This window comes from Streptomyces sp. JNUCC 63 (genome assembly GCF_054366325.1).
Map to the genome: position 1 here is coordinate 7571937 of NZ_CM135963.1, position 230686 is coordinate 7802622.

The 230686-nt window shown below is 69.7% G+C and carries 209 protein-coding genes and 24 pseudogenes (2 of these 233 only partly in view); 119 read left to right on the forward strand and 114 right to left on the reverse strand.

All coding sequences use genetic code 11. From position 1 onward, the window contains the following. Together ctaD and ACX25U_RS34985 are read left to right on the forward strand one after the other, a co-directional pair. Positions 1–97: the end of an aa3-type cytochrome oxidase subunit I gene (gene ctaD, locus ACX25U_RS34980; protein ID WP_454385975.1), read on the forward strand. It extends 1583 nt beyond the left edge of the window; only the last 97 of its 1680 coding nucleotides appear in the window; its start codon lies off the left edge, out of view; the stop codon is at positions 95–97. Beyond that, complete coding sequence (locus ACX25U_RS34985) at positions 94–462, forward strand: cytochrome C oxidase subunit I (RefSeq protein WP_454385976.1); 369 nt, start codon at positions 94–96, stop codon at positions 460–462. Before ctaD ends, ACX25U_RS34985 begins: the two co-directional genes overlap by 4 nt. 79 nt (positions 463–541) lie before the next feature. On the opposite strand, the gene ACX25U_RS34990 is transcribed toward ACX25U_RS34985, so the two are convergent. The 3 genes from ACX25U_RS34990 to ACX25U_RS35000 form a co-directional block, all read right to left on the reverse strand. Beyond that, entirely contained in the window at positions 542–736 is a 195-nt protein-coding gene (locus ACX25U_RS34990; protein ID WP_454385977.1) for an antitoxin, read from the reverse strand. A 158-nt stretch (positions 737–894) separates the two neighbouring features. Beyond that, positions 895–1326, reverse strand: a complete 432-nt coding sequence (locus ACX25U_RS34995; RefSeq protein ID WP_454385978.1) for a hypothetical protein — start codon at positions 1324–1326, stop codon at positions 895–897. A gap of 100 nt (positions 1327–1426) precedes the next feature. Next, entirely contained in the window at positions 1427–2956 is a 1530-nt protein-coding gene (locus tag ACX25U_RS35000; RefSeq protein ID WP_454385979.1) for an MFS transporter, read from the reverse strand. A gap of 250 nt (positions 2957–3206) precedes the next feature. Here ACX25U_RS35000 and pgm point away from each other — a divergent pair, with 250 nt between their 5' ends. Then, positions 3207–4847: a phosphoglucomutase (alpha-D-glucose-1,6-bisphosphate-dependent) gene (gene pgm / locus ACX25U_RS35005; RefSeq protein WP_454385980.1), complete on the forward strand. Its 1641-nt coding sequence runs from the start codon at positions 3207–3209 to the stop codon at positions 4845–4847. Positions 4848–4867: 20 nt separating this feature from the next. Here the strand turns inward: pgm and ACX25U_RS35010 are convergent, their stop codons facing one another. After that, complete coding sequence (locus ACX25U_RS35010) at positions 4868–5680, reverse strand: polysaccharide deacetylase family protein (RefSeq protein ID WP_454385981.1); 813 nt, start codon at positions 5678–5680, stop codon at positions 4868–4870. Positions 5681–5895: 215 nt separating this feature from the next. Here ACX25U_RS35010 and ACX25U_RS35015 point away from each other — a divergent pair, with 215 nt between their 5' ends. Continuing rightward, positions 5896–9207 (forward strand): pyruvate carboxylase, encoded by a 3312-nt coding sequence (locus ACX25U_RS35015; RefSeq protein WP_454385982.1) that lies wholly within the window; start codon positions 5896–5898, stop codon positions 9205–9207. An 89-nt stretch (positions 9208–9296) separates the two neighbouring features. On the opposite strand, the gene ACX25U_RS35020 is transcribed toward ACX25U_RS35015, so the two are convergent. Further along, a complete protein-coding gene (locus ACX25U_RS35020; protein WP_454385983.1) occupies positions 9297–10286 on the reverse strand; it encodes a LysR family transcriptional regulator in 990 nt (329 codons plus the stop codon). Positions 10287–10480: 194 nt separating this feature from the next. Between ACX25U_RS35020 and snpA the strand changes: the two genes are divergently transcribed. Together snpA and ACX25U_RS35030 are read left to right on the forward strand one after the other, a co-directional pair. Then, a complete protein-coding gene (snpA, locus tag ACX25U_RS35025) occupies positions 10481–11158 on the forward strand; it encodes a snapalysin (protein WP_454385984.1) in 678 nt (225 codons plus the stop codon). 144 nt (positions 11159–11302) lie between these two features. Further along, positions 11303–11544, forward strand: a pseudogene (locus tag ACX25U_RS35030) (ABC transporter permease); the annotation flags it as partial. A 24-nt stretch (positions 11545–11568) separates the two neighbouring features. Here the strand turns inward: ACX25U_RS35030 and ACX25U_RS35035 are convergent. Then, positions 11569–12975: an amino acid permease gene (locus ACX25U_RS35035; RefSeq protein WP_454385985.1), complete on the reverse strand. Its 1407-nt coding sequence runs from the start codon at positions 12973–12975 to the stop codon at positions 11569–11571. A gap of 168 nt (positions 12976–13143) precedes the next feature. Then, a complete protein-coding gene (locus tag ACX25U_RS35040) occupies positions 13144–13533 on the reverse strand; it encodes a hypothetical protein (RefSeq protein WP_454385986.1) in 390 nt (129 codons plus the stop codon). A 118-nt stretch (positions 13534–13651) separates the two neighbouring features. On the opposite strand from ACX25U_RS35040, the pseudogene ACX25U_RS35045 reads away from it, so the two are divergent. Together ACX25U_RS35045 and ACX25U_RS35050 are read left to right on the forward strand one after the other, a co-directional pair. After that, positions 13652–13885: pseudogene (locus ACX25U_RS35045) on the forward strand (adenosylcobinamide amidohydrolase); the annotation flags it as partial. Positions 13886–13958: 73 nt separating this feature from the next. Further along, the gene (locus tag ACX25U_RS35050) at positions 13959–14180 is read left to right on the forward strand and encodes a hypothetical protein (protein WP_454385987.1); all 222 of its coding nucleotides are present in this window, start codon (positions 13959–13961) and stop codon (positions 14178–14180) included. A 34-nt stretch (positions 14181–14214) separates the two neighbouring features. Here the strand turns inward: ACX25U_RS35050 and ACX25U_RS35055 are convergent, their stop codons facing one another. From ACX25U_RS35055 to ACX25U_RS35090, 8 genes are all read right to left on the reverse strand, one after another. After that, on the reverse strand, positions 14215–15024 hold the full coding sequence (locus tag ACX25U_RS35055; protein WP_454385988.1) for an enoyl-CoA hydratase/isomerase family protein: 810 nt from the start codon (positions 15022–15024) through the stop codon (positions 14215–14217). Positions 15025–15029: 5 nt separating this feature from the next. Continuing rightward, positions 15030–16307, reverse strand: a complete 1278-nt coding sequence (locus tag ACX25U_RS35060) for a cytochrome P450 (protein ID WP_454385989.1) — start codon at positions 16305–16307, stop codon at positions 15030–15032. 60 nt (positions 16308–16367) lie between these two features. Beyond that, positions 16368–17738 carry a cytochrome P450 gene (locus ACX25U_RS35065; RefSeq protein WP_454385990.1) on the reverse strand — a complete coding sequence of 457 codons (1371 nt, stop codon included), beginning with the start codon at positions 17736–17738 and terminating at the stop codon, positions 16368–16370. A 12-nt stretch (positions 17739–17750) separates the two neighbouring features. Then, on the reverse strand, positions 17751–18311 hold the full coding sequence (locus tag ACX25U_RS35070; RefSeq protein WP_454385991.1) for a GTP-binding protein: 561 nt from the start codon (positions 18309–18311) through the stop codon (positions 17751–17753). A gap of 3 nt (positions 18312–18314) precedes the next feature. Continuing rightward, entirely contained in the window at positions 18315–18698 is a 384-nt protein-coding gene (locus ACX25U_RS35075) for a DUF742 domain-containing protein (RefSeq protein ID WP_454385992.1), read from the reverse strand. Beyond that, positions 18695–19540: a roadblock/LC7 domain-containing protein gene (locus ACX25U_RS35080; RefSeq protein ID WP_454385993.1), complete on the reverse strand. Its 846-nt coding sequence runs from the start codon at positions 19538–19540 to the stop codon at positions 18695–18697. The genes ACX25U_RS35075 and ACX25U_RS35080 overlap by 4 nt, the downstream gene beginning before the upstream one ends. After that, on the reverse strand, positions 19537–20721 hold the full coding sequence (locus ACX25U_RS35085) for an ATP-binding protein (protein WP_454385994.1): 1185 nt from the start codon (positions 20719–20721) through the stop codon (positions 19537–19539). Before ACX25U_RS35085 ends, ACX25U_RS35080 begins: the two co-directional genes overlap by 4 nt. A gap of 420 nt (positions 20722–21141) precedes the next feature. Then, positions 21142–21564 (reverse strand): NAD-binding protein, encoded by a 423-nt coding sequence (locus ACX25U_RS35090; RefSeq protein ID WP_454385995.1) that lies wholly within the window; start codon positions 21562–21564, stop codon positions 21142–21144. Between the two features lie 9 nt (positions 21565–21573). On the opposite strand from ACX25U_RS35090, the pseudogene ACX25U_RS35095 reads away from it, so the two are divergent. Further along, a pseudogene (locus ACX25U_RS35095) lies at positions 21574–21798 on the forward strand (ATP-binding protein); the annotation flags it as partial. Here ACX25U_RS35095 and ACX25U_RS35100 read toward each other — a convergent pair. Continuing rightward, on the reverse strand, positions 21777–22091 hold the full coding sequence (locus ACX25U_RS35100) for a hypothetical protein (RefSeq protein ID WP_454385996.1): 315 nt from the start codon (positions 22089–22091) through the stop codon (positions 21777–21779). The pseudogene ACX25U_RS35095 and the gene ACX25U_RS35100 sit on opposite strands and share 22 nt — an antisense overlap. A gap of 244 nt (positions 22092–22335) precedes the next feature. Then, complete coding sequence (locus tag ACX25U_RS35105; RefSeq protein ID WP_454385997.1) at positions 22336–23814, reverse strand: glutamate-cysteine ligase family protein; 1479 nt, start codon at positions 23812–23814, stop codon at positions 22336–22338. 162 nt (positions 23815–23976) lie between these two features. Between ACX25U_RS35105 and ACX25U_RS35110 the strand changes: the two genes are divergently transcribed. Continuing rightward, positions 23977–24510 (forward strand): DUF488 domain-containing protein, encoded by a 534-nt coding sequence (locus tag ACX25U_RS35110; RefSeq protein WP_454385998.1) that lies wholly within the window; start codon positions 23977–23979, stop codon positions 24508–24510. On the opposite strand, the gene ACX25U_RS35115 is transcribed toward ACX25U_RS35110, so the two are convergent. The 3 genes from ACX25U_RS35115 to ACX25U_RS35125 form a co-directional block, all read right to left on the reverse strand. Next, positions 24486–24659 carry a hypothetical protein gene (locus ACX25U_RS35115; RefSeq protein ID WP_454385999.1) on the reverse strand — a complete coding sequence of 58 codons (174 nt, stop codon included), beginning with the start codon at positions 24657–24659 and terminating at the stop codon, positions 24486–24488. The two genes, ACX25U_RS35110 and ACX25U_RS35115, sit on opposite strands and share 25 nt — an antisense overlap. 139 nt (positions 24660–24798) lie before the next feature. Next, the gene (locus tag ACX25U_RS35120; RefSeq protein ID WP_454386000.1) at positions 24799–25425 is read right to left on the reverse strand and encodes a hypothetical protein; all 627 of its coding nucleotides are present in this window, start codon (positions 25423–25425) and stop codon (positions 24799–24801) included. Next, positions 25422–27128 carry a PHP domain-containing protein gene (locus tag ACX25U_RS35125; RefSeq protein WP_454386001.1) on the reverse strand — a complete coding sequence of 569 codons (1707 nt, stop codon included), beginning with the start codon at positions 27126–27128 and terminating at the stop codon, positions 25422–25424. Before ACX25U_RS35125 ends, ACX25U_RS35120 begins: the two co-directional genes overlap by 4 nt. 240 nt (positions 27129–27368) lie before the next feature. Here ACX25U_RS35125 and ACX25U_RS35130 point away from each other — a divergent pair. Beyond that, a pseudogene (locus ACX25U_RS35130) lies at positions 27369–27884 on the forward strand (SDR family NAD(P)-dependent oxidoreductase); the annotation flags it as partial. Between the two features lie 347 nt (positions 27885–28231). Here ACX25U_RS35130 and ACX25U_RS35135 read toward each other — a convergent pair. Further along, positions 28232–30658 carry a lamin tail domain-containing protein gene (locus ACX25U_RS35135; protein ID WP_454386002.1) on the reverse strand — a complete coding sequence of 809 codons (2427 nt, stop codon included), beginning with the start codon at positions 30656–30658 and terminating at the stop codon, positions 28232–28234. A gap of 300 nt (positions 30659–30958) precedes the next feature. Here ACX25U_RS35135 and ACX25U_RS35140 point away from each other — a divergent pair, with 300 nt between their 5' ends. Then, positions 30959–32602, forward strand: coding sequence for an APC family permease (locus tag ACX25U_RS35140; RefSeq protein ID WP_454386003.1), 1644 nt, complete (start codon positions 30959–30961; stop codon positions 32600–32602). Positions 32603–32633: 31 nt separating this feature from the next. Here ACX25U_RS35140 and paaE read toward each other — a convergent pair whose 3' ends face one another. The 6 genes from paaE to ACX25U_RS35170 form a co-directional block, all read right to left on the reverse strand. Next, the gene (paaE, locus tag ACX25U_RS35145) at positions 32634–33758 is read right to left on the reverse strand and encodes a 1,2-phenylacetyl-CoA epoxidase subunit PaaE (RefSeq protein WP_454386004.1); all 1125 of its coding nucleotides are present in this window, start codon (positions 33756–33758) and stop codon (positions 32634–32636) included. Then, a complete protein-coding gene (paaD, locus tag ACX25U_RS35150) occupies positions 33758–34270 on the reverse strand; it encodes a 1,2-phenylacetyl-CoA epoxidase subunit PaaD (RefSeq protein WP_454386005.1) in 513 nt (170 codons plus the stop codon). Before paaD ends, paaE begins: the two co-directional genes overlap by 1 nt. Beyond that, positions 34264–35130 (reverse strand): 1,2-phenylacetyl-CoA epoxidase subunit PaaC, encoded by an 867-nt coding sequence (paaC, locus tag ACX25U_RS35155; RefSeq protein WP_454386006.1) that lies wholly within the window; start codon positions 35128–35130, stop codon positions 34264–34266. The genes paaD and paaC overlap by 7 nt, the downstream gene beginning before the upstream one ends. A gap of 12 nt (positions 35131–35142) precedes the next feature. Then, entirely contained in the window at positions 35143–35445 is a 303-nt protein-coding gene (gene paaB / locus ACX25U_RS35160) for a 1,2-phenylacetyl-CoA epoxidase subunit PaaB (RefSeq protein ID WP_073947825.1), read from the reverse strand. After that, on the reverse strand, positions 35442–36455 hold the full coding sequence (paaA, locus tag ACX25U_RS35165; protein ID WP_454386007.1) for a 1,2-phenylacetyl-CoA epoxidase subunit PaaA: 1014 nt from the start codon (positions 36453–36455) through the stop codon (positions 35442–35444). The genes paaB and paaA overlap by 4 nt, the downstream gene beginning before the upstream one ends. Positions 36456–36953: 498 nt before the next feature. Continuing rightward, positions 36954–37112 carry an Arc family DNA-binding protein gene (locus tag ACX25U_RS35170; protein ID WP_454386008.1) on the reverse strand — a complete coding sequence of 53 codons (159 nt, stop codon included), beginning with the start codon at positions 37110–37112 and terminating at the stop codon, positions 36954–36956. 50 nt (positions 37113–37162) lie between these two features. On the opposite strand from ACX25U_RS35170, the gene ACX25U_RS35175 reads away from it, so the two are divergent. Both ACX25U_RS35175 and ACX25U_RS35180 read left to right on the forward strand, forming a co-directional pair. After that, positions 37163–38368, forward strand: a complete 1206-nt coding sequence (locus tag ACX25U_RS35175; RefSeq protein ID WP_454386009.1) for an RNA-guided endonuclease InsQ/TnpB family protein — start codon at positions 37163–37165, stop codon at positions 38366–38368. Positions 38369–38446: 78 nt separating this feature from the next. Further along, positions 38447–39627, forward strand: a pseudogene (locus ACX25U_RS35180) (RNA-guided endonuclease InsQ/TnpB family protein). Positions 39628–39657: 30 nt separating this feature from the next. Here ACX25U_RS35180 and ACX25U_RS35185 read toward each other — a convergent pair. Together ACX25U_RS35185 and ACX25U_RS35190 are read right to left on the reverse strand one after the other, a co-directional pair. Beyond that, a complete protein-coding gene (locus tag ACX25U_RS35185) occupies positions 39658–40881 on the reverse strand; it encodes a thiolase family protein (protein ID WP_454386010.1) in 1224 nt (407 codons plus the stop codon). Further along, positions 40874–41035, reverse strand: a complete 162-nt coding sequence (locus tag ACX25U_RS35190) for a hypothetical protein (RefSeq protein WP_454386011.1) — start codon at positions 41033–41035, stop codon at positions 40874–40876. The genes ACX25U_RS35185 and ACX25U_RS35190 overlap by 8 nt, the downstream gene beginning before the upstream one ends. A gap of 137 nt (positions 41036–41172) precedes the next feature. Between ACX25U_RS35190 and paaI the strand changes: the two genes are divergently transcribed. From paaI to ACX25U_RS35265, 15 genes are all read left to right on the forward strand, one after another. Further along, positions 41173–41562, forward strand: a complete 390-nt coding sequence (paaI, locus tag ACX25U_RS35195) for a hydroxyphenylacetyl-CoA thioesterase PaaI (protein WP_454394652.1) — start codon at positions 41173–41175, stop codon at positions 41560–41562. Then, positions 41559–42905, forward strand: a complete 1347-nt coding sequence (paaK, locus tag ACX25U_RS35200; protein ID WP_454386012.1) for a phenylacetate--CoA ligase PaaK — start codon at positions 41559–41561, stop codon at positions 42903–42905. Before paaI ends, paaK begins: the two co-directional genes overlap by 4 nt. Before the next feature lie 171 nt (positions 42906–43076). Next, on the forward strand, positions 43077–43472 hold the full coding sequence (locus ACX25U_RS35205; protein ID WP_454386013.1) for a MarR family winged helix-turn-helix transcriptional regulator: 396 nt from the start codon (positions 43077–43079) through the stop codon (positions 43470–43472). A 122-nt stretch (positions 43473–43594) separates the two neighbouring features. After that, positions 43595–45334, forward strand: coding sequence for an MFS transporter (locus ACX25U_RS35210; protein WP_454394654.1), 1740 nt, complete (start codon positions 43595–43597; stop codon positions 45332–45334). Between the two features lie 202 nt (positions 45335–45536). Then, positions 45537–46442, forward strand: coding sequence for a LysR family transcriptional regulator (locus tag ACX25U_RS35215; protein ID WP_454386015.1), 906 nt, complete (start codon positions 45537–45539; stop codon positions 46440–46442). A 418-nt stretch (positions 46443–46860) separates the two neighbouring features. After that, on the forward strand, positions 46861–48426 hold the full coding sequence (locus ACX25U_RS35220; protein ID WP_454386017.1) for a 4-hydroxyphenylacetate 3-hydroxylase N-terminal domain-containing protein: 1566 nt from the start codon (positions 46861–46863) through the stop codon (positions 48424–48426). Between the two features lie 96 nt (positions 48427–48522). Continuing rightward, entirely contained in the window at positions 48523–49458 is a 936-nt protein-coding gene (locus tag ACX25U_RS35225; RefSeq protein WP_454386019.1) for a VOC family protein, read from the forward strand. Beyond that, positions 49455–50204: an RraA family protein gene (locus ACX25U_RS35230; protein ID WP_454386020.1), complete on the forward strand. Its 750-nt coding sequence runs from the start codon at positions 49455–49457 to the stop codon at positions 50202–50204. Before ACX25U_RS35225 ends, ACX25U_RS35230 begins: the two co-directional genes overlap by 4 nt. A 3-nt stretch (positions 50205–50207) precedes the next feature. Continuing rightward, entirely contained in the window at positions 50208–50630 is a 423-nt protein-coding gene (locus ACX25U_RS35235; RefSeq protein WP_454386022.1) for a cupin domain-containing protein, read from the forward strand. A gap of 57 nt (positions 50631–50687) precedes the next feature. After that, positions 50688–52238, forward strand: a complete 1551-nt coding sequence (locus tag ACX25U_RS35240) for an aldehyde dehydrogenase family protein (RefSeq protein WP_454386023.1) — start codon at positions 50688–50690, stop codon at positions 52236–52238. Between the two features lie 11 nt (positions 52239–52249). Further along, the gene (locus ACX25U_RS35245; protein ID WP_454386024.1) at positions 52250–52651 is read left to right on the forward strand and encodes a RidA family protein; all 402 of its coding nucleotides are present in this window, start codon (positions 52250–52252) and stop codon (positions 52649–52651) included. A gap of 165 nt (positions 52652–52816) precedes the next feature. Further along, positions 52817–54190 (forward strand): purine-cytosine permease family protein, encoded by a 1374-nt coding sequence (locus tag ACX25U_RS35250; protein WP_454386026.1) that lies wholly within the window; start codon positions 52817–52819, stop codon positions 54188–54190. A 113-nt stretch (positions 54191–54303) separates the two neighbouring features. Then, a complete protein-coding gene (locus ACX25U_RS35255) occupies positions 54304–54900 on the forward strand; it encodes a flavin reductase family protein (RefSeq protein ID WP_454386027.1) in 597 nt (198 codons plus the stop codon). Then, positions 54897–56087, forward strand: coding sequence for an acyl-CoA dehydrogenase family protein (locus ACX25U_RS35260; RefSeq protein WP_454386029.1), 1191 nt, complete (start codon positions 54897–54899; stop codon positions 56085–56087). The genes ACX25U_RS35255 and ACX25U_RS35260 overlap by 4 nt, the downstream gene beginning before the upstream one ends. A 45-nt stretch (positions 56088–56132) precedes the next feature. Continuing rightward, a complete protein-coding gene (locus ACX25U_RS35265) occupies positions 56133–56951 on the forward strand; it encodes a fumarylacetoacetate hydrolase family protein (protein ID WP_454386031.1) in 819 nt (272 codons plus the stop codon). 4 nt (positions 56952–56955) lie between these two features. On the opposite strand, the gene nrfD is transcribed toward ACX25U_RS35265, so the two are convergent. Genes nrfD through fdh form a run of 3 tightly spaced genes read right to left on the reverse strand, consistent with a single transcriptional unit; the run spans position 56956 to position 62311 of the window. Beyond that, positions 56956–58008, reverse strand: coding sequence for an NrfD/PsrC family molybdoenzyme membrane anchor subunit (gene nrfD / locus ACX25U_RS35270; protein ID WP_454386033.1), 1053 nt, complete (start codon positions 58006–58008; stop codon positions 56956–56958). Next, positions 58005–59024, reverse strand: coding sequence for a 4Fe-4S dicluster domain-containing protein (locus ACX25U_RS35275; RefSeq protein WP_454386035.1), 1020 nt, complete (start codon positions 59022–59024; stop codon positions 58005–58007). The genes nrfD and ACX25U_RS35275 overlap by 4 nt, the downstream gene beginning before the upstream one ends. Further along, positions 59021–62311 (reverse strand): formate dehydrogenase, encoded by a 3291-nt coding sequence (gene fdh / locus ACX25U_RS35280; protein WP_454386037.1) that lies wholly within the window; start codon positions 62309–62311, stop codon positions 59021–59023. The genes ACX25U_RS35275 and fdh overlap by 4 nt, the downstream gene beginning before the upstream one ends. 68 nt (positions 62312–62379) lie before the next feature. On the opposite strand from fdh, the gene ACX25U_RS35285 reads away from it, so the two are divergent. From ACX25U_RS35285 to ACX25U_RS35310, 6 genes are all read left to right on the forward strand, one after another. Beyond that, complete coding sequence (locus ACX25U_RS35285) at positions 62380–62586, forward strand: hypothetical protein (RefSeq protein WP_454386039.1); 207 nt, start codon at positions 62380–62382, stop codon at positions 62584–62586. A 413-nt stretch (positions 62587–62999) separates the two neighbouring features. Further along, positions 63000–63218 (forward strand): hypothetical protein, encoded by a 219-nt coding sequence (locus tag ACX25U_RS35290; protein ID WP_454386041.1) that lies wholly within the window; start codon positions 63000–63002, stop codon positions 63216–63218. A gap of 232 nt (positions 63219–63450) precedes the next feature. Further along, the gene (locus ACX25U_RS35295; protein WP_454386043.1) at positions 63451–63642 is read left to right on the forward strand and encodes a transposase; all 192 of its coding nucleotides are present in this window, start codon (positions 63451–63453) and stop codon (positions 63640–63642) included. Beyond that, complete coding sequence (locus ACX25U_RS35300; protein ID WP_454386045.1) at positions 63643–64326, forward strand: hypothetical protein; 684 nt, start codon at positions 63643–63645, stop codon at positions 64324–64326. An 87-nt stretch (positions 64327–64413) separates the two neighbouring features. Then, positions 64414–65226, forward strand: coding sequence for an SAM-dependent methyltransferase (locus ACX25U_RS35305; protein WP_454386047.1), 813 nt, complete (start codon positions 64414–64416; stop codon positions 65224–65226). Between the two features lie 167 nt (positions 65227–65393). Beyond that, complete coding sequence (locus tag ACX25U_RS35310; protein ID WP_454386049.1) at positions 65394–65519, forward strand: hypothetical protein; 126 nt, start codon at positions 65394–65396, stop codon at positions 65517–65519. 28 nt (positions 65520–65547) lie between these two features. Here ACX25U_RS35310 and ACX25U_RS35315 read toward each other — a convergent pair whose 3' ends face one another. Both ACX25U_RS35315 and ACX25U_RS35320 read right to left on the reverse strand, forming a co-directional pair. Next, a complete protein-coding gene (locus tag ACX25U_RS35315) occupies positions 65548–66861 on the reverse strand; it encodes an IS701 family transposase (RefSeq protein ID WP_454386051.1) in 1314 nt (437 codons plus the stop codon). A 150-nt stretch (positions 66862–67011) separates the two neighbouring features. Then, positions 67012–67320 (reverse strand): annotated as a pseudogene (locus ACX25U_RS35320) (transposase); the annotation flags it as partial. 227 nt (positions 67321–67547) lie between these two features. Here ACX25U_RS35320 and ACX25U_RS35325 point away from each other — a divergent pair. Further along, positions 67548–67805: pseudogene (locus ACX25U_RS35325) on the forward strand (ISAzo13 family transposase); the annotation flags it as partial. Positions 67806–67850: 45 nt separating this feature from the next. Here the strand turns inward: ACX25U_RS35325 and ACX25U_RS35330 are convergent. Continuing rightward, positions 67851–68189, reverse strand: a pseudogene (locus tag ACX25U_RS35330) (IS6 family transposase); the annotation flags it as partial. Positions 68190–68591: 402 nt separating this feature from the next. Then, a pseudogene (locus ACX25U_RS35335) lies at positions 68592–68765 on the reverse strand (ISKra4 family transposase); the annotation flags it as partial. Here ACX25U_RS35335 and ACX25U_RS35340 point away from each other — a divergent pair. Next, positions 68750–68950 (forward strand): annotated as a pseudogene (locus ACX25U_RS35340) (ISKra4 family transposase); the annotation flags it as partial. The pseudogenes ACX25U_RS35335 and ACX25U_RS35340 overlap by 16 nt on opposite strands. A gap of 228 nt (positions 68951–69178) precedes the next feature. On the opposite strand, the gene ACX25U_RS35345 reads toward ACX25U_RS35340, so the two are convergent. Beyond that, on the reverse strand, positions 69179–70495 hold the full coding sequence (locus ACX25U_RS35345) for an AbrB family transcriptional regulator (RefSeq protein ID WP_454386053.1): 1317 nt from the start codon (positions 70493–70495) through the stop codon (positions 69179–69181). A 257-nt stretch (positions 70496–70752) separates the two neighbouring features. Here ACX25U_RS35345 and ACX25U_RS35350 point away from each other — a divergent pair, with 257 nt between their 5' ends. The 3 genes from ACX25U_RS35350 (at position 70753) to ACX25U_RS35360 (ending at position 74092) form a co-directional block, all read left to right on the forward strand. Then, positions 70753–71430: a response regulator transcription factor gene (locus ACX25U_RS35350; protein ID WP_384212148.1), complete on the forward strand. Its 678-nt coding sequence runs from the start codon at positions 70753–70755 to the stop codon at positions 71428–71430. Between the two features lie 114 nt (positions 71431–71544). Beyond that, a complete protein-coding gene (locus ACX25U_RS35355; RefSeq protein WP_458633789.1) occupies positions 71545–72864 on the forward strand; it encodes an ATP-binding protein in 1320 nt (439 codons plus the stop codon). 88 nt (positions 72865–72952) lie between these two features. After that, a complete protein-coding gene (locus tag ACX25U_RS35360) occupies positions 72953–74092 on the forward strand; it encodes an IS701 family transposase (RefSeq protein ID WP_454386058.1) in 1140 nt (379 codons plus the stop codon). 353 nt (positions 74093–74445) lie between these two features. Here ACX25U_RS35360 and ACX25U_RS35365 read toward each other — a convergent pair. The 4 genes and pseudogenes from ACX25U_RS35365 to ACX25U_RS35380 form a co-directional block, all read right to left on the reverse strand. Further along, positions 74446–75216 (reverse strand): annotated as a pseudogene (locus ACX25U_RS35365) (IS701 family transposase); the annotation flags it as partial. 522 nt (positions 75217–75738) lie between these two features. After that, a complete protein-coding gene (locus ACX25U_RS35370) occupies positions 75739–76326 on the reverse strand; it encodes a phosphatase PAP2 family protein (protein ID WP_454386060.1) in 588 nt (195 codons plus the stop codon). Positions 76327–76344: 18 nt separating this feature from the next. Beyond that, positions 76345–76980, reverse strand: a complete 636-nt coding sequence (locus ACX25U_RS35375) for a DedA family protein (RefSeq protein ID WP_454386062.1) — start codon at positions 76978–76980, stop codon at positions 76345–76347. A gap of 61 nt (positions 76981–77041) precedes the next feature. Beyond that, a complete protein-coding gene (locus tag ACX25U_RS35380) occupies positions 77042–77878 on the reverse strand; it encodes an undecaprenyl-diphosphate phosphatase (RefSeq protein WP_454386064.1) in 837 nt (278 codons plus the stop codon). A gap of 243 nt (positions 77879–78121) precedes the next feature. Between ACX25U_RS35380 and ACX25U_RS35385 the strand changes: the two genes are divergently transcribed. The 8 genes and pseudogenes from ACX25U_RS35385 to ACX25U_RS35420 all read left to right on the forward strand — a co-directional run bounded on the left by ACX25U_RS35385 (position 78122) and on the right by ACX25U_RS35420 (position 84664). Beyond that, positions 78122–78748, forward strand: a complete 627-nt coding sequence (locus ACX25U_RS35385; protein ID WP_454386065.1) for a Chromate resistance protein ChrB — start codon at positions 78122–78124, stop codon at positions 78746–78748. Further along, a complete protein-coding gene (locus ACX25U_RS35390; protein WP_454386067.1) occupies positions 78745–79170 on the forward strand; it encodes a YkvA family protein in 426 nt (141 codons plus the stop codon). The genes ACX25U_RS35385 and ACX25U_RS35390 overlap by 4 nt, the downstream gene beginning before the upstream one ends. Before the next feature lie 32 nt (positions 79171–79202). Further along, positions 79203–79406, forward strand: a pseudogene (locus tag ACX25U_RS35395) (ATP-binding protein); the annotation flags it as partial. Between the two features lie 716 nt (positions 79407–80122). Continuing rightward, complete coding sequence (gene ltrA, locus ACX25U_RS35400; RefSeq protein ID WP_454386069.1) at positions 80123–81565, forward strand: group II intron reverse transcriptase/maturase; 1443 nt, start codon at positions 80123–80125, stop codon at positions 81563–81565. A 407-nt stretch (positions 81566–81972) separates the two neighbouring features. Further along, positions 81973–82638: pseudogene (locus tag ACX25U_RS35405) on the forward strand (IS5 family transposase); the annotation flags it as partial. Positions 82639–82873: 235 nt separating this feature from the next. Further along, positions 82874–84064, forward strand: coding sequence for an IS110 family RNA-guided transposase (locus ACX25U_RS35410; protein WP_454386071.1), 1191 nt, complete (start codon positions 82874–82876; stop codon positions 84062–84064). Positions 84065–84110: 46 nt separating this feature from the next. Further along, positions 84111–84245 carry a hypothetical protein gene (locus ACX25U_RS35415; protein ID WP_454386072.1) on the forward strand — a complete coding sequence of 45 codons (135 nt, stop codon included), beginning with the start codon at positions 84111–84113 and terminating at the stop codon, positions 84243–84245. Beyond that, entirely contained in the window at positions 84242–84664 is a 423-nt protein-coding gene (locus ACX25U_RS35420; RefSeq protein WP_454386074.1) for a hypothetical protein, read from the forward strand. Before ACX25U_RS35415 ends, ACX25U_RS35420 begins: the two co-directional genes overlap by 4 nt. A 347-nt stretch (positions 84665–85011) precedes the next feature. Here ACX25U_RS35420 and ACX25U_RS35425 read toward each other — a convergent pair whose 3' ends face one another. Both ACX25U_RS35425 and ACX25U_RS35430 read right to left on the reverse strand, forming a co-directional pair. Beyond that, entirely contained in the window at positions 85012–85218 is a 207-nt protein-coding gene (locus ACX25U_RS35425) for a cold-shock protein (RefSeq protein WP_454386076.1), read from the reverse strand. Positions 85219–85416: 198 nt separating this feature from the next. Then, the gene (locus ACX25U_RS35430; protein WP_454394656.1) at positions 85417–85791 is read right to left on the reverse strand and encodes a SpoIIE family protein phosphatase; all 375 of its coding nucleotides are present in this window, start codon (positions 85789–85791) and stop codon (positions 85417–85419) included. A gap of 149 nt (positions 85792–85940) precedes the next feature. Here ACX25U_RS35430 and ACX25U_RS35435 point away from each other — a divergent pair, with 149 nt between their 5' ends. The 4 genes from ACX25U_RS35435 to ACX25U_RS35450 all read left to right on the forward strand — a co-directional run bounded on the left by ACX25U_RS35435 (position 85941) and on the right by ACX25U_RS35450 (position 88631). Next, on the forward strand, positions 85941–86531 hold the full coding sequence (locus ACX25U_RS35435) for a YceI family protein (RefSeq protein WP_454386078.1): 591 nt from the start codon (positions 85941–85943) through the stop codon (positions 86529–86531). Between the two features lie 918 nt (positions 86532–87449). Further along, entirely contained in the window at positions 87450–87713 is a 264-nt protein-coding gene (locus ACX25U_RS35440; RefSeq protein WP_454386080.1) for a hypothetical protein, read from the forward strand. A gap of 361 nt (positions 87714–88074) precedes the next feature. Next, positions 88075–88431, forward strand: coding sequence for a PRC-barrel domain-containing protein (locus ACX25U_RS35445; RefSeq protein ID WP_454386082.1), 357 nt, complete (start codon positions 88075–88077; stop codon positions 88429–88431). Between the two features lie 29 nt (positions 88432–88460). Then, on the forward strand, positions 88461–88631 hold the full coding sequence (locus ACX25U_RS35450) for a hypothetical protein (protein ID WP_454386084.1): 171 nt from the start codon (positions 88461–88463) through the stop codon (positions 88629–88631). A gap of 430 nt (positions 88632–89061) precedes the next feature. Here ACX25U_RS35450 and ACX25U_RS35455 read toward each other — a convergent pair whose 3' ends face one another. Continuing rightward, entirely contained in the window at positions 89062–89358 is a 297-nt protein-coding gene (locus tag ACX25U_RS35455) for a hypothetical protein (protein ID WP_454386086.1), read from the reverse strand. 796 nt (positions 89359–90154) lie between these two features. Here ACX25U_RS35455 and ACX25U_RS35460 point away from each other — a divergent pair. Further along, a complete protein-coding gene (locus tag ACX25U_RS35460; RefSeq protein ID WP_454386088.1) occupies positions 90155–91570 on the forward strand; it encodes an ISL3 family transposase in 1416 nt (471 codons plus the stop codon). Between the two features lie 316 nt (positions 91571–91886). On the opposite strand, the gene ACX25U_RS35465 is transcribed toward ACX25U_RS35460, so the two are convergent. Continuing rightward, complete coding sequence (locus ACX25U_RS35465) at positions 91887–92303, reverse strand: hypothetical protein (RefSeq protein WP_454386090.1); 417 nt, start codon at positions 92301–92303, stop codon at positions 91887–91889. A gap of 749 nt (positions 92304–93052) precedes the next feature. Between ACX25U_RS35465 and ACX25U_RS35470 the strand changes: the two genes are divergently transcribed. The 3 genes from ACX25U_RS35470 to ACX25U_RS35480 all read left to right on the forward strand — a co-directional run bounded on the left by ACX25U_RS35470 (position 93053) and on the right by ACX25U_RS35480 (position 94619). Further along, the gene (locus ACX25U_RS35470; protein ID WP_454386092.1) at positions 93053–93253 is read left to right on the forward strand and encodes a hypothetical protein; all 201 of its coding nucleotides are present in this window, start codon (positions 93053–93055) and stop codon (positions 93251–93253) included. 87 nt (positions 93254–93340) lie between these two features. Then, positions 93341–93529, forward strand: coding sequence for a DUF6417 family protein (locus ACX25U_RS35475; protein WP_454386094.1), 189 nt, complete (start codon positions 93341–93343; stop codon positions 93527–93529). Positions 93530–94043: 514 nt separating this feature from the next. After that, positions 94044–94619: a YceI family protein gene (locus ACX25U_RS35480; RefSeq protein WP_454386096.1), complete on the forward strand. Its 576-nt coding sequence runs from the start codon at positions 94044–94046 to the stop codon at positions 94617–94619. A 423-nt stretch (positions 94620–95042) separates the two neighbouring features. Here ACX25U_RS35480 and ACX25U_RS35485 read toward each other — a convergent pair whose 3' ends face one another. After that, complete coding sequence (locus tag ACX25U_RS35485; RefSeq protein ID WP_454386098.1) at positions 95043–95603, reverse strand: ANTAR domain-containing protein; 561 nt, start codon at positions 95601–95603, stop codon at positions 95043–95045. Between ACX25U_RS35485 and ACX25U_RS35490 the strand changes: the two are divergent. From ACX25U_RS35490 to ACX25U_RS35500, 3 genes and pseudogenes are all read left to right on the forward strand, one after another. Next, a pseudogene (locus ACX25U_RS35490) lies at positions 95556–96753 on the forward strand (IS110 family RNA-guided transposase). The gene ACX25U_RS35485 and the pseudogene ACX25U_RS35490 sit on opposite strands and share 48 nt — an antisense overlap. Before the next feature lie 114 nt (positions 96754–96867). After that, a complete protein-coding gene (locus tag ACX25U_RS35495) occupies positions 96868–97722 on the forward strand; it encodes an IS5 family transposase (protein WP_454386100.1) in 855 nt (284 codons plus the stop codon). Continuing rightward, a complete protein-coding gene (locus ACX25U_RS35500) occupies positions 97719–98123 on the forward strand; it encodes a type IV toxin-antitoxin system AbiEi family antitoxin domain-containing protein (protein ID WP_454386102.1) in 405 nt (134 codons plus the stop codon). Before ACX25U_RS35495 ends, ACX25U_RS35500 begins: the two co-directional genes overlap by 4 nt. A gap of 750 nt (positions 98124–98873) precedes the next feature. On the opposite strand, the gene ACX25U_RS35505 is transcribed toward ACX25U_RS35500, so the two are convergent. The 3 genes from ACX25U_RS35505 to ACX25U_RS35515 form a co-directional block, all read right to left on the reverse strand. After that, a complete protein-coding gene (locus ACX25U_RS35505) occupies positions 98874–99011 on the reverse strand; it encodes a hypothetical protein (RefSeq protein WP_454394841.1) in 138 nt (45 codons plus the stop codon). A 569-nt stretch (positions 99012–99580) separates the two neighbouring features. Beyond that, positions 99581–99787, reverse strand: a complete 207-nt coding sequence (locus ACX25U_RS35510) for a cold-shock protein (RefSeq protein WP_454386104.1) — start codon at positions 99785–99787, stop codon at positions 99581–99583. An 843-nt stretch (positions 99788–100630) separates the two neighbouring features. Beyond that, positions 100631–101191 carry a hemerythrin domain-containing protein gene (locus tag ACX25U_RS35515; protein ID WP_454386106.1) on the reverse strand — a complete coding sequence of 187 codons (561 nt, stop codon included), beginning with the start codon at positions 101189–101191 and terminating at the stop codon, positions 100631–100633. Positions 101192–102625: 1434 nt separating this feature from the next. Here ACX25U_RS35515 and ACX25U_RS35520 point away from each other — a divergent pair. Next, a complete protein-coding gene (locus tag ACX25U_RS35520; protein WP_454386110.1) occupies positions 102626–102793 on the forward strand; it encodes a hypothetical protein in 168 nt (55 codons plus the stop codon). Between the two features lie 261 nt (positions 102794–103054). On the opposite strand, the gene ACX25U_RS35525 is transcribed toward ACX25U_RS35520, so the two are convergent. Then, entirely contained in the window at positions 103055–103870 is an 816-nt protein-coding gene (locus ACX25U_RS35525; protein WP_454386112.1) for a BlaI/MecI/CopY family transcriptional regulator, read from the reverse strand. A 516-nt stretch (positions 103871–104386) separates the two neighbouring features. Here ACX25U_RS35525 and ACX25U_RS35530 point away from each other — a divergent pair. Next, complete coding sequence (locus ACX25U_RS35530) at positions 104387–105739, forward strand: endonuclease domain-containing protein (RefSeq protein WP_454386114.1); 1353 nt, start codon at positions 104387–104389, stop codon at positions 105737–105739. On the opposite strand, the pseudogene ACX25U_RS35535 reads toward ACX25U_RS35530, so the two are convergent. Both ACX25U_RS35535 and ACX25U_RS35540 read right to left on the reverse strand, forming a co-directional pair. After that, positions 105699–106037 (reverse strand): annotated as a pseudogene (locus ACX25U_RS35535) (transposase); the annotation flags it as partial. The gene ACX25U_RS35530 and the pseudogene ACX25U_RS35535 sit on opposite strands and share 41 nt — an antisense overlap. 180 nt (positions 106038–106217) lie before the next feature. Next, positions 106218–106367, reverse strand: a pseudogene (locus ACX25U_RS35540) (ATP-binding protein); the annotation flags it as partial. Positions 106368–106512: 145 nt separating this feature from the next. Here ACX25U_RS35540 and ACX25U_RS35545 point away from each other — a divergent pair. The 3 genes from ACX25U_RS35545 to ACX25U_RS35555 are packed head-to-tail and all read left to right on the forward strand — an operon-like array spanning position 106513 to position 109538. Next, complete coding sequence (locus ACX25U_RS35545) at positions 106513–107577, forward strand: tyrosine-type recombinase/integrase (protein ID WP_454386116.1); 1065 nt, start codon at positions 106513–106515, stop codon at positions 107575–107577. Then, entirely contained in the window at positions 107574–107888 is a 315-nt protein-coding gene (locus ACX25U_RS35550) for a helix-turn-helix domain-containing protein (protein WP_454386118.1), read from the forward strand. The genes ACX25U_RS35545 and ACX25U_RS35550 overlap by 4 nt, the downstream gene beginning before the upstream one ends. A 12-nt stretch (positions 107889–107900) precedes the next feature. After that, positions 107901–109538: an integrase gene (locus ACX25U_RS35555; protein WP_454386119.1), complete on the forward strand. Its 1638-nt coding sequence runs from the start codon at positions 107901–107903 to the stop codon at positions 109536–109538. Positions 109539–110002: 464 nt separating this feature from the next. On the opposite strand, the pseudogene istB reads toward ACX25U_RS35555, so the two are convergent. Both istB and istA read right to left on the reverse strand, forming a co-directional pair. Then, positions 110003–110626 (reverse strand): annotated as a pseudogene (gene istB / locus ACX25U_RS35560) (IS21-like element helper ATPase IstB); the annotation flags it as partial. Beyond that, entirely contained in the window at positions 110623–111975 is a 1353-nt protein-coding gene (gene istA / locus ACX25U_RS35565) for an IS21 family transposase (RefSeq protein ID WP_454386121.1), read from the reverse strand. The pseudogene istB and the gene istA, both read right to left, overlap by 4 nt. Before the next feature lie 203 nt (positions 111976–112178). Between istA and ACX25U_RS35570 the strand changes: the two genes are divergently transcribed. Further along, positions 112179–112445, forward strand: a complete 267-nt coding sequence (locus ACX25U_RS35570) for a hypothetical protein (RefSeq protein ID WP_454386123.1) — start codon at positions 112179–112181, stop codon at positions 112443–112445. Positions 112446–112539: 94 nt separating this feature from the next. On the opposite strand, the gene ACX25U_RS35575 is transcribed toward ACX25U_RS35570, so the two are convergent. The 4 genes from ACX25U_RS35575 to ACX25U_RS35590 all read right to left on the reverse strand — a co-directional run bounded on the left by ACX25U_RS35575 (position 112540) and on the right by ACX25U_RS35590 (position 117447). After that, positions 112540–114045 carry an ABC transporter ATP-binding protein gene (locus ACX25U_RS35575; RefSeq protein ID WP_454386125.1) on the reverse strand — a complete coding sequence of 502 codons (1506 nt, stop codon included), beginning with the start codon at positions 114043–114045 and terminating at the stop codon, positions 112540–112542. Continuing rightward, positions 114042–114890, reverse strand: coding sequence for an ABC transporter permease (locus ACX25U_RS35580; protein ID WP_454386126.1), 849 nt, complete (start codon positions 114888–114890; stop codon positions 114042–114044). Before ACX25U_RS35580 ends, ACX25U_RS35575 begins: the two co-directional genes overlap by 4 nt. Further along, positions 114887–115807 carry an ABC transporter permease gene (locus ACX25U_RS35585; RefSeq protein WP_454394658.1) on the reverse strand — a complete coding sequence of 307 codons (921 nt, stop codon included), beginning with the start codon at positions 115805–115807 and terminating at the stop codon, positions 114887–114889. The genes ACX25U_RS35580 and ACX25U_RS35585 overlap by 4 nt, the downstream gene beginning before the upstream one ends. Positions 115808–115893: 86 nt before the next feature. Then, on the reverse strand, positions 115894–117447 hold the full coding sequence (locus ACX25U_RS35590) for an ABC transporter substrate-binding protein (protein ID WP_454386128.1): 1554 nt from the start codon (positions 117445–117447) through the stop codon (positions 115894–115896). Between the two features lie 268 nt (positions 117448–117715). Here ACX25U_RS35590 and ACX25U_RS35595 point away from each other — a divergent pair, with 268 nt between their 5' ends. The 7 genes and pseudogenes from ACX25U_RS35595 to ACX25U_RS35625 form a co-directional block, all read left to right on the forward strand. Continuing rightward, positions 117716–118741: a TauD/TfdA family dioxygenase gene (locus ACX25U_RS35595; protein WP_454386130.1), complete on the forward strand. Its 1026-nt coding sequence runs from the start codon at positions 117716–117718 to the stop codon at positions 118739–118741. A gap of 29 nt (positions 118742–118770) precedes the next feature. Then, a complete protein-coding gene (locus ACX25U_RS35600; protein WP_454386132.1) occupies positions 118771–119796 on the forward strand; it encodes an ornithine cyclodeaminase family protein in 1026 nt (341 codons plus the stop codon). Continuing rightward, entirely contained in the window at positions 119787–121157 is a 1371-nt protein-coding gene (locus ACX25U_RS35605; protein ID WP_454386134.1) for a Y4yA family PLP-dependent enzyme, read from the forward strand. Before ACX25U_RS35600 ends, ACX25U_RS35605 begins: the two co-directional genes overlap by 10 nt. A gap of 37 nt (positions 121158–121194) precedes the next feature. Then, on the forward strand, positions 121195–122223 hold the full coding sequence (locus tag ACX25U_RS35610) for a cysteine synthase family protein (RefSeq protein ID WP_454386136.1): 1029 nt from the start codon (positions 121195–121197) through the stop codon (positions 122221–122223). 5 nt (positions 122224–122228) lie between these two features. Further along, entirely contained in the window at positions 122229–123638 is a 1410-nt protein-coding gene (locus ACX25U_RS35615) for an MATE family efflux transporter (RefSeq protein ID WP_454386138.1), read from the forward strand. 322 nt (positions 123639–123960) lie between these two features. Continuing rightward, a pseudogene (locus ACX25U_RS35620) lies at positions 123961–124158 on the forward strand (NF041680 family putative transposase); the annotation flags it as partial. A gap of 9 nt (positions 124159–124167) precedes the next feature. After that, a pseudogene (locus ACX25U_RS35625) lies at positions 124168–124272 on the forward strand (IS3 family transposase); the annotation flags it as partial. Between the two features lie 354 nt (positions 124273–124626). Here ACX25U_RS35625 and ACX25U_RS35630 read toward each other — a convergent pair. Both ACX25U_RS35630 and ACX25U_RS35635 read right to left on the reverse strand, forming a co-directional pair. After that, positions 124627–125367, reverse strand: a complete 741-nt coding sequence (locus ACX25U_RS35630; RefSeq protein WP_175430315.1) for a class I SAM-dependent methyltransferase — start codon at positions 125365–125367, stop codon at positions 124627–124629. A gap of 596 nt (positions 125368–125963) precedes the next feature. Continuing rightward, positions 125964–126212, reverse strand: coding sequence for a DUF2798 domain-containing protein (locus ACX25U_RS35635; RefSeq protein WP_454386140.1), 249 nt, complete (start codon positions 126210–126212; stop codon positions 125964–125966). A gap of 440 nt (positions 126213–126652) precedes the next feature. On the opposite strand from ACX25U_RS35635, the pseudogene tpg (ACX25U_RS35640) reads away from it, so the two are divergent. Both tpg (ACX25U_RS35640) and ACX25U_RS35645 read left to right on the forward strand, forming a co-directional pair. Beyond that, positions 126653–126903, forward strand: a pseudogene (gene tpg / locus ACX25U_RS35640) (telomere-protecting terminal protein Tpg); the annotation flags it as partial. A gap of 152 nt (positions 126904–127055) precedes the next feature. Then, positions 127056–128236 (forward strand): IS3 family transposase gene (locus tag ACX25U_RS35645; protein ID WP_454386142.1). Its coding sequence is split into 2 segments (ribosomal slippage): positions 127056–127320 and positions 127320–128236, totalling 1182 coding nucleotides; the frame shifts between segments, so codons are not numbered across the junction. Between the two features lie 96 nt (positions 128237–128332). Here the strand turns inward: ACX25U_RS35645 and ACX25U_RS35650 are convergent. From ACX25U_RS35650 to ACX25U_RS35670, 5 genes are all read right to left on the reverse strand, one after another. After that, positions 128333–129100, reverse strand: coding sequence for an SDR family NAD(P)-dependent oxidoreductase (locus ACX25U_RS35650; RefSeq protein WP_454386144.1), 768 nt, complete (start codon positions 129098–129100; stop codon positions 128333–128335). Positions 129101–129144: 44 nt separating this feature from the next. Further along, on the reverse strand, positions 129145–130410 hold the full coding sequence (locus tag ACX25U_RS35655) for an MFS transporter (RefSeq protein ID WP_454386146.1): 1266 nt from the start codon (positions 130408–130410) through the stop codon (positions 129145–129147). A 34-nt stretch (positions 130411–130444) separates the two neighbouring features. Next, positions 130445–130792 (reverse strand): cyclophilin-like fold protein, encoded by a 348-nt coding sequence (locus tag ACX25U_RS35660; RefSeq protein WP_454386148.1) that lies wholly within the window; start codon positions 130790–130792, stop codon positions 130445–130447. Positions 130793–131047: 255 nt separating this feature from the next. Beyond that, on the reverse strand, positions 131048–131458 hold the full coding sequence (locus tag ACX25U_RS35665) for a (R)-mandelonitrile lyase (protein ID WP_454386150.1): 411 nt from the start codon (positions 131456–131458) through the stop codon (positions 131048–131050). 39 nt (positions 131459–131497) lie between these two features. Next, the gene (locus ACX25U_RS35670; protein WP_454386152.1) at positions 131498–132514 is read right to left on the reverse strand and encodes a zinc-dependent alcohol dehydrogenase family protein; all 1017 of its coding nucleotides are present in this window, start codon (positions 132512–132514) and stop codon (positions 131498–131500) included. 212 nt (positions 132515–132726) lie between these two features. On the opposite strand from ACX25U_RS35670, the gene ACX25U_RS35675 reads away from it, so the two are divergent. Next, a complete protein-coding gene (locus tag ACX25U_RS35675) occupies positions 132727–133608 on the forward strand; it encodes a helix-turn-helix transcriptional regulator (protein ID WP_454386154.1) in 882 nt (293 codons plus the stop codon). Here ACX25U_RS35675 and ACX25U_RS35680 read toward each other — a convergent pair. The 4 genes from ACX25U_RS35680 to ACX25U_RS35695 are packed head-to-tail and all read right to left on the reverse strand — an operon-like array spanning position 133561 to position 136389. Further along, on the reverse strand, positions 133561–134472 hold the full coding sequence (locus ACX25U_RS35680; RefSeq protein WP_454386156.1) for a hypothetical protein: 912 nt from the start codon (positions 134470–134472) through the stop codon (positions 133561–133563). The genes ACX25U_RS35675 and ACX25U_RS35680 overlap by 48 nt on opposite strands. Continuing rightward, positions 134469–134651 (reverse strand): hypothetical protein, encoded by a 183-nt coding sequence (locus ACX25U_RS35685; RefSeq protein ID WP_454386158.1) that lies wholly within the window; start codon positions 134649–134651, stop codon positions 134469–134471. Before ACX25U_RS35685 ends, ACX25U_RS35680 begins: the two co-directional genes overlap by 4 nt. A gap of 11 nt (positions 134652–134662) precedes the next feature. Next, complete coding sequence (locus ACX25U_RS35690) at positions 134663–135784, reverse strand: IS630 family transposase (protein WP_454386160.1); 1122 nt, start codon at positions 135782–135784, stop codon at positions 134663–134665. After that, positions 135781–136389 carry a hypothetical protein gene (locus ACX25U_RS35695; protein ID WP_454386162.1) on the reverse strand — a complete coding sequence of 203 codons (609 nt, stop codon included), beginning with the start codon at positions 136387–136389 and terminating at the stop codon, positions 135781–135783. Before ACX25U_RS35695 ends, ACX25U_RS35690 begins: the two co-directional genes overlap by 4 nt. A gap of 905 nt (positions 136390–137294) precedes the next feature. Here ACX25U_RS35695 and ACX25U_RS35700 point away from each other — a divergent pair. Together ACX25U_RS35700 and ACX25U_RS35705 are read left to right on the forward strand one after the other, a co-directional pair. After that, entirely contained in the window at positions 137295–137936 is a 642-nt protein-coding gene (locus ACX25U_RS35700) for a hypothetical protein (protein WP_454386164.1), read from the forward strand. Between the two features lie 68 nt (positions 137937–138004). Then, the gene (locus ACX25U_RS35705) at positions 138005–138613 is read left to right on the forward strand and encodes a superoxide dismutase (protein WP_454386166.1); all 609 of its coding nucleotides are present in this window, start codon (positions 138005–138007) and stop codon (positions 138611–138613) included. 74 nt (positions 138614–138687) lie between these two features. Here ACX25U_RS35705 and ACX25U_RS35710 read toward each other — a convergent pair whose 3' ends face one another. The 3 genes from ACX25U_RS35710 to ACX25U_RS35720 form a co-directional block, all read right to left on the reverse strand. Continuing rightward, positions 138688–139470, reverse strand: a complete 783-nt coding sequence (locus ACX25U_RS35710) for a TSUP family transporter (protein WP_454386167.1) — start codon at positions 139468–139470, stop codon at positions 138688–138690. 406 nt (positions 139471–139876) lie between these two features. Next, positions 139877–140281, reverse strand: a complete 405-nt coding sequence (locus ACX25U_RS35715; protein ID WP_454386168.1) for a (2Fe-2S) ferredoxin domain-containing protein — start codon at positions 140279–140281, stop codon at positions 139877–139879. Then, positions 140278–142254 carry a heavy metal translocating P-type ATPase gene (locus ACX25U_RS35720; protein ID WP_454386170.1) on the reverse strand — a complete coding sequence of 659 codons (1977 nt, stop codon included), beginning with the start codon at positions 142252–142254 and terminating at the stop codon, positions 140278–140280. Before ACX25U_RS35720 ends, ACX25U_RS35715 begins: the two co-directional genes overlap by 4 nt. A 95-nt stretch (positions 142255–142349) precedes the next feature. Here ACX25U_RS35720 and ACX25U_RS35725 point away from each other — a divergent pair, with 95 nt between their 5' ends. The 3 genes from ACX25U_RS35725 to ACX25U_RS35735 all read left to right on the forward strand — a co-directional run bounded on the left by ACX25U_RS35725 (position 142350) and on the right by ACX25U_RS35735 (position 145274). Next, positions 142350–142739 carry an ArsR/SmtB family transcription factor gene (locus ACX25U_RS35725; RefSeq protein ID WP_454386171.1) on the forward strand — a complete coding sequence of 130 codons (390 nt, stop codon included), beginning with the start codon at positions 142350–142352 and terminating at the stop codon, positions 142737–142739. 421 nt (positions 142740–143160) lie between these two features. Next, positions 143161–144168 (forward strand): DNA-directed RNA polymerase subunit alpha, encoded by a 1008-nt coding sequence (locus ACX25U_RS35730; RefSeq protein ID WP_454386173.1) that lies wholly within the window; start codon positions 143161–143163, stop codon positions 144166–144168. 806 nt (positions 144169–144974) lie between these two features. After that, positions 144975–145274: a hypothetical protein gene (locus ACX25U_RS35735; protein WP_454386175.1), complete on the forward strand. Its 300-nt coding sequence runs from the start codon at positions 144975–144977 to the stop codon at positions 145272–145274. A gap of 227 nt (positions 145275–145501) precedes the next feature. On the opposite strand, the gene ACX25U_RS35740 is transcribed toward ACX25U_RS35735, so the two are convergent. Further along, a complete protein-coding gene (locus tag ACX25U_RS35740; protein WP_454386177.1) occupies positions 145502–146707 on the reverse strand; it encodes an IS110 family RNA-guided transposase in 1206 nt (401 codons plus the stop codon). A gap of 171 nt (positions 146708–146878) precedes the next feature. Then, a pseudogene (locus ACX25U_RS35745) lies at positions 146879–147085 on the reverse strand (IS3 family transposase); the annotation flags it as partial. Between the two features lie 62 nt (positions 147086–147147). On the opposite strand from ACX25U_RS35745, the gene ACX25U_RS35750 reads away from it, so the two are divergent. The 4 genes from ACX25U_RS35750 (at position 147148) to ACX25U_RS35765 (ending at position 150503) form a co-directional block, all read left to right on the forward strand. After that, entirely contained in the window at positions 147148–147405 is a 258-nt protein-coding gene (locus ACX25U_RS35750; protein WP_454386179.1) for a DUF5372 family protein, read from the forward strand. 174 nt (positions 147406–147579) lie between these two features. After that, positions 147580–148074 (forward strand): helix-turn-helix domain-containing protein, encoded by a 495-nt coding sequence (locus ACX25U_RS35755; protein WP_454386181.1) that lies wholly within the window; start codon positions 147580–147582, stop codon positions 148072–148074. Positions 148075–148129: 55 nt separating this feature from the next. Then, positions 148130–148345 carry a hypothetical protein gene (locus tag ACX25U_RS35760; RefSeq protein ID WP_454386183.1) on the forward strand — a complete coding sequence of 72 codons (216 nt, stop codon included), beginning with the start codon at positions 148130–148132 and terminating at the stop codon, positions 148343–148345. 64 nt (positions 148346–148409) lie between these two features. Continuing rightward, positions 148410–150503, forward strand: a complete 2094-nt coding sequence (locus tag ACX25U_RS35765) for a recombinase family protein (protein ID WP_454386185.1) — start codon at positions 148410–148412, stop codon at positions 150501–150503. A gap of 21 nt (positions 150504–150524) precedes the next feature. Here ACX25U_RS35765 and ACX25U_RS35770 read toward each other — a convergent pair. Then, a pseudogene (locus ACX25U_RS35770) lies at positions 150525–151235 on the reverse strand (IS3 family transposase); the annotation flags it as partial. Continuing rightward, positions 151211–151540, reverse strand: a complete 330-nt coding sequence (locus ACX25U_RS35775; RefSeq protein WP_454386187.1) for a transposase — start codon at positions 151538–151540, stop codon at positions 151211–151213. The pseudogene ACX25U_RS35770 and the gene ACX25U_RS35775, both read right to left, overlap by 25 nt. A gap of 529 nt (positions 151541–152069) precedes the next feature. Between ACX25U_RS35775 and ACX25U_RS35780 the strand changes: the two genes are divergently transcribed. The 3 genes from ACX25U_RS35780 to ACX25U_RS35790 all read left to right on the forward strand — a co-directional run bounded on the left by ACX25U_RS35780 (position 152070) and on the right by ACX25U_RS35790 (position 154008). Next, positions 152070–152339, forward strand: coding sequence for a hypothetical protein (locus tag ACX25U_RS35780; protein WP_454386189.1), 270 nt, complete (start codon positions 152070–152072; stop codon positions 152337–152339). A 186-nt stretch (positions 152340–152525) separates the two neighbouring features. Continuing rightward, positions 152526–153005, forward strand: coding sequence for a hypothetical protein (locus ACX25U_RS35785; protein ID WP_454386190.1), 480 nt, complete (start codon positions 152526–152528; stop codon positions 153003–153005). Positions 153006–153186: 181 nt separating this feature from the next. Continuing rightward, on the forward strand, positions 153187–154008 hold the full coding sequence (locus ACX25U_RS35790) for an SAM-dependent methyltransferase (protein WP_454394660.1): 822 nt from the start codon (positions 153187–153189) through the stop codon (positions 154006–154008). 8 nt (positions 154009–154016) lie between these two features. Here the strand turns inward: ACX25U_RS35790 and ACX25U_RS35795 are convergent, their stop codons facing one another. From ACX25U_RS35795 to ACX25U_RS35805, 3 genes and pseudogenes are all read right to left on the reverse strand, one after another. Further along, on the reverse strand, positions 154017–154967 hold the full coding sequence (locus ACX25U_RS35795) for a helix-turn-helix domain-containing protein (RefSeq protein WP_454386191.1): 951 nt from the start codon (positions 154965–154967) through the stop codon (positions 154017–154019). Between the two features lie 86 nt (positions 154968–155053). Continuing rightward, entirely contained in the window at positions 155054–155290 is a 237-nt protein-coding gene (locus tag ACX25U_RS35800; RefSeq protein WP_454386193.1) for a DUF397 domain-containing protein, read from the reverse strand. Positions 155291–155611: 321 nt separating this feature from the next. Then, positions 155612–156339, reverse strand: a pseudogene (locus ACX25U_RS35805) (IS6 family transposase). A 211-nt stretch (positions 156340–156550) separates the two neighbouring features. Here ACX25U_RS35805 and ACX25U_RS35810 point away from each other — a divergent pair. From ACX25U_RS35810 to ACX25U_RS35830, 5 genes are read left to right on the forward strand one after another with little or no spacing between them, the layout of a single operon-like run. Beyond that, complete coding sequence (locus ACX25U_RS35810) at positions 156551–157843, forward strand: helix-turn-helix domain-containing protein (RefSeq protein ID WP_454386195.1); 1293 nt, start codon at positions 156551–156553, stop codon at positions 157841–157843. A 17-nt stretch (positions 157844–157860) separates the two neighbouring features. Next, positions 157861–158616, forward strand: a complete 756-nt coding sequence (locus tag ACX25U_RS35815) for a toll/interleukin-1 receptor domain-containing protein (protein ID WP_454386197.1) — start codon at positions 157861–157863, stop codon at positions 158614–158616. Continuing rightward, the gene (locus ACX25U_RS35820) at positions 158613–160601 is read left to right on the forward strand and encodes a hypothetical protein (RefSeq protein ID WP_454386199.1); all 1989 of its coding nucleotides are present in this window, start codon (positions 158613–158615) and stop codon (positions 160599–160601) included. The genes ACX25U_RS35815 and ACX25U_RS35820 overlap by 4 nt, the downstream gene beginning before the upstream one ends. Continuing rightward, positions 160598–161677 (forward strand): hypothetical protein, encoded by a 1080-nt coding sequence (locus ACX25U_RS35825; RefSeq protein WP_454386201.1) that lies wholly within the window; start codon positions 160598–160600, stop codon positions 161675–161677. Before ACX25U_RS35820 ends, ACX25U_RS35825 begins: the two co-directional genes overlap by 4 nt. Before the next feature lie 20 nt (positions 161678–161697). Further along, positions 161698–162165, forward strand: a complete 468-nt coding sequence (locus ACX25U_RS35830) for a hypothetical protein (protein ID WP_454386203.1) — start codon at positions 161698–161700, stop codon at positions 162163–162165. A 219-nt stretch (positions 162166–162384) separates the two neighbouring features. Here the strand turns inward: ACX25U_RS35830 and ACX25U_RS35835 are convergent, their stop codons facing one another. Continuing rightward, on the reverse strand, positions 162385–163083 hold the full coding sequence (locus ACX25U_RS35835; RefSeq protein ID WP_454386205.1) for an HNH endonuclease family protein: 699 nt from the start codon (positions 163081–163083) through the stop codon (positions 162385–162387). Between the two features lie 682 nt (positions 163084–163765). Between ACX25U_RS35835 and ACX25U_RS35840 the strand changes: the two genes are divergently transcribed. Beyond that, complete coding sequence (locus tag ACX25U_RS35840) at positions 163766–164479, forward strand: GmrSD restriction endonuclease domain-containing protein (protein ID WP_454386207.1); 714 nt, start codon at positions 163766–163768, stop codon at positions 164477–164479. After that, on the forward strand, positions 164476–164760 hold the full coding sequence (locus tag ACX25U_RS35845) for a hypothetical protein (protein WP_454386209.1): 285 nt from the start codon (positions 164476–164478) through the stop codon (positions 164758–164760). Before ACX25U_RS35840 ends, ACX25U_RS35845 begins: the two co-directional genes overlap by 4 nt. 409 nt (positions 164761–165169) lie before the next feature. Here the strand turns inward: ACX25U_RS35845 and ku are convergent, their stop codons facing one another. The 3 genes from ku to ACX25U_RS35860 all read right to left on the reverse strand — a co-directional run bounded on the left by ku (position 165170) and on the right by ACX25U_RS35860 (position 166592). Then, positions 165170–166021 (reverse strand): non-homologous end joining protein Ku, encoded by an 852-nt coding sequence (ku, locus tag ACX25U_RS35850; protein WP_458633790.1) that lies wholly within the window; start codon positions 166019–166021, stop codon positions 165170–165172. Between the two features lie 68 nt (positions 166022–166089). Further along, on the reverse strand, positions 166090–166335 hold the full coding sequence (locus ACX25U_RS35855; RefSeq protein ID WP_454386213.1) for a type II toxin-antitoxin system RelE family toxin: 246 nt from the start codon (positions 166333–166335) through the stop codon (positions 166090–166092). After that, positions 166332–166592: a type II toxin-antitoxin system Phd/YefM family antitoxin gene (locus tag ACX25U_RS35860; protein WP_454386215.1), complete on the reverse strand. Its 261-nt coding sequence runs from the start codon at positions 166590–166592 to the stop codon at positions 166332–166334. The genes ACX25U_RS35855 and ACX25U_RS35860 overlap by 4 nt, the downstream gene beginning before the upstream one ends. 122 nt (positions 166593–166714) lie before the next feature. Here ACX25U_RS35860 and tap point away from each other — a divergent pair, with 122 nt between their 5' ends. The 5 genes from tap (at position 166715) to ACX25U_RS35885 (ending at position 172182) form a co-directional block, all read left to right on the forward strand. Next, the gene (gene tap / locus ACX25U_RS35865; RefSeq protein ID WP_454386217.1) at positions 166715–168952 is read left to right on the forward strand and encodes a telomere-associated protein Tap; all 2238 of its coding nucleotides are present in this window, start codon (positions 166715–166717) and stop codon (positions 168950–168952) included. Positions 168953–168961: 9 nt separating this feature from the next. Next, complete coding sequence (tpg, locus tag ACX25U_RS35870) at positions 168962–169519, forward strand: telomere-protecting terminal protein Tpg (RefSeq protein ID WP_454386219.1); 558 nt, start codon at positions 168962–168964, stop codon at positions 169517–169519. A 325-nt stretch (positions 169520–169844) separates the two neighbouring features. Continuing rightward, positions 169845–170453: a TMEM175 family protein gene (locus tag ACX25U_RS35875; RefSeq protein WP_454386221.1), complete on the forward strand. Its 609-nt coding sequence runs from the start codon at positions 169845–169847 to the stop codon at positions 170451–170453. A gap of 502 nt (positions 170454–170955) precedes the next feature. Next, on the forward strand, positions 170956–171660 hold the full coding sequence (locus tag ACX25U_RS35880; RefSeq protein ID WP_454386223.1) for a hypothetical protein: 705 nt from the start codon (positions 170956–170958) through the stop codon (positions 171658–171660). 231 nt (positions 171661–171891) lie between these two features. Further along, positions 171892–172182 carry a hypothetical protein gene (locus tag ACX25U_RS35885; protein ID WP_454386225.1) on the forward strand — a complete coding sequence of 97 codons (291 nt, stop codon included), beginning with the start codon at positions 171892–171894 and terminating at the stop codon, positions 172180–172182. A 794-nt stretch (positions 172183–172976) separates the two neighbouring features. On the opposite strand, the gene ACX25U_RS35890 is transcribed toward ACX25U_RS35885, so the two are convergent. Together ACX25U_RS35890 and ACX25U_RS35895 are read right to left on the reverse strand one after the other, a co-directional pair. After that, positions 172977–173114 carry a hypothetical protein gene (locus ACX25U_RS35890; protein WP_454386227.1) on the reverse strand — a complete coding sequence of 46 codons (138 nt, stop codon included), beginning with the start codon at positions 173112–173114 and terminating at the stop codon, positions 172977–172979. Positions 173115–173659: 545 nt separating this feature from the next. Continuing rightward, complete coding sequence (locus ACX25U_RS35895) at positions 173660–175264, reverse strand: ISL3 family transposase (protein ID WP_454386229.1); 1605 nt, start codon at positions 175262–175264, stop codon at positions 173660–173662. Between the two features lie 382 nt (positions 175265–175646). On the opposite strand from ACX25U_RS35895, the gene ACX25U_RS35900 reads away from it, so the two are divergent. Together ACX25U_RS35900 and ACX25U_RS35905 are read left to right on the forward strand one after the other, a co-directional pair. After that, positions 175647–176207 (forward strand): hypothetical protein, encoded by a 561-nt coding sequence (locus tag ACX25U_RS35900; RefSeq protein ID WP_454386231.1) that lies wholly within the window; start codon positions 175647–175649, stop codon positions 176205–176207. Positions 176208–176498: 291 nt separating this feature from the next. After that, a complete protein-coding gene (locus ACX25U_RS35905; RefSeq protein ID WP_454386233.1) occupies positions 176499–177821 on the forward strand; it encodes an AlbA family DNA-binding domain-containing protein in 1323 nt (440 codons plus the stop codon). Positions 177822–177953: 132 nt separating this feature from the next. On the opposite strand, the gene ACX25U_RS35910 is transcribed toward ACX25U_RS35905, so the two are convergent. Then, the gene (locus ACX25U_RS35910; RefSeq protein WP_454386234.1) at positions 177954–179279 is read right to left on the reverse strand and encodes an AlbA family DNA-binding domain-containing protein; all 1326 of its coding nucleotides are present in this window, start codon (positions 179277–179279) and stop codon (positions 177954–177956) included. Positions 179280–179782: 503 nt separating this feature from the next. On the opposite strand from ACX25U_RS35910, the gene ACX25U_RS35915 reads away from it, so the two are divergent. From ACX25U_RS35915 to ACX25U_RS35925, 3 genes are read left to right on the forward strand one after another with little or no spacing between them, the layout of a single operon-like run. Continuing rightward, positions 179783–180919, forward strand: coding sequence for an ABC-three component system protein (locus ACX25U_RS35915; RefSeq protein WP_454386236.1), 1137 nt, complete (start codon positions 179783–179785; stop codon positions 180917–180919). Further along, positions 180916–181398 (forward strand): ABC-three component system middle component 2, encoded by a 483-nt coding sequence (locus ACX25U_RS35920; protein WP_454386238.1) that lies wholly within the window; start codon positions 180916–180918, stop codon positions 181396–181398. The genes ACX25U_RS35915 and ACX25U_RS35920 overlap by 4 nt, the downstream gene beginning before the upstream one ends. Further along, positions 181395–183242, forward strand: coding sequence for a hypothetical protein (locus ACX25U_RS35925; RefSeq protein WP_454386240.1), 1848 nt, complete (start codon positions 181395–181397; stop codon positions 183240–183242). The genes ACX25U_RS35920 and ACX25U_RS35925 overlap by 4 nt, the downstream gene beginning before the upstream one ends. Positions 183243–183359: 117 nt before the next feature. Here the strand turns inward: ACX25U_RS35925 and ACX25U_RS35930 are convergent, their stop codons facing one another. Beyond that, positions 183360–183998: a TetR/AcrR family transcriptional regulator gene (locus ACX25U_RS35930; protein WP_454386242.1), complete on the reverse strand. Its 639-nt coding sequence runs from the start codon at positions 183996–183998 to the stop codon at positions 183360–183362. A 93-nt stretch (positions 183999–184091) separates the two neighbouring features. On the opposite strand from ACX25U_RS35930, the gene ACX25U_RS35935 reads away from it, so the two are divergent. Beyond that, complete coding sequence (locus ACX25U_RS35935; RefSeq protein ID WP_454394662.1) at positions 184092–185690, forward strand: FUSC family protein; 1599 nt, start codon at positions 184092–184094, stop codon at positions 185688–185690. Positions 185691–186098: 408 nt separating this feature from the next. Here the strand turns inward: ACX25U_RS35935 and ACX25U_RS35940 are convergent, their stop codons facing one another. The 19 genes from ACX25U_RS35940 to ACX25U_RS36030 all read right to left on the reverse strand — a co-directional run bounded on the left by ACX25U_RS35940 (position 186099) and on the right by ACX25U_RS36030 (position 210148). Further along, on the reverse strand, positions 186099–186560 hold the full coding sequence (locus ACX25U_RS35940) for a nucleoside monophosphate kinase (RefSeq protein ID WP_454386244.1): 462 nt from the start codon (positions 186558–186560) through the stop codon (positions 186099–186101). Positions 186561–186774: 214 nt separating this feature from the next. Next, positions 186775–187728, reverse strand: coding sequence for an MBL fold metallo-hydrolase (locus ACX25U_RS35945; protein WP_454386246.1), 954 nt, complete (start codon positions 187726–187728; stop codon positions 186775–186777). Positions 187729–187973: 245 nt separating this feature from the next. Next, entirely contained in the window at positions 187974–190268 is a 2295-nt protein-coding gene (locus tag ACX25U_RS35950) for a (Fe-S)-binding protein (protein WP_454386248.1), read from the reverse strand. A gap of 309 nt (positions 190269–190577) precedes the next feature. Next, positions 190578–191801: an acetyl-CoA C-acetyltransferase gene (locus tag ACX25U_RS35955; protein WP_454386250.1), complete on the reverse strand. Its 1224-nt coding sequence runs from the start codon at positions 191799–191801 to the stop codon at positions 190578–190580. 165 nt (positions 191802–191966) lie between these two features. Then, positions 191967–192929: an electron transfer flavoprotein subunit alpha/FixB family protein gene (locus tag ACX25U_RS35960; RefSeq protein ID WP_454386252.1), complete on the reverse strand. Its 963-nt coding sequence runs from the start codon at positions 192927–192929 to the stop codon at positions 191967–191969. Positions 192930–192983: 54 nt separating this feature from the next. After that, complete coding sequence (locus ACX25U_RS35965; protein ID WP_454386254.1) at positions 192984–193745, reverse strand: electron transfer flavoprotein subunit beta/FixA family protein; 762 nt, start codon at positions 193743–193745, stop codon at positions 192984–192986. A gap of 196 nt (positions 193746–193941) precedes the next feature. Beyond that, positions 193942–195501, reverse strand: a complete 1560-nt coding sequence (locus tag ACX25U_RS35970; protein ID WP_454386255.1) for a class I adenylate-forming enzyme family protein — start codon at positions 195499–195501, stop codon at positions 193942–193944. A gap of 40 nt (positions 195502–195541) precedes the next feature. Next, positions 195542–196354 (reverse strand): MBL fold metallo-hydrolase, encoded by an 813-nt coding sequence (locus ACX25U_RS35975; protein ID WP_454386257.1) that lies wholly within the window; start codon positions 196352–196354, stop codon positions 195542–195544. A 58-nt stretch (positions 196355–196412) separates the two neighbouring features. Continuing rightward, entirely contained in the window at positions 196413–197984 is a 1572-nt protein-coding gene (locus tag ACX25U_RS35980; protein WP_454386259.1) for a class I adenylate-forming enzyme family protein, read from the reverse strand. 52 nt (positions 197985–198036) lie between these two features. Next, positions 198037–200142 (reverse strand): acetate--CoA ligase family protein, encoded by a 2106-nt coding sequence (locus tag ACX25U_RS35985; protein ID WP_454386261.1) that lies wholly within the window; start codon positions 200140–200142, stop codon positions 198037–198039. Continuing rightward, complete coding sequence (locus tag ACX25U_RS35990; protein WP_454386263.1) at positions 200142–201293, reverse strand: acyl-CoA dehydrogenase family protein; 1152 nt, start codon at positions 201291–201293, stop codon at positions 200142–200144. Before ACX25U_RS35990 ends, ACX25U_RS35985 begins: the two co-directional genes overlap by 1 nt. Before the next feature lie 20 nt (positions 201294–201313). Continuing rightward, positions 201314–202129, reverse strand: a complete 816-nt coding sequence (locus ACX25U_RS35995; protein WP_454386265.1) for an N-acyl homoserine lactonase family protein — start codon at positions 202127–202129, stop codon at positions 201314–201316. Continuing rightward, entirely contained in the window at positions 202126–203010 is an 885-nt protein-coding gene (locus ACX25U_RS36000; protein WP_454386267.1) for an NAD(P)-dependent oxidoreductase, read from the reverse strand. Before ACX25U_RS36000 ends, ACX25U_RS35995 begins: the two co-directional genes overlap by 4 nt. Positions 203011–203049: 39 nt before the next feature. Then, the gene (locus tag ACX25U_RS36005) at positions 203050–204495 is read right to left on the reverse strand and encodes an aldehyde dehydrogenase family protein (protein WP_454386269.1); all 1446 of its coding nucleotides are present in this window, start codon (positions 204493–204495) and stop codon (positions 203050–203052) included. Between the two features lie 10 nt (positions 204496–204505). Continuing rightward, positions 204506–205321 (reverse strand): enoyl-CoA hydratase/isomerase family protein, encoded by an 816-nt coding sequence (locus ACX25U_RS36010; RefSeq protein WP_454386271.1) that lies wholly within the window; start codon positions 205319–205321, stop codon positions 204506–204508. A 24-nt stretch (positions 205322–205345) separates the two neighbouring features. Continuing rightward, a complete protein-coding gene (locus tag ACX25U_RS36015; RefSeq protein ID WP_454386273.1) occupies positions 205346–206542 on the reverse strand; it encodes a CaiB/BaiF CoA transferase family protein in 1197 nt (398 codons plus the stop codon). Beyond that, on the reverse strand, positions 206542–207708 hold the full coding sequence (locus ACX25U_RS36020; RefSeq protein WP_454386275.1) for an acyl-CoA dehydrogenase family protein: 1167 nt from the start codon (positions 207706–207708) through the stop codon (positions 206542–206544). Before ACX25U_RS36020 ends, ACX25U_RS36015 begins: the two co-directional genes overlap by 1 nt. Positions 207709–207718: 10 nt before the next feature. Then, complete coding sequence (locus ACX25U_RS36025; RefSeq protein ID WP_454386277.1) at positions 207719–209665, reverse strand: AMP-binding protein; 1947 nt, start codon at positions 209663–209665, stop codon at positions 207719–207721. 30 nt (positions 209666–209695) lie between these two features. Then, positions 209696–210148 carry a MaoC family dehydratase gene (locus ACX25U_RS36030; protein WP_454386279.1) on the reverse strand — a complete coding sequence of 151 codons (453 nt, stop codon included), beginning with the start codon at positions 210146–210148 and terminating at the stop codon, positions 209696–209698. 210 nt (positions 210149–210358) lie between these two features. Between ACX25U_RS36030 and ACX25U_RS36035 the strand changes: the two genes are divergently transcribed. The 6 genes from ACX25U_RS36035 to ACX25U_RS36060 all read left to right on the forward strand — a co-directional run bounded on the left by ACX25U_RS36035 (position 210359) and on the right by ACX25U_RS36060 (position 218063). Then, positions 210359–211030 carry a TetR/AcrR family transcriptional regulator gene (locus ACX25U_RS36035; protein WP_454386281.1) on the forward strand — a complete coding sequence of 224 codons (672 nt, stop codon included), beginning with the start codon at positions 210359–210361 and terminating at the stop codon, positions 211028–211030. Between the two features lie 613 nt (positions 211031–211643). Further along, positions 211644–212543 carry an HpcH/HpaI aldolase/citrate lyase family protein gene (locus tag ACX25U_RS36040; protein ID WP_454386283.1) on the forward strand — a complete coding sequence of 300 codons (900 nt, stop codon included), beginning with the start codon at positions 211644–211646 and terminating at the stop codon, positions 212541–212543. Between the two features lie 75 nt (positions 212544–212618). Further along, positions 212619–213959, forward strand: a complete 1341-nt coding sequence (locus ACX25U_RS36045) for an MFS transporter (RefSeq protein WP_454386284.1) — start codon at positions 212619–212621, stop codon at positions 213957–213959. Positions 213960–214058: 99 nt separating this feature from the next. Further along, a complete protein-coding gene (locus tag ACX25U_RS36050; protein WP_454386286.1) occupies positions 214059–216074 on the forward strand; it encodes a 3-hydroxyacyl-CoA dehydrogenase NAD-binding domain-containing protein in 2016 nt (671 codons plus the stop codon). A gap of 50 nt (positions 216075–216124) precedes the next feature. Then, complete coding sequence (locus tag ACX25U_RS36055; RefSeq protein ID WP_454386287.1) at positions 216125–216736, forward strand: TetR/AcrR family transcriptional regulator; 612 nt, start codon at positions 216125–216127, stop codon at positions 216734–216736. Between the two features lie 229 nt (positions 216737–216965). Continuing rightward, positions 216966–218063, forward strand: coding sequence for an integrase core domain-containing protein (locus ACX25U_RS36060; RefSeq protein WP_454386289.1), 1098 nt, complete (start codon positions 216966–216968; stop codon positions 218061–218063). Here the strand turns inward: ACX25U_RS36060 and ACX25U_RS36065 are convergent. Then, on the reverse strand, positions 218048–218281 hold the full coding sequence (locus ACX25U_RS36065) for a hypothetical protein (protein ID WP_454386291.1): 234 nt from the start codon (positions 218279–218281) through the stop codon (positions 218048–218050). The two genes, ACX25U_RS36060 and ACX25U_RS36065, sit on opposite strands and share 16 nt — an antisense overlap. A gap of 153 nt (positions 218282–218434) precedes the next feature. Here ACX25U_RS36065 and ACX25U_RS36070 point away from each other — a divergent pair, with 153 nt between their 5' ends. Together ACX25U_RS36070 and ACX25U_RS36075 are read left to right on the forward strand one after the other, a co-directional pair. After that, the gene (locus tag ACX25U_RS36070) at positions 218435–218884 is read left to right on the forward strand and encodes a hypothetical protein (RefSeq protein ID WP_454386292.1); all 450 of its coding nucleotides are present in this window, start codon (positions 218435–218437) and stop codon (positions 218882–218884) included. Beyond that, entirely contained in the window at positions 218881–219306 is a 426-nt protein-coding gene (locus tag ACX25U_RS36075) for a PaaI family thioesterase (RefSeq protein WP_454386294.1), read from the forward strand. The genes ACX25U_RS36070 and ACX25U_RS36075 overlap by 4 nt, the downstream gene beginning before the upstream one ends. A 39-nt stretch (positions 219307–219345) precedes the next feature. Here the strand turns inward: ACX25U_RS36075 and ACX25U_RS36080 are convergent. From ACX25U_RS36080 to ACX25U_RS36095, 4 genes and pseudogenes are all read right to left on the reverse strand, one after another. Beyond that, positions 219346–219609: pseudogene (locus tag ACX25U_RS36080) on the reverse strand (AMP-binding enzyme). A gap of 102 nt (positions 219610–219711) precedes the next feature. Then, positions 219712–220815, reverse strand: coding sequence for an IS110 family RNA-guided transposase (locus ACX25U_RS36085; RefSeq protein WP_454386296.1), 1104 nt, complete (start codon positions 220813–220815; stop codon positions 219712–219714). 212 nt (positions 220816–221027) lie between these two features. Then, positions 221028–221393: a hypothetical protein gene (locus tag ACX25U_RS36090; RefSeq protein WP_053760190.1), complete on the reverse strand. Its 366-nt coding sequence runs from the start codon at positions 221391–221393 to the stop codon at positions 221028–221030. Further along, complete coding sequence (locus ACX25U_RS36095; protein WP_454386298.1) at positions 221390–221653, reverse strand: hypothetical protein; 264 nt, start codon at positions 221651–221653, stop codon at positions 221390–221392. Before ACX25U_RS36095 ends, ACX25U_RS36090 begins: the two co-directional genes overlap by 4 nt. A 15-nt stretch (positions 221654–221668) precedes the next feature. Here ACX25U_RS36095 and ACX25U_RS36100 point away from each other — a divergent pair, with 15 nt between their 5' ends. The 4 genes from ACX25U_RS36100 (at position 221669) to ACX25U_RS36115 (ending at position 224597) form a co-directional block, all read left to right on the forward strand. Next, entirely contained in the window at positions 221669–222256 is a 588-nt protein-coding gene (locus tag ACX25U_RS36100) for a hypothetical protein (protein ID WP_454386300.1), read from the forward strand. A 262-nt stretch (positions 222257–222518) separates the two neighbouring features. Then, the gene (locus ACX25U_RS36105) at positions 222519–223172 is read left to right on the forward strand and encodes a hypothetical protein (protein WP_454386302.1); all 654 of its coding nucleotides are present in this window, start codon (positions 222519–222521) and stop codon (positions 223170–223172) included. A gap of 222 nt (positions 223173–223394) precedes the next feature. After that, on the forward strand, positions 223395–223709 hold the full coding sequence (locus tag ACX25U_RS36110) for a hypothetical protein (protein WP_454386303.1): 315 nt from the start codon (positions 223395–223397) through the stop codon (positions 223707–223709). A 228-nt stretch (positions 223710–223937) separates the two neighbouring features. Continuing rightward, entirely contained in the window at positions 223938–224597 is a 660-nt protein-coding gene (locus ACX25U_RS36115) for a hypothetical protein (protein ID WP_454386305.1), read from the forward strand. Between the two features lie 103 nt (positions 224598–224700). On the opposite strand, the gene ACX25U_RS36120 is transcribed toward ACX25U_RS36115, so the two are convergent. From ACX25U_RS36120 to uriH, 3 genes are all read right to left on the reverse strand, one after another. Then, a complete protein-coding gene (locus tag ACX25U_RS36120; RefSeq protein ID WP_454386051.1) occupies positions 224701–226014 on the reverse strand; it encodes an IS701 family transposase in 1314 nt (437 codons plus the stop codon). A 692-nt stretch (positions 226015–226706) separates the two neighbouring features. Further along, positions 226707–228149, reverse strand: a complete 1443-nt coding sequence (gene uriT, locus ACX25U_RS36125; protein ID WP_454386307.1) for a uridine transporter UriT — start codon at positions 228147–228149, stop codon at positions 226707–226709. Continuing rightward, positions 228146–229093, reverse strand: coding sequence for a uridine-preferring nucleoside hydrolase UriH (uriH, locus tag ACX25U_RS36130; RefSeq protein ID WP_454386309.1), 948 nt, complete (start codon positions 229091–229093; stop codon positions 228146–228148). Before uriH ends, uriT begins: the two co-directional genes overlap by 4 nt. Positions 229094–229379: 286 nt before the next feature. Between uriH and ACX25U_RS36135 the strand changes: the two genes are divergently transcribed. Both ACX25U_RS36135 and rbsK read left to right on the forward strand, forming a co-directional pair. Continuing rightward, complete coding sequence (locus ACX25U_RS36135) at positions 229380–230435, forward strand: LacI family DNA-binding transcriptional regulator (protein WP_454386311.1); 1056 nt, start codon at positions 229380–229382, stop codon at positions 230433–230435. Next, on the forward strand, positions 230432–230686 hold the 5' portion of the coding sequence (rbsK, locus tag ACX25U_RS36140) for a ribokinase (RefSeq protein ID WP_454386313.1). 639 nt of this gene lie beyond the right edge of the window; 255 of the gene's 894 nt are visible here — the first part of the coding sequence; it begins with the start codon at positions 230432–230434; the stop codon falls past the right edge of the window. Before ACX25U_RS36135 ends, rbsK begins: the two co-directional genes overlap by 4 nt.

Genomic DNA, 230686 nt, shown 5'->3' on the forward strand with positions numbered 1-230686 from the left:
CCTGCCCCTGATCCGCAGCGAGTCCCCGGCCTTCGACCTGCACCATCCCGAGGTCTCGGTCGTGGACAGGCGGGAGAACGTGGGTCTGCCGGAATGACGGGCGCGGCCGACCGCCCGGACGGCAAGCCGGTCAAGTCCGCCGAGGTGGTCAACCAGGTGGAGGGCTATCTGCTGTGGCAGGCCCGCGTCGCCGAGGCCGAGCGGCGGGCCCGTGCCTTCACCGAGCCGATGCAGTGGCTGACCACCGCGCAGCGCGAGGAGATCGAGGAGCACTACGTCCGTGACTGCCTGTCGCGGGCGCGGTCGGACCTGCAGCGGATCGCCGACCGGTGCCGGGCGCTGCGCGGCGAGTACGAGGAGCGCTACCGCCAGTTGCGGGCACGGTGTCTGGCGCTCGTACTGACCGCCCTGGCGGTCCTGGCCGCGGCGGGGGCCCTCGCCCTCGCCGTCGTCCGGCCCTGAGCGTGCGCGAACCGGCTCGGGCCGCCCACCTGGGTGGGCGGCCCGAGCCGGTATGTCGGCGGTCACCTTCCTGCGGGGGTCAGCGCGGCGGCTGGTCCTGGCCGGGGTCCTGGTCGCCGATCTGTTCCCTGAGCTTGTCCTGAGCGGTGTCGACCTGGCTCCTGTACTTGCCCTGGGTTCGCTCGTCGACGTAGTCACCGGCCTTGTCGACGCCTTTGCCGGCCTGCTCCTCGTGGCCCTTCAGCAGGCCCCTGAGCTTGTCCAGCATGCTCATCGCATACTCCTTCGCGCCGTCGTTCCCTTCCAGAATGGCCGACCCCTGTGCGGGCTGCATCCGCAGAAGCCGGGAGAAAAGGAGGAGGAAGGAGGAGGAAGGAGGAGGAAGGAGGAGGAAGGAGGAGGAAGGAGGAGGAAAAAGGGCGGGAAGGAAAGTCAGCGTGCGCACAGGTCCTCGGCCGGCGGGACGCCGTCGAGCAGCCGACGGCCGTCCCGCTCGGTGACGTGCCAGGCCGTGCACAGGGAGTCGTCCTCCCGCGCGGAGCGCAGCAGTACGAAGTCGTGGCCGCCCCGGTGCCCCACCTGCGCACGCAGCGGGGGCGGATGCTCTCCCAGCCGGCCGAGGTAGTCGGCGGCGTAGTCGTCGGAGACGGTGTCCTCGTCGAACAGCGTCTGGAGGGTGTCCGCGTCCCTGCCGGCCGCGGCCTTCCCGACCCTGTCGGCCAGGGTGGTCAGGCTCGGCGCGCCGGACGGGGCCTCGGTCGCGATGGAGTAGCACACCACGCCCAGCCAGGTACCCAGACCGACGATCAGCGCGACCAGCGCGAGACGCGACTTGTTGGAACGCTTCGAGCGCCCTTCCGGCACTGGTCGTCCTCCCCGACATGCCCCTGTACGTGCTCCCACTCTCCCATGTGCGACGACGAGGACGGACACGGAGGTCACCCTCGCTGCCGGCGGTGACGGGTCACGACCGGCTGCGGGCGTGGTCGTACAGCGCCTGGGACGTGGTGACCAGTTCCCTGCGCTCCTCCACGGAACCCACCATCGGCTGGGAGCCGTTGAGCGGCACCTGGGCGCTCTCGGGCAGGAACTTCACGGTCACCAGTCCGATGGCACCGGCCGCCATCAGATAGAACGCGGGCATCATGTCGTTGCCGGTGGCATGCACCAGCGCCGCGGTGGCGAGCGGAGTGGTGCCGCCGAACGCGGCGACGGCGACGTTGAAGCCGATGCCCATGGCCGCGTAACGGACCGCGGTCGGGAAGAGTGCGGGCAGGGTGGCTGCGCTCGGCGCGGCGAAGCAGGCCAGCAGGGTGGACAGGATCAGCACCCCGAAGACCGGTGGCCAGGTTCCGTGCATCTTGATCAGGAGGAAGGACGGAATGGCCAGGACGATCATCGCGGCCGCCGCGACGCCGTAGACCGGACGCCGGCCGACGTGGTCGCTGAGCCGGCCGATGAAGGTGATCAGCAGCACGATCCACACCATGCCCACCAGCACCAGAACGTCGGCGGAGCCGCTGGGGCGGTGCAGGGTCTCCGTCTGGTAGGTGGGCAGGTAGCCGGTGACCATGTAGTTGGTGACGTTGTAGAGCAGCACCAGGCCCATGCAGACGAGCAGCCCACCCCAGTGGTTCTTGATGATGGTCCTGAACTCGCTGCCCGCCGACTTCTGGGCGAGGCTCTTCTCGTGCTCGTCCAGTTGCTGCTGGAAGGCGGGCGTCTCCTCCAGCTTGAGCCGCATGTACAGGCCGATCACACCGAGCGGGCCGGCGATCAGGAACGGGAGCCGCCAGCCCCAGGCGATCATCTCGGCGTCGGTGAGGAGGAAGTGCAGCAGGGTGACCAGGGCGGAGCCCAGGGCGTAGCCGACGAAGGTGCCGAAGTCGAGCCAGCTGGAGAGGAAGCCGCGACGGCGGTCGGGGGAGTACTCGGCGACGAACGTGGTGGCGCCCCCGTACTCGCCGCCGGTGGAGAAGCCCTGGACCATACGGGCGACCAGCAGCAGTACCGGGGCGGCGATGCCGATCGTGGCGTAGCTGGGGATCAGGCCGATGGCGAACGTGCCGATCGCCATCATGAGCACGGTGGTGGCGAGCACCTTCTGCCGGCCCAGCCGGTCGCCGAGCGCGCCGAACACCAGGCCGCCGAGCGGGCGCACGACGAAGGCCGCGGCGAAGGTCGCGAAGGAGGAGAGCACCTGGGCGCCGGGCGAGGCGCCGGGGAAGAAGACCTTTCCGATGGTGGCGGCCAGGTAGCTGTAGACGCCGAAGTCGAACCACTCCATGCAGTTGCCGAGGGCGGAGGCGCCGACCGCCCGCCTGAGCAACGGAGGCTCGACGACATGGACGTCCTCCTTGCGCAGGGCGCGCTTGTTCCGCCGCAGCCGACGGACCATTTCCTCGCGGACCTGCCGCGGCATGTTCGTCACGCGTTCCCGCAGCTCTTCCGCGCCGGCGGGACCGGCTGGGCCGTCGGGTGTCACATCCACCACCACGCCACCTTGCTTATTTGTTCGTATTCATAACGTATGAGCACTCCGGTAGAAGATCGGATTCCGGTGTGCGACAAACCGGCTGCCCCGAACGGCGCTCTTCACTCCCGCAACGCCACAGCCCGCACCCCCGGGTGCCTCGGCGGCGTCCCGGGGAAGGGGCAAGGGCGACTCGCCTCCCCGACAGGGGGGAAGATGAGATCGCGAGTGGACAGCGGACTCAGGAGCGACCCGGAGGAGCGTGGGTGCCATGCAGCACGAGCGAGCGGGCGAGCCGGCCCGGCCCGAGGATCTGATCGACGTCGCCCGGCTGGTGACGGCGTACTACGCGCTGCACCCCGACCCGGCCGAGGCGGGGCAGCGGGTGGCGTTCGGGACGTCCGGACACCGCGGGTCGTCACTGGCGACCGCGTTCAACGACGACCACATCGCCGCGACCAGCCAGGCCATCTGCGAGTACCGCGCACGGCAGGTCACCGACGGCCCCCTCTTCCTCGGCGCGGACACGCACGCCCTGTCCGAGCCGGCGCGGATCACCGCGCTGGAGGTGTTCGCGGCCAACGACGTCACCGTGCTCATCGACACCGCGGACGGCTACACCCCGACCCCGGCGGTCTCCCACGCGATCCTGAGGCACAACCGCGGCCGCACCTCGGGCCTCGCCGACGGTGTGGTGGTCACCCCCTCGCACAACCCGCCCGGCGACGGCGGCTTCAAGTACAACCCGCCCAGCGGCGGCCCGGCCGGCTCGGACGCCACCTCCTGGATCCAGGACCGGGCCAACGAGATCATCGCGGGCGGCCTGAAGGACGTACGCCGCATCCCGTACAGGCAGGCGCTGGCCGCGCCCGGCACCGGCCGTCACGACTTCCTGGACGCCTACGTCTCCGATCTGCCGAGCGTGCTCGACCTCGACGCGATCCGGGCCGCGGGCGTCCGCATCGGCGCCGACCCGCTGGGCGGGGCCTCCGTCGCCTACTGGGGCCGTATCGCCGAGCAGCACCGGCTCGACCTGACCGTGGTCAACCCGCTCACCGACCCCACCTGGCGCTTCATGACGCTGGACTGGGACGGCAAGATCCGTATGGACTGCTCCTCGCCGTACGCGATGGCCTCGCTCATCGAACAGCGCGACCGCTTCCGGATCGCCACCGGCAACGACGCCGACGCCGACCGGCACGGCATCGTCACCCCCGACGCCGGGCTGATGAACCCCAACCACTACCTCGCCACGGCCATCTCCTACCTCTACACCCACCGCACCCGGTGGCCCGCCGAGGCGGGCGTGGGCAAGACCCTGGTCTCCTCCGGCATGATCGACCGGGTCGCCGCCGACCTCGGCCGCCGGCTGGTCGAAGTGCCCGTCGGCTTCAAGTGGTTCGTGGACGGGCTGATCGACTCCTCGCTCGGCTTCGGCGGCGAGGAGTCCGCCGGGGCGTCGTTCCTGCGCCGGGACGGCTCGGTGTGGACCACCGACAAGGACGGCATCGTGCTGGCCCTGCTCGCCTCCGAGATCACGGCCGTCACCGACCGGACGCCGTCCGAGCACTACGCCGAACTCACCGCCCGCTTCGGCGAACCCGCCTACGCCCGCATCGACGCACCGGCCTCCCGCGAGGAGAAGGCCCGCCTGGCCGAGCTGTCCCCGGCCCAGGTCACCGCCGACACCCTCGCCGGCGAGCCGGTCACCGCCGTGCTCACCGAAGCCCCGGGCAACGGCGCACCCATCGGCGGCATCAAGGTGACCACCGAGAACGCCTGGTTCGCGGCCCGCCCCTCGGGCACCGAGGACGTCTACAAGGTCTACGCCGAGTCGTTCAGGGGACCCGACCACCTCTCCCAGGTGCAGGACGAGGCCAAGCAGGTGGTGCTGACGGCACTCGGCGGCTGATCCGCCCGGCCGCCGCGGCGTCAGCGTACGGGGAAGCCGAAGGAGTACCCCCGCTGCTTCAGCCAGGGCAGGACCTCGCGCAGGGCGGCGACGGTCTGGGACCGGTCTCCGCCGGCGTCGTGGAACAGGATGGTCGGGCCGTTGCCGACCTGGTTCTCGACGGTGGCGACGATGGCGGCGGAGCCGGGACGTTCGAAGTCCTTGGTGTCGACGTTCCAGCCCAGCGGCCGCATCCCCCGGGACGCGGCGAGCTGCCGGCTGTACGGGGTGAAGGCGCCGCCCGGAGCGCGGTAGTACTGCGGGCGGACGCCCCCGGACGCCTTGGTGATCATGCGCTCGGCGTCCAGGATCTGCTGCGACTGGTAGCTCTCGGACTTGGTGTCCATGGCGGTGTCGTGGGAGACCGTGTGGTCGCACAGCCGGTGCCCGGCCGCCACCACTGCCTTCACCAGGTCCGGGTGCGCCTCGGCCTGCGTGCCCACCATGCAGAACGTCGCCTTCACCCCGTTGTCCCGCAGTACCCGCAGCACCTGCGGCGTCCAGACGGGGTCGGGCCCGTCGTCGATGGTGATGTTGACACCCCGGGCGCCGCGGTCGGAGGCGTGGGCGATGTCCACCGACACCGGTGCCGCCGCGGGGGCCTGGGGGCGTGCGCCGGGCGCGGCGGGACGCGCCGATACGCCCGGACGCGCTGATACGCCCGGACGTGCGTCCTTGCCCCCGACCGGGTCGGCCTGCGCGGTCCACACCGACGTCACGGCGGCCACCGCCGTCACCCCGACCGCCGCCGCCAGCATCCGGCCGTGCCACCCTCGTCCGCCATGCCGCACCATGTCCCGCCCCGTTCCACGCCGTCCTTGCGATCCCGTGCATGGGTCAGGACGGGGAAGGACCGCCGCCGGATCCCGCCGTTACCGACCACGGACGATTCCGCGGGAAAACGGCGACACGCGCGGGACAATCGGGGATGAGTGGCCCGCCTCACATGGCGTGACGAGGGCATGCCCGACACCATGGTCCTTTCACCGGCAGGCCGAAGGGGTAGAGAATGTTCCGCAAGGTGCTCGTCGCCAACCGCGGCGAAATCGCGATTCGCGCTTTCCGCGCCGGCTATGAACTGGGCGCGCGAACCGTCGCGGTCTTCCCGCACGAGGACCGTAATTCCCTGCATCGGCTCAAGGCCGACGAGGCCTACCAGATCGGCGAGCCGGGGCACCCCGTGCGCGCCTATCTCTCCGTGGAGGAGATCATCCGCGCCGCACGCCGGGCGGGCGCGGACGCCGTCTACCCGGGCTACGGGTTCCTGTCCGAGAACCCGGAACTCGCCCGCGCCTGCGAGGAGTCGGGCATCACCTTCGTCGGGCCGGACGCCGGCACGCTGGAGCTGACGGGGAACAAGGCCCGCGCGGTGGCGGCCGCCCGCGCGGCCGGTGTGCCGGTGCTCGGCTCCTCGGCGCCCTCCACGGACGTCGACGAACTGGTCCGCGCCGCCGGGGACATCGGCTTCCCCGTGTTCGTCAAGGCGGTCGCCGGCGGCGGCGGGCGCGGCATGCGGCGGGTCGAGGACCCGGCCGCGCTGCGCGAGTCCATCGAGGCGGCCTCCCGCGAGGCGGCGTCCGCGTTCGGCGACCCCACCGTCTTCCTGGAGAAGGCCGTCGTCGACCCGCGCCACATCGAGGTGCAGATCCTCGCCGACGGGCAGGGCAACGTCATCCACCTGTTCGAACGCGACTGCTCGCTGCAGCGCCGCCACCAGAAGGTCATCGAGCTCGCCCCCGCGCCGAACCTCGACCCCGCGCTGCGGGAGCGGATCTGCGCCGACGCGGTCCGCTTCGCCCGCGAGATCGGCTACCGCAACGCGGGCACCGTGGAGTTCCTGCTCGACCGGGACGGCAACCACGTCTTCATCGAGATGAACCCGCGCATCCAGGTCGAGCACACGGTGACCGAGGAGGTCACCGACGTCGACCTGGTCCAGGCCCAGCTGCGCATCGCCGCCGGCGAGACCCTGGCCGACCTCGGCCTCTCCCAGGACGGCATCACCCTGCGCGGCGCCGCCCTGCAGTGCCGTATCACCACCGAGGACCCCGCCAACGGCTTCCGCCCGGACACCGGCCGGATCAGCGCCTACCGCTCGCCGGGCGGCTCGGGCATCCGCCTGGACGGCGGAACCACCCACGCCGGTACGGAGATCAGCGCGCACTTCGACTCGATGCTGGTCAAGCTCACCTGCCGCGGCCGGGACTTCAAGGCCGCGATCGGCCGGGCGCGGCGCGCCGTGGCCGAGTTCCAGGCCGGCCGGGTCACCACGTCCTTCATCGAGCAGCGCCCGCACCTGCTGACCGCCCGCTCCTCCGCCGACCGCGGCACCAAGCTGCTCACCTACCTCGCCGACGTCACGGTGAACAAGCCCCACGGCGAGCGGCCCGACTCCGTCGACCCGGTCACCAAGCTGCCGCCGCTGCCCGACGGCGAGGTGCCCGCGGGCTCCCGGCAGCGGCTCGTCGAGCTCGGCCCGGACGGCTTCGCCCGCCACCTGCGCCAGTCGCCGACCATCGGCGTCACCGACACCACCTTCCGCGACGCCCACCAGTCCCTGCTCGCGACGAGGGTGCGCACCAAGGACCTGCTGGCCGCCGCCCCGGTGGTGGCACGGACCCTGCCCCAGCTGCTGTCCCTGGAGTGCTGGGGCGGCGCCACCTACGACGTCGCCCTGCGCTTCCTCGCCGAGGACCCCTGGGAGCGGCTGGCCGCCCTGCGCGAGGCGGCGCCCAACATCTGCCTGCAGATGCTGCTGCGCGGCCGCAACACCGTGGGCTACACGCCGTACCCGACCGAGGTGACCGACGCCTTCGTCCAGGAGGCCGCCGCCACCGGCATCGACATCTTCCGCATCTTCGACGCGCTCAACGACGTGGACCAGATGCGGCCGGCCATCGACGCCGTACGCGGGACCGGGACGGCCGTCGCCGAGGTCGCCCTGTGCTACACGGGCGACCTCTCCAACCCCTCGGAGCGCCTGTACACCCTGGACTACTACCTCCGCCTGGCCGAGCAGATCGTGGCCGCCGGAGCGCACGTCCTGGCCATCAAGGACATGGCGGGACTGCTGCGCGCCCCCGCCGCCGCCACGCTGGTGTCCGCCCTGCGCCGCGAGTTCGACCTGCCGGTGCACCTGCACACCCACGACACCGCGGGCGGCCAGCTGGCCACCTACCTCGCCGCCATCCAGGCCGGCGCCGACGCCGTGGACGGCGCCGTCGCGTCGATGGCCGGCACCACCTCCCAGCCGTCGCTGTCGGCGATCGTCGCCGCCACCGACCACTCCGACCGCCCCACCGGCCTGGACCTGCAGGCCGTCGGCGACCTGGAGCCGTACTGGGAGAGCGTCCGCAAGGTGTACGCCCCGTTCGAGGCGGGCCTGGCCTCACCCACCGGACGCGTCTACCACCACGAGATCCCCGGCGGCCAGCTGTCCAACCTGCGCACCCAGGCGGTCGCGCTGGGCCTGGGCGACCGCTTCGAGGAGATCGAGGCGATGTACGCCGCCGCCGACCGCATCCTGGGCCGCCTGGTCAAGGTCACCCCCTCGTCCAAGGTGGTCGGCGACCTCGCCCTGCACCTGGTGGGAGCCGGCGTGGCACCGGAGGACTTCGAGGCGACCCCGGACCGCTTCGACATCCCCGACTCCGTCATCGGCTTCCTGCGCGGCGAGCTGGGCACCCCGCCCGGCGGCTGGCCGGAGCCGTTCCGCACCAAGGCGCTCAAGGGCCGCGCGCAGGCCAAGCCCGTGACGGAGCTGACCGCCGAGGACCGCGAGGGCCTGGAGAAGTCCCGCCGCGCGACCCTCAACCGGCTGCTGTTCCCCGGCCCGACCCGGGACTTCGAGGCTCACCGCCAGTCCTACGGCGACACCAGCGTGCTGGACAGCAAGGACTTCTTCTACGGGCTCCGTCCCGCCAAGGAGTACGCCGTGGACCTCGAGCCCGGCGTGCGGCTCCTCATCGAGCTGCAGGCGATCGGCGAGGCCGACGAACGCGGCATGCGCACCGTGATGTCCACGCTGAACGGTCAACTCCGGCCCATCCAGGTACGCGACGCCGCCGCGGCCTCCGACATCCCCGTCACCGAGAAGGCCGACCGGACCAACCCGGGCCATGTGGCGGCCCCGTTCGCCGGTGTGGTGACCCTCGCGGTCGCCGAGGGCGACGAGGTGGAGGTCGGCGCGACCGTGGCGACCATCGAGGCGATGAAGATGGAGGCCGCCATCACCGCTCCGAAGGCGGGCCGGGTGACCAGGCTGGCCATCAACCGCATCCAGCAGGTGGAGGGCGGCGACCTGCTCGTCGAGGTGAACTGACCCACCGGCGCGAGGCGCACCCCGGCACGGCCGGCGGTGCGCCTCGCGGTCGTCACGGCCGGGAACACGGCGGGCGGGGCGAAGGACTGCTACGGACCGACCCCCACCGGTCGTTTCCGCAGGGACCGCGGGGCGCAGGACGCGCGGATCGTGCCCGAACGCTCCAGCCACTCCCGGTACGCCGGTGCCTGATGGGCCGCCTCCCAGTAGGCATCCTCCAACTCGGCGTAAGCGCTGTCGAGTTCGGCTTCGCTGCGGGCGGCGAGCAGGAGCCGTACACCGATCGGGTCGCCCCGCAGGGGCCGGATGGCGAGGTCGGAGCGGGGGCGTGCGGTGGGCTGGCTGACGGTGACCACCTCGCCGGTGGCGGCCAGGGAGTAGGCGGTGAGGTAGTCGCCGTGCAGCATGTCGGGTTCGAGCCCCGCCTCGCGCAGTACACGGCACACGGCGTCCCATTCGCCGTCGACCGTGGCGTCGACCATCCAGCGCTCGCCGACGAGGTCGGCGAGCCGTACCTCGGGCCGTGCGGCCGCCGGGTGATCGGCGGCGAGTGAGACGAACTGCGGTTCGCGCTCGACCAGTACGCGCAGACACAGCCCGGGCGGGATACGCAGCGGGCTGCCCTCGACCTCGTGCACGAAGGCCATGTCGAGCCGGCCCGTGGCGACCATGCGCAGCAGGGAGTTGGCGGACACGTCCATCTGGAGGGTGGGTCCGGTCCGGGGCACGCGGGTGCGCAGCCGGCGCAGCCAGCCCGGCAGGGCCCGGCTGGCGGTGGCGCCGATGCGCAGTCGGGGCCCGCCGGTGGCGCGCGCTGCCGCCGCCCTCGTCTCGGTGACGATCGCGGCGAGTTCGGCGACGAGGGGCCTGGCGCGGCTCAGTACCGCGTGTCCCAGCGGTGTGGGGCGGCAGCCCGTACGGGTGCGCAGGAAGAGCTGGCCGCCGAGGGCGTGCTCGATGCGGCGCAGCTGGGTGCTCAACGAGGGCTGTGCCAGGCCGAGTTGCCGAGCCGCCTGGTGCAGGCTGCCGTGGTCGGCGATGGCGCACAGCACGCGCAGGTGCCTCACCTCGAGCTCCATGGGAGGGAGCGTAGGGCGGCGTCGGACGCCGCACCAGATGTTCAAATCCCAACGGAACCAGCGGAACCGTACGAGTCGGCCCCCGATAGCTCCGCGCTATCCCCAATTGCCATCATCCGCCGAGCCGTTGGTATGCCCGACACTCCTGCATGACCGATCGTTCACCACCCCACACGAACGAGGAGTTCCCCCACATGCAGTCGTCCCGCACGAGACTCATGGCTCTCGCGCTCGGCCTCGGTCTGGCATCGGCCGCGCTGGGCACCGCGTCACCGGCCGGCGCCCGGGCGACCGGGTCCGCGCAGTCCGAGTCCGCCACCGCCGCGTACGCCCAGTACACCGGCTCGGCGGAGAACGCCGCCGACAACAAGGCGTTCTTCGAGGCCGTGTTGCAGTCGGTCGCAAAGAAACAGGCCGCCCACCCGAACCTGCAGTCGGTGACCGTCTACTACAACGCCTCCCAGGCGCCCAGCTTCCGCTCGCAGATATCGAGCGCCGCCTCCGTCTGGAACAGCTCCGTGTCCAACGTCAAACTCCAGGCGACGTCGGGCAGCGCCGACTTCTCCTACTACGAGGGCAACGACTCGCGAGGCTCCTACGCCTCCACCAACGGCCACGGCAAGGGCTACATCTTCCTCGACTACGCGCAGAACCGGCAGTACGACTCCACCCGCGTCACCGCGCACGAGACCGGTCACGTACTGGGCCTGCCGGACCACTACAGCGGCCCCTGCAGCGAGCTGATGTCGGGCGGCGGCCCCGGCCCGTCCTGCACCAACCGCTACCCGGACGCGAACGAGCGCGCCCGCGTGAACCAGCTGTGGGCCAACGGACTTGCGAAGGCCCTGCAGAAGGTGAACAAGGCCGGCTGACGTCCGTCCCGGACCGACGATCTCCGGTCCTCCCCCTCCGCGCCCCCCACCGCTGCGGACCGCCCCGTCCCACGAGGCGGTCCGCACCGCACGCGGGCGGGGAGGACCGGCACCACTGCCGACTGGTGCGATGATCACCCCCATGCCTCGGGCGGCGCGGTCTCCTGGCCGCTGCTGCCCTCCCCGCTCGGCGTCATCGGCCGTCGGCTGCCTCCGGCGCCTCGGTGAACGCCCAGCACACCGCCGTGTACTTCGCGGGGCACCAGCACGCCTTCCCGTTCCTGGTCCTGGCGGGCTGGGCCGTCGTCTCCTGCGCGGTCTTCCGGGTCCGGCGCCACCGCCACCCCGGCGGCCGTCCGACCGGCCCGGTCCATGCGGCTTCGTGAGCCGAGCCCGGTCGGCCGACCGGATCAGGCCGCCGCCCTGCTCCGGCGCGCCGCCATCACCGCGTAGACGATCACTCCCGCGAACAGGAACAGCACACCCTGGTACACCGCGGCGTGCCCGGCGCCCGCCACGAGCCACATCGAGAAGGCGGCCGCGACCGCCGCGACCACGGAGTCCCGCACCAACCGCGCCCGGTCGACCCGCTCGCGCCGCCCCGAGACGAGGTGGAAGATCTGCGCGGCGGTGGCCAGCAGATACGGCACCGTCGCGGTGAACGTGGTGACCAGGACCAGGGTCTCGAACACCTTGGCCGAGCCCGAGGTGTAGTTGTAGACGGTGAGCAGCGAGGTGAGGACGACGGCGACCGCGACGCCGACGGTCGGAACGCCCCGCCGCCGGCGCGCGAAGGCGGCGGGGAACAGCCCGTCCCGCGCCGCGGCGTACGGCGTCTGCGCACTCAGCAGCGTCCAGCCGTTGAGGCACCCGGTCATCGACACCAGCGCGGCGAGCGCGACGGCCCACCCGCCCCAGGAACCGCCGAACATGGCGTTCACGGCGTCCGAGAAGGGCGCGGAGGACTGCACCAGGCGGTCGTGCGCCACCGTCCCGAAGACGGACAGCGTGCCCAGCAGATAGACGAGCGCCGCGCCCGCGGTGCCGATGACGGTGGCGCGACCCACATTGCGCCGGGCGTTGTTCACCTCGCCCGCGCTGACGGCGGCGGACTCCACGCCGAGGTAGGAGAAGAGCAGGATCGCGGCCGAGGCGGACACCGCGCCGATCGCGCTGCCGCCGCCCGCGTGGAACGGGCCGAGGTTGCGTGGGTCGAAGAAGAACAGCCCGCCGACCGCCACGAGCAGCAGCGGCACGAACTTCAGCACGGTGGAGACCAGCTGTACGGCGCCCACGTACCGGCTGCCCGCGAAGTTGGCGAGCGCGGGCAGCCACTGCAGGGCGAGCGCGGCCAGGCACGCCGTCCAGCGGTGGCCGTTCACCGGGAACAGCACGTCGAGGTAGCCCACGGCGGCGACGGCGAGCGCGGCGTTCGACACCCAGGTGGTGATCCAGTACGCCCAGGCGGCGAGGAAGCCGGCGAAGTCACCGAAGGCCTCGCGGGCGTAGACGTAGGGCCCGCCGGTGCGCGGATTCCGCTCGGCGAGGCGGCCGAAGACCAGCGCGAGGGCGATGGCGCCGACGGTCAGCACACCGAAGGCGACCAGGCTGATGGTGCCGTACGGGGCGACGGAGGCCGGGAGCAGAAAGATCCCGCCGCCGATGACGTTGCCCATGACCAGTGCGGTGGCGACGGGCAGCCCGAAGCGGCGGGCGTGCCTGCCGGTACTGCCGACGGGGTCTTCGGCGGGGATGGGTGCCGCGGGGACCTGCTGCGGAGCCGGAGCCGAGGGGTGGGCGGTTCCGGTGACGTGCATGGGGTGGTGCGCCTCTCTTGAAAACCGGTGCCCGGGATCGCCGGGCCGCGGCCCATGGTCGGGCATAGCTCGACACGACGCCAAATCACACGTTTTTGTCCCGTATGGCCGCACCCGGCACCGCAAAAGATGCACCGTCGCGCACGTCGAGCCGCGAATCGTCCTCCCTCACTCGACGTCCACTCCATACGCGCGGGCGGGTCCGTCGAGGCCGTCCGCCCAGCCCTGGCCCAGGACACGCAGCTTCCGCACCGGGCGGCCGTCGACGGCGTGCCGGTACAGCTCGGCCACCACCATGGCCCGGATGCCGGGGTCGGCGGGAGGCCGGAAGGTCCAGGTGGCCCCGGTGACGCAGTTCGTCTCCAGAACGGCGTAGGCGAGAGAGGCGCACGTCAGACGTGCCGTCTCCGCGGCCAGGTACAAGGGAGCGTCCTGCTCCGCGCGCCGCCTGGCCGCGGCCCGTTCGGCCCGGGCATGCCGGCCCACTCCTCGCAGGTGGAACGCCTGCGCCTCGGCGAGCGCCCAGGGCAGGCCCAGGTGCAAAGGGTCCGGTGTCACGGGCGGATGTGCCGCGGGGAACGACTGCAGATGGCGCTGGTCGTCTGCCGTCTCAGCTCCCGCAGCCGGGCGATGGCGGCGTCGCGCTCCGCCTCCTGCCGGGCCCGCTCCGCCTGGCGCCGCCCTCGTCAACGCCGTCATGACGGCCACCGAGGCCAAGGTGCAAGCGCTGCTGGAGGCGGGCTACGACTGCTCGGGCACTCCCACCGACGCGGTGTGCGCAGCCGCCCGCGTACCGGGCGCGGGGGAGGAGCTCCACACCTTCGCCGGGCCCCGCTCGCTGTGGGGCGCCCGCCTGGCCCGCGCCGTGCACCAGGCGGTGCGCGGGGCGACGCCGGTCGCCGGCGGATGAGGTCCGGCCGGGCGTGACGACCGGACACGGAACGCCGACGGGACCTGCTGCCGGTCGCCGACAGGCGGCCACCGTGCTGGTCCGACCGACGACAAGCCGGCCCCTGTGGGACGCTTCCGGGCTCCCCACAGGGGCCGACCGCCGCGACGCCGTGGCCGAACGCCCGCCACGTCAAGTGCCGCTCGGTGTCCAGACCTTGGTGTGCTACCTGGACCGCAACGACGAGCCCGACAGCGTCTCGGTCACCGCCGCGGACCGCCGGTCGGCCCTCGTCGACACCGCACACTTGTACTGACCGCATGCGGAAACGGTTCTTCGTACGTACGCCGTCATGGGCTGCTCACCGAGGCAGCGGAGTGCCGCACCACACGCTGTGGCCGGGGCCGGCTGAGCTGCGCGGTGAGGAGGTGGGCGTCGAGCAGTGCCACGTCGGCGGTGCGGTCCGCTCGCGCATAGCCGACGAGCATGCGCTTGGTGAGCGTGAGCGCCTCGGGGGAGCGCCGGACCAGTGGTCTGACCCAGGCGTCGACGGCCGCGTCCAGCTCCTCGAGAGGCGCCACCTTGTGCAGGAGACCGAGCCGGTGAGCGGTGGCCGCGTCGAAGGGCTCGCAGGTCAGCATGAGTTCACGGATCCTGGCGGCTCCGCTCTCGGCGACCAGGCGGCCCATGGCACCTCCCCACGCGGGTGGTATGCCCAGTCCCACCTCCGGCATACGGAACCGGCAGGTGTCCGCCCCCGCGCGAAGGTCGCAGAAGGAGGCGAGTGCGAGGCCGGCGCCGACGACCCTGCCGTGCAGCCGGGCGACGGTGACCGCATGGGTGTTCTCCAGGGCGTCGCACACGCGGTACGCCTTGTCGACGATGCGGCGCGTGGCGGCTCCGGTCGGATCCTCGGCCAGCGCCGCCTGGTACTCGTCGCGATCGGCGCCGAGGCAGAAGTCGTCACCCAGGGCCGACAGGACCAGCACCTGGACGTCGGGCCGTTCATGGAGGCTGTTGAGCAGGGCGATGAGGTCGTCGAGGGCCGCGATGTTCAGCGTGCTGTCCTGACCCGAGGGGTTGAGCCGGACCCGCAGGACCGGCCCCTCCTGGTCGACGCGCAGCGCCTTGTACGGGAAGTCGGCGAAGTCGTTGGTCATTTCGTTCATATGAGGGCGACATCCAGGTTCAGCAGGCGTCTGAAGGCCACGCGCGGCGCCCACGTCGGGCGGCGTACGAGAGTGAGGCGGGGGAAGCGCCCGACCAGCTGACGAAGGAGGGTCTGGGCCTCCAGCCGGGCGAGCGGCGCGCCGAGGCAGTAGTGGATGCCTCCGCTGAAGGCGAGATGCGCCGGTTTGCGGTGCAGGTTGAACAACTCGGGATCCTCGTGCTTGGCGGGGTCGCGATTGGCCGCCCCCACCATGAGATGGACCATGTGGTCCTTGTGTATCTCGACGCCGTCCAGGACACAGTCCCGGGAGGAGACACGGCTGATCACGTGGGTCGGCGGGTCGTAGCGCAGCGTCTCCTCGACGGCGGCGGGCACCAGGTCGGGGTGGACGGTGAGCCAGTCCCACTGCCGGGGGTGTTCCAGGAGCAGCAGCGTCATGGTCGACAGCAGCGTGGACGTGGTCTCCAGCGCCGCCAGCAGTACGAACAGGGCGAGGAAGTAGACGGCTTCGTCCGCCTTGTCCTGATCGCTCTCCATGGCGTCCCAGGTGGCGATCCAGCGCGACACCGGGTCCTCGCCGGGGTGGGCGCGCCGGTGACGTACCAGCTCCATGAAGTAGGCACGCAGCTCCGCCGTGGCCGCGTCGGACGTGGCCAGCTGACTGGCGGAGGGCAGCAACTCCTGGGTGAAGACCTGGTCGTGGGTCAGCTCCCGCAGCCGGGGGAAGTCCGCGGTCGGCAGGCCGAGCCAGTGCCCGATGGTGGCGATCGGCAGCTCCTCGCTCACCAGGGCGTTGAAGTCGGCCTCGCCGTCGCGCAGTCGCTCGCCGAGGGTGTCGAGGAGCCTGGTCGTGGTACGGCCGACCGTCCCGCTGATCTCCTGCAGGGAGGTGCGGTCGAACATGCCCGCCGACCGGCGCACCCAGGTGTGCTCGGGCGGGTTGAGCGCGGGCAACGTCCGGCTCATCTCACGCGAGGACGGTGCCGTCCAGCGCGTGCCGTCTCCCTGCTGCTCCCGCCACTGTGCGTCGGGTTCCAGCCAGTCACGGCTGCGCAGAACCCGGTCGCACAGGTCGAACTCTGTGACCAGGTGCCCTCCCCAGGGCGCTGCGACGACTCCGCCCCTCGCCCTCATCTCCGCGTAGATCGGAAAGGGGTTGGCCTGGCCTTTCGCTGTCCGTAGACGCGAGAACAGCGAAACGGCGAAACGTCTGTCGGGCGGCGGCGTTACCGCAGTCTCCACGACGGCTCCTTCCTGAGCATCAGCCGCCATGCCTACCCCGACGATGGCTGGAACATACAAGATGACTATTCCGCTTGAGGGTTGCCTACGTCACTCTCCTCTGGTCCATGCCAGAAATCGGCTGAACAGTCCTGCCCTGGGCTTGGGCGCGGGCGTCGTCGCAGGCCTCGGCGCGGGTGCCGGGGCGTGGGGGGTGGAGGATGCGGGAGCCTCCGGCATCCGGGGCTGTGACTGCGAGGGCACCGGCGCCACCGTACGGGACGTGAACCGGACCGGAAGGGCCACCAGGGAGCGGCTCCACGGAGCCGGAATCCAGCTCAGGTCCTTGAACGGCACGCGCACTTCGATGTCCGGCAGCCGGTTGAGCAGGGACTCGACGGCGGTGACGGCAATCATGAACGCGGCGTCCTTGGCGGGACAGGCGTGCGGGCCGGCCCCGAAGGCCAGATGCGCCTTGGCGCTGAGCTGCTCGCGGTGTTCGGCCAGCCGGGGATCGGTGTTGGCCGCCGCGAAGGAGATCAGCACCGGGTCGTTCGCCTTGAGTGTCCTTCCCCCCAGCTCCACGTCGTGGGTGGGGTAGTGAGCCGCGTAGTTGGCGATCGGCGCGTAGTTCCAAAGGACTTGGGTGACCGCGTCCTCCACCGGCAGCCCGGGCTGCCAGCCCTCGTCCAGGATCAGGGCGCTGCTGGTGCCGATGGCCGCCGCCAGAGGCGCGGTGCCCCCGGAGAGCAGCGTCACGAGCTGGTGCAGCACCTCCTCGTCGGTCAGTTGCGCGGAGTGCTCCATCAGACGGGTCGTCAGGTCCTGTCCGGGACGGCGCCGTTTGAGGGCGATCAGCTCGGCGAGCGCACCGCCCAGCACCTGGTCGGCGTCGGGGGTGCCGTCGAAGATGCCGCTGATCCCCACGATGACGCGGTCGCCGATCTCGGGCGGGCACCCGAACAGGTCGCTGAAGACCAGCAGCGGCAGAGGCTGGGCGTAGTCGGCCATCAACTCCGCCTGGCCGAGGCGGTCCGTGCTGAACCGGCTGATCAGGTAGTCCGCGGACTGCTGGGTCTGCCGCACCAGCTGAAGCTCGTTGACGCCGGCCAGACTGTCGGTGACCGCCTGGCGCAGCCGGGCGTGCGCCGCGCCGTCGCTGAACAGCGCGTTGGGCCGGTAGCCCATCATCGGCAGGGCCGGACTGTCCTCGGGAACGCGTCCTTCGTTCAACGCGTTCCAGCGCCGCGAGTCCCTGACGAACGAAGCGGGGTTCTGCAGGATGTACAGGGCGGCGTCATAGTTGGTGACCAGCTCGACCTGTACCTCGGGGGCGATGTCGACCGGCGCGCTCGGGCCCAGGGAGCGCAGGTGCTCGTAGTGGCCGTCGGGATCGGAGCCGAACCGAGGGCCGTAGAGCTGGACGTTTCCGTGCGCGGGGCAGCCGGGCGGTGGCCCCTGTATGCCGGAACTCTGCTGCATGTGGGGTGGCTCCTAGTCGATGAGGGACAGAAGGTGGTTCACGAGGGTGATGAGAGCCTGCGCCGCGGAGCGCTGGTCTCGTACGTCGCAGGTGACGACGGGCGTCTCCGCCGACAGGTTCAGCGCCTCACGCACCTCCGAGAGCGGGTAGGTGGTGGTGCCGTCGAAGTGGTTGACGCCGATGGCGTACGTCAGGCCGAACCGCTCGACCAGGTCCAGGACGGGGAAGGAGTCGTACAGCCGCTCGGGGTCGACGAGGACCAGAGCGCCCAGCGCGCCCCGGGACAGCTCCTCCCACATCTCCTTGAAGCGTTCCTGCCCGGGCGTGCCGAAGAGATAGAGCACCACTTCGTCGCTGATGGTCAGCCGGCCGAAGTCCATCGCCACCGTCGTGGTGGTCTTGTCCGGAGTCCCTGAAAGATCATCAAATCCTATGCTGGCTTCGGTGATTTCCTCTTCGGTCCGCAGCGGCTCGATCTCGGAGATGCTTCCGATGCACGTGGTCTTCCCGACCCCGAAGTGCCCCACCACAAGGATCTTCACCGCGGTGGAGACGCCTGAATCCAGGTACACGAATCACGCTCCGAATCGGGCTTTGAGGCCGTCGAGCACGGCGTTGAGGAGTTCTCGATCGGCACGTTCGGCACGGGGAACGGGCTTCCTCGCGATGACGAGGCCGCTATCCTCCAGCTCCGCCAGAAGAATCCGGACAATCCCCAGAGGCAGGTGCGTATGACCGGCTACTTCGGCCACGGACAGAAAACCGTCCATGACCAGATCCAGAACCTGGCGGGCCTCGGGGGAAAGCGTGCGAGCCGTGGCGGAGACACCTTCGTGCGCGGACACGAGGGTGGTGCGCTCATACGCGTGGTCCGGGGGCAGGGCACGCCCGTTCGTGATCACGAAGAGGGGTACTAAGGGAGAGGTCAGCTCCAGGTCCTGGTCCGGCTCGTCCTTCACTTGCCGCTCACCGCCCCCTGAGGTGCCAGATGTGCGTTCAGCCGGGGTACCGCCTGATGCAGACGGGTCGTGAACTCCTCGATGTCGGCGTCGTGTTCGGCCGCCGCGGCGAGGAAGGCGCCGCGGCCCGCCGAGATCAGGAAGATCCAGCCGTGCCGGAACTCGATCACGGTCTGCCTCCACTGCGCGCTCTCGTGCACGCCGGCGAACTGCGACGTGGCACGGCTGTAGGCATGGATCCCCGTCATCGCCGCCGAGATCGTGTCCGCCAGGTCCTGGCTCATCCCCGTGGTCGCGCCGCGGGGCAGCCCGTCGGCGCCCAGCAGCACGGCGTGGCGGGCGCCCCGGACCTCACCGATCGCCTTGTCGAGGTCGGCGATGGCGACTCCCGTTCCACCGGTGGCCTCCTGCCGGTCCTCGCCGCGGCCGGGCCGCTCGGCCGCGGCCTGAGCGTCCGTCCTGGGAGGCGAGGTGAGGTTGTTGCCGAGCCTGGCGACGAGCCGGTGCATGCGGAAGGAGATCTGCTGCATGTCGACGTCGGGCTCCGCCGCCGCGGCCAGGTACGCCCCCTGCCCCGCGCCGATCAGGAAGATCCAGCCGTGCGAGAACTCGATGATCGTCTGGTTCCACTGCCTGTCTTCTCCCGGCCCCGCGAAGTGGGAGGTCGCCCGGCTGAGCGACTGCATCCCCGCCATGGCGGCGGAGATGGTGCGCACATCCTTCTGGGCCATGCCGTCGGTCGCTCCGCGGGGAAGGCCGTCCGCGGACAGCAGGACGGCATGCCGAGCCTTCGGCACGTTGTTCACGATGTCATCGAGCATCCACGACAGGTCTGTGGTCATGTGTCATCGGACCCTTCGAACGGTGCCGGGGCGAGGTTCCGGCCCGAGAGCGTGCCGCGCTGGAAGGCTCCCAGACTGCGGCCGGCGGCGCGGCCGGCCTCCTCCGGCGCCGCGGCGGGCGGCGCCGCCGTGTCGTCGTGGTCGGGAACGCTCGCGATGGGCACCTGGCGCGCTCCTCGCCTGGGCAGACCATGCGTGGTACGCGCGACGGACTCCGGCCGGGCCGGGGCGCTGCGGACGGTGCTGAGCTGGGGCGTCTCGGCCGGTGCGGCCTCCTCCTCGGTCCACAGCTCTTCGGGCAGCAGCACGACCGCGCGGACACCGCCGTAGCGGGAGATGCCGGTGACGTCCACACGGAAGCCGTACTGCTGTGCCAGTAGGCCGATCACGGGGAAACCGAACTTCGGCTGGTTGCCCAGCTGCGACAGACGGGAGCGGTGGTCACCGGAGAGCAGCGCGGACGCCTTCTGCCGGTCCTCGTCGTTCATACCGACGCCGGCGTCGTCGATCACGATGCACAGATTCTTCTGCACCCGCTGGAAAGTCACCTCGATCGGCGACCCCTGCTGAGAAAAGCTGGCAGCGTTGTCAAGAAGCTCGGCCACGGCGAGCGCAACGGGAGAAACAGCGGACGCCTTCAATGCAAAACCGGTCTGCTGCATGATTTCGACACGCCGGAAATTGCGAATCTGTCCCTGTGCGCTGCGCACTACGTCATAAACGCTTGCGGCTTTATTGCGGCGACCCAGCGGCGCACCACACATCACCGCAATACCCTGTGCCTTGCGTGCCATTTGCGCATTGGCGTGATTGACTTCCAGCAGATCGCCCAGGACCGCATGGCCACCGTATTTGCGCTGGATTTCCTCGAGGAGTGCCAGCTGCTCCGCGGCGAGGCTCTGCAAAAAGCGCGCGGAACCCTTGAGGACGGCCTTGGTGCTCTCCTCCGCCGCTTCTTCGGCTTCCCGGATGGTCTCGGCGTGCTGAGCCTTGTGCTGCTGCAACTCGCCCCATATACTGGCAAGTTGCCCCTCGGTCTCACTGAGCTTCTGTGTCAGGGTGGCCTCGACCTGGGTCTTTTTCGCCGCTATGGCCTTGTTGCGGCGATTGAGCACCAGGGCCGCGGCAACGGCGATCGTCACCGCTGCAACCAGGCACCAAACTAGTGCGTCTTGATTCATGGAAACCTTTCCTGGCGTGTTGCCTGCAGCCGTCGGCGGATGTACCTCACGGGATTCCGTGGCACAACCGCTCAGAACGACTCGACCGCCGTTGCGCTGAGCGCAGGCCGACCTCAATGCAGCGCCTGGCCGAGTAGGCCAAGGTCACAGACGTGGGGGATGCTATCACTCGGATAGGGCACCCTTCGCAGCCGTGAGAGACCGTGCTCAGCCCCCTCCGTAAGCCGGCCGTTGACTGCGCGGCATACGCCACTTATACGGTCGATTTGTCTGCGGCGACGACTGTGGCCATTGCGTGGAGGATGCACGAACTTCACAACCGCCGACTGCTTTTTCACAGCCGAGCGGACGGGGGCCGGCCAGGCGGCCGGCCCCCGTCCGAGAGGGGCTGGTGCGATGGGGAAAGGTTTCCGGCCCGGACTACCGTCCGGACGCCGTGCACCCGCCCGGGACCGTGACGTCCTGCCCGTCGGCGCCCGCGCGGTTCCTGGCGACTTCGGCCAGGACCGCCCAGTCGTGGTCGGCCCAGCCGGCGGCGATGGCCTGCGACAGGGCGTCCCGCGCCGGATCCGCCGTCGGCAGCTCCAGTCGTCGGTCGCGGGCCGCGCTGTCCGCCGGACGGACATCCCTGGGGCCGAGCCGGGTGGTGAAGCCCGCGGGTCCGTAGCCGCGTTCGGCCGCCGGCCGGCCGTAGGTGGCATACACCGGCCCCGGGACCACGGTGCCGGCGAGCAGGTCGACGAACCGGCCGGGATCCACGCGGTAGGACTCCACCAGTGACGTGGCCTCGGCCGTGGCCTCGATGGCAGCGGCGACCAGGAAGTTCACCGCGATCTTGACCACGTTCGCCCGGGCCGGTTCCTCCTGGACCGCCGCGGCGCCGAAATGCTCTTCCAGGCCCTCACCGAGCGTGAGGAGAAGAACAGCATCGCGGTCGCTTCCAACGAGGCGTTCCCAGATGGCTGGAGCCGCACCTTCACCGGCCCGCGGCTCTGCGCGGCGATCGTGGACCGGCTCACGTTCAATGCCGTCATCGTCGAGACCGGCACCGAGTCCTACCGACCGGCCCCGTCGCGCGGGTGTCCGGCCGCGTACCGGGCCGTGATCCACCGGCGCACGAGTGCCTGCGGCAGGCGCCCGTCGGCGGCGATGACGTCGGCGGGTATGCCGGTGCGCCAGGCGACCAGCGTCGCTCTGTGCAGTTCGGCGGCGCGGGTGGCAAGGCCGGCCTGGTACGCGGCGGCGGAGGCACGGGCGAGCTTGGGGGCGTCCTCGGTCAGCTGCCGGGCCGCCAGACGGACGGCGCGGCGGGCACGCAGCCGGTCGAGGTCGCTCGTGTTCACGCCGCTGCGGCTGATCGGGTTCACCATGGGAACCTCCTTGCCCCGCAGGGCGGGGCAGGCCGGGGGCACGGCAGCCGTCGGCACTGCGGGAGGCCGGGGGAGAGGGTTACCGGATGCCCGAGGAGCAGGGGGACATGGGAGTGCGGGGCCCGACAGGGCCCGGACTACTACTGGAGTCCATGTCACTCACCTCCTCGTGCCGGCAGCGAACCTCCCACCATAGTTGCACCTCGACGCAACCGAAAGTCCGCCGTGGCCGCCGGCCCCGCCGTCACTCGACGGGCCAGGTGTGGACCGGGGCGTTGAGGTGCATGTAGTCGCTGTACACCCGCGTCATGCGCCGCAGGGCCTCATGACGGCCCACGTGGGTGGTGTCGTCGAGGTGGTGGAACATCTCCTTCTGCCAGACCGCTCCGTTGCGGCCGGTGACGCACCGCTGCTCGATGACGCCGAGCAGCGGCTCCCGCCAGGCCTCGTCCATCCCGGAGAGTTCCAGCCCCCGGTGCGCCAGCGGCAGCAGACGCCTGAGGACGAGTTCGGGCACCGGCACCTCGCCCATCCCGGGCCAGTACAGCCGTGCCTCGATGCCGTGGCGGGCCGCCGTGTGCAGGTTGTCCTCGGCGGCCGAGAAGGACATCCGCGACCACACCGGCCGGTCCTCCTCCACCAGGGCGCGGGTGAGCCCGTAGTAGAAGGCTCCGCTGGCGAGGGTGTCGGCGACGGTCGGGCCGGCGGGCAGCACACGGTTCTCCACCCGCAGGTGCGGTTTGTCGTGGGAGATGGCGTAGACCGGGCGGTTCCAGCGGTAGATGGTGCCGTTGTGCAGGGTCAGCTCGCCCAGCTCGGGGACGTCGCCGCGGTCCAGCGTCTCCGCGGGGCTCTGCTCGTCGCACAGGGGCAGCAGCGCCGGGAAGTAGCGCAGGTTCTCCTCGAAGAGGTCGAAGACGCTGTTGATCCACCGCTCTCCGAACCACACCCGGGGACGTACCCCCTGCACCTTGATCTCCTGCGGGCGGGTGTCGGTGGCCTGCTCGAACAGCGGGATACGGGTCTCGTGCCACAGCTCCTTGCCGAACAGGAACGGTGAGTTCGCCGCCAGCGCGACCTGGACGCCGGCGATCGCCTGGGCCGCGTTCCAGTAGCCGGCGAACTCCTCCGGGGACACCTGGAGGTGGAACTGGGTGCTGGTGCACGCGGCCTCCGGGGTGATCGTGTCCGCGTAGGTCCGCAGCCGGTCGTCGCCGTCCACCTCGATGCGCACGTCCTCGCCCCGGGCCGCGAAGACCTGGTCGTTGAGCAGCCGGTAGCGCGGGTTCTCCGACAGCGCCGCCTCGCCGACGTCCTCCTGCCGCAGCGTGGGCAGGATACCGATCATGATCAGGTGCGCGCCGACCGACTGCGCGCGTTGCTCCGCGTGGTTCAGCGCGGCGCGGATCTCGGACTCCCAGGCGTCGGGGCCGCCCGCCGTCAGCCGGCGGGGCGGAATGTTGATCTCGAGGTTGAACCGGCCCAGCTCCGTGGACCAGGCGGGGTCCGCGATCGCCTCGAGCACATCGCTGTTGCGCATCGCCGGCTCCGCCTCGCCGTCGACCAGGTTCAGCTCGATCTCCAGCCCCACCTGGGGCCGCTCGGACTCGAACCGTGACTCGCGCAGCATCTGCGCGAACGCCTCGAGGCACTCCTGCATCTTGATCCGGTATTGGCGGCGGTCCTCACGGGTGAAGACCATCGCCGGGACGTCACGCCCCATCGGCCCTCCCGGATTTCCCTCCAGGGACACCTCACCTCCCCAGCGTCGCACCACTGGGCGAACCTGACCAGGCGGGGGAGGGTGTGCACCGCGGGGGCGGTGACCCCTGCGCCCGGTGCATGATGGTGTGACCGTGGGACCACATGCGCCAGAGGTGGGAGCATGGCGAACCGCATCTGCACGGTGGGGCACTCGACCCGCGACTTCGACGAGATGCTGACGATGCTGCGGAACAACGACGTCACGTACCTGGTCGATGTCCGTTCCTACCCGTCGTCCAGGAAGTTCCCGCAGTGGAACCAGTCGGCGATCACCGACGCGCTGCCCGCCGACATCGGATACCTGTGGATCCGGAAACTGGGCGGCCGCCGGCACACCCCCGAGGGCGTGCCGAGTGTGAACGGGGCGTGGCGCGTCAAGGCGTTCCGCGATTACGCCGACTACATGGCGACGGACGCGTTCGCGGAAGGCCTGAACGAACTGCTCGAGCTGGCAGAACGTGAACGGCCGGCGATCATGTGCAGCGAGGCGGTGCCATGGCGCTGCCACCGCGGACTGATCACTGACGCGTTGATCGTCGCAGGCGTGGAGGTCATGGACATCATGTCGCCCACGACGACGAGGCCCGCCGCTCTGCACAAGCACGCACGCGTCCGGGACGGGCGGCTGACCTACCCGGCCCCGGCTGCCGGGTAGCCCTGGACCGACTTCGTGACGCGTACCGGCGGCCGGCCCGGCACGCGGACGATCCGGGCCGGGTCGGCGATGTCGGGCCACGGCACGGTCCGGCGGCGCAGGTCGCGCTTCGAGCGGAGGCGGCAGGCCACTTCCCGGACATCGGGCACACCCGAACCCTGCCGTCATCCGGTCCCCGGTGCGCGTGCGTGGTGCGGCAGCTTCCCGGTGGCCGGCCTTGCCGGTTTCCGGCGAGGCGGACCGTGGATGAGACCCGTCCGCCTGCCCCAGGACGCGCGGTCCTGGGCGTCAGACGTGGTCGGCGCAGCACGGGGTGGGGTTGGGCACCTCGAAGGGTGCGAGAGCGCCGCCGGCGGCCGGAACCAGGGCGAGGGTCAGCCGGCCGTCCCGCCACTCGGGCCGTACGTGGTCGCGGGTGATCACGGAAGTGGCCGGGTCCGGCCCTTGATGTTCCGGCGACGGCGAGCCGACCACGACGACGTCCTCGATGGCGGTCAGGGCCGGCAGGTCGGCCACGGTGACCGTGCCGGAAAGGCGCTCCACTCCCGGATAGACCACGGCGCGCCCGCCACTGCGACGGACATGTTCCGCGGCGGCCAGGGCAGCCACGCGCACGGCCTGCTCCGGACCGTACGCGCGCTCGCCCAGGACGACGCCCGAGACCGGCCCCGCCGGCCCGGTCAGCCGCCGCCACGCCTCCTCGGCCGCCCCCTCCCCCCGCACGGCGAAGGAGACGGCGACCCCGCTGCGGGCGTCGGTGCGGACCAGGTGCGTACAGGCGATCGTGCCCGGAGGGAGGCCGAGACCTTCCATCAGCCGGTGGACGAGGTGATCGGCCTCGCGAAGGCTCGCCGTGCCGGCGTCCACTCCGATGACGGAGCGGACGCCGGGCACGTCGTGGTGCGCTGTCGTCATGCGGGCAGGACCCACATCGGGTTGCTGTAGAACCACAGGTCCTTCCACGGGTCTGCGTCGCCGACGACGTCCATGGCGGGCCCTGCCGGGTCGACGGCGGCACCCCGCAGGCCGACGGCGCCGCGGTTGCCGTCGGTGCCGCGCAGCCGCACGTAGACCGGCTTGTCGACACGCCCCAGGGAGTACGTCAGGCGTACCGAACCGGTGGACTTGTTCACCTCGAAGGACTTGACGACCCTGGTGCTGGGCGTGATGAACGTGTCCTTGTCCGCGACCCGGCCGGTCACGTCACCCTGGATGACGTCGACGCGGGCCAGCACGGGCACGAACTGCGCCCAGTTGGGGCCGTTGGCCAGAGAGATCTCGACGACCAGGTCGACCTGGCTGCCGCGGCGGACCTGCAGCATCCCGCCCAGCGTGACGGCCTTGCCGCCGCAGCGCAGCTGGGCGTCCAGGCCGCTGATGAGCCCACCGTGGTCGACCCAGACGCGGCCGGCCCGGATGCCGTCCATGACCGCCTTGTAGGAGAAGTTGACGGCGCCCACGTGGGTGCGGGAGTACTGGCCGGGCCAGTAGTCCCCGTCCGCGAGGTTCAGGCCGCCGCCGTACACCGGGTCGTTGTAGCGGCCGTCGGCCTTGAAGTCGCTGTTCGGGCCGCGCACGGCGCTGTCGGCGTAGACGCTGTGCGAGTCGGAGTTGGCGGTGATCCACCACGGCTTGCCCTCGGCGAGCAGGCTGTCCCACAGACCGCCGACGGTGGCGGTCATCCAGTCGAAGCCGCCCCAGGTGCGGTAGCTCTCCAGCGGGTATCCGGGGAAGGAGTCGGCGCCGGGGCTGTTGTCGTAGTAACCGCGCCCGGAACCGGGGCCCTGCGGGGCGGGGAGGCCGGCGGCCTGGTGGCCGGGGGCACCCTCCATGCCGACGGCGATCGTCGGCTGCGCGTCGCGCCAGGCACGGATCTCGTGCGGGGAGTCGATGCCCTTGCGGGCCGGGTGGTTGGCGAGGAACAGGACGTCCTCGACCTTGCGGCGCCGGACCTGCTCGGCAAGGAAGTTGACGCCGGCGATGGCGAGCGCCTCGTTCGCCGCGGTGTTGCCGGTGGCCTTCTTCACCGCGCCGTCGAAGGAGTTCTCGAACTCCTTCAGGACCGCCACCTCGTTCTTGCCGGGGTGCACGAAGACGGTGCCGTGCTCGGCGGCCGGGATGTTCCACTCCAGACCCTGGAAGACCAGCGTGTCGTCGATCTGCCGGCGGGCCGCGACGATGTCCGGGTTGACCTTCTCCACGCCGATCTTGGCGTGCTCCTCGCTGCCGTGGTCGGTGATGACCATCCAGTCCAGGCCGTGTGCGTTCGCCTGACGGACGTGGTCGATCACGCGGTACTTGCCGTCGGAGCTGTACTGCGTGTGGATGTGGTGGTCACCTGACAGCCACAGGTAGCCGCCGGAACGACCGCTGTTGGACCCGTGGGACGCCGGTGCCGCGGCAGCCGCCTGGCCCGCACCACCGAGAACGCTGCCGGCCGCCAGGCCGGCCCCCAGCAGGCCGGTGCGTCGCAGCATCGACCGGCGCGAGAGCTGGCTCGGGGTCAACTCCTCGTCGGGGACGGACATGTCGAGAGCGGGCGGCAAGGACGAGGAATCGCCGCTCCCGGGGTGGTGATGGTGGTGGTGACCGTGGCCGTGTCTGTGACCGTGGCTCATCCGTAACTCCTGCTGCCGACAAAGATGTACCGCTTGGGACGCTCGGAGCCTGCAAAACGCCGGTGAACAGCGGGAGTCAAGGTGATGGTGCGGCTGGGAAGTCCTGATGTGCATCGAGGGAGGGCGGGTCTCCGGCGCGTCAGCGGCGCGCACGGGCCACCGGCGGGCCTGCCCGGTACCGGCAGCCCCAGGTCGAGAGGACGACTGGCCGGCCGCAGCGCCCGCCCGGAACCTGGAGGTGTGACGACAACACCGATCACCGGAGCCGACAAGGGGCTCGGATTCGAGACCGCCCGCCGCCTCGTCGCCGCCGGCCACACCGTCCACGTCGGCAGCCGGGACCTCCGGCGCGGGCGTCGCGCCGTCGAACGGCTCGGTGCGCGCATGGTGCGCACCGACGTCACCGACGACGTGTCCGTCGCCGCCGCGGCGAAGGCCATCGAGGCCGACGGCGGACCGGACGTGCTGGTCAACAACGCCGGTGTGGAAGCGCGGTCACCGGACGGAGGCGTGACCGGAGCCGAGGAGGTGACGGCCGAGGCGATGCGGACGGTGTCCGAGACCAACGTCTTCGGCGTGGTGCGCGTCACCCACGGGTTCCTGCCGCGTGGTGCGCGTCACCCACGGGTTCCTGCCGTTGCTGCAACGCTCCGCCAACCCGGTCGTGGTCAACGTCAGCAGCGGCCTGGCCTCACCGACCCGGACACACCGGCGCACGCCTACCCGGGGGTCGCCCACCCCGCGTCGAAGGCCGCACCTACGGCCTGAGCTGTTCCGAGCTGAAGGACCCGGCCCGCGCCTCGCTGGAGTACGCGATCCTGCCGGGCGAGAGCCTGTGGCAGGGCAATCCCACGGCCCGGGGCTGCCACCTCGTCGCGGCCTGCCGCGGTGAGCGCCCCGGTCTGCCCGCCCGGGCGCCGGACTGCCGCCGCCTGCCGGCAGGCAGCCGGGAAGGCGGAGCTGGAGTGACGGCAGGAGACCGCCTTCGGCGTCTTCGAGCGGGCGCACGCGCGCGTGGCGCGCTGAGACACCACCGTATGCGCGGCCACCGGCCCCGGCACCCCCGTGAGAGGGGGCCGGGGCCGGTCGCCGGGAAGGAGCGATTACTTGAACCGGACCACCTGCGGGTCGTGGTCGCTGGTCTGGTCGGAGAACTCGGCGTTGATGTGGACGACCTCGTAGTCGGGCTTCTTGATGGCGGGTGAGACGAGGATGTGGTCCAGCGTCTGGGAGTTGCCGTCGTAGACGTAGCTGTACCGCTCGTTCACGGGCAGCGTGCCGATCAGGTCCGTCAGGACTCCACCGGAGGTCAACGTGGCCAGCGGCTTGGAGAACTGGTAGTCGTTCAGGTCGCCCAGGACGACGACCTTGGCCTTCTTGTCCAGGGCCAGCAGGGAGGAGACGAAGCCGTTGACCTCCTTGGCCTGGGCCGTGCGCTGGGTCTCCGAGCCGAGCGTCGGCGGCTGGAAGGCGCCGTGCGCCGGCTGGTCGCCGCCCTTGGAGTTGAAGTGGTTGCCCACCACGAAGACCTGCTCACCGCGGAAGGTGAACTCACCGACCAGCGGCTTGCGGCTGCTCTTCCAGGCGTCCGAGGCGGGGTTGATCCTGCCCGGCGAGACCGAGAGCCGCACGCCCTTCTTGCCGTCGCGGACGGCCTCGACGGCCGTGGTGGAGTCGCCGCCCTGCCGGTCCACGAAGTTCACGCGCTGGGGGTTGAAGAGGAAGACGATGCGGATGTTGCCGCCGGGCTGGCCGCCGTCCAGGTCGTTGACCGGGTCGATGGAGCGCCAGTCGTACGCCGGGCCGCCCGCCGCCTTGATGGCGTCGACGAACTTGGTGACCGTCTTGTCGGCCGCGACCGTGCCGTCGTCCGTGGGCCCGCTGTTGTCCTGGATCTCCTCCAGGCTCACGATGTCCGGGGCGGCCAGGTTCTTGACGACACCCTGGGCCAGCCGGTCGAACTTGTTCTTCGAGTCCGCCGGGGAGAGGTTCTCGACGTTGTACGTGGCGACGGACAACTCGTTGGACTTGCCCCGCTTCGCCACGTCCGGAGTCAGCCCGCCCGGTACGGTCGTGCCGAGCCGGGTCGCCTGGATGCCGTAGCCGCCGTAGCTGCCGTAGTCCAGCGGGCCCGCGGTCGTACCGGTGAGGGTGTCCCCGACGTCGGCCTTCAGCTTGTCGCCGGTCAGGGAGGTGACCAGCAGGCGCCCGGAGTTGGGGTTGTCGTAGCCGGTCAGGACGGTGCCGCCGCGCGGAGTCGGGTTCTGCTTCGGCTTGGTGGTGATCCACGTCTCGTCGTACGCGTTGGAGGCGCCTACGACGCGGGAGTCGCCGATCTGCACCAGCATGCCCTCACGGGACTCCAGCCAGTCCAACGCGTAGGTGTCGGACTTGAGTTCCAGGGACTCGATGCTTCCTCCCCGGGCCTGCGGGGCGTAGGCGTCGGGCAGCGTGGCCGAGTCGATGACCTCCGCGGCTGGCAGCGGGTTGCCGGCGGACAGGACGACGGCCGTGGGACCGGTCAGTTCGGTGACGGACTGTGTGCCGCTGCTCTGGCCGCCGGGGTAGTACTCGCTGACCTTGCCCGAGACGAGCACCGAGTCGCCGACCTTGACCACGGGCGTGGCGGAGCCGGTGTAGACGAAGACGGCCTCGCTGGTGGCCGGGTTCCCGTCGGGTTCGGGGTCCTGGATCCAGTAGCCCTTGGTGCCGGTGCTGCGCACGCCGGTCACCACGCCGGGCACATTGGTGACGGTCCTGCCGTTGTACGGGGAGGTCCGGGTGGTGCCCTGGATGTCGTGGACGCGCAGGCTGCCGGGTGTGGTGTCGGTGGGCGAGGGGGTGGGGGAGGGCGACGGGTCGCCGGAGCCGCCCCCGGTGCTGTTGCGCGGGCTGGGCGCGGAGCCGGTGAAGTCGGCCGCGTTGTCGTCGGTGTCGGTGAAGGCGGCGTCGCGCGAGACGGAGGTGGTGTTGCCGGCTCCGGTGGCAGGACTGGCCTCGCGCACCACGGCGGTGCCGAAGCCCACCAGGTCCCTGATGGTGCCGTCCGCCGCACAGTCGGCGGCGGTCAGGCAGGTGAGCGCGGTGGTCGAGTGGACCAGCGCGACGGTGCCGCTGGTCGCCGACATGGCGATGGTGCCGGTGGCGTCGGGCGTCGGCAGGGCGGTGTCGCCCGCGGAGCCCTTGGCCTCCTGGACCAGGTAGTTGCCGCCCGCGGGAATGGCTCCCGTCAGCGGCGTGACCTGCCACTTGGTATTGGCGGTGGGCGAGCCGCTGAGGTACTGCACGGACCAGCCGCTCAGGTCGAACGGCGCCGTGCCGGCGTTGCCGAGCTCGATGAAGTCGTGGGTGAGGGAGGCTCCGGAGTTGCCGCCGCCGCCGTAGACCTCGGAGATGACGGCGTCCGGCGACGGTGCCGCCTGGGCGGTGAGGGGGAGGGCGATCAGTGATCCGGCGATGCCGAGGGGAAGCGCGATGAGGCCGGCCTTGACACCTCTGCCGCGCAGGGTGAGCGGTATGCGTGGGGACACGTAGGGCTCTTTCGTACGGGAGTTGATGGGAGAACGACGCGACAAAAGCCGTGGGAGGTGGCGGCGACTCGTGGAAAGATACGCGCGTAGATTGCCTGCAACAAGGTGTTGGACAGACCAAGACGCAAGTGTTTCCCCACTGTTCGCCGGAACGATCGTCCGGCACGGGACGCTTTGCGGTCCGCATGCCTTGTCCCGCGCGTCCACGTGGGCCGTTTTCCCGCCCGCCCGGAAACGGCCGGGTCCGCGTCACCGTGACACGATGAAGGTGAGCGTCACCCTTCTGAGGGGGTGCGGCCCATGGCCGTATCGGAAAAACCCCCCACCCCGGGAACCCGTCGGCCCGGGCTCAAGCGCGAGGTCGGCTTCGTCGGACTCATCTGGGCCTCGGAGGGTTCGATCATCGGTTCCGGGTGGCTGTTCGGCGCCCAGGGGGCCCTGGCGGCGGCCGGGCCGGCGGCGATCATCTCCTGGGTCGTCGGAGGTCTCGCGATCCTGATCCTGGCCCTGGTGCACGCCGAACTCGGCGGAATGTACCCGGTCTCCGGCGGCACCGCACGCTTCCCGCACTACGCGTACGGAGGGGCGGCCGGCGCCTCGTTCGGCTGGTTCTCCTGGCTGCAGGCGGCCACGGTGGCGCCCATCGAGGTGCTGGCGATGATCACCTACGCCCAGCACTACTCCTGGGCGAGCGGCTGGGAGAAGACCAAGGGCGGCGAGCACATCCTGACCGGACCCGGCATCGCCGTCGCGGTCGCGCTGATGGCGGTCGTCACCGCCGTCAACTTCCTCAGCATCCGTCTGCTGGCCCGCACCAACAGCGCGGCGACCTGGTGGAAGGTCGGCGTCCCCCTACTGACGATCTTCGTGCTCGCCGTCGCCCGGTTCCACGGCGGCAACTTCACCGCCGCCGACGGATTCAACCCCTACGGCGCCAAGGGCATCCTGTCCGCCGTCTCCACCAGCGGCATCATCTTCGCCCTGCTCGGCTTCGAGCAGGCCGACCAGCTCGCCGGCGAGAGTTCCCACCCCAAGCGCGACATCCCGCGGGCGGTGATCGGGTCGATCCTCATCGGCATCGCCATCTACGTCCTCCTGCAGGTCACCTTCCTCGCCGCGCTGCCCGCCCCGCAGATCGGCAGCCGCTGGGCCACCTCGGCGTTCACCGCCCTGACCGGACCCTTCGCCCAGGTCGCCACGCTCATCGGTCTGGGCTGGCTGGCCGCGATCCTCTACCTGGACGCCGTGGTCTCCCCGGCAGGCACCGGACTGATCTACATCACCGGCTCCTCCCGCGTCTCCTACGGCCTCAGCCGCAACGGCTATGTGCCCTCGGCGTTCGAGGCGACCAACCGCCGTGGCGTCCCCTGGGCCGGGCTCCTGGCCGCCTTTGTGGTCGGCTGTCTCTGCTTCCTGCCCTTCCCCAGCTGGCGCTCCCTGGTCGGACTGATCACCAGCGCCAGCGTGCTCATGTACGCGGGCGCTCCGCTCTCGTTCGGCGTGTTCCGCAACCGGCTGCCCGACGCCCACCGCCCGTACCGGCTGCCCGGGGGCAGCTGGATGTCGCCGCTGGCCTTCGTCGTCGCCAACCTGCTGATCCTGTGGTCCGGATGGCCCACCGACTGGAAGCTCGGCGTCGCCATCCTCATCGGCTACGTCGTCCTGATCGCCAACCGGGTGTTCAAGCTGAACCCGATCACCCCCCAGCTCGACCTGCGCGCCGCCCAGTGGCTGCCGGCCTACCTCGTGGGCATGGGCCTGATCGTCTACCTCAGCGACTTCGGGCCCCTGAGGCACCCGTGGTTCCCGCTGTGGTGGGACATCGGCGTCACCGCCGTCTTCAGCCTCGCCATCTACTACTGGGCCATGGCGGTCGCCCTGCCGGCGGAACAGATCCAGCGCATGATCGACCAGGTCGTCGTACCGGAGGAGGACATCCTCTGACCGCGCCGGCGGACGATGTGTGCCTCGGCGCTCAGCTGTCGAAGTCGACGGTCAGCGTCTCGGAGACGGGGAACGTCTGGCAGGTCAGTACGTATCCGGCGTCGACCTCGGAGGGTTCGAGCGCGTAGTTGCGGCGCATGTCGGTCTCGCCGTCGGTGACCAGGGCACGGCAGGTGCCGCACACGCCGCCCTTGCAGGCGAACGGCATGTCGGGGCGCACCCGCGCCGCCCCGTCCAGGATCGTCGTCCCGCGGGGCAGCGGCGAGGTGGTGGAGCGGCCGTCGAGGGTGATGGTCACCTGGCTGACCGGGCCGTCCGCGGTGGCGTCCTCGTGGCGGACGGTGCGGACCGGCTCGTCGTCGGCGAAGAACAGCTCCTGGTGGACGCGGTCCGCCGGGACGCCGAGGTCTCCGAGGAGCTTCTGCGCGTCACGGACCATGCCGTGCGGACCGCACAGCCACCAGTGGTCCGCGCCGCGCACGTCCACGAGACCGTCGATGAGCGCGGCGAGGCGCTCGGCGTCCAGGCGCCCCGACAGCAGTTCGGCCTCGCGCGGCTCGCGGGACAGCACGTGCCCGAGCTGGAAGCGGGTGCGGTAGAGGTCCTTCAGGTCCGCGAGTTCGTCGGCGAACATCACCGTGTCGGTGCGGCGGTTGCCGTAGAAGAGCGTGACCCGGGAGCGGGCGTCCGCGGCCAGCACGGACTCGGCTATGGACAGCATCGGGGTGATGCCGGAGCCGGCCGCTATCAGGACGTGGTGGCCCGGTTCGGCGAGGTCGGGGGTGAAGGCGCCGGTGGGGGCCATCACCTCGATCGTGTCCCCGGGACGTACTTCGTTGACCAGCCAGGAGGAGAACAGGCCGCCGGGCACGACCCGCACGCCTATGCGGGGGCGGCGGGCGCCGAAGGGGGAGCAGATGGAGTACGAGCGGCGCTCGTCGCGGCCGTCGATCTCGCGGCGCAGCGTGAGCGACTGGCCGGGCCGGTAGGCGAACTCCTCCGCCAGCTCGTCGGGTATGTCGAAGCTGATGGCGGCCGCGTCGGCGCACAGCGGCTGCACCGCGGCGACCCGCAGCGGGTGGAAGGCCGGACGGCGCCGCGTACGCGCGGGGGCGGCGGACGCGGGGGTGTCCGTCGTCGTGGGGGTCGGGCCCATCAGATCTCCTTGACGTACTCGAACGGCTCCAGGCAGCTGCGGCAGCGCCACAGGGCCTTGCAGGAGGTGGCGGAGAAGCGGGACGTCTCCTCGGTGTCCGACGACCCGCAGCGGGGGCACGCCACCGCGCGGCGCGTGGCCGACAGCTGAAGCGGCACGGGCCCGCCGGTGCGCCGGGGCGCGGTGCCGGGCGGCGCGATGCCGGCCTCGGTGAGCTTGCGGCGGCCCTCGGGCGTGATCCAGTCCGTCGTCCACGGCGGGTCGAGCACCGTACGGATCTCCACCCGCGCGAAGCCGGCCGCCCGCAGCCGCGCGGCGACGTCGGCGCGCATCTCCGCCATCGCGGGACAGCCCGAGTAGGTGGGCGTCAGGCCCGCGACGACCGTGCCGTCCTCCGTCACCTCGACGTCGCGCAGGACGCCGAGGTCGGCCAGGGTGAGCATCGGCAGCTCCGGGTCCGGGACCTGCTCGGCCACACGCCGGGCGCGCCGCTCGTCCAGGGCGGTCACCATGTCGCCTCCGGGTGGGCGCGGGCCACGCTCTGCAGCTCGGCCAGCAGGGGGGCCAGGTGCTCGGTGTGGTCGCCCTCCCTGCCCTGTCCGGGCAGGGCCCCGGTCTCGGGCAGCTCCAGCCCGGCGGCGTCGAGGACCTGCTGGAGCACGGCCGTCGTCTCCTCCCGCACCTCCGCCGGGTCGACGCCGAACCCCGGCCGGGGCGCGAAGAGTTCGGCCGTGTACGGGGCGATGCCGGCCAGGGCCGCCCGCATCCGCCGGTGCGACTCCTCGGTGCCGTCGCCCAGGCGCACCGCCCAGTCGGCCGCGAACTGGCGGTGGTAGGCGAGCTCGTTGACCCCCTTGGCCGCGATGGCCTTCAGGACCGGGTCCGGTGCGGTGGCCGCGAGCCGCTGGAAGACGGCCAGGCGCCAGCAGGACAGGACCAGCAGCCGGGTGATGGAGAACGCGAAGTCGCCGTTGGGGAGTTCGGCGAGCCGGACGTTGCGGAAGTCCTCCGCGTCACGGAAGTAGGCGTAGGCGTCCTCGCCCCGGCCGCTGCCGTCCACCTGCCCGGCGCGCGCGTACAGCAGCCGTGCCTGGCCGAGCAGGTCGAGGCCCATGTTGGCCAGGGCCACCTCCTCCTCCAGCTCCGGGGCCCGGGTGCACCACTGGGCCAGGCGCTGCGCGCCGACCAGGGCGTCGTCACCGAGGGCCAGGCAGTACGCGGCCAGTTCGGCGGGGTCGACCGTGGCCGGCACGGTGGTGTCGACGCCGTGCAGCGGGTCCTCGAACCCGGTGCCGAAGGCCCAGCGGGCGTCCGAGTCCCCGTGGTCCTCGGCCAGGGACAGGTAGACGTGGTCGTCGGTGACGTCGCTCATGTCGTCCTGCTCCTAGATGTGGGGGACATCGTCGGGGATGTCGTAGAAGGTGGGGTGGCGGTAGACCTTGTCGGCGCTGGGGGCGAAGAAGGGGTCCTTCTCGTCGCGTGTGGAGGCGGCTATGTGCTCCGAGCGCACCACCCAGATGCTCACGCCCTCGTTGCGCCGGGTGTACAGGTCGCGGGCGTGGCTGAGCGCCATCGCGTCGTCGGCGGCGTGCAGTGAGCCGACGTGCACGTGGTTCAGGCCGCGCTTGCCGCGGACGAACACCTCGTACAGCGGCCAGCCGTTCTTCGTTCCCTCGGTGTTGCTCATGCCGCCGTTCCTTCCTGGAGGTTCCGGGCTTCCCGGGCCTGCGCGGACCGGGCGGCCTGCTTGGCCGCGTGGGCGGTCGCCGCCTCGCGCACCCAGGCGCCCTCCTCATGGGCGGCCCGCCGCCGTGCGACGCGCTGCTCGTTGCAGGGTCCGTCGCCGCTGATCACGCGCTTGAGCTCGGACCAGTCGGGGGTGCCGAAGTCGTGGTGGCCGCGCTCCTCGTTCCAGCGCAGCTCGGGGTCGGGCAGGGTGACGCCCAGCTTGGCGGCCTGCGGGACGGTCATGTCGACGAAGCGCCGGCGCAGTTCGTCGTTGCTGTGCCGCTTGATCTTCCAGGCCATCGAGGCCGCGGAGTTGGGGGAGTCGCCGTCGGGCGGGCCGAACATCATCAGGGACGGCCACCACCAGCGGTTCACCGCGTCCTGCACCATCTCGCGCTGGGCGTCGGTGCCGCGCATCATCGTCATCAGCAGCTCATAGCCCTGGCGCTGGTGGAACGACTCCTCCTTGCAGATCCGCACCATCGAGCGGGCGTAGGGACCGTACGAGCTGCGGCACAGCGGCACCTGGTTGCAGATCGCCGCGCCGTCGACGAACCAGCCGATCACGCCGACGTCGGCGAAGGTCGGTGTCGGGTAGTTGAAGATCGACGAGTACTTCTGCCGGCCCTCGATGAGGCGCTCGGTGAGGTCCGCCCGGTCGGCACCCAGGGTCTCGGCCGCCGAGTACAGGTACAGGCCGTGTCCGGCCTCGTCCTGGACCTTCGCGAAGAGGATGGCCTTGCGGCGCAGTGAGGGCGCCTTGGTGATCCACTCGCCCTCCGGCTGCATGCCGATGATCTCCGAGTGGGCGTGCTGCGCGATCTGCCGGATCAGCGTCCTGCGGTAGCCCTCGGGCATCCAGTCCCGGGGCTCGATCCGCTGATCCCTCGCGATCGTCGCGTCGAACTGCTCCTGGAGCCGCTGCTCCGCACCGTCGCCGCCCGACTGAGCGCCCTGTGACGTGGTCATCGATAACCAGCTCCCCAACCGACCGTTCGTTCGGTACATAGTCTGTCGAATTTCGGCGGCTCCGGCAACCCCTGGGCCGCGATCGCCCGACCGCTCACGGACGCCGCCACGAGGTTCAGCGGCCCGCGGACGAAGGCTCCTTCTCGACGAGGAAGGACCGCACGCGACCACGGCGGTCGCCGACGGCACTCGGACGCCCCTGAGCCACCGCCTCACGCTCCGGTGCGACGCCCAGCCCCGCCCGGTCGCCGCATGGCTCGGCGTCGGGATTCCTTCGTGGACGCCCCCGCCTTCGGGCGGGGGAGAAGACGAGGCTCCTGCGGAGCAGGGGGGAGAGGGGATGCGCCGCCGGGGCGGATCGCCGTCTGCCCTCGTGCTCGCAGCAGGTCACCGGGTTCCTCCGAGGATGCCCCGGCCTTCAGGCCGGGGTGGGGGTACCGTCCGCTTGCGGGGAGAATCGGACTCCTGCGGAGCAGGGCGGAGAAAGCCGAATCGCCGTCAGGGCGATTCGGCGTCCGCCATGGCGGCGTCGCGCTCGGCCTCCAGGCGGTAGACGATCTCGGAGTTGAGGGACCTGCGGGCGGAGCGGGCCTGGGTGGCCAGCCATTCGTGCAGGTCGGCGGGCAGACGGAGCGTGATGCGCTTTTCTTCATCCATGACTCCATGATAGTGGACTTTTGACAGTCGGCCAGTGGTAGAGTGACACTATGAAGACACGACAGGCGGTGAGTGAGGATGCCGGGCATGCCCGGTACACCTACCGGCTTCGCGTGTCGTCGACGGCCCGCGCCGGTCTGATGGCCGAGTGGGCGCGCTGCCGGTGGATCTGGAATGAGAGCGTGGCCCGCTCGCGCAAGGCGCACGCCGAGGACGAGAAGTGCGGCCCGGCCCGCCTCGACAAGATGCTGACCGCGGCCCGCACCACCATGAAGTGGCTGCGCGAGGGCTCCTCGGTGCCGCAGCAGCAGATCATCCGCGACTTCGGCAAGTCCCGCGCCAAGGCACTGAAGGACATCAAGGACCGGCTCCCGATGCGGCGCCGGGCCGGTATGCCCAAGGTCAAACGCAAGCGTGACGCGCTGTTGTCGCTGAACTACACCCGGCGCGGCTTCCGCCTGAAAGACGGACGCCTCCACCTCGCGGGCGGCATCGTGCTGACCGTGGTGTGGTCCCGCGACCTTCCCGCCGACCCCACCTCGGTCCGCGTCTACCAGGACGCGGTGGGGCGCTGGTACTGCTCGTTCGTCGTCGCCACAGAGGTCCAGCCGCTGCCGGAGACCGGCCGCGTGATCGGGATCGACTGGGGCGTGAAGGAGACCGCCACCACCACGAGCGACGCCCACGACCTGCCGCACGCCCGGCACGGGAAGAAGGCCCAGGCCAAGCTGACCCGGTACGACCGGATGATGGCCCGCCGCAAACCGAAGAAGGGACAGCCCGCATCGAAGGGCTACCGCGAGGCCAGGAAGTGGCGCGCGAAGACCTACGCGAAGATCGCCCGGCAGCGGCAGGATGCCGCCCGCAAGTGGGCCAAGACCGTGGTCCGTGACCATGACGCCCTGGCCGTGGAGGACTTCAAGCCGAAGTTCCTCGCGAAGACCACCATGGCGCGCAAGGCGGCGGACGCCGCGATCGGCGCCACGAAGACGGCCCTGATCGAGATGGGCCGCAAGCACGGGCGGGACGTCCGCCTCGTGCATCCCGCGCACACCACCATGGACTGCGGATCGTGCGGAGCGAGAACCAAGCACGCACTGCCGCTGTCGGAACGCACCTACACCTGCACCGCGTGCAAAGTCGTCTCCCCCAGAGACAAGAACTCCGCCCGCGTGATGCTCGTCCGGGCTGGTCTCAACCCGGCTGGTGTCGAGGGCGTAAGACCTCCGGGAGCGCCGCTCCCGGAGGCAGCCTGAGCCAGGAATCCCCGTCCTTCAGGGCGAGGAGGATGTCAATGGTTGATGTCCTGGTCGTGAGATGCGACGGGCACTCGCGTGAAGCGGGCGTTCGAATATCGCTTCCATCCGACCGACGCGCAGGCGGCCGGGCTGTCGCGCACGTTCGGCTGTGTGCGGAAGGTCTGCGACATGGCGCTCGCCGCCCGTACCGAGGCGTGGGCGCGGCAGGAGCGGGTCAACTGCAACCAGACGTCGGCGATGCTGACGGGGTGGAAGAAGACCGAGGAACTCGCCTACCTGGACGAGGTGGCCTCCGTCCCGCTCCAGCAGGCGCTGCGCCACCTGCAGGCGGCATGCGCGGGTTTCTTCGGCAAGCGGGCCAAGTGCCCGCGCTTCAAGTCGCGCAAGAAGTCGCGGAAGTCCGCGGAGTGCAGAACCTCGGCGTTCCGCTACCGGGACGGGAAGCTGACGCCGGCGAAGACGGACCAGCCGCTGGACATCGTCTGGCCCCTGCCGCTGCCCGAGGGCGCGTCCCCGTCGACGGTGACCGTCTCGCAGGACAGCGCGGGGCGCTGGTTCGTGTCGATGCTGTGCGAGGACCCCGGCGTGCGGCCGCTGCCGGCCACCAACACGGCGGTCGGCAGCGACATGGGCCCGGACCACCTGCCGGCCCTCTCGACGGGGGAGAAGATCGCCAACCCCCGGCACGAACGCAAGGACCGCGCCCGCCTCGCCCGGGCCCAGCGGGAGCTGTCCCGCAAAGCCGGGGGCGAGGGCGCCAACCGGGCCAAGGCGCGGCGCAAGGAGGCCCGGATCCGCGCCCGGATCACCGACCGCGGGCGTGATCACCTGCACAAGCTCACCACTCGGCTCGTGCGTGAAAACCAAACGCTCGTGATCGAGGACCTGGCCGTGCGCACCATGGTCAGAAACCGGAGCCTGGCCCGCGCCATCAGCGATGCGGCGTGGTCTCAGTTCCGGAGCCTGCTGGAGTACAAGGCCGTCTGGTACGGACGGGAAGTGATCGCCGTCGACCGGTGGTTCCCTTCCTCCAGGCTCTGCTCCCACTGCGGCGCACCCGCCGAGAGCATGCCGCTGAACGTCCGCGCCTGGACGTGCGCCTGCGGGACAACCCATGACCGGGACGTGAACGCGGCGAAGAACCTCCTGGCCGCCGGGCCGGCGGTGTCGGTTGTGGAGCCGGTGCAAGACCTCAACGGAGAACTCCGGGCGGGCAGTCGGCGGCGAAGCAGAAAACCTCACAGCGCGAGCCGTGAGAATCCCCTCCTTACAGGAAAGGGGAGAAGTCAAACCCGCTCCACCAGCATCGCCATGCCCTGCCCCACGCCCACGCACAGCGTGGCCAGGCCACGGCGGGCGTCCTCACGCTCCAGGCGGCCCAGCAGCGTGAGCAGGATGCGGGCACCCGAGCAGCCCAGCGGATGGCCGAGCGCGATGGCGCCGCCGTCGGCGTTGACCTTGTCCTCGTCGAGCTTGAGCCGGCGGATGACCGCCAGGGCCTGCGCGGCGAAGGCCTCGTTGAGCTCGACGGCGTCCAGATCGGCGGTCTGCCGGCCGGCGCGGGCGAGCGCCTTCTCCGTGGCGGGAACCGGCCCCAGGCCCATGATGTTGGGCTGCACCCCGGCCGAGGCGGAGGTGACGACCCGGGCGCGCGGTGTGAGCCCGTACCGCTCGACGGCCGCCGCGCTCGCCACCACCAGGGCCGCGGCCCCGTCGGACAGCGGCGAGGAGGAGCCCGCGGTGACGATGCCGTCCTCGCGGAAGACGGTGCGCAGCCTGCCCAGCTTCTCCAGGGTCGTCGACGGGCGCGGCCCCTCGTCGCGCTCCACGAGGCCGTCCTTCACCGGGACCGGCACGATCTCGCGGTCGAAGTGCCCGGCCTCCTGCGCGGCGACGGCGCGCCGGTGGCTGCGCAGCGCGAAGGCGTCGGAGTCGGCGCGGGTGATGCCGTCGAGCGCGGCGACCTCCTCGGCCGTCTCGCCCATCGACAGGGTCACCTTCACCGTCTCAGGGCCCGCCCCGGCGGGCACCGCGCGGTCGGCGGCGGCGAAGCGCGGGTTGGTGAAGCGCCAGCCCAGGGACGTGTCGTGCACCTCGCCCGGCTTGGACCAGGGGGTGCCCGGCTTCTCCATGACCCACGGGGCGCGGGTCATCGACTCCACGCCGCCCGCGACGACCAGATCGGCCTCCCCGGACCGGATCGCCTGGGCCGCCGAGGCGACCGCGGTCAGGCCCGAGGCGCACAGCCGGTTGACCGTGTAGCCGGGCACCGTGTGCGGAAGCCCGGCAAGCAGCACGGCCATGCGCGCCACGTCGCGGTTGTCCTCGCCGGCCTGGTTGGCCGCGCCCAGGATGACCTCGTCCACGGCCTCGGCCGGGACCGCGGCGCGGCGTACGGCCTCGCCGACGACCAGGGCGGCCAGGTCGTCGGGGCGTACGGAGGCCAGGACGCCGCCGTAGCGGCCCTGCGGGGTGCGGGCCCCGTCGATGAGAAAGACCTCGTCAGGCATGGGTGCCCTCCTGGATGGCGACGGGGCGGCGCGACTGCAGCGTCGCGAAGCGGCCCGTGACGAACGCGGGACCGGACAGCGTGGCGCCGACCATTTCCGGCAGCTCACGGCGGCGGACGAAGGAGTCGGCGGTCCCGGGGGTGTCGCCGGGCATGCGGTCCACCTCTTGACAGGCAGTGGTGAAGCTTGGTTTCTTGACAACACCGACGCTAACCGAATGTTCGGTCGGTGCACAAGGTGGTGAAAAACGTGAAGCAGGCCGCTGGCGTGGACCCCGGTCCGGTGGAGACGATGTTCGCCGCGGACCAGGCCTCCCGGTCACTGGGCATCGAGCTGGTGCGGCACGGCGAGGGGACCGCTGTGATGCGGATGACCGTGACACCGGCGATGGTCAACGGGCATGGAATCGCCCACGGCGGTTATCTCTTCCTGCTCGCCGACACCGCCTTCGCCTGTGCCTGCAACAGTCACGGACCGGTGACCGTCGCGGCCGCGGCCGACATCGACTTCATCGCCCCGGCGCACGAGGGCGACATCCTCGAGGCGACGGCCTGCGAGCGCGCCCGGTACGGCCGCAGCGGGATCTACGACGTGAGCGTCAGGCGCGGTCGAAAGGTGATCGCGGAGTTCCGCGGGCGCAGCCGCAGCATGCGAAGCACGGAGACGAAGGAGTCGCGATGAGCAGCGAACTGACGGTCCCGGCGGACCGGGGTCCCCGGCTGGGACAGCCGCTCCCGGACGAGCTGCTGGACAGCGGCGAGCGCATGACCCGCGAACAGCTCCGCGAGCTGCAGCTCGACCGCCTCCGCGCGACTCTGCGGCACGCCTACGACAACGTCGAGCAGTACCGCAGGAAGTTCGACGAGGCCGGAGTGAAGCCCGACGACTGCCGCAGTCTCGAGGACCTGGCCCGGTTCCCCTTCACCACCAAGGCCGATCTGCGCGACACCTACCCCTTCGGCATGTTCGCCGTCCCCATGTCCGAGGTCCGGCGCGTCCACGCCTCCAGCGGCACCACCGGCCGCCCCACCGTCGTCGGCTACACCGAGAACGACCTGTCGGTGTGGGCCGACGCCGTCGCCCGCTCCATCCGCGCCGCCGGCGGCCGGCCGGGCCACAAGGTCCACATCTCCTACGGCTACGGCCTGTTCACCGGCGGCCTCGGCGCGCACTACGGTGCCGAACGGGCCGGATGCACCGTGATCCCCGCCTCGGGCGGCATGACCGCGCGCCAGGTGCAGATCATCCAGGACTTCCAGCCCGAGATCATCATGGTCACGCCCTCCTACATGCTGACCCTGCTCGACGAGTTCGAGCGGCAGGGCGTCGACCCGCGCACCAGCTCCCTGAAGGTCGGCATCTTCGGCGCCGAACCCTGGACGGAGGCCATGCGCCGTGAGATCGAGGAGCGCATGGACATCCACGCCGTCGACATCTACGGCCTGTCCGAGGTCATGGGCCCGGGCGTGGCGCAGGAGTGTGTGGAGACCAAGGACGGCCTGCACGTCTGGGAGGACTACTTCTACCCCGAGGTCGTCGACCCGTTCACCGGCGAGGTCCTGCCCGAGGGCGACAGCGGCGAGCTGGTCCTCACCTCGCTGGCCAAGGAAGCCCTGCCGATCATCCGCTACCGCACGCGCGACCTCACGCGCCTGCTGCCCGGCACCGCACGGCCCGCCTTCCGCCGCATCGAGAAGATCACCGGCCGCAGCGACGACATGATCATCCTGCGCGGCGTGAACGTCTTCCCCAGCCAGATCGAGGAAGTGGTCCTGCGCGTGCCGGACGTCGCCCCGCACTTCCAGATCCAGCTGACCCAGCGCGGCCGCATGGACCACATGACGGTCCACATCGAAGCCCGCCCCGGCGCCGCCCCGCAGCAGCGCGACGCGGCCGCCAAGGCGATCGCCAAGGGCGTGAAGGACTCGGTGGGCATCAGCATCGAGGTCCGCGTGGTCGACCCGGAGACCCTGGAACGCTCAGTGGGCAAGATCCGCCGGGTCAAGGACCTGCGCCGGGGGTGACGGCCGCTTCAGGGGTTTTTCTTGCCGAGGTTTTTATAGGTCCGCCTATATAGGCGCGTGATACTGGGAGTCGTGGAGGAAACGCACCGGGGGAACGGCCCGCAGGCAACCGCGCATGCCCTGGCGGAGGTGGCTTCCGCTGTGGTCAGGGCCGTGACGGACCGGCGGGGAATGAGCTTCACCGCCGCCTCGACCCTGGCCCGGCTGGAGCGTGAGGGTCCGGCCCGGCTCACCGCACTCGCGGCGGCGGAAGGCGTCACACAGCCGTCGATGACCCAGCTGGTGCAGCGTCTGGAACGCCAGGGCCTGGTGACGCGCGTCGGCGACCCCGGGGACGGGCGGGTCACCCTCGTCGCCGTCACGGACGCCGGCCGCGACGTACTCGCCGAGCGCAGGCAGGCGCGCGACGACCGCCTGGCCCAGCTGCTGGCCGACCTGCCCGAGGAGCAGCAACAGGCGCTGGGAGCGGCCGTGCGAACCGCCCTGCCGCTCGTGCGACGGATGCTCGAGGACGACACGCAGCCGCGTCCACCGGCCGAACGGCACAGCACCGGGAGCACGCGATGACCACCGAGGAGCGCGGCCGCACACCGGGCAGGGCCGACGCCGGCCAACGCGGTCGCAGGACGCGGATCGGGGTGGACCACCCGCGCTACAAGTGGGTCGCGCTGACCAACACCACGCTGGGCATGCTGCTCGCCACCATCAACAGCTCGATCGTGCTGATCTCGCTCCCAGGCATCTTCACCGGGATCGGGCTCGACCCGCTCCAGCCCGCCAACGTCAGCTACCTGCTGTGGATCCTGATGGGCTACATGCTGGTCACCGCGGTGCTGGTGGTCGCCCTCGGCCGGCTCGGCGACATGCTGGGCCGGGTCCGCATCTACAACGCCGGCTTCCTGATCTTCACGCTCACCTCCGTCGTCCTCTCCCTCGACCCCTTCCACGGCGCGGGCGGCGCCCTGTGGCTGATCGGCTGGCGCATCGCCCAGGCCGTCGGCGGCTCGATGCTGATGGCCAACTCCGCGGCCATCCTCACCGACGCCTTCCCCGCACGGCAGCGCGGCATGGCCCTCGGCGTGAACATGGTGGCCGGCATAGCCGGGTCGTTCGTCGGCCTGGTGCTGGGCGGGTTCCTCGCGACGTGGAACTGGCGCTCCGTCTTCTGGGTCAACGTGCCCATCGGCCTGGCCGGCACCGTATGGGCGTACAGATCACTGCGCGAGACCGGTGTCCGTACGCCGGGACGCATGGACTGGTGGGGCAACATCACCTTCGCGGCCGGCCTGACGGCACTGCTCGCCGGGATCACCTACGGCATCCAGCCCTACGGCGGCCACACCATGGGCTGGACCAACCCCTGGGTCCTGGCCGGACTGATCGGCGGCGCGGTGATGCTCGCGGTCTTCTGCCTCGTCGAGCTGAAGGTCCCCGAGCCGATGTTCCCGCTGCGCTTGTTCCGCAACGCGGCCTTCGCGGGTGGCAACGCGGCCACCCTGCTGGGCGCCGTCGCCCGGGGCGGACTGCAGTTCATGCTCATCATCTGGCTGCAGGGCATCTGGCTGCCCCTGCACGGCTACGACTACGCCGACACGCCGCTGTGGGCCGGCATCTACATGCTGCCGCTGACCATCGGCTTCCTGCTGGCCGGCCCCGTCGCCGGCGCACTGTCCGACAAGTTCGGTGCGCACCTGTTCGCCGCGGCCGGCTTCGTGGTGATGGCCGTGTCGTTCGCCGGACTGCTCGTCCTGCCCGGCGACTTCTCCTACTGGGTCTTCGCGGCGCTGGTCTTCCTCAACGGCCTCGGCGGCGGCCTGTTCGCCGCCCCGAACACCGCGATCATCATGTCGAGCGTGCCCGCCGACGCCCGCGGCGCTGCCTCCGGCATGCGCGCCACCTTCCAGAACGCCGGCATGGTGCTGTCCATGGGCGTCTTCTTCTCGCTCATGGTGGCCGGGCTCTCCGGCACCCTGCCGCACACCCTGGCCTCCGGCCTGACCGCCCAGGGCGTCCCGGCGCAGGCCGCGCACACCGTCGCCGTACTGCCACCGGTGGGCGTCCTGTTCGCCGCCTTCCTGGGCTACAACCCGGTCCAGCATCTGCTGGGCCCGACGATCCTCGCTCACCTCTCCCCGTCCGCACAGGCCCACCTGACCGGGCGCGAGTTCTTCCCCCACCTCGTCGCGCAGCCCTTCCACGACGGCCTCGTCGTGGTCTTCTCCCTGGCCATCGCCATGTCCCTGGCCGCCGCGGCGGCCTCGCTGGTCCGCGGACGCGACGGTACGACGCCCGCAGGGCCCGCCGCCGCGCCGTCCGCGCAGCCGGCCGTCGCCTGCCGCGCACCGGCCCCGCACCCGGGCGGTGCGTGCGGCCGGACCGACGTATGCCGCGGGGACGCCGGCCGCCGGCGGCAGCACAACGGCACATAGCCGCCGACGAGCCGCCGTTGTCCTTTCCGTGACCCTTTCCTGCACGGGCCGGAGGGTAACCGCTGGCCCGCGCTCTCGCGCCCACGCCCTGAGCGGGAAAACGCGCAGTGGGCGCACTGCGTTTATTTCGGCCAGGCCAGGTCGGGCAAGCCCGACCTGGCTGATCGTTGACATCCCTCATGAGTCATGAAAGGTGAGGAACATGGACTTTCGTCAACTCGAGTACTTCAAGGCCGTCGTCGAGGCGGGTTCCGTTTCGCAGGCCGCCAAGAATCTCAACATGACACAGCCGCCGGTGAGCCACGCCATCGCGAAGCTGGAGCGGGAGTTGGGGGTGCGTCTCCTGGAGCGGACAGCGAAAGGCGTCAATCCCACCAAGGCCGGGCTGTACCTTCTGTCCAAGGGTGAGCGCCTGGTGGCCGACCGGAACCGAGCCGTCGAGACGCTGAAGCTGATGGGTGAGGGCGCGGTCGGAGATCTGCACGTCGGCGTGGAGCCCATGGTCATCAACGAAATCATCGCCGACGTCCTGGCGGAGTTCCTCGAACAGGCTCCCAGCGCGCATGTGAGCCTGGCCGACGTCACTCCCGATGTCATCGTTCAGGGAATTCAGAGCGGTGAATTGGACATGGGTTGTGTCCCGTTCGCCCCCGCACAATTCGCTGGGTTCGTCGCGGACATCTGCGACTGGTCTCCCATTATCGAGATCGATATCAAGCTTGCCGTGCCAAAATATCGTGTGAAGGAACAGCGCCCTGACGGCAAAGGGTGGGGCCGCTGGATTCTCCCATCCCCGATTCCCGCCTTCTCGGGCATGCCCGACGCTGCGGAGAAAGCCTTGGAGGCCGACGAATCCTTCGAAGTCATCGAGGTCTCCACGCCGCAGACCGCACTCGCTTTCGTCGCCGCCGGGCTGGGCGTCGCCCCCGTGACCGAGCGCATGGCCGGCAAGAGCGATGCGGTGGCCCTCCTCGATCCTCCGCGATGGCTCAAGCCCATGCAGGCAACGCTCCTGTGGAAGCGCGGGGCCGAGATCACCCCATTGATGGAGCGGTGGCTGCAGGCGACTCGAGTTGTCGCCGAACATCGCCGCGCGCTCGGACGGTGAGTAGGGCCATACACGAAACTTTATACCCCTCCATGGAGGCCTGTATGGAAAGGGGGGAAGAAGTCAAGCGAACAGCTCCATGAACTGTGGTGAATTCTGTGTGGCATGCGTCACATTCAGGTGGGCTTCTGCTTGCTCCCGGCATCCTCACCAACGCTCAAAACGCCTGCTCAGAAACGGTTTCGGGGTCGCGCTCCGGTCGGCCGACAGGCTGTCGGCCGACGTCACCGGGCACTGTCAAATCCTTCCCACTTCTCTTGCTCCGCGTCATACCGCCGTGCCAGTCTTCCCGGCAATTCGACGGCGTAGGCAGCTTCGGATCGAAGAGGGAAAACCTCGTGCGATCGCTGCTCTCGTATTGGCTGCACGAACCGAGGGTTGACCCGGTTCCGCGCACGAAAAGAAGGGGCCTCGGTCAATGACGACGGGAAACGCGAATCAGTCGGCACACAGCCCTGCCGGCCGTGATCATCTCCCCTTTACCGGAGATGAATATCTCGAGAGCCTCAACGACGGCCGCGAGGTCTGGATCTACGGGGAGCGGGTGGAGAACATCGCCGAACACCCCGCCTTCCGCAACTCCGCCCGCATGATCGCGCGCATGTACGACGCCCTGCACGATCCGGCGCGCAAGGACATCCTCACCGCGCCCACGGAGTGGGGAGGCTTCACCCACCGCTTCTACCAGGCACCGAAGAGCGTCGAGGAGCAGGTGGCCTCCCGCGACGCCATCGCCGAGTGGCAGAAGATCGCCTGGGGCTGGATGGGCCGCTCCCCCGACTACAAGGGCTGTTTCCTCGGCACCCTCGGCGCCAACGCCGAGTTCTACCGCGGGTTCGAGGACAACGCGCGCGCCTGGTACCGCAAGGCCCAGGAGAAGACGTGGTACATCAACCACGCCATCATGAACCCCCCGGTCGACCGCGGTCTCGGTGCGGACGCGGGCAAGGACGTGTTCATCCGGGTCACCAAGGAGACCGACGCCGGCTTCTACGTCACGGGCGCCAAGGTGGTGGCCACCGGATCGGCCCTGACGCACTACACCTTCGTCGGCCACGTGGGTCAGGTCGCCGTGCAGGACCCGGCCTTCTCGCCGGTGTTCATCACGCCCACCAACGCTCCTGGCGTGAAGCTGATCTGCCGTACCTCCAACGAGTACCGCGCGGCGGTGCTGGGCAGCCCGTTCGACTACCCGCTGTCGAGCCGCCTGGACGAGAACGACGCGATCCTGGTCCTGGACAACGTGTTCATCCCCTGGGAGAACGCGTTCATCTACAACGACCTGGAGCAGGCCAACAAGTACAACATCCACTCGGGCTATCTGGAGCGCGCCTCGCTGCACGGCTGCACCCGGTTCGCCGTCAAGATGGACTTCCTGGTCGGCATGCTGTCCCGCGCCCTCGACGTCACCGGAGCAGGCCAGTTCCACGGCGTCATGTCCCAGCTCGGCGAGGTCATCGCCTGGCGCAACACGTTCTGGGCGCTGTCGGACGCGATGGCCAAGAGCGCGGTGCCGTGGAAGGGCGGCATGATCCAGCCCGACCCGCAGTTCGCCGGCGCCTACCGCGTGATGAACCAGCTGGCCATGCCGAAGATCAAGAACATCATCGAGCAGGTCGTGGCCAGCGGCCTGATCTACCTCAACTCCCACGCCAACGACTTCAAGACCCCCGAGATCCGCGGCTACCTGGACACCTACCTGCGCGGTACGGGGGGCATCGACGCCGAGGAGCGCGTCAAGGTCATGAAGATGCTCTGGGACTCCATCGGCACGGAGTTCGGAGCCCGCCACGAGCTGTACGAGATCAACTACATCGGCAGCAACGACGTGACGCGCCAGACCAACCTGTTCGGCGCCCGGGGCAGCGGTCTCCTCGACTACTGCAAGGACTTCGCGCAGAGCGCCATGGACGAGTACGACCTGGACGGCTGGACCGTGCCGGACCTGAAGGGTCCGGACGACGTCAGCATTCTCAAGGGCTGACCGTCTTTGCGGCTCCCGGTCGAGGGAGCCCAGGCCGATGCGGCGGCGATGGACCGCGCTCGCCGCCGCGCTCTCACCCCCACCACAGGAGGACACGTGGCTACGGCAATAGATGCTGCCCAAGTCACCTACGAGGCGCCGGATCTCGAGGTGATGGAGAAGTTCCTGACCGCCTTCGGCATGACGAAGGTCGAGGGCAGCGACGACCAGACCCTGTACATGCGGGGAACAGGCATCCAGCACCACATCCACGTCACCCGCAAGGCGGACAAGCAGCGCTTCGTCGGTGCCTCGATCGAGGTCGCCACTCGCGAGGACCTCGACGAGCTCGCCCGGAGGCCGGGATCCTCACCGGTCCGGGAGTCGGCGGAACCCGGCGGTGGCTACGAGGTCTCGATGACCATGCCCGACGGCATCGAGATCCGCGCGATCTGGGGCCGGCGGAAGGCCGAGCCGATCGCGGACCGGGAACCCTTCGCGATGAACAACATCCGTGACAAGAACCGCGTGAATGCCTCCGTCCGCCAGTCCGTCGCGCCGTGCACCATCGCACGCCTGGGCCACTTCGTGCTCCACGTGAGGAACCACGACGAGTCCATGGCCTGGCTGAACGAGCGATTCAACTTCCTGCCCTCCGACTACTTCCTCCCGCCGGGCGAGGAGGGACCCATCGTCGGCACCTTCGTCCGGCTGGACCTGGGCGAGCAGCTGGTGGACCACCACTTCATGCTCGTCCTGCAGTCGGACTGGGTGGGCATCCACCACAGCGCGTTCGAGGTCACCGACATGGACGCGGTCATGTCGTCGCACGACTACCTCATCCAGCAGGGATACAGCCTCGACGTCGGAGTCGGCCGCCACCTGCTCGGCAGCCAGATCTTCGACTACTGGAAGGACCCGTTCGGCTTCCGCATCGAGCACTACACCGACGGCGACACCGTGGACGCGAGCTACCAGCCGACCAAGTTCAACGGGACCGCCAGCGACACCACGCAGTGGGGGAACCGGCCGCCCCTGGAGTTCTTCCAGTGACCGGCGAAGCGGGCGCGGCTGCCGAGCCGCTGCCGGAGACGGTGCGCGAGCAACTGCTGCGGGTGGGATCGGCCACGGCGGCCAACATGTTGCTCCGGCGCGGTCTGAGGAACGTCATGATGAGCGGCGTCCGGCCGCTGGCGGCAGACCAGCCGCCGATGGTCGGCCCGGCGTACACCCTTCGCTTCATCCCGGCCCGTGAGGATCTCGACACCCTCGCCAACTACGCGCGCAGCGACAACCTGCACCGCCGGGCGATCGAGGAGTGCCCGCCCGGCGCGGTGCTCGTGATCGACGCGTTCGGCTCCACGGCCGCTTCGTCCATGGGCGACATGATGGCGGCGCGCCTGAGGCACCGCGGTGTGTCGGGCGTCGTCACCGACGGCGGTTACCGGGACTCCGCGGCCGTCAGACAGACCGGGCTGCCGTGCTACCAGCGGGACAACGCGCCGAAGGCGACGCCCATCGCCCTGCACCCCGTCGCGCTGGACGAACCCGTCGGCTGTGCCGGAGTGGCGGTCTACCCGGGCGATGTGCTGCTCGGCGACAGCGACGGCGTCGTGGTCATCCCCCGTGCCCTGGCCGCGGAAGTCGCGGAGGAGGCCGCCGACGCCGAAGCGTACGAGGAGTTCGCGGCTCTCCACATCCAGCGCGGGCGGTCCATCTTCGGGCTCTTCCCCGCCACGGAGGAGAGCCGGCAGGAATACGACAAGTGGGTGGCCGCGGGCCGCCCGGAACTGGAGTGAACAGTGGACATCACCCCCGCAACCCTGAAGTCACTCGAGGTGCTGATCCACGCCGGCGACCTCAAGGACGAGGACTGGATCGACTACCCCGACTACGGGTTCCGCCAGTACTTCCTCCACAAGAACCCCGACACCGGCGCCAGCATCGCCCTGCTCGAGTACGAGAAGGGCGGCACCATCCCGACCAAGCACACGCACGCCTCGAACCAGTTCATGTACTGCCTCGAGGGTGACTACGAGTACACCGACTCCGGCCTCCGGCTGCGTCCCGGCTCCTTCTACATGAACCCGAAGGACCACCCGCACGGCCCGACCCTGGCGCACGAGCGCAGCGTGCTGATCGAGATCTACGACGGCCCGCACTACTACGAGAAGCCCGAGTACCACACGGACGAGACGATCGGGGACTTCCTCGCCAAGGAGTGAGGTGCCGGCCCGTCCGACGTATTCCTGCCGAACCCGCGACGTTGATGGAAAGTGATGATGAGCGAAACCACCAAGACTCTGTTCGACACCGATGAGGTGCTCGCCGAATTCGGCCTGGACCAGGTGCACTCCGGCACCTACGCGGACTCGCTCGGCTGGGGAACCGTCGAGGGCCGGCCGGTCATCGAGGCGCAGTGCCCCGCCGACGGTGAGGTCGTGGGCCGGATCGCGGCTTCGGACGGACAGGACTACGAGAGGATCGTGGCCGCCGCCGTCGAGACCCAGAAGAAGTGGCGGATGGTACCGCCGCCGCGGCGTGGTGAGTTCGTGCGCCGGATCGGCCAGTTGCTCGAGGAGAACCTGGAGAGCCTGGCCGGGATCGTCTCGCTGGACACCGGCAAGTCGACGATGGAGGCCAAGAGCGAACTCCGTGAAGCGATCGACATGTCGACGCTGGCCGCCGGCCAGGCGCGGATGATGTACGGCTTCACCCAGCAGTCCCAGCGTGTCGAGCACCGCATGTACGACCAGTGGCTGCCGCTGGGCGTCGTCGGACTGATCAGCGCGTACAACTTCCCGGCCGCCGTGTGGGCGCAGAACGGGTTCCTTTCCGCGATCGCCGGCAACACGGTGATCTGGAAGCCGAGCCCGAAGGTGCCGCTGACCGCGATCGCCGTGCAGAAGCTGGTCAACAAGGCGGCGGCGGAGATGGGGTGTGAAGGCGTCTTCTCCCTCTTCATCCCCGACGACAACGCCGTCGCCGAGAAGATGGTCTCCGACACCCGTGTCGCCATGATCTCGTTCACCGGTTCCACGACCGTGGGCAAGAAGGTCGCCGAGATCGTCGGCTCCACACTCGGCCGCCGCTACCAGCTGGAGTGCTCGGGCAACAACGGCTGCATCGTCGACGAGACCGCCGACCTGGAACTCGCCGCCAAGGCGCTGACGTTCGGTGTGGTCGGCACGACCGGCCAGCGCTGCACGAGCACCCGCCGCATCATCGCCCACGCGAGCATCGCGGACGAGCTGGTCGAGCTGCTGAAGAAGGCCTTCGACCAGATCACCGTCGGCGACCCGCGCGACCCGGACACCGTGGTCGGCCCGCTGATCGACCAGCGCGCGGTGGAGGACTACAAGAAGGTCCTCGCCCGTGCCGAACGCGAGGGCGCCACCGTGGTGTACGGCGGCAACGTGATCGACCGCCCGGGTCTGTACGTCGAGCCGGCCATCGTCACGGGCGTCGAGCCGCACTTCGAGATCGCCCAGACGGAGACCTTCGTGCCGATCGTCTCCGTGCTGACCTACGAGGATCTCGAGGAGGCCATCGAGATCCACAACGGCGTCGCCCAGGGTCTCGCCTCGGGCATGCACAGCACGAACCTGACCCACATCGAAACGTTCCTGTCGGCCCGGGGCAGTGACTGCGGAATCGTGCGCATCAACATGGGCACGACGGGTGCCGACGTCGGTTCCGCCTTCGGCGGCGAGAAGGAGACCGGCGGTGGCCGTACAGCCGGTTCGGACGCCTGGAAGGGATTCATGCGCCGCCAGAGCGTGTGCGTGAACTGGGGCGGAACGTCCGCGTGGGACAACCGCATCGACCTCTGAGGACAACAGTGATGAAGAAGCAGCGTATCTACTCCGACGCCGTGCGGGAGCCGGCGGACAAGATGTGGTCGAACTGCCTGAGGATCGGCGACCTGATCATGGTCTCCGGAATGACGGCGCGCGGACAGGACCGGGAGACCGTCCTTGGTGACACCGCGTACGAGCAGGCCGAGGTGATCTTCCAGAAGATCAAGGACCTGGTCGAAGCGGCCGGCGGGGTCATGGACGACGTCGTCAAGATGACGATCTTCGTCACGGACATGAGTGACAACTCCGAGGTGTGGAAGGCCCGTCAGGAGTTCTTCTCCGGTGACTTCCCCGCCTGCACGCTGGTCGAGGTCTCCGCCCTGGCCAAGCCCGAGATCCTCCTCGAGATCGAGGCCATTGCCGTAGCGGGTTGCAGCGCGGACTGACCCTCGCGGCGACATCGGGCGGGGTCCGGCCATGGAAATTCCGCCGCAGGCGTCACATTTTTCACAAGGACAGGAACCACCGTGTCTTCACACACCAGGAATCCCAGACCGGCTGATTCGTCACTGGCGGCTGCGGCGGAAGACCATGCCCTGGTCAGCGTACCGATGACAGAGCGCAAGAGCGGCTACCAACTCGCCCTCAGCCCGGTCAGCGTCGCCACCGCCCTCGTCATCTTCGCCATCGCCGGCTTCACCGTCGTGCTCGCCGGCTTCATCGTGGGCCTGACCGTCGGTGTCCTCATCGCGGCCTTCGCGGTGGGTCTCGGCAAGGCCCTGGGGCGGATGGCCTTCGAAACCGGCATGTCGAGCACCATCACCTCCCGGTTCTTCGGATTCGGCTTCAAGGGCTCGGCGATCGGCTCGGTCGTCTTCGCGTTCATGATCCTCGGCTTCCTCGCCGTCGAGTCCGCCCTCCTCTACCAGGGCACGCTGTTGATGTTCGGCCTGCCCGACTCGTGGGGATGGCGCATCCTGATCTACGGCTGCATGACGCTGCTGTGGATCGGGCTCGCCATCTTCGGCCTCAAACTCGCCCTGCGCGCCACCGGCGCCCTGATCGTCGTCACACTGCTCGTCACGATCTACATGATCGTCGACATCTATGTGATCCAGGGCGCCAGCCCGATGGACGTGTTCACCTATGCGGGAGTCGTCCCCGGGGGCCTGTGGCCGCGGTTCGAGGCCGCGGTCTCGGTCATGGGCGCCACGGCGGGAACCATCGCCCTGGTCACGACGGACTTCGCGCGCTACTGCCGCACGCGGCGCGACGTGACGGTCCTGGCCGTGGCCGGCCCGGTCACCCAGAACATCGTCATGACCGTCCTGGGCTCCCTCGTCGTGATCGGCGGCATGCCCCAGGTCATCAACTACCTGATGGCCCACAACAAGGGCATGGGCCCGGAGGCGGCCGCCGTCGCGGGCAACGCGTTCGTCATGCAGAACACGGGTGCCTTCTTCGTCGTCTTCGCGGGCTGGGCGGGCTTCGTCACCATCTACGCGGCCCAGGCCAAGGCCCAGGCGATCAACGCCTACTCCGGATCGCTCTCGCTGGTCAACCTGATCGACTCCCTCACCGGCAGGAAGCCGGGCCGGGCGGCGATGGTGGTCGTCGGCAACATCATCGCCCTGCTGATGATCGCCGCCGGAATCCTGGAGAAGTTCACCCAGTACCTGGCGTACCTGGGCGCCACGACGCTCGGCATGTGCGGCGTGATGATCGCGGACTACTACCTGGTACGCCGGGCGCGGTCCGGCGGCGCCACCCACCGGGTCGAGAAGTGGAACTGGGCCGGAGTCGCCACGCTGGTCCTGTCCGCCGCGGTCGGCGTGATCCTGATGGCCACCGACGTCTTCGCTCTCGGTTTCCTGGTGTCCTTCGTGCTGGCGGTCGCCGTCTACCCGGTGCTGCGGAGCTGGCTGCCCGAAGGCACCGGTACCTCCTTCGTCGCGAGCGAGGAAGCAGTCGAAGAAGCCCACTGACCTGCCCCAGGCCGGCAGGTACGCCCGACGCGACGCACCTGCCGGCGCCCTGCCCCCTGGCCATCGGACAGGGGGCAGGGATCCAACCCACGACTCATCCAGGAAGGTTCGGGATGACCGACATCATGTGGGACTCCGAGATCTATGAGAAAGCCGCCGACGCCAGGACCCTCGCGTCGAGCGCGGCGATCCCATCGCTCGCCGATCCCCGTCAGCTTCGCAACACTCTGGGCAACTTCGCTACCGGCGTCGTCGTGCTCACCTATCAGTCCGGCGACAGCTACTACGGCGTCACCGTGAACTCCTTCACCTCGGTGTCCCTGGATCCGCCCCTGATCCTGGTCTCCATGCAGCGGACCTCGCGAGCGCTGACCTACCTGCTCGAGCGGCCCTTCGCGGTCAACGTACTCGGGGACAACCAGCTCGCCACCGCGCTGCACTTCGCGGGCAAGCCGCAGGACGCCCACCTCGTCGAGTGGGTCGGTGACGACATCGCGCCGCGGATCAACGGTTCGCTGGCGTACTTCCAGTGCACGCCGTGGGCGGGGTACGACGGCGGCGACCACGTCCTGGTCCTCGGGCGCGTGATGTCCTACGGACAGCAGGACGACACCCAGCCCCTGCTCTTCTACCGGGGCCAGTGGAGCGCCCTGGCCCAGGAGGCCGGTGGCACGGACGGCGGCGCGCAGTCGGAGAGGAGCCGGTCGTGACGGACCGTACACAGGTGACCGAGGACATCTCCGGGTTGCTGAAGGAACTGGACGAGATCCACCCGCTGTTGCAGCGCGAGGCCGCGGACAGCGAGCGCCTGCGGCGTCCGACGCCGGTGGTGCAGGACGTACTCCGCGCCAGCGGCATCTTCAGGCTGATGGTGCCGGCCGAGCTCGGCGGCATGGCGGCCTCTCCCTTGCAGATCCTGCAGGTGATGGAGAAGCTGTCGCACGCCGACTCCTCACTGGGGTGGCTGGTGCGCGCCGTGGCGAGCGAGACGGCGACCGCGGCGACGTATCTGAGCGACGAGGCGGTGGCCGAGCTCTTCACCGAGGACGCGTTTCCGCTGGTGGCGGGGCAGTCCACCGCGTTCACCGGTCAGGCCGTACGGGACGGTGGCGGCTACCGGGTGAGCGGGGTCTGGCAGTTCGCCCCCGGGGTGTCCATGGCCACGCACATCAATCTCGCGGTGACCGTCCAGGAGACGGGTGAGCGGCTGGTCTGCCTGGTTCCCCGCCCGGCGCTGCGGATCAGCGACAACTGGGACATGCTCGGGCTGCGCGCGACCGCGAGCCTCGACTACCGGGCCGAGGACCTGCTGGTGGACGACGCCTTCGTCTTCCGTATCGGCCCGGAGCACGCCCGGCGGGGCCGATCCGTGTACAGCCCCGCCCTGATGGCCGGTCTGCATCAGGCGGCCTGGTCGCAGGGCGTCGGACGCCGCATGCTGGACGAGCTGCGGGAGCTGACGCAGCGCAAGGACCCCGCGGGGGGATCCCCGGTCACCAGCGACGAGTTCTTCGCGGAGTACGCACGGCACTTCTCGCACGTGCGGGGCACCATGGCGCTGCTGCGCGAGACCTGGCGGGACAACGAGTCGACGCTCGCGGCCCGGGCCCAACTGGACGACGAGCAGGAGACGATGTCGCGGCTCGCGTGCAGCCTCGCCTCCCGGACCGCACTGGAGATCAGCCAGCTCGTGCACCGTTTCGCGGGTGCGCAGGTCATGCGGGACGGCACGTTGCAGCGCTTCTTCCGCGACAGCCACGCCGGCAGCCAGCACCGGGGTTCCTCGCACATCGTGACGCAGAAGTGCGGCCGGATGCTGTCGGGCACGCTGCCCGCCGGGTCGCACTGGGGATTCTTCGACCTGGTCGTGCCCGAGCAGGCCGCCGTCGGCGCCTGACGGCATGCGGGTTCGGCGCGAACGGGACTACAGGAGAGAAGAGACATGAGACTGGCAACTGTACGCACCGGCGGCGGGACGGCCGCCGCCCGCCTGGACGGGGAGGTGCTCACCGAAATACCCGGATACGGCGACGTCGGTTCCCTGCTGGCGCAGGAGAACTGGCGGGAGATCGCCGGCAACGCCACCGGGCGGGAGCGCCGCGTGGCCGAGGCCGGGCTGCACACGCTCGTGCCGAACCCGTCGAAGGTGCTGTGCACCGGCCTCAACTACACCAGCCACATCCAGGAGATGGGCAGGGACCTTCCCGCGTACCCCACCCTCTTCGCGAAGTTCTCCGACTCCTTGACCGGCCCCACCGATCCGGTGGAGGCCGTGGCGGAGGATCCCGAGATGGACTGGGAAGGCGAACTCGCCGTCGTCGTCGGACGCACCGCGTACCGAGTGGGCGAGGACGAGGCGGAGGAGTGCATCGCCGGTTTCACGGTGGCCAACGACATCTCGATGCGCGGCTGGCAGTACCGCTCGACGGAGTGGCTGCAGGGCAAGATCTGGGCGCGTTCCACCCCCGTGGGTCCGGTCATGACCACATCCGACGAGTTCGATCCCGCGACCGCGGTGCTGCGCACCACGGTCAACGGCGTCCCCGTCCAGGAGCACCGGATCGCCGACCTGCTGTTCACGCCCGCTCACCTGGTCGCCTACGTGTCCACCATGCTGCCCCTGCGTCCCGGGGACCTGATCCTCACCGGCACGCCCGGGGGAGTGGGCAGGGCCCGCACGCCGCAGCAGTACCTGAAGGCCGGGGACCGGGTCGAGGTGACCATCGACGGGATCGGCACCGTGTCCACGCCGATCGTCTGAGGCGTCACGGGACCTCCCGGCCGGCGTCGGCCGCGTCCAGGCGTTCGCGTTGCGGGACGACTACATAGGCGGGGTCCCTGGTGGAGGCGACGCCCGCCTCGAAGGTGCCGAAGCGCTGCAGGGCGCTCCCGGCGAGCAGGGCCAGTCCCGCCGCGGCCGCGGCCGGGCGGCTGCGCCGGGCGACGGACACCGCCGCGAGCGCTCCCGCCAGCGTCAGCCCTTCCGAGGCCCGGCGCAGCCGGCCTGCCCGGCCGGTGGTGTACGCCGTGGGCACCAGGCCGGGCCGGTGTTCGATGAGCCAGGACGCGACGACTTCCGCCGCCGCGCCGATCGCGCCGAGCCGTCGGGCGGGGCCCGCCTCGGCCGGCGGTGCCACCAGCATGCCGAGCCCGGCGGCGGCGGCCGCCGCCGACCCGGTGAACAGGAAGGGCAGGTGCCGGCGTGCGTCGTGCCAGGCCGGTACGGCCGTCTGGGAGAGCAGTACGGCCGTGTACGTGGCCAGTCCCGGGGCGAGAGCGGCCGCGGACAGACCGGCCGGCCGGGCGGCCCGGCGCAGCAGCCGGCCGGGCAGGCCCGCGTGTACCGAGGCGGGCAGCAGCTCGGCCGCGGCGGCCAGGCCGCTGCCGGGTCCGTAGGCCACGAGGATCCAGGTACCGACCGACATCGGCGAGCTGGGTTTGGCGACCCGCAGCATGTGGTGGAACCGCTCGGGCCGGCCGAGGTCCGCGATCAGCAGATACGTGCTGGCCACCAGTGCGCCGAAGCCGCCCAGACGTCCCGCCCGGCGCAGGGCGGGACGCCCCGTGAGGTCGGCGCCGGCGGCGAGCAGGGCGGAGCCGGCCGACAGCCCGCCGGTGAACAGGTAGGCCGGCACCTCCCACGTCCACACCGGTGGTTTCAGCACCGGCCGGCCGTAGTAGGAGCGGAACTCGGGGCGCGGCGCGGCGGACCGCTCGCCGCGTGCCTTCCGGGCGCCCGAGCCGAACGTGCGCGCGTGGACGTCGCCGGCCTCGGCGTCGCTGCGCGGTTCGCGCATGATTCCCTCGCCCTCACTCATCGCCGGCCTCCCTTCCAGAAGACGGCGGCGGACGCGGCCAGCAGGGCGGAGGCGGCCACGGCGGCGTGCTTCCACATGGACGGCAGATCACGCGTGGGCACGATCGGGTCCGGTGGCAGCCCGTACACTTCCGGGTCGTCCAGCAGCAGGAAGAAGGCGCCGTCGCCGCCCACGCCGTCGTCGGGGTCGCGGCCGTACAGCCGTGCCTCGCCCACGCCTGCCCCGTGCAGTTCCTCCAGCCGCCGGTCGGCCCGCTCCCGCAGTTCGTCCAGCGGGCCGAACTGGATGGAGTCGGTGGGGCAGGCCTTGGCGCAGGCGGGCTCCAGACCGCCGCGCAGCCGGTCGTAGCACAGGGTGCACTTCCAGGCCCGCCCGTCGTCGGGCCGCCGGTCGATGACCCCGTAGGGGCAGCCGGAGACGCAGTAGCCGCAGCCGTTGCAGATGTCGGGCTGCACCACGACCGAGCCGAACTCGGTGCGGAAGAGCGCCCCGGTGGGGCAGACGTCGAGGCATCCCGCGTGGGTGCAGTGCTTGCACACGTCGGAGGACATCAGCCAGCGGAACTCGGTACGGGTCTCGGCGCCGCCGGTGGCGCCGGGCAGGTCGAAGGAGGGGAAGCCGAGATCGACCGGACCGGTGCCCAGCTCGCCGCCGCCCCGTTCGGAGCCGCGCAGGGCGTCGGCCACGACCCCGGCCGTGGCCTCGGTGCCGGAGGGACCGGTGGGCAGGTGGGACAGTCCCGCGTCCTGCCGTCCCAGCGGGCGGTCCTGTTCGACGAAGGCGACGTGCCGCCAGGAACTCGCGCCGAGCATGCCGGTGTTGTCGAACGACATGCCCAGCAGGTCGAGGCCGTCCTCGGGAACGTCGTTCCACTCCTTGCACGCCACCTCGCACGCCTTGCAGCCGATGCACACGGAGGTGTCGGTGAAGAAGCCCACCCGGGGCGGCGGGTCGGGGTGGCCGGCGTCCGCGGCGGGGTCGGCGAGGGGTCCGTACAGGCTGTTCTCGTCCGTCATGGGGATTCCTCCGGGCCGTCCGTTTCGGTGTGGGCCGGCTTGTCCTCGTCGCCCGCCGTCACGATGCGGGTGCCGGTCTCCGCGGTGATCCCGGCCCGGCGGCGGTAGCCCTGCACGTACTCCAGCAGGGCGGGGCCCCTCGGCCGGCGACCGGGGCGGACGTCACAGGTCGCCACCTTGCTCTCCTGGATGAACACATTGGGATCGGCCACCACGCCGAACAGGTCGTTGACCACGTCGCCGCTGGTGAGTCCCACCGGCCCCCAGTGGTACGGCATCCAGACCTGGTGCACGATGCGGTCCTCGACCCGCAGGGGCGCCAGCCGGTCGGTGACCACGACCCGGGCGTCCACCGCGGTCCGGCTGGTGATCACATGGGCCCAGTCCAGATGGCGCAGACCGCGCTCCCTCGCCAGCTCGGGCGACACCTCCACGAACAGCTCCGGCTGAAGCTCCGACAGGTACGGCAGCTGACGGCTCATGCCGCCCGCGGTGTGGTGCTCGGTGAGCCGCGCCGTGGTGAACACGAAGGGGAACACCTCGCTGTGCGCCTCGGGCGGGGCGGGGTTGGACGGGTTGTCGGGGCGCCCGTACACCTTGCGCGTCGGGTTGCCCTGCTGGCCGTAGAGCAGGTTGCGCATCGGCGACTCGTGCGGCTCGTAGTGGGCGGGCAGCGGGCCGTCCGCCAGTCCGGCCGGGGCGAACAGCCACGCCTTGCCGTCCGCCATCATGATGAACGCGTCGTCGCCGGCGAGGGCCTGGGGCCCTGAAGCCCCCTCGGGAGGCCGGTGGTCGGGCGGCTTGGTCCTCTCGAAGTCCGGGATGTCGTGCCCGGTCCACTCACCGCGCTCCTCGTCCCACCACACCAGGGCCTTGCGCTCGCTCCAGGGCCGCCCCTGCGGGTCGGCCGAGGCGCGGTTGTAGAGCACGCGCCGGTTCAGCGGCCAGGTCCAGCCCCATTCCGCCTCGTACGGTCCCTGCTCGAACCGGGGCTTGCGGCGCCGGGCCTGGTTGACCTCGTCGGCGTAGACCCCGCTGTAGATCCAGCAGCCGCAGGCGGTGGTGCCGTCGGCCTTCAGGTCGACGTAGCTGTCGACGGTGCGTCCGCTGCGCAGGTCGATGCCGTTGATGTGACGCAGCACATCGGCCGCGGACGGCTCGTCGCCCTCGGTCCGGTAGTCCCAGGCGAGGTCGAGGACGGGGCGGTCGCGCTCGTCGGCCGAGCCGGCCAGCCTCTCCTTGACGAGCCTGCCGAGGTGGTAGAAGAACCACAGCTCCGAGCGCTGGTCGCCGCTCGGCTCGACGGCCTGGTCCCGCCACTGCAGCATCCGCTGGGTCTGGGTGAAGGTGCCGGACTTCTCCACGTGCGAGGCGGCGGGGAAGAAGAAGACCTCGGTGCGGCAGCGCTCGGGCACGATCTCCCCGGTCTCGATCTCGGGGGCGTCCTTCCAGAACGTGGCACTCTCGATCATGACGAGGTCCCGGACGACCAGCCAGTCCAGATTGGCCATGGCCAGACGCTGCAGGCGGCCGTGGGCCGAGCCCACCGCCGGGTTCTGGCCGAGCAGGAAGTAGCCGAAGACCTTCCCGTCGATCATGTCCATGGTGGTGCGGTAGGTGCCGTGGTCGCCGTTGATCCGCGGCAGGTAGTCGAAGCAGTAGTCGTTCTCCGCTGTTGCCGCCTCGCCCCAGTACTCCTTGAGCAGCGAGACCGTGTAGGCGTCCGCGTTGCCCCAGAACCCCTTCTGGCCGGGGCGGCGGATGGCGTCCAGGTAGGCGGCCAGGTTCTCGTGCGTGGTGTCCGGCATCGGCAGATAGCCGGGCAGCAGGTTGAACAGGGTCGGGATGTCCGTGGACCCCTGGATGCTGGCGTGCCCGCGCAGCGCGAAGATCCCGCCGCCCGGCCGGCCGATGTTGCCCAGCAGCAGCTGGATGACCGACCCCGCCCGGATGTACTGGGTCCCGACCGAGTGCTGGGTCCAGCCCACGCTGTACACCAGCGCCGCGGTGCGCTCCCGGCCGGAGTTCTCGGTCCAGGCCCGGCACACCTCCAGGAACCGCTCCCGGGGCACGCCGCAGATCCGCTCCACCATCTCGGGCGTGTAGCGGGAGAAGTGTCGCTTGAGAACCTGGAACACACAGCGGGGATGCTCCAGCGTCGGATCGCTCGCGATGTCGCCCGCGCCGCCCTCGACGGACGGACCTCCGGCGCCGTGCTGGTACGGCGCGGACTGCTCTTTGTTCCGGGCGCCCGCGCGTCCGGCCGCCTCGATGCTCTCGTACGCCCAGCTGGAGGCGTCGTAGGAGGCGGTGGCCGGGTCGTACCCGCTGAACAGGCCGTCCAGGTCCTCGGTGTCCTGGTAGCGCTCGCTCAGCAGGAACGGGGCGTTGGTGTACGCCCGCACGTACTCCCGGAACTCCAGCCCGTGGGACAGGATGTAGTTGATCACGCCGCCGAGGAAGGCGATGTCGGTGCCCGTGCGCAGGGTGACGTGCTGGTCGGCCAGCGCGCTGGTGCGGGTGAACCGCGGGTCGATGTGGATGACCCTGGCGCCGCGCGCCTTGGCCTCCATCACCCACTGGAACCCGACCGGATGGGCCTCGGCCATGTTCGAGCCCATGATGACGATGCAGTCGGCGTTGGCCAGGTCCTGCTGGTAGTCGGTCGCGCCGCCGCGTCCGAACGAGGCTCCCAGACCGGGAACGGTGGCGGAGTGTCAAATGCGCGCCTGGTTCTCGATCTGCAACGCGCCGAGGGCGGTGAACAGCTTCTTGATCAGGTAGTTCTCCTCGTTGTCGAGGGTGGCGCCGCCCAGGCTGGCGACGCCCATGGTGCGGCGCAGCGTGTTTCCGGCCGAGTCGGTGTCCTGCCAGCCCCTGCGGCGCGCGTCCAGCACCCGGTCGGCCACCATGTCCATGGCCGTGTCGAGATCCAGTTCCTGCCAGGCCGTGCCGTACGGCGGCCGGTACAGCACCTTCTGCTCACGCTGGGGGCCGGTGACGAGCTGCTTGCTGGCCGAGCCCTTCGGGCACAGGCGGCCCCGCGAGATCGGGCTGTCCGGGTTGCCCTCGATCTGGATGACCCGCTCGTCCTTCACATAGACGCGCTGCGAGCAGCCCACCGCGCAGTACGGGCAGACGGAGGCCACCACACGGTCCGCGGTGTCCGTGCGGGGCACGAGCCCCGCCGAACGCCGGGACTCGGCCGCCTTGCCCCGCCCCAGCCGGTCCGCTCCTGTGATCTGCCGGTACACCGGCCACGCGCCGATCCACCGTTCCAGGCTCATGTGCCTGCTCCTTCTTCGGGGCGTTCACCGGTTTCGACGCTAACGCGGGAGCTGGGTTCCGCAAGTCGGTGACGTGGTTCCAGGTGTTCGGGGAACCGCCGCTGTACATGGCCGCGCTCGCGTTCTCGGCATACGGCATCCACTGGTGCGCCATCGGCTGGAGCCGCTACCGCGGCAATGATCCCCGGCCGAACGCCGGCGTGACGATCGCCTGCCTGGTCCTCTCGGCGCCGGGCGCGGCCATGTTCTTCACCGTGGGTGACTGGCCGGTGTGACACTTGAGTCTCCTGTGCACGATGGAGCGGTCACCGACGCCCAGGAGACGAAGGAACGATGGATTTCCGCGACGATGTGGATCTTGATGCTTCCTAGGTCGAAGACCGCGGCAGCGGCTTTCCGGGAGGAGGGCTCGCCATCGGCGGCGGCATCGTCGCCGTGGTCGTCGCTCTGCTCCTGGGCGTCAACCCCGCTGGCCTGCTCAGCGGCACCGACTCGAGCTCCGCCGCACCGCGGCAGGGGTCGGACCTGAGCCCCGATCCACCGGTCGATAGTACGTCCAGTGTCCGCACATGAAAGCAGAGATGTCCTCTGACCAGGGAGAATAGGAGTTCTCTAGGCTTCCGATCGACCAGTTCGGAGGTGCGTCTCCGGGATGCATTCTTCCATTCCGCCGCGTGCGCTGCCCGCAGTGTTCGAAGACTCGACCCTGGTGGCGTACGGCGGGCTGGAGCCGCTGGTGCGGCTGATGGAGCGGTGCCGCCTGCCGGAGCTGGTCGGCGAGCGGCTGCACCTGTCGGCGCCGAAGGACGGGGTGGGCGCGTTCCCGGTGGCGAAGGTGGCGGCTCTGGTCGCGGGCATGGCGGCGGGCGTGGACAGCATCGACGACATGGACCACACAGCGTGTTGAAACAGGAAGCCCCCTGAAAGGGGCAGACGACCCAGGCCGGAATCCCTGGCCTTCAGGACCCCGTTGCCGATCTCTCAAATCGCCCGTCGTGTCAGGCGCGGGTGCGGGAGGGTGGGAGAGGAGCCTCGGGTACGTAGGCGGTGATGCCGCGGTGTCGTTGGAGTCGTGGTCGGGTGGAGAGGTTCCGGAATTGACGTGGTGGGTGGCTTGTGCAGCCTTCCCGAAGGGGTCGTTGACGATCAGGTTGCGCGACAGTCTGGGACAGGTCTTCGACGAGGCCTTGTTCGCGGAGGCATTCCCGTCCGACGGGCGGCCTCCTGCCTCGCCGGGCGCGCTGGCGATGGCGTCGGTGATGCAGTCTGCTGAGAGGCTGTCCGACCGGCGGACCGCCGAGGCCGTGCGGGCCCGGATCGACTGGAAATAATTGCTGGACCTGGAACTGGAGGACAGCGGCTTCGATTACTCGCTGCCGGCCCCGTTCCGGGTCCGTCTGATCGCGCATGGTCTGGAAGAGCGCGTCTTGGACGCGGTTGTGCAGGTCGCGGTGGACCAGGGGCTGCTGCGCCGAGGAGGGCGGCAGCGTACCGACTCCACCCGTGTGGTCGCCGACGTGCGTCTGCTGAACCGGATGGAGTTCGTCGCCGAGACCCTGCGCGCTGCGCTGGAGGCACTGGCCGCAGCCGCCCCGGACCGGCTCGGGCAAGTCCTGGTGGAGCGGGAGACGGGCCGGCTCGGCCGGTATGGGGAACGCATGGACTCCTGGCACGGCTTGCCTGCGGACACCGACCGCGACATCTGGCTGCGCCAGGTCGGCGAGGACGGTTTCCACCTGCTGACGGCCGTCTGGCGACCCGATGCTCCGGATTGGCTGTGCCGCATCCCCGCCCTGGAGATCCTGCGGCAGGTCTGGGTGCAGCAGTACCGCCGCGGCGAGGACGGAGTGAGAGTGCGCGAGAGTGACGACCTGCCTCCGGGGAACCAGCGGCTGGCCAGCCCGTACGGCGCCGACGCCCGTTATGGCACCAAGCGGGCCGCCGGGTGCGACCACCAGCGCCTTGATGCCGCAATCGGGGAAATCCCGCCCCACGAACAGGAGATCAACTACTAGGCTCGGCTTCAGCCCCGACCGGCGGCTGGAGTCCACGCGCGGAGCCGCCACCGATCGGCTCACCTCGACTGAAGACGGACGGTACCCATGACCCACCCGATAACTCCGGAACCAGCGGCGCATCAGAAGATCGACACGTCGGTGCCGCACTCGGCCCGGATCTGGAACTACTGGCTGGGCGGGAAGGACAACTACCCCGTCGACGAGGAGGCCGGCGATGCGTACACCGCCGTCTTTCCCGGCATCGTCACCATCGCCCGCAGCAGCCGGGCCTTTCTGCGACGCAACATCACGTATCTGGTCGCCGAAGCGGGCATCCGCCAGTTCCTGGACATCGGAACCGGCCTGCCGACGGCTGACAACACCCATGAGGTAGCCCAGCGCATCGCCCCTGAGTGCCGGATCGTCTACGCCGACAACGACCCGATGGTCCTGGCACACGCCCGCGCCCTGCTCTACTCCACACCGGAGGGGGCGACCGACTACGTCGACGCCGACGTACTGGACCCGGACCGCATTCTGGAGGCCGCTGCCAAGACGCTGGACTTCACCCGTCCCACCGCCCTCATCCTCAGCAACATCCTGGGCCACATCGCCGACTACGACCAGGCGCGTTCCATCGTCACCCGCCTGATGGACACGTTGCCGTCCGGCAGCTATCTCTCCATCAACGATGGTTCACGGGGCGTCGACCCGGTCTTCGAACAGGCCCAGGACGCCTACAACGAAAGCGGCGCCGCCCCCTACAACCTGCGTACCGTCGAGCAGATCACGACGTTCTTCGACGGTCTGGACCTCATGGACCCCGGGGTCGTCTCCGTCCCGCACTGGCGCCCGGACCCCGGCTCCCCTGCCGCGGAACCCGTCGCCGAGCACGGCGGCCTCGCCCGCAAGCCCTGACCACACCCGACGGGCCCACGCCCAGCCGAGCCGCACCCCGACCGGTTGCTCCAAGTGACGGGAGTCGGGGTGTTTCGCATGCGGACTCAGAAATACGACTGCCGCACACGGGATGCCGAGGGCGCAGACTTCGACGAGTTCTCGGCGCGGTGGGGGGGCTGCCGGTCATGCCGACGCAGATCCTCAGGACTCTTGACGCCGACCTCGCCCACGACGTCCACGGCCCGCTGCCGGCCGTCGCCGCGGACGGGGAGTACTGCTTCCAGCTGCACAGGGCTGCCATGGGTGCCTAACGGTGGTCCGTTGTGATCGGGTCGGCGGTTACGGCGGTAGGTAGAGGTTGATGCCGCAGCCGCCGGCCAGGCCGGCGGTGAGCTGGTCGATCTCGTGTGGGACGCGGGCGAGGGCTCCGGATCGGATGATCCGGAGCAGGTCGTGGAACGGGACGAGCCAGGACCGGATCCGGCGCAGCCGCTGTGGCCAGGTGTCAGGTCGTGGTCCGTCCGGATCGGCGCCGGACGGCTGGACAGGCCCTCGGGACTTGTCGTTGTCGTTGCACCAGCAGAACGTGAACGCCAGCTTCACCAGGGTCCAGTGGCGCTGGATGGCCTCTGCGGAACGCACTTGGAAGTCGGCCCAGCCCAGTTCGCGTTTCACCTGCTTGTATTCCTGTTCGACCCAGTTGCGCAGGCTGTAGAGCCGCAGGACCTCCGCCGGGGTGGCCGGCGGATACGATCCGCGCCGAGGGCGGCGGGGCAGGTTCGTGGCCAGATAGCGGGTGCTTGTCCTGGGCAGGGTCTTCGGATCGACGGTGGCCACGATCATGCGCCGGGCACGGTCGGGGCCATAGGGGCCGCAGACGACGTCGGCGGCCCACCACTCCTCGGTGCGTCCGTCGCGCAGGTGCCGGGTGATCCGGTGCCAGCGGCCGGGCCTGGAGGGCGAACTGAACGGCACTTCGGCCGCTGCCCGGGCCGGGGTGAGCGGTGGACCGTCGTCGCGGTGGATCTGCGTGGTGGGACTGAAGGCCACGACGAAGGGCACTGCGGTGTGGTCCAGGTTGTCGACCACGACCGGGCCGCGGCTGGGTCCGTAGTCCGCGTCGGCGACCACCGCGCGAAAGCGGATCCCGGCGTCCCGTGCCCGGTGGACCAGCTCCGTGGCGATCCGGCTCTTGGTCCGAAACCCCGGGTCCTTCTTCCCGCCCGGCAGCCGCGCGGCCGGCTGGTAGGGCACGGTGTGCACCGGCCAGTACACCTTCTCATCGGCCCAGCAGGTGGTGACCGCCACGATCCCCTCCTCGACCTTGCCGCGCGAGCCGATGTACTGCCGGGCCACGTACTCGGTGGCATGCCCGGACTTCCGGTCCCCCGAATCGTCGATCACCAGCACCCCGTCACCATGTGCAGCCGTTCTCGGGTCCGCCATCAGCAGCTCGATCCGGCGGTCGTTGATCGCCTCGTGATCCCAGTGCGACTCCGACAGGAACCACTGCAGCCGCTGCTCCTCGCGGTGCTTGGAGCCGACCCCGGGCTCGGTCTCCGCCAGCGCCGTCAAGGTCTTGTTCCGCTCGCTCGGACGCAGCAGACCGGCCGTGTAGTCCCTGATGGCAGCCCGTTGAGCACGCGAAACCAACAACGGATCGAACAAGGCCAGGTACCCCTCCAACGGACCCGGCGCCGCAGCCACCGAAAGCCGATCGGTAACCATGATTCCCTCACCTGCCGCAGCGAACTCCTCTTCCCATCACACTGCGGCAAGCGCCCGATCACAACGGACCACCGCTAATCGCTTCTTCTTCTCCCGCAGCTGCCACCGCAGCAGGTCGTGCACGGTCTGGTCGGTGCCGTCGTCGCGCCAGAGGTAGAAGTAGTACTTCACCGCGCCGGGCGGAGGCATGTCGTGGGGCAGGAACTCCCACTGGCAGCCGGTGCGGTTCTGGTACAGGATCGCGTTCACGATCTCCCGCATCGCGTATTTGCCCTGGTGACCGCTGACCGAGGGGTGCCGGGCCTTCCACGCCGTGATCACCGGCTCGGCTAACGCCCACTGCTCATCGGTGAGATCGCTCGGGTACGGCTTGCGCATGTCCATGCCGCAACCCAAGCGAACCTCGAACGTCCGACCGGCAGCGATGCCCCAACGTCACACCATCGAGCGATGACAAGCCGGACGGAAGGTCACATCCCGCACTCTCAGATGGCGATGGGGCCTGAAGTGGGGTGAGATGCCGCTGAATGCGGCCAGGAACCGCTGGGCTCCGCCGGGGGCTTGTAAAGAATCAACACGTTGCTTTGCGGGCTCTGGCGCGTTGGTCTGGTATGCGCATACCGAGTGAGGTTCGTGATCAACTCACCCTGAGGTTCGGGGTGTTGTTTCCGCATCTGGATGAGCGGCAGCGGCGGCCGGCGCTGGCCACCGAGGTCCGGCTGCTGGGCCATGGCGGGGTCCGGGCCGTCGCGCGCACTGCGGGCGTGAGCGAGACGACGGTGCGGAAGGGGGGCTTCGAGCTGGAGGGCGGCGAGGATCCGCTGCCCGGCGGGCGGGTTCGCCGCTGTGGTGGGGGGAGCCGGTTCGCACCACCCGAAAACGCCCCGCAGAAGGCCGAATCGCCATGTTGATTCTTTACAAGCCCCGACGGAGCGGAAGCCTTTCATGGCGCGTTCGCGCTGCCTCGTCGGCTGATGACTGTTCTTGGCCCGATTGTTCAGGTCCTTGTGGGAACGGTGTTCCACGGAGGGCATGACCTCTCGGTGGGCCGCACCGTAGGAGCGGAGCTTGCCGGTGATGACCACGCGCGGCACGGCGCAGGTCTTCTTCAGGAGCTTGCGGAAGAAGCGCCGGGCCGCAGCCTTGTCCCTCCGGCCCTGGACCAGGATGTCGAGCACGGTGCCGTCGGCATCGACGGCCCGCCACCGGTACGTCCGCTCCCCATTGATCCTGACGAACACCTCGTCCAGATGCTTCCCCATGCTGAAGTCAAGCCTGTGCCGCTCGAAAAGTCATCGTCGCCGGTCAAGCGATGCAACGGTACTCGCCGAGCACGCCGCCGAGGATCTGGGTCCGCAATACCCGGCGGGCGTTGAGGTCGTGCACCGTGGCGTCGGGCCGTTCCTCGGCATCAGGCGGTAGTCGCCGTCCGGCCTGGTGAGGCTGGTGGGCGTCGTAGTACCGCCGGCCGACGGCCAGGACCCGGCGGAGGCGGGCCCGTTCACGAGCAGGACGTGGTCGAGGGCCGCGCGCCGGATGCAGCCGATGCTTCTCTCGTAGCGAGCGCCCACCCGAGGAGCCCGCGGGCGCGCTCCTGACGACGTCCAGTACTGCAACGGTGTTGGGTGCGGTTCCTTTCGGGGGAAGGTCGTTGCTCAGGCGACGAGTCGGTAGTCGTGTTGGTCGGGGTAGGTGCGCTGGTGTTCGCGGGTGTGGTGGTAGGTGAGGTAGTCGTCGAGGTCGTCGTTGGCGTGGACGGCGCGGAGTTTGAGGACGGCTTCGGCGCTGTCGAGGCCCCAGCGGGCGCCGGTGATGTCGAGGCGATCACTTGGTCAAGGACCGGATGGACATCACCGGTGCCCGCTGGGGCCTGGCCGGGGCCGAGGCCGTCCTCAGGCTCCGCGCGGTGATCAGCAACGGCGACTTCGAGGAGTACTGGGAGTATCACGTGCAGCGCGAGCATCTGCGGGTTCACGCCATCCGCTACCCCGACGGCCTCGCACTCGCGGCGTGATCACCGTCCCTCAAACAGAGCCGCACCCAAGGCCGATCGGCCGACGGGGGCCCCAGTGCCACTCATGGCCCTGGAAAGACCCAGCGCGCAAGGACCGAGGTGGTTCCTGTGCTCACTAATGTCAATCGGCGGGTCAGGCCCGCCCGCAGCGTCACCACGAACATCACCGCTGCCAGTCGACCGAACCAGCGCTGCTGGCGGCATCCAGGGCGAACACCGTGGCGTCGTTCATGCCGATGCCGTCGTTGCTGCCGACGTAGACGGTGCCGCGGACAACCGCGGGCGAGGAGTCGACGGCGCCGCCGGTGGTGTAGGTCCACCGCTCGGTGCCGGTGGGGCGACGTCAGGACGTCGGGCTACGCCCCGGCTCACCGCCAGTCGGCGGATGATCAGGGGGGTGACCAGGACCACGAGCAGCAGTCGCAGACTCTGCACCGTGGAGACCAGCGCGACGTCCGCGTGACCGGAGACGGCCGTGGCCAGGACCGCGTTGATACCTCCGGGCGTGGTGGCGAGGTAGGCGTCCACGACAGGAGTGCCGGTTGCCTTCGCGAAGATCCACGCCAGCCCGGCGCAGCCCATGCAGACCGCCGCCATACCGACCAGGATCGACGGCAGCAGTCGCCTGACCCGCACGAGCGTGTCGCGCGTGAAGCGTACGCCGACGTCCAGGCCGACGAGGACGAAGACGGCGTTCTGCAGGATTCCGGCCGGCGCGAAACCGGGCAGCACACCGCTCAGGGTCACGACCAGCGCGAGCAGCATGGGCCCGATCAGCGCAGGGGTGGGCAGCCTCAGCCGGCGCCCTGCCAGGACCCCGACCGCGCAGACGCCGACGAGGACCAGCAGGCCGGTGAGCTGGTCCGACCCGGCGACGAGGTGCAGGAACCCGGAGTGCGCCGGCCCGCCGTGTGACGCCTGGCCCCCGGACCGCCCGGGCGACGTCATCATCCAGTGGGCGACCAGGGGCGCGGTGGTCGCCACCAGACCGACCCGCAGGTACTGCATGAAGGCGACCAGCCGCACGTCGGCCTTCAGTTCGTCGGCGCAGCTGACGATGGCCGCCGAGCCGCCGGGAACCATGCCGAGGACGGCGCTGGGTTTGCTGATGTTCCCCCGCTGAGCGAGAAACCAGGCCACCGCGACACTCAGCGCCACGGTGGCCGCGGTCACGGCCGTCAGTGGCAGCGCGACCGGGGCCGCCGCGGCCAGAGCGGACGCCGTGAGGTAGCTGCCCATGAGGGCGCCGACCAGTGCCTGTGAGGAACGGTTCAGCGGACCGGGCAGCCGGCCCCGGACCCTGCCCGTCAGGGCAAGGACCGCGCCGAGCACGAGGGAAGACAGCAGAAACGGGGCGGGTACGCCGACGGCGGAGGCCCCGAGACCGGCGGCGTACCCGCTTACCGCGATCAGGGCCCAGCGCCACGCGGGGGCCGGACGGGGGAAGCGGAATTCGTGGACCTGGGGTGCGGGCTTCTGTGCGGTACGGAGGGAGGGTCGAGTCGTGGACACGTGCTCTCGCTGCCGCACGGAAGTCGAAGCCACAGGGACACCTTTCGTCGAGGGTGGCTCCTCCCGCAGGCGCCGTGCCCACGCGGCGAGCCGCTTCCCCCCACTGTGCGGGGACCCTCCTGAGAGGACGCTGAGAACTCCTGAACGCTTGCTGAGTCTTACCTGGGAGAACGCTGAGAGCAGCACGCTGACCAGCGCTTTGCATCTAGACTCGACAGCGGAGACCACCGTTCGGCCGCCTCTGTCCAGGGCCCGGAGCGGCCGTTCGGCCCCCCTGGAAGGAGAGGCACGTGCGGGTGCTGGTGGTCGAGGACGAACGGCATATCGCGGCCGCGGTGGAGCGAGGACTGCGCGCCGAGGGCTTCGGCGTCGACATCGCGTACGACGGCGAGAGGGCGCTGCACCTGGCCCGGTACGGTGACTACGCGGCTATCATCCTGGATCTCATGCTGCCGGGACGCAACGGTTACGACGTGTGCCGCACGCTGCGCACTGAGGACGTCACCACTCCCGTGCTGGTCCTGACCGCCAAGGACGGCGAGTACGACGAGGCCGACGCGCTCGACCTGGGCGCTGACGACTACCTCACCAAGCCGTTCTCCTTCGTCGTGCTGCTGGCCCACGTTCGCGCGCTGATGCGGCGCCGCGCTCCCCAGCGCCCCGCCGTGCTGCGCGCCGGCGACCTGTGGCTGGACCCGGGCGCCCACCGCTGCGGTCGCGGTGACACCGTCCTGGAACTCACTCCCCGCGAATTCGGGCTGCTGGAGTACCTGCTGCGCCGCCCGGATGCCGTAGTGAGCAAGACGGAGCTGCTCGCCCAGGTCTGGGACGCCTGGTACGAAGGCGACCCGAACATCGTCGAGGTGTACGTCGGTTACCTGCGCCGCAAGATCGACACCCCGTACGGCCGCTCCTCCATCGAGACGGTGCGCGGTGTGGGGTACCGGCTGGACGGACGGGGCGGCTGAGTGCCCGCCCGCTCCCGCCTGATCCGGGCGCTCGTATGGTGGCCGCGACGGTATCGCCGGCTCACCCTCCGCTCACGCGTCACGCTGTGGGCCACCTCTATCGTGGCGGTGGCGGTGATCGCCGTCGGTCTCGGCCTCCTCGCCGGACTGCAGCGCTCCATATGGAGTCGCCTGGACACCATGGCCCAGCAGCGGGTCTCCGACGTCTCCACCCTGGTTCGGGACCACCGGCTGCGCGACTTCATCCCCTCCAACGGCAGCGACGCCGATGTCGTCGTGGTCGTCGACTCCTCGGGGCACGTCGTCTCCAGCTCCGACTACGACATCCACCCGGGCCAGGCCAGCGGCCTCCCGCGCCCGCTGCCCGCCCGGATCAGGGCCGGCCACACGGCGACTCTCACGGACCTCCCCATCGGCGACGGCGGCGACTTCCGCGTGGCCGCGAGGCCGGCCCGGCTGAAGGGCGTACCAGTCACGATCATCGCCGCCGTCTCCCTGGAGCAGTCCGAACACACCCTGGACAGTCTGGTCGCCGGCCTGGCCATCGGGGTGCCCGCGCTGACCGCGCTGGTCGCCTGGACCATCTGGCTCACCGCCGGGCAGACTCTGCGCCCGGTGGAGACGCTGCGCCGCCAGGCCACCGAGATCAGCGCCACCGGCCTGCACCGCCGCCTGGACCTACCCCCGTCCCAGGACGAGGTGCACGCGCTGGCCGCCACCCTCAACGACATGCTGGGCCGCCTGGATCAGGCGTCCGCCGCCCAGCGGCGCTTCGTCGCCGACGCGGCCCACGAACTGCGCAGTCCGCTCGCCGCCATCATGGCCCAGCTGGAGGTCATGGCCGCCTACCCCGATCCCGAGCGCGATCCGAAGACCGCCGCCGATCTCCTGGAGGACACCCTGCGCCTGCACGACCTGGTCGAGGGGCTGCTGGCCCTGGCCCGCAGCGAGGATCCCGCGGCCCGGCGTCCCTCGGACCGGGTGGTCGACCTGGACGAGGTGGTGCTGGCCGAGGTGCGGCACCAACGCGGCCTCTCCACCGCTGCCATCGACGCGCGCGGCGTGTCCGCCGGCCGGGTACGGGGCGACGCGGAGGCACTGCGCCGCGTGGTGCGTAACCTGCTCGACAACGCCCGCCGACACGCGGCACACCATGTGCGGGTGAGGCTCGACCAGCACGGGGACACCGTGGAACTCACCGTCAGCGACGACGGCACCGGCATCCCCGAGCCGGATCGTCTCCGCGTTTTCGAGCGCTTCACGCGCCTGGACGAGGCCCGCTCCCGTGACGCCGGCGGCTCGGGCCTCGGCCTCGCCATCGTCGGCAAGGTCGTCACCGCCCACGGCGGTGTCGCCTACGCCGACCAGGACCCCCCACCGACCGACGGCGGCCTCGGCGGCGCCCGGCTGGTGGTCCGCCTGCCATCGGCGTAGACCCGTCGAAGTCCTCAACCGTCTAGTACTGCAATCACAGTTACGGGGCCTGGTGTGATTGAGTGTCGCCGTGTCTGTGGACCTTGATGTGCGTCAAGTCGAGTCCTGGCGTGAGGTGTTGGCTGGGTTGCACGCGCGGTTCGCTGCGCGGTTCTCCCGATCCGAGCCACGCGGCCGGGCGCTGGAGTACATGGCCGGACTGATCGCGCCCCTGGAACGCAAGAACGGCTGGTCCCTGGCGGAACGGGCGGGCGAGACGCATCCGATCGGGATGCAGCGACTGCTGGGCGAGGCGGACTGGGACGCCGATGGGGTCCGCGATGACGTGCGGGACTTCGTCGTGGAGAGCATCGGCGACAAGCACGCGGTGCTGATCGGTGACGACACCGGGTTCCTGAAGAAGGGCACCAGGTCGGCCGGAGTGCAACGGCAGTACTCCGGCACCGCCGGCCGCACCGAGAACTGCCAGATCGGCACCTTCCTCGCCTACGCCTCCGAGCGAGGACGGGCGCTGATCGACCGGGAACTGTATCTGCCGAAGTCCTGGACGGATGACCGGGAGCGGTGCCGGGCGGCTGGCATCCCGGACGACGTGCCGTTCGCCACGAAGATCGAGCACTTCCAGGCCATGCTCCAGCGCGCCCTGGACGCGAAGGTGCCGTTCGCATGGGTGACCGCGGACGAGGCATACGGGCAGGTCAAGAAGCTGCGGTACTGGCTGGAGCAACGCGCGGTCGCGCACGTGCTGGCGACCAAGGTCAACGACACCGTCATCACCACCCGAGGCGCCGAGGTCCGGGTCGACACCCTGGTGGCCGGCCTGCCGCGGCAGGCGTGGAAGCGGCTGTCCGCCGGTCCCGGCGCCCACGGACAGCGGCTCTACGACTGGGCCCGGGCGCCGATCCGGATCTGGTGGGAGAACGGCTTCGGGCACTGGGTGCTGGCCCGCCGCAGTCTCATCGATCCCACCGAGATCGCCTACTACGTCTGCTACGGCCCGGTCGGCACCCGGCTGAGGGACCTGGCCCGGGTGGCCGGGGCCCGGTGGCAAGTCGAGGAATGCTTCCAGGCTGCGAAGAACGAGTGCGGCCTGGACCACTACCAGGTTCGCCGCTACGACGCCTGGTACCGGCACATCACCCTGTCCATGGCCGCGCTCGCCGCACTGACCGCCATCCGTGCCCGGGAACGGTTAAAGGGGGCAGCGATCTTGGACAAACCGGCCTGATCCCGCTGTCCGTCGCGGAGATCCGCCGCCTGATCGGACTGCTCCTTCGCCCGCAACACCTCACGCCGAAGCATCATCTGCATTGGTCTTGGTGGAGACGGCTCAGTCAGACCCGCGCTCGCCGCAGCCATTACAAACGCCGAGGCCAGGCCCCGTAACTGTGATTGCAGTACTAGTACTCCAGCCGGACTTCTGTATTTACCCTGGTCAACGGCCTGGCAGCGGGGAGTGTAGCGGGTGCGCTGTGGTCACGGGACGGTCTTGCCGGGGCCGTCCCACCAACGTGTGCCCGCGCCGCATGTAATGACAGCGTCGGGCTCGTGCTTGGTGGCGGCGTCTCCAGGCCGACCAATTCACCGTGTGGTCGCGGCCTGCAGGATGGCGGCGGGGTTCAGTTGCCGGCAGACGGCGGATTTCAGCTGGTGTGAGGTCCACGAGGTCGGGCGTGTCGGCCGTGTCACCCCTTTTTCGCGTTCCTGGGCGGCCATCGCTGCAAGGAACGCGTGGGCGAGCATGGCGAGCGTGATGTGCCGGTACCAGCCCACGTAGCGGCGGACCTCGTACTGGTCCAGGCCGCACTCGTTCTTCGCGATCTGGAAGCATTCCTCGATCTTCCATCGGCAACCGGCGACGCGGACCAGGTCGGCGACGGTGGCCTCCAGCGGGGCGCAGGCGAGATAGTAGGCGATCTCGTCGGGCTTGCCGATGCTGCGGCGGGTCGGCATCCACCGCTGCCGGGTCGGCTCGTCGCCGTCGGACTCGGCCACGGCGAGCAGACGGGCGGCGGCCCAGTCGTAGGAGCGTTCGCCCTTCGCCCCCTGACCCGCCGACAGACGCTGCCACGCCTCGAGCGGCGCCTGAGCGATGAGATGGTCGATGCGCGGGCCGTTCACCTGCTGGGATTTGGACACGGCCACGACGTAGAAGAGGCCGCGGTCTTCCAGGAAACGGCGGAAGTGGGAGTCCTGTCCGTAGGCGGAATCGGCGGTGACCCAGGTGAAAGGGAGCGGGGAGGCCAGAGCACGCTCGATCATGTCGCGGGCGAGGTCGCCCTTGGTGGCGAAGGTGCGGTCGTCGGGGACGCGGGCCGCTTGGCAGCGCTCGCGGTCGACCAGGGCGTGACCATACTGACACCCCTGATCTCTCATCTCATGACAGTGGCCACCCCTGCGGCAAGGCCGATTCCCAGGTCGCTGACCAGCGCGTCCGGACAACACCACGGGAACCCACTACTGACACGCCATCCACTGACACCAAACCGAGAGATCGCATCTCGGCCTCGTGTCAGTGAACCACCAGGGGATATACCGCGTGGTGACAGTGAGCCCCGCTGCCCGTGCCACCCTCATGTCAGCAGCGGACAGTCACTCCCCCACCGTGACCAGTGAAAAGGCGGCGGAAAGTAGCCGCCGGCGACTGCCGACCACTCCACTGACACGAACCCAACACATCGCAGCCGCACCGGCAGGGTCCTCGGACGATCCGCGGGTGCGGTGGATCACCCAGTGCCTGCCGGGAGAGGTCGCCCGGGAGCTGCTTGCCGCCCGGGACGCCGGCGCGAGCAGCAGCAGGTGATCCTGGCCCGCGCGCTGGGGCACGCCTATTTCCGCGACGGGGCCGCCACGCCCACGGCCTGCACATCGCCTTCAGTGACCTCGAGTTCGCCGACTTCTCGATCGGATGGAGATCGCACGGAAGGCCGCGGCCGTGGTGGCCAGCACCGTCAGGCCCAGCAGCCATCCGGCCACCACGTCGCTGACCCAGTGCACTCCCAAGGCGATGCGGGTGAAGCCCACCCCGATCACCGTCACCGCCGCCACACTCCACGCCACCGCTCGCCAGGCCCCGCGCAGCGCGGGCCGCAGCAGGACGAGCAGCACCCCGCATCCGACCATCCCGGTCAGCGCGTGCCCCGAGGGGAAGGCGTAGCCGGCGGCGTGGTCCACCGGGTCCGGCAGCTGCGGGCGCGGCCGGGCCACCGCCAGTTTCAGCAGCGTCGAGGTCAGCGCCGCCGTGGTCATCGCGACCGCAGCCCACGCGGCCTGCCGGACAGCACGGCGCCGCAGCAGCACGACGACCACGGCGGCGACCACCAGCCGCAGCGTCATCGGATCCCAGGCCACATCGGTCAGAAACCGCAGCACCCGCACGTACAGGGGATGGTCCAGTGCGAACGCGTGCAGCGCCGTCGCCGCGCTGACGTCGGCGTGCTGGACCCACTCGATGAACCCCATGCAGGCCCCGACCGCCGGTCAGGACGCGCGGCGGGCACTGCGCCGCGCCTTCAGCAGTTCGATCGCGACCGGGAGGACGGAGACCACGACGATGCCGACGAGGATCGCCTCGATGTTGTTCTTGACGAAGGCGATCTGCCCGAGGAAGTAGCCGAGGACGGTGACGCCCGAGCCCCAGGCGATGCCGCCGATGATGTTGTAGACCACGAATGTGCGGTAGTTCATGCGGCTCACGCCGGCCACGATCGGCGTGAAGGTGCGCACGATGGGCACGAAGCGGGCGAGCACGATCGAGCGCGGCCCGTACTTCTCGAAGAAGTCGTGGGCCTTGGCCACGTTCTCCTGCTTGAAGAACTTCGAGTCGGGGCGGCGGAACAGCGCGGGGCCGGCCTTGCGGCCGAACAGGTACCCCACCTGGTCGCCGGCGATGGCCGCCGCCACGACCAGCGTGCAGACCAGCCACAGCGGCTGTGTGAGGTACTGCCGGTCCGCCACGAGCAGTCCGGTGGTGAACAGCAGCGAGTCGCCGGGCAGGAAGAAGCCGATCAGCAGGCCCGACTCGGCGAAGACGATCGCCAGGATGCCCAGCAGGCCGAAGGTCGAGATCAGGTAGTCGGGGTCGAGCCAGGCGGGGCCGAGTGCGAGAGTGGTCATGGGGCGAAGACTCCTGGGGCGGATGGGTGCTGCGCGGGTCGGCGGGAGCGGGGGTGGGCGGCTACTCGATGGCGGCGGGGGCCAGCACGCCGGCGGTGACCAGGGCCGCGATCACCACACCAAGGGCGACGCGGTAGACCACGAAGGGGGCGAAGCTGTTGTTCGAGATGTACTTCAGGAACCATGCGATGGCGGCGTAGCCGACCACGAAGGCGATGCCGGTGGCCAGCAGGGTCGGGCCCCAGGCCGGAGCCGGGCCTTCGCCGATCTTGAACAGTTCCAGGGTGCCGGAGGCCACAACCGCGGGGATGGCCAGCAGGAACGAGTACCGGGCCGCGGCCTCCCGGGAGTAGCCCAGCAGCAGCCCCGCACTGATGGTTCCCCCGGAACGGGACACCCCGGGGATGAGGGCCAGCGCCTGGGCGAAGCCGTAGGTAAGGGCGTGGGGAAGGGTCAGCTCGGTGATCGGCTTGGCGTGGCGCACCGCCCGAGAGCGGTCGGCGATCGCCAGGATCAGCCCGAACACGATCAGCATGGCGGCAGTGATCCGCAGGTCGCGCAGGGAGGTCTCGATGGTGTCCTGAAAGGCGAGGCCGAAGAGGCCGATGGGCAGCGTGCCGACGATGACGAACCAGCCCATCCGGGCGTTCGGGTCCTTGCGTCGCTCCGGCCGCACCAGCGAGGCGGACCAGGCGCCGATGATCGCGGCGATGTCGCGGCGGAAGTAGATCAGCACCGCGAGCTCGGTGCCCAGCTGAGTGACGGCGGTGAACGCCGCGCCGGGATCCTCCCAGCCGAACAAGGCGGAGAACACCCGCAGGTGGGCGCTGGAGGAGATGGGCAGGAACTCGGTGAGTCCCTGCAGCAGGCCCAGTACGGTGGCCTCGAACCAAGACATCGCGGATGCGCTCCACACGGGTCGACGAAGACGACGGCGCCCGGCCGGAGACGGCCGGGGGTCCGTGAGCCCGCACGGGAGCGGCGGCCCCACGAACCGGCAGGCATGTTACAGCCGTAACATGTCTGCTGGGTGTCACGGTTTCCCCTGGTCGGGCGAGAGGGCCGAGAGGGCGCCGGATCGAACGTGGACCGGGAGGCAGGTGCCGTCGGCGACGACGTTACGGACGTATCATGCGCAAGCATGAGCGGCGGCGAGGTGATGGAGCCGGCCGGGAGTGAGGACGCCTGGCTGCTGGTGGCGGTGAGCACGGCCGGGGGCACCGACTCCCTGCGGGTGCACGTGTGGCGCAGGCTACGCGGGCTCGGGGCGGTGTACGTGCAGCAGTCGGTGTGCCTGCTGCCCGACCGCCCGCCAGTGGCCGGCGTGGTACGCAAGCTGGTCGACAAGGTCCGTGCCGAGGGCGGCACCGCCCGCTGCCTCCACGTGCGCCTGTCCGACCCGGTCGAGCGCGGCGAGCTGATCGGCGAGTTCCGCCAGGCCGTGACCGTGGAGTACGGCGAGGTCCTGGAACGCCTGCCCGCCTTCTTCACCGAGATCGACACCGAGACCACCAGGGGCCGCACCACCTTCGCCGAGGTCGAGGAGTCCGAGGCCGACCTGGCCCGCTACGAAGCATGGGTGGCAAAAATCGCCGCCCGGGACTACTTCGCCGCCCCGATCGGCGCCGAGGTCCGCGCCGAACTCGCCCGGGCCCGCCAGGCGATGAAGGCGTTCGAGGCCGCCGCCCTGGCCGCCGAGACCACCCCCGACGCGGGCACGGGCCGTGCGGCGGTGCGGCTGCGCACCGGAGAAGGGCACCGGCCATGAGCACCTGGCTGTCCATAACGCTGGCCGTGCTCGGCGGGATGCTGCTGTTCTGGCTGCTCACCTTCGCGGCCCTGGCCCTGGCCCTGGCCCGCCCGCGCGGCAACCTGCTCACCGAGGCGGCCCGGCTGCTGCCCGACCTGCTGCGGCTCATCCCCCGCCTCGCCCGCGACCAGGCCCTGCCGCGCGGGGTACGGGTACGGCTGTGGCTGCTGCTGGCCTACCTGGCGATGCCCATCGACCTGATACCCGACTTCATCCCCGTCCTCGGCTACGCCGACGACGCCATCGTGGTCGTCGCCGTCCTGTGCTCCGTCGTCCGCCACGCCGGAGCCGATGCTCTGGCCCGGCACTGGCCCGGCACCGACGACGGGCTCATTGCCGTCCGCCGCCTGACCAACCTGCCCGCCACCCCGAACCCATGAGCACAGCCGTAAAGAACGATCCTGACCCTCCTGACGGTGGTCACGGCGTTGCCCCGGCCGACCGTGACCGCGCCTTCGGACGCCTCGACGAGACCCGCAGCCGTACCGAGGGCGACGCCGGCCTCGGCCTGGCCATCGCGCGCGACGTCGTCCAGTACCACGGCGGGACGCTCACCCTCACCGACGCGCCCGGCGGCGGCGCGCTCTTCCAGGTCAGGCTGCCGCGTGCTCGCTGACAGCCGGCATGCCCAACGAGCCGTGCCGTTGGCTCTGTCCATGAGAGCGGGTTCTGGCTCGCTTTCCGTTTGCGCCGTGAGGCGCTGTTGGTTCGAGTGGAGGTGGAAGGCCGTGCGCCACGAGGCGCTGTGATCCGCGTGCGGGTGTGAGACCCGCACCGCCGTCCCGTCGCAGCGGGACGGCAGAAGCAGGGGGCAGCTGGGCCCGGCGAGTCGGCCGGATCTGGTGGAGAGCAGCCCCGACAACGACGGGACGCACCGGAACTACCGGACGGTGCGGGTCCGGCAAGCGAGACGGGAAGGTGGACGCGAGGAACCAGCGGTGTAAAGCCCCTCAAGACCTCCGCCAGCTCAAACCCGGTGGATCTGGGCTGGATCGCGGTGCGCACTGCCCGTACGGGCAGGAACTCCTGGATCGGATTGATCTTGCCGGTCGGGAGGCCACGGTGAAGGACTGCGGCGTAACCGTGGCGATGCCGCAGGGGCAAAGCTGGCCGCCTCACCCGACGAGCGGATCACAGTGAACGTGGGAACCATCCCGAAGCTCTCGTTTCGGCGCGCCTTCCAGGCGCGTCGGGCGGGAAGGCGCGACGTCCGCCGATGGCCCGGGGTGGGGCGGAGGGCTGGTAGTAGTCCGCGGGCGGGAAAGCCGTCCACATGGCGAAGCAGCCCAGCGGATTCGCGTAGTTGAGGAACTGCAAGGGACGGAGACGCTGGTGAATACCGGTGAGCTGTGGCCCGACCCCGATGGGGCCTGGCTGCGGGTACGACGGATGCAGACCAAGCTGCACCGATGGGCGGTCGATGATCCCGACCGCAGGTTCGATGATCTCTACAACCTCGTCCATCACCCCGACTTCCTCACCGTTGCGTGGGAGCGGGTGAGGGGCAACAAGGGGGCGCGCACCGCCGGCGTGGACCGGGTCATCCCGGCCTTCATCGCCGACGACGCCGACATCGTGGCCTTCCTGAGGAACACGCGGGAGCAGTTGAAGGCCCGCACGTTCACTCCGCTGCCGGTGCGGGAGCGCATGATCCCCAAGCCGGGCAGCGGAGGAAAGCTCAGGAGACTGGGGATTCCCACCGCGATGGACAGGCTCGTGCAAGCCTCGCTCGTGCTGGTCCTGGAACCGATCTTCGAGGCGTCCTTCAAGCCGGTCAGCTACGGCTTTCGCCCCGAACGACGGGCCCATGACGCCATCGCCGAGGTGCACCATTTCGGCTCCAAGGGATACCACTGGGTGCTGGATGCGGACATCGAGGCGTGCTTCGACAACATCGCGCACTCCGCTCTGTTGGAGCGGATGCGCCGACGAGTCGGAGACAAGCGGGTTCTTGCCCTGGTCAAGGCATTCCTGAAGGCGGGCATCATGTCTGCCGACGGTGAGACCAGGGACACGAACACCGGTACGCCCCAAGGCGGCATTGCCTCACCGCTGTTGGCGAACATCGCCCTCTCGGCGCTGGACGAACACTTCTGTGCCAAGTGGGACGCTCACGGCAGCGGTGGCAGGCGAACGGCACACCGCCGACGCGGAGGCGCCACATACCGGATCGTCCGCTACGCGGACGATTTTCTGATCATGGTGTGTGGCACCCGAGCTCACGCGGACGCGCTGTGGGAGGAGGTCTCGGCTGTGCTCGCCCCATTGGGGCTCCGCCTGTCCCAGGCCAAGACCCGTGTCTGTCACCTCGACGAGGGGCTGGACTTTCTCGGCTTCCGCATCCAGCGGAGACGCAAGAAGGGCACCAGCGAGTACTACGTCTACACCTATCCGTCGAAGAAGGCGCTGGCCTCCATCACGGGCAAGGTGCGGGCGGTGACGAACAAGAGAGGTCAGCGCACCCTCGCCGACTTGCTCCGCCAACTCAACTCGGCGGTGCGGGGGTGGTGTTACTACTTCCGGTTCGGGTCGTCCACAGCCACGTTCCACTATCTCGACGACTTTTGCTGGCGTCGGGTGACCTTGTGGTTGAGGAAGCAGCACCCGGGGATCGACTGGAGGACTCTGCGGCGCCGCTATCTGACCGGGGAACCCGGCTGGCGGCCCGAGGAGGACGGGATCACGTTGTTCGTCCCGCAGCGGGTGAAGGTGACCCGTTATCGCTGGCGCGGATACAGCATCCCAACACCATGGGCGAAAGCCACGACGGCGTGAGCCGCGCGGTCCAGCGGGAGTCCGTGGAGCGCCGGATGCGGTGAGAGCCGCATGTCCGGTGCGGAGGGCGGGCCGGGGAAACGGGCTGGTCACAAGACCATTACCGCGCCCCGGTCCGACCCCTACTGCACCAACTCGCTGTCGCAGCAGTCGGGTTGAAGCTGAGGGCAGCCTGATCCGGGTGATGCCGGGGAGGGCGAGAGCGGCCCTGACAAAGCCGGGACGTGACCAGTGCTGCCAGATGGGGCGGGTCCGGCAAGCGTGATGGAGAGGAGTATGCGAGGAACCGGCGTTTTACGTCTCTCAGAGTGCGGGATGTGACCTTCCGTCCGGCTTGTCATCGCTCGATGGTGTGACGTTGGGGCATCGCTGCCGGTCGGACGTTCGAGGTTCGCTTGGGTTGCGGCATGGACATGCGCAAGCCGTACCCGAGCGATCTCACCGATGAGCAGTGGGCGTTAGCCGAGCCGGTGATCACGGCGTGGAAGGCCCGGCACCCCTCGGTCAGCGGTCACCAGGGCAAATACGCGATGCGGGAGATCGTGAACGCGATCCTGTACCAGAACCGCACCGGCTGCCAGTGGGAGTTCCTGCCCCACGACATGCCTCCGCCCGGCGCGGTGAAGTACTACTTCTACCTCTGGCGCGACGACGGCACCGACCAGACCGTGCACGACCTGCTGCGGTGGCAGCTGCGGGAGAAGAAGAAGCGATTAGCCGACCCGAGCCTTGTCATCCTGGACACCCAGAGCATCCACGCTGCCGTCGGCGTGCCGGCCACCACGACCGGCAAGGACGCCTCGAAAAGGGTGCCGGGCCGGAAGAGATGCCTGGCCGTGGACACATTGGGTCTGGTCATCGAGGCCGTCGTCCTGCCGGCGTCCGCGCACGACAACGCCGCGGGCACCGCCCTGCTGGACGGCGTGGCCGCACAGACCGACACGGTCGAGAAGGCCCTGGTCGACCAGGGGTTCAAGAAGACCGTGGTCGCTCACGGCAAGCGGTACGGCATCGACGTGGAGATAGTCGAGCGCAACCCGGCCGACACCGGCTTCGTCCCGCAGGCCAAGCGGTCCTACCTTGTTCGTGGGTTGGACGGGCCGTCGTAAGGTCCAGAGACCCAGAGACACCGGGTATGGCTTCCAAGCGGTTGCCCTCGATGGTTCCATCCACCTGGCCGCCCGGTGTCTCACGACGACTCGGCCGCTGATTAGGAGCTGCGAACGCCTCCGAGCGGATCGCTGAGTAGGACCACGCCGGCGAGGTCGTCCGGGAGAACAGAGCGTCATCGAACGACCGGAGGAACAGGTGGCCCAGATCTGGGCGGGTACGGACATCGGCAAGACCCATCACCACTGCGTGGTCCTCAACGCGGAGGGAGCACGGTTGCTGTCGCGACGGGTCTTGAACGACGAGCCGGAGCTGCTGGCCCTGCTCGCCGATGTGCTGGCCCTCGACGAGGACGTGGTCTGGGCGGTCGACGTCGCCGACGGCATGGCCGCACTGTGGATCAGCCTCTTGCTCAACCACGGCCAGCACCTCGTCTACATACCCGGCCTGGCGGTTAACCGGGCTTCGGCCGGCTACCGGGGCATGGGCAAGACCGACGCGAAGGACGCCACCGTCATCGCCGACCAGGCCCGGATGCGCCGGGACCTGACCGTCCTGAAGCCGGACGACGAGCACGCCATCGAACTGCGGATCCTCACCAGTCGTCGGGCCGACCTGAACGCCGACCGCACCCGTCGGATCAACCGCCTGCGCGGCCAACTCACCAGCATCTTCCCGGCCTTGGAGCGAGTCCTCGACCTGGGCAACGTCGGGCCGCTGATTCTGCTGACCGGCTATCAGACGCCGGCCGCTCTGCGCCGAACCGGCCGCAGGCGCCTGGAGACCTGGCTGCGGAACCGCAACGCCCGCAGTCCCGAAGTCCTGGCCGAGGTCGCCCTGGAAGCGGCTGAGCGCCAGCACACCGCCGTCCCCGGGGAGAAGATCACGGCGCAGGTGATCCACACCCTAGCCAAGGAGGCGATGAGCCTCAACGAGCAGATCACCGAGATCGACAAGCTCATTGCGGCCCGGTTTCGCGACCACGAACTCGCCGAAGTGATCTCCAGCATGCCCGGCATCGGCCCGCTGTTGGGCGCCGAGTTCCTCGCCGCCACCGCCGGCGACATGAGCCGCTACGGCACCGCTGACCGCTTGGCCAGCCTTGCCGGAGTCGCTCCGGTCCCCCGGGACTCGGGCAACATCAGCGGCAACCTGCACCGGCCCAAGCGCTATCACCGTGGGCTGCAACGCGTCTTCTACACCTCCGCGCTGATCAGTATCCGCAGCTGCGACCAGTCGCGTCGTTTCTACGAACGCAAGCGCGCCGAAGGCAAGCGGCACACCCAGGCCGTCCTCGCCCTGGCCCGGCGACGCGTGAACGTCCTGTGGGCTCTCATCCGTGACGGACAGTGCTACCAAAGCAACCTCCCTGTCACTGCTGCGGCTTGACAACATCATTAGGAGGTGGATCATCGAGCAGACCAACGGGATCTTGATGTTCTACCGGCGCCTCGTGCGCGACTACGAGCACCGGCCCTCCAGCTCCCGCTCCCGGGTGTTCTGGGCGATGACCTCCGTCATGGCCCGTCGCCTCACCGGATCCACCATCGCCTCCTGGAAGACAGCGTGAGCGACAACCCGCAGATCAGGGCCGCCCTGGAGTACGTCGAGGCCCGTGAGGCCGAACTCGGCGAGCAGGCTGGAGAGATTCGCTCCCGCATTGAGGACCTCACCGCCCGGCTGGGCGAACTCGACGCGGAGAGCGAGAACCTGCGCATCACCCGCAAGACCCTCCTCGACATCCCCGCACCGGCCCCCGCCGACGAACCGGCCCGACCCGACGTCCCGGACCACCCGGCCTACCAGCTGATCCTCACCGCCTTCGCCGACACCGGAAAGCCGCTGCGCGCCCGCGACCTCTGCCAGGCCCTCGACCTGCCGATCGTCCCGAAGAACACCGAGGGCATCCGGTCCAAGCTGAAACGCCTGGTCACACGGGGCATCCTCACCGAACCCGAGCCCGGCCTGTTCGCTCAGCCCCGCCCCTGACCGTCCACTCGCCCCGCCGACCAGGGCTCCTCACCCAGACCCAACCCCGAAACGGACATCAGCTCACATCCCGCACTCTCAGTACACCACTCCAGCGGACGTGACCCCGTCAGACTGCGGGGGCTGCCACCAGAGGGCACCGCGGCCCGCCCTCAGGCCGGCCCCGCCAGGCATGCGGCGCAATGGGCTTGGAGCTGGGCAGCTTCTCGCAACCGGTTGGTGCCCCGGTCTCCTGCCCGGCGGCGCCGGCACGTTGGGGGCGGCCGGGCCCGGTCGTCGCGCAGTCCCGGCGCACAGAAGGGGCGGGTTGCCTGGTCCGGCAACCCGCCGTGCATCAGCGTGAGCGGTCAGCCCCGGACGATGTTCTGTGCCTGCGGGCCCTTTGGGCCCTGGCCGATGTCGAAGGTGACGTGCTCGCCCTCGGTCAGCTCACGGTAGCCGCCCCCGCCCTGGATTTCGGAGTAGTGGGCGAAGACGTCCGGGCCTCCGTCGTCCTGGGCGATGAAGCCATAACCCTTGTCGGCGCTGAACCACTTCACGGTGCCGCTGGCCATGCTGCTATTCCTTCGATCCTGCTCGGGAACAGCCCTTGGTCACGGGCATGTTCCGGCTCCCGTAACAACAAAAGGAGCCACCAGCCGTTCTACCCCGCATGGCCTGGTCTACCCGGCCGGGACACACGCGCATAAGCGGCTCAAGTGCCGGGAGTACGGCAGGGCGCCGGCAATTGAGGTCTGGCGCTGTGCGTGGGGCTACAGGCGGACGACGATCAAGGCGATGTCGTCGTCTCCGCCGCCGCTGACGTCGAGGCGGGACAGCAGGGTGTCGGCGAGGTGGTCCGGGCTGAGGCTGGGGTTGTCGGTGAGTTGGTGCAGGCCGGTGTCGATGTCCTGGCCGCGGCGTTCGATGAGCCCGTCGGTGTAGAGCAGGACGGTGGACTGGGCGGGAGGGCTTCCATGGCGCTGACGTCGCGCAGGACGCTGTGTCCGCCTTCGAGGTAGTGGGTGTCTCCATGGGTGACCAGGAGCGGCGGCAGGTGGCCGGCGTTGGTGTAATCGAGGTACCAGGGACCGTCTTCGGGCCCGTGGAAGATGGCGTAGATGCAGTTGGCGGTGGTCCCGGTGCAGGGGACTTCCACGGCCAGTTGCTGCCCCGCGGAGCCGGCCGTGTGCAGCATCTCTTCCAGATCACCGGTTCTGCTCCAGTTCCACCCGAGTGGCCCGTCATACAAGTCGCCGCAGGCGGCGCACCGCCCTCATCACGTACAGTCAACTTTGTGACACTGGGCGATGGGACGTACCGATTCGGGCCGCCGACCGGCCGCCTGCTGATCAAGACAGGCCGCGCCGGGCTCGGCCGGAAGGCGGGGCACGACCTTACGATCGAGGCCACCCGATGGTCCGGGAACGCGGTGGTCGTCGCGAGCGATCCCGGCCAGTCGTCGGTGACCGTGACGGTCGAGACGGGATCGCTGACCGTCCGGGAGGGGAGGGGAGGGGTCAAACCCCTCACCGACGCCGACAAGGCGGAGATCAGGCGGACGCTGGAGGGCGAGGGCGTGCTGCACACCGCACAGCACCCGACCATCGCCTTCCGCTCCACGAACATCACGGGAACGCCCGAGTCCTTCGAGATCGCGGGAGAGCTCACGATCAAAGGTCGGACTCACCCGGTGACCGTGCACGGGGGCAGTGACAGGGATGGGATGGTGTGCGGTTCGGCGACCGTCACCCAGTCCACCTGGGGGATCAAGCCGTACAGCGCGTTCCTGGGCGCGCTGAGACTGGCCGACGACGTCCGGATCGAGTTCGCGGTGACCAAGCTCGAACCACTCCCCGGTCCCGGGCAGGCCCCCGGACAGCCGTAGCGGGCAAGGACGCGTCCGGTACCTGTTCAGACGTCTCCCAGTGCCAGTCGGAGCCCTGTTCGATGAGTCGTCCGGGTGAGTTCCGGCCCTCCGCCTCCGGTCGCCCATCACCTGGCGAACCTGGAACGATCGGGCGCGCTGATACGCGACGGCCGCGGCTGGAACACCTGCCGACTGGGCCGCGAACCGGCACGGCAGGGCTCAACTGGCCGCGCAACGCTGTGACCAGCCGTGGTCGGGCCGGTGGTCGGGGTGGTGGGCAGCGGCTTCGCCGTGGTGGGCAGGGGCTGCGTGGGGCGTCTTCAGGCTCGGGGAGTGGCTCCAGCTGACGGTGCTGCCGGGATCCCGGACCGGGTGCCACACGGGCTCGGCAGGACCGCCTCGTCTTGTAGCCGACCCAGGACAGGAAAGAGAAAGGGTGGGACGGGCTGGGGCTGGCGGTCGGCGCGGCCGGGGGATCGGGCGCCCTCGGGGGTGTCGTTGCGCGTCGGCAGGGGCCTTGCGCGCTCCGAGCCGGGCGAGGCCGGCACGCCACAGTGGAACGGCCGGACGGTGATCATCGGCATCGTGCTGACCACCGTGATCCTCGCGGTGGTGTCCGCCGTGGTGCGTGGCTTCCCCAGGCGAGCGTCTGTGCGCTGTTCGGGGAGCCGGTGGTGCGGTGCTGGCGCGCCACGACCGGCAAGCAACCGGGTGGGCCACAGGATAAGCACACGGGCGTGCCAAGCGGCGGGCCCGATTCCCCGGCGGCGCCTGCACAGCCCGCGGGTCTTGCGCAGTCCGCGGGGCCGCCCGCCCTGCTGCACCGTTCCCTCAGCGGTGCAGCAGGGCAGCGCCCGCGCACCGTGTGCGTAGAGGTGGGACTGCCAGGGTCGTGCAGGCGGCCCGCGAATGCCGATGAGACCTGGCAACGGTGGTGTGCCCAGGCCCGTGTTGCGGCACCGGCCGGCCGGGCAGGAACCCTGGCAGGAGGAGTGGCGGCGGCACTACCCGCTCTTCTGGCGGCTGCTGTTGCCCGGGCGACGCCAGGGGATGTCCCGCGGCGCCGGCAGTGCGGACCAGGAGACGGAGGTTGGCCGGTACCGGTTGTCGACGCGCCACCGGCAGGGCCTGTCTCCCTTCAGGCGGCGAGTAGCCGCCCGCGAGGAGATCGCGGGCGGGCGGCTGCTCGCACTCTGGTAGGGGGCCGGTGCTTACGGCGCCACCGGATCGCCATCGCCTGGCACAGCTCGTCCGAGGGCTCCAGGCCGCGTCGTCCAGGAGCACCTGCCGGTAGGTGCGCCCCTCCTTGAGGGAGGCGTCCAGGCGAGCCTGAGCCGACGCCTTGATCCGGTCCGAGGCGGGCGCTGTGGGCGCCGTGTCCGGCGCGGGCCACAGCAGGATCACGCCGGCGACGACGGCCGCGCACACGAGGGCTGCGGCACCCGACTTTCCCCCTGATCGACAGGGGCCGAGAGGGTAGCAGCCGGGGAAAAGACCAGGTCAGGCTCATCGGAGTACAGTGGGACACGCGGAGTTCTCTGCGGGCTGCAAGGAGCGAGGCATGATCCATTCAGCCGATATCCGCGAGTGGCGCAACCGCGACGTGATCGATCCCCAGGGCCACAAGATCGGGGCCCTGGAAGGGGTCTACGTGGACACCACCACCGACGCGCCGTCCGTCGCCACCGTCCGCACCGGACTGCCCACCCGGCAGCGACTCGTCTTCGTCCCCGTCGACGAGGCGACCGTGGGACCCGGTTACGTGCGGGTGGCGTACTCGAAAGGGCAGGTGCGGAAGGCACCGTCGATGGGCACGGACGACGTCCTGCCGGCCGACCGGGAAGAAGAGATCTTCAAGCATTACGACAGGCCCTACGAGCCTCGCGCCGACCGCGGACGCCGCCTCGCGCGCCGCTGAGCACCGGCCGGGGGAAGTGAGCAGCCACGTTGGCGCTCTTCCTGTTCCTGATCCTCGTCGCGATCGCCCTGGGGCTCGTCGGCGCGGTGCTGAAGGGGCTGTTCTACCTCCTGGTCATCGGCGTGGTGCTCTTCGTGGCCGACCTCGTGCTGCTGGGCGCGCGCTGGTCCCGGCGATCGCACCGGCACCTCGTCCGGTGATGACGCCACGCGCGGGCCGTTGGCCTTTATGGGGCCGTTTCCGGGGGGCATTGGCGTCCGCTTGAGGTCGTTTCGGGGGTATCGGCGTCCGCCGAGGCGGTCGTCGTGGAGGTGTCCGGCGACGGCGGCGAGCTGGTCGGGGCCGGCGAGTTCGGTCAGTCCGTGCACGGCGGCGTCCATGCGGTCGGGGCTGTCCATGCCGACGACTCAGGTGACCATCTGGTCCTCCAGCCGCACGCGGGTGCCGACGTGGTGGGCGAGGCCTGGTCGTACGGCCTGGGGAACAGCGGAACAGCCACTACCTCGACTGCCTGGGCCGCTACTCCTTCCGGCTGCCGGAGCCGCCCGGCGGAATGCGGCCCCTGCGCGTCCCGGACGCCGCCGAGGGGGAGTGAGCGCCCGCACCCGAGCGGCTGACCCTCGAGCGCGCCTACCGGCCGGCGGCGTCGAGTTCGTCGTACATGTCGGCCGTGTAGTGGCCGGGCATGTTGCACACCAGCTCGTAGCGCCCGGGGCGGAGGGTCAGGGTGGTCCAGCCCACCGTGCCGGAGGCGATGCCGTCGCCCGCGCCGCCGCGGCAGCTGCGCGAGGCTTCGCCCAGGCTGCCCGCCTCGCTGACCTTCCCGTCCGAGCCGACCGGCCGTTCGCCCACGGCCCGGCCGGCCCGCAGCGGCAGCACGACGACCTCGTGGGTGAGGGCTCCAGCGTTGACCACCCGCAGCGACATGGTGTCGGCGGGAACCGCGCTAGGTCGCCGAGGGTGGTCGGGTCGAGCAGCAGGTCAGGCACGGGCGCCCTCCCGGTCGCGGCGGGCGGTGCCGGTGCCGTGGCAGGCCGGGCAGTCGACGGTGATCGTGTGCAGGTGGCCGCGGGCGTCGCGGCCGCCGAGAGTGTCGGCGGCAGAGGCGAAACCGTCGCAGGCCGTGCAGGTCCTCGGCGGGGTGTAGTGCGCTGGGTCATGATGGTGGTTCCTACATCAGTTCGGGGAGTCGCCGGGTTCCGGCGGACTCCGGGTGGCAGCCGTCCGGCAGGTGAGCACTCGTGGTTCCTGGACGTTGAGTCCTGACGAAAGACCGTGCCCCTGCCGGTTGGCCCGGAGAGTTGATCGCTGATGGGATGTCGTGCCCGCCGCCGGGCGGCGTGAGCACTGCTTGATCAGGTTGCTGATGGTTCTCCGGCAGGCTGCTGAAGGTGATCGGCATCGAGAGCGGGAGGACCGTTGCGACTGTTCCTGGGTATCGGCGGTCACGTAATTCGGCTCTGACGCTGATCTTGTGACGCTGTCGGTGTCAGTGGCGGCTGTGACCATGACTCGCGTGTTCTTCGCGGAGCTTCGAGGTGTTGTTCCCCCATCTGGCTGGTGTCGTGGTGGAGTTGGTCGAGCGGGCTGTGGCCGGGGTGGTCACGATGCATGCGCGGGCCCGCTCGGCGGGTGCGGACTGTCCGCACTGCGGTAGTGCGTCGGGCCGGGTGCACGGCCGGTACGTGCGACGGCTCGCGGACGTCCGGTCGGTGGTGCCGGTGTGGTGATCGAGCTGCTGGTGCGGCGGTTCAAGTGCCCGAACCCGGCGTGCCGGGCGGTGACGTTCGCCGAGCAGATCGCGGGGCTGACGAGCCCGCATGCCCGCTACACGCCCCTGGTGCGTGAGCAGTTGACCTCGATCGCTCTCGCGCTGGCCGGCCGGGCGGGAGCCCGCCTGGCCGGGGTGCTGGGCCTGCGCGTCGCCAAGGACACCCTGTTACGTCTGGTCCGCGCCGTACCGGAAGAACCCGTCGGAAAGATCCGTGTGCTCGGTGTCGACGACTTCGCGCTACGGAAGGGCGGCTCGTACGCCACGATCCTGGTGGACCTGGAGTCACGGCGCCCGGTGGACGTGCTGCCCGGCCGGGATGCCGAGCCGCTGGCCGCCTGGCTGAAGGGCCACCCGGAAGTGGAGATCATTTGCCGGGACCGGGCCGGGGCCTATGCCGAGGGTGCCCGCAGCGGCGCCCCGCAGGCTCGGCAGGTCGCCGACGCCTGGCATCTGTGGAGCAACCTCGGCGAGGCCGTGGAAAAGACCGTCGCCGCCCACCACGCCTGTGTCCGGACCGCGTTCGGGAACACCGTACCGGCCGCCCCGCCGACCAGCGACGACATCTGGCGGACGCCACCGGCACCGGCTGCCGCGCTGCTCGACGTCTGCGGACGCGAGCGCCGCCTGGTGACCCGGACCAGGGAACGCTACACCGCCGTGCGACAGCTTCTGGACGACGGCAGCACGCTGGAGGAGATCTGCCGGACACTGCGGCTGGACCGGTCCACCGTGCGTCGCTTCGCCCGCGCCACCAGTCTCGACGAGCTGCTGGTCAAAGCGACGAACCGCCCCACCATCCTGGACGAGTGCAAGCCTTACCTCCACCGGCGGTGGAACGAGGGCTGTCACAACAGTGCCCAGCTCCACCAGGAGATCGTCGCCCTGGGCTTCGCCGGAAGCATCCAGACCGTGCGGCGCTACCTCCGCCCGTTCAAGGCCGCCACCGCCGCGCCACCCGTGCCCCGCCCGGCTCCACGGCCCCGTCGCATCGTCCGCTGGATCATGACCGACCCCGGGAACCTGACAGCCGATGAGGCCGCCGACCTCAAGGAGATACGGACCGGATGCCCCGGGCTCGATGCCGTCACCCACCACGTCCGCGACTTCGCCGCCATGATGCGCGAGCTGCGGGGTGACCAGCTGCCCGCCTGGATGGAGCGCGTCCTCGCCGACGACCTGCCCGCCCTGCACTCCCTCGTCAACGGACTGAGCCGCGACCTCGACGCCGTCGTCGCCGGGCTCTCCACCCCCTGGAGCTCCGGCCAGGTCGAAGGACAGGTCACAAGGACGAAGCTACTCAAGAGGCAAGGATTCGGACGAGCCAGCCTCGACTTCCTCCGCAAGCGCATACTCCTCACGTCCTGACCCGACTGCGTCACAAGATCAGCGCCAGAGCCGAATTACGTGACCGTCGACAAGCTCACGGACCTTTTTTACGCAGGGCCGCGTTCTCCGCCTCAAGCGGTGTGGCCGGCTCCGCGGGCACCTCCGCATGCCGCCATCCTGCCGCCCAAGACCGGCGGGTCGGCCGCAACCCCGGTCCCTGAACGCGGGCGGCCAAGCGAACGAAGAAAGCGCGGCTGGAGAAAAACGCCGCTGACGCACGCTCCTCCAGCCGCATGGAAAGGGCACCATCCATCGATGTTCGTGATGGTGAACGCCTCACAAGGGCGGGATCACCTTACTCACCCTCGGACGGCTCCTCGCCCTCAGCCGTCGGCGTCTCCGCCTCCTCCGTTCCTGCTTCGGCTGCGGGTTGTTCGCCTTCGGTCGGGGTCGCTTCGGGTTCCGGGGTCTCGCCGGCTGCGGGCGCTTCGGCTTCCGCCTCCTCCGTTCCTGCTTCGGCTGCGGGTTGTTCGCCTTCGGCCGGGGTCGCTTCGGGTTCCGGGGTCTCGCCGGCTGCGGGCGCTTCGGCTTCCGCCTCCTCCGTTCCTGCTTCGGCTGCGGGTTGTTCGCCTTCGGCCGGGGTCGCTTCGGGTTCCGGGGTCTCGCCGGCTGCGGGCGCTTCGGCTTCGGTCGGGGTGGCCTCGGTCGTCGGCTGCTCGGCTTCGGTCGGGGTGGCCTCGGGTTCCTGAGGTGCCTGCTCGGTGTCGTCCATGTCTTCACCTCCTTCCTGCGACGCGCAGTCAAGGAGTCGGGTGTCCGTCGCCTGGTAGCCACCGGGATCCGAACGAAAATTTTTGAGCGCTTTACGCTTTTTGTCCTATTCCTTGAGGGGGAGGATGTCAACGGGCCCCGGGCGAGAGGTTGGCGGGCGGTGCCTACCTCTACCTGGCCGCCTTCTCCGCCGTTGCCGGGGGTTGTTGTCGGTGGGGTACGGGCTGCTGGTGCTGCAGCCCGTACATCCCGCACGCCACGGAGGCGTGCTCGCCTGAGCCGGCGCCCACGCCGGCGACAGTGATGGCCCCCGGAGGGCGGCGGACATCGCGATCAGCGCGCGGGTCGTCGATCTACGGCAACTGTGGCCAGCGCTCGGTCGCACAGGGGCAGTGGAGGTCCCGGAGCTCGTCGTGCAGCTGCTTGATGGACCACGGCGTCGAGTCCGGCTGGCTTGAGCCGGCGCCGGCCGGCCCGGCCCGGCACCAGGTGATGGCCCGGACCGGCCGGCGCCGGGTGAAGCCGTGCTCGGTCTGCGATGAGCCCTGCCTGACCGCCGGGGTCCATTGACACCGGCCGCGGCCGCCGCCGGGTGGACCTGTGCCGCGATCACACGCTCGCCGTGTCGCGGCCGTCCTCCACCATGCCGACGGCCCTGGAGAGGATCCTGGCCGACCTGGGGGAGATGCTGACCGAGCTGGGGGTGCACGTCGCCGCTGCGGGTCCACACCGATCAAGAGGGCTGGTGCCATGAGACTCGGCGATGAGCCCCAGCGCTACTACCTCACCCTGACCGCCGGCAGTCGGATCGTACTGCAGGGCTGGTGGGCCAGTGAGGCGACGGCGCGCAGGAAGTTCTCCGGTTGGGTCGGCGCGTACGGCCACCTGCACGGCGTCAGGATCACGCTGGTCGACGAGGAGACGGGCCAGACGCTGGCCAGCTGGCCGTAGCGTGCCAGTGCTCGGCAGGCTGGGGCTCCCTGCGCCGGGTCTGTCTCTCCCTGGGGTGTGACCGCTGCCACGGCGGGTGCCCCGGTCGTGGATGACTACGACCTCTTCGCCCTTCAGGCCCTCGGCTTCGCTGCGGTGCAGGAGGCGCCGCAGCGGCTGGCCCTGCTGCCCCTGGACGAGGCGCATGATCTGCTGCGGTTTTTGGTGGCGGTTGCGCGGATCGGCCGGCCAAGGAGATCGCCGCCCGTGTCCTGTCGGAGAACTGACCGGGTATGAGAGGCCTCACGGGGTTCGCGTATCCGCCGGGGGCTCGGGTCTGGGAGCACTGACGTGGCACGCGCCAGACTGGTCACGGTCTGGCGCGTTACGGGCGAAGCTGCACCGTCTGGTGCTGGACGAGCTCGGATTCCAAGGGGAGCCGGACCGGTCAGATGCCCGCCGCGCTCCAGGGCGATGTCGAGCGGGAGCCGGGCCAGGCGTAGTGCCGCCCTGTCTGCCTCGGCGCCGACGCCGCGCACCGGTGACAGCCCGGTCACGGTCACGATGGTCCCGAAGGGGGTGCCGGTGGCCATGCACCTTCTCTCCGTTCACGCTTTCTTTCCGTACACCCTCCTTTGTTCCATCCATGGGGACGCTGAGCCCCGCCCCGATCCCCTGCCGACATCAGGTTTCCGTATCGGCAGGGCAGGGTTCAGGCGGCGGGGCATCGCGCCGGGGCGGTGGAGTGGGGGACACGCCGACCGTGCCGCCTCGGCCGCTCGGCTGCTTCCGCCCCATACTCTCGGGCGCTGTGACGCTGGCAGACGGAACATACTGGCTGGGGCCATCGACCGGCCGACTGTTGATCAAGACTGGTCGCGCCGGGCTGGGCCGCAAGGCGGGGCACGACCTCACCATCGAGGTAACCCGGTGGTCCGGCGAGGCGGTGATTGCCGCGGGTGACCCCAACAGGTCATGGGTGAATGTCACCGTGGAGACGGACTCGCTGGAGGTCCGGGAGGGAACGGGCGGGCTGAAGCCGCTCACCGATACCGACCGGGCCGAGATCAAACGGACCCTGGGAGGCAAGGCCCTGCTGCATACCGCAGCGCACCCCACGATCACCTTCCGTTCCACCGGCATCACGGGGACTGCGCAGTCCTTCGAGATCAACGGTGAGCTCACCATCAAGGGCCGCACCCACCCCGTGACGGTGCACGGGAAGGGCAACGGCGACGGTCTCGTCCGCGGCTGGGCCACCGTCACACAGTCCACCTGGGGCATCAAGCCCTACACCGCGTTCCTGGGCGCACTGCGGCTGGCCGATGATGTCCGGGTGGAATTCGATGTAGCCCGACTCGAACCCGCAAACGGACCGGGCTGCTGAAGTTGATCGGTGACCTCGGTCCGATGGAGGGAGCCAACCGGACTGCAGGGTGGAGGAGACCCCAGCAGCCCCGTTTCAAGCCGTGCTGCGACGTCATCCGCGTTCACCCGGCCGACGCGCCGGGCGGGCGCGGTCGGGCGCTGGTGTTTTAGCGTCGTCATGCCTTGCGCTGTGACAGGACCGCAAGGCCCGGGCGGCCCCCGCACGCAGCGCCCTGGGCGGGGGCCGCCGCCCCGTCTGCCGTGCGGTGGTCAGAGGGGAGCAGCCCCAGCGTGGTCGGCCCCAGCCGGCCTGCGCGACCGGATGCGCGGTTTCCCCCGGTACCCGTTGCGCAGCCTCCTCCTGGCCGGGGGAGGCTGCGCAACGGGTGTACTCATCGGGCGTCGGTACCGAAGCCCTGGGCGAGGACGCCGGATGGCCTGCTCATATCGAGCGCAGCGCGCCGTGGCGAGCCAGGGCCTCGCACAGCTCTCCTTCGACCACATCGGGCAGGGCGGCGCCCTGAGCGTGCTTGAGGACGTGTTCGGCGACGGCGGACAGCTTGGTGTTGGTGTGCTGGGAGACCTCCCGCAGCACGGCGAAGCCCTCGCCACGATCTATTCCTCCCATGGCGACGAGGGCGCCGATGGCCTGGTCGACCACTGCATGGGAGACGAGCGCGTACTCGAGCTGCCGGTTCTCCGTACGCAGCCGTTCGATCTCAGAGGGCTCTACGTTCTTTCCCGGGTTGGTCCTCCCATTCGTAGGGTGGGGACGCCCAGGGGTGCCGGGTGTGGCTATCAGAGGGCTGCCGCTCGTGGCTCGAAACGCTTCGCCGCCCGGCGCCCCACGACGACTCGGCCGCCGATTAGGAAGTGCGAACAAGTCGCTGCGTAGAGCAATGCCGGCGAGGTCGTCCGTGGTACGAACAGCACGAACACGCACGTCAGGAGCACGATGAGCCGGATATGGGCGGGGATCGACAGTGGCAAGGGACACCACCACGGCCTCGCGCTGGACGCCGAGGGCAAGACCCTGCTGTCGCGACGGGTCGCCAACGACGAACCCGAACTGCTGAAACTGATCGGTGATGTCCTCGACCTGGCCGACGGCCGTGAGGTCACCTGGGCCATCGACATGACCGGCGGGGAACCCGCGCTGCTGCTGGCCCTGCTGGTCAACCACGGCCAGGAGGTCCTCTACATCCCCGGCCGCCTGGTGAACCGGGCCTCCGACGGCTACCGCGGCGAAGGCAAGACCGACGCCCGCGACGCCTACGTGATCGCCGACCAGGCCCGGATGCGCCGCGACCTGCGGCCCATCCGCCCCGGCGACGAGGCGGCCGTCGAGCTGAAGCTGCTGACCGGACGCCGGGCCGACCTGGCCGAGGACCGCACCCGCGTGGTGAACCGGCTGCGCGGCACCCTGCTGAGCATGTTCCCGGCCCTGGAGCGGGTCCTGGAGGTTACCAACACCGGCCCGCTCAGGCTGCTGACGGGCTACCAGACCCCGGCCGCGATCCGCCGCACCGGCATTGCGCGGCTGACCAAATGGCTGGCCAACCGCAAGGTCCGCAACGCCAGAGCCCTGGCCGAGACGGCGGTCGAGGCCGCCGAGCGCCAGCACACCGCCGTTCCCGGGGAGAAGACCATCGCGAAGCTGGTCCACACCCTGGCCGAGGAGGTGATGGCCCTCAACGAGCAGATCTCTGAGACGGACAAGCTCATCGAGGGCCGGTTTCGCGAGCACGAACTTGCCGACATAGTCGAAAGCGTCCCGGGCATCGGCACCATCCTCGGCGCGGAGTTCCTCGCCGCCTGTCGGCGGCAGCCTGGACGGCTTCGACTCCCCGGACGCCTTGGCGGCCTTCGCCGGCGTCGCGCCCGCGCCCCGCGACTCGGGCAAGGTCAGCGGCAATCTCCACCGGCCGGTCACCTATCACCGCAGACTCCAGCGCGTCTTCTACACTTCCGCGCTGGTCAGCGTCCGCTGCGACCCGAACTCACGCAGGTTCTACGACCGCAAACGCGCCGAGGGGAAGAAACACGTCCAGGCCGTGCTCGCCCTCGCCCGCCGACGCGTCAACGTCCTGTGGGCTCTGATCCGTGACCGACGGTGCTACCAGGTCGCACCCTCAGTGATCGCGACCACTTGACAACAGCATTAGGAAGCGTTAAGTCCCGTTCCTGATGATGTGGTGTCGCCCGTTCGTGGGTGATGGGACGGTTCCGCCTTCGCGTCATGTCGTGCGCATGATGAGGTCGCGAGCATGGAACGGATGCCGTACGCGACCGACTTGTCCGACGAGCAGTGGGTGTTGATTGAGCCGCTGGTCACCGCGTGGAAGCAGGAGCGGGTGGCGCGGTCGGCGACCGGGGACCCGGGCTCCTGCGACTTGCGCGAGGTCGTGAACGCGTTGCTTTACCAGAACCGGACGGGCTGTCAGTGGCGGCTCCTGCCACACGACCTCCCGGCCTGGTCGGCGGTGTTCTACTACTTCACCCTGTGGCGCCAGGACGGTCTTGACCAGCGGATCCAGGAGATCCTGCGCTGCCAGGTGCGGGAGCGGTCCAGACGATTAGAGGACCCGTCCCTGGTGATCATCGACACCCAGTCCGTCCGGGTGGCGGCCGGGGTGCCGAAGGAGACGACGGGGCTGGACGCGAACAAGAAGACGCCCGGCAGGAAGCGGGGACTCGCCGTCGACGTGCTGGGCCTGATCATCGGTGTGGTGATCCTCGCCGCGAGTGCGCACGACAACGAGGCCGGCATCGCCCTGCTGGACCAGGCGGCCGAACGATGCGGGATGCGCCTGGAAAAGGTCCTGGTCGACCAGGGCTTCAAGGACGCCGTGATCATCCACGGGGCGGTGAAGGACATCACCGTCGAGGTGGTCCGCCGCAACCCCGACGACGAAGGCAAGGGCTTCGTCCCGCAACCGAAGCGGTGGGTGGTCGAGCAGGTCAACGGCACCCTCATGCTGCAGCGGCGCCTGGCCCGCGACTACGACCACCGACCCGACAACGCGGCCTCCCGCGTCTACTGGGCCTCCACCGCCGGCATGCTCCGCCGCCTCACCACCCCTGCCCCCGCCTGGCGGGACGACGTGGAGCTGGCAGCGTGAACGTCCACGAACTCCTGCGGCTGCTGCAGACCGAACACGATGAGACCGCCGCACGAGCCGACAACCTGCGCGAGCAGATCGAGCGGCTCACCACCGACCTCGCCGAGGCCGAAGCCCGCCTGGCCGAGCTCGCCGCCACCCGCAAGGTCATCGACGGCCTCACCCCTCCCGACCACGCAACGGCCCCCGCGGAGACCGCCACCGCCACCGTCTACCAGCGCATCGTGACCACGTTCAACGAGCACCCCGGGCAGGTGTTCCGCGTCCGAGATCTGCACGAGCACCTCGGCCTGCCCACCGACGAGCCCTCAATCAACGTCACCCGCTCCCGCCTGGGACGACTCGTCCGCCAAGGACTCCTCGAACAACCCGGACGCGGCCGCTACCAGAAACGGACTTAACGCCCTCTCAGCAGCATCCGACGTGCTGGCCGAAGCCGACCCAGAAGGGTCGGGAAACGCGGAAGAGACCATGAAATCACCGTGATGACAGCGGACGGGACCCTGTGCATCACCTGCCCAACATCCTCCCTCAGCATCCATCCGCTCGCGGCGCATCACAACACGTAGGTCCTCCGAGCCGGGGCCCGGAGGACCTAGCAGGGCTTGCTGCCGAACCCCGCAGCCTCCGAGTAGCCGTCGCCGGCACTGCTCATGCCGACAGGGCATCCGACCGGGCGGCGGCGGAGCGTGATCGTCGGGCGGATGCAGCACGGGAAGGGGGTGTCACGCTGCCTGCCGTCACGCGGATTCCGCCCCAGAACAGGCGTTGGCGGCCCCCGAAAGAAGATCGTCGCGGGAGGCGGTTGCACGGGCGGTTGCGTCCAGTTGCGTCGCCCGCTCCAAAGCCGCCGCGTTCCTGCAGGCTGTCGCGTGGTCGGGGAGCTGACATCCATGCGACCCCCGCAGCCTCTCCGAAGCAGGAATGAGAAGGATTGGGGCGGCTGGGGCCGGCGCTGCCGGGGGATCTGGCGTCCCCCAGGTTCTGGGTGGCAGCGAGGGCTCTCGCAGAGCTCAGCTGACGAGGCGGAAAACCGGAGCCGACAGCGCCGCGGTCCTGGCGTGCGGCTTCCGGTCATCGGCTACGGCTGGCGCCGGTCGTCGCGGGTGGCGGGCCGATTGGGCCAGACAGTGCGTCGTCAGGGTGTTCGATCAGCTCACCGCCACGGGGCGGGCCCCCGGCCGGCCTCGGAAGAGCCGCATCAGCCTCCGCGGCGGCAGGTCGAGGCTCTCGTCCGGGATGAGGCTGTCCTGCAGCAGCTCCCACATCGCCATCTCGTACTGGTCCACGTCCCATCGCCTGTCCAGGTAGAGGGCGCTGGTGAGTTGCCTCGGTGCTGCCGGCCGACGCCCCGTCGGAGACGCAGTCCGAGGCCGGTCGTACAGCGGCAACTACGTGTCGGCATCTCCGCCCCTGCACGCGAGGACCGCTGGGCAGCGTGAACGGGACCCGGCACAAGACACCGCGGAGCAACGACCAGGAGCCCTTGGATGCGGACTGCCCTGACACGGATGCCGGCGTCTGAGGGAGACAAGCATTCAGCCAGCCGGAAGTGAAGGATGCGGACGTACGGGATCCGCTCCGGCTCCAGTCAGGGCAGCCGCGGATGAGGCGATACCGTCAGACTACGGGGGCTGCCACCAGAGGGCATCGCGGCACGCCCTCAGGCCGGCCCCGCCCGGTGCGCCGGCACAACAGGCTCTCAGCAGGGCGGCTTGCCCCACCGGTCGGTGTCCCGGTCTCCTGCCCGGCAGCGCGGGCACGTTGGGGGCGGCCGGCCCCGGTCGTCGCGCGGTCTCGCCGCACAAAAGGGGCGGGTTGCCTGGTCCGGCAACCCGCCGTGCATCAGCGTGAGCGGTCAGCCCCGGACGATGTTCTGTGCCTGCGGGCCCTTCTGGCCCTGGCCGATGTCGAAGGTGACGTGCTCGCCCTCGGTCAGCTCGCGGTAGCCGCCCCCTCCCTGGATTTCGGAGTAGTGGGCGAAGAGGTCTGGGCCTCCGTTGTCCTGGGCGATGAAGCCGTAGCCCTTTTCGGCGTTGAACCACTTCACGGTGCCGCTGGCCATGCTGCTTTTCCTTCGTTCATACCTGGGAACAGCCCTTGATCACGGGCATGTTCCGGCTCCCGTAGCAAAGAGAGCCACCAGCCGTTCTACCCCGCATGGCCTGGTCTACCCGGCCGGGACACAGGCGCACGAGCGGCCCCAAGCGCCGGGAGTACGCCAGGGCGCCGGTGGGAGCCTGAGGTTCGTAGTTCTGAAGGTGCTCGGGGGCCTGTCGCGGAGGTCTGCCATGCCCCGAACGCACAGCGCACGTTCCCACTACGGCCGCGAGCCTGGCCGCTGCTGCTCCTGGACACCGGACACGCCGGACGGGGCTGGCGCACTGCCATCGGGACCGGCCGCTGCACGACAGCTGCACCGACAGCGGCCGGAAGCTCAAGGCGCGCCCTTGCAGCCAAACCGCTGGTCACATCCGGTGAGCCAGTCCCATCGGTGGGATCCGCTGGGTCCGAGGAGGTGGGGCAGCCGCACGTCCAGGACGGGGGTAGCGCAGGGCGGTGGCAAGCGTGACGGCCTGGCGGGCCTGAGCCGCGGCCGGCTCCTGGCTGAGTGCGCCTGCGGGCGCCGGGTGGCGGCCAGGAGCCGGCGAGCGGAGGCGGCTGTGACGGATGCCAGATTCGGTGGGCACGGCGCTCGGTCCCCGTGCAGTGTGCTCGCTCTGCCCGGCTGAACGGTCCCGCGAGCTGTTTTGCGGAGCGCGCTGCCCCGCTCATGGCGGCCCATGTAGGCGGCTGCCGCGGGGAGAGTGCATGACGGCCCGTTCCCTGGGCGCCGGGGGCCGCACCGAACACCTGCGGTCGAGCCCCGGCATCCCAAGCCGTATCCAGCCGGGGCTGGGAGGGGCCGTCAGGACTTGCCGCGGCCGGTGATGAAGTCGCGGGCCCGGTCGACCAGGCCGGCGCCCGGTGCGAGGAGCTTGTTCGCGGGCGGAGTGTCCGGGGCAGCCGGATGCGGGCGGGTCGGGGCCATGGCCTTGGCCCGCCGGACCTTCTCCCCGAGATCGCCGAGCATCTCGGACGAGCAGGCCTGACGCAGCAGCGGGAAGAGGTTGTTCTCCTCATCCTCGACGTGGGCGGTTACCTCCTCCATGAGCTGCTGCAGCAGCGGGCTCATCTGGGGGTCGTCGGCGTTGATCCCCTCCAGCTGCTTGAGGATTGTCTCGACACGGCTGTGATCCGCGATCTCCTTGTCCGCGATCCGGGCGCCGTCGTTGACATGCTCGCGTACCGTCGGGTACAGGTACTGCTCCTCGGCGACCGAGTGCCGCACCAGCTCGATGGTGACCTCGTCGACGAGGTCACGCAGCTCCTGCCCTTGGCCGGTCATGGATTGGATCCTGCCGAAGATCTCTTCGACCTCCCGGTGGTCGTCCATCAATTCCTCGATCACATTGCCGCCATGCCCCATCGTGCATCCGCCTCTCGCTTGTGCTGTCAGGGCCAGGTCCGTCCCAGCCTGCAGACACTGATCCCCCGTCGGCACACCATGTGGGGCCCAGCCCCATACGGCTCACCCGATCGGATGCCAACCTGAACATCGCGCAGGCCTTCGAGGCGTCCTGCGGGGGCCGCCGCACTCCCTTGATGTGAACGCGTCGGTGCCGGACAGACTCAGTCCGGCTCGGTGGCACCTGAGGATCATGCAGCCCAAGAGCGGGCGGGCAGAGACGATGGGGAGGCGGCTCTCAACGAGCTCTACACCATGCCGCCGCCCGACTTCGTCTCCTGCTGCGAGGAACTGGCCGCGGCCGGCCGCGCCGAGGACGCCCACCGGATCCAAGCCGCCCGCCGCCCCACGCGCGCGGCCTGCGCTCCAGCCGCCACCCGTCGCAGCTCCACGGCCCCTGCCCGCACAGCTCCTGCAGGGTGTGCCGCTCGAAAAGTCGTCGTCGCAGGGGGCAGCGGTGACGGTTCGTCGGCGGGGAGCATGCCCGGATGATCGTGTCCCTGTTGTCCTAGGTGACCCGGAAGCTGCTCTTTCTGCCGTCGTTGCTGTTTTGCGGGGGTGCGGCGAAAGACGCTGGGCTTTTCGTCCTGCGCCCCGAGAACGCGGTGCCGCTGGCAGCCGGCTGGCCCGGTCCGCTCCGAGCCGGTCGATCGGTTCTGGTCCGCCACCCTCTGCGGGCTGATACCTCGGTGTCGCCGGCGCGAGGTCTTCCCGGTCACTGTGGGCACCCTGCTCGGCCGGCATCGCCGGTTCGTCGCCGTGAAGGGGGACGACGGCGCGCGCAGGCGCACCGGTCGGCCGCCGACCGCCACGGCGCTCAAGAGCCTCGTCCGGCGACTGGCCGGCGAGAATCCGCGAGGGGGCCACCGGCGGATCCAAGGGGAGTGGGCGCGGCTCGGGCGGATCGCAGCCTCGGCGGTGGGGGAGATGCTCCACGCGGCGGGCATCGACCCCGCGCCGCGTCGCTCCGGTCCGGCCTGGCGCGAGGTCCTCACCGCCCGGGCCGCAGGCAGCATCGCGGTGGACTTCTTCCCCCTCGACACCGCGCTCGGCAGGCGGCTCTGTGCGCCGGCCTTCCCCGGGCACGGCGCCCGGCGCCTGCACATCACCGGGTCACCGCCCAGCCGGTGCGGGAGTGGACGGCGCGGCGGGCGAGGAATCTCGCCGCCGACCTCGGGATGCGCAGGGAGTCCCTGCGGTTTCTGCCGCGCGCTCGAGGCGGCGGGTACGGCGCGGCGTTCGATGCGGTCTTCGGGGCCGAGGAACTGGACGTGATCGAGAGTGCGCCGCGGGCGCCTGGGAGGAACGCCCACTGCGGGCGCGTCATCGGCGGCCTCCGCCGCGAGGTCCTCGACCACATCCTCGTCAGGGCAGAGGCGCAGGCCCGGCAGGTGCTTGCGGCCTACCCAGAGGCACCACAACGAGCGCCGGCCCCACCGGGCGCGCAACCGGCTGCCACCCGATGCCCCAAAACAGCCCACCGCGATGGACAGCGGCGCCCCCGAGCTGCTGCGCACCCGGATCCTCGGCGGCCTCCTCAGCGCGTACGGATACGCCGCGTGACCTGCGGCGACGACTTTTCGAGCGGCACAATATGCCTCCGGCGCGGCACAGCTCCGCCGTCCGGCCCACCTGAACCAGACCCCCCCTTCGCGGCGGGATGCCGCCGCACGCCGGTGCGTGGCAGCCACGTGGGCGGCCACGCACCGGCGCCCGGCAGCGCACTTCCAACTCCTCACCAGCTGAGTGCTGTTGTCCGGCCACACGCATCACGCTGCGGACTGGCGTCCGGCCCGGCCGGCGTCACCGCGTCGGGCGAGGGAGTCAGGCCTGCGCCGGCACCTTTGCGGTGTTCGCGGTCTCCTCGGCGCCGGCCGTCTCGGTCGTCGGGGCCGCTTCTGCGGCTGCGTCTTCCGTGGCGGGCGCGGACTCGGTCACGGCGGTGTACAGCACGGTGTTCTTCTGCTTCATCCGCTGGATGCGGCTCTTGGCGACCAGCCGCTCCAGGGTGTTGCGCACGGTGTTGATGTCCCGGGCCCGCTCGGGGTGCTCCCGCTTCAGGTCGCCGGCGACCTCGCCTGCGGTGCGCGGCTGCCCGGCGTGCCTGCCGAGGACGCTCAACAGCAGCTCACCCAGGGTCGGTTCACCGGCCTTGGTCGCCGTCGTCTTCTTCGCCGCGGGAGCCTGCTTCGCTGCTGCCTTCCTCGTCCCCGACTTTTTCGCGGTGGCCTTCTTGGCCGTCGTCTCCTTCACGGCCGTTTTCTTGGCCGTGGTCTTCTTCGCGGGTGCCTCGGCCGGCTTGTCCTGCCGCTGCTTCGGCACAGCCGCGGAAGCCTCGACATCGGTCGCTTCGGACGGCTCGGCCGACTCGGCCGCTTCGGTCGGCTCGGTGGGCCCAGGCGTGTTGTCCTGCGGCTGTGCCGGCTCGCCCTCGGGCGCCTGGGCGCTGGCGTCGGCCTCGGCCGGGGCGGACACCGTCTCCAGTGCCTTCACCAGCCAGGCTTCGTCCGCCTCGAGCTGCTCAAGACGCTTACGCAGACGGGCCTGTTCCTCCCGGTTGTCCGCGAGGTGGTTGGCGAACTGGGCCGCGTACTGGCTCTGCAAGCTCTGGGGGGTGGGCTCTTCCGGCTCGGTGGCCACGCGGCACGCTCCTTCGTACGGGGGTTGTTGCTGCCGGATGCTACCCACCCAAACGGGACCGTCGCCGCTGTCCTGGGCACACACCACCCTTACGAACAGCCGCACACGGCCTGCCGCACCTGCCGGCACCGGTCCGCCGGAAGGGACACCGGACGCGAAACCACCTCACCACCTTCCGCTCCACGGTCCGCCCGGATCCGCCCCGCACAGACGCCCTGCCCGCGCAGACGACACCGCCGTGACCGCCGGTACGCGCCGTTTCGTGCCGCCGCGACGCACAGGCCGAGGTGGGAAAGAGCTCGAGATCGGAGTGGTCGTGATGCGTGAGGCGTACGACGGGTACCAGGCAGCGGGCCGGCCGAAGGTGCCGACTGCGGCCTGGCGGTGGGCGGCGGCCTCGAACCTGGTCCCGGTCGCCCATGCCGGAGTGGGTTGGTGGGCGCGCGCGGTCGTCGAGGCCACAGATGCGGAGGCGATGCGGGCGGCGCTGCGGAGACCGGCCGTTAGCCTGTCGGTATGTCAGAGCGTGTCATCCCGGGCCGTACGGGCGGCCTGATCACTCTGGGCGCCGCGGACGCTCTGTGGGCCGGCTTGACGACCGGCAGCGCTGTGCCGACGGCCTCTGCGGCGTTCACCTGCTCTCCTGCCCACGCCCAGGCGGGCTACGTCCTGCTCGGCGGCTGTGTGGTGGCGACGGTGAAGGCAGGCGGCGGCCAGTGGAGTGTTCCGGAGACTGAGGTGCGCCGGGCGGCAGCGGAACTGAACGCGGTTGAGATGGACCGCCAGGACCTGGTCCGCATCGGTCCGTTCCGTGACGGGTCGAAGCAGGAGCACAACGAGGGACCGCCGCTGCGATGGCGCCGGCGCATCGCCCGGGAACTGCAGGAACTGGACGAGCCCGAGCGGGCAGCACGATGTGATGGCGGCCGGCCGTACCATCTGGCGGGGATCGACTGGCGGCAAATACTCGTGGAGCAAACCCGCGACCGGACGGCGCAGACATGGTGGCTGCCGCGCGCCGTGGTCAGGCTGCTGGATGTGGCCGAGCACACCGAAACGCGGTGGCTGCAAGCCGCGCGGACCCGCCAGAAAAGCGCAACCGTCACCGAGTCGCCCTCCCACCACCGGCAGGCCCGAGCCGCCGACGGCCGGCAGACGACGAGCCCCGACTGCCCAACCACCCCACTGCGCCCGTACAACGAGGAACTGAAAGGCCACCTGTACTCGGTACTCAGCAGGAAACCCGGCACCTCCCGCAAGGTGGCCGGGTGGACGTGCGCCATCTGCCGCACCGCACCCGCCGCCGTACTCGACCACTGCCACGAACACGGCTACGTCCGCGCCCCCGTCTGCCACTCCTGCAACACACAAGAACGACCCGACCACCTCTACAGCAACGACATCCGCGTGGCCAACCACTACACACGCCTCTTCCACACCCACACCGCCGACTGGCTCCGCCACTGGCACCGCTGCCCCGGCTGCCGCACCCGCACCACCCTGCCACTGCCCCACCTCGCCGCATGGACCGCCCACATAGCCTGCCGATCACTGCGCCCGACCCACCGCGACCCCAGAGGCTCCCGCGGGCGCAAACCCTGCGGTGCGCTGCGCGTGTCCTGGACCGGCAGCCACCATGCGCCCGGTTCCTGCCTGCTCACGGTCGCCGTCGACTTGTGCCCCTCCGGCGAGCACCGTGTCCTGGCGCAAGTCCCCTACCGCGAAGCCGCCGAGCGGTTTCGCGCCTGGCTGGCCGAGACCGCCCCTGCCGTGGCGGCCGAGGCCGGACCCGACCGCCTGGACGGCCTCCCAGCCCGGTTCCGGCCCGTCATCGCGGACACCAGCGGTGAGGGCCTGGCGCTGTTCTGAGCGAACAACCAGAGACCCGACACCAACGTCGACCGGACGATGACGAGATGACGAGGGCCATAATGACAAAGCCGAAGGTCAGGGCTGTCAGGCGGGACTGACACTGAAGCCGGAGGAAGGCCGCATCGAGCCCGCTACCGGACGGCATCGGCGTCTCCGCGGCGGCCTGCCCGGTGCCATTCGCCTTCTTCACCCAGCCCCGCAGACTCACCGAGCTGACGCCGAGTTCCCGGGCGACCTCGGTCACCGTCCGGTCCGAGGAAGCCACGAGCGCGACCGCGTCCCGCTCGAACTCCTCCGAGTACCGCTTCGTCTACTTGCTTCCCACCTGGCACTGCTTCCTCTGGGCTCACACATCCCAGTCTCCAGGTGTCCACGATCAAGGGGAAGCTTCACCCACCTCGGCCCTCGACATGGGCCACGCTGTCGGCGTACGGACTTTTCTCCCCAGGTGCGTACAGACGAACGTCCCCAGCTGTCAGGCCACGTCGGTCTCTCGCTCGATGGCCTTGAGGCGGTTCTTGAGCCGGTAGCTGGGGCCGTTGATGGCGATCACTTCGCAGTGGTGCAGGAGGCGGTCGAGGATGGCGGTGGCGAGGACCTCGTCGCCGAAGACCTTGTCCCACTCATCTGGGGCTGGCACTTGTTCCCTCACACGGGTTGTCGCTGCCACCTGGCCGTATCCCGTTTCCGGGGTCCTCGTTGGTTCTCGCGGTAGCACTCCGGTTTTCCAGGTGCTGCCTTGACCGTTCAGGTGCGAGGAAGGTGTGCCGGTGGCCGAGGCGAGACTCCAGGTCATCGCGGGCGGAGCCGTTCCGCAGGAGCCCCTGGCGACGGACCCGTGGCAGTTCCAGGCCACGTGCGTCGATGCGTTCGTCGCCTCGTGGCGGGCCCGCGGGTTCAGCCCGGTGACCATCGACAACGACATCGGTCTGCTGGAACGGACGCTGACCGCACTGGGCCGGCCCGCGTGGGAGGTGACCCCGGAGGACATCGACCGCGTGGTCGGCGATCTCGCGGTGAAGGGCCGCAAGACCTCGACGCGTCGCGAGTATGTGCAGATCTTCAAGGGGTTCCACCGGTTCCTGCAGGCCCGCAAGGCGGCCGAGATCGAGGCCACGTTCGGCGTCCGACTGGTCTGCCCGGTCGACGAATTCAACGCCTCCCGGCATGTCGGCGACGACTCCCCGGCCCTGGTGCCGCCGCCGACCCCGGAGCGGGTGGCGGAGTTCTTCGACTTCATGAATCAGCGGATCGCGACGGCGAGGAAGTACGGACCCGCCGCGAGGGACTATGCGCTGTTTAGGACGCTGTATCACGCCGGGCTCCGCTCAGAGGAGGCATCGCTGCTGGAGAAGCCGGACGTGCACTTCACCCGCGGCCCGTTCGGCAAGCTCCACGTCCGCTTCGGCAAGGGAGCCCACACCTCCGGACCGCGGCCGCGCTGGGTACCCATGCTCGACGGCCTGGACCTGGTGCTGCGCTGGTTCCTGGAGGACGTGCGGCCCAAGTTCCCTGATTCTCCTGTGCTGTTCGCCGACGAGTCCGGCGGGAGCCTGCACCGGGGGACGATCCGTAACCGGCTGCGGTATCTGATGGAGCTCGAAGGGCGCCCGCCCGCGGAGAGGTTCAGCCCGCATGCCCTGCGCAGGGCCTGCGCGACCCACAACTACGAACGCGGCGTCGACCTGGTGGCGATCCAGCAGATGCTCGGGCACTGGACGGTCAGCTCGACCATGCGCTATGTCCGGCCCTCTGCGACGTTCATCGAGGACGCCTATCAGCGGGCCGTCGCCGGCACCCTGGCCGAGCTGACCGGGAAGGACACCACGGCATGAAGATCCGATGGCGGCTGCGGATGGCCGCCGCCCAGCGCGAGGTGTGGACCGGCACCGAGCTGCGGCGGCTGCTGGCCGAGAAGGCCGGCCTGGAACTGTCCTCCGCCTCGGTGTCCGCGCTGTTCACCAAGGAACCCTCGCAGGTGAAGATGACCACGCTGGCCGCGTTGTGCACCGCGCTGGAGTGCACCCCCAACGACCTGATCGAGGTCGACACCACCCCCGTCGAGCGGCCCACCGCACCGCCCCGGCCCGTCGCCGACCTCCCGCAGGTGGCCTCCGGACGGGGCCGGTCAATGCCGCCCCTGTAACCGGCCGACGCGATGGGCAAGAAACAACGGGACTGCGTCAGCTGCGGCGCCCCCGTCGGTTATCTCGACCGCCAGCACTGCTGCCGGTGCTGGCGCCGGATGAAGGAACAGGCCGCCAAGGCGAAGTGCCCGTCCTGCGGCAAGGACCGCGTGCTCCAGCAGGACACCGGCCGGTGCATCCTCTGTTCGCGCGTCTGCGAGCAGTGCGGCCATCCGGTCCGCGCGGCCGGGAACCGTCTGTGCCGGGACTGTCGCCGCAAGGCGGAGCGGTTGGAGGACCAGCAGCCGTGCCCGCGCTGCGGCAAACCGGGCTATCTGCGCGAGACGACCGGCTGGTGCGGTCCTTGTTCTCATCCCGGATCACCGAAAAAGCCGCCCCGGGTCTGCCGTGAGTGCGGCCGGCTGCGGCGGCATGCCGGGCTGGGACTGTGCTCGCCCTGCTGGCAGAAGCACCCCGGACGCCCCTTCATCCGCGGCGAACACCTTCGCGAACGGCTCGCCGACCCGCCCGCATGGCTGGGCGACTTCGTCGCCCATGTCGCCGCCCGCCACTGCGTCGCCCGGGCTTGCGGCTTCGTCACCGACCTGGGCCGGCTCCTGGAGGACGAGCACTCCAACTCGCCCCAGGCGCTGCTGGAAAGGTCCCGACGCCCGGGACGGTCGATGGGCTCCTTCGCCCGCGCGCTGGAGGACTTCTTCACCCTCCGCGGCCTGTCCCTGCCCACCGACCAGGCCGAACGGCTCGCCGCCGGGCGACGCAAGCGTCGCGTCGACGCCGTCCCCGACACTCTCCGTCCCGCCGTCGTCGCCTTCGACGCCTACCGGATGCGGGCCCAGGACCGGGCCCGCCGGGCCGGCACCCGGCCCCGCAGCGACCACACCCTGGAAACCGCCCTGGCCATCCTGCGCGACCTGGCCCTCTTCCTCGTCGAGCACCGCGGCAAGGACGACTGGGCCCTGGTCGACGTTCACGACGCCGAAGCCTTCCTGGCCACCCTGCCCCGGGCCCGCAAGCGGCGGCTGACCGTGCTGCGACAGTTCTTCCGCTTCGCCCGCTCCAAGCACATCGTGCTGGTCGACCCGACACGGACCTTGACCGCGAAGGAGCCGAACGGCTTCCGCGGCCGGACCCTCACCCTCGACCAGCAGCGCGACCTCTTCCGCCGCTGGACCACCGACGAGGATGTCCATCCGCACGAGGCCCTGGTCGGCATGCTTGCCCTGCTGCACGGCGCCTCCAGCTCCGAGGTCCGGATGCTGCAGGTCACCGACGTCGACCCGGTGACCCAGAGCGTCCGGCTCGGCAAGCGGCCCCACCCCGTCCCCCTTGACCCGGCCTCCTGGGATGTGCTGCAACGCTGCCTGGCCCACCGCGAGGCATGGCCGACGGCCAACCCGCACGTGATGGTCACCAAAGGAACCAAGGCCGGGCGAAGCCCGGCCTCAACTGCCTATCTATCCCACGTCCTTGACGCCTGCGGATACCCGCCCCGGACGATCCGCAGCACCCGCCTCGTCGACCTCGTGAACACCATGGACCCCAAACTGGTCGCGGCCGCCTTCGGCATGGACCCACAAGCCGCCCTGATCTATCTCGCCGACCACATCGACGAGGGGCGACTTCCTGCCTCGGAGCCGGGCCGGAAATGACGAGAGACAGCACCGGAGACTCCCGCAAAATTGCGGCCATGACCGTCTTCTCCTGCAGTGCCTGTCAGCAGCGAATCAGCCCCGACCTCCGGGAAGTGCCAATGCCGCCGCCGGTAACGGAGGAAGCCCCCGGACACAGGTTCCTGCCGCCGCTGATGCCGCGCGGATCGTACGCGGTCAGCCCTCACACCGGCGTGTTCGTCCTCAACCCCGACGACATCTCGGGAGTGGCCAGACACCCTGACCGCGGGCGCCTCAACAAATGCTGCGGACTCGACGGCCTGGACGGCCCCAACCTCGTCTGCGATGCCTGCGGCGCCGAGGTCGCAACCCAGCAATCGGATTGCTGGTCTCAACAGCTGATCGCGTTGATCCCCGACGCGGTGACGACAACTGCCTCGCCCTCGGCTTGAACCCGTGAAGTTTCGGCAGCACCTGGCACAGGTTCGCCGGAACATGTGCGCTTTGCTGAAGGTCTTGTTCGAGGTCAGGATGATCGATCCCTTCTCGTAGCGCTTGGAGATCACCTGGAAGACCAGGTTTGCCTCGGCTCGTTCGAGGGGCTGGTAGCCGACTTCATCGACGACGAGGACGCTGGGCCGCAGGTAGGTGCCGAGTTTGCTGGTCAACCGGCCTGCGGCCTCGGCTGCTTTGAGGTTGCGGACCATGTCGTCGAGGCTGGTGAAGTAGATCGAGTAGCCGGCCCGGCAGGCCGCGACCGCCAGAGCGACGGCGATATGTGTCTTGCTGACTCCGGGCGGCCCCAGCAGGGCGGCGTTGGCCTTGGCCTCGACGAAGGACAGGGTGGCCAGGTCCTTGACCTTGCGCGGGTCGAGTTCGGGCTGGAAGGAGAAGTCGTACTCATCGAGCGTCTTGTGGTGCGGCAGCCGGGAGAGTCGCAGGCCCTGGCGGAAGCGGCGGTCGTCGCGGACGGCCAGTTCCTCGGACAGCACCAGGTCGAGGAAGTCGAGGTAGCCCATCTTCGCCTCGTCCGCCCGGCGGGTGTACTCGTTGATGGTCTCCGCCAGGTGGGGCAGGCCGAGCTTGACGGCCGTGGTGCGGATGCGGTTGCCGGTCAGCTCGCTCAAGAGGACTCCTTCGTTGCGGAGTTGATGGTGAAGGGGCGGGTGCCGGTCAGCTCGTCATAGACCGACAGCGGTCGGCGGCCGACCTCGATGCGGGTGGCCGCGGCCCGGTTCAGCAGGGCCTGCAGCGGTCCGGACTCCTCGCCCAGAGGCTGGTTGGTGCGGGGCCGGGGCACCACGTCGCCGGTGGTGGTCCGGCGCCCCTTGCCGGTGGGCAGGCCGTCCCAGTGCGTCTCCTTGACGACCCGGGCCCCGCGGCCGACCGCCCTGGGATGCGTGGCCAGCAGCGTTTCGCCGCTGGCGTCCGCGACGGTTGAGTGCAGCATGACCTGCGACTTCGTGGCGTGGATCTCCACCAGCTGGCGGGGGCGGACCCGGCGGGCGGGCACCGAGTAGAGGTTGCCGCCGAAGGCGACCAGGCAGTCCTTGCCGACCGGCCGCAGGTGCCGTTCGGCCACCAGATACGGGGTCGGCGGCAGCGGCTTGAGGGCCGCGTGGTCGCGGGCCGCCCGCTCGCCGATGACCTCCCGGTGCGTCTTGTGGATCTGGGCCCGCCGCTGCGGCACCCAGGCGGCGAAGGCGGCGTCCATCTCCTCGATGGAGGAGAAGGCCCGGCCGGACAGGACGTGGTCGCGGACGATGAGGACCTGTCGCTCGACCCGGCCTTTGCCGGTGGGGCGGTAGGCGGCCAGGACGTCGATGTCGAAGTCGTAGTGGCCGGCGAAGCCGACCGCTTCCGGGTGCAGCGGGACCGCCTCGCCCGGGGCGACGTGCCGGCGCACGACGGTCTTGGTGCGGTCGTAAACGATCGTCATCGGCACCCCGCCGAAGTGCGCGAACGCCCGCCGGTGGCAGTCGAAGAAGGTCTGCAGATCCTGGCTGGTGGTGAAGCAGCAGAACGGGTCGCGGGAGTACGACAGCGTCATGTGGAAGGAGTAGACCTTCCCAATGCCCATGTGGGCGAGGATCTTGCCCTCGTCGCCCCAGTCCACCTGGGCCTGGGCACCCGGGATGACCTCGAAGCGGCGGTGCAGGCCCGCCAGCTCCTTCGGGGTGATGCCGAGTTCCTCGGCAATGCGGGGGCGGGCTTGCTGGACGTAGAGCTTGGTCCGCTGGTAGTTGCCGGTGAAACCGTACTCAGCGGCCAGCCGCTCGTGGATCACCGATGCCTTCATCAGGACCTCGGCCCGCAGCATCGAGTCGATCAGCGGCGCGAACTCGTCGATCTTCCTGGCCAGGGACCGCCCGTTCGCCGACCGGCGCGGCGGGGTCGCCGGGCCCGGCGCCGAGAGGTACTTGCGGACCGTCTTGCGGTCCAGCCCCGTCTCCCTGGCGATCTCCGACAGGCTCATCGCCCCGGACTCCAACAGGCCACGGAAACGTCGCAGTTCCAACCAGCGATGCGGGTCCAAGACCATCGTCGACCGCCCCTCCGCCGCCTACACCGACCAAGCAGCAGAGTGCCGAGCAGCACCCCTCAGCGCATCAGGAACTGGCCGCGTTCATCCGTACGCGGGTGGGGACGTTCAGGTGTACGCCGACACACGCCCTCGAAGTGCTCGAACTGGTCCGCTCCCTGGCCGCGCGGGGCCGCACCCCCGTCCTCGTCCTCCACGACCTGACCACCGCCTGCCGCTACGCCGACCACATGATCGCCCTCAAGAGCGGCGCGATCGTCGCCCAGGGCGCTCCCTCCGCCATCGTCTCCCCGGACCTCGTGCGCGACCTCTACGGCGTGGAGAGCGTCATCCTCACGGACCCGGTCCACGGCACCCCGGTGATCTGCCCCCTGCACGTCGCCACCCCCGGGGCGGGCGCCTGAACCCGCGCCCGACACCCCGATTCCCGCGCAAGGCTGAACGGCGCGGGGGCAGGGCACCGTTTACCGGTGGCCAAGGTGCTGGGTGCCTTCCGGGTCACACCACTGGCAGGAGTTCGGCCGTGGGGCCGCTGGTGGTGATCCGGCCGGTGTCCATCAGGTGGGCGGTGTCGGTGTAGCGGGTGATCAGGTGGTGTTCGTGGGAGACCACGACGAGGGTCGTGCCGTGCTCTTTGCGCAGGCGGGTGAGGAGGTCCATGACGGCCGTGGCGGTGGTGGTGTCGAGGGCGGAGGTGACCTCGTCGCAGAGGAGGATGTCGGGGCCGGCGGCGAGGGCGCGGGCGATGGAGACCCGCTGGCGCTGGCCGCCGGACAGCTCGCTCGGACAGCGGTCGGCGAAGTCGTTGGGGAGTTCCACCTGCTGAAGGAGTTGGGTGACCCGCTCGGGTATCTCCTTGGCCGTGAGGCTGGTGTGGAGGCGTAGGGGGCGGGCCAGCTGGTGCCCTATGGTGCGCCGGGGGTTGAGTGCGGCGAGCGGGTTCTGCGGAACGAGCTGGATGCGGCGCTGCTGTTCGCGGGTCCGGCGGCGCGCCGTGGCGGCCAGGGCCTGGCCGTCGAGGGTGAGATGGCCGCTGGTGGGCGGGTGCAGTCCGGCGAGGACCCGCAGGAGGGTGGTCTTGCCCGATCCGGAGGGGCCGATCACGGCGGTGGCGGAGCCGGCCGGCGCCGTAAAGTCGAGTTCGGCCAGGGCGGGGCGGCGGTTGCGACCGTCCCGGAAGCAGACCTCTACACCCTGCGCGGACAGCCCTGGCCCGGATGGGCGTTCCGATACGGCCGTTGCCGGTGGCTCGGCCTTGCGCGGCGCGGGAGTTGGCGGCTGCGTGCCGCGCGCGGTGAGCCGGACGGTGTGGTCGGCCCACGCCTCGGCCAGGGCGGGGTCGTGGGTGGCGAGGACGACGGCCAGGTTCCGGCTGGTGGCGAGGCGGCGCAGCAGGTGGGCGATCTCGTCGCGCAGGGCGGTGTCGAGTCCGGCGGTGGGTTCGTCCAGGAGGAGGATCTCCGGGGTGCGGGCGAGGGCCCGGGCGAGGGCGACGCGCCGCTGTTGTCCGCCGGACAGGGCGGTGGGCCGTTGGCCGAGGAGGTCGGTGGGGAGCCGGCACTCCGTCAGCAGGGTGCGGACCGACTCGGCGGAGGGGTCCATGGCCAGTTCGGCGACCAGGCGGTGGACCGTCATTCGGGGGTTGAGTGCCGAGCCGGGTTCCTGGCCGGCGTAGGCGACACGGGTGCGGCGCAGGCGTCGGAGTGCGTCGGGGGTGAGGGTGTGGGGCTGCGTGCCGAGGACGTCGAGGGTGCCGGCGGTGATCGCGGCCCGGTCGGGTAGGTGGCCGATGAGGGCGCGCAGCAGTGTGGTCTTGCCTGATCCCGAGGCGCCGGCCAGGGCCGTGACCTGGCCGGACCGGACGACCGCGGAGGTGGCGGGCAGTAGGACGGTGCCGTCGGGCAGCGCGATTTCCAGGCCGGTGACGGTCGCCACCGGCTGTGCCGCGACGGCCGGGGCATCCGTTCCGGTGCGGGCTCGGTCGTGGTGGGTGAGGTCGCTCACGAGCGGGTGACCGCCTTCTGCGTGGTGTCGGGGGCCAGGGCCTGGGTGGCGAGGTTGATGGTGATGGCGACGGCCGCGATGGCCAGGCTCGGGGCGACGACGGCCCAGGGGTTGAGCAGGATGCCGGGGGCGTTCTCGCGGACCATCAGTGACCAGTCGGATGCCGGGGGTTGGGGTCCGATCTGGAGGAAGCCCGCCATGGAGATGATGTAGACCGCCTCCACGAACCGCAGTCCGAAGAGGGTCAGGACCGTGGAGCGCAGGTTGGGCAGCAGCTCGCGCAGGGCGATGTAGGCGGTGGACTCGCCGCGGGTGATGGCCGCCTCGACGTAGCCGGCGGAGGCGAGCGGGGCGGCGGCAGCGGCGACGACCCTTACCGCGTAGGGGATTCCCAGGACGACCGCCGCGGCGATGACGGCCCAGCGTCCGCCGCCGGGCCAGGTGAGGGCGATCAGCATGATGCCCAGCAGCGGCGGCAGCAGGATCGCGACGTCGGCGCAGCGTTCGACGGCCCGGCCGAGCGCGGGGCGCAGGACGGCGAAGCAGCCGATGAGGGCGGCGGCCGCGGTGACCACGGCGGCCACGAGCAGCGCGCCGGCCACGAGGAGGGTGCCGCCGTGCAGGAGGCGGCTGAGGACGTCGCGGCCCAACTGGTCGCCGCCCAGCGGGGCGTCGGCGCTCGGCGGGGCGAACGGGGCGGTGACCGGCGAGTCGATGGCATGCGGGGCCAGCAGGGGACCGGCGACGGTGAGGACGAGGGGCAGGACGGCGACGGCGGTCAGCACCAGGGGGCGGGTGCGTCCGGTGCGCCGGCGCGCGACCGCCGGGGCGACGGTGGTGGTCATGCGCTCTCTCCCAGGGTGGCCTCGCGGATCAGGTCCGCGGTGAGCAGGACGAGGCTGATGACGGCACCCGCGCAGGCGACGACTCCGGCGATCAGCGGGGTGTCGCGCGAGGCGACGGCACCGGCCAGCAGGTTGCCGATCCCGGGGTAGTTGAAGAGGGTCTCCACGACCACGGCGCCGCCCAGCAGCATGCCGGTGGAGGTGGCGAAGCCCGCGGCGATGGCGGGCCCGGCGCCGGGCAACTGGTGGCGCAGCAGCACCCGGTGGACCGGCAGCCCGTCCAGGTGAGCGGCCTCCACATGGGTGGTGGTGGCCTGGTCGGCGAGGGCTCCGCGCACGATCCGGACGTTCCAGCCGGTCTGCGGGATGACCAGGGCGATCACCGGCATGATCAGCATGGTCCACTGGGCGGGCTTGCCGTCGCTGCCGGTGACGGTGACCGCCGGGAGCCAGCCGGTCCACAGCGAGAGCACCAGCAGCAGGACCACGGAGATCACGAACTCGGGCAGGGCGAACGCTGCCGTCGAGGCGTGGCCGATGACGCGGTCGATGAGCCGGCCCGGGCGGGCGGCGGCCCAGCAGCCCAGCAGCAGGGAGAGGACGACCGTGAGGGCGAACGCGCTCAGGCCCAGGATGAGGGTGTTGGGCAGCGGGTCCGCGAGCAGGTCGGTCACCTTCTGGCCCTGGGCGGAGGTGCCCAGGTCACCGGTCGGCAGGGCGGTCATCCAGTCCCAGAAGCGTTCCCATACCGGCCGGTCCAGGCCCAGCTGGTGCCGGCGAGCGGCGAGATCGGCCGCGGTGGCGCCGCGTTCGGAGGTGGCGCTGGCCGCGTCCCCGGGCAGCAGTTCAACGGCGGCGAAGACCACGGCCAGCAGGACGATCAGCAGGAGCGCCCGACGGGTGAGAGCGGCGGCCACCCGTACGGCCGGGTGGCGCGCGCGGCGCGGCGCGGTGGCCGTCCCCGCCGGGGGAGCGGCCATCGCACCGGCCTGGGTGAGCGGGCTCAACTCAGCCACACGCCCTCGAGCTGGACGCGTCCGTAGCCGGCGAGCTTGGGCAGGTTGCGCACCTTGGAGGCGGCCAGGTCGATGCCGTCGGCCATGCCCCACAGCAGGTAGCCGGAGCTGTCGTACTCGATCTGCTGGAGCTGCTTGAGGTAGCCGGCGCGCTGCTTCCCGTCCTTCGTGCCGATGACCTTGCGGTAGGCGGCTTCGAACTCCTTGTCCGCCCAGCCGGATTCGTTCTGTCCGGCGTCGCTGACCATGGTCTTGGAGGCGAAGAAGACGACCGAGTCGTTGGTGCCCCAGTAGGTGGTGTAGAAGTCGCCGGCCTTCCAGGTCTTCTGCCAGAACGCGCCGGACTCCTGCTTGACGACGTTCACCTTGATGCCCGCCTCGCGGGCCTGGTTGGCGAAGAGGGCAGCGGAGTCGGCGAGGCCCGCGATGTCGTCGGTGGTGACCAGGTCGTAGGTCTTGGACAGGTCGAAGCCCGCGTCCTTCAGCAGCGTCTTGGCCTTGGCGAGGTTCCGGGTGCGCTGGGGGATGTCCTTGGCGTAGTCGGGGTCGCCGGTGCCGAGGATGTCGTTGGCGACGGTGCCGTAGCCGGACAGGACCTGCTTGACCATCGCCTCGCGGTCGACGACCAGGCGCATCGCCTCGCGCACCCGCTCGTCCGCGAACGGGCTGCCCTTGGCGGTGCGCATGACGATGGGCATCGCCATGTCGTTGGGGCGGCGCAGGATCTGGAGGTCCTTGCGGGTGGCCGCGGTGCGGGCGGCGACCGCGCCGGCGTTGGAGGCAAGGTCGATCTGGCCGGCGAGGAGCGCGTTGGCCATGGCCTGCGGGGTCTCGAACATGGTGACCTCGATGGCGTCGAGGTGCACCGCCGGGCCGTACCACTTGTCGTTGCGCACCAGGCGGGCGTTGCCGCCGCGGTACCAGTCCAGCTTGAACGGGCCGGTGCCGGGCGCTTTGGCGATCTCCGATTCCTTGGTCCCCTTCTTCAGCACGAAGGTGGTGAACCGGGTCAGGACCGGGAACTCGGCGTTGGCGTAGTCGGAGACGATGACGACGGTGTCGGTGCCCTCGGCGGTGATGTTCTCGGCCTTGATACCGGGCAGCCGGGCCGAGCCGGACGGGGTGTTGCGCAGGCGCTTGAGCGACCAGACGACGTCCTCGGCGGTCACCGGGGTGCCGTCGTGGAAGACCGCCCCCTTGGCGATCTTGAACTTCCAGGTCTTCAGGTCGGCCGACGACTCCCACGAACTGGCCAGGCGGGCCACGGTGTTGGACTTGGCGCCGGGGACGGTGAGGGTGTCGTAGACGAGGGCGATGATCAGGTAGTCGCTCTCGTTGGCCTGGGTGCCGTGCGGGTCGCGGGTGATGGCGCTCGCCCGGCCCAGCGCGCCCACCCGCAGGGTGCCGCCGCTCTTGGGCTTGCCATTGCTCGCCGCCGGGTCGGAGGAGGTATCGCCACCGCTGGAGGAGCAGGCGGCGAGCAGGGTCGTCGCGCCTATCGCCCCGCCGGCCCACAGCACTTGGCGCCTGTTGATGTTCACGTACGTCCTCGTTCCACGAAGCCACAGGTTGCTTAGGTTTGCCTACCCTAACGGCAACCGCCTCCGCAAGATGCCGCCCGCAATGAGACGTACGCCCGGAGTCATCCGACGAAAACTAGAGATTAGGTTTGCCTAACCTAAATTAGGTGCTAGCGTCTTGGCGCGCCGGGGTTCCGCAGCACGCAATCACCCCAACGGCATTTTCTCTGCGGCCAGTTGCATATTCGCCACCCGAAGCCGGGGAGCCGCGCCAGGAAACCGGCCCCCCATGACCCCGACTGAAACGGACTTCTTCGCCATGAGCACGGCAGCCGCACCTGTCCGCCAGCTCGATGCCCGCACCGTGGGTGAACTCCACGGGGCGGCGGAGGAACTGCTCGCCGAGTTCGGCACGTCCGCCACCAGCCCCCAACTCCTTGCCCGCGTCCAGGAAGTCGTCGGAGGCTTCAGCGACACTCTGCGGCACCACTGCCGGCCCGTCGACACCGCCGACGGGCTGTTCGTCCTGCGCGGCCTCGAGGTCGACGACACCAAGATCGGTCCCACACCGGCCGGCTGGGCCACCGCCAGCGACAGCGGTGCCCTCTACGACATCGCCCTGCTGCTGCTCGCCACCGTGATGGGCAACCCGATCGCCTGGGAGGGCCAGCAGGACGGCCGGTTCGTGCACAACATCGTCCCCTCTCCGGGACACGAGACCGAGCAGACCGGCGCGTCGTCCACCGTGCTGCTCAGCCCCCACACCGAGGACGCCTTCCATCCCGGCCGGGCCCACCTGCTGATGCTCGGCTGCATGCGCAACCACGACCGGATCGCCACCACCGCCGCCAGCATCCGCAAGGTCAGGCTCGCGGACACCGACATCGACCAGCTCACCCGCGCGGTGGTGCCGATCCTGCCCGACGACGCCTACGAGGCCGCCCAGCACTTCACCGACCAGGCCCCGCCTCCGGTGCCCGCGCTGTTCACCGCCGAGGAGGGCATGACGCTGCGCTACGACCCCGCCTACACGCCCCTGGAAGACGCCGGCGAGGCGTACCGGGCGGCGTACGGGCGGCTCTCGGACGAACTCGCCCGCGTCTCGGTCGCCGTCAGCCTCGGCCCCGGCGAGGTGCTCGTGGTCGACAACGACCTCGTCGTACACGGCCGGGTCCCCTTCCAGGCCCGCTACGACGGCACCGACCGGTGGCTCAAGCGGACCTCCGTCCGCGTCCCAGGCCGGCACACCCGCCCGCCGACCGAAGCGTCCGAGCACGGATACGGCCAGGCCGCCCTCGAAGCGTACGCGAGCTGAACACCCGCACCACACGGGAGGAATCACCCATGACCGACACCTCGACCGCCCCCGCCGGCACCCCGGTATCCGGCGACGACAAGCACCTGCGGATCCTGTCCACCAGCGACCTCGCCGGGATCGAGATATCCCTGGCCGACGTGGTGGAAACGGTGGAAGGCGCCTACCGCACCCTGCACGCCGGCCAGTCCGACAACCCCCGCAAGCTCACCGTCAAGCCGCAGGACGGACACTCCGTCTCCTACGCGATGCTGGGCCGGGACGGCTCCCGCAACGTCGTGGCGATCAAGACGTCGTACAAGCACGGCCTGGACAAGGGCCGCGAGGAGCAGCACTACTACACCGCCCTGACCATCTACGACGACGTCACGGGGCTGCCGGTGGCGATGATGGACTGCTCCCGCATCGGCTCCCTGCGCACCCCGGCCGTCTCCGCCCTCCTCACCCGCGAGTGCGCCGTGCCCGGCGCCCGCTCCGCCCTGGTCATCGGCACCGGAACCCAAGGGCGCCTCGCCCTGCCCTTCCTGCTCACCACCGTTCCCTCCCTGGACCGCCTGATGGTGTTCGGCACCCACCCCGAGGGCATCGCGGCCGTCCGCGAGCAGTTGCGCGCCCACTTCCCCGACCGGGACGTCGAGATCGTCACCGATCTGCGGGACGCCGCCGCGGACGCCGACGTCATCGTCGCGACGGCCGACGCCCACACCCCGGCCGCCGTCGAAGCGAGTTGGCTCAAGCCGGGCGCACTGTCCGTGCTCGTCGGACACGGACTCTCGCCGTCCACGTTGCACCAGGCCGACCGCGTCATCGCCACCAGCGAGGCGCAGATGCACGTCACCGGCACCGACATGGCCGACGCCGACGGCAAGTTCCCCGCCGTCGACGCCGAGCTCCCGGCCGTGATCGCCGGGATCACCGCCGGGCGGTTCAGCGAGAGCGAGCGGATCTTCGCCTACAACAGCGGTCTCGTCGTCACCGACATCGCGCTCGGCCACCGCTTCGCCCAACTGGCCATCGCCCAGGGGCTGGGCACCGAGGTGCCGCTGTGGCAGTGACCACCAGCGGGCATCCGGCCCTTCCCGCACGGCCCGATGCCGCCACCGACGCGGTCGTGGCCAGCGGGCTCCTGCCCGAACTCGCCTACGCCCTGGGCGGCCCCTTCCACTTCCTCCTGCCCGACGCCTTCGACGCCAACCTGCACGCCATGCGGGAAGCCCTGGTCGCGGCCGGCGTGGACGGCTTCGTGTACTTCGCGAAGAAGGCCAACAAGGCAGCCGTCTTCACCGAACGCGCCGCGGCCCTGGGCGCCGGAGTGGACGTGGCCTCCGCCGGGGAACTGCGCGAGGCGCTCGGCCACGGAGTGCGGGGCGAGCACCTCGTGGTGACCGGGCCCGCGAAGGATCCCCACCTGCTGTGCCTGGCCCTCCAGCACGGAGCCCTCGTCGCCGTCGACGCACTCGACGAGCTGGACACCGTCATCACCAGCGCGCTGAACGGGCGCGTGCGCCCCGCCCGGATCCTGCTGCGCGTCCTACCCCCCATCCAGCCGCACAGCCGGTTCGGCATGACCGAAGAGGAACTGGCCACCGCCATGGACCGCTGCGCGAAGGCCGGTGATGCGCTGCGCATGGAAGGCTTCAGCTTCCACCTGTCCGGCTACGCCCTGCAGCCCCGCGCCGACCTGGCCGCCCGGCTCGCCGGCCTGTGCCTCACAGCCCGCGTGAAGGGGCTGGAAGCCGGCCGGATCAGCATCGGCGGCGGTCTGCCCATCAGCTACACCGACGCCGACACCTGGCACACCTTCCTCGCCACGCAGCGCCCCTCCCATTACCACGCCGGCAAGATGTTCCAGGCCAGCGACTTTTACCCCTACCACTCCCCACTTGCCGGAGCAGACGCTCTGGCCGCGCTCCTGGCGACCTGCCCCGAGAACTCCGGTACCACCCTGGCCGAAGTCCTGCGCGACGCCGGTCTGGAGCTGCTCCTCGAACCCGGCCGTGCCCTGCTCGACCGGGCCGGAGCCACCGTCTTCACCGTCCAGGGCGTCAAGGACCGTGACGGCTACCAGATCCTGACCGTCGACGGCTCCAGCCTGAGCCTGTCCGAGCAGTGGTTCAACAGCGAATACCTGCCGGACCCAGTGCTGATCCCAAAGGAACCTGACGCGCCCGCAGGAACGTTCCCCGCGAGCATCGGCGCGGCCACCTGCCTGGAATCGGACATGCTCACCTGGCGCAAGATCGCCTTCCCCCGCCGCCCACGCCCCGGTGATCTCCTGCTGTACCCGAACACGGCCGGGTACCAGATGGACTCCAACGAGTCCCCCTTCCACGACCTGCCCCTGCCACCCAAGGTCGTCATCGACCACACCGACCGCCCACGGCCCCGCTGGCGCCTGGACCGCCACTTCACCTGACCCCGCACCCCGCCGTCGCCCCCCACAGGAGCATTCGATGCCCGGAGCCCTTCAGCGCCCCGCCGTGGTCTCCCGCATATCCGACCTCATCGGCTACACCCCCCTGCTGGAACTCGCCGTCACCGAGACCGGCAGCCGCCTGCTGCTGAAGCTGGAGATGTTCAACCCCACCGGCACCGCGAAGATCCGCATGGCCCGCGCCATGGTCGACGCCGCCGAAGCCGCCGGAGACCTGCGCGCCGGAGGCAGGATCATCGAGTCCACCTCCGGCAACACCGGCCTGGGGCTGTCGGTGATCGCCGCCGAACGCGGCTACACCTTCACCGCCGTCGTCGACAACCACGCAGCCGCCGACAAACTCCGCGCGATGAAGGCCCTGGGCGCCGAACTCGTGTACGTCGTCGACGACGGCACCGAGGAACTCGCCACCGCCGCGCGTGAGGAACTCGCCGAGAACATAGCGCGCGGCCAGGACAACACCATCTTCACCGAGCAGCACAACAACCCCGCCAACGGCGTCGGCTACTTCCCCGTCGCCCACGAACTGGCCGAGGCCCTCGACGGCAGGATCGACGTACTGATCGGCGCCGTCGGCACCGGCGGCGGCCTGTGCGGCACCGGCCGCGAGCTGAGCAAGCTGATATCCGGCCTCACCGTCATCGGCGTGGAACCCAAGGGATCGATCGCCTTCGGCGGCCCCGCCCACGACTACTACCAGTCCGGCACCGGTACCCCCGAAGGCGCCGAGATCGGCGCTCTGGTCGACTTCAACCTGATCGACGAAGGCGTCAAAGTCGGCGACGTCGAGGCGTTCGCGACCTGCCGCGCCGTCGCCCGAACCGGCCTGCTGATCGGCGGCTCGGCCGGCGGCGTCGTTCACGAAGCCCTGACCCGCCTTCCCGCCCTGCCGCCGGGAACGACTATGGTCGCCCTGGTCAACGACGGTGGGGAGAAATACATGGACACCGTCTTCAACGACGACTGGATGAGCGAACGCGACCTCCTGAGCCCCGACACCGAGCGGGAAGTCGACGAACTCCTCACCAAACTCCGCAGGAACCGGTAGACCACATGCTGACCACCCTCCTCCGCGACAGCCGTGCCCTGAGCGTTCTCGCGGTCCCGCTCATCCTCACCCAGCTCGCCCAGGTCGCCCTCACGACCACCGACACGGTGATGATGGGACTGCTCGGCACCACCGAACTCGCCGCCGGCGGCCTCGCCATCGTGATCTTCAACCAGATCCGCACCATGGGCGTCGGCCTCGTCACCTCCGTCGGCAACCAGGTCGCCGCCGCGGCCGCCCGCGCCGAACAGGCGGCCCAGAGCACCAACGACGCGCAGGAGCCGGCGCACCCAGCACACGACGAGGCGCGAGCCGTGGTCCGCGCGAGCCTGGCCGTCGCCACCCTCGCCGGGCTCGCCGGCGCCGTCATCATGATCTTCATCGGGCAACTGCTGACCTGGCTCGGCCAGGACGCGGACGTCGTCCGGCTCACCCAGCACATGCTGTACGCGCTCGCCCCCGGCCTGCTGCCCTGCCTGTGGTTCCAGGCCGTCCGCCAGTTCACCGTGGGCATGCGCCGCCCCCAGGCCCTGCTCCAGATCACCCTCGTGTCCATCGGCGTCAACGCGGGCCTCAACTGGGTTCTCATCCACGGCACCTTCGGGCTTCCCCGCCTCGGTCTGACAGGCGTCGGCATCGCCACCTCGGCCGTCCACCTGCTGTCCTTCCTCGCCCTGTACATCGCCGCGCGCAGGGACAGCACGCTCGCCCCGCTCCTCACCCTCGACATCACCCGCACCGACCCGGCCGTGCTCAAGCGGCTCCTCGGCCTCGGCGTCCCGATCGCCCTCACCTACGGCTCCGAAGCCGGATTCTTCTCGGTCACCGCCCTGATGGCCGGCTCCTTCGGCCCCGACGCACTGGCCGCCCACACCGCCGTCAACCAACTCGTCTACATCGTCTTCCAGGTCGCCGTCGGTCTGTCCCACGCCGCGTCCATCAACGTCAGCCGCGAACTCGAACTCGGCAACCACGACGCCGCCCGCCGCATCAAGAACACCGCGCTCGCCTGCGCCGCCGCCGTCATGACCTGCGTCGGCATCCTCTACCTCACCGCGCCCCGGCTGGTGCTGGCCCCCTTCCTCGAAGCCGGCTCCAGCCGAGCCCTCACCATCGCCACCCACCTACTGATCGTCACCGCGTTCCTGCAGTTCTTCGACTGCGCCCAGAACATCGGCGTCGGACTCCTGCGCGGACTCCACGACACCAAGAGCGGCTTCCGCATCACCCTCATCGGCTACTGGGTCATCGGACTCCCCACCGCCTGGCTCCTCGCCTACGCCCTCCACCTGGAGACCGTCGGCATCTGGCTCGGCCTCCTCACCGGCCTCGCAGCGACAGCCATCCTCCTGCTACGCCGCTACAACGCCGCCCTCACCGCCACTGCCCGGCCCCTCACGACAGCAACCGCCTGAACCTGCGGCGGTAATAACCACGCCATCCAGCCTGCCGTGTCACCTGAACGCGAGTTCCCGGAAGATTGCGGACATCGCCATACAGCCCTCGCGTCTTGCCACCACACGCGCGGGAGCCTGGGGCGCCAGGCGGGGTCGCGGCGCAAGAGACGAGATCCGCAATCTGCGTGCACCTTCGTGCAGCACGAACCTGCCTTCAGCTTGGTGTTTAACCTCGCCGGATCACCCGACCTGCTGACCTTGGCTTCTTCACGAGACAGCAGGGCGGCCGTTCTTCACGCTTCGAGGTGTCGAGCAACGTCGCGTGAAGGAACGGCCGCTGATGAAGAGTCTCGCCCCTGAACAGTCCGCTGACGCCGCACTGGACGTCCTGTCCCACTTTCGTGTCGAGTTCTACGACTGCCTCTACACCCGCACGGATGCGCTCTTCGAGCTCACCGACGCGGTCCTGTGTGCGGATGGGCCGGTGACATCACTGGTCGAGCTGACGCTCACGGCCGAGCACCGGCGCGGGCACGGGGGAAGGCCCGCCTACTACAACCGGCGCCGCAGGCACTCCGCCCTCGGCTACCTCACACCGATCGAGTTCGAACAGCAGCTGACTACATCAACTACGCTGTCGCTCGCCGCATGAAACCCGGTGTCCACTCCCGGGGATCAACCTCAGCCGCTCAGTGGCCCCCACAGCCGGTCATGAACGGAGACTCCCGTGGGTCTCGTCGGAGACGGCCTGGACCGCGCCGTACAAGGGGCGTTGTCCGGGACGACGTCGGCGACCGGGACCAGGCGGCGGGTGCCGAAGGCCGGCGGTTCCTCGAGGCGGACTGCCGCAGAGGGCGCTGTGGGGAAGTAGTCGGAGCGTCCGTTGCCCCTTGACCGCCTGGCCTGATCTGCGGTTTCACCTGCCCGGCCCGGTCGACTGAGGCAAGTTGTGGGGCAAGCCGCCGCGGCGGGGTCTCCCGGGGAACTAGGGCCTGTCCGGCGGAACTTACGGTTTGTGGGTTACCCAGAGCAGTTCCGCCGGCCAGCGGTGTGCCCAGTCGGGTGGGTCGGTTTCGTTGTAGCCGTTGGGTGTTCCGAGTTCGGGCCGCGGCTCGATGAGGTCGTCGATGATGAGACCCGCGCCGCGCAGGACCTTGACCCAGTCGCCGTAGGTGAGCTGATAGCTGGTCGCGCCGTCGTCTTCGGCGATGGTGTTCAGCCCGAAGTAGTCCTGCTGCAGCGTCGTGGTCACGCGGCTGGCGGCTTCGTCGTAGCAAGCTTCGAACCATGGGCTGGCGACGTTGAACACCAGGCGCCCGCCTCGGCCCAAGACGCGTGCGGCCTGCGGGACGGCCAGGTGCGGGGGCGCCCAGCTGAGCCCACCGAAGTCGCAGAACACCAGGTCGAAGCTGTCGGCGGCGAAGGGGAGTTGTTCGGCGGCGCCTTGCACTAGCGGGTAGCGGGCTGCTCCCATCGCGCGGGCCGCTGCGGCGAGTTGGGCTTCGGACAGGTCGAGCCCGACCACGGTGGCGCCCTCGGCGGCGAGCGCCCTGGACCACTGGCCGGCGCCGCAGCCGAGTTCGAGGACGCGCTTGCCGGTGACGTCGCCCAGGGCGTGCAGGTGCGCGTCGGGGATGGAGTACATGCCCCACAGCCGGGGTGTGGCGCCGATTTGCGGGTCGTGCTCGTGCTGGTAGGCGCTGCTGATCTGGTTCCAGAGCCGCCGGTTGGCGGGGATGCTGTCCACGTGCCGACTCCAGCACTGCCTGCCGGGGGCGGTCAACACGATTAGGGCACTGGCCGGCCCTCGCCTCGGTCCGGCCCTGGCTCGGCCCATGATCCGCCGGACGAGCCCTAGTCGGCGTGCCCGGCCCCCCCTGACCGGGCCTGTGACGTGCGGGTCTGTCCGTCAGGACCGGACCGGTGAGGCGCCCTGCAGAACACCTTGCAGAGCGCCCTGCCGGCTGGCTGCCGGCCGCTGTCGGCGCGTCGCCGAAGCTGCCTGGGCCCGCCCCGCCCGGCCGCCGACGGGCGCCGGCCGAAGAAGCCGCCACCCGTCGGCGGCCGACGACGCGCCAGCCCCTGCCGCGCTGCCGTCAAGGCCCGGCGGGTGCCGTGCCGGTCGTCCTGACCGCCACCGGCGCCGCCTGAGTACCTGTTTCCGAAATCCGGAAAGGCAGGTCAAAACCACGGGACGAGTCCCTCGGGGAACTGCGCCGTTCGCTGAACAGTCACGGTGACGGGAACGCGAACGGATCCATCGGGGCAGGCGGTGCACCTGGAACAGGAGCCAAGGTCTCCGTGGAGACTTTGGTCCAGGGGCCCGGCTCGGTGGCGTAGATGTCAAGCCTCGTCGGCGGCAGGCCTGCCCTTGCGGGACTTAAGGATCGCACTGCTCAGTGCCATCGACGCGGGCCAGGCGACCATCGTGACGGCGAAGGCGATGGGCCACGCGATGATGAACTGCCTGGGCCATCCGGCCAGCCACTGCATGGACGGTCCCGTGATAATGAGGCCCATGATGCCCGACATCGTCGCAGCCATGATGAAGGTCATGATGACCTGAGTGAGAAGGATGCTCTTCTTGCTCATCGTCCGTTCCATGTTTGGGACGACGGCGCCCTCGATGCTCGCACTGACGCCGCCGACCGCCTTGTTGCGGGAGTTGGGCTGCGCCTCGGGTTCGCACCGTCGGGTGCGACTGCATCTCACAGGGGTGCGAGGGCTGGAATAACCACACCAGCCTGAATCTTCTAGGCCCAGTCATGTTAACGGATCTCGGAGGCTGGCGGACCTGTGCTGCCGCGCCGTAACCCCAGCGCAGCCCGTCCGCCGTGCAGGCCGACTGAACCCGCCCGTGCGCCAGGCGTACCGAGAGGCACGGGGCTTGGAGACGTCCCGTTCCGGAGTTCGGAAACAGGTACGGGGCCAAGTTGCTCACCGACACGTCGCTTTCCCAGGCGATCACCCCTTGACCACCGCCGCTTTCCCAGGCCCAGACCCCGTGACCGCCCGTATGAACACAGGCAGCCCGCGCCCGCTCCGGCTTCACCGCCGCACCCGGCACCACCGAAGACGCCCGCATCCGCCACCTCACCCTCGCCCCGCCCCGCACCACGCGGCCCGCCTCTTCGAGGCCCAGGATCGCGGTACCAGCGAACAGCAGCTGCGTGACCTCGCGGCCGAAGCGCTCGGCGAGGTCTACTTCCGCGACGGGGGCCGCCGCGCGACCGGCCTGGAGGTGGAGTTCACGGACGTCGAGCACGTGGAGTTCGACCTGTAGCAGGGACGAGCAGGACGTCCAGACCCGTCAGTGTGATGAGCCGAAGCACGATAATTGTCATCTAGGCAACCTTCTTGTCACTGACTGAGGGGCCACGAAGTTTCCGGACAGGCACCCAATAGAGTTGTCCTGAACAGGGAAACGAGGAAGAAGTGGCGCCACCCAGTAAGTACTCGCCGGAGTTCCGTGAGGAAGCCGTCCAGATCGCGTTGAGGTCAAGCAAGACGATCTCCGAAGTCGCCCGGGAGCTTGAGCTGAACTCGGAGACACTGCGCGGCTGGGTAAAGAAGTACCAGAAGCAGCAGGAACCGGCCCCCGATGCGGAACTGACGGTGAACGAGCGGGCGCGCCTGAAGGAACTCGAACGACGCAATCGCGAGCTGGAGATGGAAGTTGCCTTCCTGAAAAAAGCCGCAGCGTACTTCGCGAAGGATCCCCGGTAGCAAGCAAGTACGAGTTCATCGACGAGATGCGACTCGACACCGAGAAGTACGCATACAGCGTCGAGTTCATGTGCGGCCGACTCGGCGTCTCCAGATCCGGCTACTACGACTGGCGATCCCGCCCGGAATCCGCGACAGCTCAGCGGCGCGAAGAACTGAAATTGCTCATCGAGAAAGCCTTCGACATGTCCGACAGCACCTACGGGCACCGACGCATCCAGGCCCAGCTGCACCGCTGGGGCGTCGCCGCGGGCGTGGAGTTGGTCCGCCGCCTCATGCGCGAACTGGGCCTGGTGCCCTGCCTGCCACAGCCGAAGAGGTTCAACCTCACGCAGGCTGCGGCCGGCCAGGTGCCGGACCTCGTCGGCCGCGACTTCACCGCGGATGCGCCCGGCGAGAAGCTCGTCGGTGACATTACCTATATCGCGACCGGGGAAGGCTGGCTGTACCTCGCAACGGTCATCGACTGCTGCACGAAGGAAGTCATCGGTTACGCGATGGACGACCACTACCAAACACCACTGATATCCAGGGCGATCCGTAACGCGGCACGGAACAGGAACCTCTCGGCCGACGCAATATTTCACTCGGATCGCGGAAGTAACTACATGTCAGCCGAGTTCGGGAGGACGCTGGACCGCTTCGGGCTCCGCAGATCTGCCGGCCGCACCGGGATCTGTTTCGACAACGCCATGGCCGAATCATTCTTCGGCGCCCTGAAGAACGAGCGCGTATCAAGGGTGACTTACCTGACCCGCGAGGCCGCCCGGCAGGACATCACTCGCTACATCGAATTCTGGTACAATCGCAAACGCCTCCACTCGGCGGTGGGTTACCGCCCTCCGTTCGAAGTTCACGCCGAGTACGAGAAGTTGCGAATCGCCGCGTGAAATAAACGGTCAGAAGCCTGTCCGGGAAACGCGAAGCCCCTCAGACGTAGTGAAGTTCAGCCCATCCCGAACGCACCGCCGAGCTGCGCCGGGTGGTTACTGGGCGGTGTAGCCGCCGTCGATGGGGAGCGCGACGCCGATGACGAAGCTGGCGCCGGGGCTGCACAGCCACAGGACGGCCTGGGCCATCTCCTCAGGTGTGCCGAGCCGGCCTATGGGCTGGTTCGCTTCGGCTTCGGCGCGGTCGAGTTCTCCCTTGACGATCATGTCGCTGACCATGGGGGTGTCGATGGTGCCGGGGCAGATGGCGTTGATGCGGATGCCGCGCGGGGCGTATTCGAGGGCAGCGCTGGTGGTCAGGCCGATCACGCCGTGCTTGGAGGAGTGGTAGGAGGCGCGGCCGGGCAGGCCGACGAGGCCGCCGAGGGAGGAGCAGTTGACGATGGCGCCGCTGCCCTGCTCGCGCATGTGCCGCAGTTCGTGCTTCATGGACGCCCAGACGCCGCGCAGGTTGATGGCGTGGACGCGGTCGAACTGGTCTGCGCCTTCGTCGGCGGCGTCGGCAGGTGGGATCTGGATGCCGGCGTTGTTGTAGGCCATGTCGAGACGGCCGAACGTGGCCACCGTGCGGTCAACGGCCGCGGCGACCTGGTCCTCGTCGGTGACGTCGCAGACCAGGGCGAGGGCCTGGTGCCCGGCGTCGGTGAGGTCCTTGGCCGCCTCGTGCACCGCGGCCTCGTTGACGTCGGCAAGGGCAACGGCGGCGCCGGAGGTGGCGAAGGCGCGGGCGGCGGCCAGGCCCATGCCGGAGCTGGCGCCGGTGACGAAGGCGACCTGGCCAGTGAAGTCGTAGGTGGGGTTCACGGGGATTTCTCCTGGTGGACGGGGTGCCAGATGGCCGGATGGATTCAGGACCGCGTCGATGTCGCTTCAGTGGTCTGCCGTGGTGCCGGGATCTGAGCGTCGGGGCTGTTCTGGGTGACGATCCGGGTCGTCCCCCGCTGGGCGGCGGTGGCCAGGGCGATCAGCGGCAGCAGGGTCAGGCCCGTGAAGAGGGCGCCGATCAGCGCGGGGCCGGTCACGCCGAGAGAGGAGGCCAGGGCCTGGCCGGCAAGCGTGGAGCCGGCGGCGATGCCTGTGTTGTAGGCGGATGTGGTCAGCGCCGAGGTCAGGGTGGGCGCGTCACCGGCGAAGCGGACCGCGAGGGCGGTGACGACCGGGTTGATCGTGAACCCGGTCAGGGCCATCAGGAAGATCAGGGTGACGGCAGCTGCCGGAGTGGTGGACAGCGGGATCAGCGCGAGCAGGGCCAGCGCGGTCGCTGCGGCGGCCGGGATCGTCGTGGCCATCGGCCGCCGGTCGCCGAACCGGCCGCCGATCGCGGTGCCGCCCAGCGCGCCGGCGCCGAAGGCGACCAGGACCAGCGGCACGGCCCCGGCCGGGATGCCGGCCCGGTCGGTCAGCAGCGGGGTGATGTACGTGTAGGTCGCGAGGACCCCGCCCATGATCAGGACGGCTGCGGCCAGCGCCAGCCACAGACGGCCCTGGCGCAGCGCCCGGATCTCGTCGCGGACGGACACCTGGGCGCGCTGCGGGGTGCGGGGCAGGAAGCGTCCGATGACGGCGGCGGCCAGGGCGGCGAGGGCGGCCAGGACCCAGAACAGTCCGCGCCAGCCGGTGACGTGTCCGGTCAGGGAGCCGGCGGGGACGCCGACGACGTTGGCCAGGATCAGGCCGCCCATCATCACGCTCACGGCCCGGGTGGCGTTCGCCGGTCCGGCGGCGGCGGCGGTGGCGATGACGAAGCCGACGGCCCAGAACGCCCCAGTGGCCAGCGCGGTGACGAAACGGGCGGCCAGGACGACGGTGAAGGAGCTGGTGAGGGCCGCGAGGATGTGACCGGCGGCGAAGACCGTCAGGGCGAGAACGAGGGTGAGGCGCTGGGGCAGGCGCAGGGTGGCCAGGGCCATGGTCGGCCCGCCGAGGATCATGCCGACGGCGAAGGCCGTGACGAGCAGTCCGGCGTGGGAGACACTGGTGCCCAGGTCGGGGGCGATGTCCGGGAGGATCCCGGCGATGACGAACTCGGTGGTGCCCATCAGGAAGGTGCCGGCCGCGAGCATCCACACGACGAAGGGCAGCTTGCCCGGCGCCGGAGCGGCGGGGTGGGGCATGAAGAACTTCTTTCCAGGCTTGGAGAAGGGGTGGTCAGGTGGCGGGCTCGATGGTGATCCGCTCGGCCTTGGCCAGCTGCTCGACGGAGGCGTCGAGGTGGCCGAGGATCAGCAGGTCGGCCGAGGGGGCAGGGCCGTCCTGGTAGAAGATGGCCAAGTTGCCCCATGGCGCGTAGTAGGCCAGGTCGCCTGCCTTGGCCGCGGACGGCTGGGGGGCGCCGTCGGTGGTGAGCTTGCGCGGCGGATAGCCGATCCGCTCCGTGCCGTGGAAGTCCTCCAGCTTCAGCGTGAGCGGCAGCAGGCCGGCCAGGTCGCGAGCGGCGGGGCTGTCGTTCAGGGTGCCGTCGGCCGGCTGGCCGTCGATCGTCAGGCGAATGCGCATGGCGTTGTTCCTGTGGGACGGTGCGGATGATTCGCGCGTCGTAGCCGACGGGTGCGGGGACGGCGCAGCAGGCGGCGGCTGATCGTTGCAGGCTGTCATGGGCCAGATCAGGACGGCGAGCAGGACAGTGCGAAGGAAGGCGCGAAGCACGGGCCTGTCTCTCCAAACTCCGCTGGGTCGGATGAGCTGCCGGGCTGCGCACGCGGCAGTGCCGGGGATGGGCGCCAGCAGGGCGTGGTGGCGCGGCGCCGGGTTTCAGCCGGTGGCTGGGGCGACTGCGTACTCCTCGTCGGTGACGGGGGTCAGCCAGTGCACGACGGCGTGGTCGTCGTCGCCCTCGTTGATGGCCACATGCACCATCAGCCGGTTCGGGGCGGCGCCGTGCCAGTGCTCCTCGTCGGCCTCGAACAGGACGCGGTCGCCGGGGCGGATGACCTCCACCGGTCCGCCGCGGCGCTGGCACAGACCGACGCCCTCGGTGACGAAGACGGTCTGGCCGAGCGGGTGGCGGTGCCAGTGGGTGCGGGCGCCAGGCATGAAGTGCACCAGCGACGCGGTGACCCGGGACGGCTCGGGCGCGGCGGCGACGGCGTCGATGTAGACGTCGCCGGTGAACCAGTCGGCCGGGCCCTTGACGGTGTCGATCGAGCTACGGGTGATCTGCACGAAAGCTCCTTGTACGGGTGGCGGGGTAAGGGGCGTGGGTCAGGGCTTGAGGAGGGTCTTGATGGCGCGGCGCTCGTCCATGGCCCGGTAGCCCTCGGCGACCTGGTCCAGGGGCAGGGTGAGGTCGAAGACCTTGCCCGGGTCGATCGCGCCGGTCAGGACCCGGTCAATGAGGTCGGGCAGGTAGCGGCGTACGGGGGCGGGGCCGCCGCGCAGGCCGACGTGGGAGAAGAACAGCTCCTGCCCGTCGATTGCGACCTCATGGGGGACACCGACAAAGCCGACGTTGCCACCGGGCCGGGCCGAGTGCAGGGCCTGGCTCATGGCCTCGGCGGTGCCGACGCACTCCAGGACGGAGTCGGCGCCGATCCCGTTCGTCATCTCCTTGATCCTCTCGACACCCTCCTCACCGCGCTCGGTGACGATGTCGGTGGCGCCGAACTCCCGGGCGAGCTTCTGCCGCGTCTCGTGCCGCGACATGGCGATGATCCGCCCCGCGCCCATCTCCTTGGACGCGATCACGCCGCACAGGCCGACCGCGCCGTCGCCGACGACCACGGCGGTCGACCCGGGCTTCACCTCGGCGGCGTCGGCAGCCCACCAGCCGGTGCCCATGACGTCGGACACGGCCAGCAGGCCGGGCCAGAACTTCTCGTCCGGCACCTCGTCGGTGGCGACCAGGGTGCCCTGGGCGTTGGGGATGCGGACGTATTCGGCCTGGCAGGTGGACATGAACTCGCGGTGCAGGCAGCTCGACTGGAAGCCGTTCTTGCAGTTCGCGCAGGTGTTGTCCGAGGTCGCGAAGGAGCCGACGACGAACTGGCCCGGCTTCACCGAGGTGACTGCGGAGCCGACCTCCTCCACGAAGCCGACGTACTCGTGGCCCATCGGGTGCGGGTCACCGATCGGCTCGGCACCGCGGTAGGGCCACAGGTCCGAGCCGCACACGCAGGTCACGGCCGTACGGATGACGGCGTCGGTCGGTTTGAGGATCTTCGCGTCCTCCACGGTCTCGAAGCGGACGTCGCCGGGGGCGTAGATCATTGCTCCGCGCATGGGAGAGGTTCCTTTGCTTGCCGAGGCGTGCGATCCCGGATGCCGGGGCCGTCGCCGAGTGCAGGGCCAGATGCGAGTTCCCGTCGTGATGACCGGGCGGAAAGCACCACGTCATCCAGGTAACCCGCTCTTCGCACCCGTAGCGAGACACCATCAAGGGGTGTACTGCCAGTACATCCCTGTGGACACGGGCGGGACGTACCGTCGAAAGCGTGGACAACCAAGCAGAGGTCCGCGAGTTTCTCACCTCGCGGCGAGCGAAGATCACCCCCGAGCAGGCCGGCCTGCCCTCCGGGAACCGCCGGCGCGTGCCGGGCCTGCGCCGCAGCGAGGTCGCCGCCCTGGCCGATGTGAGCGTGGAGTACTACGCCAAGCTCGAGCGCGGCAACCTCGCCGGCGCCTCACCTGCCGTACTCGAAGCCGTCGCCCGCGCCCTCCAGCTCGACGACGCCGAACGCGCCCACCTGCTCCACCTGGCGCAGGCCGCGGACGGCTCCGACGCGCTCACCCGGCCTCGTCGCCGCACCACCCGGACCTGGACCGCACACCGGAGCCTGCAGTGGGTCCTGGACGCCGTCACAGCCGGCCCGGCCTTCGTCCGCAACGGCCGCATGGACCTCCTCGCCACCAACCAGCTCGCTCGCGCCTTCTACGACGACGTCTACGCCACGGCCGGCAACCAGGCCAACCTGGCCCGCTTCCAGTTCCTCGACCCCGCCTCCCGCCGCTTCTACCCCGACTGGGACCAGGCCGCCGACATCGCCGTCGCCATCCTGCGCACCGAAGCCGGACGCAACCCCCACGACAAAGATCTCCACGACCTCGTCGGCGAGCTCTCCACCCGCAGCGATGACTTCCGCACCCGCTGGGGCGCCCACAACGTCCGCCGCCACGGCACCGGCACCAAACGCTTCCACCACCACACCGTCGGCGACCTCACCCTCGCCTACGAAGGCCTGGAAATGGCCGCCGAACCCGGCCTCACCCTCACCATCTACACCGCCGAACCCGGCTCACCCTCCGAAGAAGGCCTACGCCTGCTCGCCTCATGGGCGGCCACACCCCAGCCCCTGACACCACACTCCGGTGGCTGACACCGCGCGCCGGAGCAGCGGGCCTCCCGCCACTCTGTGAAACCTGATCGGGATGAGCTGGGCACTACCCTGCGCGCCAACTATGGCGCTCAGCCGCCACCTAGCGCGCTCAAGCGTGCTCAGCGGGTCTGTACGGTGTGTCACTGGACAGACCCTGTCGTAGCTGGGCACCTTCGTCTCGGGCCCGAACTCCTCGTGGACGTACTGGCGGATCATGCGGTCCTTGGTCCGCATCGACACCTTCGCCATCCGCTTCGTCTCCTCGCGGACCGCCAGGACCGCCTCCCGCACCGGCTCGGAAACCGTCCGGGTTCCGCCGCTTCGGCGCAGCCAGCGGTCGTCCGCGCAGCCGACCAGCCCGAACCGGCGGCGGGCGTTCTCCCACCGGATCAGCGTGCGGTAGCCGACCGAGCTCAGCCCCAGCAGCTTCGCGTGAGCAGGGTCCAGGGCCGCGAGCTCCGCCACCTTCGCGTGCCGGCGCTCGGTGAGCGTCGTCGTCGCCGGGTCGTACTCGGCTCTCGGCTCGCCCAGGCCCGGGTGGAACGGGTCACCGGAGCGGAACCCGGTCGCCACTTCCAGCAGGTGGGCCATCCGCAGCTCGGTCAGCTCCAGCCGGTCCGCTTTCAGGTCCTCGGGCGCCTTGTGCTGGCGGCCCCGGTCGGCCCCCGCCGCCGACGTTCGCGACGACGGCCGGCACTGCGGATGGTTGGCCAGGAACCGGAAGGTCACCCGCTCGCGGGTGCCGTCGTCCTTTACCAACTGCACCCGGCCCAGGTGCGGTTCGCGCCGCTCGACCGTCCACTCCGTCCCGTCCAACACCAGCCCGGCGCCAGGGGAAAGGTCCAGCACGGCCGTCGCGATCACCGGCCCGCCTCCCCGGCGGGCATCACGAGCGAGCGGTCCTGAAGCGGGCCGGCCAGGTCGACGCCCAGCTGCCGGGACCACAGCAGGTGCAGCAACTGGGCCCGGGCGACCGGCTCGCAGCCCGTGGCCGCCGCGAGCTCGCCGAACCTCCGCCCGCCCGCCGCCTCGGCCAGCAGCACCGGCCGAAGCCCTAGTGTGCTGCGCCGGAGATCCGTCGGCAGAAATGGGCGAGGGACTCAAGGATCTCCTCGGCGGTCTTGGTCCAGATGAACGGCCTGGGGTCCTCGTTCCAGTTCTTCACCCAGGCACGGATGTCGGCTTCGAGGGCTTGGACGTTCTTGTGTGCGCCGCGGCGGATCTTCTGGTCGGCCAGGAACCCGAACCAGCGCTCGACCTGGTTGATCCACGAGGAGCCGGTCGGGGTGAAGTGCATGTGAAAGCGGGGGTGTTTGGCCAGCCACGTCCTGATCGCGGGCGTCTTGTGGGTGCCGTAGTTGTCGCAGATCAGGTGGATCTGCAGGTGCGCGGGCACCTCCTTGTCGATCCGGATCAGGAACTTCTTGAACTCCGCCGCCCGGTGCCGGCGGTGCAGGGCGCTGATGACCTCGCCGGTGGCGACGTCGAACGCGGCGAACAGCGTGGTCAGGCCGTTGCGGACGTAGTCGTGGGTGCGCCGCTCGGGCATCCCCGGCATCATCGGCAGCACCGGCTGGGAGCGGTCCAGGGCCTGGATCTGCGACTTCTCGTCCACCGAGAGGACCACCGCGCCCTCGGGCGGGTCGAAGTACAGCCCGACGACGTCGTAGACCTTCTCCACGAAGAACGGGTCCGTGGACAGCTTGAAGGTGTCCGTCAGGTGCGGCTTGAGCTGGAACCTCCGCCAGATCCGGCCGACGGTGGACTTGGACAGGCCGCTGTGCTCGGCCATCGACTTCCGTGACCAGTGCGTGGCGTTCTTCGGGATCTCCTCCAGCGTGGCGACCACGACCGCTTCCACCCGGTCCACGCCGATGGTGGGCGGCCGGCCCGGCCGGGGCTCGTCGGCCAGGCCGTCCAGCCGCTCGGCCAGGAACCGCCGCCGCCACTTGCGCACGGTGTCCGCGGAAATCCGCAGGTTGCGGGCCACCTCGACGATGGGCGGCACGCCAGGGCCCGCACAGGCCAGCACGATCCGCGCCCGTAACGCCAGCGCCTGGGCGGAGTTCGCCCGCCTCGTCCAGCGTTCCAGCACGGCACGCTCGTCATCGCCCAGCAGCAGCGGTTCCAGCTTCGGACCACGACGCGGCACCGGCACCCCGGCAGAAGAACTCATACACGATCTAACGACGGACTACCGGCGCAGGACACTAGCGGATCGGACCTCAGCCGGCGCCGCGACGCCAGCGCGTCCAGCCCTGCGAAGGCGTGCTCGCGCCAGCGGGCGGCCACCGCGTAGCGCCAGCCGCAGGCGACGGCCATCTCGGCGGCCGCGGCGAACGACTCCCGGTCCGGCTCCTTGATCAGGGGCTCGGGGCGTACGTCGATCAGCCAGACGCCGCGGCGGGTCACCGCGAGATAGTCAGGGGTGTGGGCCCGGCGCTTCCCGCAGGTCCCGAAGGAGATCTTCAGCGGCTGCGAGACGACGTCCACCACCTCGCCGGCGAAGTCCAGGGCCAGCAGCACCCGGCTCTCCTCCAGGCTCTCCGCGCCGTGGTGCCGGCCGGTACTGGTCAGGAACTGCAGGCCAGGACGGTGCCGTTGGTCCCGGCGCCAGGTGAAGTGCCGCATCGGATCGCTCGTCGGCACCGGTTCCTGTGCGAGATCGTGCACCGAGCAGGACACATCGTCCCCACCGGCCCGCCACGAGACCGTCCACCGTCTCGTCCAGCCGTCGCCCAGATCCAGGCCGGACCTGCCCGCGTCGACGGCCGTCGGCACGAAAAGGTCCTCCCAGCTGCACCGATGTGACCAAACGGACCCGCTGTCAGCGGCTTCGACTACCCTTCCCGACCCAGCACGTGTAGCGGCCATGAGCTCATCGAAGCGCCGCGAAGAACCTCAGGCTCCCGATCTTCGTTTCTGGTGGCAGAAAGACTGCTGAATGAGTGACTGTGACAAGTCGGATGCCTCGTTGGTGACAACCGCGCTGCTTCGGCCGTGCCGGTTCACCAGCTCAGCCGGTCCCACTGGTGACAACTCCTGAGCTTCGGCTCAGTGATCCGGCTACCCGACCACAAGGCTGCGCAGCTGTGCATTCGGCTGTGGGCGGCTGCGGATCACTGCCGGGGCCGGCGCCCAGGGCGCGGCGTCCGGTGACCGGGCGCGCGGGCATCGGGTCGCCGGCGGCCGGGGCGTCGGGCAGGCGTTCGGCGGCGAGCTGGGCGCGTAGCGCGGGCGGCGGGTCGGTGTCTCGCGTGCGGGACACGTTGGCGCGGACGGGTCCGGTGCCCAGCGGGCGGCGGTCGGTCATCGCCCGATTCTCCCCGCCGCCGGGATCTTCTTCTTCACCGCCCCGGCCGGGTGCTCCGGCCCGGGCCCAGGGCGCGCGTGTCGTGTGCGTGCGAGGCGGTGGACTTCTCTCCGGCTACCACCCGCTGTGACCTGCGCGTCGGTACCAGCACCGAGAGGCGCGGGCCGGACGTCGTGCTGCCCGTTCAGGCGACCGATTCCCTTACTGGTTCCCGAGGGCACCGCGTGGTGCACTGCGTCGCCAATGTCCCCTCATCGCCGGGGCGCCTACCTGCCCCGGCGGCTGGTGACCGTGCGCGGCGGGCTGAAGGACCTGGGGGACGAGGAGCTGGCGGATCTCGTCGGGCAGCGCGGTTCGGGTCCGCGAGGACGGGGTGCGGGTCACGGAGAGGCTGTGGACGCTGACCCCGGCCGGGCTGGATGTCGCCGCCGTGGTCCTGGAGCGCGAGCCGCGCGAGATGGGCGGCACCGCCAAGGCCGCCGCCGCGTCCGGCGCCAAGCACGCCCGGGCGGTCACCGACGTCCTGGCCGCGCTTCTGCAGACCCCGCCCGAGCCGACGCTGCCCGTCGTGCGCCAGCACCAGCTCGTCCCCGCCCGGACGCCGCCTGCCGACACGCAGCCGTCCGCGCGGCCGGACGGGCTCGGACCGCTGAACGCGTGGTCGACGGAGGCGGCGCTGCCGGTGGCCGGCGCCTTTCTCCGTGGCAGCGGGCGCGCCGATGCGGTGTTCGCCCTGCACGGGCACGTGCAGCCGTGGGCTGCGGTGAGGGGCCAGGCCGGGTACGCGATCCACGCCCTGCTGGTGGCCGTCCGGGTTGCGGGGGTGCAACGGTGGAGGGCGGCCCCTGCGGGAGGGATTGAGCGCGTCCTGCGGTGCGGAGGCGGGGCCGGCCGGGACCGGCGGGTGCCGGGTGAGAAGACGATCACCTCTCGGGAAGGACGCACCGTGCTTGGTGCCGTGCTACCGAAAGCTGACAGGCCGACCCCGCCATGCCATGTTGATGCATGCAGATAGCTGTTGCAAGTAGGTTGCAATAAGGGCAAGCTGGCTCCCGACGATCACCGCCTGGAAAGGGGTACCTGATGGGCGCCTACGCGCTTCCGGATCTGCCGTATGACTACTCCGCTCTCGCTCCGGCCATCACGCCGGAGATCCTGGAGCTGCACCACGCCAAGCACCACGCCGCCTATGTCAAGGGCGCCAACGACACCCTGGAGCAGATCGCCGAGGTCCGCGACAAGGACCAGATCACTCCGACCGGCCTGGTCGGGCTGGAGAAGACCTTCGCGTTCAACCTCTCCGGCCACGTCCTGCACTCGATCTTCTGGCAGAACCTCTCCCCCGACGGCGGCGACCGCCCCGACGGAGCCCTGGCCACCGCGATCGACGAACACCTCGGCGGCTTCGAGGCGTTCAAGAAGCAGCTCACCGTCGCCACCACCAGCGTGCAGGGCTCGGGCTGGGGCGTGCTGGCCTGGGAGCCGCTCGGCCGCCGCCTGATCGTGGAACAGGTCTACGACCACCACGGCAACGTCGGCCAGGGCAGCGTCCCGCTGCTCGTCTTCGACGCCTGGGAGCACGCCTACTACCTGCAGTACAAGAACGTCCGCCCCGACTACGTCACCAAGCTGTGGGACCTGGTCAACTGGGAGGACGTCGCCGCCCGCTACACCGCGGCGGCCGGCGCCTGACCACCGCACCGGCACGGCCACCGGCGGGCCGGGACGCGGCGGCGCGGTCCCGGCCCGTTCGGCGCCATGCGCGGTCAGCGCAGGATGTGGACCGCGTAGAGCGCGCCGATGCCTGCGGCGAGGGTGCCGAGCAGGAGCCGAAGCGCGGTCTCGGGCAGGAGCGGCTGGAGACGGGCGCCGACGTAGCCGCCGACCAGGCCCCCGACCCCGCAGGACAGGCCCAGCAGCCAGTCGGGAGCGACGTCCCCCGTGGCGGCCAGGGAGAGCAGCGCGTAGGTGATCGCGCCGACGACGGACGTCACGAACGTGGAGGCCAGAGCGGCGGGCGCGACGGTGGCCACCGGCGCTCCGCGGCCGACGAGGATCGGGCCGAGCAGGGAGCCGCCCCCGATCCCGTAGATGCCCCCGGCGACGCCGACGGCCAGGGCCAGCGACGTCGTCGCGCGGAGCGACGGCTGGCGGGTGGCGCGGGCTGGGGCCGGGCGCACGGTCCGCAGCCACAGCCACAGCCCGAGCGGCAGCAGCAGCGCGGCGATGAGGAGGCGGAAGACCCGTGGGCCGGGAACGGCGAAGACACGGATCACTGCACCGATGACAACGCCGGGCACGGTACCCGCGATGAGCAGGCGGGTCAGCGGTCCTCCCAGACGCCCGGCTCGCCAGTAGCGCAGGAGGGCGCCGGGGCCGGCCACGACGTTGTACAGCAGGTTCGTCGGTGTCACCGCCGGGCTCGGCACGCCCAGGACGCTGACCTGCACGGGCAGCAGGAAGACCGCTCCGGAGACGCCCACGGGCGAGGTGGCCACCGAGATCAGGAGCCCGGCAACGAACCCGAGCAACCCCGTCGGCCACGCCACCACAGCCCCCTTGAGAGATCACCACCCCGATACGCCCCGGAGCAGGCTCCGGATTGGGTGCCTCCCGCTCTCGTGAACATCGACCCCGGCCCGATCCAACCGTCTCCCGAGGCGATGAACAACCGCTGTCCAAACCCAAACGCGTGAACAAAGCCAGCGGCGGGCGGGTGCGCGTCCTGATGCACCGCACCCGGTGGGGAACCCGTCTGCCGGGCCGTCAGCGTCTGCTGTCCGCCCGGGGGCGAGCGGGCGGGTGGGCTCGGCGATCGCCCCTCGGGCGGACACGCTCGCCGCGGCGCACGCCGCCCCGGTCGAGGCCCGGGAGCGTGTACCGAGTGTGGTGCACCGGGGCGGGGGCCTGTGGGTGGGCGGCCGGATGCGACGGCGCCTGGCCCGGAGGGGCCGGTCAGTCGTGGAGTTCGGCGCGGACGCGGCGGGAGGGCCGGAAGGTGTAGAGGTCGAGGATGCCGGGCGGGTCGGTGAGGCCGGGGCCGCCGTTGGTGACCCAGGTGGTGATGTCGGTGGTGGCGTCGGGGTCGTTGACCAGGCCGAGCCAGACGGGGGCGCCGCCGTTCTGGCGGCCGGCCGTGGAGGGCTGGACGACGATGACGTTGGCGCGTTCGCACGCGCCGAGGCAGCCGGTGACCCGTACGGTCGCGGCGCCGTCCACGGCCTGGCGCAGGTCGCGCAGTTGGGCTGTGTGGTCGAGGCCGCCGATCTTGGGGGTGCCGCAGCAGCAGCCGCGGCAGACGGTGATGGTGGGCCGTGTGGCCCCCGTCGCGGGGGCGGCACGGCGGGTGCGTTTGCTCATGCGGTGTCCTTGGCGGGGTGGGTCCAGGCGGCCTCGCGCAGCAGGCGCAGGCCGTTGAGGCCGACGATGACGGTGGAGCCCTCGTGTCCGGCGACGCCGAGGGGCAGCGGGAGGGTGCCGGTCAGGTCCCAGGCGACCAGGGCGGTGATGAACACCCCGGCAACGGCCAGGTTCTGGAGGACCAGGCGGCGGGCGGTGCGCGAGAGGTGCACGACGGTGGGGACGGTGGCCAGCTCGTCGCGGACCACGACGGCGTCGGCGGTCTCCAGGGCGAGGTCGGAGCCGGCCTTGCCCATGGCGATCCCGGAGTGGGCGGCGGCCAGCGCGGGGGCGTCGTTGACGCCGTCGCCGACGACGAGCACCCTGCGGCCCTGCTCCTGCCATTCCCGCACGGCGGTGACCTTGTCCTGCGGCAGCAGCCCGGCGCGGACGTCGGTGATGCCGACCTCGGCGGCCAGGCGCCGGGCGGCGCGCTCGTTGTCGCCGGTCAGCAGCACCGGGATGCGGCCGGTCAGGCGGGTGAGGGCGGCGACGGTGGCGGCGGCGTCCGGCCGCAGCCGGTCGGCGATCCCAAGCACTCCCACCGGTGCGCCGTCGCGCAGCACCGCCACCGCGGTACGCCCGGCGTCCTCCAGCTCCCGCACCGCCTTCCGGTGGGCCGGGTCGGCGCCGGCGGGCAGCAGCCGGGCGGGGGAGCCGACCCGAATCGTGTGGCCGGCGACGGTGGCGGTGACGCCCCGACCGGGGACGGAGGTGAAGTCGCCCGCGTCGGCCAGGACCAGACCGCCCTCGCGGGCGGCGTCGACGACGGCGCGTGCCAGCGGGTGCTCGCTGGGGTGCTCGGCCGAGGCGGCGAGGGCGAGTACCTCGTTCGCGGTCAGGGCGCTGCCGGGCAGCGGGCGGATGTCGGTGACGCGTGGGGTGCCCTCGGTCAGGGTGCCGGTCTTGTCGAGTGCGACGGCGTCGATCTGGCCCAGGCGTTCCATCACGACGGCGGACTTGACGAGCACGCCGTGGCGTCCGGCGTTGGCCATTGCGGACAGCAGCGGGGGCATGGTGGAGAGGACCACCGCACAGGGCGAGGCGACGATCATGAACGTCATCGCCCGCAGCAGGGCGGCCTGCAGTTCGTCGCCGAAGGCGAGCGGGATCGCGAAGACGGCCAGGGTCGCGAGGACCATGCCGATCGAGTAGCGCTGCTCGATCTTCTCGATGAACAGCTGGGTGGGGGCCTTGGTCTCGGAGGCCTCCTCGACCATCTGCACGATCCGGGCGATCACCGAGTCCGCCGGGTCGCGCTCGACCCGCACGCGCAGGGCGCCGGTGCCGTTGACGGTGCCGGCGAACACCTCGTCCCCGGACTGCTTCGCCACCGGCAGCGGCTCACCCGTGATGGTGGCCTGGTCGACGTCGCTGGATCCCTCCAGGACCCGCCCGTCGGCGCCGACCCGCTCACCGGGCCGCACCAGGATCGTGTCGCCGACCGTCAGGGTTTCGGCAGGGACAGTCTCCTCGCCGCCGTCGGGCAGCAGCCGGGTCGCGGTGGAGGGGGCGAGGTCGAGCAGGCCGCGCACGGAGTCCGCGGTGCGGGCGGTGGCGATCGCCTCCAGGGCGCCGGAGGTGGCGAAGATGACGATCAGCAGCGCACCGTCCAGGACCTGGCCGATCGCGGCGGCGCCGAGCGCCGCGACGACCATCAGCAGGTCCACGTCCAGCGTCTTGTCCTTCAGGGCCTTCAGGCCCTCACAGCCCGGCTCCCAGCCGCCGGTGACGTAGGTGGCGGCGAACAGCGCCCCCCACAGCCACCCCGGGGCACCCAGCAGGTACAGCGGCAGGGCGAGCAGGAACAGCACCAGCGCGGCCAGCGCCCACCGGGCCTCCGGCAGCGCCAGGACCCGCGTGCGGCGCCGCGGCAGGGCGGGACGCGGCCCGGCGGCGGCCGGCGCGGGCCGCTGGTCCAAGGCAGAGGACATGACAGAGCAACCCTTCACGGGCGGGCAGGGAACCGGCCACCACCGTACAGGAATATCTGAACAGGTCTTCATGTGTCACCGCTAGGATGGGTGCCATGGGTCACGGAACCGACGACAGGAACAACGCCACCCCGCGCGAGCGACTGGACGCGGCAGGAGCCTCCGACGTCGCCGCGACCCTCCAGGCCCTGGCCACCCCCTCACGCCTGTACATCCTGGCCCGCCTCCAGGAAGGCCCCTGCGCCGTCGGCGACCTCGCCGACGCCGTCGGCATGGAAGCCTCCGCCTGCTCCCACCAGCTGCGCCTGCTGCGCAACCTGGGCCTGGTCTCCGGCGAACGGCACGGCCGCTCCATCGTCTACTCGCTGTACGACAACCACGTCGCCGAACTCCTGGAGCAAGCCCTCTTCCACGTGGAGCACCTGCGGCTCGGCCTGCGCGACGCCCCCGCCTCCGCGGCGGCGCCGGCCGCGACCCGGCGATGAGCAGCCGCGTCGACCAGGCGGCCATCGTGGGCCGACAGCGTGGTCTCCTCCGGGAAGTACAGAGAGATCATCAGCAGGAACATGCCGCCGAACGATGGATCGAGCGATTCGACGCGTTTCATAGGTGGGTCGCCTGTGAAACAGGCGGCCGCCCGGCGGCCCACCTGCGGCGATCATGTTTCATGAGTTGTTGCAAACGGCTGGATGACTGAAACACCCTGGCGGGTCGGTGACCTGGTGCCGTTCACGCTTGTGGGCGGAGGGGTCGGCCTCCCGGGGCGCGATGCTGGCGGTCGCCCTCCGGGGCGACCGAGACGGGCGGGGTCGGGCGGTTCGGCCGCCCAGGGGGCCGAACCGCCCGTACCCTTCGTGGTGTCTACGGCGTCACACGGCGGGCGCCACACACTGGAGGTCATACCTCGTGCTGATCGCTCAGCGTCCCTCGTTGACCGAAGAGGTCGTCGACGAGTTCCGCTCCCGGTTCATGATCGAGCCGCTGGAGCCGGGCTTCGGCTACACCCTCGGCAACTCCCTGCGCCGTACGCTCCTGTCCTCGATCCCGGGTGCGGCGGTCACGTCCGTCCGTATCGACGGCGTTCTGCACGAGTTCACCACCGTGCCGGGCGTCAAGGAGGACGTCACCGACCTGATCCTCAACATCAAGCAGCTGGTCGTCTCCTCCGAGCACGACGAGCCGGTGGTGATGTACCTGCGCAAGCAGGGCCCGGGTCTGGTCACCGCCGCCGACATCGCGCCGCCGGCCGGTGTCGAGGTGCACAACCCCGACCTCGTCCTCGCCACGCTGAACGGCAAGGGCAAGCTGGAGATGGAGCTGACCGTCGAGCGCGGTCGCGGCTACGTCTCCGCCGTGCAGAACAAGCAGGCGGGCCAGGAGATCGGCCGCATCCCGGTCGACTCGATCTACAGCCCGGTGCTGAAGGTCACGTACAAGGTCGAGGCCACCCGTGTCGAGCAGCGCACCGACTTCGACAAGCTGATCGTCGACGTGGAGACCAAGCAGGCGATGCGTCCGCGGGACGCCGTGGCCTCCGCGGGCAAGACCCTGGTGGAGTTGTTCGGTCTGGCCCGCGAGCTGAACATCGGCGCCGAGGGCATCGACATGGGCCCGTCCCCGACGGACGCCGCCCTGGCCGCCGACATGGTGCTGCCGATCGAGGAGCTGGAGCTCACCGTCCGCTCCTACAACTGCCTCAAGCGGGAGGGCGTCCACTCGGTGGGTGAGCTCCTGGCGCGCTCCGAGGCGGACCTGCTGGACATCCGCAACTTCGGTGCGAAGTCGATCGACGAGGTCAAGGCGAAGCTGGCCGGTCTGGGCCTGGCGCTCAAGGACAGCCCGCCCGGATTCGACCCGACCGCCGCTGCCTTCGACGCGGACGACAACGCGAGCACGGGTTTCGAGCAGTACTGAACGCTGCGCCGCCGGGTCGCGGGGGAGCCAGGAGGGCGGAGGGGCCGGCGATGGGCACCGGTCGACCGCACCCGGCTCCCCAGGGGCCCACCGGCAAAGACGCAGGCGCCCGAGCCCTCCGCGCCTGATCAGGAGGGTGAAGGCGGCCGCCATCGCTGCCGTGTCCAGCCTTCCGTCCCCCGGGTGCGGCCGAGAAGGCCGCCCGACGCGCTGTTCCCCGTGGGCACCCCGGGGCACGCAACAGCCCCCCTCGGAGATCACTCCGAGGGGGGCTGTTCGATGCATATTGCCTGGTCAGGCACAGCGCCCCGAGGGAGCGGGGAGAGCGCCCGCCGCGGGTTCTCGGGGTGGGTGGGGAGTGCGGCAGGATGCCCGGCGCCCGCATCGCCCTCACCGGTGAGCAGCACGGCAGCGTGTTGGTGACGTGGCCCGGCTCCGACGGAAATGCTGTGTCACGTTGGCCGGCTCCACGGTGGACCACAGCACCGCCCCGGCCGCGGGCGGAGACGGAGGCGGCGGCATCTGCAACGAGTCCGACACGGTGTGGTTGATCGGGCCTCGGGGTGTTCGCCATCCCCCCGGACGACTGCGGCCCGCCTGGCGCCGTGCTCGGCCGCACCGGCTGCACCGGCGGCCCCGGTGGCGGAAACGGCGGCCCCGGCGTGGTGGCGGCCCCGGCTGGTCACCTCGCCGCCGTCCAAAGCCCGGCAGGAAGCAGCACCGCCCGTTTGCCGGGGCTCTTCCGCCGCTCGGCGTGGGTGGATCCGATGCGGCGGATGGGGCTTCCCGGTGACAGGATCGGTGTTATGGACACCGAGACGGACTGGGTGTACCGGGTGTTCGAGCCGCACGGCTCCGAGGGCTGGCGCCCCTATGGCAGCGACCCCGAACGGTGGCAGGGCGCGATCACCGCCCCCGACTCGACCGAGGGCGCCAGGTACGCCCTCGGCTGCATCGTCGGCGAGCTGATGACCGAGTGGGAGAGGAGCGGCCTCCATCACGCGATGCACGTGCGGGTCTTCCTCTGGCACGACGAGGCAGGCGACGTGGGGGAGGCGGACTTCATCGTGGAGGTCCGGCCCCGGTCGGACATCGACGCAGCGTGATCTGTGGCGCATGGGGCTCCGCACGGGGACGGGCCCGGTGCGATGGGCACCGAGCGGTCGTGGGCGTACCGGGTGGAGGAGCCGCACGGCTTCGTCCCCACCGCGCCAGTGCCCCCGGAGTCGGCTCCCCTCACCCTGCTGCTTCCGGCGGTGCTCTTCGATCCGTTGCTGTCCGGGGGTGCCCCTATCTCTTTCGTCAAGGAGCGGGGCGGTTGTTCTGTCGCAGTTCAGGCGTTTTGGGGGGTGAGGTGCGGTTCGAAGAACATGCCGTCGCGGAGCATGGCGAAAAGGACGTCGACGCGGCGGCGGGTGAGACACACCAGGGCCTGTTTGTGGCGCTTCCCCTCGGCCTTCTTGCGTTCGTAGTAGGCCCGGGACGCGGGGTCGGCCAGGGCCGCGAACGCGGAGAGGAAGAAGGCCCGTTTGAGGTGCTTGTTGCCTCTTCGGGAGGGGCTCTCGCCCCGGATCGAGGCCCCGGACCGTCGGGTGACGGGAGCCAGGCCCGCGTAGGCGGCGAGGTGTCCGGCGGTGAGGAAGGCGGATCCGTCGCCGACGGCGATGAGGATCCTGGCTCCGGTCCTGACGCCTATCCCCGGCATCGACGTCAGGAGCCTGGAAAGGGGGTGGGCCTCCAGCAGGTCCTCGATGCTGGAGGCGAGTTGTCTGCGCCGGTCCAGCAGCGAGGAGAGGTTCGCGGCGTGCTTGGGCACGACGGCCGCGGCCGCGTCCGTGCCGGGGACGACGACGGTCTGTTCGTCCAGTGCGGTGAAGATGTCCTCGACCAGGCGCTCGGCCATGCGCGGGGCCTTGGGCCGCAGGATCGTGATCAGCCGGCGGCGTCCGGCCTTGCGGATCTGGGCCGGGGAGCCGAAGCGTTCGAGCAGCCAGAGCACGGCCGGGTGCTGGATGCGCGGGCCCAGGACCCGCTCCAGCGCGAGGTGGATCTGGGTGAGCAGGCCGCGCAGCCGGTTGGCGACCCGGGTGACCTCGCCCGCCAGGTCGTCGTCGAAGCCCACGATCCTGTGCAGCTCGGCGACCGTCTCGTCGTCCAGCTCGATCGAGCGGAGCGTGTGCGGCATCGTGCGGGCCGCGCCCGCGATGATCGCCGCGTCGCGGGCGTCGGCCTTGCCCCCGCCCGGGCAGAGGTCGGCGATCCGCCGCATCGTCAGCCCGGGCAGGTAGGCGACCTGGCAGCCCGCGTTGCGGGCGACCGCGAGCGGCAGGGTGCCGATCGAGGCGGGCTGGCCGACGACCACGAGCACGGTGCCGTACCTTGCGGTCAGCCTCTCCGGCATGGCCCGCAGTTTCGGCTCGCTGTTGGGCAGCGGCTTGTCGACCACCCTCTTCCCGTCGGGTCGCAGCCCGTGGGCGTGGTGCTCGCCCTTGCCGACGTCCAGTCCGAGGTGGATGCCGATGTCGCTGGTGTCAATCACGTGCTTCCTCCAGGGAAGGTCATGCCGCCCCGGCCTCGACGTGGCACCAGCTGCCGGCAACCACGTTACGCAGAGCCTTGCCGGACGGGCCGGCGCTCGTGCCCCCATCAGCGGTCTACCGGTGCCTCCCGGCCCGGTGACATGTCAATCCCCTCGAACTGTGGAGATCTTCTATGCGGCCAGCTCCAGGGCGGAGTCGGCTCGGTGGTCATGTTCGTAGTCGATCGGGCTCCGGTACCCGCACACGCTGTGTAGTCGGTGGGTGTTGTAGAAGCCGGTGATCCAGGTGGCGATCTTCAGCCGGGCCTCGGCCCGGGTGGCGAAGGTGTGCCGGTGGACGTACTCGACCTTGAGCACGCTGTTGAACGCCTCGCTGACGGCATTGGCATGATCCGTCGACTGCTTCGGTTCCCGACTCTGAAGACGGAGGTCGGGTGCGGGTGACGCACCCGTTCCATCCCCTGTCCGGAGTGGAGCTGGAGTTCATCGAGCGTCGGCGGTGCTGGCGCGGGGACCGGGTGTACTACTTCGACGAGGCGGGTGGCCGGTCGCGGATCCCGGCGGAGTGGACGTCGGTGGCGCCGGTGGACGCGTTCGTGGTCGCGGCCCAGGGCGGCTGTCCGTTCCGGACGCAGGATCTGGTCGCGTTGGCCGCGCTGATCGACCGGCGCCGTGGTGTCGGGGAGATCACGCCGTGAGTGTCGCGGGGTTCGTGCCGTGCTTGAGGGCGCTCGCGGTGTCGGTCGGGGGCGTGTGCAACCGTGGAATGTGCGCTGGCCTGCTGCTTTTGCTCCTGCCGGTGGTCACAAAGGGCTTGGCTGCGATCCGGTCCGTCCGAATCCTGGTGACAGGGCTGGAGAGGGGAGGCGGTCATGGCGGCAGCGACGGGAAGTGCGGTGAAGATCCGCGCTCTGCGGGAGTCGCGGACGCTCAATCCGCGTCCCGAAGCGGTGGTCGACGAGGCTTTCACCGCTTCGTCGTTCCTGGATCCATGCGATCTGGTGCAGGTGAAGTACGAGATGGTGCGCCGGGTCCGCGTCGACAAGGTCCCCGTCGCCCGTGCGGCGGCGGCCTTCGGGTTCTGCCGTCAGAGCTTCTATGCGATCGCGGCCGCGTTGGACGCGGGCGGGCCGGCCGCGCTGGTGCCGGGCAAGCCCGGGCCGAAGGGGCCGAGGAAGCTGACCGAGCCGGTGATGGAGCATGTCGAGGCCCTGCTGCAGGCCGATCCAGGCCTCAAGGCGCCGGCATTGGCTGCGGCGGTGGCCGAGGAGTTCGGCGTCCAGGTGCATCCGCGTTCCATCGAGCGGGCACTGGCCCGCAGGCGCGAGGGCCGCAGCCGGGAGGAGGACATACGTCCCCGCAGCTGACGCGGCCGCCGGGGCACGGGTCTGCGCGAGCTACGAACAGTTGCGCTCCGCGGTCGTGGAAGGACGCGGCGGCGGCTGGCGTCATGGCTGGTCGGTGCTGGTCCGCTCAGGCATGGCCGCCTGGAGCCGGGCCATGGAGGCCGTCCGCGGCCCAGGCGGGCAGCAGCCCGATCGGCTGCCGGCGCTCGCAGGCGACGTCGCCGACGATCTCGGCACCGAGCTCGTGCACGTGCTGGCCTCGCTCGTCCTCGGGCACGGCCTGCCGCCCTGAGCCCGTCACCGTCACCGTCACCGTCACCGTCACCTGGAGTGTTGCGCTCGAGAGGAAGTACGTCGTGCAGGAACAGCCGTCCGGCGGGGGAAAGGTCACCGCGGATCATCTGCGGCGGGGTGCGTATCTGTATGTGCGCCAGTCCTCGCTCAAGCAGGTCGTCAACAACACCGAGTCCACCGCCCGGCAGTACGCACTGCGGGGCCGGGCCGTCGCACTGGGCTGGAACGAGGGCCAGATCACCGTGATCGACACCGACCAGGGTCAGTCCGGGGCCACGACCACGGGCCGGGACGGCTTCCAACTCCTGGTCTCGGAGGTGTCTTTGGGCCGGGCCGGGATCGTCCTCGGCCTTGAGGTGAGCCGACTGGCCCGCAACAGCACCGACTGGCACCGGTTGCTGGAGATCTGCGCGTTGACCGGGACGTTGATCCTGGACGAGGACGGGCTCTATGACCCGCGCTCGTTCAACGACCGCCTCGTCCTCGGCTTGAAGGGCACCATGTCCGAGGCCGAACTGCACGTGCTCAGGGCCCGTCTGCGGGGCGGGCAGCTGTCCAAGGCCCGGCGCGGGGAGCTGAAGCAGGCGCTGCCCGTCGGCTATGTCCACGACCATGCCGACCGCATCGTCAAGGACCCCGACGCGGCGGTCCGCACGGCCGTCGAGCGGGTCTTCACCCTGTTCGCGGCGACGGGCTCGGCCCGACAGGTCGTCATCGCCTTCGCCCGGGACAAGCTCTCCTTTCCCGCCCGCATCCGCACCGGCCCTCACAAGGGCGAGCTGGTCTGGGGCCCACTCAAGCACTGGCGGGTGCTCTCGCTGCTGCACAACCCCTGCTATGCCGGGGCATTCGTCTATGGACGCAGGCGCGCGACGAGGACCGCGCAGGGCACATTCGCCTGGGCGACCGTGCCCCGTGATCAGTGGATGACGCTGATCGAGGACCACCACGAGGGATACCTCTCCTTCGCGCAGTGGGAGGCGAACTGTCAGACCCTGGCCGGCAATGCCGCCGGCCACGGCGAGGACCGCAAGGCAGGGCCGGCCCGCGAAGGCCCGGCCCTGCTGCAGGGCCTGGCGATCTGCGGCAAGTGCGGACGGCGGATGACGGTCGGCTATCGCCAGTACCGCGACGAGATCTTCCCCGACTACCGGTGCATGACCCGGGCCATCCAGGACGGCGCACGCGTCTGCGAACGCCTGCCCGGCAAGGCCATCGACACCGCCGTCACCCGACTCCTGCTGAACACCCTCACCCCGCTCGCCGTCGACGCCGCGCTGAAAGTCAGCGACCAGCTCATCGCTCAGGCCGCCGAGGCCGACCGGCTGCGGGCCACCCATGTCCAACGAGCCCAGCACCGCGCGGACCTGGCCCGGCGCCGCTACCTCGCCGTCGATCCCGACAACCGGCTCGTCGCCGACACCCTGGAGGCCGACTGGAACCACGCTCTGCGCGAGGTCGCCGCGGCAAAAGAGACATACGAGCGGGCCAAGACCGAGGCCGCCCCGCTCGAACAGGCCGTCCGCGACCGGCTGACCACACTCGCCGCCGACGTCCACACCCTCTGGGCCGATCCGGCCACCCCCATGCGGGAACGGAAACGTATCGCCCGCCTGCTGATCACGGATGTCACCCTCACCCGCACCGACCAGATCACCGCGCAGATCCGGCTGTCCGGCGGCCAGCACCACACCCTGACCGTCCCGATCCCGCTGTCCGGCGGAAAGTCCTGGCAGACCCACCCCGACACCGTCGCCCTGGTCGACGAACTCCTCGACCACCACACCCACCGCGAGATCGCGAAGATCCTCAACGAACGGGGCCTGACCAGCGGCAAGGGACGCCCGTTCACCGAGCTCCTGGTCCGCGACATCCGCGACAACTACCAGCTCACCCACCGCTACCAGCGACTACGCGACCGCGGCCTGCTCACCCACGAGGAGTACGCCACCGCAGTCGGCACCACCGCCCAGACGGTGAAAATCTGGCGCCGGGCCGGCCTGATCGACGGCGTTCCCTACAACGACAAGAGCTGCTACCTCTACCCGCCGCCCGGCCCCGATGCCCCGCACGTCGAGATGGGCATCAAACTCTCCGACCGCATCGCGGCCCGAGAGGCGGCTCAATCCGCAGAATCGCAAAGGAGCGCAGTGTGATGACAACGGCTTGTCGAAACACGAGCCGACCCGGCCCATGGACTGGGTGACCCCCAGGCGGCGGCAGGCCCGCTTGAACCTCCGGGAGACGTACTCGCTGCCGCGATCACTGTGAAAGATCACGCCCTTGACGTCGCCACCACGGGTGGCCGCGGCCATGTGCAGCGAGGCGACGACGAGTTCGGCGTCGTGGCGCTCCCCCATCGCGTAGCCGAGCAGGCGGCGGGAGTACAGATCGATCACGGTGGCGAGGTAGAGCTTGCCCTCGCCGGTGACGATCTCGGTCATGTCACCGCACCACACCTGGTCCGGCGCATCCGCGCTGAAGTCACGGCGCACGAAGTCCGGGGCCGCCGCCCGCTTGCCCGGCCGGGTCAGACCGCGGCGCCGACGGACCGTGCGTCCGGCCAGGCCCAGCTCGGCCATGAGCTTGGCAACGGTGTTCACCGACACCCGCCAGCCGTTCCTCACCAGCGTGATCCAGATCTTCGGGGAGCCGTAGGTCCCGCCCGAGCCCTCGAAGATGCGCTTGACCTCGTCGGCGAGCCGCTGCCGTCGCGTCTCTCGGACGGTGGCCGGCTTGTCGCGCCACTTGTAGAACCACGACTCCGACACCCCCAGCGCCCGGCAGGCGAGACGGTGCGGGACCTTGTGCCCGGTCCTCTGGTTACCGATGAACGCGGCCAGCGCCGCGGGAGCCTGCTCGGTCACTTCACCCAGAGGACCATGCATCGCTTGAGGACATCACGCTCCATCTCCAGCTCGCGGATGCGCTTGTTCTTCTCGCTCATCTCCCGCCGCAGACGCTCCAGCTCGGCACGCTCGGCCTCGCGCACACGCCCGCCGGCCGCGGACTGCGCGGGCCGGTCCGACGATGCCGTCCCGTTGCGGCGCCAGCGCGAGACCCAGCTGTGCAGCGTGCCAGGGTTGATGCCGAGTTCCTCGGCAACCTCCGGGACCGGCTTTCCGGTCTCGATCACGATGCGTACAGCGCCCTCACGGAACTCGGCTTCGTACGGCTGTTTCTTGGACCCCATGAATCCCAACTTCCCCTGCAATCACGGACTCCACGCTACGAGGGGAGGGACAGACACCCCCCCGGGTCATGGTCGACAGGGGGCAAAAGTCATGCCGGGCCCGGGGGCCGGGAGCCCCGAAGAAGGTAATGGGGGTCGTCCGCGAGTCGGGTCAGGGCGGCGGGGGCTGCGGATTGCAGGAGGTTTGGCCTCCGAGTGCGCTATTCACCCGAACGAGTGGTGTGACTCGCACGGTACGCGAGGGGTTTGCAGGGTGCGCTGATCAGTTTCGACCGGCCTCGTCGAGAATGTTGCGCATTCTCTTCGCGTCATGGGTGTTCGTGCACCAAATCGCTGTCAACGCCACGGGTCGCCACCGTTCGATCGGGAGTTTCCTGCTCCGTTTTCACGGAAATCAAGGGTCCCGGCAAGCGGGTTATGCGACTAGCGTCCGATACGGCACGAAAAGAGGACCCCGAGGCTGACGTCAACCAACTCGGGGCCCCCTCTCCCTCGTGCCTTCTCAACAACGCACCAAGGAGCGCGAACATTGATTCAGCACGTCCGCCGGAAGCTCGCAAGCGTCCTTCCGGCAGCGCCAGAGATTAGCATTCCGCTGTCCGCCGTCCTGCAAACCGGGATTTCGAACGTTCTTCTGCTGACGCTCCGTTTCAGTTCCGTTCTGCTCATCGGCGTTCTCGCGGCAGCCGCAGCCCGCCAGGAGTCTCTCCCGGTGGAAGTGCTCGTCGGAATGACGGCCGCCTCCGTCTCCGACCGCAGCTGCATCGCCTACCTGAAGGTACGCCGCGGCACCGCCTGACGGCCGTCGCTGCGCAAGCATCGCCCTCGCCCGCGAATCCGGGCGAGGGCCCACTCGCCGGCACCGCGGTCCTGCGCCCCCTGAGCGGCGGCCCGCAGCCATAGCGCTGTTGCGCATCGGTCCTGACGCTGGCTGTCCACGTCTGCCCTTCCCTGCCCACCCCTCAACTCAGCGAGGAGGAGAGCCATGCTGATGCGCATCGGTCCGCGAGGGCTGCGCGCTGACGCCAAACTCGACGACCGGGATCCCTCGGGGACTGCCCCGCGCCTCTCCGGGCGAGTACCGGTCTCCTACTCCGCCTTCTGCTGCGACCACTGGACGGTCTACCGGAATTTCGGCGCCGCCGCGGTGGGGTCCGCCCTCACCGGCACCGCGATCGCCCGCGCTGCCCTCCATGACCTCGGTGAACAGTGGGACACCGCACTGCGCAGCCCCTCTCCCGCGGCCCATGCCTGGGACCTTTTCTCCCGCCGGGTCTGCGAGCGCCGTGTCGAGAGCGGGCTTCACCACCTGCTCGACCGTGCCGAGGCGGACGCATTGGTTCTGCGGTACAAGCTCGGTCTCTCCTCCCTGGAGGCCGGCCACGCGATGGGCCTGGCGCCGGCCGACTTCGAGATGCTCCGCCACCGGGCCCTGCGGGCCCTGCTCTCCGGCCGCGCCAGGTGAATATGCCGCTGTCGAATGCGCTGGTCAGGGGCGTGAAGTGCGCCGGAGTGCGATGAGGCACACCGGCGGCTGAAATGCCATCAAATGATCCGCCCCGTTGGCGGATGCGGGTAGCCCTGCCTCGGCCCGCCCTCCTAGCATGAGGTCTCTGCTGCCGGAGACACGCAGCGTCCAAGGGGACGTGCGCGTCCGAGAGCGTGGGGAGCGGCTCATCATCGATCTCAGCAAGCCCAGCGTTGCCAGAATGTACGACCACCTTCTCGGCGGCACGGACAACTATCAAGTCGACCGGGACGCCTGTGCGAAATTACTCCGCCTCGCCCCCAGCACCCGTGAACTCGCGCTGGCCAACCGCGCGTTTCTGGTGAGAGCCGTGCGCTATCTCGCACAGGAGCACGGGGTGCGCCGATTCCTCGACCACGGCTCGGGGCTGCCGACGCGGCCCAACGTCCACCAGGTCGCCCAGGAGGTCCATCCCACCAGCGAGGTCGTCTACATCGACAACGACCCCGTCGTCCTGGCCCACGGGGAGATGATGCTGGCGGAGGACCCGGCCACCACGGCCGTCCTGGAAGCCGACATGCGCGACACCGCCGACATCTTCGAAAGCCGAGAAGTGCGAAGGCTGCTGCGCGACGACAAGCCGGTCGCGGCCCTCTTCGTCTCGGTCCTCCACTGCATTCCCGACAAGGACGACCCCTGGGCCCTGGTGCGGAACGTGGCCGAGCAACTCCCGCGCGGCAGCTATCTGGTGATCTCACAGCTCGCCAGTGACGACGCGGAACTCCGCAAAAACATCACCGATTTCATGCGCGAGATCACCGACAACTCCTGGGGACAGGTCCGGTCGATAAGCGAGGTCAACTGCTTCTTCGAGGGCCTGGACCTCCTGGAGGAACCCGAGCCGGTCGAAGTCTCGCGCTGGCACCCCGACAGCGACCTCGCGCCCCGGCAGCGATCCGAGGAGTGGATAGAGTACGGTGGCGTCGCCCGCATCGGGTGACGCACGGACTACTCGGACGCCCCGCCGGCGAGCCGGTCGATGTAGTGCTGGATCCGCTCCATCGTGTCGAGCTTGGGCAGAGCCTGCTGCCACCAGTGATCCATCGACGCCATGAACGTCTCGATCTGCGCCACGTCGGTGAGGAGTTCGCCGCTGACGTTCTTGTTCTCCAGGTAGACAGAGCGGTTCTCCGCGCCCTCGTGAGGCTTGAACAGGGTTATCGCCGGGTGCAGCGGCGAGCCCGTCCGCAGAGCGCTCCCGGGCAGGATCCGGATGTGAACGTTCGGCTTGTTCTCCGCCACGGTGTACAGGTGCCTCAGCTGCTCCCGCATGACCAGTACGCCGCCCAACTGCTTGTCCAGCACCCATTCCGCGATCAGGGCCCGGAACACGGGAGCGTGCGGCTGGTCGAGGAGATGCTGTCGGCGCAGCCGCATCTCCAGGCGGCGCTCGATGGCCGCGAAAGCCTCGCGCCGCTTCTCGGGGTCGTACTGTGCGCGGGCGTAGTCGGCCATCAGGGCCCGGGCGTAGCCCGCGGTCTGTAGCATCCCGGGGACGTTGTTCTCCTGGTACACCTGGACCACCTTCGACGTGGATTCCAGGGCGAACAGGGATGTGAGGGTATGGTCCGCGACGTCGGAGAACGCGGACCACCAGCGCTGGTCCGCACGCCACTGCAGAAGTGCCTCTGCGTTCCGGAAGATATCCTCCGGTGCCCGGTAGAAGCGCAGGAGCGCGGTGACGTTCTCCGGCTTGAGCGGGGTCTTGGCGTTCTCGTAGCGGCTGAGCGTGGCGACCGAGTTGAACTCCGGGACCGCCTTCACGACGTCGCTCAGGTTGAGCTTCTTCTCGTCGCGCAGGTGCCGCAGGAGGGCGCCGACGAGCTTGGCCGCCGCCTCCGGGGTCGACGGGGGTGCTTCACCCTGCCGCCCCACCAAAGCCAGAATACGATCTGACATGAACACTCCTAGCGCGGACAGGGATCTCCCGCCCGCGCTAAGAAATAACACTCCGCTGGCCGCAGGCAACCCTTGGCCGGCGCTTTTCAGACAGTCATGCTGTTGAACTCGCCCTTCACGACACCGTCGAAGAATGCCACGATCTCGTCGCGCGTGAAGACGAGCACGGGACCGTCGGGGAATCGCGAGTTCTGCATCGCGATCTCGTTTTCACCGACCCTCGCAACCTCCACGCAGGAGTTGATCGCGTCACACGCGGACGCCCTCACCCACTGTGCACCCGCCACCGAACCGGCTGCCATGCCGTTGTGCACCCCGATCATCGTGAAACCGCCTTTCCGTAACCGCCAGCCGCGATCGGCCGCCGCTGGCTTCCCTCGTCTCGACTCCCCGCCCCGTTTTCACGCCGCCCCGCAATTTGCATGAGCGGTGAGAACGGATGAAATCCTAGACGGTGATCGCCGCGACCGGTGTCCCTCGAAAGGGCATTCTCGGCGGGATGGAAAGAATTAATGTGATTAACGGTTTGACGGTGTGATGGGGTTCCGGAATGGCTGGAGATTGCCTATCCGGAACCCCGGTGTCGGCGCTGTCACATTGTTGTAGTTGGATGATGCTGACAACTCGTCAGGTCGGGTATCGCCTCATGTTGTCCCGGCGGATGGCCGTTGTCGGACCGGCGCGGCCGTGCCGGTGGCCTGCTTCCAGGTGGTGAAGCGCTGGTTCATCTCGGTGCGGTAGCCGGGTGCGGTGAGGCGGTGGCGTCGGGGCGGAAGCGGGGTGAGATGCCGCTGAACGCGGACAGGAACCGCTGCGGCGCGGCCGGGCGAGGTGAAGCGCTTCATCGCCCGTTCGCGATGGCGGGTCGGCTGGTGGCTGTTCTCGGCCCGGTTGTTGAGGTACTCCGAGGTACGGTGCTCCACGCCCGGCATGACCTGGCGGCGGCTGCGCCGTAGGAGCGGAGCTTGTCGGTGACCACCACCCGCGGCGTGTACTCCAGATCCTTCGGGAGTCGGCGGAAGAACCGGACAGCCGCCTGCGTGTCGCGTCGGGGCTGGACCAGGATGTCGAGGACGCTGCCCTCCTGGACCACGGCCCGCCACAGGGAGTGCAACCGGCCGTTGATCTTGATGAAGACCTCGTCCAGGTGCCATGTGTCCCCGGGCCTCCGCCGCCGCCGGCGCAGGAGGTGGGCGTACTGCTGCCCGAACGTGCCGCACCAGCGGCGGACCGTCTCGCAGGAGACGACCACACCGCGCTCGGGCATCAGCTCCTCGACCTCGCGGAACGACAGCGGGAAGCGGAAGTACAGCCACCCGCAGTGCGCGATCACCTCGGCCGGGTACCGGTGACCCTTGCACGACGGCGGCACGGTCTCCCCGGTGGTCCCCTCCCCGCACGGCCAACCCCAAGATCATCCCACGCGCCAGCCAACGCGACAGTGCCGATCAGCCCCATACGGCGTTCCATCCGTGGGGAGGAAACGGGAAACAGCACTGCTCGTCTTGTCCGTCCGGCCGGGGGTGACGCAGTCTTTCGTGCGGCAACCCCGTTCACCTGGATGGATGGTTATGGAGGTTTCCGTGCCGCAGCCGTCCACCGTGTTCGGCGAGGAGCTGAGAAGGCGGCGGTTGGAGGCTGGTTTCAGTCTCACCGCACTGTCTGCCGCCGTGCACTACAGCAAGGCGCAGCTGAGCAAGGTCGAACGGGGCATCAAGGCGCCCAGCCGCGATCTTGCCCGACTGTGCGACGCCGCCCTTGGGGCCGGCGGAGCACTCATCGCCCTGGTCACCCCGCCCGCCGCTGACGCGCCAGACGGATCGGTGCCGGGCGGGATCGGCGAGGAGGAGTGGATGATGCAGTTGTCACCGGACGGCCCGAGCTGGTTCCAGCCCGTGGGCCGGCGGCAGGTCGTAAGCGCCGGCGCCGCATCGCTGATGAGGTGGAGCACGGGGGGCCAGGGAGCCGTCTCCACGGCTGCCGGGGGAGGCATGCTGGAAGCGTCCCGCTCCCTGTTCACGCACTACCGGCGGCTCGGCCAGAGCGTCGAGCCCGGCTTCCTGCTGCCGGGTCTGATCGCGCAGACGCACACGCTGCGGGAGCTGTCCGCGCACACCGACTCCCGTATGCGTCAGGAGCTGCTGGCGCTCGGCTCCCGGTACGCCGAGTACGTCGGCTGGCTGGTGCAGGAGACCGGAGACGAACAGGCGGCGCTGTGGTGGACGCAGCGCGCGGTGGATCTCGCGGCCGCCGGCGGTGACCGGGCGCTGGCCGGTTATGCGCTGGTCCGCCGGGCGCTGGTCACGCTGTACCAGGACGACGCGGAACAGACCGTCGCCCTGGCGCAACGCGCGCAGAGCGGCACGCTCCCGCCGCGGATCCGCGGGCTGGCCGCGCAGCGTGAGGCACAGGGGCACGCGCTCGCGGGCGACCGCGACGCATGCCTGCATGCCCTGGACCGGGCCCGGGCACTGCTGGCCCGCCAGGACGGCGATGCCGACACACCGGTGATCGGCAGCATGCACCTGCCCGACTCGGTTGGCATGGTCACCGGCTGGTGCCTGCTCGACCTCGGCCGGCCGCGGGAGGCGGCGGAGGAGCTGGACCGGCACCTGGCCCGGGTCTCGCCCGAGGCGGTACGCACGCAGGTGCGCTACGGCGTCCGCCGCGCGCTCGCTCATGCCTCGGACGGCCAGATCGACCAGGCCTGTGCGCTGACCGCACCGCTCCTCGACGGAGTGGCGGCGGTCCGGTCCGCGACCGTCACGATCGATCTCCGGCGTCTCGCCCGCGTCCTGGCCCGCCACTCCGATCACGCCTCGGTACGCCAACTGGCCCCGCGGCTTGGCACGTTAACGCGCTTCCCGACGTACTGAAGAAGAAAGGCCTGGTCATGACCGACGTGTTCATCAACTACCGCACGGGGGACGGCGACAAGACCGCCGCTCTGATCGACCAGGAGCTGTCGCGCCGCTTCGGCCGAGACCGCGTCTTCCGCGCCTCGAAGTCCATCGCCCCTGGCCACGCCTACCCCGACGCCCTGCTGACCGGTGTGCGGCGCAGCTCCGTGCTGCTGGCTGTCATCGGGCCGGACTGGACGAACTTCCGGGCCCGGCTGCGCGACCCGGAGGACTGGGTACGCAAGGAGATCCTGGAGGCGTTCGCCTGTGGCATACCGGTTGTTCCCGTGCTGGACGGCCGGAAGACGGACCGGCTGACCAAGGCGGACCTGCCGGACGAGCTGGCGCGGCTGGCCGACCTCCAGTCCATACCGTTCGACACGCACGACACCGAGACGGGCCTGAAACGCCTCGGCGACCTGGTGGCCGAGCTGGTTCCCGGGCTGCATGACCTGGACCGGGATGCTGCTTCGTCGCCCGCCCCCGCCGCGGTGAGGAACTCGATCGGGGACGTGAGCGGGACGGCCGTACAGAGCCGGGACTTCACCGGAGACGTCGGCGGCACCGTCATCAAGGACTCCCACGGGCCTGTGCACACGGGCCGGGGCAACATCTACCAAAACTCGCATCACGTGTCGGGCGGCCGGCACTTCTCCGGCAACGGGATGACGTACTTCGAGGGCGACCATCACGGCGACATCCGGCACCGGTTCGGCGAGCCGGACCGACGCGAGGACGACGACCGGTGAGCGAGCACATCAGCACGCGGGTCGAAAACCCACACGCCCCCATGCACACCGGCAGCGGCGACCTCCACGTCACCATCGGCACTCAGCTGCAGGACCCAGACAGACCCACCTTCCGCCGCCTCGCCGACGACCACCTCGCCTGGCTCAAACAAGTGCTGGTCGCCCCGGCCGGCATGGGAGCAGCCCGCCACAAGCTGACCGACACCGGCACCGTGATCCTGGACGGCCCCCCGGGAAGCGGCCGCACCTCGGTGGCCCGGGTGCTCCTGCGCGAGCACGACCTGGGCATCGGCGTCTTCCACGAACTACTGCCGGACGAGGAAGACGAGCTGTCCCTCAGCAACCCGGCTCTGGTAGGGACCGGCGACCGGCTGCTGCTGGACCTGTCGGCGGCCACCGCCGTCCAGTGGGCCGCAGCCCGGGCGGATCTCTCCGCCCTCCGCAAGGCCGTACACGAACAGCACGCGCACCTGGTCGTCGTCATGCCGCATGGGCATCCCCTCGACCCCGACCTGCAGCACTACCGCATCAAGATCGACCCCCCGGACGGCCTGCAGGCCTTCCGGCGACACCTCCGTGTGCACGGGGTGCCCTACGAGCCCGATCCAACCGTCACAGCATTTCTGGCCGATCCCCGGCCGATGCGAGAGATCGCCGACTTCGCCGACCTGGTGCGGCGAGCCCGCGAGGCCGCCGGCACCGATGAGGGTTTCGCGCAGTGGTGCGCAACGGCCCGCAAAGCGCGGGACGACCGCCGCGCGGAGATCGCCACACTCGTCGCCAAACTACGGGAGAGCCCGCAGCGGGCCCTGCTCATCACCGTGGCCATGCTGCACGGCGCTCACGCCGACGTCATCCACCAAGTAACCCAACTCCTGCTGCACACGCTCAAGTCCCCGCCCGACGAACAACCCTTGCTCCAGCGCAAGGACCTCGCCGAGCGGCTGACGGAGATATCCGCCAGCACCGGACCGGACGGCCACGTCCGCTTCACCGAGCTGGACTACGACGCCGCGGTCCGCGCCCACTTCTGGGACCACATGCCCGACCTGCGACAACCATTGGGCACCTGGACCGCGCACAGCGTGGAGTCAAGCGACCCGTACGTCACCCGGGAGCTCCGTAACAGCCTGGTGGCACGGCTGGCCGAACAGTATCTGCGGACCGGGCGCGGAGAAGGCCTGGCCTCCCTGGCCGAGGACTGGAGCACCACGACCACGAGCCGGGCCCGGCTGGAGGCCGCGGTGCACGCGCTCACCTGCGGCCTCAACGATCCCGCACACGGCAGGGGCTTCCGCCAACGGATCTACCAGTGGTGTGCTCAGCGGCAGCTCAAGGGGGAGTTCGCGCAGGTCCTCGTCCAGGTCTGCGCGGATGTCATCGCCACCAGCCACCCCGACCAGGCCCTGTTCCGGCTCTACCACCTGGCCCGCCGCGAGCAGGGCACCACCCGTGCCCTGCAAGCGCTGTGCGACCTGGTGACAACGAGCGGCCGACTGCGCCGACGGCTACTCGACCGCCTCGCACGCTCCCCTCTCTCGCCCGCCGAACTCCGCATCTTCCTCCCGGCCTGCGACCCCGTGCCCCTGAGCGCCCCGCACGACAACGGACACGCCTTGATCGAGGAGAGCGGTGTACGCGAGTCCTTGACCAGCGGCTGGCGGGCGGTACTCAAAGAGCTGCCCCATGCGGAGTGGTACCCGCAGGCGGAAAGCTGGCTGCACACGGCGACCAACACCGGACACCGCGGCGACCTGCTGCTCGACCTCCTCGTCGCAGCCGCCGACCGGTGTGACGACCAGCGCGGCACGGCCTTCGCCACGCTGTACGCAAGTGCCCGCGCCGCCGAGCGCACAGCTCCTCACGGGGCTGCCCGGGCTGCCGCGACCACGGACCGGCTGCTGCAGAAAATCTCCGCGGCTCAAGGCCTCGGCCGGCCCGCCGCGCCACCGTCAACGGCATCATCTGGGGGGAGCACACCGTGACGACCGGCTGCAAGACGACGACCGTCTTCCTCACCATCCTGTGCGGCCTGCTGCTGACCATCCTCGGCCTGACACAAAAGTGGCCCGCATACGCATGGCCCGTACTGGCCGTCCTCCTCGTCGCAGTTCCCGCGGCAGCCTTCAAAATCGCCGCGGCGCGCCGTGGCTCCTTGCCCGTCGACCTCGAGGAACAACGCACTGCGCCGCCCGTCGAACGCAGGGAACACCACGTCAGCCGCGTAGCCCTGCCCAGCCACTGGGCCGACTACGACTTCCTCTTCTCAGCCACCGTACGGTGGTACCCCCTCGAAGCGCCCGGCGGCGATCCCGTCCTCAACCCAGCCGGCCTCGCCGTCGAAGCGGTCCTGAACCGTGCCCGCGCGATCACCGAACAGCGGGAACCCAGCCGGCCCACGCTCGTCCAGCACGAACTGAGCGGTGCACTCAGCAGGTTGCGCCCGGACCCCACCGGGCACCTTCAGGTCATGGCGGAGGACATCACACTCGTCCTGCGCGAACAGGACCAGGAGCGCTTGGACAGACTCGCCCAGGTACGCAAGGACAAGGCGGTCTGGGAGCACCAGCGCAAGTACGAGCAGAGCAAGCGCGAATATTTGAGCGAAGACGTGCTCAAGGACACCGGCAGCGCGGTCGTCTGGTGGCTCGCCAAGAACGACGACCATGTGGAGAAGACCGTGGCGGACCTCGGTCTGCTGGCCCAGCTCACCTCCGCCGCCAACGACGCCGACGTGCCCGAACGGCTGCGTGATCTCATACCCCGACCGCACGGCGAGCGCCCCGGCCCGGACCTCCTGCAGGGGCGACCCGCTCCCTTCGAACCACAGCCGACGGCCGCGGACCACTTCGAGGCCTTCCTCGACAGCATGGGGTTCACGGACGGAGACGTTCGACGGACGATGCTGGCCAAACAGATCGCCGACGTCATCAGGACACAGGACCAGCACGAGACAGCTGAGGACCTACTGCGCAGGTTCGACCCGCCAGCGAGTTTCACACCGGACGACGGTGAGCCGCCGGCTTCCGCAGACGACACCAATGAGAAGCCCGCAATCTGACTTTTTTAAGGAGAGGAACAATGGACAGTGAGCTGGCCGCCCTCGCCGCATCCGGAGCGACCACCCTGGTCTCGCTCATGGTCACCGACTCCTGGACACACGCCCGTGACCTCGCCGGACGGTTCTTCTCGCGCAACGGCGCAGACGACACCGCGATCACCGACCTGGACACCGCCCGGACTCAGCTGCTCGCCGCCGAGGCGACAGAGGACACGCAAACCACCCGTGACATCACGGAACAGTGGCACGCCTGCCTGCAACACCTTCTGCAGGCAAGCTCTGCCACTGGCGACGACCTGCGCGACCTGCTCACCTCCTTGCAGCGGATCGCGAACAACCCAGATATACAACCGGGCACCGTGCACAACGACCTCAGGGGCGGAGTCCAGCATGGCCCTGTCATCCAATCGGGCAGGATCACTGGACTCACCTTCCACGTCCACCATGCCGCCGCTCCCGCGCAGGACGGGACAGAGCCGTTCATTTGACAGACCCCTCCCTATGACCGACGAAGCGGCCAGCGTCGTGCTGGCCGAACTCGCCGCGCGGCAACCGCACGTCCAGGGCCAGTCGACCAGACCCCGCGCCCCGGCAAGAGCCGGGAGAGTCTCCTTGCCCGGTGGCGTGCGCGCCCGGGCCCGCGTGCGGTCCGGGCGCCGGGTGCGGCTGCCATCGCTGCGCCCGCGGACCGGCGGGCGGGGCCGGTCCTACCGGGCCAGCGTCACGGTGATGGGGACGTTGGGGCAGTGCCCCAGCGTCTCGGCCAGGGCGGCGCGTTCGGTGGTGCCGATGCTCAGGCCCCAGCGGGTCTTGTCGGCCACCCAGTCGGTGACGTAGGTGCAGCGGTAGCCCTCGGCCGGCGGCAGCCAGGTGCTGGGGTCCTGGTCGGCCTTGGACCGGTTCGAGGCAGCCGACACCGCGATCAAAGCGTGGTGGTCTTCGAGGTCGTTGGCGTAGGCCTCCCGTTCCTGGGCGGTCCAGGCGGAGGCGCCGGAGTCCCATGCTTCGGCGAGCGGGACCAGGTGGTCGATGTCCAGGCCTCGGGGGCCAAAGATGTAGCGGTCGTCGTAGGGGGAGTACCACTCGCCGCCGCTCAGGGCGCAGTGCGCCCCCTGCACGGGGGCGATGACGGCTTCGGCTTTGAGGACTTCGGCGCGGGTGGTGCAGCCGTCCTTGTCTGTGTCGATCCAGTGCTTGAACTTCGAGCGCTCGTACCCGGTACGGGATCCCTCTTGTACGGGCAGGCCGGCCAGTGCGTCGCGGACGGGCAGCGTCACCGTCTGCCCCGGCGCACGTACCTGATGCGGTGCCGAAGCCGTGCTGGGGGCGGCGGCCGCGGCGGCCGGCGCCGTCAGGAGCAGCGCGGTGAAGGAGGCCACCGTGGCGGTGGCGCGGGCGAGGTGCATGAGAAGTCCCCCTCGAAGGTCACGAACGAGTCGTGATCTTCGTAGCGGCCCGCCGGCGCGACGCGCCCGGCAACCGGCTCAGCTGTCATCCGTACGACGGGTAAGTCACCTCAGCGGTAGCCGTTGGTGAATCCGAGGTACGCGGCCCCCCACCAGGAGGATTGCGGCAGGCATTTTGAAGCCGAGCACATCTCCGCGCAGTCGAACCGTCCCTGCCGTCACGTCCCACCCGCTCCTGCCGCTGGCTTGTCCTCCGGCGGCGCCGTACCGGGCGCAAGCGCCGAGGCCGGCCGATCGGCAGGGGAGGCAGAGCGTTCGGCCGCGGCTCGACCGTGCTCAGCTTCTGCCGTTCTGCTCCGTCCTGCGCCCTGCCGTGTTCCGCCATGGCCGCCACCGCACCGAACGCGCCGGGGTGATGTGGCCGATCCACAGCAGCTTGTCCAGGCAGCCTGACGCCTTGCTCTGTATCTCCGACTGTGGGCAGCAAGGAAGACCGGGCAGGGGCGTACCGCTGACGGCTGGACGCCTTGACCTGCTCGTGCAACCACGCCTACCAGGTCGCTCACTTGCGGCGCGAAGCCGGACGCGGTGGAGGTGACCGGTGCGTTGTGGTGCCGGGCAGGCGATCCTGGGCCGGTACGCTGCGGCTCGTACGGTTCACGGCGGGAGGGAACGGCAGGTCATGGGACGTCAGAAGCTTTGGTGGGGGCGGAGCCTGGCTGCCGTTGCCGTGCTCGCGCTGGCCGGCTGTACGGTCACCGACGACACGGTGGATCCCAAGGCGAGTGACGCCGCGCCGTCCGTCTCGGTCGGCGCGCCGGGTGGCGAGGCCGACACGGGCACGTTGCCGGGTGTGCCGTCGGCCGAGCAGGCCCGTGCGGAACTCGCCGGGCTGAAGGTGGCGCCGCACGGCTCGATGGCTGGTTACAGCCGCGCGAAGTTCCCCCACTGGGCTCAGCAGGGGGAAAAGTGCGACACCCGGGAGACGGTGCTGGAGCGGGACGGCACCAGCGTGCAGCGCGACGAGGAGTGCCGGGCGGTGTCCGGACGCTGGATGAGCGTGTACGACGGCAAGACGTTCACCGGCGCCTCCGACCTCGACATCGACCACGTGGTGCCGCTGGCGAACGCGTGGCGGTCCGGGGCGAACACGTGGTCGCAGGAGAAGCGGAAGGCGTTCGCGAACGACCTGACGCACCCGCAGCTGCTGGCGGTCTCCGCCGCCTCGAACCGGTCCAAGGGCGACCAGGGCCCGGACGAGTGGCAGCCGCCGTCCAAGCCCTACTGGTGCACCTATGCCCGGGCCTGGGTATCGGTGAAGGCGACGTACGAGCTGTCGGTGACCGAAGCCGAGAAGAACACGCTCACCGAGATGCTGGGTACCTGCCCTTCATGAGCGACCACGACCCCCAGCAGGAGCGGCTCGTCGACGAGGTGAAGGCCGGGCCCGGCGGCGCGATGACCGACGAAGTCGGCGTCATCACCGGCGAGCTCACCGTGGCCACCAGCCTCCTGCCCGACGGGCGCGCCGGCATCGCGATCCAGTACACGGACGCCGACGAGTGGTACACCCTCACCGGAAGCCCCGCCCCGGTGCCGCCGGAAGGCGTGGCCGCGCTCCATGCGCAGGTCCTGGAGCGGGTCTGCCGCGGTGGCGGCGCCGAAGCACCCCGCTGATCCGGCACAGCCGCCGCTGAGGGCACCACCGGTATCTTCCGCTTCCTCGCCGACGGCCACGGTCCGTGTCTGTACCGGCATCGGCCGGGACACCCTGCCGACCGTAGATGACGCCGGTTCGTAAGCCGGTGCCACAAGCACGCAGGTTGCCTCTCCCCCTCCGCGTCTGGAGGAGGGGGAGAGGCAACCTGCGTTCGACGCGGTCTACTTGAACCAGTAGCAGGTCAGCCCCCACCCGCGTACGCGATCTTCCAAACTGGTACTCCGCCGCGTGAGTGTGCCACTCACGGCTCCATTCGGCGATCTCTGCGGCACCGCGGCAAACATCCGCATCCGCACGAGCGGTACAGCGCTTGTTCACCACTGCGGGCAGCAGACGGCGACGATGCCCCGCGTCGGAGGCCGCTGGTCAGCCCGGCGTGCGGCCCTGGCCGGCGGCTTTGCGCAGGCTCTCCTCCAGCGCGGCCATCAAGTCCACCGTCGGCTCGGGCTCGGCGGGCTGCACCAGTTGGCCTCCGGATTCCTTCGCCGCTACCAGTTGCTGCAGTGCTGCGGCGTAGTCGTCGTGCAGCTCGGCGAGGTCGACGTCGGGCATCTGGGTCATCAGCAGGGAGGCGAGCTCCAGTTCTTGCCCGGTCACCGGCGTGGTCGATGCGATGTTCCCGGGTTCGCAGACTTCTTCGGGCCACAGAAGTGTCTGGACGACCAGTGTGTCCCGGCGCGGCCAGACTGCTGCCAGGCGTTCCCTGGTGCGCAGCGTCACCTTGGCCACGGCCGCGCGCTCGGCCCGGGTCAGCGCGGCCACCAGCAGCGCGTACGGCCGCTGCCCGGCCTGCCCGTGCGGTGCGGCGTAGTAGGCGTGCGAGAACAGGATCGGGTCCAGGCCATCGACGGGGACGAATCCGAGGACGTCGATGACGTGCTTGCTGGGCAGCGGCAGGGCCTGGAGATCTGCTTCTTCGAGCACCACCGTGTGCCCGTCGGGGGTTTCGTATTCTTTCGCGATCTCCCGGTTGTCGACCTCGCGGCGCTCGGCCTGGCATACGCGCCGGTGTTGGATGCGGGAGCCGTCCGCGGCGTGCACCTCGTGCAGCTCCACGCCGTGTCGTCGTGTCGCCGGGAACAACTGCACCGGCAGGCTGACCAGGCCGAACGTGATCCAGCCCGTCCACATCGCCTGCGTCGGCACTTCCATGTCTCCAGCCTCCGCCGCAGCATCCACCGGTGCACCTGCGAGCGGATCCCAGGCGTTGCCGGGCAAGGAAGGCGCACGTGAGGGGTACGAGGGGCCGACGCCTTCCGGTCACACCTGGCTGCCGGCGTTCCCGGTCAGCGCACGCGACCGAGGTGGATCACGCTGACGCGTACCTGCTGGTCGCTGATCTCGTACAGCACGCGGTAGGCGCCGACGTGGATGCGCAGCAGATCGGCGCTGCCGAACGCGCCGTCGGGGCGGGGGTTGTCGGCGAGGCGGTCGACGGCGGTGAACACCTGCCGTACCCCGTCGGGGTCGTCCTTGGCGAACCGCTCCGCCTGGGCGAGGGCCTCGGGCTCCCAGATGACCTCGTAGCTCACGCCTCAGCTCCGCCGAACACGCGCCGGTACGCCTCGTCGTGCGGGACGCCGGCGTCCTCGCCGCGGGCCTGGCGGGCGCGGTAGGCGGCCAGGGCGCGCAGCTCCTGCAGTTCCAGGGCGTCGGCGGGGCTGACCAGTATGGCGACGGTCTGGCCGTGGTCGGTGATGGCGACCGGTTCACGGGTGGCGCTGACCTCGCGCGCGATGGCGCCCAGGCGGGCGCGGGCTTCCACGATCGAGTAGGTCGTCTCCGTCATGCACACCACCTTACGGAAGTGTGCACCTCCCAGCCATCGAACGCGATTCGTGCGCAATGCGTACGGTAAACGTGCGTAATCCGTACGGTTCGTGAGGTAGGCTGTCGGTCAGGAGGTGTTCCGTGTCCGAGTTGTTCGACGCGGTCGACGCGCTGGTCGCGTCCCGCTCGCCGCTGCCGCCGGCGGGGGAGCGCAAGCGGCTGCGTCAGGCGCACGGCCTGACGCTGGACGAGGTGGCCGCCGCGCTGAAGGTGCGCCGGGCCACGGTGTCCGGCTGGGAGTCGGTCAAGAAGCCGACCGAGCCGCGCGGCCCGGAGCGCGAGGCATACGCCCGGCTGCTCAAGCAGCTCGCGGAGCTCTACCCCGCACCCACGACCGCGCCGGAGCCGACGGCCGCGCCGGTGCCGGCCACGTTCACCGGCACGCCCGTCCCGGCAGAACAGGCCCTGTCCGCAGGCCCGGCCCCCGAGGCTGCGGCCATGACTGCACACGAGAACACCCAGACCGCCCCCGCTCCCGCCGCTGCTCCGCAGGCCGCGCCGCGTCCGGCACGCACCACCAGGAGCACGGCGACGTCGCGCCGCCCGGGCGCGCAGAAGGCGGCCCCGGCCGGCACCCCGGCCGGCGGTGCCGACCCGCGCTTCGCCAACGGGCCGCTCGCGGTCGTCGACGTCGAGGACGGGCAGGTGCTGGCGTACTGCGTCGGCGGCCTGGTCCTGGACGTGCCCGCCAAGTCCCTGCCGGCCCTGGTGGAGTGGACGCTGCGCGAGGCGAAACTGGGACAGCCGAGGCTGGCCGGGCCGGGCAAGGACGCCGACCCGCTGCTCGTGCTCACCCAGGCCGCCCTCGAGCGCTACGGCCTGCCGGTCGCCCTCACCGAGGAGGAGCGCCTGGCCGGGCGGCTGCCAGAGGGACACAAGGTCGTCAAGCAGCTGGCGCGCGCCGACTGGAAGCTGACCAAGCGCGGGCTCGGACCGTGGGCGCGGATCTACCGCCCGGCACAAGGTGCGGAGCGCTCTTGCGTACAGCTGTGCATCCCGTCGTGGCACGCGCTCGACTCCCGCCACTGGGGCCGTGCCGCCCAGCTTCCGCCGGCGGACCTCGCCCGGCTCCTGGGCGTGTACGCCTCGCGCGTGATGACGCCGCGCGGCTCCACCGCCGTCACCGGCCTGGAGCTGATGACCGCGCTGCACCCGCCGACCCGCGCCTCCGAGCCCGACGCCGACGGCCGCCGGCACTCCGAGCACAACCCCGGCTCGCTGGGCAAGGACCCGATCGACCCGGCGCCGTGCGAGGCCCCCGACGGGCACCCGCTGCTCAAGGACCTGCCGCGCTTCCACGTCCGCGGCCCCGGCGAGAAGCTGTTCGAGGAGGCCTACGACTGGGCACGGCCCATGACGGATGCCGAATGCACCCTGCGGCACCTGGTCGGCATCGACGTGAACATGGCCTTCGCCGCCGGCGCCAACGGCCTGGTCGTCGGCCTCGGTGCGCCCACGCACGTCAAGGCGCCGGTGTTCGATGCGAAGCTGCCCGGCTCGTGGCTGGTCGACCTGTCCCACGTCGACCTGTCCCGGGTGAAGGTCGGCAAGGAATGGGCGGACCTGGACGCCGGTCTGCTGCCCAGCCCGTTCACGCCGAAGGGCGAGCGCCCCCAGGGCCCGGCCTGGTACGCCACGCCCACCGTCGCCTACGCCGCCGAGCTGGGCTACGAGGTCCGCCCGATCGAGGCGCACGTGCGCTACGACAACGGCCGCTACCTGGACGGCTGGTACAACCGGCTGCGCGACGCCTACCTCGCCACGATGGCCGACCTCGGCGTGCCCGCGGACCTGGCGCCGGCCGACTTCCTGGCGGCGATGGACGGCTACCAGGAGCGCGACCCTCAGCTGGCGATCGTCGTCTCGGCGATCAAGGCGACGGTCAAGGGCGGCCTGGGCAAGCTGCGCGAGCGGCCCCGCGGTGAGGGCTGGCGGCCGGGCGAGCCGTGGCGGGCCCTTGCCCGGCCCACCTGGCGGCCGGACATCCGCGCGGCGGTCATCTCCCGCACCCGGATCAACCTGCACCGCAAGATCGTCAAGCATGCGGCGTTCACCGGGCAGTACCCGGTGGCGATCCTGTCCGACTGCGTCGTCTACGCGGCCGACGGCCCCAGCCCGCTGGACTTCCTGCCCTACTCCGGCGGCAGGCCGCTGCCCGGCGGCTTCAAGCTCGGCATCAACCCCGGCCTGGTCAAGCACGAGGGCACCCAGACCGTCCTGTGGGGCGAAGAGGTCCGCGAGCGGTTCGACGCCCCGGAACTCAACCTCGCCCGCTACATCAAGGACGGCACCGTCACCGACGCCGACAACGGAAAGTAGGAGTAGGCGATGAGCCTGTTCGGGGACGGCCTGGACGCCGCGGTGCAGAAAGCCTTCACCCTCCCGGCACCCAAGAGCGCGCCCGCGCAGATGCGGTACCTGGTCAAGCAGCTGGGGGGCACCAAGGCGGTCGCCCAGCTGCTGCGCATCTCCCAGCGCACCGTCGAGCGGTACGTGAAGGACCAGATCAAAAAGCCGCGTCCGGACCTTGCCGCGCGCCTGGAGCGCGAGGTGACCAAGCGGTGGCAGCCGCAGATCCGGGCGAAGGCCCGGCAGAAGGCGGCGACCACCGGCGGCATCGTCATCGACGCCCGGGCCCGGATCGGCTACACCGCGCCGATCGGCTCCACGGACGAGGACCGCCTCCGGCACCTGACCGTGGCGCTGCCGCCCCGCTACGCCGCCCGTCTCTTCGAGGCCCAGGAGCGGGGTGCCACCGAGCAGCGTCTGCGGGAGATCGCGGCCGAAGGGCTCAAGGAGGTGTACTTCCAGGACAGCGGCCGCCGCGCCGGCCGGCTGGAGGAGGTCCGCTTCACGGACATCGAGCACCTTCAGTTCGACCTGTAGCAGCCGCGCCCCGAACAGCCCGCGCGCCCGGACCGATGAGCCGAAGCCACGGTAGTTGTCACCACAACCGCCGGGGCGGGGTGCGCCGGGCTGATCACTGGGCCTTTGTGCAGCAAGGGGCGCCGCAGCCGGTGACAACAACCATGCTTCGCCCGGCCGAAGCCGCAGGTGGGTGGACGCCGATGGTGACAACTACAGGAACTGGCCGGCGCCGTGCCGGAGGAGATCGGCCATCCTTCGGCGGTTCGTGCCCACCCCCTTGATCGTCCTCGCCGGTCGACGCTGAACGGCCGGACATGCCCTGCTGCGCCATTAGCATCGGCTCATGCCGACCGAGCGGATGGAAGCGTTCAGCGATGGGGTCATCGCCATCCTGATCACGGTCATGGTGCTCGAGCTGCCCACCCCGCACGGCACCACTTGGGCGGCCCTGCACGACGCGCTCCCGGTGCTGCTGACCTACGTGCTCAGCTTCGTCTACCTCGGCATCTACTGGAACAACCACCACCACATGCTGCAGGCGACCGATCGGGTGAACGGGCAGATCCTGTGGGCGAACCTGCACCTGCTGTTCTGGCTCTCCCTGATCCCCTTCACCACGGCCTGGATGGGCCAGAACCACTTCGCCGCCGTCCCCACGGCCGCGTACGGCATCGATCTGCTCGCCGCTGCCCTGGCCTACTACACGCTGCAGAAGGCGATCATCCGGGACCAGGGTGAAGAGTCCCTGCTCGCCACCGCCGTGGGCAGGGACCTGAAGGGCAGGGTCTCGCCGCTGCTGTACGCGAGCGGCATCGGCCTGTCCTTCCTGAGCGACTGGCTCGCGGTGGCAATCTATGCCGGCGTCGCGCTGATGTGGCTGGTCCCCGACCGGAGGCTCGAGCGGACCATTGCCCACAGACCGACCCCGGGCTCGGGCGGGTCCGCCCCCTGACCTCCGCGGCGTCACGACGGCAACGGCGTCCGGTCCTTCACTACGGCAAGGACGGCGCCCCCACCGGCCCGGACAAGGAGCACGCCGAGACCTCCACCGCCGCCAGGCGCTCGCCGCTGCCGTCCGGGGCATCGCCATCGCGGTGTGGGTGCACACCCTGCCCCGCCTGAAGCGTGGGGAGCCCTGGTACGAGATCGGCGTCGACGACCCGGACCGGCGCCGCGAGCGCTACCCCGAGCCCGCCGGCCGCTGACGCCCCGCACGATGCCGGGCACGTCCTTGCGCACGAAGGGCCTGCCCGGCGTCCGGCCCGGCGGGCGGAACGGGCACCGAAGTCCTCGCGCCACCGCGTGGGACGGATCGGCCCACCGGACGGCCGCAACCCACGAAAGGCCCTCCACCGGCCGCATGAGACGCACCAGAGCAGAGACCACCATCCGGGATCTGCCGGGCAGCCTGTGGCACGCCCTGTCCCGGCTCCAGCACACCCACCCCCGACCCCGTGGGCCGCACCGGGCCGCTCGCCCGGCCGGCCGGACTGCTGTCCTTCGCCGCAGCCACCGACACCGCCCTCGCCGCCCGCGTCCAGCTCACCGGTGCGGAGACGATGCACGACCTGAACGAGACGCTCCGCGCGCTGACCCACGGCCTGTCCTGGGACACCCTCGCCACCGGCCCCGACGTCGCGCTGGACGTCACGCTCGGCAGACGGCAGGAACTCCCGCTCCACGCCGTCGGCCTCACCCGCCTCTTCGAGAACGCCGCCGGCACCCTCGGCGCCCGCCGTACCCCGGGGGAGGGCGCTGCTTCCACTGCGACGGAACCGGACTCGCCCGCCCGCTGTGGGAACCGGCGACCGGGCAGGCCTGAGCGGCCCGCAAGAGAACGCCGCGCCCCGGGCCGCCTTCTGGACGGCGTGGGGCGCGGCAGGCGGAAGGCACCTGGAGGCTTCTGCGGATGCTGCCGCCGGCGCGGGGCGCAGCGCCGCGAGGGGAGAGCGCCGGCCTTTCTCCACCGCGCGCGGCTGCTTCCCGTCGGCCTCGGGGCGCGCGGTGACCACCGCGTCGACGGACACCGTGGTGCAGAGCGCGACGGCCCCGGCCCGGCTTGTGCCGAAGCGGACCTCGATCGGCCGCGGCGAGCGGATCAGGCGGCCTGCGGTGTGACCATTGCGCCCCCACGAGCGGCGCACCGGCGAAACGCCTGACCTGGCCTGCCCACACCAGCCCGAACGGGGACCGGAACCACCCCCCGGCACGCTTTGAAGCCCCCTCGGCAGGCACCCGCCGTCAGCGTGACGACGCCCCGGCATCGCACCTATGTTGAGCAACGGCTTCACGGGGCCGCCGGTGCTGAGCCTTCGAGCCGTGAACGCCCCGGTCATGCGGGTGAGTTGCCGATTTCATGGGCGTGCACCCGACTGATTATGATCTTGGTCATGGCTGTGCAGAACCCTGACAAACCCCCTTCCCGTAAACAGAGACTTCAAGAGAGGCAGCGCCGTCAGCTGGCGGTGGTCGACACCGTGGACAAGGCCGAGGCCAAGGTCCGCAAGGCAGAGGTCGAACTGGCCGTGGCGGTCACTGAGGCAGTGCAGGTCTTCGGAGACGAGCAGTCCGCGTCCGAGGGACTCGATATGCCGGTCGAAGCCATCCGGCGCTTCCTTGGCATGACTCGGGACGAAGTGGCCGGGGGCGACAACGGCGCCGAGGCCGAGGGCAGATCCTGAGCTCGGCGTTCGTGGCGAGCCGTGGGGCGAGATCGGTGTCGACGCCCCGCACAGCCGGGTGCCGGGGTGCTCCGCGGCGTCCAGCGCCTTGTCCAGGGTCAGCACCAGCGCCTTGGCGGGTGCTTCCTCGCAGTCGGCGGCGTAGATGATGCCCCGGCCGCGCTCCAGCTTCTACAGAACCCAGCCTGACGGCCGGCGCGGCCCGAGGATCTTGCGCTCCATGGACGGCGGGGGCAGCCAGGTCGTGGGGACGTCGTCGTACGAGACGCCGGGTACAGGCTTCACGTGGTCAGGGGCTTTCACCCACACCATGTACCAGGCGGGTGTCAGCGGTCAAGTAATTCCCCACGATCTTCATGATCAGCGTCACGTAATTCCCCACCCGGGCTGAGGCCGTGACGGGCCGCCCGATCACCGAGTGTGCGGCTGGTCCGGTCAGTCAAGGGCGCCTTCGGCGGCGCTTCGCGCTGGCCTTACGGCCACCCTGGACAGCCCTGACCAGCCTGAACGACGGTCTGGCTATCGGGCGGCCCGGGAACCTCTGGCGCCCTGGGGATCCCGACGCACGGTCACCGTCCCCATGTCCACGGCGGTCGCGGCGTCAGCGTCCCCCTGGCCCATTACGTGACGTTCGGGGTGGGGAATTGGCGGCTCTGGCGCTGATCTTGTGACGCTACCGGTGTCAGTGGCGTCTGTGATCGTGACTCGTCGCAGGTCGCGGCGCACCGCCCCCGCGGGTTCCTGCTTCGGTATCCGTCAGTCGCTTCGCACCAGGGCCATCCGCCCGTTTCCCGTCAACCCACCGTGAACTCGTCGTAGATGTCCAGCAGGTCTTCGTCCTTCGGTACGTCCACCTCGGTCAGCGTCTCGCGGCAGACTACGGCGGTCAGCCTGACCAGCTCCAGCAGGCCCGGGAAGGATGAGCTCTCCACGAAGTGAGGCTGCCCATCCTCTGCCCAGGAAGCCGACCGAAGTGCACCGTGCCACTCCTCGGAGGCGTCTCCGAGGACTACATGAAGCGGTTTTTGCCGGAGACGCAGCGACAAGAAGTGCACCGCTGTGTCCGCGATCGCGCCGCGTAGGAAGTCGTGCGTGGCGGTGCCAGGCTGCTCATCTTCGATGACACAGTACATGCCCAGAGTCGGAACGGGCCGACACGCGCGGACGAGGCGCCGCCGTACAGACGCGGGCAGCTCCATGAAGGACGGAAACCCAGACGCCCCGGCCAACGCGGAGACCGCCACCCGCTCCGCGTTGTCGACTCTCTCGCCGTCAACGGCCACTGTCGTCAACTCAGGGGGTTCTGAAGGGTTCCAGTCAACGACGCACACGACCCCGTCGGCTATTACTTGACGCACATCTCATCCTTGTTCGTGCGGTAGTTCGTGTCGTAGTTGAACACCATCGAAGTGATTGTCTTGCCCCCCCGGAGATCATGAAATTTGACTCTGGAGCTGATCTTGTGGACGCAGTCGGGTCAGGGCGTGAGGAGTATGCGCTTGCGGAGGAAGTCGAGGTTGGCTCGTCCATACCCTTGCCTTTTGAGTAGTTTCGTCCTCGTGACCTGTCCCTCGACCTGACCGGAGCTCCAGGGAGTGGAGAGCCCGGCCATGACAGCGTTGATGTCGCGGCTCAGTCCGTTGATCAGGGAGTGCAGGGCGGGCAGGTCGTCGGCGAGGACGCGCTCCATCCAGGCGGGCAGTTGGTCGCCCCGCAGGTCGCGCATCATGGCGGCGAAGTCACGGACGTGGTGGGTGACGGCGTCGAGTTCGGGACAGCTGGTCCGGATCTCCTTGAGATCGGCGGCATCATCGGCTGTCAGGTTTCCGAGGTCGGTCATGATCCAGCGGACGATGCGGCGGGGCCGTGGAGCCGGACGGTGCACGGGTGGCGCGGCGGTGGCGGCCTTGAACGGGCGGAGGTAGCGCCGCACGGTCTGGATGCTTCCGGCGAAGCCCAAGGCGACAATCTCCTGGTGGAGCTGGGCACTGTTGTGACAGCCCTCGTTCCACCGCTGGTGGAGGTAGGGCGTGTACTCGTCCAGGATGGTGGAGCGGTTCGTCGCTTTGACCAGCAGTTCGTCGACGCTGGTGGCGCGGGCGAAGCGGCGCACGGTGGACCGGTCCAGCCGGAGTTTCCGGCAGATCTCCTCCAGTGTGCTGCCGTCGTCCAGGAGGTGTCGCACGGCGGCGTAGCGTTCCCTGGTCCGGGTCACCAGGCGGCGCTCTCGTCCGCAGACGTCGAGCATCTCGGCAGCCGGTGCCGGCGGTGACGTCTGCCAGATATCGTCGCTGGCTGGCGGGGCTGTCGGTACGGTGTTCTCGAACGCGGTCCGGACGCAGGCGTGGTGGGCGGAGACAGTTTTTTCCACGGCCTCGCCGAGGTTGTGCCACAGATGCCAGGCATCGGCGACCTGCACCGCTTGCGGGGCTCCGCTGCGGGCGCCCTCGGCATAGGCTCCGGCCCGGTCCCGGCAAATGATCTCCACTTCCGGATGGCCCTTCAACCATGCAGCCAGCGGTTCGGCATCCCGGCCGGGCAGCACGTCCACCGGGCGTCGCCTCTCCAGGTCCACCAGGATCGTGGCGTACGAATCGCCCTTCCGCAGCGCGAAATCGTCGACACCGAGCACGCGGATCTCACCCATGGGTTCCTCCGGCGTGGCGCGGACCAGACGTAACAGCGTGTCCTTGGCGACCTGCAGGCCCAGCACCCCGGCCAGGCGAGCGCCCGCGCGGCCAGCCAGCGCGAGAGCGATCGAGGTCAACTGCTTACGCACCAGTGGCGTGTAGCGGGCATGCGGGCTCGTCAGCCCCGCGATCTGCTCGGCGAACGTCACCGCCGGGCACGCGGGGTTCGGGCACTTGAACCGCCGCACCAGCAGCTCGATCACCACACTGGCCCCACCGACCGCGGCATCCGCGAGCCGTCGCATGTACCGGCCGTGCACCCGGCCCGACGCACTACCGCAATGCGGACAGTCCGCACCCGCCGAGCGGGCCCGCGCACGCATCGTGACCACCCCGACCGCAGCCCGCTCGACCAACTCCACCACGACACCAGCCAGATGAGGGAACAACACCTCGAAACTCCGCGAAGAACACGCGAGCCATGATCACAGCCACCACTGACACCGACAGCGTCACAAGATCAGCGCCAGAGCCGAATTGGCTGACCGTCGACAGCGGGCTCCACCCCGCCTTCAGGCGTGTTCTGCCCGGCAGGGACGGCCACCTCTTATACAGCCAGGCGTCCGGGACCTGCTGGCGCTCCTGGAGGCGGCCGGTGACCTCCTCCCCGGGCAGCAGCACCCGGACGGGCGTCCGGCACAGGGCCGAAGGCGGAGGTCGTCGTCATGCCTCCCACCGTGCGGACCGAAACCCCGGTCACTCGCTGGGTGCCCGTGGCGGTCCAATCCGGGCGAAGCCGTCTGACGGCTGCTCCAGCGCGCCTACGATGCCCTCGTGCGGAACACCAAGGCATTCAAGGAAGCCGTAGCCGAGACGCTCGCAGAGCTGGCCAGTCGGGGGGTGACGCTCGCGCCGTCGACCGTTGAGGACACCATCGAGAAGAACATCAGCGCCGTGGCTGAGCGACTGGGCATCCAGGTGCGCTCCGCCTGGCGGTACTTCGACGCCTCCGCACTCGCCGACCGCCTCGCCCACAACGCACGCGCCTTCGAGGAGAGCAGCGCGGCGGAGGGCGCCGGGCACGCGCCGATGCCGCCGGTCGGCAACCCCGAGCTGGCGCTGGTGCTCGCTGGCGTTCCGGACGCCCTGGCACAGACCGGTGGCGACCTGTACGGCGTCATCGTCAACGTGGCGGTCAACGCCTGGATGGCCGGCCACATCCACGGCGAGGACGGCTGCACCGGCTGCGACGGCAGCCGCGGCCCGGCCGGCCACGACTGGGAGGCCCGGATGCGCACCATCACCGAGATGCAGCCGGACATCGCCAAGTGGTTCGATCGCGACGTGTGGACCCGCGCCGTCAACGACACCGGCTACACCGTCACCCGCCGCTGACCGACCCCTCAGTGAAGTTCCCCAGGGGAACCTCAGACATCTCCGTTGCGGCCGCTTTCGCCCAGTTCCTGGCTGGAGTTGAGGGAAAGGAAAAGGGCGGGATGGGCGGCGCGGACGCAGCCGGGGATCGGGGCGCGCTCGCCCTGGTTGCGCGTCGGCAGGCCGCCGCGCCAGTCCGCCGGTAGATCGGCGGGCTCAATTCCGGAAATGCGTGGTGACGGCCCGGTGAGCCCGTTTAGCGTGATCTGGCTGGGATCGCCAGCAGCATGTGGTGAACACACTGGAGTACGGATGGCTCTGCCCGCACGGCTCACCGCCGCCCTGGGACGACACCCCGACGACCTCACCGAGGACGGTCTGCAGCGCGCGGTCGACAGCCAGATACCGGAGAGTGTCGACCTGGACTGGAAGAAGGACTTCTACCAGGGCACCGATGCGGGCAAGAAGGAGCTCGCCAAGGATGTGTCCGCCATGGCCAACACCGCCGGCGGCATGGTCGTCGTCGGTGTCGACGACGGCAAGCAGGATCACGCCCATGACCTGGCCCCCTTCGAGCCGGTCCCGGGCCGCGGTGAGGAGTGGATCCGCTCGGTGCTGGCGAACTGGATCCAGCCCGTCGTTCCCAACGTGGGCGTGCGATCGGTGAAGTCCGCTGTCCACGAGGGCAAGATCTACTGGGTGCTCACCGTGCCCCCGAGCACCCAGGCCCCGCACGCGGTCGCCGCTCCGGGCAACGACTACAACTTCCGCGTCCACGTCCGGCACGGCACCACGACCCGCACTCTCGCCGAATCCGAGATCGCCCAGCGCTACCGTGACCGCTTCCAGGCCGCCTCCGACGACGTCGACCGCCTGCACCAGGTCGCCGACGCAGGCTTCGGCTACCTGTCGGCCTACCTGATCAGCACCGCGCACGGCGGTAGCCCCAGGGTGACTTACTACCCGGGCTGGGTCAGCCTGGCCGCAGTTCCGGCCGTACGGGGCACCTGCGCCCTGACCACTCGGGCGGACCGGAACGCGGCGTTCGACCGGTTCTTCAAGCTCGCCGGCGAGGGAGTGACCACCCGTGTGCAGCCGGACCGTCCCGTGCTGGTCGGCCGCCGTCAGGTCCGCTTCGAGGGCGTTCCCACCGGTCAGCTTCATCAGGACGGCGCCTTCTACGTGGCGCTGCCCATCGACTTCCAGAGCGACCAGTTCGACTCCGATGGACCCAAGCGGCTGTACCAGCGCGGACTCGAACTCGACCTCGTGGCCCTGGCGCAGGCTGCCGCAGCCTGGGCGGCAGAGACCGGAGCGGCGGGTGACCTGATGCTCTCCGCCGCACTCCACCGCTTCGACGGCAGTGAGGAGGCCGTGCGCCTGGTCGTGTCGGAGAGCGCCTTCCAGCACGGCCCCTTGATGCCAATCCCAGCAACTCCCGCGCAAACCACAGCCGATCTCACCGCCATCGTCGCCGACAAGCGAGAGGCTGTTGTCGTGGCCTGTGCTCTCGTCTCCGACCTGCTGGCCGACATGGGAGCCCACCAGCCGTACGTCCTGACCCCCGAAGGGGACATCCTGACCGACCGACTCAATGACGGCTTCCGCCACCAACTCACGGGCTGGGGCGTGTGAGGCGGTAGGCACCTGCCAGCCGACAGCACGAGACCCGGGCCTGAAAGGGCCCGGGGTCCTGCGGGACCGCATCATGCTCGCACCGGCCTGGCCGGCCAGGCCGGTGCGTGAGTAGGCAGAGCCAGAGGCGCGCTACTTCTTCTTCTCCAGCAGTTTGGCCGTGGCCACGCGGTCCTCGTCGACGAAAGGGTTGGCAGTGACATCGAGGCCGAAGAGCGCGTAGATGTGGCGCAGTGCTTCGTAGGCGTCGCGTTCCGGGTCGCCCAGGGCCTTCCAGCTGTGGTTCCAGTTGTCGCTCGTGGCTAGCTGGGGGGAGCCCAGGAACGGGAAGGCCTGGTCGTCACCAGGAGCGAGTGCGCATCCGGGCGACTGAGTGAAGTCCGAGGCGACGATCCGGTGCGTCCATGGGCCGTCGACCAGCGACAGGACGTGCTGATCGACCAGCCGGAAGTACTCCAGCGTGATCTCGGTCAGCACGAACACGCTGATCCTGCGCGCCCCGCCGCCGTAGTAGCGCTCCATGGCCCAGCCCAGCATCTCCGAGGTCGCGACCGCGGCCCCGGTGACCGCTCCGTCCGACTCGACCAGCAGCCCGCGACGGGGAGCGTCGGCCAGCAGGAGACCGCCCTCACGCGGTTCCGGACGCTTGTATACCGAGGACCAGTTGAAGGCGTGGGCGCCCCGAAGCGTGTCCTGGTTGCCCAGGACGTCCCGCAGGCCGCCGTCGGCGTACATGCCCGGGACAAGCCCGCGCGGACGGTCGGGGACGGTCTGGAAGAAGAGCACTGGCGTCTCCTCCATCCCCAGGGCGGCGCGCAGGACCTCCCGGGGCTTCACCCTGTCCGCGGCCGGCGTGGGCACGGCGGTATCGGACCCGCGCCGCGCGCGCAGGCCGTCGTTCATCAGTCGGTACACCTCATCGGGCGGGAGGTAGGCCGTGGTGTCTCCGTTGCGGATCGGGACCGTCCAGCTGCTCTTTATGAACTGGCCGTTGTCCGTGATGCCCCGGGTGACCATCGCCCACCGGTCGGCCTCGGGCAGCGCCGGTACCTCGATCACGAAGTAGTGCCCGGACGCGTCCGGGTCGCCCTCGGGGTGGTCGTACCAGTAGAACTTCACCTTGAGCAGCGGGCGTACGTACTCCGTGATGACGTCCTTGTACTTGGTGTCGTCGACCAGCTTCTTGTCGAAGGGCGTCACCTTCTCCGCGACCTCGTAGAGCTCGCTGGGCCGCTTCTTCGCCTTGAAGCCGCACACGAGCAGACCACCGCCGGCGTTCGCGAACGCGGCGACGTCCTTGGCGAGCTCGAACTTGCCCTTGTCGGTGCTCAGGTCGTACGGCCCGTTGGGCGAGATGCTCTTGAAGTCGACCCACTCGCTCTCCGGGGTGCCCACGATCTCGTACGGCTGCTGCGCGGCGAGATAGGAGACGAGCTGAACCATACTGTCGGCGGCCATGCCGCCGAAGCCTACGCGCACGAGGGCATCGCCCGCACGGAGTAACGCGGCGCGCCGACCTGCAACAACTCTTGCACCATCAGGCGCGACATCTCTTGCGCGAGCTGTCCTGGCCCCGGAGGGTCCGGGCAGGTCACCACGGATGTACGGGCGTGGTCGGGGTGCTGACATCCCCGTTGCGGCCGCTTTCGCCCAGTCCCTGAATGGAGTTGAGGGTGAGGGAGGTGCGGCGCAGACGCAGCCAGGGATCGGGGCGCGCTCCCTGATCTTGCGCGTCGGCAGGGCCGTCGCGCCGTGTCGCCATCAGCGCGGCGGTTGACGTCAGGCGGGGAACATCGGCAGGGCAGAGGTCGAGCCACGGTGCTAAGCGCGGCATGCCTCCACCGGCCGGAGGCCGAGCGCGTGCACGTTGCGCTCCGCGGCCTTCACGGTGAGCGAGCCGGGATGATATGACTACGTTGCGTGATCTTGTGTGACGGCTCAGTGCCGGGGGGCGGTGAAGCGTGGCTGGGGAGCTGGAGCCAGGCAGCGATGGGGCAAGGCCGGTCTTCGAGAACATTCCGGAGCCGACCTCGCCTCCGGTGGTGGTCACCGCCCCGCAGGGCGCTCCCACTTTCACCCCGCAACAGCTCCTGGCCCACGTCTACAAGGCCGACGACTGGGAGGACTTCACCGTCGAATGGGTCCGGGCCTTCGGCCTGTGGAACGGGCGCCCCTATCTTCGGGTGAAGAGGATGGGCGGGGCAGGCGACCGAGGAGCGGACGTCGCAGCCTGTCTGACTCCGCAGGGCACTGCCGGGGAGTGGCACTGCTACCAGTGCAAGCACTACAGCAAGGCGCTGACCCAGAGCGATGCGTGGCCCGAGATGGTCAAGATCTTCACGGCGAAGGTGCTGGGCGAGTACGAGCTGCCCACGCGGTACGTCTTCGTGGCACCGAAGATCGGCCAGACCCTGGATCGGCTCCTCCTCCATCCTCCAAAATTGAAGAAGGATTTCCTCGAAGCCTGGGACAAGGCGGACTCCAAGCTCGGGACCGATCTTGACCCGGCCGTACGGCAGGCTGTCGGGGATCTTGCTCGGCAGACGGACTTCTCGATGTTCGAGGCCGCGGACATCGACAACATCCTGGAGCTGCACGCGACGACCCCGCACCATGTACGGCGCTTCCCGCAGCAGCTCAGGCCGCGTCCAGATGCCGATCCGGCGCCCGCAGAACAGAGGGCTGACGAGGCCGTGTACGTGCAGAAGCTCCTGGACGTCTACAACGAGAAGTACGGCCTCAGCCTGGAGACCCTTGCCCAGGCTCGCGAGCACGAGCGGATCAACCGGCACTTGGCCCGGCAGCGAGAGGCGTTCTTCCACGCAGACGCGTTGCGGGTCTTCGCCCGCGAGAGCGTCCCGGAGGCCACCTACAAGAAGATCGAAACGAACCTGTACAACGCCGTGGTCGACATCGAGGACCGCGACTACAACTGCGGACACGACCGCCTGGACGCGGTACTGGACGCCGCCGCAGCCCACCAGCCCAATCCGCACAACATCCTCGCCCCCGTCGTGGAGGTCATCGACCTCAAGGGCCTCTGCCACCATCTGGCAAACGACCACAAACTGACCTGGTGCAAAGAGGAGTCCGCGTGAATCCTCTCAACAGCCCCCTGGAAGTCGGCGTCCGCGCCTTGGTCCTGCTGTCCGAGACCTTCCCCCGCCGCCTGGACGTCGCCCAGCTCGTCTACCTCGACCACGCGATGCTCCACAGCGGTGACCTCGCCGACGGCCCATCCAGCCTCCACCCCGACCTCCCCGTCGGCCCTGGCGAACTCGGCATGCGCCGGCGCCTCATCGAACGGGGACTCGTCGTGCTGATGCGCGCCGGCCTCGCCGACATGACCGCCACCGACGACGGCTTCCTGTACGGGGCCACAGAGGAGGCCGCCAGCTTCCTCAACGTCCTGCAAGCCCCCTACGTCGGGCTGCTCACGGAACGGGCCTCCTGGCTAGTCAGCACCTACATGCACGAAGAAACGGACGTCCGCGACGGCATGAAGCAGATCACCCAGCGCTGGTTCGACCGCCTCACCGCTGACACTCCTCACCCAGCCGAAGGGGACGTGCTGTGAACAGGCTGACGCTGGTACACCTGACATTCCTCGGAGTGGGCAAGCCCCCCGCCACCGTTGAGTTCAGCCCGGGCCTGACGGTCATCTACGGCGCTTCCGAGACGGGCAAGTCCTACATCGAGAAGTCCGTGGACTACATGCTGGGCGCCAGCGAGCTCAAACCCATCCCGGAGGACAAGGGCTACAGCCGCATCCTGCTCGGGCTGCGAGTAGACGACGGCAGGGTCCTGACCCTCTCCCGCGGTCTCGCGGACAGCACCATCGACGTGTTCAACCGCGATCTGCGCCAGCTCACCACGGCGCCGGCCGACGCCACGCTCGGCTTCAAGCACAGCTCCACCTCCCAGCGGAACATCTCCCGCTACCTCCTCAAAATGCTGGGGATCGACGGACTGAAGATCCTCCGGAACTCGCGCGGCGAAGTACGGCTGCTCAACTTCCGGGACCTGGCCCGACTGTCCGTCATCAACGACTCGCGTATGGCCGGCGAGCGGTCCCCGGTCCTCACCACAGGACTGCCGCAGAACGAGACCGGCGAGAAGTCAGTCCTCAAGCTCCTCCTCACCGGGCAGGACGAACCAGTCGGCCCGACCGCGCCCGGCACTGTGGAGAAGAAGGTCGGCAAAGGCCAGGTCGAGATCCTCGACCGCCTCATCGACGACAACCACGAAAAACTCACCATCGCCGCGAATCAGTCCGAGCTACGTGAGCAGCTGGCTCGCCTGCAGAGCTCACTGGACAACGCCACGTCCCGATCCGGTCGACTCATCGCCTCCCGCACCGCGCTCGTGCAGCGTCGCCGTGACCTGGAAGCCAGCGACAGCGCCAATCAGCAGCGCGCCAGCGAAGTGCGTCAACTTCTGGCCCGGTTTGCACTGCTACGGGAGCAGTACGAGTCGGACCTCGAACGCCTGCGCATGGTCGGTGAAGCTGGGAATCTCCTGGGCTACTTCCAGACCGGCACCTGTGTCTTTTGCGGTGCAGAACCAGAGCACCAGCACCCTGGGCATCACCTTGCTGAGACAACTCGACTGGCGGCAGCTGTTGCCGCGGAGACCCGGAAGACCACGGAACTGCACCGCGACCTCCTCAGCACGATCGAAGACCTTGAGGCTCAAGCGGCAGATCTGAACGCGGACAGCGCCCGCCGCGCTGACCAGCTCGCAGCCATCGACAGTGAACTGCGTGCACTTGAGGAGCAGCTCGAACCACTTACGACAGACACCAGCGAGGTCCTTGCAGCTCGCTCACGCCTGGAGCAGGAGCTGGCTATCCACGCCCAGATCGAGCAGCTCGAAGAGATGAAGGCGTCACTGTCGACTGCCCTGCCCACCCCGCCGCCAGCCAGGCCGGACGGCATTCCCGCTGCCGACGTCTCAGACTTCGAGCAGGCGATTCACCAGACGCTTCAGGCCTGGCAGGTCCCCGGAGAGAACCGCGTCACCTACAACGCGACCAGTGCAGAGATTGCGGTCGACGGGCGACCCAGAGGGAGCCGTGGCCAGGGCATGCGGTCCATCATCCACGCGGCCTTCGCCGTATCACTGGCACGCCGCAATACAGCCCGCGACCTGATCCACCCTGGATTCGTCGTCCTCGACTCGCCCGTGCTCACCTACCGACAGCCCGACAATCGGGAAGCTGATCCCGAGCTGATGCCCCACGACGTAGTCGAGCACTTCTACCGAGACCTGCTTGACAACCCTCCAGGCCAGGTCATCATCATCGAGAACGGAACCCCGCCTGCCAGCATCACCGAACGCGCCAGGATCTACTCCTTCAACGCCGACGGTTCAGAACGTCTCGGCTTCTTCCCACCCCAAGACCAGCCACCCACGGGCTGACCGTAGACCAAGTTGGTGAGCGGCCAGCCATGCTGCGGCCGACCACTCTCCCCCCGAAAGTGCGCCACCGCCCCGCCACCAGGCAACTTGCCCGCTGACAGCCCTTTCAGCCACCCTCTACAGCGGATCAGCGGGCGAAGCGTCTTCAACCGCGATGACCACACCTTCGAGGACCTGGTGGACGACGTCGCGGGCGAAGTCCACGGTCAGCGTGTCCGTCAGGTGCGGCAGGAGCAGGCGGACGTAGCAGGCCCCCCAGATCAGGTCGACGATGACACTGAGGTCGACGTCGGGCCGGATCTGCCCGCGCTCCTTCGCCGTCTCCAGCAGGGCGAAGACCTGGCGTCGTCGTGGGCCGAAGTAGTGCTGATCGAACTGGGAGGCCAGCTCACCGTCCGTCTGGGCGGCGCCGATGAGCCGCGCGAAGACAGGGCCGGCGGGCGCGCGGCCCACCATGTGCACAAAAGCGGTGATGACGTGGAGCAGGTCGGCACGGATGTCGCCGGTGTCGCGCAACGCGATCTCGTCGCCGACCACGTGCATATAGGCGTCCAGGGCCAGTGCACCGCGGGAGGGCCAGTGCTTGTGGACCGTGGCGGAGCTGACCCCGGAGCGGACGATGACCTTCTCCATCGTGAATCCGCCGACGCCCTCACGCATCAGGACCTCCGCGGCGGCCTCCAGCACATCTTCGCGGACCTGCGCAATCGGCCGCCGGCCACGACCGCGACGCGCCGGGGGCTGTGGTGGGGGCATCACAGGCTCCTTTCACCGCGGTCGACACCACCATCCTAGAATATGAAGCCAGTCTTCATTTCTGCATGCCCCGAAGGGAGCCCCTTGTCCTCGGTGTCCGGCTTCAACCGCGCCGCACGGGCCGTCGCAGGATTCTTCGCCCTGCGGCCTGCGACAGGCACGATCGCACTGAATCTGGTGTCAATCGCCATCTCCTCCGCCACGATCGCCTGTGCCTGTTTCGTGTTCGGGCCACGACTCGGGATGGTGTCGCTCCTCGGAGCGCTGACCACGTACTGGGAGACCGGGCGGCCCCTGTGGGCCCGGATCAGAAACGGTCTGCTGGTGACGGCCGCGCTGACCGCGTGCATGTCGGCGGGGGTCCTGGTCGCCCCGTACCGGTGGGCCATAGTCCCGGCCAGCGTGGTGATCATTGTGATCGTCTCGTTGGCCTACTACACCTTCACGCTGACAGCCGGCCCGAGCCCGGTCATGATGTTCTACGCTGCGGTGCTCGGCACGTTCTTCGGTGCCGACCAGCGCGTCGGCTGGCAGGTGGTGGGCATCACCGCCGCAGCGGCGTTCTTCACCTCGGTCCTGCTGCTCATACCGTTGGTCTTCGCTCCGCACGGACCGGAGCGCCGTGCCCTCGCCCGGGCCCAAAACGCTGTGTCCGCCTACCAGGAACGGCCGGACGCCGATCCGGAGGTACGGCGCGCCGCCCGCAACGACGCCTACCAAGCGGTCAACAGTGCCTGGCTGACCCTGCGGTCCGCACGGCCCGCCGACCGGGGACGCCGGCACCGGGAGTTCACCGCGGAACTGATGCAGGTCAACCGCAGTCTGGCCGCGACCATCCTGGGCCGGCTCGGCACCAATGCCGCGATACGCCCGCTGGCCCCGGACACACCGCTGCTGCTGGGACGGCCGGGCTGGCGCTTCCTGATCGGCCACGCCGTGCGCGGCCACTCCGTGGAGTGGTTCACCTCCTGGCGCATGGGGCTGGCCGCCGGTATCGCCGGCGTGCTCAGCCAACTGCTCGGCATAGGCCATCCGTACTGGGCGATCCTCACCGCGACCCTGGTGATCAATCAGTGGATGGACCGGCGCGCGGCCACGCGCCGCGCCGCCCACCGCACGGTCGGAACCCTGCTGGGCGTCGGCATCTTCTGGGCGGCCTCCGCCCTGCACCCCTCCGCGTGGTGGTCGGTGGTCCTCGTGTTGGCGTGCATGGCCGGGATGTACCTGCTCCTGGCGGTGAACTACGCCGTCGCGCTGCTGTTCGTCACTCCGATGGCGTTGCTGTCCGTACAGGCCAGCGGCTCCGGCGGCACGGTGGCCTCCCTCGCCTTCGACCGCTTCACCGACACCCTGATCGGAGCCACCACCGCGCTGGTCGTCACCTGGGGCACGAGCTGGTTCTTCCCCCGCCGGCTGGTGCGCTCCCAGTCCCTCCGAGCAGCCGCGGCCCTTGCCGCCGTGGAGGACGCCAATCGCGCCGGGGACCAGTTCAGTGCGAAGGGCCGCAGAGCGCGCGCCGAGCTGCAGTACGAGCTCATCCACCATCTCAGCATCCTGGATCGCGCCGTACGCGACGACCCGAGACTGGCCGACCTCGCCGACGACGAGCACCGCCTGGCCGATGACGGCTACACAGCTCTCGGCCGCGCCTGGCAGGCCCGGCCGGTGACCACGGTGAAGAACGCCGACTGACGAAGTCCCGGGCGCCGATGACGGCCGGCGCGGCGCCCGGACTCGTTGTCAACGGCGGTTACCGGCTTCGGCGTTTCAGGGTCTGGGGGCTGGGTCAGGCCCCGTGACGGGATCCGCCGTGGCCGGCGGGCCGGAGGTATGTGGCATCCGGATGGAGGCGGACCGACCGCCGAGCAGCGCAAGCGGCGCGGGGAGGTACGGCTGCGGCGGCGGTCGGGGCGTGGATATGCTTCAAGCGGGCGTGACCGGCTGGCCGCCCCGGGGCCGCACCCGGGGAACGGTGCGGGACCACCCCGACGGTCACGGCACCCGGCCGCGGACGCTTCCCGGTGGCCGGACCGCGGCGCTTCGGTAGACCTGGGCGACCCCGAAACGCCGAGATCAGTGACGGTCTGCAACGGCAGTCGGTCAGGAGCCCACGCCGGAGAAGGCAGCGAGTGCCCTGCGGGTCATCTCCTCGACCGGGCTGGTGGCGGTCACCCTGGTGAGCAGCCCTTGGTCGGCGTACCAGCCGAGCGACGGCGCGGTCTGCTCGGTGTAGACGGCCAGGCGCTTGCGCACAATGTCCTCCCAGTCGTCGTCACGTCGTCGGAGGGCGCCTCCGCAGTCCTGGCACGAGTCCTGTGCGTTGTTGCCGGCCGGATTGGCGCGCTGTGTCAGCCCGCAGTCACCGCAGGTGCGCCGGTTGGCCGGGCGCCGTACGACGTAGTCGCCCGGGACCTCGAAGGCGAGCACGCAGTCCAGTGTGGTGCCCTGGGACACCAGAGTCTCGTGCAGCAATTCGGCCTGTCGCACGGTACGGGGGAAGTTCAGGGCCGCATAACCAACGTCTCTACGCAACCAGGGGAGTGACAGGGAGGCCTCGAACACTGAATGCCCCGAATCGGCCGGACGCTGCCACGGTGTGAGGTGGGCCGGCGCGCCACGCCCCGAGGCCAGCCTCGTCCCACAACGCCTGTCTCACTCCGAGAGGTTTCCACATCGGCGCTTACGCTCACCGTTCCACGCCCGAGCCCGATACCTACGAGGCATGGTTGCAGTATCGAAGCACATGAAGCGATACGAACCAGGCGAGGATGACCTCTTACGCGGTGGTGTGTCGAGTTCGTATGCGCCAATGCCAGTTGTTGCCGGGCTTCTCGTCGACCAGCCCCCGCCGGGCCAGCGCACGCAGGTGAGCGAACGCCTCGCCGACGGCTGCCCCCAGCGCGAAGTCGTCCAGGGCATGCCATGGCCGGGACCAGGTCATGCGGACGGCGATGTCCCAGGCAGTTTCCGCGCCCTCGCTGAGCGCGGCAAGGACTTCGGCAAAGCGCTGGTCGTGGTGCTCCCGGAGTTCGCGGAGCCGTCCGGGCAGGTCGGTAAAACGGTACTCATGGGCGGGCAGCACCTCGTCCGCGTCGAAATCCTCAAGTCTGTCCAGGGAGCGCAGGTAGTCGCCGAGCGGGTCGTCGCCCCGTGGAGCGGGGACGTTCGGAGTGATCCGTGGCAGTGCGTGATCTCCGGAGAGCATGAGCCGGTGCCGGGGCTCCCAGAAGCACACATGACCGGGTGTATGACCGGGCGTCCAGAGCGCTGACAGCGTCCAACCGGGGATGTCGGCCACACTGCCGTCCTCCATCAACCGATCGGGGCGGTGCAGTGCCTGGTGCGGCTGCATGGCGCGGAACGCGGCGCGCTGTCGTTCCATCACCTCCTGGGGTGCGCCGGCGCGCTGCATGACCGATAGCAGCCGCGGTGCCGGATCCCGCTCCTCGTACTGAGGTATCAGCGCCGCATCCTCCGGGTGAAGAGCGATCCAGGCGCCAGAGGCTTCGCGCACGCGTCCTGCGAGCCCGTAGTGGTCAGGGTGCACGTGGGTGACCAGGACGCCCTGGACGTCCTCCAGCCGGGTGCCGATGCCCAGGAGCCCGTTCGCGAGAGCGTTGTAGGCCTCGTCCGTGTTCCAGCCGGCATCGACGAGGTATGGCCCGCGGTCCGTCTCCAGGACGTATACGAACACGTACCGCAGTGACGAGTTGGGCAGGGGAACGGGCACGCTCCACAATCCCGGCCGCACCTTTTCCACAGGCGGTATCAGTCTGCCCTTGGGCCTGACTGCGAACTCATTCGTCGTTGTATTTTTGCGGGCAGGCTTTGTCATCGTGGTTCTCCCAGACACAGAAGTGGCGACTGTCCCGGTGTGTGCTTCGAGTACGGCGGAGGGCCTCGTGCTCGATCGACGGGGCGCGTGTAGAACTGGACCACATCGTGCCGATGTAGAGGCCACGACATGGTGCGCTGTCACCTTCCTTCCGAGCCTTGCGCGATGGTGCTCTTGCTGTCCGCCTCGCCGGCCGGGGGCTCGTCGTCGAGGGGGGTCTTGACGGAGTCCAGCAGCAGCTGGGCGACGTCCACGACCTGGACGGACTCCTTGGCGGTGCCGTCGTTCTTCTTGCCGTTGACCGAGTCGGTGAGCATGACCAGGCAGAACGGGCAGGCGGTGGAGACGATGTCGGGGGCGAGGGCGAGGGCCTCGTCGACGCGCTCGTCGTTGATGCGCTTGCCGATCCGCTCCTCCATCCACATCCGCGCGCCGCCGGCGCCGCAGCAGAAGCCGCGCTCCTTGTGGCGGTGCATCTCCTCGTTCCGGAGGCCCGGGACGTTGGCGATGATCTCGCGCGGGGGCGTGTAGATCTTGTTGTGGCGGCCCAGGTAGCACGGGTCGTGGTAGGTGATGAGGCCCTCGACCGGGGTGACGGGGATCAGCCGGCCCTCGTCGACCAGGTGCTGCAGCAGCTGGGTGTGGTGGATGACCTCGTAGTCGCCGCCGAGCTGCGGGTACTCGTTGCCCAGGGTGTTGAGGCAGTGCGGGCAGGTGGCGACGATCTTCTTCGCCGCCTTGGGCTTGCGCGACTCCTCGGTGACCTTGCCGTCGTCGTCCAGCTCCTCGCCGAAGGCGGTGTTCAGCGCCATGACGTTCTCCATGCCGAGCTCCTGGAACAGGGGCTCGTTGCCCAGGCGGCGGGCGGAGTCGCCGGTGCACTTCTCGTCGCCGCCCATGATCGAGAACTTGACGCCCGCGATGTGCAGCAGCTCCGCGAAGGCCTTGGTGGTCTTCTTGGCGCGGTCCTCCAGGGCGCCGGCGCAGCCGACCCAGTACAGGTACTCCACCTCGGCCAGGTCCTGAAGGTCACGGCCGACCACCGGGACGGCGAAGTCGACCTCCCGGGTCCACTCCAGGCGCTGCTTGGTGGCCAGGCCCCAGGGGTTGCCCTTCTTCTCCAGGTTCTTGAGCATCGTGCCCGCCTCGGACGGGAACGAGCTCTCGATCATCACCTGGTAGCGGCGCATGTCGACGATGTGGTCGACGTGCTCGATGTCGACCGGGCACTGCTCCACGCAGGCGCCGCAGGTGGTGCACGACCACAAAACGTCCGGGTCGATGACGCCGCTCTCCTCGGCGGTGCCGATCAGCGGGCGCTCGGCCTCCGCGAGGGCGGACGCGGGCACGTCCTTCAGCTGCTCGGCGGAGGCCTGCTCCTCGCCCTCCATGGTCCGGCCGCCGCCGGCCAGCAGGTAGGGGGCCTTGGCGTGCGCGTGGTCGCGCAGCGACATGATCAGCAGCTTCGGGGAGAGCGGCTTGCCGGTGTTCCAGGCCGGGCACTGCGACTGGCAGCGGCCGCACTCGGTGCAGGTGGCAAAGTCCAGCAGGCCCTTCCAGGAGAACTGCTCGACCTGGGAGACGCCGAAGACGTCGTCCTCGCCGGGGTCGGTGAAGTCGATCGGCTTCCCGCCGGAGGTCATCGGCTGCAGGGCGCCCAGCGCGGTGGCGCCGGTGGCGTGGCGCTTGAACCAGATGTTCGGGAAGGCCAGGAAGCGGTGCCAGGCCACGCCCATGTCGGTGTTGAGGGAGACGGTGATCATCCAGACGAAGGACGTCCCGATCTTGACCATCGCCACCAGGTAGATCAGGTTCTCCACCACCGACGCTCTGAGCGGCCTGAACGCGGCCACGAGCGGATACGAGACGAGGTACGACGGCTCGTACCCGTCCACGTGGTGCAGTGCGCCCTCCAGCCCGCGCAGGGTGAGGATCGCCAGGCCGATGACCAGGATCACCGCTTCGACGAAGTACGCCTGCCCGAAGCTGGAGCCGACGAAGCGGGACTTGCGACCCAGCAGCCGGGGGTGGGACAGCTGGCGGATCCCGATCAGTGTCAGGATGCCGAGCGTGGTCAGCACGCCGATCAGCTCGGTGAACACCTCGTACGGTGCCCAGGCACCGATGACCGGGAGAACCCAGTCGGCCTGGAAGAGCTGGCCGAAGGCGTTCACCAGGGTCAGCACAAGGGTGAAGAAGCCCACCGCCACGAACCAGTGCGCGACACCCACGACGCCCCAGCGGTTCATCCGGGTGTGGCCGAGGAACTCCTTGACCACGGTGACGGTGCGCTGCTTGGGATCGTCGGTGCGGGTACCCGCGGGCACATTCTGTCCGAGCCGCACGAAACGGTAGATCTGACCGATGGCTCGGGCGAACAGCGCCACGCCGACCACGGCCAGGACCAGCGACACGATGGTCGCGGCGAGTTGCATGGAAAACCTTTCCTCGCCGAGAGGTCGAACTAGATCTCCTAGGCCCTCTCAGCGTGCCCGCCCCGGTGCCGGAAGGCACCGGGGATGCCTTGCGCCTGGTGCTGCATGGGCTTCAGACCATTGCGTTCACTCCTGTTGGAGGCGCGACGAATGACGGACTCTGGACTTGCACACGAGCGACTTGACGGACCAGCAGCCGAGAGGTCGCGTTAACGGCGGAATCGACGAACAACTCCTGACCGCACCACCGACCGCATGTCCGGTTTCTTCAGGGTGACGTCGGTGGCCGGTGAGTAGTCGGTGTGCCGGTCACCGGGTAACGCGTTCGAAGACCGCGGCGAGGCCTTGCCCGCCGCCGATGCACATCGTCTCCAGTCCGTAACGGACCTGCCGTCGCTGCATCTCCCGGGCAAGGGTCGCCAGGATCCGGGCTCCCGTCGCTCCGACGGGGTGTCCGAGGGAGATGCCGGAACCGTTGACGTTGATGCGTTCATGGTCTGATTCGGTCAGGCCGAGCTCTCGGGTGCAGGCGATCACCTGGGCAGCGAAGGCCTCGTTCAATTCGATCAAGTCCAGGTCGGCCAGGGAAAGATTCGCCTTGTCCAGTGCTCTCCGGGTGGCTTGTACGGGGCCTAGGCCCATGGTTTCGGCGGCGACACCGACGCGTGCGAACGACACGAGGCGCACCAACGGTGTCAGTCCCAGCCGCTCGGCCGTGCGAGCGCTGGTCACCAGGCATGCCGCGGCAGCGTCGTTCTGGCCGCTGGAGTTCCCGGCGGTGACCGTCGCCTCGGGATCGGCGCCGAGCATGATCGGCTTCAGGGCCGCAAGCTGGTCCGCTGTGGTGCCTGGGCGCGGATGCTCGTCCTGGCCGACTGTCACCTCACCTTTGCGGCCACGCACCGTGACAGGAACGATTTCGTCGTCGAACCGTCCGGCTGTCATTGCCTCTCCGACACGCTGTTGGGACCGCAGGGCGAGGGCGTCCTGCTCCTCACGGGTGATGGAGAACCGCCGGCGCAGGTTCTCGGCCGTTTCGATCATGCCACCCGGAATCGGGTGGTTGACGCCTCCGGCCGTAACCCGGCCGCGTGCCAGCGAATCGTGCAGGTGCAGCGCCGGTCCCCTGATGCCCCACCGGCCCTGATGCGTGTAGAAAGGGGCCGAGCTCATGACGTCGACCCCGCCCGCGACGACCACATCACTGAAACCGCAGCGGACCTGCATGGCGGCATCGAGTACTGCCTGCAACCCGGATCCGCAGCGGCGGTCGATCTGCACGCCCGTCACCGTGTCCGGCAGCCCCGCGTCGAGCGCTGCCACCCGTCCGATGGCGGGTGCATCGGAGGTCGGATAGGCGTGCCCGAGGATCACCTCGTCGACCCGCCCCGGATCGATGCCGGTACGCCGAACGATCTCTGAGATGACATGCGCGGCCAGCGCCGCCGGCTGCTGGCCGGCGAGAAGACCGCCGAACCGGCCGATGGGGGTGCGCAGCGGCTCACTGATGACGATATCGAGCTGCTCGGGCACTCTGCGTCCTTCCGTGAAGGCGGAGGGAGCGCTGGCGCGGAGATTGGTATCCACCGACCCTCCCGTCCAATTACTGAGAAATGTCCACTACCTGATCGGCCGGACAGCCGAACATGCTCACTGGGGCGGTTCCACCATGCCTGGTGAACAAACAGATGCCGCTTTTCAGCCCTTGCGGGCCTTGATCTCCTCGGTGAGCTGCGGGACGACGGCGAACAGGTCGCCGACCACGCCGTAGTCGACCAGGTCGAAGATCGGGGCCTCGGGGTCCTTGTTGACCGCCACGATGGTCTTGGAGGTCTGCATGCCGGCCCGGTGCTGGATCGCGCCGGAGATGCCGCCTGCGATGTACAGCTGCGGCGAGACGCTCTTGCCGGTCTGGCCGACCTGCTGGGTGTGCGGGTACCAGCCGGCGTCCACGGCGGCCCGCGAGGCGCCCACGGCCGCGCCCAGGGAGTCGGCGAGGGCCTCGATGAGCGCGAAGTTCTCCGCGCCGCCCACACCGCGGCCGCCGGAGACCACGATCGCCGCCTCGGTCAGCTCCGGCCGCCCCGTCGACTCCCGCGGCGTGCGGCCGGTGATCTTCGTGCCGGTGGCCTGCTCCGAGAACGTGACGTCCAGCGCCTCGACCGCACCCGCGGCCGGGGCCGGCTCCACGGCGGCCGAGTTCGGCTTGACCGTGATGACCGGGGTGCCCTTGGAGACCCGGGACTTGGTGGTGAAGGACGCGGCGAACACCGACTGGACGGCCACCGGGCCCGCCTCGGACGCCTGCAGGTCGACGGCGTCGGTGATGATCCCGGAGCCGATGCGCAGCGCCAGGCGGGCGGCGATCTCCTTGCCCTCGGTGGAGGAGGAGACCAGCACGGCGGCCGGGGAGACGGCCTCGACGGCGGCCTGCAGGGCGTCCACCTTCGGCACCACCAGGTACGCGGCGTACTCGGCGGCGTCGTGGGTCAGCACCCGCGTCGCGCCGTGCTCGGCGAGCACGCCGGCGGTGTTCTCGGCGCCGGCGCCGAGGGCGACGGCGACCGGCTCGCCGATGCGGCGGGCCAGGGTGAGCAGCTCCAGCGTGGGCTTGCGGACGGCGCCGCCTGCGTGGTCGACGTGGACGAGGACTTCAGCCATGGGACTTCTTCTCTCCTGCGTGCGAAAGATGCGGGGCGGACAGCGAGTTGCGGCTCAGATGAACTTCTGGCCCGCGAGGAACTCGGCGAGCTGCCGGCCGCCCTCGCCCTCGTCCTTGACGATCGTGCCCGCGGTGCGGGCCGGACGCTCCGCGGCCGACTCCACGACCGTCCAGGCGCCCGCCAGGCCGACCTCGCCGGCGTCGAGGTCCAGATCCGACAGGTCCCAGGAGGTGACCGGCTTCTTCTTGGCCGCCATGATGCCCTTGAAGGACGGGTAGCGGGCCTCGCCCGACTGGTCGGTCACCGACACCACCGCCGGCAGGGAGGCCTGCAGCCGCTCGGAGGCGGCGTCGCCGTCGCGGCGGCCGGTCACGGTGCCGTCCGCGACCGAAACCTCGGACAGCAGGGTGACCTGCGGGACGCCCAGGCGCTCGGCCAGCAGCGCGGGTACGACGCCCATCACGCCGTCGGTGGAGGCCATGCCGGAGATCACCAGGTCGAACCCGGCCTTCTCGATCGCCTTGGCCAGCACCAGCGAGGTGCCGAGGGCGTCGGTGCCGTGCAGGTCCTCGTCCTCGACGTGAATGGCCCGGTCCGCGCCCATGGACAGCGCCTTGCGCAGCGCGTCCCTGGCGTCCTCCGGGCCCACCGTCAGCATGGTGACCTCGGCGTCGTCGGCGTTCTCCGCGATCCGCAGCGCCTGCTCGACCGCGTACTCGTCCAGCTCGGAGAGCAGACCGTCCACGTCGTCCCGGTCGACGGTCAGGTCATCGGCGAAGTGCCGGTCGCCCGTGGCGTCGGGCACGTACTTCACACACACAATGATCTTCAATGTCCTTACCCGATCTTCTCTTTCCGTGGTGATGCGATCTCTCTGGCCGGATGCTTGCCGATGAACCCGCATCGACTGTCATGGCCGGCAACCAGCGGGGATCACCGGAGCTGTGAAATGCCTGGTTCGGTCGAGGCCGAACACGACGGTCGGAACAAGCTCGTCGACCGCCTGTTCGTCACGTCCCGCCCTTGGCCGCCTGGGCCTTGAGCATGCGCTTGAGGAGCTTGCCGGAGGCGTTCTTCGGCAACTCGTCGAGAACCAGATACTTACGCGGTCTCTTGTAGGCGGCCAGCTTCTCCCGGCACAGGGCATCCAGTTCCTCTTCGGGGACGGAAATCCCATCCCGCATCACTACATACGCGGCGACGATCTCGCCCCACTTGGGGTCGGGGTGACCGATGACGGCGGCTTCGACGACGTCCGGGTGCTTGACGAGCACATCCTCGATCTCGGTCGGAAATATGTTCACTCCGCCCGCAATGATCATGTCCTTGTCCCGGTCAACCACGTAGAGGTAACCCTCTTCGTCGAATCGGCCGAGGTCCCCGCTCGAGATCCACTCCCCTCGGAACTGTTCCTCGGTGGCCTCCGGGTTCTTGTAGTACCTGGCTCCCAGGCTCGGTCCCCGCTTGTAAATCTTCCCCACCGTTCCCACCGGGACGTCGTCACCGTTGGGGTCGAGGATCCGCAACTCGCATCCGAAGTACGGCAGGCCCGCCGAGCGCTCCTTACGGAGTTGGTCTTCCGGCTTGAGGATGCTGAAGAAGCCCGCCTCCGTGGAGCCGTAGAGCTCGTAGAGTCCCGCATGGGGGAAGAACTCCAGGAGCCGCTCCTTGGTCGCGGTGAGCAGTGGCGAGCCGGCGGACATCAGTCGACGCACCGACCCGATGTCGAACGAGTCCTTGTCGGGTACCTCGAGAAGCATTTCGAACATCGTCGGAACCATGGGGATGAACGACACCCGTTCACGTTCGATCGTCTGCAGGAGTCCGCGTGCATCGAATTCCCGGAGCATGACGATGGTTCCGCCGACCATGAGCTGCTGGAGCCCCCAGGTGAACCCGAGGCCGTGGTAGAAGGGCCCTGCGATGACGGTGACGTCGCTCGCCCGATTACCCACCTCGACGGTGATGTCGTACCATCCCTGCCGGGCGATCCGCTGCGGGATTTCACAGGCCTTGGGCTCACCGCTGGTGCCCCCTGTGAACGCCAGATGATAGACGTCCCACTCATCTGCTTCCAGATACTCAAGATCCGTCGGCGAATCAGCGAGGACCGTCTCGTAGTCGACGTAACCGGATGCCGTGTCCCCGTCGGCGACAACGAGCACGTGGTCGGCGGGAATGTGCGCCAGGCTCTCGTGGGCCGTGGCGAACGTGCCGGCGAGATGCCCATCCACGATGACCACTTCGGCGTCGCTGTGGCGGACCGCGTAGGCAATCTCCCCGGGGGTGAACCGATAACTGATCGGCACGACCGCCGCGCCCAGCCCGGCTACCGCGTAGACGATCTCCACATACGCGGCACGATTGGTGAGGATCACGGCGACTTTGGTGCCCTTGCGTACCCCCAGATTCGCCAGCCCGTTGGCCAGCTGCGCCGTACGCGCACTCACGTCCACCCAGGTGAGGCGCGTGTCGCCCTCGATGATCGCAGCTTTGTGACGAAGCAGGTGCGACTGGGCGTGCAGGTGTGGAATCTGCCCGACGGTGAGTTGCTCTCCGTAGGTGGCCATCGTCGTCCTTTCGTATGTGGTCGGCGTGATGCCGGGCTGCTCAGAGTGAGCAGAATCGCCGCTGCCCGTCGGTCAGAACAACGCGTCCGAAGTTCAACCCGGGAAAGTGCGCTCCGGCGACCAGGTCTCCACTGGCGGCGAGCTCGTCGGCGAGCCGATTACGGGTCTGCGACGCGAGTTCGGGGTCGTTGTCGAAGAGGGCACGCCAGTCCGGCTCCTCGAGCTCGACGGTGGAATGCACGACATCTCCCAGGAGGTATCCTCGTCGGCCTCCGCCGGAGATCACGTACACCGTCGAACCGGGCGTGTGCCCGGGACTGTGCAGGGCATCGACGCCGGGAGCCAGGGTGACGTCCCGGTCGAAAAGTTCGAGCTGGTCGACGAGCGGCGACAGCTTGCGCACGGCACCGGGGTCGGCATCCGGCGAGTCGACGAAGTGCTCCCAGTCGAGCCGGTGCGTGCGGTACGTCGCCCCGGGAAAGACGATCTTCCCCTTCTGGGTCGTCCAGCCCACGTGATCGAAGTGGAGATGGGTGAGCAGCACGTCCGTCACGTCTTCGGGCTCGACCCCGTGGGCGCGCAGGGAGTCGAGGAACTTGCCACCGGTGTACCGGCCCCCGTGTCCGAGGAGCTTGTCCTTCACGGTTCCCACTCCGGTGTCGACGACGACGATACGGTCACCGGTGCGGATGAGGAAGCCACCGATGTCAAAGTAGAGGTGCCCGTGCTCGTCGAGAGCCTCGCCCTTGGCCGACCAGGGATCGTCGGCGCCCGGCCTGGTGAGGATGTGGTTGGGGTCCTCCTGGCCGACCCCGTCCAGGATGGGCAGGACCTCGATGTCTCCGATGCGCATGGTGAATACCCTTCTTACGGAGTTGATTCGGGCGACGCCCTTGTGATGGCGCCGTGTTTCAGGTGGCCGGGGCCTCGATGGACGCATAGGCGTCGCGCAGTACGTGCTTGAGGATCTTCCCGGAGGGGTTCATGGGCAGTTCGTCGACGAAGACGTAATGACGGGGGCACTTGTACTTGGCCAGCCGCGAGGTGGCCAGATCCCTGAGGGACGATTCGAGTTCGTGCAGCGGGCCGGCGTCCGCGGCGGGGAGTACGACCGCGCAGCCGACCTCCCCGTACTTCTTGTCGGGGACCCCGACCACGGCGATGCCACCGACGCGCGGATGCCGGGAGAGGACCGCTTCGACCTCCGCGGGATAGATGTTCTCGCCGCCGCTGCGAATCATGTCCTTGCTGCGTCCGCTGACGACGAGGAAACCGTCCTGTGTGATCTTGCCTAGATCGCCGGTACGGCACCAGCCGTCCACGAAGGCCTCCTTCGTGGCTTCCGGCTGGTTCCAGTAGAGCCCGGAGACCACGGGCGACTTGACCCAGATCTCTCCGACCTCGTCGGGGGCGGCGTCGGTGTTGTCAGGGCCGACCACGCGGATCTCGGTGAGGGGAAGCGGCCGGCCCACGGTTTCCGAGTGGCTCCGGCTGAACTCATGCACGAGGACCGCGGATTGCCCGCCGCCCTCGGTGAGGCCGAAGCCCTTGTTGAGGACCACGTTCGGCAGGTGCTCGCCCAATGCCTCGATCGCCCACTTCTGCAATGGATCGCCGCCGGACATGATGAGATTCAAGGTGTCGAGCTTGCGAAGTTCCTCGGCCCCCAGGGAGAGCAGCTCATAGATGAGGAACGGGTAGAGCAGTGCGTCGGTGACCTGGGCGGATTCGACCGTGTCCACGATCCGCTTGGCGGACATCCCGCCACTGGACATGATCACCGCCTTGCCGTAGACCATGAGCGCCGGCAGGGTGAAGCACTCAAAAGCGCCCGCGTGATAGAGCGGCCCCGTCGTCATGGTCACGGTGTCGGTGGTGAATCCCCACTGCATGGCCTGGATGGCGGCGAACCACAGGGCATTGTCATGTGTCCAGACCGAACCCTTCGGCCGGCCCGTCGTCCCGGATGTGTACATGATCATGACGGGGTCGCTTCCGGACGGCCGCGGAAGATCGTCGCATCCGTCACCGGGAGAGGCCAGGTCGGGCTCCACGGCCCACTCGGGTATCGGGGTCTCGTCGTCCCTCACGCAGAACCAGGTCCGGACCGGGAGCTCACCGTGCACCGGGTCCAGCTGTCCCCTGCGGCTGGAGTGGAAGACCACGACCTCGCACCCCGAGTCCTCGATGAGGAAGGAGAGTTCCGCGGGAGCGAGTCGGAAGTTCAGCCGGACCGCGATCGCGCCGATGCGCGCGATCGCGAAGTACAGGGCCACATAGTCGAGCGAGTTCAGCAGGATCATTCCGACCCTGTCGCCCTTGGCGACTCCGGCTTCTCTGAGGATCTTCACGTAGCGATCACGACGAGCACGAAGGTCGGTGTAGGTCCACCATTCGTTTCCGTCGATCGACAGGGCCGGCCGGTCCTTATCGCCTCGCGGCAGCGCCCGGAACGGCGAATCCACGATGTGATTGACGTCCATGGGAACTCCTTTGTCCCGTGTTGCTGACGGTCACTGCGACGGTGGAGAGTGATCAAGCGGGGTCGGAGAGGTCGTTGCCTGCGATCCGGACGACGGCATCCACGGCGAATACGCCCTCCCCCTCGGCACAAATCATCACCGGGTTCGCCTCGAGCTCGACCACGCCGGAATCGACGAGTCCGGCAGCGCGGGACACCGCGACCACGGCATCGCGCAGCGCCGCGAGGTCTCCCTTGGGCAACCCGCGGAATCCGGCGAGCGCGCGGAACGCAGTGACCTCGTCGATCATCTCCTGTGCCGTGTCCGCGTCGACGGGAGCCAGGCGGACGCTGCGGTCGTTGTGCAGTTCCGCCAGTACTCCTCCCGCGGCGAGGAGCACGATCGGGCCGACATCCGGGTCCACCCGGAATCCGATGAGTGCTTCGCCAAGTCCTCGAACCATCTGCTGGACGAGCACGTGGCCGGTGGACACCGTCGGGTCGGCCCGGCCGACCGACGAGACGATGGTGTCGACGGCGGACTTCAGACCGTCGGTGTCCTCGACGCCGAGAACGACGCCGCCGAGATCCGACTTGTGTGCCAGTCCTGCCGCATGAATCTTCACGGCTGCCGGTGTCTTCACCGGCATCTCCGCGAAGGGACCAGCGGTGTCGACAACCTCGAACGGCGCGTGGGGAACGCCCAACTCGGCGAACACCGCGTACGACGACTGCTCGTCGAGAACGCTCGTCGCCGGCGGAGCCGGACGCGACGGCAGTACGTCCAGGCGGGGAGCGCGGCAGGAGAAGACGGAGACGATCGCGTCCGCGCAGACCTCCGGAGACTCGAAGGCGCTGACACCGCTGCCGCGCAGCATGCGCAGCGCATCCGGTGCAGAGGGCACGACGAACGCGGCGAGGGGCTTGCCGCCGCCGGCAGCGTCGACGATCGGCTTGACGGCGTGCTCCGGATGGAACCGGGCGGAGGAGCCCGGAACCGCCACGACGACGTCGAACTCGGGGGCAGCGAGCAGGATGTCGAGCGCGGACTTCATCACCTCGTACCGAGTGCCGGCGAGAGTGAGGTCGACCAGAGTGCCGCCGCCCGCGTCGATGCCGACGTCGGCGAGCCTGGCCCGGGTCTCCTCGCTCGGACGGGCCGGCGCGGCGCCGGCCATCGCCAGGCAGTCGACCATCATCGCGCCTCCACCACCCGTGGTGGACACGACCGCCACCCGCGGGGCGGAACGCACAGCTCCGAGCGCACGGGCACTACGAGCGAGGGAGTGGGCCTGGAAGAGCGCGTCGAAGGTGTGCACGCGTGTGATGCCGAGATCGTGGAGCGCCGCGTCGGCAATGGCGTCGTTCCCCGCGAGAGCACCGGTGTGGGAGACAGCGAGCTCGGCAGCGGCGTCCGAGCGCCCGAGCTTGTACGCCAGCACCGGCTTCCCCCGCTCGGCGGCGGCCCGAGCGAAGGCGGCCAGGTCGCCTGCGTGGCGGAGGTTCTCGAGGAAGAGGACGTAGCTCGTCACCCCGGGGTCGTCGACCGAGGCCAGGCACACCTCCCCCAACGAGAGATCGACCTCGGAGCCGGTGGAGATCATGGTGTGGAACGCGATGCCCGCGTCCTTGCCCCGCGAGGCCAGTGCGCCGATGGCGCTGCCGGACTGGGAGGCCGCGAAGATCCCGCCCCCGGCCGGCAGCGGCTCGGAGAAGGCCGCGTTGGCGGTCAGGACCAGGTGCTGGGCGGTGCTGACCACCCCGAGACTGCTGGGACCGAGGATGCGGGTGCGCCCGTCGGAGGCGATCTCCTCCAGTGCCGCCATGCGCCGGCGGCTCGCCGATGAGCCACCCACGAATCCGTCGGCCATGATGGTGACCACAGGAACCCCTATGCGCGCGCACTCGCGCGCGGCCTCGATCGCCGGGTCCGTACCGGTGAGGACGAAGACGTGGTCGGGGACGGTGGGTACCTCGCCGATCGCGTCGTATGCGGGCCGGCCGCCGACGGTCTCGCGGTTGGGGTTGACGGCGTAGACGTTGCCCGCCCAGCCGTTGCCGGTGAGATTCCTCAGGGGACGCGAGGTGGTTTTCGCCGGGTCGTCCGAGGCGCCGACGATGGCGACGGTCTTCGGGCGGACCAGTGCTTCGTAGAGACGTTCTCCGGTGTCGCGACTCATCACTTGCCCGCCCTCTGGCTGAACCGTCGGTCGAACACCGTCTCCGCGATGCGGTTCTTCAGGATCTCGGTGGAACCGCCCGCGATCTTCCAGCCTCGCGTGCGCCGGAAGCAGTACTCCACCAGCGACTCCTCGCTGAAGCCGGTGCCGCCCATGGCCTGAACGGCGAGATCCGCGGCACCGAAGCCGGCCTCGTTGGCCGCGTACTTCGCGACGGCGGTGTCGTAGGCCGTCGGAAGTTCGCCGTCCGCGACGGCTGCCGCACGGTAGAGCAGGAGCTGCGCGGACTCGAGCTGGACGGCGCGTTCGGCGAACATCCACTGCAGCCCCTGGAACTCCGCGAGAGGCCGCCCGAACTGCTCCCGTTCCTTGGCGTGCCGGACGGCGGCGTCGAAGGCATAGCGTCCGACCGCCAGCGACCGGGACGCGTTGCCGAGCCGCTCGACGTTGAAGCCCGCGATCTGCCGCTTGAAGCCGCCCTCGCCGAGCAGGACCTGGGAGTCCGGAATGAAACAGTCCTCGAAGTACAGCTGGCACCAGTGCTCGCCGTTCATGAACTGCGACGGCTTCCCGACGGTCAGGCCGGGGGTGTTCCGGTCGACGAGTACGGAGCCGATGCCCTGCACACCCGGGCCGAACCGCACGTACACCAGGTACACCGAGGCGTCCGCGCTGTGGGTACCGAACACCTTGGTGCCGTTGATGACGAATCCGTCGCCCTTGCGCTCGGCCTTCGTCCGCAGGTCGGTCACGGCCGAGCCGGCCTCGGGCTCGCTCATGCTCAAGCCGATGACCGACTTGCCCAACAGCAGAGAAGGAAGGTACTTCTCGCGCTGCTCCGGTGTCGCGTATTCGGCGAACGTCCGGATGGCTCCGAAGTTGCCCGCCTGGATGACGTCGGCGGAACGGGGGCAGTGCGCTGCGACTGCCTGGATGGCGACGACGGCGGCGAGCAACGACGCGCCCTGCCCGCCCTTCTCCTCGGGGATGGTGAGGCCCAGCAGGCCCTGTTGTCCCATCAGTTCAGCCACATCCCACGGGAACTGGGGGGCATGTGCCCGGGCGAGGGCATCCGGCGCGAGCGTCTTGGACGCGAACGCCGACACGGAGGAACGGAAGTCCTCGATCTCATCGGGAAGGCAGAACTGCACGGCGATGTCTCCTGAATGTGTCAACGGTGGGAAAGCGTGTTCCGCGGTGCGGGGTGCCGGTGCAGCGCGACCATTCCGTCGGGAAGGTCGTCGGAGACGGCGCCGTAACGCTCCATAACGGCCGGATCGTGACCCGGCACGACATGATCTGGTCCGTCGGCCAGTTCGAGGATGGTGTCGAAGGCGTCGATCATCACGGGCACGTCCACGATCGACGGGAACGGATTCCTCAGTTCGAAGTTGGCGTAGTAGTGGAGTGCGTCGGAGGCGAGCACGACCCACCCGCGTTCGGTGCGTACGCGGACCACCTGCAGTCCGGGAGTGTGTCCGCCGACCCGGTGAAGTTCGATGCCATCCGTCAGTACGTGCCGGCCGTCGATCTGCCGGACCTGGCCGTCGAACGTCCGGCGTACGATGTCGCACACGTCGTCCGCGTCGAAGAAGTGGGACAGCTGCCGATGCCGCATCTTGTCCCCGGTGGCGTAGGCAACCTCGGCACGCTGGACCCAGATGCGAGCGTCGGGGAAGTCCCCGAGGTTCCCCGCATGGTCGTAGTGCAGGTGCGTGACCACGACGTCGGTGACCTCCCCGGGCGCGATTCCCAACTCGCGGAGGGACTGGGCCGGCCGGCGTTCGAGCACGCGGCCACGGCGGTCACCCGCTGCACGGCTGAACCCGGTGTCCACCACAACGATCCGGTCCTCGCCCCGGACGACCCACATGTCGAAGTCGAGTCGCATCGGGCCCGACAGGTGCGGGTCGCTGAGGAAGTTGTCCCGGGCGACCCGGTCGACGTGCCCGAGACGGATCGCGACGACCTCGTGAGTCCCGCTCATTTCCGTCGGCCCTCTTCGATGAGCTTGACCATCACGGGGTAGTACTCGTCGCGGTAACCGGCGTCCCGGGTGGCTTCGAGCAACGCCATGGTCTGGTCCGCGGCGGCCGTGGGCACCCCCTCGTCCCGTGCGAGCTGCAGCGCCAGGTTCAGGTCCTTGATGGCATACACGGTCGGGAACGTCTTGACCGGGAAGTTGTCGACGGCGAGCGTCGAAAGTGCCGACTTGCGCAGGAGGAAGCTGTCCGCGGATCCCAGGGTGAGCGTCTCGAAGAGCAGCTTCGGGTCCACACCCGCCGCGGTGCCGATGGCACGGGCCTCGGCCAAGGCGTTCATGGTCTGGAACACCACCATGTTGTTGAGGATCTTGATGACCTGCCCACCGCCGAGCGCGCCGGCGTGGACGATGTCGGACCCCATGCAGGACAGGAGGGGTTTCAGGTCGGCGAACCGCTCCGGCGATGCGCCGACGGTGATGAGCAGAGTGCCGTCCTTGGCGGCCTGGCGCAGCCGGGCCACGGGGGCATCGACCAGTTCGACGCCATCGCCGGCCAGGGACTCACCGAGGACGCGGGTCCGGGTGACGTCGCTCGTGCCCATGTCGACGACCACCGCGGGCCGGCTGGACGCGGACAGGATCTCTCCGGCGACCGACTCCACCTGGACGATGCTCGGAAGCGAGAGGAAGACGACGTCGGCCCGCTCGGCGACGTCGACCACGCTCGCACCGCGTGTCGCACCGGCCTCCACGACTCGGTCCAGCGCCTCAGCATCCCGGTCGAAGGCGACCACCTCGTGTCCCGACCGGGTCACCAAGTTGGTGCACATCGGGCCTCCCATGACGCCGAGACCGATGAATCCGAGAGTGCGATTACTGGCCATGCGGTTTCCTTCCGTTGATCTGACGGCACTTGTCAGTGCTCAGTCGAGGGCGACGATCACACTTTTGACCTGCGTATAGCCGAGCAGCGCTTCGAAGCCCTTCTCCCGCCCGATGCCGCTGGCCTTGAATCCTCCGAACGGGATTTCGACGCCCGCACCGGCATAGCGGTTGATCTGCACCTGACCGGCCTGCAATTCCCGGGCGACACGATGAGCCCGGCCGATGTCGGAGGTGAAGACACCCGCCGACAGCCCGTACGGTGTGTCGTTCGCCTGCCGGATCGCCTCATCGAGATCATCGAACGCGATGACGGACTGCACGGGGCCGAACACTTCTTGCCGGGCGACGGCCATGTCGTTGGTGACGGACGCGACGAGGGTCGGCATGACGAAGAAGCCCTTGTCACGGCCCACGGGGCGGCGACCCCCGACAATCACCTCCGCGCCGTCCGTCCGGGCCTGATCGATGATCCCGAGGACCCTCTCGCGCTGCGCCGCCGATACGAGAGGACCGAGGTCGGGATCGTCCGCGCCACGGCCGACCGTCAGTCCCTGCATCTCGATGCCGACCCGCTCCACGAACTCGTCGTGGACGTCACGGTGCACGAACAGCCGGGTCGTGGCGAAACAGGACTGGCCCGAGTTCCGGATGACGGCGAGGGCACCGGCCCGCGCGGCCCGTCCCAGGTCGGCGTCGGCGCAGACGATCGTCGGCGACTTGCCCCCGAGCTCGAGGTGGCAGCCCACGATCCGCTGGGCGGCGATCCGGCCCACGCTCTGGCCCGCGGCCACCGATCCCGTGAACGCGACGTGCCGGACCAGCTCGTGCCCGACGAGAGCGCCGCCGACGGTCGGCCCGTCACCGAGGACGATGTTGCACACTCCTGCCGGCAGCCCCGCCTCGGCCATGAGGATCGCGACGAGACTGGTGGTGAGCGGAGTCAGTTCCGACGGCTTGACCACGACCGTGTTCCCGGCGGCCAGGCACGGTGCGACACCACGCATCATCTGGCTGATCGGGGCGTTCCACGGGGTGATGTGGGCGACCACTCCGTACGGCTCCCGAACGGTGTAGGCGAAGGTGTCTCTCGCCTGCGGGATGGTCGTGCCACCGAACTTGTCGCACGCGCCGGCGTAGTACTCGAGATATCGGGCGGTGACGGCGATGTCTCCCCTGGCCTGGGAGATGGGCTTTCCGGTGTCGGCGGATTCCAGCGAGGCGAGAAGCTCCGCGTGAGCACGAACGGCGTCGGCCAGCCCAGCGAGAATGCGCCCGCGCTCCAGCGGTGCCAGACGTGCCCAGCCGCGCCACGCGGCGTGGGCGTTCTCCACCGCTGCGGAGACGAGGTCCAGGGGGGTCTCGGCGAACTGCGCGATGACCTGCTCGGTCGCCGGGTCGTGCACTGGACGGACCGTCGTGTCGGGTCCGGCGGACGTCCATTCGCCTCCGACGACGGCGGTCAGGATCTCGGGAAGTACGTCCACCGTGGGAGCCTCAGGCGCTTTCATGGGATGCGGCCGGAGCGAACTTCGGGGCCCGGCGCTCACGGTGGGAGGCGACTCCCTCGACGACGTCGGCGCCGTTGAAGGCGAGGAACTCCAGGCCGAGCGAGGCGTCGAAGATCGGTCCCGCCTGGCGGTACCAGCCGTTGATCGCCTGCTTGGTCCATCGGATGGCGTCCTGTGCGCCGGCCGCAAGATCATTGGCGATGGTCGTGGCGGTCTCGAGCAGCTCGTTCCCGTCGACGGTGAGGGAGACGAGTCCCGCCCGCTCCGCGTCCTCCCCGGAGATCTCCCGGCAGGTCATCAGGAGGTACTTCGACTTCGCGATACCGCACATGAGCGGCCAGACGACGGCGGCGTGGTCACCGGCGGCGACACCGAGACGGGTGTGTCCGTCGATGATGCGTGCGTCCCTGGCCGCGACCGAGATGTCGGCCATGAGCGCGACGACCAGGCCCGCTCCGACAGCGGGACCGTGAATGGCGGAGACGATGGGCTTCGAGCAGCCGACGATGTTGTAGTACAGGTCTCGGGCCTCCTGCATGACGCGCATGTTGACCCGGTGGTCGGCGATCTGTGCCTCTACCATGTCGAAGCTGCCGCCGGCCGAGAACGCCCTGCCGACGCCCCGCACGAGGACGGCCCGGACTTCGGGGTCGCGGTCGATGACCTGCCAGATCAGGGGCAGCTCGCGATGCTGCTGCTCGGTCACCGCGTTGAGGTTGGGGCCGTCGAAGACGAGTTCAAGCACGCCGGGGTGGTTGTTCTCGAACTTCAGACTGGAGAACTGCTCATACGTGGACAGCATGAGATCGTCCCTTCGTGGTGGGTGTCAGTGGATCGGGTCGACTCGGGCAGAGTCCTCGGCCCAGTCGGCGACGATGTCGCGGATGTCAGCGTTTTCCCGAGCGGACGGCCCGGGCCGGCGTGCGGGAGTGCGGTCGAGACGGGGGGACGGCGCCGGATGCAGGACGCCGTCGACGTCCACGAACACGGCACGTTCGGCGTTGTGAGGATCGCGCGCCGCCTCGGAGAAGTTCAGTACCGGTGTGACACAGGCGTCGGTGCCGTCGAAGATCTCGGCCCACTCCGCCATCGGCCTGGTCCCGATGCGGTCCTCGATCAGGGCCCGCAGCTGCGGCCAGTTCGCCTCGTCGTCCCGGCCGGGCCACGTGTCGGTGTCGGGGCCCAGGCCGGCGAGGAAGGCTCGGTAGAAGTCCTCTTCGAGGGCTCCCACCGCCACGAACCGCCCGTCGGCGCAACGGTAGGTGTCGTAGAACGGCGCGCCGTTGTCCACATGGTTGGTTCCGGGCTCGTCGGAGAACAGGCCGGCGGCGCGCAGTCCCTGCATGCGTGCGGTGAGCAGCGCCGCGCCGTCGACCATGGACACGTCGACGACCTGCCCCCGGCCCGACCGCCCGGATTCGAGAAGGGCGCATACGATGCCGAATGCGCCGATAGCCCCTCCGCCGGCGTAGTCGCCGAGGTAGTTCACGGCCGGGCGGGGGCGTTCACCAGGATGCCCCAGCGTGTGGAGGACTCCGGACTGGGCGACGTAGTTGATGTCGTGGCCGACGGACTTCGCCAGCCGGCCACTCTGGCCGTAGCCCGTGATCCGGGCGAACACGATCGTCGGATTGCGGGCGAGGACGACGTCCGGGCCGAGACCGAGCCGCTCGACGACGCCCGGCCGGTAGCCCTCCATGAGGATGTGGGCCGAGTCGATCAGGCGGAGCACGGACTCGGTGCCGGCGGGGTCCTTGAGGTCGACCTCCACGGAGGTCGTCCCACGATTGACCACGTCCCGGTCCGGGGAGAGCCCCTTGGTCTGTCCGATCTCGCGCGCGGAACGGTGCCGCGGGCGCGTGACGCGGACGACATCGGCCCCCATGTCGGAGAGCAGCATCGAGATGAAGGGGGTGGGTCCCAGTCCCTCGAGCACGACGACGCGGACTCCGGAGAGCGCGCCGGCGCCGCTGCGTGTGCGGCGTTCCGCCACGCACGCCGGGTCTCCGTTCCGGGCGGTCATCAGTACGACCTCGGGAGCTTGAGCACGTTGTGCGAGATGAAGTTCAGTACCATCTCTTGCGAGAACGGCGCGTTGCGCTGCAGGCGGCACTCACGCCACAGTCGCTCCACGTGGTACTCCTTCGAGTAGGCGTAGCCGCCCAGGGTCGACATCGCCCGGTCGCAGGCCTCGAAGCCGGCTTCGGCGCCGAGGAACTTCGCGGCCGCCGCCTCCTTGCCACACTTCTGCCCCGTGTCGAACAGGTGCGCCGCGTGCATGGCCATGCGCTCTGCGGCCTCCAGGCGGATCCACGAATCGGCCAGCGGATGGGCGACGGCCTGGTTCTTGCCGATCGGACGATCGAACACGACACGGTCCTTGGCGTACTGGACCGCGATGTCCATGGCGGCGCGGCCGATACCGATCTGCTCCATGGCGACGACGATGCGCTCCGGGTTGAGCCCGTCGATGAGGTACTTGAATCCCTTGCCGACCTCACCGACGACCTCGTCGTCACGCACCGGAAGATCGTCGATGAACAGCTCGTTCGAATCCAGCGCCGAGCGGCCGCACTTCTCGATCTCCCGAACGGTGATGTGGTCGCGGTCGAGATCGGTGAAGAAGATCGTCATCCCGTCGAGCGGGTTGGCCTCGTCACGCGGCGACGTGCGGGCGAGCAGCAGAATCTTGTCGGCATTCTGCGCGTTGCTGATCCACACCTTCTGGCCGTTGACGACCCAGCCCCCGTCGACCTTCTTGGCCGTGGTGCGGATGCGGGAGGTGTCGACGCCGGCGGTCGGTTCGGTGATGGCGAAGCACATGAGGATCTCGCCGCTGGCAATCTTCGGAAGCCACTGCTTCTTCATCTCCTCGGAACCGAAGTTGATGATCGGGGCCGGGGGGAAGATGGAGAAGTGGATCGCCGAGGCGCCGCTGTTGGCGGCACCGGAAGCGGAGATCTCGTAGAGCATCACGGCAGCCTCGGCCATACCGAGTCCCAGCCCGCCATACTCCTCGGGCACGATCAGGCCCAGCCAGCCGCCGTCGGCGAACGCCTTGACGAACTCGCGGGGGTACTCGCCCTTCTTGTCCTTGTCCCGCCAGTAGTCCAGATCGAAACGGCGGGCCAGGTCCCGCGTCGCCTTCCTGACGACGTCGACGGTGCTCTCTTCGGTAGTGCTGCTCATGGGGGTGCTCCTACTTCTGCAAAAGGGGGATGGCGTCGAGACTCTCGGGCGAGTCGAGGGCGGCGAGGTCCCCCGTCGGTTCGCCGAGGTGGCGGGCGCGGACCACGCGGCGCATGATCTTGCCGTTCTTGGTCTTGGGCAGAGCCGACACGACGTGGACGGTAGGCGCGAACGACCGTCCGACGTTGTGGACCGCCGTCGCGACGAGAGCCTCCTTGTCGATGTCCTCATCCCGAACGACGACGAAGGCGACGACTTTCTGGCCGCGTTGCTCGTCGGGCACACCGATCACGGCGACCTCGACGATGCGAGGATCCTTCAGGAGCGCCGCCTCCAGCTCTGCGGGGCCGATCCGCCGGCCGGACACCTTCATCGTGTCGTCCGACCGACCGTGGATCTTCCAGCTCCCGGACGGCGACACGCTTGCCAGGTCACCGTGAACCCAGACGTCCGGCCAGGTGTCCCAGTAGGTCTTCAGGTAGCGGTCCGTGTCCCTCCAGAACGAGTGGGTCATTCCGGGCCAGGTGTTCATTACGACCAGTTCCCCGATCTCGTCGAAGACCGGCGTGCCGGTCCCGTCGAGAACGGCGGCGTCCATCCCCAGCATGGGGCCGTTGAACGAGGCCGCGTCCGCCGCGAGGAACGGGTAGCAGACGACAATTCCGCCGGGAACCTCGGTTCCGCCGCTGTAGTTGATGACGGGGCGTGTGCCCTTGCCGATGTGATCGAACAGCCACCGCCACGTCGGCTCGTCCCAGGCCTCGCCGGTGGAGGCGAAGGCCACGAGGGTCGACAGGTCCTGCTCGATCTCCTCCTCACGTGTGGCGGCCATGACGGCCCGCGCCGCGGTCGGAGCGATGCCCTGCAGGGTGACACCGTTGCGCTCGACGATCTCCCACAGCCGGGAACGGCTCGGGTACGTCGGCACGCCCTCGGTCAGCACCAGGGTGGCGCCGTGCTGGAGAACTCCGATGAGGAGGACGCCGTACAGCATCCATCCGATGTCGGCGATCCAGGCGACGACGTCCCCCCGGTGGATGTCGAAGCCGTACGCCGCGTCAACACCGCACTTGACAGCCAGTCCGCCGTGCGAATGGACGATGCCCTTCGGCGCGCCGGTGGTACCGGAGGTGTAGGCGATGACAACCGGGTCGTTGGGGTCGGTGTCCGCGGTCTCGACCGGGCTGGGATCGGCCGGGAGTTCGTCCCAGTAGATGTCTCGGCCGGCGGTCATCGGAGCCCCGTCTCCGAGGTTACGAATGACGATGACCTTGCGGATCGAGGGCGCGTCCGCAAGTGCCTCGTCCGCGGTCTCCTTGAGGGGAACCCGCTTGCCTCGGCGCGTCGTCGCATCTGCCGTTACCAGCATGACCGCCTTGGAACTGCGGATGCGGGACGCAACGGCCTCGGCGCCGTAGCCGGAGAACGCGGGAACCACGACCGCGCCGATCATGGCGGCGGCCAGGAACGCCACTGCGGTCTCGGTGGCCACCGGAGTGAACAGCACGATCCGGTCGCCCTTGCCGACCCCGAGGTCGCGCAGGTTGGCCGCGAAACGCCGCACCTCACGGTCGAGCTCGGAGAAGGTGAGCGCCTTACGGACGCCGTTGTCGGCCTCGTACACGATGGCTTCGCGGTCGGCGAGATCGCCCGACGCGTGGCGGTGCGAACACAGGTGCGCCAGATTGATTCCGCCTCCGACGAACCACTTCGGAAGCGGCTTGCCGGCGGATTCGTCGAGCACCGCGGTGAACGGCCGGTTGAACTCGATGCCGAGGTCGTCGATCACCGCCCGCCAGAACCACTCGGGATCGTCGATCGAAGCTGTGTGCAGGTCCTCCACGGACTCGTATCCCCACCGCTTCATCGCCTTGAGCAGCCGGTTCCGGGAAACGATCTCCTCGGTCGGAATCCAGGCGGGTGAGGAGGAGGTCCCGAAGACGCATTGCCCCTTCATGGCATGCCCTTCTTGTGTGATCGGACGGAGTTAGCTCGGGCGCTTGAGCATGAGCCCATTGCGTCGCGCATCGCACACGATCTCGTCACGTTGGTTCAGACCGAGGTGGCGGAAGAACACGATCCCGGCGTTCTTACGGCCCTTGGACTCCCGCTTGCCGAGGATCTCGGTACGGACGTGGATCGTGTCACCGTGGAACACGGGCTTGGGGAAGGTGATCTCCTCGAACCCGAGATTCGCCACCGTCGTGCCGAGGGTGGTCTCAGGCACCGGGACACCGCAGACGAGCCCGAGGATGTAGAGGCTGTTGACCAGCCGCTGGCCGAACTCCGTGTTCTTGCTGTACTCCGCGTCCAGATGGAGGGGCGCGAGGTTCAACGTCAGTGAACTGAACAGTACGTTGTCGTACTCGGAGACCGTCCGCCTCGTGGGATGGTCGATCACGAGACCGGGTTCGAACTCCTCGAAATACAAACCGGGCATGGTGTGTCGTGCCTTTCATTCTTTTGCTCGCGGGGGAACGCCGGTGGTCGAGCCGAGCATCGGGAGGGCGACCTTCGCGTCCGCACGGTGAGTGGGAGCGGTGCCAAGGTGAGGTCGGGTGGGGAGCCTGGTCCGCCCCCCTACGCTGACGTTAATCTAACTACGATTAACTAAGCCGTCAACGACTCTCTCCGTGTTAATCTGCAGCCGATGACCGATACGAGACGCCGGCCCGAGTCGGACCCGCCTGCCGAGACCAAGGCCGCCCGAACCCGGCAGCGCATCATGGATGTGGCTGCTCGCATGATCGGACGGCGTGGCTACGTCGGCGTCCGGCTCTCCGACGTCGCCTCCGAGGCAGGCCTTCAAACCGCGGCGATCTACTATCACTTCGCCTCTCGGGAAGAGCTCATCGAAGCCGTCATCCGCGAGGGGACGATCCAGGTCAACACCCATGTTCGCCGCGCTCTGGCAGAACTTCCCCCGAACACGGACCCGATCGACCGGATCGTGGTCGCAGTCGAGGCGCATCTTCGCGTGACACTCGGGATGTCGGACTACACCCTTGCCGCCGTCCGGAACTCCCGGCAGCTCCCCGACTCCATGCGCGCCTCGATCCGCGCCAGCGAGGAGGAGTACAGCATCCTGTGGCGTGACCTCATGAACGCCGCCCACGCGGCCGGCCGCATCAGGCACGACGCCGACTCCTACCTCACGCGCATGCTCATCTTCGGCGCGCTGAACTGGGCCGCGGAATGGTGGCGCCCGGACAGCATTCCGGTGGAAACCGTGATCAAGACCGCACAGACCATCGTTCGCCGCGGGCTGGAGAACCCCGCTCCGCGGGTGGCCCCACCCCTGTTCATCGAGCCCCGCTTCTAGCCGGCGCTGCGGCCGCACGGGTTCGCCGGGCCGGCGGTCGCGGCGGTCGGTAAGCCCGAGCGGCGGCCGCCGCCCAGCCGGCCATGCTCGGCCGACTCCTCACCGGCGTCGCATACGTCGGCGCCATCGGCCTCAGCTGCTGAGATATCGCATGTCAGGCAGAGGATCCGGGCGGGGTCCCCGGCCGTCGCAGTGGGCGCGGAGTGTCCCGCGGACGTCAGGATGCTGCAGCCGAGTCGGCCGCGTCCGGCCGGCGGTCTCCCGAACCGGCCGTCTCCATGGACCGGGCCGAAGATCTGAACGCGATCCGTGCCGCCCGGCGCACAGTCCGTCATCACATGCTGTTGCGGGCCGTGTCACGGCCTGGGCGGTGTCGCGTCGTCGGCCCCTGCTTGCCGCAGCCGCTTCCTGACCATTGCGGCTTCTCCTGAAGTTAATCTACGATAGATTCACGCATTGAGGTGTGGCGGGCCGATCTGGCTGTCCACGCCGCTCTCTTCAGGGCACTGCAGCTCCCTCGAATCAGAACCGCAATCCCAGTGACATGTCTGTCCGAGCCCTTGCTGTCGAGCGCGGACTCGGAAGGTCGTCGTCCCCGAAGGAGAACTCTTCCATGGCCATCATCAGACCGTATCGGTCCATGCTCTTCGTCCCGGGACACAAGGGTGCGTGGGCCGACAAGGCCGTTGCATCGGGCACCGATGCGATCATCCTCGACCTGGAGGACTCGGTCCCTGCCCCGGACAAGAAGGTCGCGCGCGACACCGTCGTCGAGTCCATCTCCCGGCTCCGCAGCCTGGGACACCGCGCCGACGTGTGGGTCCGCCCCAACAGCCGTGGTACCGGCCTGATGGGCGCCGATCTCGACGCGGTCGTCGTGCCCGGCGTCGCAGGACTGCTGCTCCCGAAGACCTTCGACGCCAAAGAGATCATTCAGATCGACGCAGTCGTCTCCCATCTCGAGGAGACGCGCGGCCTCCCCGCCGGCGACATCGGACTCCTGCTGAGCCTTGAAACCGCCTCGTCGATGGCGAACTGCGAGGCGATGGCCGCGGCCACACCGCGAGTCGCCGCACTCCTCGGCGCCACGGGGCCCAACGCCGACGTCGGGCGTGAACTTGGATTCGAATTCACGCCCGAGGGTCTGGAGACCCTCTACCTTCGCAGCCGCATCGTGCTTGCGTCCCGGGCGAACGGGCTGCACCATCCGATGGCCGGCGTGTGGCAGGACATCAAGGACCTGGACGGATTCCGGGCGTTCTCAGAGGACAACCGGCGCCTGGGGTACCGCGGCATGGTCCTCATCCACCCGTCCCATGTCGAGATCGCGAACGAGGTCTTCACCCCGTCCCCCGAGAAGGTCGACTTCTACCGGCGCATGGTTCAGGCCTTCCGCGAGGCCGAAGTCCAGGGACACGGTGCCGTCGACTTCGAGGGCCAGCACATCGATCTCGCCCATGCCAAGACCGCAGAGGCCGTGATCGCCCACGCCGACGCTGTCGCCCAGGTCTGAACCCACCCGAGGTGAACCCGCTCCCTCACCTCCGTCCTCCGGTCCCCCGCCCCGCCGAGCCACCAAAGGTGCGCCATGCCATCCTCCGACGTGTCCTCGCCACCGATACAGGTCACCGAATCCTCGGCGCGACGCCGGGCCATCTACGCCGGCGCCATCGGCAACTTCATCGAGTGGTACGACTTTGGCCTCTACGGCTTCTTCGCCGTCACAATCTCGGCACTGTTCTTCCCATCCTCCGACCCGACCGCCGCACTGCTGTCCACCTTCGCGGTGTTCGCCTTGGGCTTCTTCGTCCGTCCCCTCGGCGCATTCGTGTTCGGCTGGATCGGCGACCGCATCGGCCGCCGCGCGTCTCTTTTGAGCGCTGTGATCCTCATGAGCTTGTCCACCGTCCTGCTCGGCATGCTGCCGACGCACGCGGGCATCGGCTTCTGGGCCACCGTTCTGCTGGTCGTCCTCCGGCTGTTCCAAGGATTGTCGGCCGGCGGCGAGTACGCCGGCGCAACGATCTACGTGGTCGAGCACGCTCCCCGGGGATGGCGCGGCCGGTACGGCTCGCTGTCTCCTGCGGCCGTCGGTGTCGGAACTGCCACCGCAGCTGTCGTCTCCCTCATCGTGACCTTGTCGGTCTCCGAGGCCGACTTCACCTCGTGGGGCTGGCGCATTCCGTTCCTGCTGGCCGGTCCGGCAGGAATCGTGGCCATCATCCTGCGGATGCGTATCGAGGAGACACCGGAATTCAAGGCGGTGCGCGAGTCCGGTCAGGTCGAGTCGGCGCCCCTCGCTGAGGGCATCCGCGTGGCGAAGAAATCGATGGCCACCGTCTTCGGGTGGAACATGCTCAATGGCGTCGCCTTCTACATGTTCACCGGATTCACAGTGTCCTACATGATGAAGGTGGCCGCACTGAGTTATACGGCGTCGCTCAGCGCGCTGGCCGTCGCACTGCTCTTCTACACGGCGGTGTCCCCCGTCTACGGCCTCTGCGTGGACAAGATCGGCCGTCGCCCGGTTGCGATGTTCTCGTCCCTGGGCATGGCTGTGTTCGCCCCCTTGGCGTTCCATCTGCTCCACAAGCAGACGTTCACCGCATCTCTGCTCGCATTGATGGGCATCGGGCTCTTCGCCGCCGGCGTGACCTCCATCGTGGCCGTCTCCATGGTGGACCTCTTCCCGGCCCGTATCCGCTTCTCCGCAGGCGCCGTGCCCTACCAGATCTCCATCGCCGTCTTCGGTGGCACCGCTCCCTATGTGGCCACCTGGCTGGGGGACACCGACGTCGACCTGGCGCCCGGGTACTACCTCGCCCTCATCTCCGTCATCGCGGCAATCGTCGCGTGGTTCGGATTCAAGGGCGTCGACGAAAACACCAACGCCGAACTGGTCGCCGCTGCCAAAGGCAACGAGAGATGACCTGACATTCCGTGTGGAGACGGCGTCGGCGGCTCCCGTCCTCCGGTCGGCGAAGCCACCTCCGAACCATCACACTGCGCCATGAAGAGAGGCCTCAGCATGTCCACGGTCACCACGAGCATCCGCGGAACGATCGCAGTATGCCTCCTGAACAACCCACCCGTGAACATGGGCAATGCGACCATGCGTGCAGATCTCGCCCGAACCCTGCGGGACCTCGCGGCGGATCCGCAGATAGAAGGAGTGGTGATCGCTTCCGCGCTGAGGCACTTCTACGCCGGCTCCGACATCGCCGAGTTCGCCGGTGACCTCCAAGAGCCCCAGTTGCCCTCAGTCATCGCGGCCGTCGAGCAGCTCGACGTCCCCGTGGTCGCTGCTGTCACCGGCCTCGCCCTCGGAGGCGGTCTCGAATTCGCTCTCGGCTGTGACCACCGGATCGGAGACCCCTCCGCCCAGGTCGGATTTCCCGAGGTGACGCTCGGGATGGTGCCAGGTGCCGGAGGAACGGTGCGTACGCCGCGCCTCATCAGTGTCCCCACCGCCATCGATCTGGTGGCTTCGGCCCGACGGCTCGACGCCGAAGAAGCACTTCGCGTCGGGATCCTCGACGAGGTCGTCCCGGCGGACGAACTCATCGATCGCGCGGTCGAGCTCGCGAAGTGTGCCACCGGCAAGTCCCGGCTGATCGACCGACAGGTGCCACCCGCTTCCGAGGAGGACATCGAAGCTGCGCTTGCCGGGGTGAGCCGGCGGGCCCGCCCCAACGTCCTGGAGGCGGTCGATCTGGTCCGCCGCGCAGGCGACGGCGATGTCCACGAGGCCCTGGCCGCCGAACGGCGCACCTTCAACCGACTCAGGCTCTCGGACGAGGCGAGCAACCTACGCTACCTGTTCTTCGCACGCCGTGCGGCTGCAAAAGCGCTTCGGTCTCCCGCCGACCCGATGCCGGTCCGAACGGTGGGGATCGCCGGCGCGGGAACCATGGGGAGCTCCCTCGCCCGGGCCTTCACCGAGCACGGATTCACGGTCGTCGTCCACGACCGGGATTCCACCGCGGTGGAACGGCTCGCCTCGCGAGGAAGCGGGATCCACATCGCCGCCGACATCACCGGCCTGGCCGACGCCGATCTCGTCATCGACGCGGTGTTCGAGGACATGGAGGTCAAAACCGACCTGCTCAGGAGCCTGGAGCCCGTACTACGGGACGACGCGGTCATAGTGAGCAACACGTCGTATCTCGATCTCCGCGAAATGTCGCGTGCGCTCGTGCATCGGAACCGATTCGCAGGACTGCACTTCTTCAATCCGCCGCATCGTAATCCCCTCGTCGAGCTGATCCGCACTCCGGCGACCGACGACGCAACCGCAGCCACTCTGTCCCGGGTCATCTCCGCACTGGACAAGACCGGTGTCCCCGCCGGTATCGGCGACGGCTTCGTCGCCAATCGCGTCTACGCCGATTACCGCACACAGGTCGAATTCCTGGTCGAGGAAGGCGCCTCGCCGTCCGACGTCGACCGTGCGATGCGCGGACTCGGCATGCCGATCGGCCCCTTCGCCGTTGCCGACATGTCCGGTCTGGACATCGCCTGGGCGCGCCGAAAGCGGCTGGCCCTGATGCGGGATCCGCAGCAGCGGTACGTATCGATTCCCGACCGGCTGTGCGAAGCTGGCCGACTGGGGCAGAAGACCGGAGCGGGGTGGTTCGCCTATCCCGACGGTTCGCGACGTGGAGAATCCGACCCCGCTGTCGACGCGATCATCGCGGCTGAACGTACGGCCAAGGGGATCGAGCCGCGCCGGATCGACGATTCGGAGATTCGGGACCGGGTCCTCGCGTCGATGCTGTGCGCCGCCGCAGTCGTGGTGGGGTCCGGAATTGCCGAGCGCGCGTCCGACATTGATGTGGCGATGACTGAGGGGTTTGCATTCCCCAAGGTGCTTGGCGGTCCGGTCCGAGCGATGTCGGCGCGCCCCGACCGCGAGATCGTCGCGGCTCTTGCCACTGTTCACGCCTCGTGCCCCGTCACCTTCTCCATGGCAGAACCCGCTTCGCGGGGCTGCCTCCCGAAGTCTGTGGCCCGGTGCCTGGACGAGGTCCGTGAACAGCGATGACGCGCGGCCACGGCATCAGCGCCGCGTCTCCGGTCCTGTACCGTGAAGTGATGACCAAGGACGCTCCGACCAGGGGATCGCGCGGCGGCAAGTACACCCGCCAGCTCATACTCGATGCAGCCGCAGAGGTCATGTGTCGGGAGGGATACGCGGGAACAAAGCTCGCGGACATCGCCAAGATTGCCGGAATCAAGACACCGGCGATTTACCGGCACTTTCCCTCCCGGGAGGACCTCGTCGACGAGGTGATGACTGTCGGACACCGGCGGTTCATCGAACACGTGACATCCGTTATCGAGGCTCTTCCCGCCACCGCGACGCCGCTCGATCGAGTTCTGGCGGCGGTCGCGGGGCACCTGGAAGTGGCCTTGACTATCTCGCACTACGCGGCGGCCTCGACCCGTAATATGAGCCAGATGCCCGACGGCATCCGGGAACGGCAACAGGAGCTCCGCCGGGAGTACGGCGCGATCTGGCGACGGCATCTCGCAGAGGCGGCCGAAGCCGGGCAGCTGCAGCCCGGTCTGAATCTGTATGCGGCGCAGGGATTGATCATCGGTGCCCTGAGCTGGTCGAATGAATGGTGGAATTCCGAGCGGGGGAATCTCCAGTCTCTGATCCAGAACGCGCAGGCCCTCGTCCGCCACGGGATCGGCCGCTGAAGCAGACAGGGCCTCGCCGCTGCCCGCCAGTTCCGCAAACGGGAAGGGCGCTTGTAGGACTCCGTTAGGTCTTTCTGTCGGTCGTGTTCAGCAGCATGGTGAGTGTGTGGACGTTGCCCTTGCCGAATACCTCATCCATACAGGTGGGAGCGGGTTTCGGGGTGCTGGTCGTGACCGATCGAGTCGCCGCTATCGCGCGGCGGCGGTGGGCGCGGCATGATGATCGGTCGTGCTGCTGAGACTGGCGTACCTGGGCGTGACGAACGCGTTCGCGATGCTGCGACTGCTACCAACGAGCGACCGTGAGAAAGACATCGAGACCTTGACCCTGCGCCATCAGATCGCCGTCTTGGAGCGGCATCTGGACGGGCAGCGGGTCCGATTCGACGCCGGCGACCGGGCTTTCCTGGCGTCGCTGCTCCACGGTCTGCCAAGGGAAGTGCTGCGCCGGATGCGGCTGCTGGTGCGGCCGGACACGGTACTGCGCTGGCACCGCGACCTGATCGTCCGCCGACACGCCGCACGGTCCCGGCCCAAGCGCGGAGGCCGGCCCCGCACCGTGCACTCGATCCGAGCACTCGTACTGCGCTTGGCCAGGGAAAATCCAAGTTGGAGCTACCGGCGCCTGCACGGTGAACTGCTCGTGCTCGGAGTGAAGGTGGCAGCATCCACGGTCTGGGAAATCTTGAAGGAGGACGGCATCGAACCGGCGCCCGAGCGGGCCTCGAGCACCTGGGCGGGCCTCCTGCGCTCCCAGGCCGACGCGCTCCTGGCGTGCGACTTCTTCGAAACCGTCACCCTGTCCGGGGCCCGCTTGTACGTGTTCGCCGCGATCGAGCACGCGAACCGCCGGATCCGGATCCTGGGCGCGACCGCGCATCCGACCGCGTCCTGGGTGGTCCAGGCCGCGAAAAATCTTGTTATGGACCTCGAGGACACCGGCTGCCGGGCTCGCTATCTGATCAGGGATCGGGACGGGAAGTTCCCGCAGTTGTTCGACGAGGTACTCAAGGACGCGAGTATCGAGGTGGTGCTCAGCGGCGTCCGGATACCGAGAATGAACTCGATCATGGAGCGGTGGGTGCAGACCTGCAGACGAGAGCTGCTGGACCGCACATTGATCTGGAACCAACGCCATCTCCTGTACGCCCTGCGCGAGTTCGAGACGTTCTATAACGAGCACAGGCCGCACCAGGGCCTTGCGAACGTCCGCCCCCTCCACCCGCTGCCCGCTCCGATCGAGGACCCGGATCGGATCGCCCGTCTGGACATACGACGGCGAGCGCGGCTTGGCGGCACTCTCCACGAGTATCAACATGCGGCCTGAGCAGCCTGGATGAGGTATTCGGCAAGCGCAGCGCTTCCTCGTTCGCCATCAGGCCCATTCGACGCCACCTGCGCGCCTTCGCCGCGGACGCCGGCCTCCCACCCCTGACCTACCACCAGCTGCGCGCGGTGTACGAAGCCGCCGCCGCCCAGCTCGGCCACGACCCGGCAGGCCTGGAACACGCCGTCTGGCGCTTCAAAGCACAGATCCCTGACCATCTGGCCGCAGAAAGAGTGCCGATCCGTGCCTGTCCCGCAGCCGCCGACGCCGGCCCTGACCGGTCTGCGGACCGCGCAGCCAGCTACCCGCCCTTGCGCTTCAGCCAGCGAAAAGGTCAGCGCCCGCGCCTGGTGGCCCGCTACGCTCCGTGAATGTCTGACAACCGACCCCCAGGGACCCTGGGCGCTGACCTGCGCAAGCCGGGTCTGCGGCCCTGCGGCCTATGCGGCGAGGTCCGCGAGATGACGCGGGCCCACGTGCCGCCACAGGCAGCCGGCAACCGGGGCATGGTGACCAGCGCGACCGTCCGCATCCACAACCGAATACGCAGCACCGGTCGGCCCACCGCCGGGGGTATGTGGCTGAGGGGACTCTGCGGCGACGGCAACAGTCTCGCGGGCGCGAACTATGACACGGCCTACGGTGACTTCGCCATCGCCGAGGACGTGCAGCGGCATCTGCCCCACGGCGGCAGCGACCACCACGTCCTGGGACTGGCGGAGGGCCTGCTCGCGATGTTCCAGCACACCATCGACGAGCGGCTCACCGACCCGGACGCGGCCACCCCCGCCACCCCCCGAGCGACAGGACGGCACTCATGACCATGGACCTCACCGGTTTTGCGCACAGCATCTTCCAGGCCCAGCCGTTCAGCATGTTCCTGGGCGCCGAACTCACCTCCGTGGTGCCCGACTCGGCCGAGATCCGCCTCATCAACCGGCCCGAGATCCAACAGCAGCACGGCTTCGTACACGGAGGAGTCCTCAGCTACCTGGCCGACAACGCGCTGACCTTCGCCGGAGGACTCGCCCTCGGCCGCGATGCGCTCACCGCCGAATACAAGATCAACTACGTTCGGCCGGCAGTCGGCGCCCTCGTTGTCGCCCGCGCCAAGGCGACCGCCACAACCCGGAGTCAGGCCGTGTGCCAGTGCTCGGTCTACGTTGCCTCGGAGCAGGGGGAGGAGCGCCTGGTCGCCGTGGCGCAGGGGACGATCGTGAGCGCGGGCAAGCAAGAGGACTGAGACAACTGGGCAGTTGACCGGCCCATGGCGCCAGGCGCGTCATGGGCCGGTCTGTACCTGTTCGCGCAGTATGTACTTCTTCACCTTGCCGGAGGGCGTACGCGGCAGCAACGGGACCACCGTCAGTTCCCGGGGGATCTTGTACTTCGCCAGCCTGGTGGACAGAAACCCGCGCAACTCCTCAAGCGTCACCGCCGAGTCGGCCTCCACCACGGCGACGACGGTCTCGCCTCAGTCCTGGTGCGGCCGCCCGACAACGGCGGCGTCCCGGATCGCCGGATGCTGCAGGATCGCCTCCTCCACCTCGGGCGAGTAGACGTTCTCCCCGCCGGTGATGACGACGTCCTTGATCCGGCCGACGATGAACAGGTAACCGTCCTCATGACGTTGGTGCCCCTATGGATGTCAAGCGTCGGCTCCGCCGTGGTCTGTCGCAGGGCCCGTGGGGACGATGAGCCGGTAGATCTCGTGTGCGACGTAGCGCTTGAGGCAGCGGATGATCTCTCGGCGTGTTTTGCCCTCAGCGAGGCGTCGGTGCAGGTAGTCCTGGGTGCGGTGGTCCCAGCGCAGGTGGCTGAGGACGATGCGGTAGAGGGCGGCGTCGGCCTGGCGGTCGCCGCCGCGATTCAGCCTGCGGCGTTGGGTCTTGCCGGAAGACGCCTCGACCGGACTGGTACCGCACAAGGCCGCGAACGACGCCTCGCCGGCGAGGCGTTCGGGGTTGTCGCCGGCCGCGATGAGCAGGGCCGCGGCGCTGTCCGGGCCGACGCCGCGCGCGTCGAGCAGGCCGGGGGTGCTTGCCTCGACCGTCTCGGCTGTCCGCTTGTTGAGGTTGTCGATCTCTTCGGTCAGGTGCTGGATGCGGCGGGCCGGCAGCTGCAGGGTGTGGCGAGCGGCCCCGGCCGGCCCGGCCACTTCCGGGACCTCCAGCTCGGCGCACCGCGCGGACAGGTGCGGGTTGGTCAGCCCGGCCAGGGACTCGCGCAGGGCGGCGTCGGCCGAGACGAGGACGCTCTTGAGCTGGTTGATGGCCTGGGTCCTGGACTTGATCGCAGAGCTCTTGGCCAGCTTGAACAGCCGCAGCATCTCCACCGGGCCGTCGCTCGTCTTCGCCGTCGCGGTGGCGCGTTTGGACAGCACGGCGCGGGCGGCGGCCTCGGCGTCGACGGCGTCGGTCTTGCCGTGGCGGCGTCGGGCGGCCTTGTCGGACTGGTTGACCTCGGTCACCTCGATGCCCTCGGCGCGCAAGTGTCGGGCCGGCGCGGCCCCGTAGGAGCCGGTGCATTCGATGCCGGCCCGCCGCAGCATGCCGAACGAGCTGGCCCAGACCACGAGTTGGCGATAGCCCTCGGCAGTCGCCGGGAAGCTGCGACTGCCCAGAGCGCGTCCAAGCACGGTGACCACGGCCGCCGCATGGACGTCCTTGTGGGTGCCCACGCCGAGCAGGATGTCCTCAGCGGCGTCGGCCGGGATGCGACACGGGGCAGCGGGCTGCGTGATGCTGGGCAAGGCCGCCTGTCTCCTGATCACCTCGGGAACCGGTGGCCAGCCGCCGGGCCGGGGCGGTCAAGACTGTGACGGTGCCTTGTGCGGCAAGGCCCCTAATCCGCAGCGAAGGTGGTTCCAGAGGGCCGCAGCTGGACTTCTGGGCTGTCTGCGGCGCGCCACTACCGCCTCCAAATCGGCCCAGGACTTCGGAGGGATCCCGCCCGAGGAGAGGATCAGCTCGTCCAGGTCTTGATCTGAGCGGCGACCTCACGCACCGGGAGCCCGTCCCGGGCGGCGCGGGCCAATGGGAGAACGGTGTCCAGGCCAGGGCTCACCGGCATCCCGCACGCCGACAGGTAGGCCGCGGTCACCGTGGCTGCGAAAAGCAGGTTCCTCATCTCCAGGCTCGGATTTCTCGCCAGCTCGCACAGCAGCGCAGCGGCCTTGTGATGGGGCTCCGGGTAGACCTCGTGGTCAAGGATCTCCGCCCGGTGACGTGCTTCCGCCGCGACCGGGACGCCGTAGTCGACGACCTGGGGATCCCCCGGAATCTGCTGCGCCACGGCCAGGATCCACGCGAGGTCGATGCGGAGGTTCACGCGGCATCCCTCGATGCCGTCTCCGCCGGGGTGTCCGAGAGGCCGGGGTACCGGTCCTCACCGACTTCCGCATCGAACACGTCCGTGTACGCGGCCAGGAACGATGCAGCGCCGGCCATGAACGCCGCGCGGGACTGGTTCACGTCGGCCTCGATCAGGTCAGCCACGTACCCCTGCAAGCTCAGGCCCCGGCGCCTGGCCCGGTCCTCGGCGGCTGCTTTGACGTCTTCGTCCAGGCGGATGTTCGTCTGCTTTCCCATACCAGCACTATAGCTATGTGCCGATACCAGCACATAGCAAATGGGGAGGGTCGACCCGGCACCCGGAGCGACACGCCCCGCCACGGCTACACCGCCCGCGAGCTGGAGCACCCCGAACTCGGGCCGGTCGTCGAACTCACCGCCCTGGGGCCCGACCGCCACCAGCGCGACCGCGACCACAGCCTCATGCAGACCGTGCTGCGCCACGATCACCCCCGCTACGAGGTCACCGACCAGCACACCCACCTCCTGGTACGCCGCCTCTCGGACGCCGAGCTCCACGCCCGCGCCGACCGGGCCGCCGCCCGCGTCACCCCGCACCTCGCCGCGCTCACCGCCGACACCCCGCCCCCGGTCGCTGACGAGACCGCGGCCGCCGCCGAGGCCGCGCACGCCCTGTTCGACGCGGTACTCCGGGCCGCGCGCGAGAAGGCATCCGACGCCCCCGACGACCACGACCTCATGCTCCAGGTCCAGGACATGGACACCCCCGACGCGCTGGCCGCCCTCAAGAAGGCGTTCCTGCCCTCGGACATGATCGAGCCCATCGCGGACGCCCTCGCCGTCCTCGCCCCGCACAGCTACGCCCCCCACACGGACTGAACCCGCCCGCCCCTGACGCCACGCACCGCACCCCGGCCGGGCCCGCTGCGCCTGCCCGGAGTGCGGTGCGGCCCCGGCCCGCGGCCCGGCTCGGCCGGCCGGGTTGCGGTGCTTGGCGCCCCCGCGGTCATCGTCACCCCCTGGCCGTCCGCGTCCTGCCGGAAGCAGCCCTCCCCCGCGGACGGCCTGCTTGCCGCTCTCACCCGCCCTCAGCGCAACCTTCAGCCACGTCGCACCGCCTACACCCTCCCGGAGCGCACCCGTGCCCACACCTGCCCCGACCGCCTTCCACCGCTGCGCCGCCACCCTCCTCACCGCCGCCGGCCTCACCGTCCTCGACGCCGACAGCACCGGCACCGGGGTGAGGATCCGCCCGGCAACACGCTCCCCCCGCCACATCCTCATCGTCCCCGTCGTCAACGGCAACGAAGACTGTCCCCCACCGCTCCCGCAGCACGACCCCCGGCGCAGCATGTGGACCCGCCTCATGCAGACCTCCCGCGACGCCCTGACCGCCGCCGACTGGACACGGCACGGCGAAACCCCCACCGGCGGCGAATTCATCCCCCCACCCCACGCGCAGCCCGTGACCTTCTACCCCGTCATCGTCAGCAACCACCCGCGCCCGCTGGCTCCCGGCATCGACCCCACCGCCGTACGCATCGCCCGCGCCGGGCACCTTCGCCACGGAGACCGCGTCGTCGGCACCTTCCCCACCGCCACACTCCGCAGCCTGGAGGCCGCCGCCCGCGACTCGCAGGCAACTGTCGTCGGGCGCGGCGAATTCGCCTCCCGCCCCTTCACCGCCCGCACCCCGACAACCGACGACCTCGGCTTCGTCACCCTCACCCCCGGCCTGTACTCCGTGCCCGCCGGACTGCCGCTGCTCTACGTCCCCGCCGGCCCAGCGGCCTGACCGGCCGCGCCGGAACCCGCGCCACCAGCCGCCGCTGACCACCCCCGCCACACCCCGCCACGGCCCCCGGGCCGGGACACCCCGTCCCGGCCCGGGGGCCGTTCCGCGTACGCCCACACCGCGCCTTGCCCGGCTAACCCCCCACCCCCGCACGCTCACGCCACCAGCCGCGCCCCCACCCTCGGGGGCTGCGGTCCTTCAACCGGAAGGCGAACTGCCCCCATGACCGTGACCGTCGAAGAGATCCCCCTCACCCCCGCCCCCACGCCGGAGGACATCAAGCCCGGCCGCCGCGTCCGACTGGTCAACATCACGCCCGCCTCCCTGAACGGGCTCACCGGCACCACCCAGACCAACCCCAGCAGCCGCGTCACCCGCCTGGACGTCCTCCTCGACGAGAGCTCCACCGACTTCCTGCGCCGCGACCACCGCGCCCGCGCGTCCAGCAAGATCAAGGTCCCCGCCCCCGACGTCACCCGGCAGCTCATCACCCGCATCCCGAACGACTGCATGTTCTACGCCGAGAACGACAGCTGAGCGGCCCCTCCCACGGCCCCGTGCCCGGACGCCCGTCCCGGCACGGGGCCGACGGCATGTCCCCGCCCGGTCCCCACGGTGCCCGTCCCCCCGCACCGAGCAGCCGCCCCCGGCACCCAGCGCGCCGTCCGTCCCTTGCCGCCCTAACGCCCGAGCCCCCGACCGTGTGGCCCGCCGCGCCCCGCGCCGGCACACCCACCCAGCACCGCACACACCAGGGGGCCACCCATGACCACCCACGCCCAGCACGCCCCGACCGGCCCCGGCCCGGACGAAGAAGCCCCCAGCTCCACGTACGCGCTCCTCGTCCCCGGCCTGATCACCGTCTACGTCACCGCCCCCACCGAGGCCGCGGCCCGGAACGAACTGGCGCTGGAGGGCGCGAACACCATCGAGCTCGACGACGCGCACCTGACGGTCGGCCGCCTGACCATCACCGGACTCGACCTGGTCCCGGCCGCCGCGAAGCTCGACAAGGTCGGCGACACCCTCGTCGACGACTCGCTTCCCGACGCCGACTTCCACATCTCCGACATCGCCCGCGTCGCCGCCCGCATCCTCGGCGACCACTGGACCGCCACCGCCGGAACGTACGCGGTCACCGGCTACCTGGAGAACAAGACCCGCGGCACCGGCACCTACACCCTCTCCGTGGTGGAGAACACCCTCCAGCTCCAGCACGAGCGGTGGGACAACCCGTGCGCCGAGTTCGACGGCAACGACCTGCCCACCCTCGCCGAAGCCGTCGCGACCGCGGTCCTGGATGACCTGTGCTGCAACGAAGACTGCGGCGAGTCCACGGCCGACGGCGAAGGCTACGACGGAGAGTGCGGCAGCTGCGCCGACCGCACCGCCCGCGCCGAATCACCCGAGGCCGAAGACGACTGACCGCCCCCGCCCGGCCCCGCCCCCGCACGCCAGGGGGCGGGCCCGCTCCGCGTACGCCGCGCCTTGCCCGCCTAACGGTGGTCCGTTGTGATCGGGTCGGCGGTTACGGCGGTAGGTAGAGGTTGATGCCGCAGCCGCCGGCCAGGCCGGCGGTGAGCTGGTCGATCTCGTGTGGGACGCGGGCGAGGGCTCCGGATCGGATGATCCGGAGCAGGTCGTGGAACGGGACGAGCCAGGACCGGATCCGGCGCAGCCGCTGTGGCCAGGTGTCAGGTCGTGGTCCGTCCGGATCGGCGCCGGACGGCTGGACAGGCCCTCGGGACTTGTCGTTGTCGTTGCACCAGCAGAACGTGAACGCCAGCTTCACCAGGGTCCAGTGGCGCTGGATGGCCTCTGCGGAACGCACTTGGAAGTCGGCCCAGCCCAGTTCGCGTTTCACCTGCTTGTATTCCTGTTCGACCCAGTTGCGCAGGCTGTAGAGCCGCAGGACCTCCGCCGGGGTGGCCGGCGGATACGATCCGCGCCGAGGGCGGCGGGGCAGGTTCGTGGCCAGATAGCGGGTGCTTGTCCTGGGCAGGGTCTTCGGATCGACGGTGGCCACGATCATGCGCCGGGCACGGTCGGGGCCATAGGGGCCGCAGACGACGTCGGCGGCCCACCACTCCTCGGTGCGTCCGTCGCGCAGGTGCCGGGTGATCCGGTGCCAGCGGCCGGGCCTGGAGGGCGAACTGAACGGCACTTCGGCCGCTGCCCGGGCCGGGGTGAGCGGTGGACCGTCGTCGCGGTGGATCTGCGTGGTGGGACTGAAGGCCACGACGAAGGGCACTGCGGTGTGGTCCAGGTTGTCGACCACGACCGGGCCGCGGCTGGGTCCGTAGTCCGCGTCGGCGACCACCGCGCGAAAGCGGATCCCGGCGTCCCGTGCCCGGTGGACCAGCTCCGTGGCGATCCGGCTCTTGGTCCGAAACCCCGGGTCCTTCTTCCCGCCCGGCAGCCGCGCGGCCGGCTGGTAGGGCACGGTGTGCACCGGCCAGTACACCTTCTCATCGGCCCAGCAGGTGGTGACCGCCACGATCCCCTCCTCGACCTTGCCGCGCGAGCCGATGTACTGCCGGGCCACGTACTCGGTGGCATGCCCGGACTTCCGGTCCCCCGAATCGTCGATCACCAGCACCCCGTCACCATGTGCAGCCGTTCTCGGGTCCGCCATCAGCAGCTCGATCCGGCGGTCGTTGATCGCCTCGTGATCCCAGTGCGACTCCGACAGGAACCACTGCAGCCGCTGCTCCTCGCGGTGCTTGGAGCCGACCCCGGGCTCGGTCTCCGCCAGCGCCGTCAAGGTCTTGTTCCGCTCGCTCGGACGCAGCAGACCGGCCGTGTAGTCCCTGATGGCAGCCCGTTGAGCACGCGAAACCAACAACGGATCGAACAAGGCCAGGTACCCCTCCAACGGACCCGGCGCCGCAGCCACCGAAAGCCGATCGGTAACCATGATTCCCTCACCTGCCGCAGCGAACTCCTCTTCCCATCACACTGCGGCAAGCGCCCGATCACAACGGACCACCGCTAATCGGCAGCCGACGCATCGACTCCCTCCTGCAGCAGGCGCGGAGGCAAGGGCAGGACCTCATCCCGGACGTCCTCGCAGTCGACCTGCGGGCTCAGCCCTCCATATGAAGCTGCGTCTGCGACTGCGCTTCACGCGGCCGCGGTACACCGGGGTGCACATCTGGAGAGCCCCCGAGGCAGCGGCGTTCGTCCGCTCGGTCGCGGACGGGAACGAGACTGTGCCGACCGTGACCGTGGCCGGAAGGGCGATGGTCAGCCGGCCCCACGAATCGCAGACGGTCCACGTCACAGCAGCACACGCTCACGAACCCTCCGCCGGACCGTCGTGGCCGCAGCGGCCACCGAGGGCGGTCGGCGGCAACGCAGCGGACTTTGACGGCCGGTTGAGCGCCGGGGCCGTCCGTGGCGCCGATCGGGACCTCGGCGTCACAGCCGTCGCGTGTGCTCCGACCCCGGAAGCCGTCGCGCTCGGTACCGTACTGACCGGCGCACCTCTTCCCTGTCCCGCCGGAACTGACCTTCCGGCGGGACAGGGCGTGCTCAACGTGCTTCCGCAGCCACCGGCTTGGGGATGAGGAACGACGTCGCGACGGCGAGGGCCATGATGACGGCACCGGTGACCATGGCGGTGGTGTAGCCGCCGGTCGACGCCGGGTCCGCGGGCGCCACCGCGGTCTTGACCGCGTACAGTGCCGCGAAGCTCAGACCGGCGCCGAGGTTGAACGCACCCGCGTTCAGACCGGGCAGGAACCCGGGGTTCTCGCGCGGGGACAGCACGATGCCGAGCCCGTTGAGCACGATGTTCCCGATCCCCGCATAGGCGATCCCCACCAGGATGGACGCCGTCAGCAGCAGGGCGCGCGAATGGCTGTCCAGCGTGAGGATCAACAGGACGACGGTCCCCACGGCCCCGACCAGGCCGAGCCGCAGGATCCGTCCGTACCCGAAGGTGGCGGACAGCCGGCCCGCGAGCGGGCCCATGGCCAGCCCGGCGAGGGCGTACGGCGTGAGGGTCCACCACGCGGACTGCTGGGCGGACATGCCCAGTCCGGCCTGCGCGTCCTCGGCGAACGCCGGGATCAGCCCGTTCATGATGGCGAACACGCCCGTCATGGTGAGCACCGTGGTCAGCAGGAGCGCCCAGGTCGAGCGCTGCCTCAGATGGTGCGTGGCGACCAGCGGATGCCCGCTGCGGCCCTCGGTGCGCCAGAACAGGGCGAAGGAGGCCGCGGCCACGACGACGAGGACGGCGACGAGCGGCCAGTTGGCCGCGGCGAGCTTTCCGGCCTCGTTCAGCGCGATGAGCAGCGAACCGACCGAGACGACGAGGAGGACGACGCCGGGCCAGTCCATGCGGCCGGCGACGGGCGCCTTGGACTCGGAGGTCATCAGGGCGACCATCACCGTGGCGACGGCCGCGACGACGGCCATCGTCCAGAAGACCGACTGGAAGCCGTGGTGGTCGGCGAGGTAGCCGCCCGCGAGGGCGTCGACGCCGGCGACTCCGCCGTTGAAGGCGGTGATCACACCGAGCAGGGTGCCGTAGAGCTTGGGCTCGGTCACCTCCTGGCGCAGCATGATCAGGCACAGCGGGACGACCGGACCGCTCACGCCCTGGAGGACGCGGCCGGTGAACAGGACCGGCACGTTGTGCGCGAACGCGGCGATGACGCATCCGACGGCCATCAGGGCCAGCATTCCGGTGAGGACCTTGCGGCGGCCGATGACATCGCCCAGCCGTGGCAGGAAGAGCGAGAACAGGGCCGCCGAGGTGAAGAACGCGGTCTGGGTGAGCCCGATCTCGGCGGAGGTGGCGTTGAGGGCGCCCTCCATGCTCTTCAGTGCCGGGCTGAGCATGCTGGCGTTGAGCTGGAAGGCCACGCACGCGGCGAGCAGCGCGGTCAGCAGCACACCGACCCGGACCGGGGACCCCGGCGCCGGGCAGGGCGGTTTGTCGGTCGTGGGAAAGCTGGGAGCGGTCATGCCTCGACGTCACCGATCCGCTCGAGGGCGTCCACGACGAGGTTCCAGAACCGCTCGTGGTCCAGCTTCACCGCGACCTGGGTGTGGCAGTCGTCCGGGGCGGGCGCCCGGAAGTCCGCCACCGTCATGCCCAGGGTCAGGGTGCCGGTGAGCTCGATGTCCACGGGGGCCTTGCGCACCGTCATGACCTCCGGGTCGATGACGTACGCGACCGCGCACGGGTCGTGCACGGGCGGGAACTCGAAGCCCTGCGCCTGCTCGTACATCGCGCCGAAGAAGTCCAGCAGCTCCAGGACGAACTTGGCGGGCCCGGTGCCGACGGCGGCGATCTTCTCGACGACGGCGGGCGTCGCGAGCGCCTGGTGCGTCAGGTCGAGACCGACCATGGTGACCGGCCAGCTCTCGTTGAAGACGATGTGGGCGGCCTCGGGGTCGATCTTGATGTTGAACTCGGCGACCGCGCTCCAGTTGCCCTCGTGGTAGCCGCCGCCCATCAGGACGACCTCGCGGACGCGGGAAGCGATCCGCGGTTCCTTGCGGACCGCCATGGCGATGTTGGTCAGACCGGCGGTCGGCACGATCGTGATCTCGCCCGGCTCGTGCGACATGACCGTGTCGATGATCAGATCGACCGCGTGCCGGCGGTCCAGCTCCAGGGTCGGCTCGGGCAGCACGGGGCCGTCGAGACCCGATTCGCCGTGGATGTCCGGCGCCGTCTCGATCGGGCGGACCAGCGGCCTGGGGCAACCCGCGGCGAACGGCACTCCGGTGATCCCGGCGATGCGCGCCACGGACAGGGCGTTGCGGGTCACCTTCTCCAGCGTCTGGTTCCCGACCACGGTCGTGACGGCGACCAGTTCGACATCGGGGTTGCCGTGTGCCAGAAGCATGGCGATGGCGTCGTCATGGCCGGGGTCGCAGTCGAGGATGATCTTTCTGGCCAACGGAGAGCCCCTTTGCTCGCTGAACTGTGGTGAAACCGATCTCCGGGGGCGCCACGGGCGACCGCGGCCGGAGGGGCGCCGAGTGGGTTCGGCGCCTGGGGAAACGTTTGGGCAAACGTTCTCCCGAACGTTCACCCATTCCCTGTCCAGATGTCAATGGTCGCTACATCTTTGTTCTCCATCACACAGATCAGAGGCGGGGAGCCGAGTGATAACGTTCTCCGACGCCCACGCTGGAGGCGTGTTTCCACCGGGGAATCGACCGACGGAAGGGAGCCGGAGTACGGTGAGCGAGGTGACCTTGCGGGACGTGGCCCGCGTATCGGGCTGCTCCGTCGCCACGGTGTCCCGGGTGCTGACCGGTACCCGCCCGGTGGGCGTCGAGACCGCGCGCCGCGTAAAGGCCGCGGCCGAAAGCCTCGGCTACCGGCCCAACCAGGTCGCCCGTGCCCTGCGCAGCCGCTCCACCGGCACCATCGGCCTGGTGCTGCCGCAGATCATGAACCCCTTCTTCCCCTCCCTCGTACGGGAGGTCGAGCACGCCCTGCACGCCGGGGGCCGCGCTCTGCTGCTCGCCGACTGCGACGACGACCCGGTGACCGAGGCGAACCGGATCACCGCCCTGCTGGACCGGCAGGTGGACGCGCTGCTGGTCATCCCCGTCGACGAGAGACGCAGCCGAGACGCCGTCGCGCTCGCGGCGTCCCGGGTGCCGCTGGTGCTGCTGGATCGCTCCTGCGGTCCCGGGATCGCCGACTCGGTGGCCGTCGACAACGCCGCCGGCGTGGCCCTCGTCCTGGACCACCTGGCCGGCACGGGACGCCGCCGTTTCTGCTTCCTGGGTGCCGCCGGAACCGCCTCGACAGCCGTCGAGCGGCGCATGGCCTACGAGGCCGGGGTCGCCGCCCTGGACCCGCAGGCTCCCGGCCGCGTCGAACTCGGCGACTTCTCCGTGGAGTGGGGGCGGGCCGCGGTGGATCGGATCTGGCCCGCCCGGCCGGACGCCATCGTCTGCGCCAACGACCTCATCGCGGTCGGTGCGGTGCAGCGTCTCGGACAACTCGGAGTGGACGTACCCGGTGAGGTCGCCGTCACCGGGTTCGACGACATCCCCATGGCGAGCCTCGCCGAACCGACCCTGACCACGGTCCGCCAGCCGGCCGCCGAGGTGGCGGCGGAGGCGCTCCGGCTCCTCGACCAGCGGCTCGCCGGCAGCGGCGCGGAGACACAGCGGTCCGTCCGCCTCGCACCCGGACTCGTCGTACGCGCCTCCAGCACTGCCCGCGCCGCCATGCCCAGGACCACCATCCCCAGCAGCAGAACTTCAGAGGAACACCAGTGATCGCAGTCGTCGGAAGCCTCAATCTGGATCTCGTCACCCCCGTTCCCCGGCATCCGGTGCCGGGCGAGACCGTGCTCGGTGGGGACATCGCCGAGCACCCCGGCGGCAAGGGGGCCAACCAGGCGGTCGCGGCGGCCCGGCTCGGCGGACAGGTCGCCATGATCGGCCGGGTCGGTGAGGACGACGCGGCCGACGTGATGGCCGCGGCGGTGCGCGCCGAGGGCGTGAACACCGCGCACCTGGTCCGTACC

Coding starts and splice junctions, on each gene's coding strand:
- ACX25U_RS35930 (WP_454386242.1), bottom strand. CDS start 183,998: ATGCCCCCACCACAGCCCCCGGCGCGTCGCGGTCGTGGCCGGCGGCCG.
- ACX25U_RS36035 (WP_454386281.1), top strand. CDS start 210,359: ATGACCGATACGAGACGCCGGCCCGAGTCGGACCCGCCTGCCGAGACC.
- ACX25U_RS35385 (WP_454386065.1), top strand. CDS start 78,122: ATGAGCGGCGGCGAGGTGATGGAGCCGGCCGGGAGTGAGGACGCCTGG.
- ACX25U_RS36010 (WP_454386271.1), bottom strand. CDS start 205,321: ATGCTGTCCACGTATGAGCAGTTCTCCAGTCTGAAGTTCGAGAACAAC.
- ACX25U_RS34985 (WP_454385976.1), top strand. CDS start 94: ATGACGGGCGCGGCCGACCGCCCGGACGGCAAGCCGGTCAAGTCCGCC.
- ACX25U_RS35265 (WP_454386031.1), top strand. CDS start 56,133: ATGAGACTGGCAACTGTACGCACCGGCGGCGGGACGGCCGCCGCCCGC.
- ACX25U_RS36020 (WP_454386275.1), bottom strand. CDS start 207,708: ATGAGCAGCACTACCGAAGAGAGCACCGTCGACGTCGTCAGGAAGGCG.
- ACX25U_RS35175 (WP_454386009.1), top strand. CDS start 37,163: ATGAAGACACGACAGGCGGTGAGTGAGGATGCCGGGCATGCCCGGTAC.
- ACX25U_RS36050 (WP_454386286.1), top strand. CDS start 214,059: ATGTCCACGGTCACCACGAGCATCCGCGGAACGATCGCAGTATGCCTC.
- paaD (WP_454386005.1), bottom strand. CDS start 34,270: ATGGTGACCGCCCTGGACGAGCGGCGCGCCCGGCGTGTGGCCGAGCAG.
- ACX25U_RS35830 (WP_454386203.1), top strand. CDS start 161,698: ATGGACAGTGAGCTGGCCGCCCTCGCCGCATCCGGAGCGACCACCCTG.
- paaE (WP_454386004.1), bottom strand. CDS start 33,758: ATGGGCCCGACCCCCACGACGACGGACACCCCCGCGTCCGCCGCCCCC.
- ACX25U_RS35655 (WP_454386146.1), bottom strand. CDS start 130,410: ATGCCCCACCCCGCCGCTCCGGCGCCGGGCAAGCTGCCCTTCGTCGTG.
- ACX25U_RS35860 (WP_454386215.1), bottom strand. CDS start 166,592: ATGACGGAGACGACCTACTCGATCGTGGAAGCCCGCGCCCGCCTGGGC.
- ACX25U_RS35250 (WP_454386026.1), top strand. CDS start 52,817: ATGACAGAGCGCAAGAGCGGCTACCAACTCGCCCTCAGCCCGGTCAGC.
- ACX25U_RS35720 (WP_454386170.1), bottom strand. CDS start 142,254: ATGTCCTCTGCCTTGGACCAGCGGCCCGCGCCGGCCGCCGCCGGGCCG.
- snpA (WP_454385984.1), top strand. CDS start 10,481: ATGCAGTCGTCCCGCACGAGACTCATGGCTCTCGCGCTCGGCCTCGGT.
- ACX25U_RS36000 (WP_454386267.1), bottom strand. CDS start 203,010: ATGGCCAGTAATCGCACTCTCGGATTCATCGGTCTCGGCGTCATGGGA.
- ACX25U_RS35660 (WP_454386148.1), bottom strand. CDS start 130,792: ATGCGCATTCGCCTGACGATCGACGGCCAGCCGGCCGACGGCACCCTG.
- ACX25U_RS35065 (WP_454385990.1), bottom strand. CDS start 17,738: ATGCAGCAGAGTTCCGGCATACAGGGGCCACCGCCCGGCTGCCCCGCG.
- ACX25U_RS36075 (WP_454386294.1), top strand. CDS start 218,881: ATGACCATGGACCTCACCGGTTTTGCGCACAGCATCTTCCAGGCCCAG.
- nrfD (WP_454386033.1), bottom strand. CDS start 58,008: ATGAGTGAGGGCGAGGGAATCATGCGCGAACCGCGCAGCGACGCCGAG.
- ACX25U_RS35215 (WP_454386015.1), top strand. CDS start 45,537: ATGGACTTTCGTCAACTCGAGTACTTCAAGGCCGTCGTCGAGGCGGGT.
- ACX25U_RS35495 (WP_454386100.1), top strand. CDS start 96,868: ATGGAACGGATGCCGTACGCGACCGACTTGTCCGACGAGCAGTGGGTG.
- ACX25U_RS35425 (WP_454386076.1), bottom strand. CDS start 85,218: ATGGCCAGCGGCACCGTGAAGTGGTTCAGCGCCGACAAGGGTTATGGC.
- ACX25U_RS35370 (WP_454386060.1), bottom strand. CDS start 76,326: ATGGGGTTCATCGAGTGGGTCCAGCACGCCGACGTCAGCGCGGCGACG.
- paaC (WP_454386006.1), bottom strand. CDS start 35,130: ATGAGCGACGTCACCGACGACCACGTCTACCTGTCCCTGGCCGAGGAC.
- ACX25U_RS35375 (WP_454386062.1), bottom strand. CDS start 76,980: ATGACCACTCTCGCACTCGGCCCCGCCTGGCTCGACCCCGACTACCTG.
- paaA (WP_454386007.1), bottom strand. CDS start 36,455: ATGACCACGTCACAGGGCGCTCAGTCGGGCGGCGACGGTGCGGAGCAG.
- ACX25U_RS35705 (WP_454386166.1), top strand. CDS start 138,005: ATGGGCGCCTACGCGCTTCCGGATCTGCCGTATGACTACTCCGCTCTC.
- paaB (WP_073947825.1), bottom strand. CDS start 35,445: ATGAGCAACACCGAGGGAACGAAGAACGGCTGGCCGCTGTACGAGGTG.
- ACX25U_RS35185 (WP_454386010.1), bottom strand. CDS start 40,881: ATGCCTGACGAGGTCTTTCTCATCGACGGGGCCCGCACCCCGCAGGGC.
- ACX25U_RS35105 (WP_454385997.1), bottom strand. CDS start 23,814: ATGGGGCGTGACGTCCCGGCGATGGTCTTCACCCGTGAGGACCGCCGC.
- ACX25U_RS36095 (WP_454386298.1), bottom strand. CDS start 221,653: ATGGGAAAGCAGACGAACATCCGCCTGGACGAAGACGTCAAAGCAGCC.
- ACX25U_RS35255 (WP_454386027.1), top strand. CDS start 54,304: ATGACCGACATCATGTGGGACTCCGAGATCTATGAGAAAGCCGCCGAC.
- ACX25U_RS36030 (WP_454386279.1), bottom strand. CDS start 210,148: ATGCCCGGTTTGTATTTCGAGGAGTTCGAACCCGGTCTCGTGATCGAC.
- ACX25U_RS35415 (WP_454386072.1), top strand. CDS start 84,111: ATGTTCTACCGGCGCCTCGTGCGCGACTACGAGCACCGGCCCTCCAGC.
- ACX25U_RS35555 (WP_454386119.1), top strand. CDS start 107,901: ATGGGCAAGAAACAACGGGACTGCGTCAGCTGCGGCGCCCCCGTCGGT.
- ACX25U_RS35380 (WP_454386064.1), bottom strand. CDS start 77,878: ATGTCTTGGTTCGAGGCCACCGTACTGGGCCTGCTGCAGGGACTCACC.
- ACX25U_RS35995 (WP_454386265.1), bottom strand. CDS start 202,129: ATGAGCGGGACTCACGAGGTCGTCGCGATCCGTCTCGGGCACGTCGAC.
- ACX25U_RS35975 (WP_454386257.1), bottom strand. CDS start 196,354: ATGCGCATCGGAGACATCGAGGTCCTGCCCATCCTGGACGGGGTCGGC.
- ACX25U_RS35020 (WP_454385983.1), bottom strand. CDS start 10,286: ATGGAGCTCGAGGTGAGGCACCTGCGCGTGCTGTGCGCCATCGCCGAC.
- ACX25U_RS35055 (WP_454385988.1), bottom strand. CDS start 15,024: ATGACCAACGACTTCGCCGACTTCCCGTACAAGGCGCTGCGCGTCGAC.
- ACX25U_RS35100 (WP_454385996.1), bottom strand. CDS start 22,091: ATGGTGAACCCGATCAGCCGCAGCGGCGTGAACACGAGCGACCTCGAC.
- uriT (WP_454386307.1), bottom strand. CDS start 228,149: ATGACCGCTCCCAGCTTTCCCACGACCGACAAACCGCCCTGCCCGGCG.
- ACX25U_RS35310 (WP_454386049.1), top strand. CDS start 65,394: ATGCCGACGCAGATCCTCAGGACTCTTGACGCCGACCTCGCCCACGAC.
- istA (WP_454386121.1), bottom strand. CDS start 111,975: ATGAGCCTGTCGGAGATCGCCAGGGAGACGGGGCTGGACCGCAAGACG.
- ACX25U_RS35390 (WP_454386067.1), top strand. CDS start 78,745: ATGAGCACCTGGCTGTCCATAACGCTGGCCGTGCTCGGCGGGATGCTG.
- ACX25U_RS35305 (WP_454386047.1), top strand. CDS start 64,414: ATGACCCACCCGATAACTCCGGAACCAGCGGCGCATCAGAAGATCGAC.
- ACX25U_RS35960 (WP_454386252.1), bottom strand. CDS start 192,929: ATGGCTGAAGTCCTCGTCCACGTCGACCACGCAGGCGGCGCCGTCCGC.
- ACX25U_RS35970 (WP_454386255.1), bottom strand. CDS start 195,501: ATGGCCACCTACGGAGAGCAACTCACCGTCGGGCAGATTCCACACCTG.
- ACX25U_RS35140 (WP_454386003.1), top strand. CDS start 30,959: ATGGCCGTATCGGAAAAACCCCCCACCCCGGGAACCCGTCGGCCCGGG.
- ACX25U_RS35600 (WP_454386132.1), top strand. CDS start 118,771: ATGACCGACACCTCGACCGCCCCCGCCGGCACCCCGGTATCCGGCGAC.
- ACX25U_RS35455 (WP_454386086.1), bottom strand. CDS start 89,358: ATGTCGCTGCGGGTGGTCAACGCTGGAGCCCTCACCCACGAGGTCGTC.
- ACX25U_RS36065 (WP_454386291.1), bottom strand. CDS start 218,281: ATGGTCAGGGATCTGTGCTTTGAAGCGCCAGACGGCGTGTTCCAGGCC.
- ACX25U_RS35725 (WP_454386171.1), top strand. CDS start 142,350: ATGGGTCACGGAACCGACGACAGGAACAACGCCACCCCGCGCGAGCGA.
- ACX25U_RS35080 (WP_454385993.1), bottom strand. CDS start 19,540: ATGACCACAGACCTGTCGTGGATGCTCGATGACATCGTGAACAACGTG.
- ACX25U_RS35980 (WP_454386259.1), bottom strand. CDS start 197,984: ATGGACGTCAATCACATCGTGGATTCGCCGTTCCGGGCGCTGCCGCGA.
- tpg (WP_454386219.1), top strand. CDS start 168,962: ATGAGCCTGTTCGGGGACGGCCTGGACGCCGCGGTGCAGAAAGCCTTC.
- ACX25U_RS36040 (WP_454386283.1), top strand. CDS start 211,644: ATGGCCATCATCAGACCGTATCGGTCCATGCTCTTCGTCCCGGGACAC.
- ACX25U_RS35580 (WP_454386126.1), bottom strand. CDS start 114,890: ATGACCACCACCGTCGCCCCGGCGGTCGCGCGCCGGCGCACCGGACGC.
- ACX25U_RS35670 (WP_454386152.1), bottom strand. CDS start 132,514: ATGCGCGGAGCAATGATCTACGCCCCCGGCGACGTCCGCTTCGAGACC.
- ACX25U_RS35275 (WP_454386035.1), bottom strand. CDS start 59,024: ATGACGGACGAGAACAGCCTGTACGGACCCCTCGCCGACCCCGCCGCG.
- ACX25U_RS35550 (WP_454386118.1), top strand. CDS start 107,574: ATGAAGATCCGATGGCGGCTGCGGATGGCCGCCGCCCAGCGCGAGGTG.
- ACX25U_RS35240 (WP_454386023.1), top strand. CDS start 50,688: ATGAGCGAAACCACCAAGACTCTGTTCGACACCGATGAGGTGCTCGCC.
- ACX25U_RS35795 (WP_454386191.1), bottom strand. CDS start 154,967: ATGTCAGATCGTATTCTGGCTTTGGTGGGGCGGCAGGGTGAAGCACCC.
- ACX25U_RS35245 (WP_454386024.1), top strand. CDS start 52,250: ATGAAGAAGCAGCGTATCTACTCCGACGCCGTGCGGGAGCCGGCGGAC.
- ACX25U_RS35885 (WP_454386225.1), top strand. CDS start 171,892: ATGGCTGTGCAGAACCCTGACAAACCCCCTTCCCGTAAACAGAGACTT.
- ACX25U_RS35835 (WP_454386205.1), bottom strand. CDS start 163,083: ATGCACCTCGCCCGCGCCACCGCCACGGTGGCCTCCTTCACCGCGCTG.
- pgm (WP_454385980.1), top strand. CDS start 3,207: ATGCAGCACGAGCGAGCGGGCGAGCCGGCCCGGCCCGAGGATCTGATC.
- ACX25U_RS35635 (WP_454386140.1), bottom strand. CDS start 126,212: ATGAGCAAGAAGAGCATCCTTCTCACTCAGGTCATCATGACCTTCATC.
- ACX25U_RS35210 (WP_454394654.1), top strand. CDS start 43,595: ATGCTGCTCGCCACCATCAACAGCTCGATCGTGCTGATCTCGCTCCCA.
- ACX25U_RS36100 (WP_454386300.1), top strand. CDS start 221,669: ATGTGCCGATACCAGCACATAGCAAATGGGGAGGGTCGACCCGGCACC.
- ACX25U_RS35615 (WP_454386138.1), top strand. CDS start 122,229: ATGCTGACCACCCTCCTCCGCGACAGCCGTGCCCTGAGCGTTCTCGCG.
- ACX25U_RS35515 (WP_454386106.1), bottom strand. CDS start 101,191: ATGGGGCATGGCGGCAATGTGATCGAGGAATTGATGGACGACCACCGG.
- ACX25U_RS35170 (WP_454386008.1), bottom strand. CDS start 37,112: ATGGATGAAGAAAAGCGCATCACGCTCCGTCTGCCCGCCGACCTGCAC.
- ACX25U_RS35470 (WP_454386092.1), top strand. CDS start 93,053: ATGAGACTCGGCGATGAGCCCCAGCGCTACTACCTCACCCTGACCGCC.
- ACX25U_RS35205 (WP_454386013.1), top strand. CDS start 43,077: ATGAGCTTCACCGCCGCCTCGACCCTGGCCCGGCTGGAGCGTGAGGGT.
- ACX25U_RS35085 (WP_454385994.1), bottom strand. CDS start 20,721: ATGAATCAAGACGCACTAGTTTGGTGCCTGGTTGCAGCGGTGACGATC.
- ACX25U_RS35120 (WP_454386000.1), bottom strand. CDS start 25,425: ATGACGACAGCGCACCACGACGTGCCCGGCGTCCGCTCCGTCATCGGA.
- ACX25U_RS36015 (WP_454386273.1), bottom strand. CDS start 206,542: ATGACCGCCCGGAACGGAGACCCGGCGTGCGTGGCGGAACGCCGCACA.
- ACX25U_RS35905 (WP_454386233.1), top strand. CDS start 176,499: ATGGCTCTGCCCGCACGGCTCACCGCCGCCCTGGGACGACACCCCGAC.
- ACX25U_RS35220 (WP_454386017.1), top strand. CDS start 46,861: ATGACGACGGGAAACGCGAATCAGTCGGCACACAGCCCTGCCGGCCGT.
- ACX25U_RS35785 (WP_454386190.1), top strand. CDS start 152,526: ATGCTGATGCGCATCGGTCCGCGAGGGCTGCGCGCTGACGCCAAACTC.
- ACX25U_RS35060 (WP_454385989.1), bottom strand. CDS start 16,307: ATGGCGGCTGATGCTCAGGAAGGAGCCGTCGTGGAGACTGCGGTAACG.
- ACX25U_RS35035 (WP_454385985.1), bottom strand. CDS start 12,975: ATGCACGTCACCGGAACCGCCCACCCCTCGGCTCCGGCTCCGCAGCAG.
- ACX25U_RS36110 (WP_454386303.1), top strand. CDS start 223,395: ATGACCGTGACCGTCGAAGAGATCCCCCTCACCCCCGCCCCCACGCCG.
- ACX25U_RS36115 (WP_454386305.1), top strand. CDS start 223,938: ATGACCACCCACGCCCAGCACGCCCCGACCGGCCCCGGCCCGGACGAA.
- ACX25U_RS35510 (WP_454386104.1), bottom strand. CDS start 99,787: ATGGCCAGCGGCACCGTGAAGTGGTTCAACGCCGAAAAGGGCTACGGC.
- ACX25U_RS35015 (WP_454385982.1), top strand. CDS start 5,896: ATGTTCCGCAAGGTGCTCGTCGCCAACCGCGGCGAAATCGCGATTCGC.
- ACX25U_RS35950 (WP_454386248.1), bottom strand. CDS start 190,268: ATGCAACTCGCCGCGACCATCGTGTCGCTGGTCCTGGCCGTGGTCGGC.
- ACX25U_RS35190 (WP_454386011.1), bottom strand. CDS start 41,035: ATGCCCGGCGACACCCCCGGGACCGCCGACTCCTTCGTCCGCCGCCGT.
- ACX25U_RS35445 (WP_454386082.1), top strand. CDS start 88,075: ATGATCCATTCAGCCGATATCCGCGAGTGGCGCAACCGCGACGTGATC.
- ACX25U_RS35735 (WP_454386175.1), top strand. CDS start 144,975: ATGGACACCGAGACGGACTGGGTGTACCGGGTGTTCGAGCCGCACGGC.
- ACX25U_RS35125 (WP_454386001.1), bottom strand. CDS start 27,128: ATGAGCCACGGTCACAGACACGGCCACGGTCACCACCACCATCACCAC.
- ACX25U_RS35985 (WP_454386261.1), bottom strand. CDS start 200,142: ATGAGTCGCGACACCGGAGAACGTCTCTACGAAGCACTGGTCCGCCCG.
- ACX25U_RS35610 (WP_454386136.1), top strand. CDS start 121,195: ATGCCCGGAGCCCTTCAGCGCCCCGCCGTGGTCTCCCGCATATCCGAC.
- ACX25U_RS35775 (WP_454386187.1), bottom strand. CDS start 151,540: ATGGGGTCCAAGAAACAGCCGTACGAAGCCGAGTTCCGTGAGGGCGCT.
- ACX25U_RS35755 (WP_454386181.1), top strand. CDS start 147,580: ATGGCGGCAGCGACGGGAAGTGCGGTGAAGATCCGCGCTCTGCGGGAG.
- ACX25U_RS35815 (WP_454386197.1), top strand. CDS start 157,861: ATGACCGACGTGTTCATCAACTACCGCACGGGGGACGGCGACAAGACC.
- ACX25U_RS36055 (WP_454386287.1), top strand. CDS start 216,125: ATGACCAAGGACGCTCCGACCAGGGGATCGCGCGGCGGCAAGTACACC.
- ACX25U_RS35690 (WP_454386160.1), bottom strand. CDS start 135,784: ATGAGTTCTTCTGCCGGGGTGCCGGTGCCGCGTCGTGGTCCGAAGCTG.
- ACX25U_RS35715 (WP_454386168.1), bottom strand. CDS start 140,281: ATGAGCAAACGCACCCGCCGTGCCGCCCCCGCGACGGGGGCCACACGG.
- ACX25U_RS35465 (WP_454386090.1), bottom strand. CDS start 92,303: ATGGACGACACCGAGCAGGCACCTCAGGAACCCGAGGCCACCCCGACC.
- ACX25U_RS35875 (WP_454386221.1), top strand. CDS start 169,845: ATGCCGACCGAGCGGATGGAAGCGTTCAGCGATGGGGTCATCGCCATC.
- ACX25U_RS35910 (WP_454386234.1), bottom strand. CDS start 179,279: ATGGCCGCCGACAGTATGGTTCAGCTCGTCTCCTATCTCGCCGCGCAG.
- ACX25U_RS36070 (WP_454386292.1), top strand. CDS start 218,435: ATGTCTGACAACCGACCCCCAGGGACCCTGGGCGCTGACCTGCGCAAG.
- ACX25U_RS36045 (WP_454386284.1), top strand. CDS start 212,619: ATGCCATCCTCCGACGTGTCCTCGCCACCGATACAGGTCACCGAATCC.
- paaK (WP_454386012.1), top strand. CDS start 41,559: ATGAGCAGCGAACTGACGGTCCCGGCGGACCGGGGTCCCCGGCTGGGA.
- ACX25U_RS35110 (WP_454385998.1), top strand. CDS start 23,977: ATGGCGAACCGCATCTGCACGGTGGGGCACTCGACCCGCGACTTCGAC.
- ACX25U_RS35595 (WP_454386130.1), top strand. CDS start 117,716: ATGACCCCGACTGAAACGGACTTCTTCGCCATGAGCACGGCAGCCGCA.
- ACX25U_RS35530 (WP_454386114.1), top strand. CDS start 104,387: ATGTCAGAGCGTGTCATCCCGGGCCGTACGGGCGGCCTGATCACTCTG.
- ACX25U_RS35010 (WP_454385981.1), bottom strand. CDS start 5,680: ATGGTGCGGCATGGCGGACGAGGGTGGCACGGCCGGATGCTGGCGGCG.
- ACX25U_RS35840 (WP_454386207.1), top strand. CDS start 163,766: ATGGGACGTCAGAAGCTTTGGTGGGGGCGGAGCCTGGCTGCCGTTGCC.
- paaI (WP_454394652.1), top strand. CDS start 41,173: ATGTTCGCCGCGGACCAGGCCTCCCGGTCACTGGGCATCGAGCTGGTG.
- ACX25U_RS35800 (WP_454386193.1), bottom strand. CDS start 155,290: ATGATCGGGGTGCACAACGGCATGGCAGCCGGTTCGGTGGCGGGTGCA.
- ACX25U_RS35845 (WP_454386209.1), top strand. CDS start 164,476: ATGAGCGACCACGACCCCCAGCAGGAGCGGCTCGTCGACGAGGTGAAG.
- ACX25U_RS34990 (WP_454385977.1), bottom strand. CDS start 736: ATGAGCATGCTGGACAAGCTCAGGGGCCTGCTGAAGGGCCACGAGGAG.
- ACX25U_RS36025 (WP_454386277.1), bottom strand. CDS start 209,665: ATGAAGGGGCAATGCGTCTTCGGGACCTCCTCCTCACCCGCCTGGATT.